Annotated in this window: 231 protein-coding genes, 4 tRNA genes and 3 riboswitches (1 of these 238 running past the window's edge); of the genes, 99 read left to right on the forward strand and 136 right to left on the reverse strand. The window is 60.8% G+C overall.

Annotation, left to right across the window (positions count from 1 at the left end; all coding sequences use genetic code 11):
• Positions 1 to 357: 357 nt before the first annotated feature.
• The 11 genes from AC1DSF_RS13930 to aceA all read right to left on the reverse strand — a co-directional run bounded on the left by AC1DSF_RS13930 (position 358) and on the right by aceA (position 11464).
• Complete coding sequence (locus AC1DSF_RS13930; protein ID WP_478182951.1) at positions 358 to 1608, reverse strand: tyrosine-type recombinase/integrase; 1251 nt, start codon at positions 1606 to 1608, stop codon at positions 358 to 360.
• A 193-nt stretch (positions 1609 to 1801) separates the two neighbouring features.
• A tRNA-Pro gene (locus AC1DSF_RS13935) sits at positions 1802 to 1878 on the reverse strand.
• Between the two features lie 26 nt (positions 1879 to 1904).
• Positions 1905 to 2384 (reverse strand): MerR family transcriptional regulator, encoded by a 480-nt coding sequence (locus tag AC1DSF_RS13940; RefSeq protein WP_478127078.1) that lies wholly within the window; start codon positions 2382 to 2384, stop codon positions 1905 to 1907.
• A gap of 64 nt (positions 2385 to 2448) precedes the next feature.
• The gene (locus AC1DSF_RS13945) at positions 2449 to 2820 is read right to left on the reverse strand and encodes an integration host factor subunit alpha (protein ID WP_478126821.1); all 372 of its coding nucleotides are present in this window, start codon (positions 2818 to 2820) and stop codon (positions 2449 to 2451) included.
• Positions 2817 to 5252, reverse strand: a complete 2436-nt coding sequence (gene pheT / locus AC1DSF_RS13950; protein ID WP_478126822.1) for a phenylalanine--tRNA ligase subunit beta — start codon at positions 5250 to 5252, stop codon at positions 2817 to 2819. Before pheT ends, AC1DSF_RS13945 begins: the two co-directional genes overlap by 4 nt.
• A gap of 19 nt (positions 5253 to 5271) precedes the next feature.
• Positions 5272 to 6348, reverse strand: coding sequence for a phenylalanine--tRNA ligase subunit alpha (gene pheS, locus AC1DSF_RS13955; RefSeq protein WP_478126823.1), 1077 nt, complete (start codon positions 6346 to 6348; stop codon positions 5272 to 5274).
• Between the two features lie 125 nt (positions 6349 to 6473).
• Positions 6474 to 6833 (reverse strand): 50S ribosomal protein L20, encoded by a 360-nt coding sequence (gene rplT, locus AC1DSF_RS13960; protein WP_028253492.1) that lies wholly within the window; start codon positions 6831 to 6833, stop codon positions 6474 to 6476.
• Between the two features lie 23 nt (positions 6834 to 6856).
• Positions 6857 to 7060, reverse strand: coding sequence for a 50S ribosomal protein L35 (gene rpmI / locus AC1DSF_RS13965; RefSeq protein ID WP_028253491.1), 204 nt, complete (start codon positions 7058 to 7060; stop codon positions 6857 to 6859).
• Positions 7061 to 7197: 137 nt separating this feature from the next.
• On the reverse strand, positions 7198 to 7806 hold the full coding sequence (gene infC, locus AC1DSF_RS13970; protein ID WP_478127079.1) for a translation initiation factor IF-3: 609 nt from the start codon (positions 7804 to 7806) through the stop codon (positions 7198 to 7200).
• 94 nt (positions 7807 to 7900) lie between these two features.
• A complete protein-coding gene (gene thrS, locus AC1DSF_RS13975) occupies positions 7901 to 9808 on the reverse strand; it encodes a threonine--tRNA ligase (RefSeq protein ID WP_478126824.1) in 1908 nt (635 codons plus the stop codon).
• A gap of 324 nt (positions 9809 to 10132) precedes the next feature.
• Positions 10133 to 11464, reverse strand: a complete 1332-nt coding sequence (aceA, locus tag AC1DSF_RS13980; RefSeq protein WP_478126825.1) for an isocitrate lyase — start codon at positions 11462 to 11464, stop codon at positions 10133 to 10135.
• A 360-nt stretch (positions 11465 to 11824) separates the two neighbouring features.
• Between aceA and AC1DSF_RS13985 the strand changes: the two genes are divergently transcribed.
• Positions 11825 to 12751 (forward strand): DMT family transporter, encoded by a 927-nt coding sequence (locus AC1DSF_RS13985; protein ID WP_478126826.1) that lies wholly within the window; start codon positions 11825 to 11827, stop codon positions 12749 to 12751.
• A gap of 183 nt (positions 12752 to 12934) precedes the next feature.
• A complete protein-coding gene (locus AC1DSF_RS13990) occupies positions 12935 to 13354 on the forward strand; it encodes an SWIB/MDM2 domain-containing protein (protein ID WP_478126827.1) in 420 nt (139 codons plus the stop codon).
• 82 nt (positions 13355 to 13436) lie between these two features.
• Here the strand turns inward: AC1DSF_RS13990 and AC1DSF_RS13995 are convergent, their stop codons facing one another.
• Complete coding sequence (locus tag AC1DSF_RS13995) at positions 13437 to 15155, reverse strand: thiamine pyrophosphate-binding protein (RefSeq protein WP_478126828.1); 1719 nt, start codon at positions 15153 to 15155, stop codon at positions 13437 to 13439.
• Positions 15156 to 15249: 94 nt separating this feature from the next.
• Here AC1DSF_RS13995 and AC1DSF_RS14000 point away from each other — a divergent pair, with 94 nt between their 5' ends.
• The 8 genes from AC1DSF_RS14000 (at position 15250) to AC1DSF_RS14035 (ending at position 23463) form a co-directional block, all read left to right on the forward strand.
• A complete protein-coding gene (locus tag AC1DSF_RS14000; protein WP_478126829.1) occupies positions 15250 to 15903 on the forward strand; it encodes a TetR/AcrR family transcriptional regulator in 654 nt (217 codons plus the stop codon).
• A 95-nt stretch (positions 15904 to 15998) separates the two neighbouring features.
• The gene (locus tag AC1DSF_RS14005) at positions 15999 to 16772 is read left to right on the forward strand and encodes an ABC transporter permease (protein ID WP_478127080.1); all 774 of its coding nucleotides are present in this window, start codon (positions 15999 to 16001) and stop codon (positions 16770 to 16772) included.
• Positions 16773 to 16800: 28 nt separating this feature from the next.
• Positions 16801 to 17802 carry an ABC transporter substrate-binding protein gene (locus AC1DSF_RS14010; RefSeq protein WP_478126830.1) on the forward strand — a complete coding sequence of 334 codons (1002 nt, stop codon included), beginning with the start codon at positions 16801 to 16803 and terminating at the stop codon, positions 17800 to 17802.
• A gap of 141 nt (positions 17803 to 17943) precedes the next feature.
• Positions 17944 to 18726 carry an ABC transporter ATP-binding protein gene (locus AC1DSF_RS14015; protein WP_478126831.1) on the forward strand — a complete coding sequence of 261 codons (783 nt, stop codon included), beginning with the start codon at positions 17944 to 17946 and terminating at the stop codon, positions 18724 to 18726.
• Positions 18727 to 18735: 9 nt separating this feature from the next.
• Complete coding sequence (locus AC1DSF_RS14020; protein ID WP_478126832.1) at positions 18736 to 20175, forward strand: enolase C-terminal domain-like protein; 1440 nt, start codon at positions 18736 to 18738, stop codon at positions 20173 to 20175.
• Between the two features lie 41 nt (positions 20176 to 20216).
• Positions 20217 to 21380: a Gfo/Idh/MocA family protein gene (locus tag AC1DSF_RS14025; protein WP_478182952.1), complete on the forward strand. Its 1164-nt coding sequence runs from the start codon at positions 20217 to 20219 to the stop codon at positions 21378 to 21380.
• Between the two features lie 9 nt (positions 21381 to 21389).
• Positions 21390 to 22577 (forward strand): dihydrodipicolinate synthase family protein, encoded by a 1188-nt coding sequence (locus AC1DSF_RS14030; RefSeq protein WP_478145620.1) that lies wholly within the window; start codon positions 21390 to 21392, stop codon positions 22575 to 22577.
• A 7-nt stretch (positions 22578 to 22584) separates the two neighbouring features.
• Positions 22585 to 23463 carry a sugar phosphate isomerase/epimerase family protein gene (locus AC1DSF_RS14035; protein ID WP_478182953.1) on the forward strand — a complete coding sequence of 293 codons (879 nt, stop codon included), beginning with the start codon at positions 22585 to 22587 and terminating at the stop codon, positions 23461 to 23463.
• An 18-nt stretch (positions 23464 to 23481) separates the two neighbouring features.
• Here AC1DSF_RS14035 and AC1DSF_RS14040 read toward each other — a convergent pair whose 3' ends face one another.
• Positions 23482 to 23955 carry a C40 family peptidase gene (locus AC1DSF_RS14040; protein WP_478182954.1) on the reverse strand — a complete coding sequence of 158 codons (474 nt, stop codon included), beginning with the start codon at positions 23953 to 23955 and terminating at the stop codon, positions 23482 to 23484.
• Between the two features lie 133 nt (positions 23956 to 24088).
• Between AC1DSF_RS14040 and AC1DSF_RS14045 the strand changes: the two genes are divergently transcribed.
• Both AC1DSF_RS14045 and AC1DSF_RS14050 read left to right on the forward strand, forming a co-directional pair.
• Entirely contained in the window at positions 24089 to 25213 is a 1125-nt protein-coding gene (locus AC1DSF_RS14045; protein WP_478182955.1) for a DNA glycosylase AlkZ-like family protein, read from the forward strand.
• 58 nt (positions 25214 to 25271) lie between these two features.
• A riboswitch (FMN riboswitch) is annotated at positions 25272 to 25429 on the forward strand.
• A gap of 84 nt (positions 25430 to 25513) precedes the next feature.
• The gene (locus AC1DSF_RS14050) at positions 25514 to 26026 is read left to right on the forward strand and encodes a 6,7-dimethyl-8-ribityllumazine synthase (protein ID WP_478182956.1); all 513 of its coding nucleotides are present in this window, start codon (positions 25514 to 25516) and stop codon (positions 26024 to 26026) included.
• Between the two features lie 10 nt (positions 26027 to 26036).
• Here the strand turns inward: AC1DSF_RS14050 and AC1DSF_RS14055 are convergent, their stop codons facing one another.
• Entirely contained in the window at positions 26037 to 27275 is a 1239-nt protein-coding gene (locus tag AC1DSF_RS14055; protein WP_478182957.1) for an MFS transporter, read from the reverse strand.
• Between the two features lie 89 nt (positions 27276 to 27364).
• On the opposite strand from AC1DSF_RS14055, the gene AC1DSF_RS14060 reads away from it, so the two are divergent.
• Positions 27365 to 28243 carry an AraC family transcriptional regulator gene (locus tag AC1DSF_RS14060; protein ID WP_478126840.1) on the forward strand — a complete coding sequence of 293 codons (879 nt, stop codon included), beginning with the start codon at positions 27365 to 27367 and terminating at the stop codon, positions 28241 to 28243.
• Between the two features lie 93 nt (positions 28244 to 28336).
• On the forward strand, positions 28337 to 30058 hold the full coding sequence (locus AC1DSF_RS14065; protein WP_478182958.1) for a SulP family inorganic anion transporter: 1722 nt from the start codon (positions 28337 to 28339) through the stop codon (positions 30056 to 30058).
• Here the strand turns inward: AC1DSF_RS14065 and arfB are convergent.
• From arfB to clpB, 3 genes are read right to left on the reverse strand one after another with little or no spacing between them, the layout of a single operon-like run.
• Complete coding sequence (gene arfB, locus AC1DSF_RS14070) at positions 30027 to 30434, reverse strand: alternative ribosome rescue aminoacyl-tRNA hydrolase ArfB (RefSeq protein WP_478182959.1); 408 nt, start codon at positions 30432 to 30434, stop codon at positions 30027 to 30029. The two genes, AC1DSF_RS14065 and arfB, sit on opposite strands and share 32 nt — an antisense overlap.
• 18 nt (positions 30435 to 30452) lie before the next feature.
• On the reverse strand, positions 30453 to 30782 hold the full coding sequence (locus AC1DSF_RS14075) for a hypothetical protein (RefSeq protein ID WP_478182960.1): 330 nt from the start codon (positions 30780 to 30782) through the stop codon (positions 30453 to 30455).
• Positions 30783 to 30787: 5 nt separating this feature from the next.
• Entirely contained in the window at positions 30788 to 33409 is a 2622-nt protein-coding gene (clpB, locus tag AC1DSF_RS14080) for an ATP-dependent chaperone ClpB (protein ID WP_478182961.1), read from the reverse strand.
• A 128-nt stretch (positions 33410 to 33537) separates the two neighbouring features.
• Between clpB and AC1DSF_RS14085 the strand changes: the two genes are divergently transcribed.
• A complete protein-coding gene (locus AC1DSF_RS14085) occupies positions 33538 to 34494 on the forward strand; it encodes a Bug family tripartite tricarboxylate transporter substrate binding protein (protein WP_478127081.1) in 957 nt (318 codons plus the stop codon).
• Between the two features lie 6 nt (positions 34495 to 34500).
• Here the strand turns inward: AC1DSF_RS14085 and AC1DSF_RS14090 are convergent, their stop codons facing one another.
• Positions 34501 to 34977 (reverse strand): molybdenum cofactor biosynthesis protein MoaE, encoded by a 477-nt coding sequence (locus AC1DSF_RS14090; RefSeq protein ID WP_478126845.1) that lies wholly within the window; start codon positions 34975 to 34977, stop codon positions 34501 to 34503.
• 153 nt (positions 34978 to 35130) lie between these two features.
• Here AC1DSF_RS14090 and dapA point away from each other — a divergent pair, with 153 nt between their 5' ends.
• Positions 35131 to 36126: a 4-hydroxy-tetrahydrodipicolinate synthase gene (dapA, locus tag AC1DSF_RS14095; RefSeq protein ID WP_478182962.1), complete on the forward strand. Its 996-nt coding sequence runs from the start codon at positions 35131 to 35133 to the stop codon at positions 36124 to 36126.
• Here the strand turns inward: dapA and moaD are convergent.
• The 6 genes from moaD to AC1DSF_RS14125 all read right to left on the reverse strand — a co-directional run bounded on the left by moaD (position 36113) and on the right by AC1DSF_RS14125 (position 42192).
• On the reverse strand, positions 36113 to 36364 hold the full coding sequence (moaD, locus tag AC1DSF_RS14100; protein ID WP_478145625.1) for a molybdopterin converting factor subunit 1: 252 nt from the start codon (positions 36362 to 36364) through the stop codon (positions 36113 to 36115). The two genes, dapA and moaD, sit on opposite strands and share 14 nt — an antisense overlap.
• Before the next feature lie 2 nt (positions 36365 to 36366).
• Positions 36367 to 37614, reverse strand: coding sequence for a molybdopterin molybdotransferase MoeA (locus tag AC1DSF_RS14105; RefSeq protein WP_478182963.1), 1248 nt, complete (start codon positions 37612 to 37614; stop codon positions 36367 to 36369).
• A complete protein-coding gene (gene mobB / locus AC1DSF_RS14110) occupies positions 37607 to 38152 on the reverse strand; it encodes a molybdopterin-guanine dinucleotide biosynthesis protein B (protein WP_478182964.1) in 546 nt (181 codons plus the stop codon). The genes AC1DSF_RS14105 and mobB overlap by 8 nt, the downstream gene beginning before the upstream one ends.
• Before the next feature lie 15 nt (positions 38153 to 38167).
• The gene (gene thrC, locus AC1DSF_RS14115; protein ID WP_478182965.1) at positions 38168 to 39583 is read right to left on the reverse strand and encodes a threonine synthase; all 1416 of its coding nucleotides are present in this window, start codon (positions 39581 to 39583) and stop codon (positions 38168 to 38170) included.
• Entirely contained in the window at positions 39583 to 40905 is a 1323-nt protein-coding gene (locus AC1DSF_RS14120) for a homoserine dehydrogenase (RefSeq protein WP_478126851.1), read from the reverse strand. The genes thrC and AC1DSF_RS14120 overlap by 1 nt, the downstream gene beginning before the upstream one ends.
• Positions 40906 to 40968: 63 nt before the next feature.
• Positions 40969 to 42192, reverse strand: a complete 1224-nt coding sequence (locus AC1DSF_RS14125) for a pyridoxal phosphate-dependent aminotransferase (protein WP_478182966.1) — start codon at positions 42190 to 42192, stop codon at positions 40969 to 40971.
• A gap of 66 nt (positions 42193 to 42258) precedes the next feature.
• On the opposite strand from AC1DSF_RS14125, the gene AC1DSF_RS14130 reads away from it, so the two are divergent.
• The 7 genes from AC1DSF_RS14130 to AC1DSF_RS14160 all read left to right on the forward strand — a co-directional run bounded on the left by AC1DSF_RS14130 (position 42259) and on the right by AC1DSF_RS14160 (position 47393).
• Positions 42259 to 42645 (forward strand): Mth938-like domain-containing protein, encoded by a 387-nt coding sequence (locus AC1DSF_RS14130; protein WP_478126853.1) that lies wholly within the window; start codon positions 42259 to 42261, stop codon positions 42643 to 42645.
• A 120-nt stretch (positions 42646 to 42765) separates the two neighbouring features.
• Positions 42766 to 43242 (forward strand): peroxiredoxin, encoded by a 477-nt coding sequence (locus AC1DSF_RS14135; RefSeq protein WP_021006537.1) that lies wholly within the window; start codon positions 42766 to 42768, stop codon positions 43240 to 43242.
• 190 nt (positions 43243 to 43432) lie between these two features.
• Positions 43433 to 45175 carry a PhoH family protein gene (locus AC1DSF_RS14140; protein ID WP_478126854.1) on the forward strand — a complete coding sequence of 581 codons (1743 nt, stop codon included), beginning with the start codon at positions 43433 to 43435 and terminating at the stop codon, positions 45173 to 45175.
• Between the two features lie 126 nt (positions 45176 to 45301).
• Positions 45302 to 45673: a VOC family protein gene (locus AC1DSF_RS14145; RefSeq protein ID WP_478126855.1), complete on the forward strand. Its 372-nt coding sequence runs from the start codon at positions 45302 to 45304 to the stop codon at positions 45671 to 45673.
• 5 nt (positions 45674 to 45678) lie between these two features.
• The gene (locus AC1DSF_RS14150; RefSeq protein ID WP_478126856.1) at positions 45679 to 46134 is read left to right on the forward strand and encodes an EVE domain-containing protein; all 456 of its coding nucleotides are present in this window, start codon (positions 45679 to 45681) and stop codon (positions 46132 to 46134) included.
• A 33-nt stretch (positions 46135 to 46167) separates the two neighbouring features.
• Positions 46168 to 46623: a GyrI-like domain-containing protein gene (locus tag AC1DSF_RS14155; protein WP_478126857.1), complete on the forward strand. Its 456-nt coding sequence runs from the start codon at positions 46168 to 46170 to the stop codon at positions 46621 to 46623.
• Between the two features lie 53 nt (positions 46624 to 46676).
• On the forward strand, positions 46677 to 47393 hold the full coding sequence (locus tag AC1DSF_RS14160; RefSeq protein ID WP_478126858.1) for a helix-turn-helix transcriptional regulator: 717 nt from the start codon (positions 46677 to 46679) through the stop codon (positions 47391 to 47393).
• Here AC1DSF_RS14160 and dnaB read toward each other — a convergent pair whose 3' ends face one another.
• From dnaB to ppsA, 7 genes are all read right to left on the reverse strand, one after another.
• Entirely contained in the window at positions 47394 to 48797 is a 1404-nt protein-coding gene (gene dnaB, locus AC1DSF_RS14165) for a replicative DNA helicase (protein WP_478126859.1), read from the reverse strand.
• 168 nt (positions 48798 to 48965) lie between these two features.
• Positions 48966 to 49418 (reverse strand): 50S ribosomal protein L9, encoded by a 453-nt coding sequence (rplI, locus tag AC1DSF_RS14170; protein WP_478126860.1) that lies wholly within the window; start codon positions 49416 to 49418, stop codon positions 48966 to 48968.
• Between the two features lie 13 nt (positions 49419 to 49431).
• Positions 49432 to 49713 carry a 30S ribosomal protein S18 gene (gene rpsR, locus AC1DSF_RS14175; RefSeq protein WP_007830781.1) on the reverse strand — a complete coding sequence of 94 codons (282 nt, stop codon included), beginning with the start codon at positions 49711 to 49713 and terminating at the stop codon, positions 49432 to 49434.
• Positions 49714 to 49734: 21 nt separating this feature from the next.
• Positions 49735 to 50037: a primosomal replication protein N gene (priB, locus tag AC1DSF_RS14180; RefSeq protein ID WP_478126861.1), complete on the reverse strand. Its 303-nt coding sequence runs from the start codon at positions 50035 to 50037 to the stop codon at positions 49735 to 49737.
• A 4-nt stretch (positions 50038 to 50041) separates the two neighbouring features.
• Complete coding sequence (gene rpsF, locus AC1DSF_RS14185) at positions 50042 to 50416, reverse strand: 30S ribosomal protein S6 (protein WP_093109828.1); 375 nt, start codon at positions 50414 to 50416, stop codon at positions 50042 to 50044.
• 97 nt (positions 50417 to 50513) lie between these two features.
• Positions 50514 to 51014, reverse strand: coding sequence for a hypothetical protein (locus AC1DSF_RS14190; RefSeq protein ID WP_478126862.1), 501 nt, complete (start codon positions 51012 to 51014; stop codon positions 50514 to 50516).
• Between the two features lie 208 nt (positions 51015 to 51222).
• Positions 51223 to 53616, reverse strand: a complete 2394-nt coding sequence (gene ppsA, locus AC1DSF_RS14195; RefSeq protein ID WP_478126863.1) for a phosphoenolpyruvate synthase — start codon at positions 53614 to 53616, stop codon at positions 51223 to 51225.
• A 187-nt stretch (positions 53617 to 53803) separates the two neighbouring features.
• Here ppsA and ppsR point away from each other — a divergent pair, with 187 nt between their 5' ends.
• A complete protein-coding gene (gene ppsR, locus AC1DSF_RS14200; RefSeq protein ID WP_478097142.1) occupies positions 53804 to 54625 on the forward strand; it encodes a posphoenolpyruvate synthetase regulatory kinase/phosphorylase PpsR in 822 nt (273 codons plus the stop codon).
• Positions 54626 to 54682: 57 nt separating this feature from the next.
• Here ppsR and ahpF read toward each other — a convergent pair whose 3' ends face one another.
• Together ahpF and ahpC are read right to left on the reverse strand one after the other, a co-directional pair.
• Positions 54683 to 56260: an alkyl hydroperoxide reductase subunit F gene (gene ahpF / locus AC1DSF_RS14205; protein ID WP_478126864.1), complete on the reverse strand. Its 1578-nt coding sequence runs from the start codon at positions 56258 to 56260 to the stop codon at positions 54683 to 54685.
• An 82-nt stretch (positions 56261 to 56342) separates the two neighbouring features.
• Positions 56343 to 56915: an alkyl hydroperoxide reductase subunit C gene (ahpC, locus tag AC1DSF_RS14210; protein WP_478126865.1), complete on the reverse strand. Its 573-nt coding sequence runs from the start codon at positions 56913 to 56915 to the stop codon at positions 56343 to 56345.
• A gap of 244 nt (positions 56916 to 57159) precedes the next feature.
• On the opposite strand from ahpC, the gene bfr reads away from it, so the two are divergent.
• From bfr to hemP, 6 genes are all read left to right on the forward strand, one after another.
• Positions 57160 to 57636: a bacterioferritin gene (gene bfr, locus AC1DSF_RS14215; protein ID WP_478126866.1), complete on the forward strand. Its 477-nt coding sequence runs from the start codon at positions 57160 to 57162 to the stop codon at positions 57634 to 57636.
• Positions 57637 to 57793: 157 nt separating this feature from the next.
• Positions 57794 to 58066 carry a (2Fe-2S)-binding protein gene (locus AC1DSF_RS14220; protein WP_478126867.1) on the forward strand — a complete coding sequence of 91 codons (273 nt, stop codon included), beginning with the start codon at positions 57794 to 57796 and terminating at the stop codon, positions 58064 to 58066.
• A 100-nt stretch (positions 58067 to 58166) separates the two neighbouring features.
• The gene (locus tag AC1DSF_RS14225) at positions 58167 to 58865 is read left to right on the forward strand and encodes an energy transducer TonB (RefSeq protein WP_478127082.1); all 699 of its coding nucleotides are present in this window, start codon (positions 58167 to 58169) and stop codon (positions 58863 to 58865) included.
• Between the two features lie 21 nt (positions 58866 to 58886).
• Positions 58887 to 59600 carry a MotA/TolQ/ExbB proton channel family protein gene (locus tag AC1DSF_RS14230; protein WP_478126868.1) on the forward strand — a complete coding sequence of 238 codons (714 nt, stop codon included), beginning with the start codon at positions 58887 to 58889 and terminating at the stop codon, positions 59598 to 59600.
• 5 nt (positions 59601 to 59605) lie between these two features.
• On the forward strand, positions 59606 to 60019 hold the full coding sequence (locus AC1DSF_RS14235; RefSeq protein ID WP_478126869.1) for an ExbD/TolR family protein: 414 nt from the start codon (positions 59606 to 59608) through the stop codon (positions 60017 to 60019).
• 91 nt (positions 60020 to 60110) lie between these two features.
• The gene (gene hemP / locus AC1DSF_RS14240) at positions 60111 to 60329 is read left to right on the forward strand and encodes a hemin uptake protein HemP (protein WP_478126870.1); all 219 of its coding nucleotides are present in this window, start codon (positions 60111 to 60113) and stop codon (positions 60327 to 60329) included.
• A 168-nt stretch (positions 60330 to 60497) separates the two neighbouring features.
• Here hemP and AC1DSF_RS14245 read toward each other — a convergent pair whose 3' ends face one another.
• Entirely contained in the window at positions 60498 to 60905 is a 408-nt protein-coding gene (locus tag AC1DSF_RS14245; RefSeq protein WP_478126871.1) for a GlcG/HbpS family heme-binding protein, read from the reverse strand.
• A 172-nt stretch (positions 60906 to 61077) separates the two neighbouring features.
• Here AC1DSF_RS14245 and AC1DSF_RS14250 point away from each other — a divergent pair, with 172 nt between their 5' ends.
• Positions 61078 to 61779: a Bax inhibitor-1/YccA family protein gene (locus tag AC1DSF_RS14250; protein ID WP_478126872.1), complete on the forward strand. Its 702-nt coding sequence runs from the start codon at positions 61078 to 61080 to the stop codon at positions 61777 to 61779.
• 48 nt (positions 61780 to 61827) lie between these two features.
• On the opposite strand, the gene rlmD is transcribed toward AC1DSF_RS14250, so the two are convergent.
• Genes rlmD through surE form a run of 5 tightly spaced genes read right to left on the reverse strand, consistent with a single transcriptional unit; the run spans position 61828 to position 66855 of the window.
• The gene (rlmD, locus tag AC1DSF_RS14255; RefSeq protein WP_478126873.1) at positions 61828 to 63261 is read right to left on the reverse strand and encodes a 23S rRNA (uracil(1939)-C(5))-methyltransferase RlmD; all 1434 of its coding nucleotides are present in this window, start codon (positions 63259 to 63261) and stop codon (positions 61828 to 61830) included.
• Between the two features lie 42 nt (positions 63262 to 63303).
• Entirely contained in the window at positions 63304 to 64347 is a 1044-nt protein-coding gene (locus AC1DSF_RS14260) for a sigma-70 family RNA polymerase sigma factor (RefSeq protein WP_478126874.1), read from the reverse strand.
• Positions 64348 to 64353: 6 nt separating this feature from the next.
• Positions 64354 to 65304 (reverse strand): peptidoglycan DD-metalloendopeptidase family protein, encoded by a 951-nt coding sequence (locus AC1DSF_RS14265; protein ID WP_478126875.1) that lies wholly within the window; start codon positions 65302 to 65304, stop codon positions 64354 to 64356.
• An 11-nt stretch (positions 65305 to 65315) separates the two neighbouring features.
• Positions 65316 to 66089, reverse strand: coding sequence for a protein-L-isoaspartate(D-aspartate) O-methyltransferase (locus AC1DSF_RS14270; protein WP_478127083.1), 774 nt, complete (start codon positions 66087 to 66089; stop codon positions 65316 to 65318).
• 1 nt (position 66090) lies between these two features.
• Positions 66091 to 66855: a 5'/3'-nucleotidase SurE gene (gene surE, locus AC1DSF_RS14275; RefSeq protein ID WP_478126876.1), complete on the reverse strand. Its 765-nt coding sequence runs from the start codon at positions 66853 to 66855 to the stop codon at positions 66091 to 66093.
• Positions 66856 to 66981: 126 nt separating this feature from the next.
• On the opposite strand from surE, the gene AC1DSF_RS14280 reads away from it, so the two are divergent.
• A complete protein-coding gene (locus tag AC1DSF_RS14280) occupies positions 66982 to 67968 on the forward strand; it encodes an NADPH:quinone oxidoreductase family protein (protein ID WP_478145636.1) in 987 nt (328 codons plus the stop codon).
• A gap of 63 nt (positions 67969 to 68031) precedes the next feature.
• Here the strand turns inward: AC1DSF_RS14280 and AC1DSF_RS14285 are convergent, their stop codons facing one another.
• The 10 genes from AC1DSF_RS14285 to AC1DSF_RS14330 form a co-directional block, all read right to left on the reverse strand.
• The gene (locus AC1DSF_RS14285; RefSeq protein WP_478126878.1) at positions 68032 to 68370 is read right to left on the reverse strand and encodes an H-NS histone family protein; all 339 of its coding nucleotides are present in this window, start codon (positions 68368 to 68370) and stop codon (positions 68032 to 68034) included.
• Positions 68371 to 68489: 119 nt separating this feature from the next.
• A tRNA-His gene (locus AC1DSF_RS14290) sits at positions 68490 to 68565 on the reverse strand.
• Between the two features lie 30 nt (positions 68566 to 68595).
• Complete coding sequence (locus AC1DSF_RS14295) at positions 68596 to 70509, reverse strand: SurA N-terminal domain-containing protein (protein WP_478126879.1); 1914 nt, start codon at positions 70507 to 70509, stop codon at positions 68596 to 68598.
• Positions 70510 to 70583: 74 nt separating this feature from the next.
• Positions 70584 to 70659 (reverse strand) — tRNA-Val (locus AC1DSF_RS14300).
• A gap of 13 nt (positions 70660 to 70672) precedes the next feature.
• Positions 70673 to 70945: an HU family DNA-binding protein gene (locus AC1DSF_RS14305; protein ID WP_007830705.1), complete on the reverse strand. Its 273-nt coding sequence runs from the start codon at positions 70943 to 70945 to the stop codon at positions 70673 to 70675.
• Positions 70946 to 71168: 223 nt separating this feature from the next.
• Positions 71169 to 72254 (reverse strand): tartrate dehydrogenase, encoded by a 1086-nt coding sequence (locus AC1DSF_RS14310; RefSeq protein WP_478126880.1) that lies wholly within the window; start codon positions 72252 to 72254, stop codon positions 71169 to 71171.
• Positions 72255 to 72318: 64 nt separating this feature from the next.
• Positions 72319 to 73200, reverse strand: coding sequence for a DMT family transporter (locus tag AC1DSF_RS14315; RefSeq protein ID WP_478126881.1), 882 nt, complete (start codon positions 73198 to 73200; stop codon positions 72319 to 72321).
• Positions 73197 to 73763, reverse strand: coding sequence for a CDP-diacylglycerol--glycerol-3-phosphate 3-phosphatidyltransferase (gene pgsA, locus AC1DSF_RS14320; protein ID WP_478126882.1), 567 nt, complete (start codon positions 73761 to 73763; stop codon positions 73197 to 73199). The genes AC1DSF_RS14315 and pgsA overlap by 4 nt, the downstream gene beginning before the upstream one ends.
• Positions 73764 to 73800: 37 nt before the next feature.
• The gene (gene uvrC, locus AC1DSF_RS14325) at positions 73801 to 75762 is read right to left on the reverse strand and encodes an excinuclease ABC subunit UvrC (protein ID WP_478126883.1); all 1962 of its coding nucleotides are present in this window, start codon (positions 75760 to 75762) and stop codon (positions 73801 to 73803) included.
• Between the two features lie 4 nt (positions 75763 to 75766).
• Positions 75767 to 76249, reverse strand: coding sequence for an OsmC family protein (locus AC1DSF_RS14330; protein WP_478126884.1), 483 nt, complete (start codon positions 76247 to 76249; stop codon positions 75767 to 75769).
• A gap of 47 nt (positions 76250 to 76296) precedes the next feature.
• On the opposite strand from AC1DSF_RS14330, the gene earP reads away from it, so the two are divergent.
• From earP to AC1DSF_RS14345, 3 genes are all read left to right on the forward strand, one after another.
• Complete coding sequence (gene earP, locus AC1DSF_RS14335) at positions 76297 to 77364, forward strand: elongation factor P maturation arginine rhamnosyltransferase EarP (protein ID WP_478126885.1); 1068 nt, start codon at positions 76297 to 76299, stop codon at positions 77362 to 77364.
• Positions 77365 to 77470: 106 nt separating this feature from the next.
• Positions 77471 to 78025 (forward strand): elongation factor P, encoded by a 555-nt coding sequence (efp, locus tag AC1DSF_RS14340; RefSeq protein WP_028253416.1) that lies wholly within the window; start codon positions 77471 to 77473, stop codon positions 78023 to 78025.
• Between the two features lie 120 nt (positions 78026 to 78145).
• Complete coding sequence (locus AC1DSF_RS14345) at positions 78146 to 79012, forward strand: LOG family protein (RefSeq protein ID WP_478126886.1); 867 nt, start codon at positions 78146 to 78148, stop codon at positions 79010 to 79012.
• Positions 79013 to 79026: 14 nt separating this feature from the next.
• On the opposite strand, the gene AC1DSF_RS14350 is transcribed toward AC1DSF_RS14345, so the two are convergent.
• From AC1DSF_RS14350 to pncB, 5 genes are read right to left on the reverse strand one after another with little or no spacing between them, the layout of a single operon-like run.
• Entirely contained in the window at positions 79027 to 80208 is a 1182-nt protein-coding gene (locus AC1DSF_RS14350) for an MFS transporter (RefSeq protein ID WP_478126887.1), read from the reverse strand.
• Positions 80205 to 81557 carry a DNA recombination protein RmuC gene (locus AC1DSF_RS14355; RefSeq protein WP_478127084.1) on the reverse strand — a complete coding sequence of 451 codons (1353 nt, stop codon included), beginning with the start codon at positions 81555 to 81557 and terminating at the stop codon, positions 80205 to 80207. Before AC1DSF_RS14355 ends, AC1DSF_RS14350 begins: the two co-directional genes overlap by 4 nt.
• A gap of 19 nt (positions 81558 to 81576) precedes the next feature.
• Positions 81577 to 82563, reverse strand: a complete 987-nt coding sequence (locus tag AC1DSF_RS14360) for a 2-hydroxyacid dehydrogenase (RefSeq protein ID WP_478126888.1) — start codon at positions 82561 to 82563, stop codon at positions 81577 to 81579.
• Positions 82560 to 83933: a sodium:proton antiporter gene (locus tag AC1DSF_RS14365; protein WP_478127085.1), complete on the reverse strand. Its 1374-nt coding sequence runs from the start codon at positions 83931 to 83933 to the stop codon at positions 82560 to 82562. The genes AC1DSF_RS14360 and AC1DSF_RS14365 overlap by 4 nt, the downstream gene beginning before the upstream one ends.
• 59 nt (positions 83934 to 83992) lie before the next feature.
• Positions 83993 to 85213: a nicotinate phosphoribosyltransferase gene (gene pncB, locus AC1DSF_RS14370; protein ID WP_478126889.1), complete on the reverse strand. Its 1221-nt coding sequence runs from the start codon at positions 85211 to 85213 to the stop codon at positions 83993 to 83995.
• A 187-nt stretch (positions 85214 to 85400) separates the two neighbouring features.
• On the opposite strand from pncB, the gene AC1DSF_RS14375 reads away from it, so the two are divergent.
• Complete coding sequence (locus AC1DSF_RS14375) at positions 85401 to 85631, forward strand: CsbD family protein (protein ID WP_478126890.1); 231 nt, start codon at positions 85401 to 85403, stop codon at positions 85629 to 85631.
• A 64-nt stretch (positions 85632 to 85695) separates the two neighbouring features.
• Positions 85696 to 86115: a hypothetical protein gene (locus AC1DSF_RS14380; RefSeq protein ID WP_478126891.1), complete on the forward strand. Its 420-nt coding sequence runs from the start codon at positions 85696 to 85698 to the stop codon at positions 86113 to 86115.
• Positions 86116 to 86171: 56 nt separating this feature from the next.
• Here AC1DSF_RS14380 and AC1DSF_RS14385 read toward each other — a convergent pair whose 3' ends face one another.
• On the reverse strand, positions 86172 to 86618 hold the full coding sequence (locus AC1DSF_RS14385) for an acyl-CoA thioesterase (protein WP_478182967.1): 447 nt from the start codon (positions 86616 to 86618) through the stop codon (positions 86172 to 86174).
• Positions 86615 to 87484: a histone deacetylase family protein gene (locus AC1DSF_RS14390; RefSeq protein WP_478182968.1), complete on the reverse strand. Its 870-nt coding sequence runs from the start codon at positions 87482 to 87484 to the stop codon at positions 86615 to 86617. The genes AC1DSF_RS14385 and AC1DSF_RS14390 overlap by 4 nt, the downstream gene beginning before the upstream one ends.
• 232 nt (positions 87485 to 87716) lie before the next feature.
• Between AC1DSF_RS14390 and AC1DSF_RS14395 the strand changes: the two genes are divergently transcribed.
• Together AC1DSF_RS14395 and AC1DSF_RS14400 are read left to right on the forward strand one after the other, a co-directional pair.
• Entirely contained in the window at positions 87717 to 88274 is a 558-nt protein-coding gene (locus AC1DSF_RS14395; protein WP_478126894.1) for a phasin family protein, read from the forward strand.
• Positions 88275 to 88615: 341 nt separating this feature from the next.
• On the forward strand, positions 88616 to 89374 hold the full coding sequence (locus tag AC1DSF_RS14400) for a 3-hydroxyacyl-CoA dehydrogenase (RefSeq protein ID WP_478182969.1): 759 nt from the start codon (positions 88616 to 88618) through the stop codon (positions 89372 to 89374).
• On the opposite strand, the gene AC1DSF_RS14405 is transcribed toward AC1DSF_RS14400, so the two are convergent.
• The gene (locus AC1DSF_RS14405; protein WP_478182970.1) at positions 89322 to 90284 is read right to left on the reverse strand and encodes a YihY/virulence factor BrkB family protein; all 963 of its coding nucleotides are present in this window, start codon (positions 90282 to 90284) and stop codon (positions 89322 to 89324) included. The genes AC1DSF_RS14400 and AC1DSF_RS14405 overlap by 53 nt on opposite strands.
• An 81-nt stretch (positions 90285 to 90365) precedes the next feature.
• Between AC1DSF_RS14405 and dnaG the strand changes: the two genes are divergently transcribed.
• From dnaG to AC1DSF_RS14425, 4 genes are all read left to right on the forward strand, one after another.
• Positions 90366 to 92312 (forward strand): DNA primase, encoded by a 1947-nt coding sequence (dnaG, locus tag AC1DSF_RS14410; RefSeq protein ID WP_478126897.1) that lies wholly within the window; start codon positions 90366 to 90368, stop codon positions 92310 to 92312.
• Between the two features lie 274 nt (positions 92313 to 92586).
• Entirely contained in the window at positions 92587 to 94908 is a 2322-nt protein-coding gene (rpoD, locus tag AC1DSF_RS14415; RefSeq protein WP_478126898.1) for an RNA polymerase sigma factor RpoD, read from the forward strand.
• Positions 94909 to 94995: 87 nt separating this feature from the next.
• The gene (locus AC1DSF_RS14420; protein ID WP_478126899.1) at positions 94996 to 96234 is read left to right on the forward strand and encodes a multidrug effflux MFS transporter; all 1239 of its coding nucleotides are present in this window, start codon (positions 94996 to 94998) and stop codon (positions 96232 to 96234) included.
• Positions 96235 to 96239: 5 nt separating this feature from the next.
• Positions 96240 to 97373: an HPP family protein gene (locus tag AC1DSF_RS14425; protein WP_478126900.1), complete on the forward strand. Its 1134-nt coding sequence runs from the start codon at positions 96240 to 96242 to the stop codon at positions 97371 to 97373.
• On the opposite strand, the gene AC1DSF_RS14430 is transcribed toward AC1DSF_RS14425, so the two are convergent.
• A complete protein-coding gene (locus AC1DSF_RS14430; RefSeq protein ID WP_478126901.1) occupies positions 97318 to 98268 on the reverse strand; it encodes a LysR family transcriptional regulator in 951 nt (316 codons plus the stop codon). The two genes, AC1DSF_RS14425 and AC1DSF_RS14430, sit on opposite strands and share 56 nt — an antisense overlap.
• A gap of 101 nt (positions 98269 to 98369) precedes the next feature.
• On the opposite strand from AC1DSF_RS14430, the gene AC1DSF_RS14435 reads away from it, so the two are divergent.
• Positions 98370 to 98987 carry an NAD(P)-dependent oxidoreductase gene (locus tag AC1DSF_RS14435; protein ID WP_478126902.1) on the forward strand — a complete coding sequence of 206 codons (618 nt, stop codon included), beginning with the start codon at positions 98370 to 98372 and terminating at the stop codon, positions 98985 to 98987.
• Positions 98988 to 99104: 117 nt separating this feature from the next.
• On the opposite strand, the gene AC1DSF_RS14440 is transcribed toward AC1DSF_RS14435, so the two are convergent.
• From AC1DSF_RS14440 to AC1DSF_RS14470, 7 genes are all read right to left on the reverse strand, one after another.
• Positions 99105 to 99506: an SRPBCC family protein gene (locus AC1DSF_RS14440; protein WP_478126903.1), complete on the reverse strand. Its 402-nt coding sequence runs from the start codon at positions 99504 to 99506 to the stop codon at positions 99105 to 99107.
• Positions 99507 to 99547: 41 nt separating this feature from the next.
• Complete coding sequence (locus AC1DSF_RS14445) at positions 99548 to 100252, reverse strand: ABC transporter ATP-binding protein (protein ID WP_478126904.1); 705 nt, start codon at positions 100250 to 100252, stop codon at positions 99548 to 99550.
• Positions 100245 to 101096 carry an ABC transporter ATP-binding protein gene (locus AC1DSF_RS14450; RefSeq protein ID WP_478126905.1) on the reverse strand — a complete coding sequence of 284 codons (852 nt, stop codon included), beginning with the start codon at positions 101094 to 101096 and terminating at the stop codon, positions 100245 to 100247. The genes AC1DSF_RS14445 and AC1DSF_RS14450 overlap by 8 nt, the downstream gene beginning before the upstream one ends.
• A complete protein-coding gene (locus AC1DSF_RS14455; RefSeq protein ID WP_478126906.1) occupies positions 101093 to 102064 on the reverse strand; it encodes a branched-chain amino acid ABC transporter permease in 972 nt (323 codons plus the stop codon). Before AC1DSF_RS14455 ends, AC1DSF_RS14450 begins: the two co-directional genes overlap by 4 nt.
• A complete protein-coding gene (locus tag AC1DSF_RS14460; RefSeq protein WP_478126907.1) occupies positions 102064 to 102936 on the reverse strand; it encodes a branched-chain amino acid ABC transporter permease in 873 nt (290 codons plus the stop codon). The genes AC1DSF_RS14455 and AC1DSF_RS14460 overlap by 1 nt, the downstream gene beginning before the upstream one ends.
• Positions 102937 to 103087: 151 nt before the next feature.
• Positions 103088 to 104263, reverse strand: coding sequence for an ABC transporter substrate-binding protein (locus AC1DSF_RS14465; RefSeq protein ID WP_478182971.1), 1176 nt, complete (start codon positions 104261 to 104263; stop codon positions 103088 to 103090).
• A gap of 202 nt (positions 104264 to 104465) precedes the next feature.
• Entirely contained in the window at positions 104466 to 105242 is a 777-nt protein-coding gene (locus AC1DSF_RS14470) for a GntR family transcriptional regulator (RefSeq protein ID WP_478183082.1), read from the reverse strand.
• Between the two features lie 158 nt (positions 105243 to 105400).
• On the opposite strand from AC1DSF_RS14470, the gene AC1DSF_RS14475 reads away from it, so the two are divergent.
• The 4 genes from AC1DSF_RS14475 to AC1DSF_RS14490 all read left to right on the forward strand — a co-directional run bounded on the left by AC1DSF_RS14475 (position 105401) and on the right by AC1DSF_RS14490 (position 109491).
• The gene (locus tag AC1DSF_RS14475) at positions 105401 to 106519 is read left to right on the forward strand and encodes a 5-methyltetrahydropteroyltriglutamate--homocysteine S-methyltransferase (RefSeq protein WP_478182972.1); all 1119 of its coding nucleotides are present in this window, start codon (positions 105401 to 105403) and stop codon (positions 106517 to 106519) included.
• Between the two features lie 160 nt (positions 106520 to 106679).
• Positions 106680 to 107348: a glutathione S-transferase family protein gene (locus tag AC1DSF_RS14480; protein WP_478182973.1), complete on the forward strand. Its 669-nt coding sequence runs from the start codon at positions 106680 to 106682 to the stop codon at positions 107346 to 107348.
• Complete coding sequence (locus AC1DSF_RS14485; protein WP_478182974.1) at positions 107345 to 108724, forward strand: phospholipase D-like domain-containing protein; 1380 nt, start codon at positions 107345 to 107347, stop codon at positions 108722 to 108724. Before AC1DSF_RS14480 ends, AC1DSF_RS14485 begins: the two co-directional genes overlap by 4 nt.
• 80 nt (positions 108725 to 108804) lie before the next feature.
• On the forward strand, positions 108805 to 109491 hold the full coding sequence (locus AC1DSF_RS14490) for a dienelactone hydrolase family protein (RefSeq protein ID WP_478126913.1): 687 nt from the start codon (positions 108805 to 108807) through the stop codon (positions 109489 to 109491).
• Positions 109492 to 109504: 13 nt separating this feature from the next.
• On the opposite strand, the gene AC1DSF_RS14495 is transcribed toward AC1DSF_RS14490, so the two are convergent.
• Positions 109505 to 110653 (reverse strand): ROK family protein, encoded by a 1149-nt coding sequence (locus AC1DSF_RS14495; RefSeq protein ID WP_478182975.1) that lies wholly within the window; start codon positions 110651 to 110653, stop codon positions 109505 to 109507.
• A gap of 21 nt (positions 110654 to 110674) precedes the next feature.
• On the reverse strand, positions 110675 to 111463 hold the full coding sequence (locus tag AC1DSF_RS14500) for an alpha/beta fold hydrolase (protein WP_478126915.1): 789 nt from the start codon (positions 111461 to 111463) through the stop codon (positions 110675 to 110677).
• A gap of 120 nt (positions 111464 to 111583) precedes the next feature.
• On the opposite strand from AC1DSF_RS14500, the gene AC1DSF_RS14505 reads away from it, so the two are divergent.
• From AC1DSF_RS14505 to AC1DSF_RS14595, 19 genes are all read left to right on the forward strand, one after another.
• Positions 111584 to 113149 carry a glycine betaine ABC transporter substrate-binding protein gene (locus AC1DSF_RS14505; RefSeq protein WP_478182976.1) on the forward strand — a complete coding sequence of 522 codons (1566 nt, stop codon included), beginning with the start codon at positions 111584 to 111586 and terminating at the stop codon, positions 113147 to 113149.
• A gap of 77 nt (positions 113150 to 113226) precedes the next feature.
• Positions 113227 to 113326: riboswitch (glycine riboswitch) on the forward strand.
• 15 nt (positions 113327 to 113341) lie between these two features.
• A riboswitch (glycine riboswitch) is annotated at positions 113342 to 113448 on the forward strand.
• Between the two features lie 203 nt (positions 113449 to 113651).
• The gene (locus AC1DSF_RS14510) at positions 113652 to 114728 is read left to right on the forward strand and encodes a tyrosine-type recombinase/integrase (protein ID WP_478182977.1); all 1077 of its coding nucleotides are present in this window, start codon (positions 113652 to 113654) and stop codon (positions 114726 to 114728) included.
• Between the two features lie 95 nt (positions 114729 to 114823).
• A complete protein-coding gene (locus tag AC1DSF_RS14515) occupies positions 114824 to 115363 on the forward strand; it encodes a hypothetical protein (protein WP_478182978.1) in 540 nt (179 codons plus the stop codon).
• The gene (locus AC1DSF_RS14520; protein ID WP_478182979.1) at positions 115363 to 115827 is read left to right on the forward strand and encodes a hypothetical protein; all 465 of its coding nucleotides are present in this window, start codon (positions 115363 to 115365) and stop codon (positions 115825 to 115827) included. Before AC1DSF_RS14515 ends, AC1DSF_RS14520 begins: the two co-directional genes overlap by 1 nt.
• Positions 115824 to 116120 (forward strand): hypothetical protein, encoded by a 297-nt coding sequence (locus tag AC1DSF_RS14525; protein ID WP_478182980.1) that lies wholly within the window; start codon positions 115824 to 115826, stop codon positions 116118 to 116120. The genes AC1DSF_RS14520 and AC1DSF_RS14525 overlap by 4 nt, the downstream gene beginning before the upstream one ends.
• On the forward strand, positions 116121 to 117674 hold the full coding sequence (locus AC1DSF_RS14530; RefSeq protein ID WP_478182981.1) for a terminase large subunit domain-containing protein: 1554 nt from the start codon (positions 116121 to 116123) through the stop codon (positions 117672 to 117674).
• A 26-nt stretch (positions 117675 to 117700) separates the two neighbouring features.
• Complete coding sequence (locus AC1DSF_RS14535; protein WP_478182982.1) at positions 117701 to 119818, forward strand: hypothetical protein; 2118 nt, start codon at positions 117701 to 117703, stop codon at positions 119816 to 119818.
• A gap of 6 nt (positions 119819 to 119824) precedes the next feature.
• Positions 119825 to 120790 carry a hypothetical protein gene (locus tag AC1DSF_RS14540; protein ID WP_478182983.1) on the forward strand — a complete coding sequence of 322 codons (966 nt, stop codon included), beginning with the start codon at positions 119825 to 119827 and terminating at the stop codon, positions 120788 to 120790.
• A 152-nt stretch (positions 120791 to 120942) separates the two neighbouring features.
• The gene (locus tag AC1DSF_RS14545; RefSeq protein ID WP_478182984.1) at positions 120943 to 122277 is read left to right on the forward strand and encodes a hypothetical protein; all 1335 of its coding nucleotides are present in this window, start codon (positions 120943 to 120945) and stop codon (positions 122275 to 122277) included.
• 77 nt (positions 122278 to 122354) lie between these two features.
• Complete coding sequence (locus AC1DSF_RS14550; RefSeq protein ID WP_478182985.1) at positions 122355 to 123791, forward strand: tail fiber domain-containing protein; 1437 nt, start codon at positions 122355 to 122357, stop codon at positions 123789 to 123791.
• Positions 123784 to 123990 carry a hypothetical protein gene (locus AC1DSF_RS14555; protein WP_478182986.1) on the forward strand — a complete coding sequence of 69 codons (207 nt, stop codon included), beginning with the start codon at positions 123784 to 123786 and terminating at the stop codon, positions 123988 to 123990. Before AC1DSF_RS14550 ends, AC1DSF_RS14555 begins: the two co-directional genes overlap by 8 nt.
• A gap of 2 nt (positions 123991 to 123992) precedes the next feature.
• The gene (locus AC1DSF_RS14560) at positions 123993 to 124985 is read left to right on the forward strand and encodes a hypothetical protein (RefSeq protein WP_478182987.1); all 993 of its coding nucleotides are present in this window, start codon (positions 123993 to 123995) and stop codon (positions 124983 to 124985) included.
• On the forward strand, positions 124985 to 127546 hold the full coding sequence (locus tag AC1DSF_RS14565) for a hypothetical protein (RefSeq protein WP_478182988.1): 2562 nt from the start codon (positions 124985 to 124987) through the stop codon (positions 127544 to 127546). Before AC1DSF_RS14560 ends, AC1DSF_RS14565 begins: the two co-directional genes overlap by 1 nt.
• Complete coding sequence (locus AC1DSF_RS14570; protein ID WP_478182989.1) at positions 127543 to 127965, forward strand: hypothetical protein; 423 nt, start codon at positions 127543 to 127545, stop codon at positions 127963 to 127965. The genes AC1DSF_RS14565 and AC1DSF_RS14570 overlap by 4 nt, the downstream gene beginning before the upstream one ends.
• Before the next feature lie 29 nt (positions 127966 to 127994).
• Positions 127995 to 130019 carry a hypothetical protein gene (locus AC1DSF_RS14575; RefSeq protein ID WP_478182990.1) on the forward strand — a complete coding sequence of 675 codons (2025 nt, stop codon included), beginning with the start codon at positions 127995 to 127997 and terminating at the stop codon, positions 130017 to 130019.
• Entirely contained in the window at positions 130016 to 130174 is a 159-nt protein-coding gene (locus AC1DSF_RS14580) for a hypothetical protein (protein ID WP_478182991.1), read from the forward strand. Before AC1DSF_RS14575 ends, AC1DSF_RS14580 begins: the two co-directional genes overlap by 4 nt.
• A gap of 12 nt (positions 130175 to 130186) precedes the next feature.
• The gene (locus AC1DSF_RS14585) at positions 130187 to 131755 is read left to right on the forward strand and encodes a tail fiber domain-containing protein (RefSeq protein ID WP_478182992.1); all 1569 of its coding nucleotides are present in this window, start codon (positions 130187 to 130189) and stop codon (positions 131753 to 131755) included.
• The gene (locus AC1DSF_RS14590) at positions 131755 to 133356 is read left to right on the forward strand and encodes a hypothetical protein (protein ID WP_478182993.1); all 1602 of its coding nucleotides are present in this window, start codon (positions 131755 to 131757) and stop codon (positions 133354 to 133356) included. Before AC1DSF_RS14585 ends, AC1DSF_RS14590 begins: the two co-directional genes overlap by 1 nt.
• A gap of 233 nt (positions 133357 to 133589) precedes the next feature.
• Entirely contained in the window at positions 133590 to 134618 is a 1029-nt protein-coding gene (locus AC1DSF_RS14595; RefSeq protein WP_478182994.1) for a hypothetical protein, read from the forward strand.
• 104 nt (positions 134619 to 134722) lie between these two features.
• Here AC1DSF_RS14595 and AC1DSF_RS14600 read toward each other — a convergent pair whose 3' ends face one another.
• The gene (locus AC1DSF_RS14600; RefSeq protein WP_478182995.1) at positions 134723 to 135010 is read right to left on the reverse strand and encodes a hypothetical protein; all 288 of its coding nucleotides are present in this window, start codon (positions 135008 to 135010) and stop codon (positions 134723 to 134725) included.
• 677 nt (positions 135011 to 135687) lie between these two features.
• Here AC1DSF_RS14600 and AC1DSF_RS14605 point away from each other — a divergent pair.
• Entirely contained in the window at positions 135688 to 136527 is an 840-nt protein-coding gene (locus tag AC1DSF_RS14605; protein WP_478182996.1) for a hypothetical protein, read from the forward strand.
• A gap of 67 nt (positions 136528 to 136594) precedes the next feature.
• On the forward strand, positions 136595 to 137005 hold the full coding sequence (locus AC1DSF_RS14610) for a hypothetical protein (protein ID WP_478182997.1): 411 nt from the start codon (positions 136595 to 136597) through the stop codon (positions 137003 to 137005).
• A 915-nt stretch (positions 137006 to 137920) separates the two neighbouring features.
• On the opposite strand, the gene AC1DSF_RS14615 is transcribed toward AC1DSF_RS14610, so the two are convergent.
• The 21 genes from AC1DSF_RS14615 to AC1DSF_RS14715 all read right to left on the reverse strand — a co-directional run bounded on the left by AC1DSF_RS14615 (position 137921) and on the right by AC1DSF_RS14715 (position 147262).
• Complete coding sequence (locus AC1DSF_RS14615) at positions 137921 to 138154, reverse strand: hypothetical protein (protein WP_478182998.1); 234 nt, start codon at positions 138152 to 138154, stop codon at positions 137921 to 137923.
• A complete protein-coding gene (locus AC1DSF_RS14620) occupies positions 138147 to 138413 on the reverse strand; it encodes a hypothetical protein (protein ID WP_478182999.1) in 267 nt (88 codons plus the stop codon). Before AC1DSF_RS14620 ends, AC1DSF_RS14615 begins: the two co-directional genes overlap by 8 nt.
• Before the next feature lie 7 nt (positions 138414 to 138420).
• A complete protein-coding gene (locus AC1DSF_RS14625) occupies positions 138421 to 138714 on the reverse strand; it encodes a hypothetical protein (RefSeq protein ID WP_478183000.1) in 294 nt (97 codons plus the stop codon).
• 5 nt (positions 138715 to 138719) lie between these two features.
• Complete coding sequence (locus AC1DSF_RS14630) at positions 138720 to 138938, reverse strand: hypothetical protein (protein WP_478183001.1); 219 nt, start codon at positions 138936 to 138938, stop codon at positions 138720 to 138722.
• 129 nt (positions 138939 to 139067) lie between these two features.
• A complete protein-coding gene (locus AC1DSF_RS14635) occupies positions 139068 to 139274 on the reverse strand; it encodes a hypothetical protein (RefSeq protein WP_478183002.1) in 207 nt (68 codons plus the stop codon).
• The gene (locus tag AC1DSF_RS14640; protein WP_478183003.1) at positions 139271 to 139585 is read right to left on the reverse strand and encodes a hypothetical protein; all 315 of its coding nucleotides are present in this window, start codon (positions 139583 to 139585) and stop codon (positions 139271 to 139273) included. The genes AC1DSF_RS14635 and AC1DSF_RS14640 overlap by 4 nt, the downstream gene beginning before the upstream one ends.
• A complete protein-coding gene (locus AC1DSF_RS14645; RefSeq protein WP_478183004.1) occupies positions 139582 to 139779 on the reverse strand; it encodes a hypothetical protein in 198 nt (65 codons plus the stop codon). Before AC1DSF_RS14645 ends, AC1DSF_RS14640 begins: the two co-directional genes overlap by 4 nt.
• The gene (locus AC1DSF_RS14650; protein ID WP_478183005.1) at positions 139776 to 140018 is read right to left on the reverse strand and encodes a hypothetical protein; all 243 of its coding nucleotides are present in this window, start codon (positions 140016 to 140018) and stop codon (positions 139776 to 139778) included. Before AC1DSF_RS14650 ends, AC1DSF_RS14645 begins: the two co-directional genes overlap by 4 nt.
• The gene (locus tag AC1DSF_RS14655; protein ID WP_478183006.1) at positions 140015 to 140320 is read right to left on the reverse strand and encodes a hypothetical protein; all 306 of its coding nucleotides are present in this window, start codon (positions 140318 to 140320) and stop codon (positions 140015 to 140017) included. The genes AC1DSF_RS14650 and AC1DSF_RS14655 overlap by 4 nt, the downstream gene beginning before the upstream one ends.
• A 100-nt stretch (positions 140321 to 140420) precedes the next feature.
• On the reverse strand, positions 140421 to 140624 hold the full coding sequence (locus AC1DSF_RS14660) for a hypothetical protein (RefSeq protein ID WP_478183007.1): 204 nt from the start codon (positions 140622 to 140624) through the stop codon (positions 140421 to 140423).
• Positions 140621 to 140881 (reverse strand): hypothetical protein, encoded by a 261-nt coding sequence (locus tag AC1DSF_RS14665; protein WP_478183008.1) that lies wholly within the window; start codon positions 140879 to 140881, stop codon positions 140621 to 140623. The genes AC1DSF_RS14660 and AC1DSF_RS14665 overlap by 4 nt, the downstream gene beginning before the upstream one ends.
• Positions 140874 to 141137, reverse strand: coding sequence for a hypothetical protein (locus AC1DSF_RS14670; RefSeq protein ID WP_478183009.1), 264 nt, complete (start codon positions 141135 to 141137; stop codon positions 140874 to 140876). Before AC1DSF_RS14670 ends, AC1DSF_RS14665 begins: the two co-directional genes overlap by 8 nt.
• A 170-nt stretch (positions 141138 to 141307) precedes the next feature.
• Positions 141308 to 141514 carry a hypothetical protein gene (locus AC1DSF_RS14675; protein ID WP_478183010.1) on the reverse strand — a complete coding sequence of 69 codons (207 nt, stop codon included), beginning with the start codon at positions 141512 to 141514 and terminating at the stop codon, positions 141308 to 141310.
• The gene (locus AC1DSF_RS14680) at positions 141514 to 141702 is read right to left on the reverse strand and encodes an NUMOD3 domain-containing DNA-binding protein (RefSeq protein ID WP_478183011.1); all 189 of its coding nucleotides are present in this window, start codon (positions 141700 to 141702) and stop codon (positions 141514 to 141516) included. The genes AC1DSF_RS14675 and AC1DSF_RS14680 overlap by 1 nt, the downstream gene beginning before the upstream one ends.
• 10 nt (positions 141703 to 141712) lie before the next feature.
• Positions 141713 to 142129, reverse strand: a complete 417-nt coding sequence (locus AC1DSF_RS14685) for a hypothetical protein (RefSeq protein WP_478183012.1) — start codon at positions 142127 to 142129, stop codon at positions 141713 to 141715.
• A gap of 189 nt (positions 142130 to 142318) precedes the next feature.
• Positions 142319 to 144361, reverse strand: a complete 2043-nt coding sequence (locus tag AC1DSF_RS14690; RefSeq protein ID WP_478183013.1) for a hypothetical protein — start codon at positions 144359 to 144361, stop codon at positions 142319 to 142321.
• Between the two features lies 1 nt (position 144362).
• Positions 144363 to 144665 (reverse strand): hypothetical protein, encoded by a 303-nt coding sequence (locus tag AC1DSF_RS14695; protein ID WP_478183014.1) that lies wholly within the window; start codon positions 144663 to 144665, stop codon positions 144363 to 144365.
• Positions 144666 to 144878: 213 nt separating this feature from the next.
• Positions 144879 to 145058, reverse strand: coding sequence for a hypothetical protein (locus AC1DSF_RS14700; protein WP_478183015.1), 180 nt, complete (start codon positions 145056 to 145058; stop codon positions 144879 to 144881).
• The gene (locus AC1DSF_RS14705; protein ID WP_478183016.1) at positions 145055 to 145414 is read right to left on the reverse strand and encodes a hypothetical protein; all 360 of its coding nucleotides are present in this window, start codon (positions 145412 to 145414) and stop codon (positions 145055 to 145057) included. Before AC1DSF_RS14705 ends, AC1DSF_RS14700 begins: the two co-directional genes overlap by 4 nt.
• Before the next feature lie 859 nt (positions 145415 to 146273).
• The gene (locus AC1DSF_RS14710; protein ID WP_478183017.1) at positions 146274 to 146699 is read right to left on the reverse strand and encodes a hypothetical protein; all 426 of its coding nucleotides are present in this window, start codon (positions 146697 to 146699) and stop codon (positions 146274 to 146276) included.
• A gap of 101 nt (positions 146700 to 146800) precedes the next feature.
• The gene (locus AC1DSF_RS14715; RefSeq protein ID WP_478183018.1) at positions 146801 to 147262 is read right to left on the reverse strand and encodes a hypothetical protein; all 462 of its coding nucleotides are present in this window, start codon (positions 147260 to 147262) and stop codon (positions 146801 to 146803) included.
• Between the two features lie 480 nt (positions 147263 to 147742).
• Here AC1DSF_RS14715 and gcvT point away from each other — a divergent pair, with 480 nt between their 5' ends.
• The 3 genes from gcvT to gcvP all read left to right on the forward strand — a co-directional run bounded on the left by gcvT (position 147743) and on the right by gcvP (position 152405).
• The gene (gene gcvT / locus AC1DSF_RS14720; RefSeq protein WP_478145662.1) at positions 147743 to 148903 is read left to right on the forward strand and encodes a glycine cleavage system aminomethyltransferase GcvT; all 1161 of its coding nucleotides are present in this window, start codon (positions 147743 to 147745) and stop codon (positions 148901 to 148903) included.
• A gap of 83 nt (positions 148904 to 148986) precedes the next feature.
• Complete coding sequence (gene gcvH / locus AC1DSF_RS14725) at positions 148987 to 149361, forward strand: glycine cleavage system protein GcvH (protein WP_478126918.1); 375 nt, start codon at positions 148987 to 148989, stop codon at positions 149359 to 149361.
• 137 nt (positions 149362 to 149498) lie between these two features.
• Positions 149499 to 152405 (forward strand): aminomethyl-transferring glycine dehydrogenase, encoded by a 2907-nt coding sequence (gcvP, locus tag AC1DSF_RS14730; protein ID WP_478183019.1) that lies wholly within the window; start codon positions 149499 to 149501, stop codon positions 152403 to 152405.
• An 18-nt stretch (positions 152406 to 152423) separates the two neighbouring features.
• Here gcvP and AC1DSF_RS14735 read toward each other — a convergent pair whose 3' ends face one another.
• Positions 152424 to 152663: a hypothetical protein gene (locus tag AC1DSF_RS14735; protein WP_478126920.1), complete on the reverse strand. Its 240-nt coding sequence runs from the start codon at positions 152661 to 152663 to the stop codon at positions 152424 to 152426.
• Between the two features lie 13 nt (positions 152664 to 152676).
• A complete protein-coding gene (locus tag AC1DSF_RS14740) occupies positions 152677 to 153240 on the reverse strand; it encodes a hypothetical protein (RefSeq protein WP_478183020.1) in 564 nt (187 codons plus the stop codon).
• Here AC1DSF_RS14740 and AC1DSF_RS14745 point away from each other — a divergent pair.
• Entirely contained in the window at positions 153233 to 153784 is a 552-nt protein-coding gene (locus AC1DSF_RS14745; RefSeq protein WP_478145664.1) for a DUF4124 domain-containing protein, read from the forward strand. The genes AC1DSF_RS14740 and AC1DSF_RS14745 overlap by 8 nt on opposite strands.
• A gap of 45 nt (positions 153785 to 153829) precedes the next feature.
• Here the strand turns inward: AC1DSF_RS14745 and AC1DSF_RS14750 are convergent, their stop codons facing one another.
• Entirely contained in the window at positions 153830 to 154738 is a 909-nt protein-coding gene (locus tag AC1DSF_RS14750; protein WP_478126923.1) for a DUF3014 domain-containing protein, read from the reverse strand.
• A 106-nt stretch (positions 154739 to 154844) separates the two neighbouring features.
• Between AC1DSF_RS14750 and AC1DSF_RS14755 the strand changes: the two genes are divergently transcribed.
• From AC1DSF_RS14755 to AC1DSF_RS14770, 4 genes are all read left to right on the forward strand, one after another.
• Complete coding sequence (locus AC1DSF_RS14755; RefSeq protein WP_478183021.1) at positions 154845 to 155474, forward strand: flavin reductase family protein; 630 nt, start codon at positions 154845 to 154847, stop codon at positions 155472 to 155474.
• 188 nt (positions 155475 to 155662) lie between these two features.
• Positions 155663 to 155944: a hypothetical protein gene (locus AC1DSF_RS14760; RefSeq protein ID WP_478126925.1), complete on the forward strand. Its 282-nt coding sequence runs from the start codon at positions 155663 to 155665 to the stop codon at positions 155942 to 155944.
• A gap of 24 nt (positions 155945 to 155968) precedes the next feature.
• Complete coding sequence (locus AC1DSF_RS14765; RefSeq protein ID WP_478183022.1) at positions 155969 to 157420, forward strand: flavin-containing monooxygenase; 1452 nt, start codon at positions 155969 to 155971, stop codon at positions 157418 to 157420.
• A 96-nt stretch (positions 157421 to 157516) separates the two neighbouring features.
• Positions 157517 to 159010: a trypsin-like peptidase domain-containing protein gene (locus AC1DSF_RS14770; protein WP_478183023.1), complete on the forward strand. Its 1494-nt coding sequence runs from the start codon at positions 157517 to 157519 to the stop codon at positions 159008 to 159010.
• Positions 159011 to 159049: 39 nt separating this feature from the next.
• On the opposite strand, the gene AC1DSF_RS14775 is transcribed toward AC1DSF_RS14770, so the two are convergent.
• The 3 genes from AC1DSF_RS14775 to selD form a co-directional block, all read right to left on the reverse strand.
• Positions 159050 to 159125: transfer RNA gene (locus AC1DSF_RS14775), tRNA-Gly, on the reverse strand.
• A 62-nt stretch (positions 159126 to 159187) separates the two neighbouring features.
• Positions 159188 to 159688, reverse strand: coding sequence for an ABC transporter ATP-binding protein (locus tag AC1DSF_RS14780; protein ID WP_478126928.1), 501 nt, complete (start codon positions 159686 to 159688; stop codon positions 159188 to 159190).
• A gap of 20 nt (positions 159689 to 159708) precedes the next feature.
• Positions 159709 to 160800 carry a selenide, water dikinase SelD gene (gene selD / locus AC1DSF_RS14785; RefSeq protein WP_478126929.1) on the reverse strand — a complete coding sequence of 364 codons (1092 nt, stop codon included), beginning with the start codon at positions 160798 to 160800 and terminating at the stop codon, positions 159709 to 159711.
• A gap of 47 nt (positions 160801 to 160847) precedes the next feature.
• Here selD and mnmH point away from each other — a divergent pair, with 47 nt between their 5' ends.
• Positions 160848 to 161912, forward strand: coding sequence for a tRNA 2-selenouridine(34) synthase MnmH (gene mnmH / locus AC1DSF_RS14790; protein ID WP_478126930.1), 1065 nt, complete (start codon positions 160848 to 160850; stop codon positions 161910 to 161912).
• Here mnmH and phnE read toward each other — a convergent pair.
• The 8 genes from phnE to AC1DSF_RS14830 form a co-directional block, all read right to left on the reverse strand.
• Entirely contained in the window at positions 161903 to 162694 is a 792-nt protein-coding gene (gene phnE, locus AC1DSF_RS14795; protein WP_478126931.1) for a phosphonate ABC transporter, permease protein PhnE, read from the reverse strand. The two genes, mnmH and phnE, sit on opposite strands and share 10 nt — an antisense overlap.
• Positions 162691 to 163530: a PhnE/PtxC family ABC transporter permease gene (locus AC1DSF_RS14800; RefSeq protein WP_478126932.1), complete on the reverse strand. Its 840-nt coding sequence runs from the start codon at positions 163528 to 163530 to the stop codon at positions 162691 to 162693. The genes phnE and AC1DSF_RS14800 overlap by 4 nt, the downstream gene beginning before the upstream one ends.
• 5 nt (positions 163531 to 163535) lie before the next feature.
• A complete protein-coding gene (locus AC1DSF_RS14805) occupies positions 163536 to 164354 on the reverse strand; it encodes a phosphonate ABC transporter ATP-binding protein (protein WP_478183024.1) in 819 nt (272 codons plus the stop codon).
• Positions 164355 to 164367: 13 nt separating this feature from the next.
• Complete coding sequence (locus tag AC1DSF_RS14810) at positions 164368 to 165231, reverse strand: putative selenate ABC transporter substrate-binding protein (RefSeq protein WP_478126934.1); 864 nt, start codon at positions 165229 to 165231, stop codon at positions 164368 to 164370.
• Positions 165232 to 165308: 77 nt separating this feature from the next.
• Positions 165309 to 166637 carry an ABC transporter ATP-binding protein gene (locus AC1DSF_RS14815; protein ID WP_478145673.1) on the reverse strand — a complete coding sequence of 443 codons (1329 nt, stop codon included), beginning with the start codon at positions 166635 to 166637 and terminating at the stop codon, positions 165309 to 165311.
• Between the two features lie 37 nt (positions 166638 to 166674).
• Entirely contained in the window at positions 166675 to 168402 is a 1728-nt protein-coding gene (locus AC1DSF_RS14820) for an ABC transporter permease (RefSeq protein WP_478183083.1), read from the reverse strand.
• A 126-nt stretch (positions 168403 to 168528) separates the two neighbouring features.
• On the reverse strand, positions 168529 to 169122 hold the full coding sequence (locus AC1DSF_RS14825) for a carboxymuconolactone decarboxylase family protein (RefSeq protein ID WP_478126936.1): 594 nt from the start codon (positions 169120 to 169122) through the stop codon (positions 168529 to 168531).
• A gap of 14 nt (positions 169123 to 169136) precedes the next feature.
• A complete protein-coding gene (locus AC1DSF_RS14830) occupies positions 169137 to 170342 on the reverse strand; it encodes a YbfB/YjiJ family MFS transporter (RefSeq protein WP_478126937.1) in 1206 nt (401 codons plus the stop codon).
• Between the two features lie 66 nt (positions 170343 to 170408).
• On the opposite strand from AC1DSF_RS14830, the gene AC1DSF_RS14835 reads away from it, so the two are divergent.
• Positions 170409 to 171272 carry a LysR family transcriptional regulator gene (locus AC1DSF_RS14835; protein WP_478126938.1) on the forward strand — a complete coding sequence of 288 codons (864 nt, stop codon included), beginning with the start codon at positions 170409 to 170411 and terminating at the stop codon, positions 171270 to 171272.
• Between the two features lie 24 nt (positions 171273 to 171296).
• Here AC1DSF_RS14835 and AC1DSF_RS14840 read toward each other — a convergent pair whose 3' ends face one another.
• Positions 171297 to 172985, reverse strand: coding sequence for a long-chain fatty acid--CoA ligase (locus AC1DSF_RS14840; protein ID WP_478126939.1), 1689 nt, complete (start codon positions 172983 to 172985; stop codon positions 171297 to 171299).
• Between the two features lie 179 nt (positions 172986 to 173164).
• On the opposite strand from AC1DSF_RS14840, the gene AC1DSF_RS14845 reads away from it, so the two are divergent.
• The 8 genes from AC1DSF_RS14845 to AC1DSF_RS14880 all read left to right on the forward strand — a co-directional run bounded on the left by AC1DSF_RS14845 (position 173165) and on the right by AC1DSF_RS14880 (position 178719).
• Positions 173165 to 173605: an OsmC family protein gene (locus AC1DSF_RS14845; RefSeq protein ID WP_478126940.1), complete on the forward strand. Its 441-nt coding sequence runs from the start codon at positions 173165 to 173167 to the stop codon at positions 173603 to 173605.
• A gap of 258 nt (positions 173606 to 173863) precedes the next feature.
• On the forward strand, positions 173864 to 174118 hold the full coding sequence (locus AC1DSF_RS14850; RefSeq protein WP_478126941.1) for a hypothetical protein: 255 nt from the start codon (positions 173864 to 173866) through the stop codon (positions 174116 to 174118).
• Between the two features lie 68 nt (positions 174119 to 174186).
• The gene (locus AC1DSF_RS14855; protein ID WP_478145676.1) at positions 174187 to 174978 is read left to right on the forward strand and encodes a transporter substrate-binding domain-containing protein; all 792 of its coding nucleotides are present in this window, start codon (positions 174187 to 174189) and stop codon (positions 174976 to 174978) included.
• Between the two features lie 9 nt (positions 174979 to 174987).
• Positions 174988 to 175650 carry an amino acid ABC transporter permease gene (locus AC1DSF_RS14860; protein WP_478126943.1) on the forward strand — a complete coding sequence of 221 codons (663 nt, stop codon included), beginning with the start codon at positions 174988 to 174990 and terminating at the stop codon, positions 175648 to 175650.
• A 4-nt stretch (positions 175651 to 175654) separates the two neighbouring features.
• Positions 175655 to 176308, forward strand: a complete 654-nt coding sequence (locus AC1DSF_RS14865) for an amino acid ABC transporter permease (protein WP_478183025.1) — start codon at positions 175655 to 175657, stop codon at positions 176306 to 176308.
• Positions 176292 to 177074: an amino acid ABC transporter ATP-binding protein gene (locus AC1DSF_RS14870; RefSeq protein ID WP_478183026.1), complete on the forward strand. Its 783-nt coding sequence runs from the start codon at positions 176292 to 176294 to the stop codon at positions 177072 to 177074. Before AC1DSF_RS14865 ends, AC1DSF_RS14870 begins: the two co-directional genes overlap by 17 nt.
• A 48-nt stretch (positions 177075 to 177122) precedes the next feature.
• Entirely contained in the window at positions 177123 to 177701 is a 579-nt protein-coding gene (locus AC1DSF_RS14875) for a DUF1439 domain-containing protein (RefSeq protein ID WP_478126946.1), read from the forward strand.
• Positions 177702 to 177714: 13 nt separating this feature from the next.
• A complete protein-coding gene (locus AC1DSF_RS14880) occupies positions 177715 to 178719 on the forward strand; it encodes a glycerophosphodiester phosphodiesterase (RefSeq protein WP_478126947.1) in 1005 nt (334 codons plus the stop codon).
• Between the two features lie 22 nt (positions 178720 to 178741).
• Here AC1DSF_RS14880 and AC1DSF_RS14885 read toward each other — a convergent pair whose 3' ends face one another.
• A complete protein-coding gene (locus AC1DSF_RS14885; RefSeq protein ID WP_478126948.1) occupies positions 178742 to 179212 on the reverse strand; it encodes a Cd(II)/Pb(II)-responsive transcriptional regulator in 471 nt (156 codons plus the stop codon).
• Positions 179213 to 179396: 184 nt separating this feature from the next.
• Here AC1DSF_RS14885 and AC1DSF_RS14890 point away from each other — a divergent pair, with 184 nt between their 5' ends.
• Complete coding sequence (locus AC1DSF_RS14890) at positions 179397 to 180413, forward strand: P1 family peptidase (RefSeq protein WP_478183027.1); 1017 nt, start codon at positions 179397 to 179399, stop codon at positions 180411 to 180413.
• Here AC1DSF_RS14890 and AC1DSF_RS14895 read toward each other — a convergent pair.
• Positions 180383 to 180784: a hypothetical protein gene (locus AC1DSF_RS14895; protein WP_478183028.1), complete on the reverse strand. Its 402-nt coding sequence runs from the start codon at positions 180782 to 180784 to the stop codon at positions 180383 to 180385. The two genes, AC1DSF_RS14890 and AC1DSF_RS14895, sit on opposite strands and share 31 nt — an antisense overlap.
• Positions 180785 to 180816: 32 nt before the next feature.
• Between AC1DSF_RS14895 and AC1DSF_RS14900 the strand changes: the two genes are divergently transcribed.
• The gene (locus AC1DSF_RS14900) at positions 180817 to 182190 is read left to right on the forward strand and encodes a TAXI family TRAP transporter solute-binding subunit (RefSeq protein WP_478126950.1); all 1374 of its coding nucleotides are present in this window, start codon (positions 180817 to 180819) and stop codon (positions 182188 to 182190) included.
• Positions 182191 to 182208: 18 nt separating this feature from the next.
• Here the strand turns inward: AC1DSF_RS14900 and AC1DSF_RS14905 are convergent, their stop codons facing one another.
• The gene (locus AC1DSF_RS14905) at positions 182209 to 183561 is read right to left on the reverse strand and encodes a PQQ-dependent sugar dehydrogenase (RefSeq protein ID WP_478183029.1); all 1353 of its coding nucleotides are present in this window, start codon (positions 183559 to 183561) and stop codon (positions 182209 to 182211) included.
• Positions 183562 to 183647: 86 nt separating this feature from the next.
• Positions 183648 to 185309, reverse strand: coding sequence for an energy-dependent translational throttle protein EttA (gene ettA, locus AC1DSF_RS14910; protein WP_478126952.1), 1662 nt, complete (start codon positions 185307 to 185309; stop codon positions 183648 to 183650).
• A gap of 278 nt (positions 185310 to 185587) precedes the next feature.
• Between ettA and AC1DSF_RS14915 the strand changes: the two genes are divergently transcribed.
• Positions 185588 to 187396 (forward strand): DEAD/DEAH box helicase, encoded by a 1809-nt coding sequence (locus AC1DSF_RS14915; protein ID WP_478183030.1) that lies wholly within the window; start codon positions 185588 to 185590, stop codon positions 187394 to 187396.
• A 79-nt stretch (positions 187397 to 187475) separates the two neighbouring features.
• On the opposite strand, the gene AC1DSF_RS14920 is transcribed toward AC1DSF_RS14915, so the two are convergent.
• The 14 genes from AC1DSF_RS14920 to AC1DSF_RS14985 form a co-directional block, all read right to left on the reverse strand.
• Positions 187476 to 188546, reverse strand: a complete 1071-nt coding sequence (locus AC1DSF_RS14920) for an ABC transporter ATP-binding protein (protein WP_478183031.1) — start codon at positions 188544 to 188546, stop codon at positions 187476 to 187478.
• 15 nt (positions 188547 to 188561) lie between these two features.
• Positions 188562 to 189413 (reverse strand): carbohydrate ABC transporter permease, encoded by an 852-nt coding sequence (locus AC1DSF_RS14925; protein ID WP_478126955.1) that lies wholly within the window; start codon positions 189411 to 189413, stop codon positions 188562 to 188564.
• A gap of 16 nt (positions 189414 to 189429) precedes the next feature.
• Entirely contained in the window at positions 189430 to 190311 is an 882-nt protein-coding gene (locus AC1DSF_RS14930) for a carbohydrate ABC transporter permease (protein ID WP_478126956.1), read from the reverse strand.
• 30 nt (positions 190312 to 190341) lie between these two features.
• Positions 190342 to 191718: an ABC transporter substrate-binding protein gene (locus AC1DSF_RS14935; protein ID WP_478126957.1), complete on the reverse strand. Its 1377-nt coding sequence runs from the start codon at positions 191716 to 191718 to the stop codon at positions 190342 to 190344.
• 71 nt (positions 191719 to 191789) lie between these two features.
• Complete coding sequence (locus AC1DSF_RS14940) at positions 191790 to 192536, reverse strand: FadR/GntR family transcriptional regulator (protein ID WP_478126958.1); 747 nt, start codon at positions 192534 to 192536, stop codon at positions 191790 to 191792.
• A gap of 8 nt (positions 192537 to 192544) precedes the next feature.
• Positions 192545 to 193513, reverse strand: a complete 969-nt coding sequence (locus AC1DSF_RS14945) for a 2-hydroxyacid dehydrogenase (RefSeq protein ID WP_478183032.1) — start codon at positions 193511 to 193513, stop codon at positions 192545 to 192547.
• Positions 193514 to 193628: 115 nt separating this feature from the next.
• Positions 193629 to 195113 (reverse strand): N-acyl-D-amino-acid deacylase family protein, encoded by a 1485-nt coding sequence (locus tag AC1DSF_RS14950; RefSeq protein ID WP_478183033.1) that lies wholly within the window; start codon positions 195111 to 195113, stop codon positions 193629 to 193631.
• Positions 195113 to 196015, reverse strand: a complete 903-nt coding sequence (locus AC1DSF_RS14955; protein ID WP_478183034.1) for a MurR/RpiR family transcriptional regulator — start codon at positions 196013 to 196015, stop codon at positions 195113 to 195115. Before AC1DSF_RS14955 ends, AC1DSF_RS14950 begins: the two co-directional genes overlap by 1 nt.
• Positions 196016 to 196028: 13 nt before the next feature.
• Positions 196029 to 197300, reverse strand: a complete 1272-nt coding sequence (locus tag AC1DSF_RS14960) for an amino acid deaminase (protein WP_478183035.1) — start codon at positions 197298 to 197300, stop codon at positions 196029 to 196031.
• A 17-nt stretch (positions 197301 to 197317) separates the two neighbouring features.
• Positions 197318 to 198301 carry an ABC transporter ATP-binding protein gene (locus tag AC1DSF_RS14965; RefSeq protein ID WP_478183036.1) on the reverse strand — a complete coding sequence of 328 codons (984 nt, stop codon included), beginning with the start codon at positions 198299 to 198301 and terminating at the stop codon, positions 197318 to 197320.
• Complete coding sequence (locus AC1DSF_RS14970) at positions 198298 to 199344, reverse strand: ABC transporter ATP-binding protein (RefSeq protein ID WP_478183037.1); 1047 nt, start codon at positions 199342 to 199344, stop codon at positions 198298 to 198300. The genes AC1DSF_RS14965 and AC1DSF_RS14970 overlap by 4 nt, the downstream gene beginning before the upstream one ends.
• Complete coding sequence (locus tag AC1DSF_RS14975) at positions 199341 to 200171, reverse strand: ABC transporter permease (RefSeq protein WP_478127087.1); 831 nt, start codon at positions 200169 to 200171, stop codon at positions 199341 to 199343. Before AC1DSF_RS14975 ends, AC1DSF_RS14970 begins: the two co-directional genes overlap by 4 nt.
• A gap of 32 nt (positions 200172 to 200203) precedes the next feature.
• Positions 200204 to 201154 (reverse strand): ABC transporter permease, encoded by a 951-nt coding sequence (locus tag AC1DSF_RS14980; protein WP_478126965.1) that lies wholly within the window; start codon positions 201152 to 201154, stop codon positions 200204 to 200206.
• Positions 201155 to 201172: 18 nt separating this feature from the next.
• The gene (locus AC1DSF_RS14985) at positions 201173 to 202777 is read right to left on the reverse strand and encodes an ABC transporter substrate-binding protein (RefSeq protein ID WP_478183038.1); all 1605 of its coding nucleotides are present in this window, start codon (positions 202775 to 202777) and stop codon (positions 201173 to 201175) included.
• A 112-nt stretch (positions 202778 to 202889) separates the two neighbouring features.
• On the opposite strand from AC1DSF_RS14985, the gene AC1DSF_RS14990 reads away from it, so the two are divergent.
• Genes AC1DSF_RS14990 through AC1DSF_RS15000 form a run of 3 tightly spaced genes read left to right on the forward strand, consistent with a single transcriptional unit; the run spans position 202890 to position 204849 of the window.
• Positions 202890 to 203288, forward strand: a complete 399-nt coding sequence (locus AC1DSF_RS14990) for a RidA family protein (protein ID WP_478126967.1) — start codon at positions 202890 to 202892, stop codon at positions 203286 to 203288.
• On the forward strand, positions 203285 to 204190 hold the full coding sequence (locus tag AC1DSF_RS14995) for a 2-dehydro-3-deoxygalactonokinase (protein WP_478183039.1): 906 nt from the start codon (positions 203285 to 203287) through the stop codon (positions 204188 to 204190). Before AC1DSF_RS14990 ends, AC1DSF_RS14995 begins: the two co-directional genes overlap by 4 nt.
• Positions 204187 to 204849, forward strand: coding sequence for a 2-dehydro-3-deoxy-6-phosphogalactonate aldolase (locus AC1DSF_RS15000; RefSeq protein ID WP_478183040.1), 663 nt, complete (start codon positions 204187 to 204189; stop codon positions 204847 to 204849). The genes AC1DSF_RS14995 and AC1DSF_RS15000 overlap by 4 nt, the downstream gene beginning before the upstream one ends.
• Before the next feature lie 6 nt (positions 204850 to 204855).
• Here AC1DSF_RS15000 and AC1DSF_RS15005 read toward each other — a convergent pair whose 3' ends face one another.
• From AC1DSF_RS15005 to AC1DSF_RS15025, 5 genes are all read right to left on the reverse strand, one after another.
• Complete coding sequence (locus tag AC1DSF_RS15005) at positions 204856 to 206943, reverse strand: site-specific recombinase (protein WP_478145693.1); 2088 nt, start codon at positions 206941 to 206943, stop codon at positions 204856 to 204858.
• A gap of 158 nt (positions 206944 to 207101) precedes the next feature.
• Positions 207102 to 207824 (reverse strand): SDR family oxidoreductase, encoded by a 723-nt coding sequence (locus AC1DSF_RS15010; protein WP_478183041.1) that lies wholly within the window; start codon positions 207822 to 207824, stop codon positions 207102 to 207104.
• Positions 207825 to 207865: 41 nt separating this feature from the next.
• Entirely contained in the window at positions 207866 to 209302 is a 1437-nt protein-coding gene (locus AC1DSF_RS15015) for an MATE family efflux transporter (protein WP_478183042.1), read from the reverse strand.
• Positions 209299 to 210570, reverse strand: coding sequence for an MFS transporter (locus AC1DSF_RS15020; RefSeq protein ID WP_478126973.1), 1272 nt, complete (start codon positions 210568 to 210570; stop codon positions 209299 to 209301). The genes AC1DSF_RS15015 and AC1DSF_RS15020 overlap by 4 nt, the downstream gene beginning before the upstream one ends.
• Positions 210563 to 211027: a MarR family winged helix-turn-helix transcriptional regulator gene (locus AC1DSF_RS15025; protein ID WP_478183043.1), complete on the reverse strand. Its 465-nt coding sequence runs from the start codon at positions 211025 to 211027 to the stop codon at positions 210563 to 210565. The genes AC1DSF_RS15020 and AC1DSF_RS15025 overlap by 8 nt, the downstream gene beginning before the upstream one ends.
• A 52-nt stretch (positions 211028 to 211079) precedes the next feature.
• On the opposite strand from AC1DSF_RS15025, the gene AC1DSF_RS15030 reads away from it, so the two are divergent.
• The gene (locus AC1DSF_RS15030; protein WP_478126975.1) at positions 211080 to 211622 is read left to right on the forward strand and encodes a PaaI family thioesterase; all 543 of its coding nucleotides are present in this window, start codon (positions 211080 to 211082) and stop codon (positions 211620 to 211622) included.
• A 55-nt stretch (positions 211623 to 211677) separates the two neighbouring features.
• Positions 211678 to 212088 carry a lactoylglutathione lyase gene (gloA, locus tag AC1DSF_RS15035; RefSeq protein ID WP_478126976.1) on the forward strand — a complete coding sequence of 137 codons (411 nt, stop codon included), beginning with the start codon at positions 211678 to 211680 and terminating at the stop codon, positions 212086 to 212088.
• Here gloA and AC1DSF_RS15040 read toward each other — a convergent pair.
• The 5 genes from AC1DSF_RS15040 to AC1DSF_RS15060 all read right to left on the reverse strand — a co-directional run bounded on the left by AC1DSF_RS15040 (position 212085) and on the right by AC1DSF_RS15060 (position 218022).
• Entirely contained in the window at positions 212085 to 214196 is a 2112-nt protein-coding gene (locus tag AC1DSF_RS15040) for an O-linked N-acetylglucosamine transferase, SPINDLY family protein (protein ID WP_478183044.1), read from the reverse strand. The two genes, gloA and AC1DSF_RS15040, sit on opposite strands and share 4 nt — an antisense overlap.
• Positions 214196 to 214921, reverse strand: coding sequence for a haloacid dehalogenase type II (locus AC1DSF_RS15045; protein WP_478126978.1), 726 nt, complete (start codon positions 214919 to 214921; stop codon positions 214196 to 214198). The genes AC1DSF_RS15040 and AC1DSF_RS15045 overlap by 1 nt, the downstream gene beginning before the upstream one ends.
• A complete protein-coding gene (gene eda, locus AC1DSF_RS15050) occupies positions 214918 to 215559 on the reverse strand; it encodes a bifunctional 4-hydroxy-2-oxoglutarate aldolase/2-dehydro-3-deoxy-phosphogluconate aldolase (RefSeq protein ID WP_478145699.1) in 642 nt (213 codons plus the stop codon). The genes AC1DSF_RS15045 and eda overlap by 4 nt, the downstream gene beginning before the upstream one ends.
• Entirely contained in the window at positions 215550 to 217388 is a 1839-nt protein-coding gene (gene edd, locus AC1DSF_RS15055; RefSeq protein ID WP_478145700.1) for a phosphogluconate dehydratase, read from the reverse strand. The genes eda and edd overlap by 10 nt, the downstream gene beginning before the upstream one ends.
• Before the next feature lie 97 nt (positions 217389 to 217485).
• Positions 217486 to 218022: an OmpA family protein gene (locus tag AC1DSF_RS15060; RefSeq protein ID WP_478127088.1), complete on the reverse strand. Its 537-nt coding sequence runs from the start codon at positions 218020 to 218022 to the stop codon at positions 217486 to 217488.
• A gap of 129 nt (positions 218023 to 218151) precedes the next feature.
• Between AC1DSF_RS15060 and AC1DSF_RS15065 the strand changes: the two genes are divergently transcribed.
• Both AC1DSF_RS15065 and AC1DSF_RS15070 read left to right on the forward strand, forming a co-directional pair.
• Positions 218152 to 218820 carry a gamma-glutamylcyclotransferase gene (locus AC1DSF_RS15065; RefSeq protein WP_478126981.1) on the forward strand — a complete coding sequence of 223 codons (669 nt, stop codon included), beginning with the start codon at positions 218152 to 218154 and terminating at the stop codon, positions 218818 to 218820.
• A gap of 5 nt (positions 218821 to 218825) precedes the next feature.
• Entirely contained in the window at positions 218826 to 219371 is a 546-nt protein-coding gene (locus AC1DSF_RS15070) for a superoxide dismutase family protein (RefSeq protein WP_478126982.1), read from the forward strand.
• Here AC1DSF_RS15070 and AC1DSF_RS15075 read toward each other — a convergent pair.
• On the reverse strand, positions 219358 to 219942 hold the full coding sequence (locus AC1DSF_RS15075) for a nucleotidyltransferase family protein (RefSeq protein WP_478126983.1): 585 nt from the start codon (positions 219940 to 219942) through the stop codon (positions 219358 to 219360). The genes AC1DSF_RS15070 and AC1DSF_RS15075 overlap by 14 nt on opposite strands.
• Before the next feature lie 22 nt (positions 219943 to 219964).
• On the opposite strand from AC1DSF_RS15075, the gene pdxH reads away from it, so the two are divergent.
• Positions 219965 to 220630: a pyridoxamine 5'-phosphate oxidase gene (gene pdxH, locus AC1DSF_RS15080; RefSeq protein WP_478126984.1), complete on the forward strand. Its 666-nt coding sequence runs from the start codon at positions 219965 to 219967 to the stop codon at positions 220628 to 220630.
• Between the two features lie 20 nt (positions 220631 to 220650).
• On the opposite strand, the gene AC1DSF_RS15085 is transcribed toward pdxH, so the two are convergent.
• Genes AC1DSF_RS15085 through msrA form a run of 3 tightly spaced genes read right to left on the reverse strand, consistent with a single transcriptional unit; the run spans position 220651 to position 222517 of the window.
• Positions 220651 to 221598 (reverse strand): AEC family transporter, encoded by a 948-nt coding sequence (locus AC1DSF_RS15085; RefSeq protein ID WP_478126985.1) that lies wholly within the window; start codon positions 221596 to 221598, stop codon positions 220651 to 220653.
• A gap of 18 nt (positions 221599 to 221616) precedes the next feature.
• The gene (locus tag AC1DSF_RS15090) at positions 221617 to 221922 is read right to left on the reverse strand and encodes an acylphosphatase (RefSeq protein ID WP_478126986.1); all 306 of its coding nucleotides are present in this window, start codon (positions 221920 to 221922) and stop codon (positions 221617 to 221619) included.
• Positions 221923 to 221935: 13 nt separating this feature from the next.
• On the reverse strand, positions 221936 to 222517 hold the full coding sequence (gene msrA, locus AC1DSF_RS15095) for a peptide-methionine (S)-S-oxide reductase MsrA (protein WP_478126987.1): 582 nt from the start codon (positions 222515 to 222517) through the stop codon (positions 221936 to 221938).
• Between the two features lie 96 nt (positions 222518 to 222613).
• Between msrA and AC1DSF_RS15100 the strand changes: the two genes are divergently transcribed.
• Positions 222614 to 223160, forward strand: the 5' portion of a protein-coding gene (locus AC1DSF_RS15100; RefSeq protein ID WP_478126988.1) for a TetR/AcrR family transcriptional regulator. It continues 128 nt past the right edge of the window; 547 of the gene's 675 nt are visible here — the first part of the coding sequence; it begins with the start codon at positions 222614 to 222616; its stop codon lies beyond the right edge, outside the window.

Genomic DNA, 223160 nt, shown 5'->3' on the forward strand with positions numbered 1-223160 from the left:
GGCCCTATCCAACAGAAGGTGGACCCCTTTGCCACCAAAATTCTGTAGCTCACCGAGACCTCGATACTGGATGCGGCGCAAGTCGCGTGCGGCCTCTCGTCACGTCACGTCACGTCTGCACCGTGGTTCTCACACGGCCTCAGTCTTGACCGGCCGCAGGCCGACGCCGAATGAGGGACTGTTCATGACTGGGACTTCCCGCTCGCTACAGAGCCAGCTGATGTTCGCTCCCTGGATCGGGTTGATGAAGGGCCGCTTTCCCGCAGCGGTGATGCGCGACGCCCCGGCAAAGTACGGTCGGCGGCGGCGCTCTACCAGCAGATCAGGTAGGCCGTTCTATGACTCGAAGTGAGCTTCTCATGCCGCCACTTTCAACTCAACCGGTGGAGAACCCGCCCTGGTCGCCAGCACGTCCAGATAGTCTGCCCACCGCTGGAGCATCACGGCGCGCTGCTTGAGGTACTGCGTGCGGTTATAGGCACGCCCATTGGCGTCCTTCACGGCGTGCCCCAACTGGGCTTCGATCACCAAGGGGTCGATCTCCAGTATTTCCGCCAGCAGGGTCCGGGCTGTCGCCCGGAAGCCATGCACCGTCTGCACGGTGGGGCCGTACCCCAAGGTCAGAAGCGCTGCACGCAGAGTGTTGTCCGAGATCGGTCGCTCATGACTGCGCTCGCCCGGAAAGACCAGCGTACTGTGGCCCGTAATGGGATGCAGCTTGCGCAGCAACTCCACAGCCTGCCTGGGCAGGGGCACCAAGTGCGGATCACCATGCTGCTTGCCATCGATGCGCCGCTTCATCCGCGCAGCGGGCACGGTCCAGAGCGCCCCGTCGAGATCGATCTCGGCCCAGGCCGCCGCTCGCAGTTCGTTCGGGCGTTGAAAAAGCATGGGCGCCAGTTGAAGCGCCGTACGCACGATGGCTCCGCCTTGGTAGCCCCGGATGACGCGTATCAGCGTCCCCAGCTGGGCCGGATCGGTGATCGCCGCAAAGTGCCGCTTCTTGTGGGGTGTCAGTGCCCCCTTGAGATCTGCCGTGATATCGCGCGGCGCCCGCGCAGTCGCCACCGAGTAGCGCCATACTGCGCGTGCCGTCATCAGCACGCGGCCGGCCACGTCGAGAGCGCCACGCTCCTCGACACGGCGCAGGGCCGCTAACAACTCGATGGCCTCGATTTCGCCGATGCGACGAGCAGCGAAGTAGGGAAACAGGTCCTTTTCCAGATTGCGCTTCTCGCGCGTGGCGTAGTGGCCGCTCCAGCGCGCATGATGCTTGTCGAACCACTCGAGCGCCGTCTCTCGAAAGGTATCGCCGGTGTTCACGGCCGCCTTGAGCTTGACGACCTGGCGCGCCTGTATGGGATTGATTCCGGAAGCCTTCTGGGCCTTGGCTGCGTCACGCGCCTTTCGCGCTGCCGCGAGGCTCACGTCCGGATAGGAGCCCAGGGCGAATTTCTTCTCGACCCCCTCGATCCTGAACTTCCAGAACCAACGGCGAGAACCCGAGGCTGCGACTTCCAGATACAGGCCACCGGCGTCGGTGTAGCGGGCCTGCTTTCGGTCAGGCGGACAGGAGGCGTTTCGGCATGCAGCATCGGTCAACGGCATGGGGGTACATCCAGGGGGTGGGGGTACAAAACCGCCGTACCAGGGGGTTCAGGCGGTTTGTACCCCCTTTTGTACCCCCACTTGGCGCTGGCAGTCACCGGATTTCAGTGTATGCCTCTGGACACGATTCGCCAATTTCCCCAATGAAAAAGGGCGTCCGGAGGATGATTCCGGACGCCCTTGGACGTTTTGTTGGTCGGTGTGAAAGGATTCGAACCTTCGACCCCTTGCACCCCATGCAAGTGCGCTACCAGGCTGCGCCACACACCGAAGCCCGCGATTATAGCGGCCCCAAATCAGTGACCTGTGGTCAGCAGCTCACGAATTTCGTTCAGCTCGCGCCGAAGGTGTAGCAACTGCGACAGATCGACCGTCCGCGCCGTGGATTGCGGTCGCTGTTGCGGCTGAGGAGCATCCACCTCGTCGTGAAGTGCAGCATCGAACTCCTCTTGATCGATTTCTACGGCTTCCATGCCTTGGAGCGGGACATCGCCTGCCTTCCGACGGTCGCGCTCGGACTGAACCATCTCCTGCAGCTTGTTGCGAGCGCCACTGATCGTGAAGCCCTGGTCATACAGCAGATCTCGAATGCGACGGATCATCAGCACTTCATGGTGCTGGTAATAGCGCCTGTTTCCGCGCCGCTTCATTGGGCGAAGCTGCGTGAACTCCTGTTCCCAGTAGCGCAGCACATGCGGCTTGACACCGCACAACTCCCCGACCTCACCGATGGTGAAGTAGCGTTTGACGGGGATCGGAGGGAGGGTTTTCTCCATTGAAATCAATACGGTGCGAGCGAAACCTGAGAGGTTACTCCACCTGATTACCAAGCGCCACGCCTTATTGGGAGCCCACGCTCCATTCCACTTCTTGAGGCCCCTCTTCCGAGATGCTTCCGTGGATTTGTTCCTTGAGCTTTGCGCTTGCGTGGAACGTTGCAACGCGGCGTTCGCCGATGGGGATGGCCTCACCGGTGCGCGGATTGCGCCCTGGCCTTGGCGCCTTGACGCGGATCTGGAAATTTCCGAAACCCGAAATCTTGACGTCGGTCCCTTCGATGAGGCTGTTGGCAATCAAATCGAAGAATGCTTCGACCATGTCCTTGGACTCGCGCTTGTTCAAGCCGATCTGCTCGAACAGCAGGTCCGCCAGGTGAGCTTTGGTGAGCGCCGGCGTTTCGAGGGCTTCGAGCGTGAATTCCATGGCGTTCATATCCGAAGCCGCGCACCAAGCTGCGCGGTGAGTTGATCGACGATTGCACGCAGTGCCGCTTCGACCTGCTGGTCAGTCAAAGTCGCTGCGTCGCTGTTGAAACTGAGTCGGACTGCCATGCTCTTTTCGCCCTCGGCGAGACCGCCCGTGACGCCTGAACCATCGCGCGACACGGTCGGGCGGTAAATGTCGAAAAGCGTGAGTTCGCGCAACAGGCTGGGATCCGCCGCAGCCCGGATTGCACTCATCAATGCATCGTGGGTCACTGTTTCGGAGACCACGACGGCGATGTCGCGGTCGACGGCCTGGTGCTTGGGAACCGCATGCGCCACAGGCACAGATCGGGCGGTGACGGCTTCTAAGTCCAGTTCGAACAAGACCGGCGCATGTGCCAGATCCCACTTCTGGCGCCAGCGCGGATGCAGTTCACCAACCACCCCGATCGCTTGGCCGTCCAGCCGCACACGGGCAGCACGCCCCGGGTGCAGCGCCGGATGCTCTGCAGGTTCGAATGTCGCGATGCGCGGCGCGAGCAGCGCTTCAACATCGCCCTTGATGTCGAAGAAATCGGCACGGTGCGCCTTGCCTTCCCACCGCGAATCTTCAGCATCGCCCCAAGCCAGACCCGCCACCCGCATCGGCTGACGGATACCTTTCACGGTACTGTCAGTGGTGAGGACGGTCTCGTCACGCATAAAGACACGGCCCAATTCAAAAACGCGCGCCCGCGGCGCCTTGCGATCCAGATTGAACTTGAGCACCTGCATCAGTGAACCGATCAGCGAAGAGCGCATGACGCTCATTTGACTGGCAATCGGATTCAGAAGTTTGATCGGATTGGTGTTGCCCGCGAGGTCTTGCTCCCAGTGGGATTCGACAAAGCTGAAGTTGATCGTCTCCTGATAGCCCAATGCCGCCAGTCGCTGCCTGACGGCAAAACGGCTGCGCTGGGCTTCGGGCCGCACGCGGGCCGTGATGAGCGCCAGAGGCGGCGTCGTGGGAAGGTTGTTGTATCCGATGAGTCGGGCCACCTCTTCGATCAGGTCTTCCTCGATCAACAGGTCGAAGCGATGCGGCGGTGGCGTGACGATCAGCTTGCCATCACCTTCTTCCACGTTCAACGCGAGGCGTCGCAACGCATCTGCGCATTGCGCCTGCGTGAGCGGCATGCCGATCACGCGCGCGGCGCGGGCCGGGCGCAATGTCACCGGCTTGGCTTCCGGCAGTCGCAAAACCTGGTCGTCGACAGGACCTGCTTCGCCGCCACAGATCTCGGTAACCAACTGCGTGATCCGCTCGATGATCGCCACCGTCCGACTTGGATCCACTCCGCGTTCGAAACGATGACCTGCGTCGGTCGAGAAATTGAACCGACGCGAACGACCTTGAATGCTCTCGGGCCACCAAAAGGCCGCCTCGATATAGATGTTGCGGGTGTCGTCGGAGACGGCGGTCGTATCACCGCCCATGATGCCTGCGAGCGACTCGACTTCCTGCTCGTCGGATATGACGCCGACCTTTTCATCGACAGTGACGGTGCTTCCGTTCAGCAGCTTCAGGTGCTCACCGGGCTTGCCCCAGCGAACGGTCAAGCTCCCATGAATCTTATCCAGATCGAAGATATGGCTCGGCTGGCCGTACTCGAACATGACGTAGTTCGAAATGTCCACCAGCGGCGAGACGCTGCGCTGCCCGCAACGTGCAAGCCGATCGACCATCCATGCCGGGGTGGTCACTTTCGTGTCGACGCCGCGAACAATACGGCCGGAGAACCGGCCGCAAAGCTCGGGAGCTTCGACCTTTACGGCGAGCTTGTCAGAGATTTTTGACGCCGCAGGTGCGATCGCCGGTGTCTCCAGTGGCGCCCCTGTCAGGGCCGCCAGTTCACGTGCAATGCCAAACACGCTGAGGCCATGGGCAAGATTCGGCGTGAGCTTCAGTGTGAGCAACGCATCGTCCAGCTTCAGCACTTCGCGAACGTCGGCCCCTACAGCGGCATCGGGTGCCAATTCGAGCAGTCCGCCATGGTCGTCGCTGAGCTTCAGTTCACGGGCCGAACACAGCATGCCTTGGCTTTCGACGCCGCGGAGCTTCCCGAGCTTGATGAGGAAGGGCTTGCCATCTTCGCCAGGCGGAAGCTCCGCTCCGACCAGAGCCAACGGCACCTTGATGCCCACTCGAGCATTGGGCGCTCCGCAGACGATGTTAAGCAGAGCGCCCCGACCGGCGTCGACCTGGCAGATGCGCAAGCGATCGGCGTTCGGATGTTGAACGGCTTCCTTGATTTCGCCCACCACCACCTTGGAGAAAGGCGGCGCGACGGGCCTGCGCTCCTCAACTTCGAAGCCACCCATCGTGAGTGTTTCGGCCAGTTCGGCGCTGCTGAGCGGCGGGTTGCAGAACTCGCGCAACCAGGACTCGGGAAATTGCATCTCGTCGTTCTCGTTCTGTTTACTGGAATTGGCGCAGGAAGCGCAAGTCGCCGTCGAAGAAAAGGCGCAGATCGTCGACACCGTAGCGCAGCATCGTCAGTCGGTCTGGTCCCATGCCAAACGCGAAACCGATATAGCGCTCGGGGTCCAAGCCCATATTGCGTACGACGTTCGGGTGGACTTGTCCCGAGCCCGCGACCTCAAGCCAGCGACCGGCCAGTGGACCGTCTTGAAATTGGATGTCGATCTCCGCACTGGGCTCGGTGAAGGGAAAAAAGCTTGGACGGAAGCGCAGCACCAGATCGTCGCTCTCGAAAAAAGTGCGGCAAAAATCGGTGAAGACAACCTTGAGATCCTTGAAGCTCACGTTTTCGCCAAGCCAGAGTCCCTCGCACTGGTGGAACATGGGCGAATGAGTGGCATCGCTGTCGACGCGGTAGGTGCGTCCGGGCGCGATCACGCGAATTTCGGGCGCCTTGACTGCTCCACCAGAATCCGCCGCTGCCGCTTCGAACTGCGCGGCGTACTTCTTGATGTGCTGATGTGCGTAGCGGACCTGCATCGGACTCGTGTGCGGACGCAGGTTGTATGGGATGCCATCCTCCCCATTGAGATCGACGTAGAACGTGTCCTGCATCGAGCGGGCCGGATGATTCGGCGGATTGTTCAGAGAAGTGAAACTGTGCCAATCGCTTTCGATTTCAGGACCATCCGCAACGTCGAAGCCCATGCTCGAGAAGATTGCCTCTATGCGCTCCATCGTTCGGCTGACCGGATGAAGGCCACCCGAAACGCGCTTGCGGCCCGGCAAGGTCACATCCAGAGCCTCAGAGCGCAACTGCACCGCCAGTTCTTCGTCGGCGAGTTGCTGACGGCGCTCCGCCAGCGCAGCTTCGATGGCCTGCTTGGCGAGGTTGATCGCTGCACCCCTGGATTTTTTCTCGTCCACGCTCAGCGAAGCCATGCCTTTCATCAATTCGGTAACGCGGCCGGCCTTGCCGAGAAATTGCGCTTTGGCGTTTTCCAGTTCGGCCGGAGCCTTCGCTTGGGCAAAGGCTTCGCGGGCGGTATCGACAAGGGAGTCCAACTCGTTCATGAGGGTGTGGGAGATGAAACAGGAACAAACGGGGGAGGATGAAGAAAGGGCTGGTGCCCTTTCAAGCGCCAGCCCTCATGTCGTGGGCGCAGGCACCATCGTGGATGGCAACCTGCTATGCGGGATCACGCTGCCAGCTTGGCCTTGACCTGCTCCACGATGCCGGCAAAAGCGGCCTTGTCATGCACGGCGATATCGGCGAGCACCTTGCGGTCGATTTCGATACCAGCCTTGCGGATGCCGTTGGCGAACTGGCTGTAAGTCAGGCCCAATTCGCGCGAGGCGGCGTTGATACGCGCAATCCAAAGTTGGCGGAATACGCGCTTCTTGGTACGGCGGTCACGGTAGGCATATTGGCCTGCCTTCATCACCGCCTGTTTGGCGATGCGGAAGACATTGCCGCGGCGACCACGGAAACCCTTGGCGAGTGCGAGAACCTTCTTGTGGCGGGCGCGAGCCGTTACACCACGTTTGACGCGAGGCATATGTGTACTCCTTGTTCGTCTGGTTAGATGCCGCTGCCGGGCAACATGGCGGCCATGGAAACCATGTTGGTCTCATGAACTGCTGTCGCACCCCGCAGGTGACGCTTGTTCTTGGTGGTCTTCTTGGTCAGGATGTGACGCTTGAAGGCTTGCCCGCGCTTGACGGTGCCACCTGGACGAACGCGGAAACGTTTTTTCGCGCTGCTCTTGGTCTTCATTTTGGGCATGTAAATGCTCCTCTTGTTTGTGCTCGTGAGGCGCCGCGGATGTTCCGCGGGCTTGTTGGCCCCGAGACACTTCTACATCTCGCCTATGCCTGCACCTTCAAGGCGCAGGCAGCGGCGAAATCCTTTAAAACAGCAACTTAGGCCGCCGCTGGAGCCGCCGTTGGCTCCACAGTCGGTTTTGCGGCTCCCGCCTTCTTGCGACCAGGAGCGATCATCATGATCATCTGCCGGCCTTCGAGTTTCGGAAACTGCTCCACCACGATCAGATCACCGAGTTCATCGCGAATGCGCTGCAGCAGTGCCAGCCCAAGCTCTTGGTGCGTAATCTCACGACCACGGAACCGGAGGGTGATCTTGCACTTGTCGCCGTCTTCCAGGAAACGGCGAATGTTGCGCATCTTGATGTTGTAGTCGCCGTCGTCGGTGCCTGGGCGGAACTTGATTTCCTTGACCTCAATCACCTTCTGCTTGGATTTCGCTTCGGCTGCCTTCTTTTGCTCGTGGTACTTGAACTTGCCGTACTCGATCAGGCGGCAGACCGGCGGATTGGCCGCCGCGACGACTTCCACCAGATCCACGTCCTGCTCGCCGGCAAGGCGCAGCGCCTCAGCGAGGCTCACGACCCCCAATTGCTCATTGTCGGGCCCGATCAGGCGAACTTCCGGGGCCATGATCTCCCGGTTAAGGCGGTGTTGGCGTTCCTCGCGGTGGCGGCGGTCGCGAAATGCAGTAGCGATGGTCAGAATCCTTCAAACAATTTGCTACAAGAATGTAGCGAACGCCATAGAGTTCGCGCCCACAAGTCGTCTGATAAAAATCAGCCTTTGAACTCTCTCTAATTCAAAGCTTGTGTTGGATGTCGTGAGCAATCTTTTGCGAGAACGCTTCTATCGACATGGCACCGAGATCCACATTGCCTCGGGCGCGCACTGCGACGGCACCTGCTTCCTTTTCCTTGTCGCCTACGACAAGGATGTACGGGAGCTTTTGCAACGAATGCTTCCGTATTTTATACGTAATCTTCTCGTTGTGTAGGTCGAGCGAAACTCTAAGACCTTGACTCTGCAGCGTTTTTGCAACCCCGGACGCGTACTCTAACTGTCCCTCGCTGATGTTGAGGACCGCCACATGCACTGGAGCCAGCCACGCGGGCATTGCCCCCGCATGATGTTCGATCAGCATGCCGATAAAGCGCTCCAGGCTCCCCACGACGGCGCGATGAAGCATGACCGGATAAGCGCGCCCGCTGGTCTCCGTCACATATTCACCACCCAAGCGCTCAGCGGTGTTGAAGTCAACCTGCATGGTCCCGCACTGCCATTGGCGGCCGATGGCGTCCTTCAGCGTGTACTCGATCTTGGGTCCGTAAAAGGCGCCGTCGCCAGGCGAGACGACGAAATCGACGCCCGAACGCCGGAGGGCCTCCATGACGGCGAACTCTGCCTTGTCCCACAATTCGTCCGAACCCACGCGGTTCTCGGGCCGGGTTGCGACCTTGTAGAGAATCTCCGTGAAGCCGAAGTCCGCATAGACCTTCTGCAGTTGCGCCGTGTACGCGACGCACTCATCGAGGATTTGATCCTCGGTGCAGAAGACGTGACCGTCGTCCTGCGTGAAACCACGAACACGCATGATGCCGTGCAAGGCGCCGCTGGGTTCATTTCGGTGGCATTGGCCGAACTCTCCGTAGCGCAACGGCAGATCACGGTAGCTGCGCAGATCCGATTTGAAAATCAGGACATGGCCCGGGCAGTTCATCGGCTTGAGCGCGTACTCGCGCTTTTCCGACTCGGTAGTGAACATGTTTTCGCGGTAGTTCTGCCAGTGGCCGGTTTTCTCCCAAAGGCTCTTGTCCAGGATCTGCGGTCCCTTGACCTCCTGGTAGCCGGTTTCGCGGTAAACGCGGCGCATGTACTGTTCGACTTCCTGCCAAATGGCCCAGCCTTTGGGATGCCAGAACACGACCCCCGGCGCCGTCTCGTCGATGTGGAACAGGTCAAGTTCCTTTCCCAGCCGGCGGTGGTCGCGCTTCTCCGCTTCCTCGATGCGGCGGATGTAGTCGTCCAGTTGCTTCTTGTCGGCCCAGGCCGTACCGTAGATGCGCTGCAATTGCTCGTTCTTTGCGTCCCCGCGCCAATAGGCGCCTGCCAGCTTCGTCAGCTTGAACACCTTCAGGAACCGTGTGTTCGGCACATGCGGGCCGCGGCACATGTCGACGTATTCCTGGTGGTAGTACAGCCCCATCTCCTGCTCATCGGGCATGTCTTCCACTAGCCGCAGCTTGTAGTCCTCGCCCCGCGATTTGAAGACGGAGATGACTTCCTCGCGCGGCGTCATCTTCTTGATCACGTCGTAGTCCTGCGCGATCAGTTGCCGCATGCGCGCTTCGATGGCCTCCATGTCCTCCGGGGTGAAGGGGCGCTCGAACGAAATGTCGTAGTAGAAGCCCTCATCGATGACCGGGCCGATGACCATCTTCGCCGTCGGGTAGAGCTGCTTGACCGCATGGCCGACCAGGTGGGCCACCGAATGCCGGATGATCTCCAGGCCTTCATCGTCCTTTGGAGTGATGATCTGCAGCTTTGCGTCGTGGTCGATCACGTCGCTGGCGTCTACCAGGCGGCCGTCGACTTTGCCGGCGAGTGTCATCTTCGCAAGGCCGGGACCGATTGCCTTGGCAACCTCGGCCACAGAAACCGGGCCAGGGAACTCGCGGCGCGAGTTGTCAGGGAGCGTGATCTGAATCATGAAAAACCTCAGCGAGAAAACAAAAAAGCGCGGTACTTGACCGCGCTTGGCTTGGTGATGTGCCGGTGACTTCCGGCGTGCGCGGCCTACTGGCCTTTCCCCTGAAGGAAAAGACCGCTGATTCCTTGCGGTGTAGTTCGCGGTGTCATAACCAAGGTGCCTTTCTCGCTCTTGTTGGGGCTGGAAGAAGCTGGAGATTCTATCCTCGGCGGCCGGTAATGCGCGTGCATCTCCGTCTCGCCCTGAGCGGACGAAAAAGATCCCCGAGGATCGCCCCTGCAGGGATCTTTCCGATTTTGCAGGCCCGTGGCGGGCCGCATCGGCTCAGTGGAACTGCTCTTCTTCCGTCGAACCCGTTAGCGCCTTGACGCTGGAGGAGCCGCCCTGGATCACCGTCGTGACGTCGTCGAAGTAGCCTGCGCCGACTTCCTGCTGGTGCGAAACAAAGGTGTAGCCCTTCTCGCGCGCCGCGAATTCCGGCTCTTGCACCATTTCGACGTAATGCTTCATGCCTTCGCCATTCGCATAGGCATGTGCGAACTTGAAGGTGTTGTACCAGTTGATGTGGATGCCCGCGAGCGTGATGAACTGGTACTTGTAGCCCAGCGCCGAGAGCTCGTCCTGGAACGCTGCGATGGTCTTGTCGTCAAGATTCTTCTTCCAGTTGAAAGAAGGCGAGCAGTTGTACGACAGCAGCTTGCCTGGACATGCGGCATGCACGGCCTGGGCGAATTCGCGCGCAAAGCCGAGGTCCGGCGTACCGGTTTCGCACCACACGAGGTCGGCAAAAGGCGCATAGGCGACGCCGCGGCTGATGGCTTGCTCCAGGCCGTTCTTGACACGGTAGAAGCCTTCCTGCGTGCGTTCGCCGGTAAGGAACGGCTTGTCGTTGGCATCGTGGTCGGATGTGATCAGGTTTGCCGCTTCGGCGTCCGTACGGGCCAGCACAATGGTCGGAACGCCCATCACGTCGGCCGCAAATCGTGCCGAAATCAGCTTCTCGCAGGCTTCATGGGTCGGAACCAGCACCTTGCCGCCCATGTGTCCACACTTCTTCACTGCGGCGAGCTGGTCTTCGAAGTGCACACCGGCAGCACCCGAAGCGATCATGTTCTTCATCAGTTCGAAAGCGTTGAGCACGCCGCCAAAGCCGGCTTCCGCATCAGCGACGATCGGGAGGAAGTAGTCGATGAACTCCTTGTCCCCGGGATTGACGCCGCGCGACCACTGGATCTCATCGGCGCGCTTGAACGTGTTGTTGATGCGGCGAACCATCGTGGGCACCGAGTCATAGGCATACAGCGACTGGTCCGGATACATGGTTTCCGAGGTGTTGCCATCCGCGGCAACCTGCCAGCCGGACAGGTAGACGGCCTCGAGACCGGCCTTGGCCTGCTGCATTGCTTGCCCCGCGCTGATGGCACCGAATGCGTTCACGTAGCCCTTCTTGGCGCCGCCGTTGATCTTCTCCCACAGCTTCTCGGCGCCGCGCCGAGCGAGCGTGTGTTCGATTGGCAATGAGCCGCGCAGACGCACCACGTCTGCAGCGCTGTAGCCCCGCTTGACGCCCTTCCAGCGCGGGTTGGTGGCCCAGTCTTTTTCGAGGGCGGCGATCTGTTGTTCGCGGCTGAGTTGTTCGGTGAGGGTCTGTGGCATGGTCACTCCGAGGGTTGATTGAGAGGAGGCGCTGTCGCGGCCGTTGGAGCTACTGTATGGCAAACGTGTCCACTCTTATGTCTTATAGAAGACATATTTTTCTGCGAACAAAATCAATGACTTATGGCGTTTTTTCTCAATGCAAAATTATTTTTCTTGTATTGAGAAAAAATATTGCGGCGCAGCACTCGCTTGTTTCACTATACGGAATGGCGTTTGGGGCAATGAAAAGGTGAAAAGGCGATTGCCCGATCTCGCGATGACTGGCTTGCCAGAGACGCTACGAGGGCGCACACGCAGCGAGAGCGCGCTGTCACATAAGGCATCATCGAATCAGTCCTCCTCAAGCATTCAAGTCTTTTGAACACCGCACTCCCGGCGCCGCAGCGCCTTGTCGCTTACGGCTGCCTCGCCTTGAGCATGTCGCTCGTGGGTGGCTACGTCGCGCTTTCAAAGCCGCTCGTCGCGGCGTTCCCGGTCCTCTTGCTCGCATGGCTGCGATTCGGCATTGCGGCACTTGCCATGCCTCACTGGCTTCGACGCCCTGCGAACGAGCCGCCCATGACACCGCACACGCGCGGACTGGTCTTCCTCGAATCGTTCCTCGGCAACTTCATGTTCTCGATCTGCATGCTCTTCGGCGTGAGTTTGACGAGCGCGGTGTCTGCCGGCGTGATCATGGCTTCCATACCGGCAGTCGTCGCAATTGGCAGTTGGCTCTTCCTGAGAGAACGCATCACGGCGCGCATCGGCGCGGCGATCGTATGTGCGGCCTTCGGCATCGGATTGCTGGCGCTGGCGCCGGCACAGGCAGCGGTGCATGCGAGCGACGCGTCGCCCGCCCGCATGCCATGGCTCGGCAATCTGCTCATCTTTTGCGCCGTTCTTTGCGAAGCCGCGTACGCAGTGATCGGCAAGTCGTTGACGGGAAGGCTGGGGCCGAAGCGGATTTCCTCTTTGATCAACCTGTGGGGATTCGCGCTTTCGACGCCGCTGGGCATCTGGTTCGCGCTGCGCTTCGACTTCAGCGCAGTCTCCGTTGGCATCTGGGTCCTCTTGCTCGTCTATGCGCTTGCAGCAAGCATATGGACCGTCTGGCTTTGGATGACCGGCCTCAAGAGTGTCCCCGCATCGCAGGCGGGCGTGTTTACCGTGATGCTTCCAGTGAGCGCGGCGGTGGTCGGCGTGGTGGTCCTGGGAGAGGATCTGTCGGTGCCGCAAGTGATCGCCTTCTCGCTCGCGCTGCTCGGCGTGTTGCTTGCGACTTGGCCGTCGCGACGTGCCTGAAGCCATCTCTTGCCACTGTCGAGGGAAATCACTGGGCTTCTCTCCTCTGAAAAAACAACAGCTCCCAATGAAAAAAGCCGTTTTTCCCTTGGAAACGCGTTTCTTCTCCTTTAGCATCCGCAATGCCGATGGAGACACTGCTTTTCATTGGTGAAAGTGTCCAACCAAAAAAGGAAATCAACCATGGCAACTGCAAAGAAGGCTCCGGCCAAGAAAGCGCCGACAAAGAAGGCGGCTCCCGCAAAGAAGGCAGCCGCACCGGCGAAGAAGGCTGCTCCTGCAAAGAAGGCGGCACCCGCCAAGAAGGCGGCTCCGGCCAAGAAGGCTGCTGCAAAGAAGGCTCCCGCAAAGAAGCGCACTCCCAACGCTGCGTTCATGAAGGCACTGACCCCCAGCCCGGCGCTTGCAGCTGTGGTCGGCTCGACGCCTCTGCCGCGCACCGCTGTCGTGAGCAAGCTGTGGGACTACATCAAGAAGAACAACCTCCAGGACAAGGCCAACAAGCGCAACATCAACGCCGACGCCAAGCTGAAGGAAATCTTCGGCAAGCCGCAGGTCTCGATGTTCGAACTGGCTGCACTGATTGGCAAGCACGTCAAGTAAGAGCCATCCAGGCGCCCCGCGCGCTTGAATCAAAAAAGCCGGCATGCGCCGGCTTTTTTTTGCCCTGAGCGCGTGCGCAGGTTCACCCCTTGGCCTGCGCCGCCTTTCTGATCGAACTCAACGTACCGCGGGTCGTGATCACCTCGGGGTCCAATGGAATCTCGATCAGGGTGCCTGTATCGGCAGCCAGAGCACGCATCAACGCCCCCTCGAACTGCGCGGTTTCCGTCACGCGTTCGGCCGCATAGCCATAGGCCTTGGCCAGCGCGCAGAAGTCGGGGTTGCGCAATTCCGTGCCGCTCACCTTGGACGGATATTCGCGCTCCTGGTGCATGCGGATCGTGCCGAACATGCCGTTGTTCAGCAGAACAATGATGCTCTTGGCCCCATGCTGCGCCGCTGTGGCGAGTTCCTGCCCCGTCATGAGGAAGTCTCCGTCCCCAGCGATCGTGAAAGCAACGCGGCCGGTGGCGATGTTTGCGGCGATGCCGGCGGGCACGCCATAGCCCATGGCGCCGCTGGTGGGCGCCAGTTGGGTCTTCGCACCTTTGACGAGGCCGTGATAGCGGAAGTAGCGATGCACCCAGCTCGCGAAGTTGCCCGCGCCGTTCGTGATTGCAGTGTCAGGCGGCAAATGCTTCTGGAGCAAACCGACGACCGTCACCATGTCGACAGCGCCGCGCGGCGCCTCTGCTGGCAGGCCGGCAAGCGCCTGCGGCTCGAGGTTTGCAACGTAGTCGGCGTTGGCCGCGCTCGTCCATGCCTCCCAGGGCAGTTCGGTCGGAGCGCTCAACACCTCCAGGCTGCGCGCGGCCGAACTCATGCCCGCGTTGATCGCCAGGTCGGCCTGATAGACCCGATTGAGCTCTTCCGCGCTGGCGTGGATGTGCACCAGCGTCTGTTTTGGCTTGGGTGCTTCGAGGAGCGTGTAGCCGCCGGTCGTCATCTCGCCAAGCCGCGGACCGATCGCGATGATGAGGTCGCTTTGGCGGACTCGATCGGCAAGCTTGGGATTGATTGCAATGCCCACGTCGCCAGCGTACAGCGGATGGTGGTTGTCGAAAGTGTCCTGAAAGCGGAACGCATTGGCAACGGGCAGCTTCCAGTTCTCGGCGAATCGCTGCAGTGCCTGGGCTGCTTGCGTCGTCCAACCACCGCCGCCGGCGATGACCAGTGGGCGCTGCGACTTCAGCAGCAGTTCACGGAGGGTGCGCAAGGCGCCAGGATCGCTCCAGGGCTCCACCGGCTCCACGCGCCGCAGCGGTCGCGCATCGGTGGTCGCGCGCAGCATGTCTTCGGGCAGCACGACCACTACAGGCCCGGGGCGCCCGTTCATCGCCGTCGCAAAGGCCCGCGCGACGTATTCGGGAATGCGGTTGGCATCGTCGATGCGCTCCACGCGCTTCGCGAAGGCCTTGGTGCTGGGTCCGAAGAAGCTGCCGTAGTCGACCTCCTGGAACGCCTCCCGATCTCGAAAATCGCTGCCGACGTCGCCAACAAAGAGCACCATCGGCGTCGAATCCTGGAACGCGTTGTGCACGCCGATGGACGCATTGGTGGCACCCGGCCCGCGCGTGACGAAGCACACGCCCGGCCGCCCGGTCAGCTTGCCGTGCGCCTCGGCCATGAAAGCCGCGCCGCCTTCCTGGCGATTGACGATGAACCGGATGCGCTCGCGATAGGCATGAAACCCGTCGAGCACGGCCAGGAAACTCTCTCCAGGAACGCCGAAGGCCAGTTCGACCCCCTGCTCTAGCAGACACTCGACGATCAGGTGACCCGCGGGTTGTGATGAACTCATTTAAGACGCGCCCTTTTGCTGCAACAACGTTGATGAATTATGTGCGGGCCTCGCGCCGGCTTGCCTTAATTCACCGATTGGTTAAATTCGCCACATGCGCACAAAAGCCAGACACACCGCGCCGAGCGAGCCGCGTTCCCGGGACGCCGACCGATCGCAGCTCGCCATCCTTGCATCGGCTCGCGACGAGTTCGCACGGCATGGTCTTGCCGGTGCCCGCATGGACAGCATCGCCGAGCGCGCGGGGCTCAACAAGCGGCTGATCTACTACTACTTCGGCAGCAAGGACGACCTCTTCCTCGCCGTGCTCGAAGGCACCTATGCGGACATCCGGCAAGCCGAGCAGCGGCTTCACCTGGACGAGGTCGAGCCCGTCGAGGCCATTCGTCGCCTGATCTCCTTCACGTGGCACTACTACCTGGAGCATCCGGAGTTCATCACGCTGCTCAACAGCGAAAACCTGCATCGCGCCGAGCATCTCAAGCGCTCCGATCGCATCCAGGAGATGAACTCGCCGCTGGTTCAACTGCTCGACGGTGTACTGGAGCGGGGCAAGCACAACAATCTCTTCCGCGCTGGCGTCGATCCCGTTCAGCTCTACATCTCCATCGCCTCGCTCTGCTATTTCTACCTGTCGAACAACGACACCCTGTCAGCTGTGTTCGGACGCAATCTGCGCGCACCCAAGGCGATGGCGCAGCGACTCTCGCACATGACGGATCTCGTACTGGGCTACGTCCTGCGCTGATACGGGTATCTCCTAGGCACGCACTCGTTGCGCCGTTGCAATGGGCTTCCTAGAATCGTTAATTCACTTGTCGGTGAATTGAACATACCTTGTCGATGCTTCGCAACTTCCTGCTCTCCCCCGCGCTGCGGCCTTTCCTGCTCATCGTGATTCTGCTGGTGCTGTGGGACCTCGCGATCCGGCTTTTCAAGATCCCTGCCTACCTGATCCCTCCGCCATTGCAGGTTGTGCAGCAGTTGATTGCCGAGTGGCCGCGCCTTCTCGCGGAAAGCTGGAAGACCACGGTCGCGACGCTCGGCGGATTCGCACTGACGATCGTGATCGGGATTCCGATCGCGATGGTGATCGCCTATTCGCGCCTGGTGGAGTCCTACGTCTATCCGCTGCTGGTGTTCTCGCAGAGCATTCCCAAAGTCGCGATCGCCCCGCTCTTCGTCGTGTGGTTTGGCTTCGGCATCTTTCCGAAGGTGATCTCCGCGTTCCTGTTGGGTTTCTTTCCGGTGGTGGTCTCGACGGTGATGGGTTTCAAGTCGGTCGAGCCCGACATGCTCGACCTGGCCCGCTCCATGGGTGCGAGCCGACTGCAGACCTTCTTGAAGATCAGTCTCCCGCAGGCGATGCCGGCGATCTTCAGCGGGCTCAAGGTTTCGGTCACCTTGGCCGTGGTCGGCGCAGTCGTCGGCGAGTTCGTCGGCTCCAACTCCGGCATCGGCTACGTGCTGCAGGTCGCCAACGGCAACTTCGACCTGCCGTTGATGTTCGCCGCCCTGGTCGTGCTGTCGACGATCGGAGTGATTCTTTTCGTCGCCGTCGACCTCGTCGAACGGCTGATGATTCCGTGGCATGCGTCGCAACGCCACGCCCAGTGAGTTCCAACCACTCTTCCAGGAGACAACCATGAAGAAGATGCTGACATCCCTCATTGCCGGAGCCACTGCGGCACTGGCGCTCGTCTTGACGCCCGCACATGCGCAGAACAAGCCGCAGGACAAGGTCACCCTGATGCTCAACTGGTATCTCTACAGCGAGCATGCCCCGTTCTTCCTGGGCAAGGAGCGCGGCTATTACGCAGACGAAGGCATCGACCTCGACATCCAGGAAGGCCGCGGCTCGGCCGTGACCGCGCAGGCAGTGGCCGCCAAGTCGGCAACCTTCGGCTATATCGACGTCACCACCATGATCAAGGCCGCCGCAAAGGGCGCTCCGCTGAAGTCGACGGGCGTCCTGTTCCAGGTCAGCCCGATGTCGGTCATGGGTTTCTCCGAAAAGAACATCAAGACGCCCAAGGACGTCGTCGGCAAGACTGTGGCCACGACGCCGGGCGACTCGATGTCGCAGATGTGGCCGCTCTTCCTGAAGGTCAACAACATCCAGGCCGACCAGGTGAAGATCGTCTCGGGTGACGCGCAGACCAAGCTCAATGCGGTAACCAGCGGCCAGGCCGACTTGCTGCTCGGCTATGTGATGGACCAGGCGATCAAGCTTCAGGACGCCACTGGCAAGCCTGTCACGCCGATCCGGTTCGCGGACTCCGGCGTCAACCAGATCAGCTCGGGGATCATCACCAACAAGAACCTCCTCACCGAGAACCCCGACCTCGTGAAGCGCTTCATGCGCGCCTCGACGCGCGCCGCCGAGGCCGCCGAGAAAGACCCCGCTGCCGCTGTTGACGCCATGCTCAAGGCCAACCCGAAGGCCGGCGTGCGCGACACGCTCATCCTGGGTATGAAGCAGAGCGTGGCGCTCTATCACACCAAGGACACCGCCAACCAGCGCCCCTTCCGTGTCGCGATGAAGAACGTGGACGACTCACTCGACCTGCTCGTGCAGTACGGCGGGATGGACGCCGCCACCCGCGGCAAGGCCGAAGACTACGTGACGCTCGACTTCCTGCCCTGACCAGCTCGCCCCCAGGCTGCGCGCACTTCGTGTCGCTTCGCCTACCCCCTACCGGGGGCAACACCAGCGGTCCGGCAAAGCCGGCTCCGCGGTGTTTCCCTAAAAGGTGCGTTCCAGTTCGGCTCCGTTTTTTCTTAATTCATGACTTCTGATGTTTTGATCGAAGCGCGCGGCGTCTCGAAGATCTACCAAAGCAAGGACGGGCCCATCGAATCGCTGAAGCCGCTCGACTTCTCGATTCGCGCAGGGGAGTTCGTCTCGGTGGTGGGGCCCTCAGGCTGCGGCAAGAGCACGCTGCTGAAGATGGTCGCGGGGCTCCTGCCGATCAGCGGCGGTACGCTCTCATTGGCTGGCCATCCGATCATCGGTCCGCAAAAGGACGTCGGGATCGTCTTCCAGAGCGCGGTGCTGTTGGCATGGCGAAGCATCGAGGAGAACATCCTCCTGCAGGCCGAGATCCGGCGGATGCCCAGGACGGCGGCACGCGAACGCGCTCGCGAGTTGATGAAGATGGCCGGACTCACCGGCTTCGAGAACAAATACCCGTGGCAACTTTCCGGCGGCATGCAGCAGCGAGCGTCGATCTGCCGCGCGCTGCTGCACGACCCGTCGGTACTGCTGATGGATGAGCCCTTTGGCGCTCTCGACGCGATGACACGCGAGAAGATGAACCTAGAGCTCCAGCGCATCTGGTCTGCCTCCAGGAAGACGGTACTCCTGATCACGCACAGCATTCCCGAGGCAATTTTCTTGTCGGACCGCGTGATCGTGATGAGCGAGCGCCCCGGTTCGATCGCCGCCATCTACGACATCGACCTGCCACGGCCCCGCCCCTTGGATGTCATGGGCACCGAACGCTTTGCTGCGTACGCACGCACTCTGCGCGCGCACTTCTTCGCGCAAGGTCACCTGGACGCGCACTGACGCTTCGCCATGTCCGCCGCGAACATCTCTTCCGCGCCTTTCGTGCGCGTGCTTGCCGTCGAAACCGGCATGCGGCCGATGACGCTGCGCCTGCCGTTCAAGTTCGGCGCAGTCACGCTCACCCGCTGTCCGCAGGTGTTCGTGCGGGCCACCGTCGACTGCGGTGCGCACGGGGTGGCCGAAGGCTTTGCGGCCGAACTGATGGTGCCCCGCTGGTTCGACAAGCGGCCAGACCGAACCCAGGCGGACAACGTCACGGACCTTGGATGGGCATTAGAGGCCACGGCCAATGCCTACACGACAGCCGAAGCCGCGCCGGCATTCGCCCTGTTCGCCCGGCACTATGAATCGCTGATGGCACACGGCGCTGCACTCGGCCGCACGACGCTCTCGACCGCCTTCGGCCAAGCCGTGCTCGATCGCGCAGTCCTCGACGCGCTATGTCGCGCGACACAGGTGTCGGTCTACACCGCTATCCAGTGCAACATGATCGGAATGGTCGACACATCTCTGATGAATGACCTCCACGGCTGGGACTGGAATCGCTGGCTTGCCAAGCGCACTCCGGCCGACCATCTGCAGGCGCGCCATACGGTGGGCATGCTCGACGTACTGGATGGCGACACGGAGGATGCGGCCGGGCTGCCCGTCAGCCTCCCGGCCGTGGTGCGCCGCTACGGCCATCGCTATTTCAAGATCAAGCTGGGCGGGAATCCTGAGACGGATCTTCAACGGCTGCAGCAAGTGCTGGCGACGCTCGACACCATCGCGCCTGGGCATCAGTTCACCCTCGATGGCAATGAACAGTACGCCGACGCATACGCGCTGCGCGCGCTCTGCGAGGGCCTGCGCCAATTGCCGCAGCTTGCCGCTCGTCCCGAAGCACTGCTCTATCTCGAACAACCCCTGCCGCGCGACGCCAGCATGGACCCGGCGCTGCTCGAATTGCAAACGCCTTCGCCGCTCCTGCTCGATGAAGCGGATGGCACTCTGGACGCGTTCCATGAAGGGCGTTCGCATGGATGGCGAGGTGTCTCCAGCAAAGCTTGCAAAGGCTTCTACAAAGCCTTGATCAATCGCGCACGCTGCGATTCGTGGAATTCGGCCGATGCAGGCGGTCAATATTTCATGTCCGCCGAAGACCTCACATGCCAGGCAGGACTGGCCGTGCAACAGGACCTGGCACTTGCTTCCCTGCTTGGTCTGCAGCACTGCGAGCGCAATGGCCATCATTACGTCGATGGCTTCGGCATTGCGCCAGCGGATGAACAAGCCGCCTTTGCCGCCGCGCACAGCGACCTCTACGAAACCAGCGCTGGCCGCCCTCGCCTGGCTATTCGCAATGGCCGGATCGAGATCGGTTCGTTGGCAAAGACCGGCTTCGCTCACTCGGCAGTGCCTGATTTCGCCGGCCTGCACCCCCTCTCGCTTGCGTCCACGTTCGTGTAGACGCTGGCGCACTTCAACTCTCAAACACAGCGGAGAACACCATGACAACACAAAGGCTCGGAATCATCATGCACGGCGTCACCGGGCGCATGGGCACGAACCAACACCTGATTCGCTCGATCGTCGCGATCCGGGCGCAGGGAGGCGTGACGCTGTCCAACGGCGACAAGGTCATGCCCGACCCGATCCTCATCGGACGCAACGCAGAGAAGATCCAAGCGCTGGCCAAGGCGCATGGCATCGAGCGCTGGGGCACCGATCTCGATCTTGCGCTGGAGAACAAGGACGACACCATCTTCTTCGACGCGGGCACCACGCAGATGCGCCCCACCCTGCTGGCCAAGGCCGTCCGCGCAGGAAAGCACGTCTACTGCGAGAAGCCCATCGCGACCAATCTGAACGAAGCGGTGGAGATCGCCCGTCTTGCCGAAGGCTCTGGGCTCAAGCATGGCGCGGTGCAGGACAAGCTCTTCCTGCCTGGCCTGCGCAAGCTCGACATGCTGCGGCGCGCCGGCTTCTTCGGTCGCATGCTGTCGGTGCGGCTCGAATTCGGCTACTGGGTGTTCGAAGGCGACCTGCAGCCCATTCAGCGCCCGTCGTGGAACTACCGCAAGGAAGACGGCGGCGGGATGATCCTGGACATGATGTGCCACTGGCGCTATGTGCTGGACAACCTGTTCGGTGAGGTCAAGTCCGTGTCCTGCCTCGGGACGACTCACATTCCCAAGCGCTGGGACGAAGAAGGCAAACCGTACGAAGCCACCGCGGACGACGCGGCCTACGCGACCTGCGAACTCAAGGGACACAACGGCGAGCCGGTGATTGCGCAGATCAACATGAGCTGGGTCACGCGCGTGCGGCGCGACGATCTCGTCACCTTCCACGTGGACGGCACCGATGGCTCCGCCGTTGCGGGCCTGTCGTCGTGCCGTGCGCAATCGCGCGTTGCAACGCCGCGGCCAGTCTGGAATCCGGACGAGAAGCAGACGATGAACTTCTTCGATCAGTGGCAGGAGATTCCGGATTCGCAGGTGTACGACAACGGCTTCAAGATCCAGTGGGAACATTTCATTCGCCACGTCGTGGAGAACGCGCCGTACAGGTGGACTCTGCCTGAAGGCGCCAAGGGCGTGCAGCTCGTCGAGGCGGCGCTCGAAAGCTGGAAAGACCGGCGCTGGGTCGACGTCCCCGAACTCAAGATCTGAGTCTTTCCCATGGCCATTTCACTCACTCTCCCCACCGCGAGTGGCTCTCTCGCGCCCTACACACTGCGCGGAAGCACCCCAGTCAAGCCGCCGGCGGGCGTCAAGTTCGACCGCACCGCCTATTCGGCAGCGCACGTCGTGGCCGATGCCACGGCCGCCATCGACCCGTGGCTGCAGTGCGCGGTCGACTGGGATGCCACCATCGACTACCGCCGGCACCTTTGGTCGCTCGGCCTCGGCGTGGCCGAAGCAATGGATACCGCGCAACGCGGCATGGGTCTGGATTGGCCGACCTCTCTCGAACTGATCCGCCGCTCACTCGACGCCGCAAAGCACGTACCCGGCGCGCTGATCGCATCCGGCTGCGGCACTGACCATCTGGACATCGACAACGTCAAGACCACCGACGACGTGATCCGCGGCTACGAAGAGCAGATGGCGGCAATCGAAGCGCTCGGCGGCAAGCTGATCGTGATGGCCAGCCGTGCGCTCGCCCGCGTCGCCAGGAGCCCCGCCGACTACGAGCGCGTCTACGACCGCATCCTCAGCCAGGCGAAGCAACCTGTGGTGCTGCACTGGCTCGGCGATATGTTCGATCCGGCGCTCAGCGGCTATTGGGGCATGCCGGACATCGATCGCGCAATGGACACGGCGCTCGGCATCATCGCGGCGCATCCGCACAAGGTCGATGGGATCAAGATATCCCTGCTCGACAAGGACAAGGAAATTGCCATGCGTCGCCGCCTGCCGGCGGGTGTTCGCATGTATACCGGCGACGACTTCAACTACGCCGAGTTGATCGCGGGCGACGGATACGGCAGCGAACCCACGCATGGCAAGAGCGATGCGCTGCTCGGAATCTTCGACGCGATCGCACCGGCAGCGAGCGCCGCACTGGGCGAGCTAGCGCTCGGCAACGTCGACAAGTTTCATTCGATCCTGGGCCCGACGGTTCCTCTGTCGCGCCACATCTTTGCGGCACCCACGCGCTTCTACAAGACGGGCGTGGTCTTCATGGCATGGCTCAATGGTCATCAGAGCCATTTCACGATGGTCGGCGGTCAGCAGAGCACGCGCTCTCTGCCGCATCTGGCGGAACTGTTCAGACTCGCCGACGCGGCGAACCTGCTGGAGCAACCTGAGTTGGCGGTTCGGCGCATGAAGACACTGCTGGCTCTGCACGGCATTGAAGGCTGATCGGACGATGCGCGATTTCTCGAAGAATCACGACTGGCTGTCGATCAACACAGCCACCATTCGCAAGCAGCTTGGTGCCGAAGTGCCGCTGGACCGCATCATCGATCAGTGCGCCGCAAATGGCATCCGTGCCATCAGCCCGTGGCGCGACCAGGTCGGGGCCATCGGACTCGACAAGATTGGCAGGCAGCTCAAGGCACACGGCATCGGGCTTTCAGGCTACTGCCGCGGCGGCTTTTTTCCGGCACCGGACGCGGCGGGGCTCAAAGCAGCGCTCGAAGACAACCGGCGCGCCATCGACGAGGCGAAAACGCTCGGCGCGCCTTGCCTGGTGCTGGTTGTCGGCAGCCTCCCGGGTGCGCTCGACGGCAAGGCGATCTACAAGGACATCAGCCGCGCGCGCAGCGAAGTGCGCGACGGCATCGCAGCATCCCTCGACCATGCGCGCCAGGTCGGCATGCCGCTCGCCATCGAGCCCCTGCACCCCATGCAGGCGGCCGATCGCGCCTGCATCAACACGTTGGAGCATGCGCTCGACCTCTGCGATGAACTCGATCCCACACGTTCGGGAATGCTCGGGGTCGCTCTCGACATCTATCACGTGTGGTGGGATCCCAAGCTCCAGCAGCAGATCGCGCGTGCCGGCAAGGAGCGTCTGCTGGCCTACCATGTCTGCGACTGGCTGACGCCCACGCGCGATCTGCTGTCAGATCGAGGAATGATGGGCGACGGCGTGGTCGAGTTGAAGAAGGTTCGAGGCTGGGTCGAGGATGCCGGCTTCGAAGGCTTCAGCGAAGTCGAAATTTTCTCGACGCTCGACTGGTGGCAGCGCCCAGGCGACGAAACGCTGGCCACCTGCATCGAGCGGCACCGCAGCGCCGTCTGACCGGCGCGCCTTGGCGCCTCAGAGACGGCGCGCCTGCACGCGCTGGCGCGACCAATAGATGCCATCCAGACGATCGAGCCGCACTTCCCCGCCCGTCGAAGGTGCATGCACGAATCGGCCCTCTCCGACGTAGATGCCCGCGTGCGATGGCGTGGACGCGCCGAAAAGAACCAGATCGCCCGAGCGCAGGTCAGAGATGGCTACCGGATATCCGAACGAAGCCATTCTTGCGACGGTGCGAGGGGTCGCTTGACCGACGCTGCTTCGATAGACGTAGGCGATGAGCCCGCTGCAATCGAAGCCGCCCTCGGGTGTGTTGCCGCCGTAGCGATAGGGCGTGCCAACCAGCCCCAGCGCATGAACGGCGACATCGTTCGATTGCTCGGCAGTCAGTGACGCGACGCCGGCGCCGGCGCCGGGCAACTTCGCCGGTGGGCTCGCGCAACCCACCACCCAAAGGAAAGCACTCAGCGACAACAGCCGAAACAGCATGCGGAGAGGCATCAGTCCGAGTGGAGGGAAAGGAGCAAGAGGAGCTGCAGACATGGCCCGGGAGCATGCCATAGGCATCGACTGCCGAGCAGCCAGCGCCACGACTTTCCGCTGCATGTGCTGCAATTCGCACATGCCCGAACCGAACCTCGACGCACTGCGGCGCTACGCCGTATCACGCACCCTCTTCAAGCCGACAACGCTCCCGGGTGCGATCAGGCGCCTGGGCTTCGTGCAGGCCGATCCAATCCGGGCGCCGGCGCGCGCGCAAGACCTCACACTGCGTCATCGCGTCGCGGACTACCGCGCTGGCGATCTGGAGCAACGGTATGCGCGGCTGCCGGTCGATGAGGACTGCCTCGTCAACTATGGTTTCCTGCCGCGGGAACACCTCTCGCTGATGCATCCACGCGAAGCCCGGCGCGCATGGGACCCGGAGACGAGTCGCAGGGCCGCCGATGTGCTGGCCTTCGTTCGCGAGACCGGGCCAGTGCATCCGCGCCAGGTCGAGCAGCAGTTCGCCCATGGACGCGTGACGAACTACTGGGGCGGATCGAGCAATGCGACAACGCATCTGCTCGACGACATGCACTATCGCGGAATGCTGCGCGTCAAGCGGCGTGAGAACGGCACCCGGATCTACGAGGCGATCACACATGCACCGGCCGACGACAGCCCAACCGGCCGCGCACAACGCGCGGCTGCGCTGATCGACCTGGTGGTACGCAAGTACGCACCTCTGCCGGCTGCGAGCCTGACTTACCTCGTGCGTCTGCTCGGATATGGCGCACCGCATCTCACGGTGCAAACGCAGGCAGCCTTGCGGCTGGCGCGCGATTGTCTTGCGAGCTGCCGCATCGACGGCGTGACCTGGTATTGGCCGGCCAAAGAGAATCCGAACTCGCGGCGCCACGAGCCCGATGAAACGTTGCGCCTGCTCGCGCCGTTCGACCCGGTCGTATGGGATCGCCGTCGATTCGAGCTGCTATGGGGCTGGACGTACAAGTTCGAGGCCTACATGCCCGCGCCGAAACGACAGTTCGGCTACTACGCGCTGCCGATGCTGTTGCACGACCGCGTGATCGGCTGGGCCAATGTCTCGGTTCGCGACGGACAGGTCGAGGCGGCCTTCGGCTACGCCGGCAAGAAACCGGCAGGGCCGGCGTTTCGATCCGCTCTTGACGACGAGTTGGAGCGCCTGACGTTGTTCCTCTTGCGACGTCCCGGCGCCGATTCCAGGGTTTTGCCGCTTGTGTGACAGCACGGGTGGCCGGCCTTGCCTAGAATTCGTGCTGTTCCGGCCTGAGGGCCGGGACAAGCGTTCTCAGGGCGGGGTGAAATTCCCCACCGGCGGTGATGGCGGCGAAAGTCGCACAAGCCCGCGAGCGCCCGCAGCGCGCCATGCGCAGCGGGGTCAGCAGATCCGGTGAGATCCCGGGGCCGACGGTCACAGTCCGGATGAAAGAGAGCGCGACCCCGTTGCCGGGCAGCGCATTCGTGCGCGTGCCCCGGCTCCGGGTTCGTGCGCCCTGATTCAGGAAACCTTCAAAGGCAAACCATGAGTCAGATCAACGACCTTCCCCTCTCCGCCACACAGGCTTCGGGCCAAGCGCCCGGCCGCCGCATTGCATTCGTGCAGGCGCAATGGCATTCGGACATCGTCCATCAGGCGCGCGACGCGTTTCTCGCCGAATTGGAGCGCCAGGGCGTGGCGCTCGACACCATCGACGTGTTCGACGTGCCCGGTGCATTCGAGATTCCATTGCACGCCAAGCGGCTCGCGACTTCCGGTCGATATGCCGCGATCGTCGGATGTGCGCTCGTTGTCGACGGCGGCATCTACCGTCACGAATTCGTCGCCAGCACGGTGGTGAACTCGCTTATGACGGTACAGCTGGAGACCAACGTGCCGATTCTTTCAGCCGTGCTCACCCCACATCACTTCCACGAGCATGTGGAACACCGCAAATACTTCCATCGCCATTTCGCCGTGAAGGGCACGGAGGCGGCCGAAGCATGCATGAAGACCATTGAAGGCCTGAGCCGCGTCGACGCGCTGATCGCTGCCTGACGGAGCGGGTTCAGGCCGATACGGGGATGAGCGCCTCGCGCCGTACGCGGTGCACGTTGAAGGCGCTCACGATCAGCACCCCCTGCACCATCGCGAGGCCGACGATCACGCTGGCGTACTGGCCGTGGTCCATCAGCCGGCCAAAGACCAGCGGTGCAAAGGCTTGCCCGATGTCGAGCCCGGCATATACCACGCCATAAACGCGCCCCGTGGCGTCGGCTGGTGTCGAACGCTTGACCAGCAGATCCCGCGACGGGCCCGCTATCCCCGCCGCGAATCCCATGGCGCCGAACATCACCGGCACGAGCAAGGGCGCGAAGTCGCCAAACGCCAGCACGAGCGCGATGACGGCGGCAATGCCGAACCCTGCGCCGACGATGCGCTCGCAACGCGACGGATCCGAAGCCAGGAATCCGCCTACGACCATGCCGGCCGCGCTCGCGACCATGTAGATCGTCAGGCACATCGCGATCAGCGTCACCGGCACTGCGTGCAGCCGCCCCGCCGCCGTCGGCGCGAAGGTCTGCACGACGCTCAAGGCCATCGCGTAGAAAAAGAAAAACCCGAAGCACATCCACACCGCGGGAATCTTGAGGAAGGCAAACTCGCCGCCGGCTGCATCGGACCCCGTCGCCTTGTGCACGGCCTTGACGTCCAGCGACAGCACGCTGCGATTGACCCAGAGGATGAGCAGGACCACCACAGCCAAGGCCCCCGCCGAAGCCAGCGCCACTCGCCACGAGAAAGCCATTGCCAGCGGCACCACGAAGGCGGGCGCCAAGGCCCAACCCAGGCTCCCGGTGATGCCATGCACGCTATAGGCATGGCCCAGTCGCGTAGGCGCCACCTTGCGGTTGAACAGCGTGTAGTCGACGGGGTGAAACACGCCATTGCCGATGCCCGCCGCCACTGCGCAGACCAGCAGCATCCAGTAGCTTTGCGCCATGGCATAGCCGAAGGCCGCAAGACTCAACATGCCGAGCCCGACAAAGAGCACCGGCCGGGGACCCAGTTTGTCGACGATGAATCCAGAGGCTGCCTGCACCATGCAGGAGACGACGAAGAACACCGTCAGCACGGCGCCCAGCTCGGTGTAGCTCACGTTGAACGCATCCTTCAGCCAGGGGAACAATGGCGGAAGAATCAGCTGACTGAAGTGGCTGACGGCATGCGCGAGGCCGACGAGGCCGATCAGCTTGGCGTCCGAACCCAAGGAAGGGGCGGTGGCGGTCGCATTGGAGGAAGACATGGATTGCAACAAGAATCTGGGTTGAGCACCGATCCTAAGCTGCGCCGCCGCGGCAGAATGGCGATACAGAGACAACATTTGTCGAAACCATGCCGTCCACAGCCGCCCCAACGTCGGCGCCCGTCGACACGCCGCCAGGGCGCACGCTGCCAGCCAGCACAGCACCCTCGGCCAGCGTCGGTCCGCTCACGCCGCACCTCTACGCACCTGACGCGCTGCGCCCCTTGCGGGCCAAGGAACACTTTCTGAAGGCCGATACGCTGGTCGAACTGCACCGGCATCCATGGCCCCAACTGACTTTTTCGACGCGCGGCGTGATCCGTCTGAGCACCGAGGACGGCAGCTACATCGTTCCGCCCTCCCGGGCGCTCTGGGTCCCGGCGGACATGTCGCACAGCATCACGCTGATCGAAGACGCTGAACTCCGCACCGTGTATCTCCATAGCTGGTTGGGCCCGGCATGGGAGAAATGCGAAGTGCTCGAGATAAGCCCGTTGCTGCGCGCGCTGATGCTGGCGCTCGACACGACCCCCGACGGCTTGCCACCCGCCGAGCCGCACGCTGCCCAACGCGAGCGCTGGATCGCACCACTGCTCATAGACGAACTCGAACGCGCGACGCAGATCCGCATTGACGTGCCGTTGCCTGCAGACAAGCGCTTGCGCCAGTTGTGCGAGGCGCTCCTGCGCAATCCAGCCAACCGTGCGACGCTCGCCGAGAGAGCGCATGCAATCGGCGCCAGCGAACGAACGGTCGCCCGGCTCTTTCGGGACCAGCTCGGCATGAGCTGGCAGCAGTGGCGCCAGCAGGCGGTGCTCGCGCATGCGCTGCCGCTACTGGCGCGCGGAATGGCGGTGAGCCAGGTCGCATCGGCCAGCGGTTACGCCACGGACAGCGCCTTCTGCGCAATGTTCAAGGCGGCCACGGGCCAGTCGCCCACCGCGTTCCAGCACAAGCGCCGTCTGTAGGGTGGGGGGCGGGTGCGGGAGCGGTCCAGCTCTTTTCCGTACGTATCATCGCCGGGTGAATTTACAAACCTATTGCGTCTGTGTCCGCAAGCCATGGCCATGAACCGCGACCGGCTCGTGCGCTGGCTTCCTTTTCTGGCATGGCCCCGGCCTGACCGCGCATTGCTCGTGAACGAGGCCGCTGCCGGCGTCACGGTCGCACTGATGGTCATCCCGCAGGGTGTGGCTTATGCAGCGTTGGCAGGCATGCCACTGGTCACCGGCGTGTACGCGGCCTTGCTGCCTGCACTGATTGCCGTCCTCTTCAGTTCTTCCGCCCGGCTGTCCGTGGGTCCGACGGCGCTCACGAGCCTGCTGGTCGGCGCATCTCTCGCACCTCTGGCCATTCCAGGGAGCAGCGAATGGGTTGCCTACGCTGTCTGGCTCACGCTGCTGTCCGGGGTGATGCAGGTGGTACTCGGCGCGGCAAGATTCGGCTGGGTGCTGCGCATGGTGAATTCGCCGGTGTTGATGGGATTCACGCAAGGCGCGGCCGTGCTCATCACGTTGTCGCAACTGCCGGCACTGCTGGGCTTCACGGGGCGCTCCTATTCGCAGTTGCTGCACGGCCCGATGCCGGACTTCATTGCCATCGCGTTCGGCCTCGGCGGCATGGCGGCGCTGTGGCTCGGAAAGCGCATGTTGCCGCGTTTTCCGACCACCATGGCGCTCGTCGCCGTTGCGGCGGCCATCAGCGCGGCCATCGACTACGCGCTGCGCGGCGGCGCTGTCATTGGCAAGCTGCCCTCGGGCCTGCCCTCCTTCTACTGGCCGGGCGGGCTTTCGATGAGCAATCTGGGCGACCTCCTGCTGCCGGCGTTTCTCATCACGTTGGTCAGCTTTCTGGAGACGGCATCGAGCGCCAAGGTCGACAACGCCCGGGCCGGCAAGCTGTGGAACGAAAACCAGGACCTGATCGGCCAAGGCTTGGGAAAGATTGCATCAGGACTGACGGGATCATTCCCGACGAGTTCTTCTTTTTCGCGGTCGGCCATCACGCTCTACGCAGGCGCCAAGACGCAATGGTCAACGCTTTTCAGCGTGGCAGTGGTGGCGGCCGCGTTGCTGTGGGCCATGCCATGGCTCTATCACGTGCCGCAGGCCGTGTTGGCTTGCATCGTGGCAACCGCGACCATCGGACTGCTCCGGCCTTCAGCTTTCATCGCGTTGTGGCGCATCTCCCGCATCGAGGCGGCGATCGCGCTGGCGACCTTCGCCCTGACCATCGCGACTGCGCCGTCGATCTACTGGGGAGTGCTCGGCGGCCTGCTGGCGGCGCTGGCGCACTACATGTATCGCCATCTGCATCCGCGAATCATCGAAGTCGGCTTGCATCCGGACGGCAGCCTGCGCGATCGGCACCTTTGGCACTTGCCATTGCTCGCACCCAACCTTTACGCATTGCGCATGGATGCCGAACTGGATTTCGCGTCGGCCAGCACGCTCGAGCGCGCGATCAGTGTGGCGCTGGCGGAGCGGTCGGGCCTGACCGACGTATGCCTGTTCGCATATCCGATCAACCGCGTGGATATCACGGGGGCGGAGGTGTTCGGGAGCATTCGCCGGTTGCTCGAATCGCGGGGGGTGCGCTTGCACGTCTCAGGGCTCAAGCTGCCGGCACAACAGGTGCTCGAACGCGCGGGACTGCTCGCACCTGGACCCCTGCTCTTCACCTATCGGACCGACGCCGAAGCGCTGGCATCCATTGCACAGTGCGGCGCCTCGCCCGAAGTGCCGGCCGAACTCAGTCCTTCACTGGCCCACGCAGGCTCTTGATGGCGGACCGCTGGCTCTTGCCCTCGAGCCGCCGCTGTCTCGATCCATAGGTCGGCTTGGTGGCGCGCCGCACGCGCGGCGGCGTTGCGACGCCATCGATGAGTTCCTGCAAACGGGCGAGCGCGTCGGCGCGATTCATGTCCTGGCTCCGATGCCGCTGCGCTTTCATGACTAGCACGCCCTCGCTCGTGATGCGGCTGTCGCGCGATGCGAGCAGCCGCGCCTTGACGTCCTCGGGCAATGAACTGGCCGGAATGTCAAAGCGCAGGTGAACTGCGCTGGACACCTTGTTGACGTTCTGCCCGCCCGCACCCTGCGCGCGGATGGCGCTGAATTCAACCTCCGCCGGATCGACCAGCACCGTGGTCTGCGGCATGGAAACCATCATTCGGCGTCATTCGCCGCGCGCGGATTTGACTGGCACGTCCGTCACGCCCCCGGGCTCCATCAGCCGCACCGGACTGTCGGTTGCCTGTCCTCGCGCACGAGCACCTGCAACATCGGCGGCCGATGGTTCCCGCGGCCGCGCCGCCGCGCGAAAGCGGTCGAAGCCGCCGCGAGGGTTGAAGCGCATGACCCAGGGAGTCACCGGCTTGCCGGTAAGCCGAGCCCAACCGTAGCGCAGCCCCCAAACCATCGCCAGCAAAAGCACGGCAAAAGCCAGGCTGACCGCGAACACGAGACCGAGCAGGAACAGAACCAGGCGAACAAGAAAATTGACCATCGCTCTTAGGCCATGGCCTCGGCCCTTGGTTCCCCGGCCTTATGGAAGTCGAACTGGCCGGGAGCCCGGATCGGATCGGTGGTCACCACGATCGCGTCCTTCGGTCCGAAGGTGCCGTCGAGCAACAGCTTCGACAAAGGATTCTCGATGCGCTGCTGGATCGCTCGCTTGAGCGGCCGCGCGCCGAACACCGGGTCGAATCCGACCTTCGCGATTTCAGCCAAGGCGGCCGGCGACACGTCCAATTCCAGGTCCATCTTTGCCAGTCGCTCCTGCAACACCTTGAGCTGGATCGCCGCAATGGCTTCGATGTTCTTCGCGTCGAGCGCATGGAAGACCACCGTCTCGTCGATGCGATTCAGGAACTCGGGCCTGAAGTAGTTCTTCAGCTCGTCCCAGACAGCATCCTTGATCTCCTCGGTCGGTCGACCCACCATCGACTGGATGAGCGGCGAACCGATGTTGCTGGTCATGACGATGACCGTGTTCTTGAAGTTCACCGTGCGGCCCTGGCCGTCGGTGAGCCGGCCATCGTCGAGCACCTGCAGCAGCACGTTGAAGACATCCGGGTGCGCCTTCTCCACTTCGTCGAGCAGCAGCACGCTGTATGGCTTCCGGCGCACGGCTTCGGTCAGATAACCGCCCTCCTCGTAGCCCACGTAGCCGGGCGGCGCACCGATCAGTCGCGCGACCGAATGCTTCTCCATGAATTCACTCATGTCGACGCGGATCAAATGATCTTCGCTGTCGAACAGGAAGCCTGCCAGGGCCTTGCACAGCTCGGTCTTGCCCACGCCCGTCGGGCCGAGGAACAGGAAGGATCCCGTTGGGCGATTCGGGTCGGAGAGCCCCGAGCGCGAGCGACGAATTGCGTTCGCAACCGCGCCGATGGCTTCGTCCTGACCCACCACGCGCTCGTGCAGCTTGTCTTCCATCATGAGCAGCTTGTCGCGCTCGCCCTGCATCAGCTTCGACACCGGAATGCCCGTGGCGCGCGCCACGACTTCGGCGATTTCCTCTGCGCCAACCTGCGTGCGCAGCAGCTTCGGCGCGCTGGACTTGCCCTTGTCGGCTTCAGTCTCCTGCGCTTCCTTCAGGCGTTTTTCCAGCCCCGGCAACTTGCCGTACTGAAGCTCGGCCACCTTGTTGAAGTCACCCTTGCTGGTGAACTCGGCAATCTGAAACTTGATCTTGTCGATCTCTTCGCGGATTTGGGCGCTGCCCTGGGCTTGCGCCTTCTCGGCCTGCCAGATCTCGTCGAGGTCGGCGATCTCCTTCTGCAGCTTGGCGATCTCGTCCTCGATCAGCGCCAGACGCTTTTGCGATGCTTCGTCCTTCTCGCGGCGCACGGCTTCGCGTTCGATCTGGAGCTGGATGAGGCGGCGATCAAGCCGGTCCATCACCTCGGGCTTGGAATCCATCTCGATCTTGATCTTGGCCGCGGCCTCGTCGATCAGGTCGATGGCCTTGTCGGGCAGAAAGCGGTCGGTGATGTAGCGGTCGGACAACTCGGCCGCGGCGACGATCGCCGGGTCAGTGATGTCGACACCATGGTGGACCTCGTACTTCTCCTGCAGGCCGCGCAGGATCGCGATGGTCGCTTCGACGCTCGGTTCGCCCACGAGGATCTTCTGGAAGCGACGCTCAAGCGCAGCATCCTTCTCGATGTACTTGCGATATTCGTCGAGCGTCGTTGCACCAACGCAATGCAGTTCGCCGCGCGCGAGCGCCGGCTTGAGCATGTTGCCCGCGTCCATGGCACCTTCGGCCTTGCCCGCGCCGACCATGGTGTGGAGCTCGTCGATAAAGACGATGGTCTGGCCTTCATCCTTGGCCAGCTCGTTGAGCACGCTCTTCAGGCGTTCTTCGAATTCGCCGCGGAACTTCGCGCCTGCAAGCAGTGCGGCCATGTCGAGGGACAGCACGCGCTTGCCCTTCAGCGACTCAGGCACCTCGCCGGCGATGATGCGCTGCGCAAGCCCTTCGACGATCGCCGTCTTGCCAACGCCCGGCTCGCCGATCAGCACCGGGTTGTTCTTGGTGCGGCGTTGAAGCACCTGGATGGCACGGCGAATCTCTTCGTCGCGGCCGATGACGGGATCGAGTTTGCCAAGGCGCGCACGTTCCGTGAGGTCGAGACAATATTTCTTGAGCGCTTCGCGCTGGCCTTCGGCATCGGCGCTGTTCACGCCCTGCCCGCCACGAACGGCGTCGATGGCCGCTTCGAGCGATTTGCGCGTCACACCATGGCTGCGCGCGAGATTCCCGATATCGGCCTTGCTGTCCGCCACGGCGAGCAGATAGAGCTCGCTCGCAATGAACTGGTCATTGCGCTTGATCGACTCTTTCTCGGTCGCCTGCAGCAGCTTGCCCAATTCAGGACCCACCTGAACCTGGTCATGGCCCTGCACCTGCGGAAGCTTCTTGATGGCGGCTTCGGCGGCGTTGAGCAATCCGGGCACGTTGGCACCGGCTCGCTCCAGCAACGCTCGAGGACCGTCGTCCTGGCGAAGCATGGCGACCAGCAGATGGACCGGCTCTATATAGGCGTTGTCATTGCCCAAGGCGAGCGACTGGGCATCGGCAAGGGCTTCCTGGAATTTGGTGGTGAGTTTGTCTTGACGCATGGCTTGATTCCTGCATTCAAAATAGGGCTGTTCGGCGTCTATATCAAGACCGTCCGGATCTTTTTTACACCAGCAATCTTTGGAGTCGATAGATGGTCAAGTCAACATGGGGTGGCGCCAGGCGCCTGATGCTCGGCGTTCTGGCGGCAGGTCTGTTGGGCGCCGCAGGCGTAGTGTCGGCGCAGACGTCCTCCGCGCCAATCCGGCTGCTCGTTGGTTTCCCGGCAGGCGGCGGCACCGATGTTATTGCGCGCATGCTGGGCGACAAGCTCAAAGACCAATTGGGAACGTCGATCGTCGTCGACAACCGCGCCGGCGCCGGTGGGCAGATCGCCGCGCAAGTGCTCAAGAGTTCGGCGGCAGATGGCCACACCTTTTTCCTGACGCACGACCACACGATCTCGATCCTCCCGCAGGTGGTGAAAAACCCGGGCTTCGATCCCGCTCATGATTTCGTGCCGGTCGCGGGTTTTGCAACCTTCGCCAATGCGTTGGCTGTCTCGGGTGGCACGCCAGCGAAGTCGATGAATGAATATGTGGCGTGGGTGCGAAACCAGCGCGGCGGCAAGGACACCATCGGCGTGCCGGCGCCGGCATCCATTCCTGAATTTCTCGTCAAGCTGGTGGGCGCCAAATACAAGCTCGACTTGCAGGCAGCGCCCTATCGCGGCAGCGCGCCGATGATGTCCGACATGCTGGGCAACCAGATCGCCGCAGGCATCGGCTCCATTCCGGACTTCATCGAAAACCAGAAGGCCGGGAAGATCCGCGTCGTCGCCGTCATCGGAGACAAGCGCCAGGCGGTGTTGCCACAGGTGCCCACCTTCGCCGAGCTCGGCCTGGCCGGACTGGAGGACCTGCCCTACTACGGGATCTTTGCGCCAGTCGGCACCCCTCAACCAGTCATTGATCAGTTCAACAATGCCTTGGCCAAGGTGCTCGCAATGCCTGACGTGCGCGAACGCCTCACGGCGCTCGGTCTGACCGTCGGTTTCATGCCGCAAGGCCAATTCGCCGGCCGCGTAAGAAGCTATACGCAGACTTGGGCGAAGATCATCAAGGAAAGCGGCTTTACGCCTCAGTAAGGCACATCAAGCGTTGCTGGCGACGATGCCCCAGCGCGCCAGCGCCGCATCGTCGTCCACCCTGGCATCGACCCAGCGGGCGCCTTCAGGGGTCTGCTCTTTCTTCCAGAACGGCGCCTGGGTCTTGAGATAGTCCATGAGGAACTCGCACGCCTGGAAGCTCTGGCCGCGATGGGCTGAAGTCACCGCCACCATCATGATCTGGGCTTCTGGCTGCAGGAGCCCTACACGATGCACCACGCGTGCGCCGAGGATGTCGAAGCGGCGATGCGCCTCATCGATCATGGCTTCGATCGCCTTCTCGGTCATGCCGGGGTAGTGCTCGAGTTCCATCGAACTGACCGAACTGCCGTCGTTCCGGTCTCGCACGGTGCCGATGAAACTGCAGACCGCCCCGACGCGCGCATCGCCGGCGCGCAGCGTGGCGATCTCCGCTTGTAGGTCGAAGTCTTCCGCTTGAATAGAAACGCGTGCGCCAGCCATTCCAGGATTGTGGCACTGCGATAGACTCCCGCGATGCCTTCCAGCGCCCTGCAACGCTTCCCCTCTTCTCGCGAAGAACAGGTCTGCACGCGCCTGCAAGGCAAAGCCAAAAAACCAAAGCTCGTCTGACCGGAGCTTCGGTTCCGTCGTCGGATGAGCGACGGAACTGCAAGGCCCAAGCCGAAGCTGGTTGTGCGCGCGCATCTGACGGTGGTCATTCCATCGGTCAATTCCTCGAAGGAAAGTCGCGTGCAACATTCATCTCTCTCCACACCGCCTGTCTCTGATTTCTCGGGGCTCTGGATTCCGCTGGTGACGCCTTTTCGTGACGGCGCCGTTGACCATGCAGCCCTGACCCGGCTGGTCGAACGCCTTGCACCGACCGGCATTGCAGGGTTCGTGGTCTGCGGCTCGACCGGCGAAGCGGCGGCGCTCGAAGAGAGCGAGCAACTGGCGGTCCTCGCGACCGTGGGCCGAGCAGCCCCGGCCATGCCGCGCATCATGGGGATTTCCGGCTACCACCTCGGCAAGACGCTTGATTGGGTTCGGCGCTTGAGCGAGCAAGAGACAGCCGGACTGCTTGTGCCCGCGCCGAGCTATGTCCGGCCGTCGCAAAGTGGGTTGGTGGAGTGGTTCAGCGCTATTTCCGAAGCCAGTGCAGCGCCGGTCGTGATCTACGACATCCCCTACCGCACCGGCGTTTCGATCTCGGGCGATACGCTCTTGACGCTTGCGGCACATCCACGCATTCGGGCGATCAAGGACTGCGGCGGCGACGGCGCAAAGACGCGAGCCTTGATTGCAGATGGTCGACTACAGGTTCTTGCCGGGGAGGATGGCCAGATCTTCAGCACGGTGGCCGAAGGTGGGGCGGGCGCGATTGCCGCCAGTGCACACCTGCAGACTGAGCGCTTCGTTAATGTGATTCGCCTGCTTCGGGAAGGAAAGTTGGCGCAGGCACGAAAGTTGTGGCATCCGCTGCTGCCGCTCATCGAAGCCTTGTTCGCGGATGCGAATCCGGGCCCGCTGAAGGCAGTGCTCGCCAGCCAGGGAGTTCTGCTCGATGAGTTGCGCTCCCCAATGACGCGCGCGCCGGCGGCGGCCGGCGAGCGCCTGATGCAAATACAGGCCGCCCTCAACCGCCGGTGACCGGCGGGAAGAACGCGACTTCGCTGCCGTCGCGCAGGGCAGCGCTTTCGCTGCTCATGATCTGATCGAGCGCCATCCGCACGGCTCGGCCTCGCGCGAGGATGCTCGCGTGAGGCTCGCCGCGCGCGATGAGTTCATCGCGCAATTTGCCAAGATTCTGGGCGTCTGTTTCGATGGTCTCGGCACCCGTTCCGAGCGCCTCTCGAACCGACGCAAAGTAGCGAACGTTGATCTTCATGCTCAAGCCAGCAGCGACACAAAAGGAATGAACTTCACCATGTCGCCCGCCTTGAAAGGCTGGTCTGCGGGCGTGTCGATCAGACCGTCGCCCCAGACAGTGGACGTCAACACGCCGGAACTCTGGTTGGGGAAGACATCCAGCCCGCCTGCCGCGTTGCGCCGCGCACGCAGGAATTCGCGCCTGCGGTCCGCGCGCGGCCAGTCGAAGTCAGCGCGCACAGCGACAGACTCGACGGCGATTCGCTTGGCGCCCTGGAGAGTGAGCAGGAAGGGCCGCACGAGCATCAGGAAGGTCAGGAAACTCGACACCGGATTGCCTGGCAATCCGCAAAGGTGGGCATTGCCAATCCGCCCATAGGCGAAGGGCTTGCCGGGCTTCATCGACAGCGACCAGAGATTCAGTTGGCCCAGATGCTGCACAGCCGCCTGGATGTGGTCTTCCTCGCCCACGGAAACGCCACCTGTGGTGATGATCAAGTCGTTATGAAGCGCCGCTTCTCGCAAAGCATCGATGGTCGCTTCGCGGCGATCCGGCACGATGCCCAGATCGCTGACGTCGCAGCCCAGCCGTTTCAGCAGCGCCCGCATGAAGAAGCGATTCGAGTTGTAGATCGAGCCCGGTTTCATGGCTCCGGGAGCAACCTCGCCCGGCATGACGAGTTCGTCGCCGGTTGACAGAAGCGCCACACGCGGCCGCCTCGAAACCAGGAGTTTGGCGAGACCTACGCTCGCCGCCAACCCAAGCCCTGCGGGGGTGAGCCGATCGCCTTTTGACAGCACCACGTCGCCTGTGGCCACGTCTTCACCGGCGCGGCGAATCCACTGCCCGGCGGCGGGAATGATGTCGATGCGCACACTGCCGAGACCACCCTCCTCGGGCAACGCACACGTGTCTTCCTGCATCACCACGGCATCGGCGCCTTCGGGGATCTGCGCGCCAGTGAAGATCCGTGCGGCAGTGCCAGGCTCCAAAGGCGTGCCCACGGTACCCGCCGGGATCCGCTGCGATACGCGCAACACATTGCCTGGCGCTGTGCAGTCAGATATTCGAACCGCATAGCCATCCATCGAACTGTTGTCGCGCGGCGGCACTGTCAGGGCGGACGTGACGTCCTGCGCCAGCACCCGGCCGTCAGCATCGAAAGTCGAAACACTTTCCGCGCCGAGCAACGGCGTGGCCGCGCTCAACAACCGGGTCAGCGCCTCTTCAAGGGCCATCAAGGGGGGACGCGAGGAAGGCTCAGCCATGGTGATTCACCTTGTAGTCGAAACGCTCCGCATACCGCAGCAGCCATGCGCAGATGGCATCGACGTCGTCGAGGTCAAAGACCGGCAACTCCGTGCGCTCGGGCAACGCCCCCGGTGTGTTCGTGGCGATGCCCACGGTAAAGGGATCTTCTGAATAACGCACGGGGCGCGGCTGCTCTCCTTCAGCCGGCGGTCGCCACACCTCGATTCTGGGCAAGTCGGTGTGCTTGAAGCCTTCGACGAGCACCCAGTCCACTCGCTCGTCGAGTTCGGCGATGAGGTCATGGACGTCCAGTTCCGTGGGCCGCTCGAACTCACGCATGAGCGCGAGTCGCTTGTCGGACGCGATCACGACCTCGAAGGCGCCCGCTTCGCGATGGCGGTATGTGTCCTTGCCCGGGTGATCGATGTCGAACTTATGGTGCGCATGCTTCACCACGGAAACACGTTGTCGCTCGCGCTTGAGCGCGGGAATCAGCCGCTCGACCAGCGTTGTTTTCCCCGCTCCCGAGAAACCCGCAAAGCCGATGACTTTCATGCGTCTACCGTGGCGTCAGTCGCAGTGAGTGGCGATATAGGCCTTGACTGCTTCGGCATCGGCAGGCAGCTTGACCACCCGTTTTGGAAGCGCTTCGATCCCCTCGAAGCGGGCCGGCCGCTCGGGCTCGTGGCCGAGCGCTTCGACGATGGTTTCAGCAAACTTGATCGGCAGCGCCGTCTCCAGGACGATCATCGGCACGCCGGGCGTGAGGTGCTCGCGTGCGGCCTTCAAGCCATCTGCCGTGTGCGTATCGATCAGGGTGGCAAAACGCTTGTCTGTATCTCGGATGGTCGCCAGGCGGTCCGCGTGCGTGCTGCGGCTGCTTGCAAAGCCGAAGCGYGACGCAGAATGTGCAAAGGCGGGGTCGAGGCTCAGGTCGAAGCGACCGGCCCGGCCGAGTTCGCCCTCGAACAGGCCGCGCGCCTTGGCAGCGTCACGTCCCACCAGGTCAAACACGAAGCGCTCGAAATTGCTCGCCTTCGAGATGTCCATGGAAGGACTCGATGTTTCGTGCGTGTCGGCCGCGGAGCGCACGCGGTAGACGCCGGTGCGGAAGAACTCGTCGAGCACGTCGTTCTCGTTCGTCGCAACCACCAGCGTGCGGATCGGCAGCCCCATCATGCGAGCCACGTGCCCGGCGCAGACGTTGCCGAAGTTGCCCGAGGGCACCGCGAAGCTCACCTGCTTGTCATTGCTGGCGGTGGCCTGGAAGTAGCCTGCAAAGTAGTAGACGACCTGGGCCAGTAGCCGCGCCCAGTTGATCGAATTGACAGTGCCGATCTTGTACTTGCGCTTGAAGGCCAGGTCGTTGGACACCGCCTTGACGATGTCCTGGCAGTCGTCGAAGACACCCTCGATCGCGAGGTTGTGGATATTCGCGTCCTGCAGGCTGAACATCTGAGCCTGCTGGAAGGGACTCATGCGGCCATCGGGCGAGGTCATGAAAACGCGCACGCCTTTCTTGCCGCGCATCGCGTATTCGGCAGCACTGCCCGTGTCTCCGCTGGTCGCCCCCAGAATGTTCAGTTCTTCACCACGGCGGGCCAGCTCGTATTCGAACAGGTTGCCGAGCAGTTGCATCGCCATGTCCTTGAAGGCCAAGGTCGGGCCATTGGACAGCGCTTCGAGGTAGACACCATCTTCAAGCTCGCGCAACGGCACGATCTCGGCCGTACCAAATACTTCCGCGGTATAGGTCTTGGCGCAGACGGCCTTGAGATCCGTAGGCGGGATGTCGTCGATGTACAGCGAGAGGATCTCAAAAGCGAGGTCGGCATAGCCCAAGCCGCGCCACTTCGCCAGCAAGGCGGCATCGACGGCCGGGTATTGCTCAGGCAGGTACAAGCCGCCGTCGGGCGCCAGGCCTTCCAGGAGAATCTCGCAGAAGCGCCGGCGGTCGGGGTGGCCGCGGGTCGAAAGGTACCGCATCAGGACAGCTCTTCCTTGCGAAGACGAACGATCGGAGCGAGCACTGTGGGCAAGGCTTGCAGTTGGGCCAAAGCGTCGTCCAGGGTGCCTTCTCGGGTGTCGTGCGTCAGAATGATCAGGTCGGTCTGGGTTGATCCTTCGCCGCCGACCTCATCCGCTTCACGCTGCAGCACCGCGTCGATGCTGATGCCGGCAGTGGCCAAGAGTCCGGTCACCTTCGCGAGCACGCCAGCCTCGTCGGCCACGCGCAGTCGCAGGTAGTAGCTGGTCACCACTTCCGACATCGGCAGGACCTTCAGGTCGCTCATCGCGTCCGGGTGGAAGGCAAGGTGGGGAACGCGATGCGCCGCGTCGGCCGTGTGCAGGCGTGTGATGTCGACCAAGTCGGCGATCACCGCGCTCGCAGTGGGCTCGCTGCCTGCGCCCTTGCCGTAGTAAAGCGTGGTCCCGACCGCGTCGCCGTTGACGACCACCGCGTTCATGGCGCCCTCGACATTGGCGAGCAAGCGTTTCGACGGAACCAGCGCCGGATGAACGCGCAACTCGATGCCCTGCGCCACGCGCTTGGTCACGCCAAGCAGCTTGATGCGATAACCGAGCTGCTCGGCGTACTTGATGTCCTGCGCGGCGAGCTTGGTGATGCCTTCCACATGGGCCTTGTCGAACTGCACCGGAATGCCGAACGCGATGGCGCTCATCAGGGTGACCTTGTGCGCGGCATCCACGCCCTCGATGTCGAAGGTCGGGTCGGCTTCAGCGTAGCCCAGGCGTTGCGCTTCCTTCAGCACCGTCGCGAAGTCGAGGCCCTTGTCGCGCATCTCGGAGAGGATGAAGTTGGTGGTGCCATTGATGATCCCGGCAATCCACTGGATGCTGTTGGCCGTGAGACCCTCGCGCAATGCCTTGATGATCGGGATGCCGCCCGCTACGGCGGCCTCGAATGCCACCATCACGCCCTTGTCGTGCGCGGCTGCGAAGATTTCGGTGCCGTGCACCGCTAGCAGCGCCTTGTTGGCCGTCACCACGTGCTTGCCGGCGGCAATCGCCTCGAGCACCAGTTGCTTGGCGACGCCGTAGCCGCCGATCAGCTCGATCACGATGTCGATGTCGGGGTTCGCGATCACAGCGCGTGCGTCATTGACCACCTTCACGTCTTCGCCCACGACGCCTTTAGCGCGCGCAGTGTCGAGGTCCGCAACCATGGTGATCTCGATGCCACGGCCGGCGCGGCGCTTGATCTCTTCCTGATTGCGCTGCAGCACCTTGAAGGTGCCGCTACCGACCGTGCCGATGCCGAGCAGGCCAACTTGGATGGGTTTCATTGGGTTCGTCTTGGAATGCAGGATGTTCGAAAGATGGGGTGTCGACGTTCACGTCCAGGCGAGTCATGCGAGCCGGGTTCGATAGCGCTCCAGGAAACCGGCGATTCGCCCGACAGCTTCCCTGAGGTCTTCTTCGTGAGGAAGGAAGACGATGCGGAAATGATCAGGCGTCGGCCAGTTGAAGCCAGTGCCCTGGACCAGCATCACCTTGGTTTCCTTCAGCAGGTCGAGGAAGAACTGCCGGTCGTCGTCTATCGGGTAGACCTTCCGGTCGAGCTTCGGGAACATGTACAGCGCCGCGCTCGGCTTGACACAAGTCACGCCGGGAATGGCCGTGATCAGCTCGTAGGCCAGGTCACGCTGACGTCGCAGCCGGCCGCCCGCCCCCACGAGGTCATTGATGCTCTGGTAGCCACCGAGCGCTGTCTGGATCGCCCATTGGCCCGGCACGTTGGCGCACAGCCGCATGTTCGAGAGCATGTTCAAGCCCTCGATGTAGTCACGCGCCATCTTCTTGTCGCCCGACACCACGAGCCAGCCCGCACGATAGCCGCACGAGCGATGGCTCTTGGACAGCGAATTGAAAGTGAGCGTGAGCACGTCGGTCGACAGGCTGGCAATTGCGGTGTGCTTGACGCCGTCGTACAGCACCTTGTCGTAGACCTCGTCCGCGAAGATCACCAAGCCGTGCTCGCGCGCGATGTCAACGATGCCATTGAGCAAATCGGTGGAATACAGCGCGCCGGTCGGGTTGTTCGGGTTGATGACCACGATGCCTTTGGTGCGCGAGGTGATCTTTGCGCGAATATCGTCGAGATTCGGCATCCAGCCGTTCTCCTCGTCGCACAGGTAATGCACCGGCTTGCCGCCCGACAGGCTTGCCACCGCGGTCCACAGCGGGTAGTCGGGCGTCGGCAGCAACAACTCATCACCGTCGTTCAGCAGCGCGTTGGTCGCCATTGCAATCAGCTCACTGGCGCCGTTGCCCAGGTAGATGTCGTCGAGCGTCACGCCCGCGATCCCCTGCTTTTGCGTTTCATGCATCACGGCCTTGCGCGCCGCGAAAATTCCCTTGCTGTCCGAATAGCCTGCCGAGGCGGGCAGATTGCGGATCATGTCCTGCTGGACCTCTTCTGGCGCATCGAAGCCGAATACGGCGAGGTTGCCGATGTTGAGCTTGATGATCTTCTGGCCCTCTTCTTCCATCTGCTTGGCGGCGTCCATGATCGGTCCGCGGATGTCGTAGAGCACGTTGGCCAGCTTGGCCGATTTCTTGAGCGGTTTCAAAGTCCCTCCAAGGGGGTCAGCGCAGGGGAAAACCTATAATTTGACCACAGTTCGAACGCCCTCCCGATGAAGCTCCAGCCTGACAAATCCGACGTCCAAACACTCACTGCACACGGCCCAGGCTGGGTGGCCATCAACAACGAACGGGTCGAATCGAGCGTCGTCGTCGGGTCCCGTGGCGAACGTTTTGAGTGGAACTGCAGTACCTTCGAGGATTTGAACGCCGAGCACTTCGCTCCATTGGCAGCCCTTGGCGCCGAGCTGATCATCTTCGGAAGCGGCGCGCGGATCCGTTTTCCGCAGCCGAAATGGCTTCAGCCTCTCATGGCGCAGCGTACGGGCGTCGAAACCATGGATACGCCTGCTGCCTGCCGCACCTACAACATCCTCGCCAGCGAAGGCCGCCATGTGGTCGCGGCCCTGCTGGTGGAGAGGCCTGACGTTGGGCAGTAGAGGCTTTTCGAGGTAAAATCGCGGGTTGCGAACCGGCGGCCAGCCCTCAGTTAGCAACGACCAATCCTCCATGAACCCGACGCGCGCGGGGCATGGAATCAAACGGAGAAAACAAGTTTCATGGCGATCGTTGTCAACAAACCCATTCCCGAATTCGACGCCAATGCCACCGGCGGCCTGAAGGTCTCGAACACTTCTCATTTGGGCCACGTCCTGGTCATGTATTTCTATCCCAAGGACAACACGCCAGGCTGCACGACAGAAGCCATGCAGTTCCGGGATCGGTACAAGGACTTCGAGAAGGCCGGCGCCACGGTATTCGGCGTCTCGCGCGACAACATGAAGTCGCACGACGAATTCAAGGCCAAGCTCGAACTCCCTTTCGAACTCATTGCAGACACGGAGGAAAAGATGTGTCACATGTTCGGCGTGGTCAAAAACAAGATCATGTACGGCAAGAAGGTCAAGGGCATCGAGCGCAGCACGTTCCTCATCGGCGCTGATGGCGTGCTCAAGGCAGAGTGGCGCGGGCTCAAGGTACCAGGCCACGTCGACGACGTGCTCAAAGCTGTCAAGGCGCTCAAGAAAGCTGCCTGATCTCTGAAGTGTGTGAGGTTTGCGCGGACGCGTTGGCGGCGCGCAACGAACTCAGGAGGCGACACTGTCGATGTGCATAATGGCTCCATGCCGTTGAGCTCCGCGACCGCATCCACCGAACAAAGCCGCCCAGGTCTTCAGGCGGCTTTTTCGTTTTCTGGCCCCTTCACTTTTGCGAGCGAACCGCCCCATGCCCCTGCCCCCCGCCCCCACAAAACGTGCCGCATTGCTTTCGCCGGACGCACACAATGCGCCGGCCCGCTCCTTGCACGGGAGGAGCGGCCGTCGCCCGTCGCAGCGCCGGTCGGAACAGGAGGAAACAAACGAGCCCCGGCCCCTTGAGCTTTTCGACCGGCGGGCCTCCGAAGGCGGCGGTGACGTCGAAACTCCCCCGTCACCAAGGTTAAAGGCACCCGCACCCGCGCCACAGGAAGCTCCGCAACGGCTCCCGGAGCCGCTTTCAAGCGCCGTCACGCCGGAGCAACCAAGCCAGACTCGCTCCAGGCGAAACAAGGGAAATGGTCCTGCCAAGCTCTTCGTTCTCGATACGAATGTGCTGCTGCACGACCCGATGTGCCTCTTCCGGTTCGAAGAGCACGACATCTTCCTGCCGATGATCGTTCTCGAAGAGCTCGACGGTCACAAGAAGGGAACGACCGAGGTCGCCCGGAACGGACGCCAGAGCAGCCGTACGCTCGACGGCCTGGCCGCGGCGCAGGGTGCGGACATTGGCAAGGGGTTGAAGCTGGACACCACCGGCCACCGCGAGGCCGGTGGCAAACTGTTCTTCCAGACTGCTCCGCTAAATTACTCCTTGCCCACCAGCCTGCCGCAAGGCAAGGCGGACAACCAGATCCTCGGCGTGGTACAGGCGCTGCGCGATCTCTATGCCAAGGATGGTCCCGGCCGGGTAAAGCAGGAGGTCGTGCTGGTGTCGAAAGACATCAACATGCGTGTGAAAGCGCGCGCACTGGGTCTCGCCGCAGAGGACTACCAGAATGACAAGACTCTCGAGGACGGCGACCTCCTCTATTCCGGATCGCTCGCACTGCCGGCGGATTTCTGGACGCGCCAGAGCAAGACAATCGAAAGCTGGCAAAGCGGGAGCAGCACGTTCTACCGCGTGAGCGGCCCGATCGTGCCCAATCTGTACATCAATCAATTCGTCTTCTTCGAAGCACCCGGAGAGCCGAGCATGTATGCGCGCGTGACCGAAATCCGGGACAAGACGGCCGTCCTCAAGACTCTCAAGGACTACGGCTCCGTCAAGAATGCTGTCTGGGGCGTGAACACACGCAACCGCGAGCAGAACTTCGCGATGAACCTGCTGATGGACCCTGAGGTTGATCTGGTCACGCTGACCGGCACTGCCGGCACCGGCAAGACATTGATGGCACTCGCATCCGGGCTCACGCAGGTGCTCGACGATCGTCGCTATACCGAAATCATCATGACGCGCGCGACGGTGAGCGTGGGCGAAGACATCGGCTTCCTGCCGGGAACCGAGGAAGAAAAGATGGGCCCCTGGATGGGCGCACTGGACGACAACCTCGAGTTCCTCGCCAAAGGCGACGGCGGCGGCGCCGGCGAATGGGGCCGTGCCGCCACCAATGAGCTGATCAGAAGCAAGATCAAGATCAAGAGCATGAACTTCATGCGCGGACGGACCTTCCTGAACAAGTACGTGATCATCGACGAGGCGCAGAACCTGACGCCAAAGCAGATGAAGACACTCGTGACCCGCGCAGGCCCCGGCACCAAGATCATTTGCATGGGCAATCTGGCGCAAATCGATACGCCCTATCTCACGGAGGGTTCGTCCGGCCTCACCTTTGCAGTGGACAAATTCAAGGGCTGGCCCCACAGCGGGCATATCACCCTGGCACGCGGAGAACGATCCCGCCTGGCGGATTTCGCCAGCGAGGTCCTGTAGGCGGGCTGAATCTCTTAAGGGGCGCTACGGGCGCCCTTTTTTGAGTCTTCAGAACGCTCCTGACAAGACGTTGTCAGGAGCTGTCGCGCAGCATGACGGCTTCATTCACTGCAAAGGAAGCCGCTCATGACATCCGCCATCAACTGGTTCGAGATCCCGGTCGCCGACATGGACCGCGCGCAATCGTTCTATGAAAAGATTCTGGGGCGCACACTGAAGCGTGAAGACTTCGGGGGAGGCATCATGGCCGTCTTCCCGTACGAAAGCTCCGCCACCGGTGGATGCCTGGTCGCCGGAAACACCCAATCAGCCGCCGCGGGGACCGGAGTCCGGATCTACTTGGACTGCGCCCCGAGCATCGATGCCGCACTGGCCCGTGTGGTGGCAGCCGGTGGGCAGGTCGTTACACCCAAAACAGCGCTCCCGGCGGAAATGGGCTTCTTTGCCCATCTTCGAGATACAGAAGGCAATGAAGTCGGCCTGCACGCCTTGGGATGACAGCGATGACACGCAAGAACTGGATCGCCGTCGCCAGCGCCGAACACGCCCGCCGCGGGCGCGATGATCCCAAAGGCGGCTTCATGCAGGTGGGCCACGGAAAGCTGGCGCCGCTCAAGCGAATCGCTGCCGGGGACCGGGTCGCCTACTACTCGCCCACCACCGAATTCGGCCACGCCGATAGGCTGCAGAGCTTCGTGTCGATCGGAGTCGTTCAGGGGGGCACGCCCTATGAGGCAGACATGGGCAATGGATTCATTCCATGGCGAAGGGACGTACGTTACGCGCCAGCCTGCGAAGCGCAGATCCTGCCTCTGATTGAAAAATTCGACTTCGTTGAAGACCCCACGAGATGGGGTTCCAAGTTTCGTTTCGGCCTCTTGGAGGTCGACGAGCACGATATTCGTTTGATCGCCGACGCCATGAAGGCAGACAGTCGGCTATTGGAATTGGACCTCTGACCTTTGATCTTTGAATTCCGGATGGAGAACTTGATGCAACCCGAACTTCAACGGCTGGATGCCTTCCGCGTCGCAGGACTCACAGCACGCACGACCAACCGCGACGAAACCGACCCACAGATTGCCCGCATCGGCCCATTGTGGGCACGCTTTTTCGATGAGCGCGTATACGAAAGAACGCCCAATCGGAAGGCCGACATGCACCTTTACAGCGTCTATTCAGGGTACGAGAGCGATGCGCACGGGGCCTACGACATTACCACCGGCGTCGCCGTGACCGACGCGCCTGCGGCAGTGCGCATCGAAGGTGGTGACTACCTTGTCTTCACCGGACACGGACAAATGCCGCAAATGGTGCTCGCGGTATGGCAGACGATCTGGCAGTATTTCGAGTCGCATCCGGAGGTCAAGCGCCGCTATCGCAGCGATTTCGAAGCGTACAGCGGCCCAGAGGAAGTCGCCATCCACATCGGAATCCAACTGGATTGACATGAAACTGAGAGCGGCACGACCCAAACAATGCATCCGAACCTGACGACTCCATGCGCCGTGCCGATCGCCTATTTCAAATCGTCCAGATCATCCGCGGACGCCGCCTGACGACTGCCGCTTTTCTCGCGCAGCGCCTGGAGATTTCCGAGCGCACCGTTTACCGTGACATCGCCGATCTCCAAGCGCAGGGAGTGCCACTTGACGGCGAGGCCGGCGTCGGATATCGGCTGGGCTCCGGCTTTGACTTGCCCCCGCTCATGTTCACTCAGGACGAAGCAGCGGCATTGGTTGCTTCGGCACGGCTCGCGCAGAGTTGGGTCGATGCGGCCATGGCGCGCGACATCGAATCGGCTCTTGGCAAGATCCTGTCGGTACTCCCGCCAGCGGCACGCGTGTCCGCCGAGAGCCTGGCGCTCTATGCGCCGGCATACGCCCTTGACGACGGCACACGCTTGCGGCTGCAGACGCTGCGGGAAGCTGTGCAGGCACGCCAGAAGCTGCGCATGGACTATCGCGATGTCGTGGGATCGCCAAGCCAACGCACGGTGCGGCCACTGGGTTGCTTCTATTGGGGAAAAGTGTGGACGTTCTCTGCCTGGTGCGAACTCCGCGGAGACTTCCGCGGATTCAGGATCGACCGAATCAGTCAGATCGAAGTCCTGCCGGAGCGCTTTCGTGACGAGCCGGGGAAAACGCTCGCTGACATGCTTCGGAGGCTGCAGGCGGACTCGCAGAAATCAGACGCGTCGACGCGCCAGATCGATTGACTAAAAATCGTCGCTGCCCATCGCGAGATTTTCAAACTTGGTCAGTGGCTTGAGGAACGCAAGCTTGACGGTGCCTGTCGGACCATTCCGGTGCTTGCTGATGATCACCTCGGCAACGCCAGGCTCCTTGCTGTTCTTGTCGTAGTAGTCGTCTCGATAGATGAACATGATGATGTCGGCATCCTGCTCAATCGCACCCGACTCGCGCAGATCACTCATCATGGGCCGCTTGTCGGTGCGGCTCTCCACACCGCGGCTGAGCTGCGAAAGCGCAATGACTGGACATTTGAGCTCCTTCGCCAGCATCTTCAAGCCACGGGAGATTTCACCAACTGCCGTGGCTCGGTTCTCGTCGTTCATGCTGCTGGACACGCTCATCAGCTGAAGGTAATCCACCACAATCAGCCCCAGCTTGCCATATTGACGAGCGAGCCTACGTGCATTGGCGCGCAATTCGCTCGTGGTCAGGCCCGGAGTTTCGTCGATGTGAAGCGACACGTTGCGCAGCTTCTCAATCGCTTCGGTAAGGCGCGGCCATTCTTCGTCCGTGAGCTTGCCCGTGCGCAAGTGGCCTTGGTCGATGCGGCCTATCGACCCGACGATGCGCACAGCCAGTTGCGAGGCACCCATTTCCATCGAGAACACTGCGACCGGCAAACCTTCGTTGAGGGCAACGTGTTCGGCAATGTTGATGGCCAGCGACGTCTTTCCCATCGACGGTCGCGCAGCCAACACGATCATGTCGCCCGGCTGCAGCCCCGAGGTCATCTTGTCGAATTCGTAAAAACCGGTGCGGACACCCGTGATGTCGTTCGGGTTCTCGGCCATCTCGGTCACCCGATCAAGCAATTCGACGACCAGGGAGTCCATGCCCTGGAAGCCTTGCTTCATGCGGGAGCCTTCCTCGCCGATGTTGAAGATCTTCTGCTCGGCCTCGTCCAGGATCTTGTCGACAGGCTTGCCCTGCGTGTTGAAGGCATTGGTCGCAATCTCGTCGCTCGCGCTTACCAACTTTCGCAGGATCGAACGTTCGCGCACGATTTCAGCGTATCGGCGAATGTTGCTCGCGCTCGGTACGTACTGCGCGAGCGAATTGAGATAGGCAAGCCCACCGATCTCTTCGGCCTTACCGAGATTCTGCAATTGCTCATAGACGGTGATCACGTCCGCTGGCTTGCTGGCGTTGATCAGCATTCCAATCGCGCCATAGATCAGCTTGTGCTCATGGCGATAGAAGTCACTGTCTACCACAACATCGCCCATGCGATCCCAAGCGCCGTTGTCGAGCAAAAGTCCCCCAAGCACACTGGATTCGGCTTCTATCGAATGCGGGGGGATGCGCAGTTGCGCAATCTGACGGTCTGTAGATGGGTCGTTATCGGCGTATGAAAAAACGGCGGACATGGAGTTCCTTGCAACCCTGCATGCTAAGCCGCACACCGCTCGGCGTCACGTGGACAAGGCTGTGAATAAACAGTGATCTTCCGGTGCAGCACGCGGGGACAACACGAAGCGGCAGAAAAAAAGCCGCCCGAAGGCGGCTCTTGAGACGGGGATGAGCCCGCAGTTCGATCAGGCGCTTTCGCCGTACACCGTCACGGTGATTTCGACCACCACGTCCGTATGCAGTGCAACGCTGACGGTGCTGTCGCCGACGATCTTGATCGGACCGCTGGGCATGCGCACCTTCGACTTCGCAACCTTGTAGCCGAGCTTGTTGAGCTCCTCGGCGACATCGTGGTTGGTCACCGAACCAAACAGACGGCCATCAACGCCGGCCTTCTGCGTCAGCTTGACTGTCGTGCCCGCGAGCTTTTCGCCTTGAGCCTGGGACTCGGCCAACTTGGCGGCCGCGGCCTTTTCGAGTTCGACGCGCTTGGCTTCGAATTCGGCCTTGTTTGCCTCAGTGGCGCGACGCGCACGTCCGGTGGGGATCAGAAAATTCCGTGCATAACCGTCTTTGACTTTGACGATTTCGCCCAGCACACCAAGGTTGACGACCTTGTCCAGAAGAATGACTTGCATGTTGTCTTGCTCCTTAGACGCGGTGTTGGTCGCTGTACGGCACCATCGCGAGGAAGCGAGCGCGCTTGATGGCGGTGTTGAGTTGACGCTGGTAAATAGCGCGCGTGCCAGTCAGGCGAGCCGGAATGATCTTTCCGTTTTCGCTGATGAAATCACGCAAGGTGTCGATGTCCTTGTAATCGATTTCTTCGACGCCAGCGACGGTGAAGCGACAGAAGCGCTTGCGCTTGAAGAGCAGCGATTGTGTATTGCGCTTGGGGCGCTTGTCTTTGTTGAATTTCTTGAACGTGGCCATTTGAGGACCTCTTTTCGAAAATTAATCTTGCTGAAAATCCTGAATGTGCAAAACCGGATGCTTGCCGTTACCAGGAGTGGCGAGGAAACCCTGAAAACGCCAGAAACTTCCAAGAGCCTGCTTTGCGAGTCGCTCGGCTATTGCGCCGAACGCGACAGCTTTGATGGCTGTCTTGACCTGCCGGGGATGACCCACTTCGGCAATCGTCGACTCATGTTCGAGTCTCAAATCGACAGCAGGCAATCCGGCGGGGGTGAATCGCAAAGTTCCGATTTCGGCGACGCAGGCAGTCAGCACAAGCTGATTGGCTGCGGCGGCGCTCACACAATCAGTTGTTGTTGGCGGCGTATTCGGCCTGCTGAGCCTTGCGGGCTTCTTCGCGCTCTACAGTCTTCATCATTGAAGAAGGGCCGGTTTCGGCTTTCTTCTTGACAACGGTGAGGTGACGAAGAACGGCGTCGTTGAACTTGAACGCATGCTCCAGCTCGGCCATCACGGCTTGTTCAGCCTCGATGTTCACGCACAGGTAGTGTGCCTTGTTGAGCTTGTTGATCTGGTAAGCGAGCTGGCGACGGCCCCAGTCTTCAACACGGTGGACTTTGCCGCCGCCGGCAGTAATCAAGCCCTTGTACCGCTCCAGCATGGCCGGAACTTGTTCGCTTTGATCCGGATGGATCAGCAAGATGATTTCGTAGTGACGCATAGCGCTCCTTGTGGATCTTCCGTAGAAGGGATTAAGCCACCCGCAGCGTCGGTCGCGGTGTGGCAAGGCAAAGCCGGAAATTATAGCAGCGAGGCTGTCAATCGCCCGTCAGGGCGCGCTCCAAAGCCATGACTTTCTCCGGCCCCACAGCACTGCGGATCTTCGGGAGGAGATCGAGCAGTTCGTCGTAGTTGGAGGTCTTCTCTACTGACAGGTTGAGCCTGAATCCCCGCAATCCCAGGGCCCCGGTGAGTTGCGTGGCAATGGGATAGGCGTCTTTGTAGCGCTGCTGATTTGATCTTCCGTCGTCCTGTCGAGCGAGAACAAGCACCGGTGCGGGCTCGACGGGCGAGGATGAAATCTGCGCCGACGCCACAACCGAGTTGGGGGGTGCGGCAGACCCGAATGGAACGCCCAGTAGCCCAAGCTGAACAAGTTGGTCGATGTCTTCTCGGGCCACACCCACGCCGGCACCGATCACGTCGTCGACGCAGCGTTTTCCGTCGAAAAGAATAAATGCCGATCGCTGCCGCGCAGTCAGCGGCAGTGATCGATCCTTGAGCACCCGATGCCCGGCCTCTGTCTTTACAAGAATCATGATTTCGACGCCAAAGTCTGAAGTCGCAAACGCCGGCCGGCCGGCCGGCGCGTGTGCGCTCCGCAACTGCACTCCCTTGGAGCCGAGTTTGACACCAAAGATGCGTCAATTTGTAAAAGCAGCAACCTGACGCCACCATTACAGCCGGCGGCGTGACGTAAGTCGTTGCGTGGCAGTCACACAGTCGGAGCGCTCTGCTCCGACGTGCCTAGCGCGCTGCGAGTTGCTTCCAGGTGTCGATGACGCTGTCGGGGTTGAGCGAAATCGATTCGATACCCTGCTCTGCGAGCCACTGAGCGAAATCCGGGTGATCGCTAGGGCCCTGGCCGCAGATGCCAACGTATTTGCCTTCGGCTTTGCACGCCTTGATCACGCGACCGAGCAGTGCCTTGACAGCAGGATCCCGCTCATCGAAATCGGCCGCTAGCAACTCCAGGCCGGAGTCGCGATCCAGACCGAGCGTGAGTTGCGTCAAATCGTTCGATCCGATCGAGAAGCCATCGAAGTACTTCAGGAATTCCTCTGGGAGGATGGCATTGCTAGGTACCTCGCACATCATGATCAGCTTGAGCTCGTTTTCGCCTCGCTTGAGACCGTGGTCGCCCAGCAACTCAGTCACGCGCTTGGCTTGGCCCAGCGTCCGCACAAAAGGCACCATGATCTGAACGTTGGTCAGGCCCATCTCATTGCGAACTCGCTTGAGCGCTTCGCATTCCATGGCGAAGGCTTCGCCAAAATCGTCGCTGAGGTACCGCGCCGCACCGCGGAAGCCGAGCATCGGGTTTTCTTCTTCGGGTTCGTAGCGGCTGCCGCCGATCAGCTTGCGGTATTCATTCGACTTGAAATCCGAAAGCCGAACAATGACGGGCTTCGGCCAGAATGCGGCACCGATCGTCGCGATGCCTTCTGCCACCTTGTCGACATAGAACGCCCGCGGAGATGCGTGGCCGCGCGCAACTGATTCGACCGCCTTTTTGAGATCGACGTCCACGTTTGGATAGTCGAGGATCGCCTTGGGGTGCACCCCAATGTTGTTGTTGATGATGAACTCGAGCCGAGCCAGGCCCACGCCATGGTTCGGCAATTGGGCAAAGTCGAAGGCCAACTGCGGATTGCCGACGTTCATCATGATCTTAAGGTCGATCTCTGGCATTTCTCCACGCTTGACTTCGGTCACTTCGGTTTCGAGAAGCCCGTCGTAGATGAAGCCCGTGTCCCCTTCGGCGCAGCTCACCGTGACAAGCGTGCCGTCCTTGAGGAGATCCGTGGCATCGCCGCAACCGACCACCGCCGGAATGCCAAGTTCGCGTGCAATGATGGCCGCATGGCAGGTGCGCCCGCCGCGGTTCGTAACGATGGCAGCCGCACGCTTCATGACCGGTTCCCAGTTGGGGTCAGTCATGTCGGTCACCAGCACGTCGCCAGGTTGCACCTTGTCCATTTCGCTGATGCTGTGCACCAGGCGGACGGGACCGGTTCCGATCTTCTGGCCGATGGCGCGGCCCTCTGCCAGCACGGCGCCCTTGCCAAGCAGCTTGTATCGCTGTTCGGCCTTGCCCTGCTGCTGGCTCTTGACGGTCTCCGGGCGCGCTTGAAGGATGTAGATCTGTCCGTCGGTGCCGTCCTTGCCCCACTCGATATCCATCGGACGGCCGTAGTGCTCTTCGATCACAAGTGCGTACTTCGCAAGCTGCTCGACTTCGGCGTCTGTCAGTGAATAGCGGTTGCGCTGCTCGGCCGGCACGTCGGTCGTATTGACCAGCTTGCCGCTCGCTGCCTTCTGAGCCGCAGTTGCGAATTCCATCTGGATCAGCTTCGAACCGAGGTTCCGGCGAATGACCGCTCGTTTGCCTGCTTTCAGGGTGGGCTTGTGCACATAGAACTCGTCAGGGTTGACGGCCCCCTGCACCACGGTTTCGCCGAGACCATAGCTGGACGTGATGAAAACTACGTCCTCGAAGCCTGATTCGGTATCGATGGTGAACATCACGCCGGCCGCGCCCAGATCGCTGCGAACCATACGCTGCACACCCGCCGAAAGCGCCACCACGTCGTGCGCGAACCCCTTGTGAACGCGATAGCTGATCGCACGATCGTTGTAGAGCGACGCGAAGACCTCTTTCATCTTGTGAAGAACGTCGTCGATACCGACCACATTGAGGAAGGTCTCCTGCTGACCTGCGAAAGATGCATCCGGCAGGTCTTCGGCCGTTGCGGATGAGCGAACAGCGAAGCTGGCCTGGGGGTTGCCGGCCGAGAGGGTGGCGAATGCGGCTGCGATAGCCTTCTGCAGGTCCGCGGGAAAGGGCTGGTTCTCGACCATAGCGCGAATTTCGGCCCCGGCTGCGGCGAGGGCTCGCACATCATCAGTGTCGAGCTTTGCAAGCCTCGCACTGATCTTGTCGGCCAGTCCGTCGTGCGCGAGAAATTGCCGGAACGCGTGTGCGGTCGTCGCAAAGCCGGTAGGAACGCGCACGCCCTGGGGCAGTTGAGAAATCATCTCGCCGAGGCTGGCGTTTTTGCCACCAACCGACTCGACGTCGGTCATCCTCAGGTTTTCGAACGGTACGACCAGGGCGGTCGCTTCGAAGAGTGCAGACATGGGAAAGCTCCAGAAGTTGAAACTGATGCTGCATGCAGACGGCGCAACGCGATCATTCTTCTTGCTTGGGGCGCTGACGAGGGTGCATGGAAGGATTTCGACGGGAACGGCGTTCGGCATTCCCGATAATGGGCCGAATTGTAGGCGCGCCACGGACCGGCGCGCCTACGGACAAGGCAGCCATACCATGCACACCCGCACTGTTTTCTTCGTCTCCGACGGCACCGGCATTACCGCCGAAACCTTCGGGAATGCCGTCCTTGCCCAATTTGAAATGAAGCCCCGCCACGTGCGGCTACCCTTCACGGACACGGTCGACAAGGCGCACCAGGCGGTTCGACGGATCAACCACACGGCCGAAGTAGAAGGGCTGCGCCCTATCGTCTTCACCACGCTGGCCAATATGGAGGTCCTCGAGGTGATCGAAACCGGCTGCAAGGGCATGCTGCTCGACATGTTCGGCACATTCGTCCGGCCGCTCGAAATCGAGTTAGCGATGAAGTCAAATCATCGGATCGGCCGTTTCAGCGATGTGAGCAAGAGCAAGGAATACAACGAGCGGATTCAGGCCATCGATTTCAGCCTTGCACATGACGATGGCCAGAGCAACCGAGACCTTGATGGAGCGGATGTGATCCTCGTCGGCGTCAGCCGCAGCGGAAAGACCCCCACTTCGCTCTATCTCGCCATGCAGCATGGCCTCAAAGCCGCAAACTACCCGCTGATCCCCGAGGATTTCGATCGCCGCCAGCTGCCGCCCGCTCTGCTACCGCACCGCAAGAAGATCTTCGGCCTCACGATTCAACCTGAGCGGCTGAGCGAAATCCGTAACGAGCGGCGGCCGAACTCTCGCTATGCCAGTATCGAGAACTGCCGACATGAAGTCAGCGAGGCGGAGGCAATGATGCGCCGGGCCGGCATCCGATGGCTGTCGACCACGACCAAATCCATCGAAGAGATCGCGACGACCATCCTGCAGGAACTGCGTCCTGAACGACTGACGTACTGAACTCAGTGCCAATCGGCTCTCTGCCGGTTGGCGAGTTTTGCGCGAAGGCGAGCGGCGTCAGGCGGTGACTGCCTCTTCGGCAGGCGCCGAGGTTCGAATCAGGTGATCAAATGCGCTGAGCGCTGCCTTGGCACCGTCTCCCGCTGCAATGATGATTTGCTTGAACGGCACTGTCGTCGCATCGCCCGCGGCAAAGACACCCGGCACAGACGTTTGCCCCTTGGCATCGACCACGATCTCGCCGTGTTTCGACAGTTCGACGGTGCCCTTGAGCCAATCTGTATTGGGCACAAGACCGATCTGGATGAACACGCCTTCAAGCGGCACGGTGTGACTCTCGCCGCTCGCGCGATCCTTGTAGACCAGGCCGCTGACCTTCTGGTTGTCGCCCGTGATCTCGGTGGTCTGCGCATTCGTGATCACCTTCACATTCGACATGCTGCGCAGCTTTCGCTGCAATACCGCATCGGCTCGCAGTTGCGTGTCGAACTCGATGAGCGTGACGTGCCCCACGATTCCGGCAAGGTCGATGGCCGCCTCAACCCCTGAATTGCCGCCGCCGATCACCGCCACGCGCTTCCCCTTGAACAGGGGACCGTCACAGTGCGGGCAGTAGGCCACGCCCTTGTTCTTGTACTCGTGCTCACCTGGCACGTTGATGTTGCGCCAGCGCGCGCCGGTTGAAATCACTACCGAGCGGCTCTTCAGGGAAGCGCCGTTTTCGAGCTTCACCTCGATGTAGTCATTGCCCGGCACCAAAGCAGCAGCACGCTGCAGGTTCATGATGTCGACTTCGTAGTCGCGCACATGTTCTTCAAGCGCGAGGGCGAACTTGGGCCCTTCGGTTTCTCGGATCGATATGAAGTTTTCGATGCCCATCGTGTCAAGCACCTGCCCGCCGAAGCGCTCCGACGCAACGCCGGTGCGGATGCCCTTTCTCGCTGCATACACGGCCGCAGCGGCTCCAGCCGGCCCGCCGCCGACGATCAACACATCGAAGGGTTCCTTGGCGGCAATCTTCTTCGCCTCGCGCTCGACTCCGCTAGTGTCGATCTTTGCGAGGATCTCTTCCAGGCTCATGCGACCCTGACCGAATTCTGTGCCATTGAGGAAGACGGTCGGTACCGCCATGACCTGTCGCTCCTTGACCTCGTCCTGGAAAAGCGACCCATCAATCATGGTCGTCTTGATGCGCGGGTTCTGAACAGCCATCAGGTTAAGCGCCTGAACGACGTCAGGGCAGTTGTGGCAAGTCAGCGAAATGTAGATTTCGAATTCGAAATCTCCATCAAGCCCGCGAATCTGTTGCAGCACCGCCTCATCCACCTTGGGCGGATATCCACCGACCTGCAGCAGCGCAAGCACCAGCGAAGTGAATTCATGACCCATCGGCAAGCCTGCAAAGCGGGGGCCGTGGTTTTCACTCGGACGATTGATCGAGAACGAAGGCTTGCGATGGTTGTCGTCCCGGCTCTCCGTGATCTTCACCAGCGGAGACGACTCAGCAATGTCTTTCAGCAGCGATTGCAAATCGCTCGATGCCTTGCTCTCGTCGAGCGAAGCCACGATTTCGATTGGTTGAGCGATGCGATCGAGGTAGCTTTTGAGTTGCGATTTGGTGCCGGCGTCGAGCATGGTGGGACTCTCTCTTGGTGGTGCGAACGGAATAAAAAAGGCCCGGGAGCTATGCGCCCGGGCCGCGGCGCACGGAGGCGACTTAGATCTTGCCGACCAGGTCGAACGAAGGCTTCAGCGTTTCGGCGCCTTCAGTCCACTTGGCGGGGCAGACTTCGCCAGGATGTGCTGCAACGTATTGCGCGGCTTTCACGCGGCGCAGCAGTTCGGCAGCGTCGCGCCCGATTCCGTTGTCATGCACTTCGATGGTCTTGATCTTGCCCTCGGGGTCGATCACGAACGTGCCACGGTAGGCGAGGCCGGCGTCTTCGCCCTCTTCGATCAGCACCTGGAAGGCGCGGGCAAGTTGCTGGCTGGGGTCGCCGATCAGCGGATATTGGACCTTTGCAATGGTGTCCGATGTGTCGTGCCATGCCTTGTGCGTGAAGTGCGTGTCAGTCGACACACCATAAACCTCAACGCCGAGTTTCTGGAACTCTGCGTAGTGGTCGGCAAGGTCGCCGAGTTCGGTCGGGCACACGAACGTGAAGTCGGCCGGGTAGAACACCACGACAGACCATTTTCCCTTGAAGTTCTCGTTGCTAACCGGCACGAACTTGCCGTTGTGATACGCGGTGGCCTTGAACGGGACGATTTCGGTATTGATCAGGGACATGTTTACTTCCTTGGTGGCTGATGAAATGGGCGAGCAGTGAGTATAGCTACCAGATCTACTATTTCAATAGTCATTTGCTATGAAAAGTATGCCTGTCACCTATTGGGCCGCTCCCCGGAGCTCGAATTTCGGCGAATGCGAACAGGTATGAGCCTCAAACGCATGCCGAGCGCTCCAGCATGGGATTGCTTGCGCCCCGTCCCCACGCGCTCACAATCGACCCTTTCAAGAACAAGGAAAATCCATGAAGGGCGACCCTCAAGTCATCGATCATCTCCAGGCGCAACTCAAGAACGAGCTGACAGCGATCAACCAGTACTTTCTTCACTATCGGATGCTCAAGCATTGGGGCTTGGACAAGCTCGCAAAGAAAGAGTACGAAGAGTCGATCGGCGAGATGAAACACGCCGACAAGCTCATGGATCGCATCTTCATGCTGGATGGGCTACCCAACTTGCAAGATTTGGCCAAGCTCAACGTCGGCGAAGACGTGCCGGAGATTCTGGAGTGCGACTTGAAGGCGGAAACGGGCGCTCAAGCAACGATCAAGGCTGGAATCGCCCACTGCGAAGCTGTACGCGACTATGTCTCACGGGATCTTCTGCAGGAGATCCTGGACGACACGGAAGAACATATCGACTTCCTGGAGACGCAAATCGACCTCGTCGACAAGGTGGGACTTCAGAACTATCTGCAAGCGCAGATGGGGGAGATCGACTAGCTTTGCCTGAGGCGATGCACGTGGGGCTTGCCCCGATTTTTTTTGGGACTTTGTGCGTTGGGAACGGTCGCCCTACTCGGTCCATAGTTATTGCAAATGCGAAGAATTCGTATTTATAATGAACCCGTTCCCAACAGCCAGCGAAGTCGCTTCAACCATGATCGTTTGTGTATGCCGCCGAGTCTCCGACCGCGAAATCGCACGTCATGTGCGGGCCGGCATGAGCTTTGATGAAGTGCAGTTTGAACTCGGCGTGGCCACGCAGTGTGGCCAATGTGAAGGCTGTGCACGCGATGTCGTCGCCCAGTGCAGCGCCTTGCATCCCGTCGCTGCGCTCAGTCGCGAAACGAACCAAAGGGCGATCCATCTTGCCGATTCCATCCAGGAAAGCAACGCATGGAACTGTTCGCAGCACTCGGTGGCAGTCTGATCTTCGTAGCTGGTTCGACCTGGTGGATCTTTCGCAAGTAGTTCGCTAAGTGGTCTGCTGATGCGGAGCGCTCAAAGAGTGCTTCCTTATCGAAAAATTGATTGTGTCTGACCGCTTCTCCTCCCCCTCCACTTCGGTCCTTGGGCTGTCGCGCAATGCTGTTATCGCGGGAGGTGTGGTTCTCGCGCACCTCGCGGCTTTATGGGCGCTTCAAAGCGGCCTTCTGCGGCGGGCTGCGGAAGTGGTCATTCCGGTCGAGATCCTGAGCGAATTCATCGAGCCGCCCAAGCCTGTTGATCCGCCGCCTCCACCCCCGCCCCCACCGCCGGAGCCGAAACGGCAAATCACGAAAACGCCACCTCCGCCCAGACCGCAGGCCATTCGAGAACCCAAGCCGACTCCGGCACCCAGTGCGCCGACCGGCAGCATCGAACCGCCGCCCCCACCTGCACCGATTGCGCCCCCGGCTCCACCGGAGCCGCCCGCCCCTGCACCTGCGCCGCCTGCGCCGCCATCGGTCCAATTGCCGTCAAGCGACGCCGACTATCTGCAGAACCCGAAGCCGGTTTTTCCTGCCATTAGTAGGCGGCTTGGCGAGCAGGGCAAGACGGTCGTGCGCGTGCTGATTGGCGTCGATGGTCTGCCCAAGCGGGCGAGCATCCAGACGTCGAGCGGCTACGAACGCCTGGATGAGGCAGCGCGCAATGCTGTGATGTCTTGGCGCTTCGTACCGGGAAAACGCGACGGCGTCGTCGAATCCATGGAATTCAATGTGCCGATCAACTGGGTACTTAAATAATTTTTTCTGGAGCAACTTCGTATGAACTCGCAATTCGGCCTGATGAATGTCTGGCATCAGGGTGACTTCGTTACCAAGGCGGTCGCTCTCTTGTTGATCGGCATGTCACTGGCGTCATGGGTAGTGATCATCATCAAAGCGCTGGATGTGATCAGGTACAAGCGCTTGGCCAAGCACTCGCAGGACTTCTGGCATAGCGAGGACTTTGCAACTGCACTCAATAAGCTCGGCAAGGACGACAGCAATCCGTTTCGTGCGCTTGCACTGGAAGGCCGAGAAGCCGCGGCGCATCACCGCAACACCAAAGCTCACCTCCATGATGCGCTCGACGTCAGCGACTGGATTACGCGCGCCCTTCGCAATGGCATCGATGAATTCACAGCGCGGCTTCAGACCGGGCTCGCAGTGTTGGCGTCAGTCGGTTCGACTGCTCCGTTCATTGGCTTGTTCGGCACGGTCTGGGGCATCTATCACGCCTTGATGAGCATCGGTTCCGCCGGTCAGGCAACAATCGACAAGGTGGCCGGACCGATCGGAGAAGCGTTGATCATGACGGCGCTAGGTCTCGCCGTGGCCATTCCCGCGGTACTGGGCTACAACGCGCTGGTCCGCGGCAACAAATTCGTACTAACCAAGCTCAACAGCTTTGCGCATGATCTGCACGCGTATTTCGTCACGGGCGCAAGAGTGCAAAGCGGCGGCGAAGCGACGGTCGTTCCACTCAAGAAGGGCTGAGCACCATGGCGTTCGGAACACAAGATGAACCCGATGAAGTGATGAACGAAATAAATATGACGCCGTTGGTCGATGTCATGTTGGTCTTGCTGATCATTTTCATCATCACCGTGCCGGTCATGAAGCATGCGGTAAATATCGACTTGCCGAGAGCCACGAGTGAGCCCGAGCAGGCCAAACCTCAGAACGTCTTGTTCACCGTGGCGGCGGACGGCACCTATTTCTGGAACGACCAGAAGATCGAGGATTCCGAACTGGCGGGGCGCCTCGCTGTCGAAGCGGCCAAAGAACCGCAGCCAGAGCTGCATATTCGCGGAGACAAGGCAGTCCGGTATGAACGCGTGGCTCAGGCAATGTCTGCCGCTCGTCAAGCGGGTGTACGCAAGATCGGCTTCATCACCGAGCCGGAGCCCAGATAGGAGTTCGGACGAAAGGTCGATCAGTTCGTTGACTTTTTGTTGAGAATAATTATCATTTGCAAATCGCCCGATAAACCCGGCAAGACACTTCATGCAAACCTCGCCCAACTCCCTCTCCGTCTCGAGTCATCGTTCGCTGGATCATGTCGGCCGTAGTAGAGCTTCGACTGTCGACGATTCAATAGGCCTACCGTCATTGGTCGAGAGCACCGAACTGCTCAAGGGCGGCAAGACGGTGGGTATTCTGCACAATGGTTCGCTCTATCGGCTGCAAGCCACCAAGCTGGGCAAGCTGATCCTGACCAAATAGTGGCCATTTCGATTTCGCGCAAGTTTCATCGTGGGGCGACCAAAGGAGAATCCTCCCAGGGTCGTTTTAGCTAGCCAACGGTTCGCCGACAGCCATGCTTTTTTTCCACGTTTGTCGATCAAACAAAAAAACGCCGACGCAGAGTCGGCGTTTTCGTTTGAGTCGCTGTCAGAGGCCAATTGCAGCAATACCAGCGCGTGCGATTTGCGCATCTTCATTGGACTTGACACCGCTTACCCCGACCGCGCCGATCACGTGACCGTCTTTCACGATCGGCACCCCACCTTCAAGCAATCCTTGGATGCCCGGCGCTGTCAAGAACGAGGTACGACCGCCGTTGATCATGTCCTCATACGTCTTGCTTTCGCGTCGCCCTATGGCGGCGGTGTGCGCCTTGGCAGGCGCAATGTGCGATGAAAGCGCTGCGGCCCCATCGAGCCGCTGCAGCCACAACAAGTTTCCGCCGTCGTCTGCGATGGCGATGGTGACAGCCCAATTGTTCTTGAGCGCCTCAGCCTCCGCTGCTGAAGCGATGGCCTTGACATCGGCGAGTTCGAGAAAGGACTTGGACTTCATGATCTTCAGGAAAAGTTGAGTAACCCGAGAGCATAGCGCTCGCTTTATCCCAGGCTCCGGTGCCCCCGGCAGCTAAGACCATCTCGGCGCAGGTATTTGTGATTTGACTCCCTTGCAACGACCTAGAATGCGCCCAACTGCAGCGTTGCAGCACATACCTGGAGTTTCAGCAATGAACGACCGTGTCACTACCCTCGATACCTCCTCCGCTTACGGCCGGCCGCTAGCCCAAGCGGATCGGCAGCGCGTACTGCGCAACACCTACTGGCTGCTTGCTCTGAGCCTGCTGCCCACCGTGCTCGGCGCCTGGCTTGGCGTCGCGACCGGAATCACTCGCAGCCTCACGGGCGGACTCGGGCTCATGGTGTTCATGGGCGGTGCCTTCGGCTTCATGTTTGCGATCGAAAAGACGAAGAACTCGGCTGCGGGCGTTCCCGTTTTGCTGGGTTTCACCTTCTTCATGGGCCTGATGCTCTCGCGCCTGATCGCAATGGTGCTCGGGTTCAAGAACGGCTCCGAACTCATCATGACCGCCTTCGGGGGTACCGCGGGAGTGTTCTTCCTGATGGCTTCTCTCGCCACGGTGATCAAGCGAGACCTCTCGGGTATGGCTAAGTGGCTCTTTGTAGGCGCGATGGTTCTGATGGTGGGCGCGATCATCAACGTGTTCGTCGGTTCGAGCGCGGGCATGCTGGCGATCTCGGTCGTCGCCATTGGAATTTTCTCTGCCTACATGCTGTACGACCTGAAGCAGATCATCGACGGCGGCGAGACCAATTACATCAGCGCGACGCTCGCGTTGTACCTCGACCTATTCAACGTGTTCCAGAGCCTGCTGATGCTGCTCGGTATTTTCGGCGGCGACCGCGACTGAACAATTTCGACCTAAACCAAAAAGGGCCCGCAGCAGCGGGCCCTTTTTTCATGCGCGGTCGAACACCGCTATAGATTCAACGTGTGCCGTATGAGGAAACATGTTGACCACACCGGCGAACGTACACCGATAGCCCGCTTGATGCACCAGAAGCCCCGCATCACGGGCAAGCGTCGAAGGGTTGCAGCTCACGTAGACAATCCGCTTCGGAGGTGTCCATTCTTCTCGCCCAAGCAAAGCCTGCTGATGGAGATCGGCGAGCGCCTTGGCGAGTGCGAATGCTCCCTCGCGCGGCGGATCCACGAGCCACTTTTCAGCAGCACCGTCTGCCATGAGCCTCTCAGGCGTCATGTCGAACAAGTTGCGTGCGACGAAGCTCGTCGCCGCGAGCGGCCGCCGGCCAGGGGTCGCCGCTCGATTGCGTTCGAAGTTTTCGGTGGCGCGCGCGACCAGCGTGTCGCTGCCTTCAATCCCCAGTACTTCACGCGCCCGGCTCGCAAGTGGCAGCGTGAAATTGCCAAGCCCGCAGAACCAGTCGATCACGCGTTCGTCAGACCTCACATCGAGCAGTCGAAGCGCCCGACCGACGAGCACACGATTGATATGCGGATTGACCTGCGTGAAATCGGTCGGTTTGAACGGCATCCTCACGCCGAACTCGGGCAATTCATAAGCCAGAAGGGTGCCGCCCTCTTCCAGCAATTTCACCGTCTCGGGGCCTTTGGACTGCAGCCACCACTGGACGCCTGAGTGCTGCGCCGCAAATGTCTTCAGCCGAGCAACGTCAGCATTGGACAGCGGTTCCAAATGCCTCAGCACGAGTGCGATGACGCCCAGACCAAGGCCATCCGGTGCGTCGCCGCAGGCCAGTTCAATTTGCGGACAGGTTTCGCGAGCGTCCATCGAGCCGATGAGTTCACGCAGAGGCATCAGCATCTCGCTGACCTGCACTGGCAACACGGGGCATACCTTCATGTCCGCCAAATAGCGACTCTTGCGTTCGTGGAAGCCGATCAGCACGGTTCCTTTTTTCACGACGTGGCGCACGGACAGGCGCGCCCGATAGCGGTAGTGCCAGGCGGGTCCTTCGAGCGGACGCAGGATGTTGTCGGGCCGCACCTTCCCGAGGTGCCAAAGGTTGTCTTCAAGCGCGCGCTGCTTCACAGCAACCTGCGCGGCCGCGTCGAGATGCTGCATCTTGCAGCCACCGCAAGCGCCTGCGTGCAAACCGAAGTGCGGGCAGCCCGGCCGCACTCGCTGCGACGATTCGCGACCAATGGTCGTCACGGTGCCCTGCTCCCAATTGTTCTTCTTGCGATGAACGTTGAACTGCACCTCTTCGAAGGGCAAGGCACCTTCGATGAACACCACCATACCGTCCGCTTTGTGAGCGACGCCTTGCGCGTCGAGGTCGAGCGATTCGACCTGCAGCCATTCACCGCTCGAGCGCTGCGCCTCTTTCTTTTCTTTCGAATCCGTCATGCCCGAATTGTCTCAGGCCGCGGGAGGGGATCATCCCAGGTCTTATAAAAGTGCGTCGCGCTGCACACCGGCGCGAGCCAGTTGTCGCCGCATCTTCGCAAGCGCCTCATTCTGGATCTGTCGAACGCGTTCACGCGTGAGGCCAAGACGCGCACTCAGCACCTCGAGTGTTTCTGGATCGCGATCATGCAGACCGAAGCGCCCTTCCAGGACCTCTCGCTCGCGCTCGTTCAGAACGCGGATCCACTGATCGAGAAGCTTCTCTATTTCGTGCGTCTGCGTAACGCCTGTCGGGTCGGCACCGTCATCGACCGAAGCCACGATATCGGCGAGCGTAAAGCTTTCATCGCCACGTTCGCTGCCTGCGTCCAGCGAACGCGGCGCCTCCGCGAGCGCCATCAGGTCCGCCACCGCTTGCACCTCAAGGCCCAGGAATACAGCCACGTCTTCGACGCGCACGCCGTCGGGTCGGCGAGCGAGAAATTCTGGATCGCCTTCCAGCGCACGGCGCGCGCGCATCAACTGCTGGAGTTCGCGCACGACATGCACCGGCAATCGGATGGCGCGCGCCTGCATCATTGCCGCACGTTCGATGGACTGCCGAATCCACCACGTCGCATAGGTCGAGAAGCGGAACCCGCGCTCCGGCTCGAACTTGTTGATCGCATGCATCAGGCCGAGATTGCCTTCCTCGATCAGATCGCCCATTGGGACGCCGCGTCCGAGATAGCCCTTTGCGATGTTGACCACCAGACGAAGGTTGTGCTCGATCATCGATTGCCGCGCGGAAAAGTTGCCGCTTCGCGCCGCGCAGGCGGTTCGATACTCTTCTTCCGGAGTGAAAAGCTGGGTTCGGCGGACTTCGCGCAAGTAGAGCGTCAGCGAATCGCCGCCTTCGCCCGCCGTATCAACCAGGGTCGCATCGCGCGGATTTCCGATGTGCTTCTCTTCGCCGCTCCCGCCTAAATCGCCCTGGAAGGTGATCCGTTCAGTGTCGGTGAGTTGCGCGGGACCGAAAGCCGCAGTGCCGCCGTCGCCCGCCGCTCGCCGCACGGCCGCAGTGCGATAAGGGCGGGAAGCGGCCATGGCATGCTAGCGCTGTGGCAGGTACCGAGCCGGGTCGACCGGCTTGCCCTGACGACGAATTTCAAAGTGCAGCTTCACTCGGTCTGCGTCGCTGTTGCCCATTTCCGCGATCTTCTGTCCCTTTTGAACGGACTGATCTTCCTTGACCAGCAGTGTGCGGTTGTGCGCGTAAGCAGTGAGATAGGTGTTGTTGTGCTTGAGGATGATGAGGTTGCCATAGCCCCTCAAGCCCGCACCCGCGTAGACCACCCGGCCATCGGCCGCGGCGAGTACAGAGTCGCCAGCCTTGCCGCTAATATCGAGGCCCTTGTTCTTGGCTTCGTCGAAGCCGGCGATCAACGAACCTTGCGCCGGCCAGATCCAGCCCACATCTTCGTCACCGGATGCCGCAGCTGCGGGCGATGTTGGCGACGCTGTGATGGGCGAAGCTGGCTTTGCCGCTGCGGAGGCACCCGCCGCCGCTGCTGCCGCGGCAGTTGCCGGCGCTACGATGGGCTGCGTGACTGGCCGAGTGACGACGCCGGATGCTTCCGCACCGGCAGCCGCCGAAGCAGGCGATCCTGCAGCCGTCGCGCCTCCGGGGGCTGGAGGAATGACGCGCAACACTTGGCCGACTTCGATCAGATCGGGATTGTCGAGATTGTTCCAGCGCGCGATGTTCTGCCAGCTCTGGCCCGTTTCGGTGCCGATGCGGCGGATGGTGTCACCAGGACGAACGGCGTAATAGCCAGGCTTGCCATAGTTCTCGATTCCGGGAAGCGGCTTGCCCGACGCATCGGTGGTGATGGGGGGAACGCCCGGCGTCGCGCTTGCATTCGACCCTGCGACCGGTGCACGCGTCATGGTGCCGCGGTCTTCGACTGGCACCTGACCGCGTGGTGCTCCACACCCCGCAATCACGAGCGCGGACACCAGCGTCACGCCGGCGAGCCAGCCCCGATTGCCAAAACCCTGCATGTGTTCTTCCTTCAAGCAATTCCCGATTTTAGGGGGACAAAGTGGACCGCCTCAAGAATGCGGCGCTCGAGTCCGCGGGCAGTTTTATCGATCACGACCAAAGCTTGTCCGCCGGTCGCGGATGATGTCGGGGCAACGATCCGGCCACCTACCGCAAGCTGTGTGACCCACGCCTCGGGCACCGTCTCTCCGCCCGCCGCCGCAATGATGGCGGCGTACGGCGCACCTTTGGCGTACCCCACCATCCCATCGCCCAGCAGAAGGTGCACAGTGGCCAAGCGGAAGGGCCGCAGGTTTGCACGAGCACGCTCATGCAGTCCTCGCAAACGCTCGATGCTGTAAACCTCGCTTGCCACTAGACCAAGCACCGCGGCCTGATAGCCACAACCGGTGCCGATCTCGAGCACCCGGCCCAACCGCTGCGCAGGCTTGTTCGCCAAGGCAGGCGCACCAAGCAGCAACTCGATCATCCGTGCGACCACGTTCGGTTTCGAGATTGTTTGGCCCAAGCCGATAGGCAGGCTCGTGTCTTCGTAGGCCTGGTTGACCAACGCGCTGTCGACGAACCGATGCCGTTCAACCGTTCCCATTGCTCGCAGCACGCGTCCGTCCGCGATGCCCTGCGCGGCAAGGCGCTGAACCATGCGCGCGCGCACCGCATCGGATGCCATCGAGGGCGCTCCTTGAATCATCGGTCTGGTGGGCGTCAAGGGTGCCCGGCTGGGAGCGGGAGAAGAGGCCGACGATGTCAGCCGCACGGGAAATCCAGGTCGCTGTGCCGCCATGTCAGGATGGCTCACCCAGCCGAGCCACCGTGTCGCGCCACTGGTCGAGATGAGCGTGATCAGTCAGGTCGATCTGCAGTGGCGTCAGCGCGATATGCCCCGCTGCTGTTGCGTAAAAATCAGTGCCTTCGCCGCTGTCCTTGGCGCCACCTGCCCCGGCGATCCAATACATCGTCTCACCGCGCGGACTGTCCTGCGTGATCACCTTCTCAGCCGAGTGGCGGCGTCCCAACCTGCAGACCTTGACCGACTTCAGTGCATCGAAGGGAAGGTTCGGCACGTTGACGTTCAACAGAAACGCGCCGCCTCCGAGCATCTGATCCCGCTCGATCTGCTCGACCAAGCGCTGCGCAGCACGAGCGGCAGCGTCGATGTGCGCCCATCCTTTTTCGATTTGCGAGAAGGCAATGGCGGGGATGCCGAAAAGATATGCCTCCATCGCAGCCCCGACGGTGCCCGAGTAGATCGTGTCGTCGCCCATGTTGGCACCGTTGTTGATGCCGGAGACAACCAGGTCCGGTCGATAGCCGAGAAGGCCCTTCAGAGCGACATGCACGCAGTCGGCCGGTGTTCCCGTGACGTAGCGAAACCCGTTGTGCGCGGTGTGCACGTACAGAGGCGCCGCCAACGTGAGCGCATTCGACTTGGCGCTGTTGTTGTGCTCAGGCGCGACCACTTCGACTTCCGCAATCTCCTTCAGCGCATCGTGCAAGGCAACGAGGCCAGGAGCCTGGTAACCATCGTCGTTTGAAATAAGTATTTTCATGGCGTCTATGGGTCCGCGCGATTGTAGGCGGCGGACGCGTCACGACTGGGACAACGCGGTCGTTGGAGCCCGCCTATCATGATCCGCATTCTTCACCATCCAGACTCATTGACAGGAGACACGAGCATGCACGCATGGCTTTGCGAAAACCCCACCGGCGTCGACGCACTGACGTGGAAAGAACTGCCGACGCCCCAGCCGGGCCCAGGTCAGGTGCTCATCGAAATCAAGGCGGCCAGCCTGAACTTTCCTGATCTGCTCATCGTGCAGAACAAGTATCAGATAAAGCCGCCGCTGCCCTTCGTTCCAGGCTCCGAATACGCGGGCGTGATCGCTGCGGTCGGTGAAGGTGTCACTCACCTGCGCGTGGGCCAGAACGTTGCATGCCTTTCTGGCACCGGCGGATTCGGCACGCACACGATCGCACCAGCGGCCCTCTGCATGCCACTGCCCGATGGTTTTGGGTATGTCGACGCAGCGGCATTCATCATGATTTATGCCACCTCGTGGCACGCCCTGATGGACCGAGCGCAATTGAAGGCCGGTGAAACCGTGCTCGTACTCGGTGCCGCAGGAGGCGTCGGCACGGCCGCAATACAGATCGCAAAAGCCGCAGGCGCGAAGGTTATTGCAGCGGCGTCGACAGACGAAAAATGCGAGCTCTGCAAATCGATAGGCGCGGACATCACCATCAACTACACCACACATCCAGTGCCCAACGCATTTCGCGATGCCGTCAAAGCGGCGACCGAAGGCAAAGGMCCGGACGTGATTTATGACCCCGTGGGTGGCGAATTCGCCGAGCCGGCGTTCCGTTCGATTGGCTGGCGCGGGCGTTATCTGGTCGTAGGCTTCGCTGCAGGGCCCATTCCCTCGCTGCCTTTGAATTTGATGCTCTTGAAAGGTGCATCCTTGGTTGGCGTGTTCTGGGGGGACTTCGCCAAGCGCGAGTCGAAAGCCAACGCGCAAATGATGGCCGAATTGGCAAAGTGGTATGGCCAAGGGAAGATCAAGCCGGTCATCGACAGCACGATGCCGATGGCGGATCTGAAAGCGGCCTACGCGCACATGGGATCGCGCGGCGTCAAGGGCAAGCTGGTGCTGGTCAACTGAACTGCCAGTCGATCCAACGAAAAAGGCCCGCCGATGCGGGCCTTTTCAATTACCAGGGAGTCCTTACTTGATTTCGAAGTCGGACAGCGATTTACCGGCCGCCAGAGCTTCGGTGACCCACCGCGGCTTACGACCACGGCCACCGGACCAAGTTTCACCGGTCGGGCCGCGATACTTGGCGGCCGACTTGGCAGGCACAGCTGAAACGCTCTTCTTGCCAGCGCGCGCCGAGAGTTTGAGGTCGGTTGCTGTCAACCCGTATTCAGCGATCTTCTTGCGCAGTTCCTCGATCACGCCTGCACGCTCTTGATTTCTAAGCTCTTCGGCTTGCTTTCGCAATTGCGCGATCTGCTCATCGTGCTTCTTGATCTGGGAATTGATGTCGGCAAGGGTTGAGGCCATCGGTGCTAATCCTCCGAATTGGAAAGCGAAAATTCTAATTGAAATCGCAATTGCCGCAACTGCATGAACCAAAAAAAAGCGCCGGCTTGAAGGCCGGCGCTTTTTTTGATCAAGTAGTTTGGGGTGGCTGATGGGACTCGAACCCACGACGACCAGAATCACAATCTGGGACTCTACCAACTGAGCTACAGCCACCGCAGAGCCACGAATTCTAGCGTGAAAAAATCACTTTTCCACGGCTACTGCGGAGTCGGACGGCTTCGACACCAAAATTTCTGCCTTGAACCGATCCTTCAGCATGTCGTAGTAGGCAGCGGTCTCGGCCGCTCCCACCGCTTGCCCTACCTGTTCCGTCTCCTGCTTTGCCACCTCTGGGCTCGGTGGAGTGCGTGGGACCGTCTTGTTGACGCGTACGACTGCGAACCCTTGCGCACCCAGATCCGCGCCGACAAGCGTGGGCAGTTTGGCACCGTCAGCGCGAAGGGCGCTTTCGATCACTGCAGCCGGTTGCGACTGCGTCTCCAGCCGAGAGACCGTGATTGGCGCACCGAGGTTTGCGCCAGCCGGATTCGCCTGCCATGCGGCAAGCTTGGCAAGGCCCTCTGCCTTTGCAAGCGCCGCGGAGCGTTCGGCGATCAGCTGCGTGCGAACCTTTTCCTTGACCTCCTCGAACGGCAGCGCGCGAGCGGGCGAATATTGGGTCACACGCCCGGAGGCTAGTTGATTCGGACCGATTTCAACCGCCTCGGTGTTGTGCTTGCGCTCGATCGAATCGGGGGCGAACAGGGCATTCAGGAAATTGCGGCTTGCCAATGGGCCGGTGACACCTGGGGCGGGAGTCCGTCCGACATTGTTGGCCGATTGAATCGTAAGCTTCAGCTTTTCGGCCGCGGGCTTGAGACTATCGGGCTGCTGATAAACGACGTCCGTGAAGATCTCTGCCGCCTTGGCAAATTCCTGCGTCGCTTGTTGGCTACGCACTTCGTTCTCGATGGTCGCGCGAACCTTTTCGAATGGCGGCACAACAGCCGGCTTGATGTCGTTGAGCTGGATGATGTGATAGCCGAATTCAGTCTCGACCACGTTGCTGATCTCGCCCTTCTTGAGCGCAAACATCGCGTCCTCAAATGGCTTCACCATCGCGCCGCGAGTGACGAAATCCAGATCGCCGCCTTTTTCAGCCGATCCTGGGTCCTGCGAATTCTTGCGTGCGACCTCTGCAAATGTGCTCGGCGCCTTTTGAACTTCTGCAAGCAATTGCTCCGCCTTCGCGCGCGCCTTTTCGCGTTCGGCTGCAGGAGCGCTGGCGGGCGCGGCAATGAGGATGTGGCTTGCTCGTCGCTCTTCCTTCGTGCCGAAGCGGGCGCTGTTCTGATCGTAGTAACTGCGAAGATCGGCTTCGCTGACGGAAATGTTCTTCTTTGCGGCCTCGAGATCGAGAACCAGGTATTCGACGCTGGCTTGCTCGGGTGCACGGAATTGCGCGGCATGCTCCCTGTAGAACGATTGGAGATCATCGTCGCTGACGCTGACCTTCGAAGCGAAGTCGGCCGGCTTGAAAAGCGACACCTGGATCTCACGACGGTCGTAGTAGGCATTGAGTGTTGTCGCGGCCTGGGCAGCGGTCGCGAACGAAGTGCCTGATACGCCGAGCGAGACTTGCTGCGTTGCCAGGTCCGCCCGAACCGCCGCCTCGTATTGCTCAGGCGTACGTCCAGTTGCGCGCATGAAGGTTTCCCGATCGAACTTGCCGTCCGGCGTGCGGAACGACGCGAGGCCTGCGTCTTCGGCGAAAAGGCGGGCAAGCCGCTCTTCGGACACGGTCATGTTCGACTTGGATGCCGCTGCCTGCAGCACACGCTCACGAACCATGCGCTCGAGCGTTGCATAGCGCGCTGCATCGGAGTCGAGCATTGCGGGTTCGATGTTGGGGGCCTGCTGGCGAATCCGGTCGACTTCATTGCGATGCTGCTGATCCCACTCGGGGCGCGTGATGTCGGTGCCCGCCACGTGCGCAACCGTCTCGCCTTGGCCGCCACCCTGATACCGGTCGACGCCAAACAGCACGAACGACGGAATGATCAGCAAGAACAAGAGCACCATGATGATCTTGTTGTACTTGCGGAAGGAATCAAACATGCTTGAGGCTCTCTCTGACGAATTACGGAACGGCAACAAAAAAGGCGAACACTCTGTTCGCCTTTGCATCGGGGTGGTGGGTGCTGAGGGGCTCGAACCCCCGACCTACGCCTTGTAAGGGCGCCGCTCTACCAGCTGAGCTAAGCACCCCCGAAACAGTATCTCAGTTCAATGCGTCCTTGAGCGCCTTGCCTGGACGGAACTTTGGAATCTTGGCGGCCTTGATTTTAATCGCGTCGCCAGTGCGTGGATTGCGACCGGTCCGCGCGGCGCGCTTGCCGACTGCGAAAGTGCCAAAACCGACGAGCGACACGGAGCCGCCTTTTTTGAGCGTGGTACGAATGGCGCCGATGGTGGACTCGAGTGCGCGCGTCGCAGCGGCTTTGGAAATGTCGGCGTTTTTTGCGATGTGCTCAATCAGTTCGGTCTTGTTCACAAGGGCCCCTTGCAGAAAAAAATGTTGATCAGGGTCAGAAGCGATCCCGTCCCCGCGACCAAGCCGCGGGGTACATGAATGGATAAGGGTGGCAGTTCTGACGCGCCGGCAGCGCACTGCCGACAGGGATTACAACCACTGGTCTACGGGGTGTCAATACGACACTCACCCCATAGACCACGGCAAGGAGCGCGATTTTAGTGGCGTTTTCATGAAGCCGTTTTCAAAGCGCTTCAGCAATCGCTCGACCGAGATCGACCGTGTTCCCCGTACCACCGATGTCCGGCGTGCGCGGGGCACCGCTGTCGGGCGCGAGTACCTTTTCGATCGCCGCCAGGATCGCGTCGTGCGCGGCCTTGTGCCCCAGGAACTCGAGCATCATTGCGCCGCACCAGATCTGTCCGATGGGATTCGCGATGCCTTTGCCCGCGATGTCGGGTGCCGAGCCGTGGACGGGTTCAAAGAGCGAAGGCGTCGTGCGCTCGGGATTCAGGTTGGCACTGGGCGCGATGCCGATGGTGCCGGTGCATGCCGGCCCGAGGTCCGAGAGGATGTCGCCGAAGAGATTGCTCGCGACGACCACGTCGAAGAAATCCGGCCGCTGCACGAAATGAGCCGTGAGGATGTCGATGTGAAACTTGTCCAGGTTGACCCCCGGATAGCTCTTCGCCATCGCGGCGACGCGCTCGTCCCAATATGGCATCGTGATGGAGATGCCGTTGGACTTGGTTGCGCTGGTGAGATGCTTTTTGGGCCGTGATTGAGCAAGCTCGAAGGCGAACTCGAGCACGCGATCCACACCCACGCGCGACATCACCGTTTCCTGCACAACGATCTCCCGCGCAGTGCCCTCGTACATGCGCCCTCCGATGCTCGAATACTCGCCTTCGGTGTTCTCGCGCACGATGTACATGTCGATCTCGCCAGGCTGTCGCGGCGTGCCGTCGCGCCTCACCACCGGCGCAATGATGCCCGGCATCAGGCGAGCAGGGCGCAGGTTGATGTACTGGTCGAACTCGCGCCGGAACAGCAGCAGCGAGCCCCACAGCGAGATGTGATCAGGGATCTTCTCTGGCCAACCGACGGCGCCGAAGAAGATGGCGTCGTGCCCGCCGATCTGGTCTTTCCAGTCGTCGGGCAACATTTTTCCGTGCTTCTCGCAGTAGTCCCAGCTCGAGAAGTCGAAGTGGTCGAACTTCAGGTCGATGCCGAACTTGCGGGCCGCTGCGTCGATCACGCGCAAGCCTTCGGGCATGGTTTCCTTGCCGATGCCGTCGCCAGCAATGACTGCGATATGTTGGGTACTCATGTCTCGATGCTCGGGTGCCGCTTTGAAGAATGAAACGCCATTGTGCGTCGCTTGCACCAGGGATTCAGCGGCCGCCGCGAACAGCGAGGCTCACACCGACGGCCGTGATGGCAATGCCCGCGAGCGTCATGGCCGTGATCGGTTCGGAAAACAACAGCCACGCCATCACGGCCGTGCACGGCGGCACCAGATAGAGAAGGCTTGTGACGGCAGTGGCTGTGCCGCGCTGGATCAGCATGTAAAGCAGTGAGCTACCACCCAGCGATAGCGCCAGCACCGACCATGCCATGGCGCCGCCCGAAGCCACGTTCCAGTGGATGCTTTCCTGCTCCAGCGCAGCAAAGGGCAAGGTGACGATCAGCGCCGCCGCCAGTTGGATGGCGTTGGCGCTGCGCACATCGCACGGCGCCACGAAGCGCTTCTGGTACAGCGTGCCCGACGTGATCGACAGCAGCGCCATGATCGCGAGGCTCATCGTGAGCACGCTCACCTCGCCACCTTCGCCAAGCTTGCGCGATACGACGAGAAGCAATCCGATGAAGCCGAGCAGAAGCCCTGCCCATTGAGGACGCGTGACAGTGCCGCCGCGCAATGAAAGCCAGATCGCGGTCAATACCGGCTGGATGCCGACAAGCAGCGCGACCAAGCCCGAACCCATGCCCGCCCGTACTGCCGCCCACACACCGCCCAGATAACCCGCTTGCATCAACACGCCCGTGACGGCGAGATGACCCCACTGCATCCGCTCGCGGGGCCAAGTGACGCGCGCGAGCCTTACCCAGACCAGGAAGCAGGCGACCGACAGTGCGTAGCGCACAACCAGGAACTTCAAAGGTGGCGCATGGGGCATGCCATAGCGCGCCACGATGAAGCCGGTGCTCCAGATGAGCACGAAGACACCCGGCATCGCTCGCAACCAGCCCGCCGAGCGGGCTGCAACGCTCATTTGGCCCGCGCCCGAATTTCGGGGATTGCTTTTTGGAGGTAATAGACCATCGACCAGACCGTGAGGACTGCGGAAATCCAGATCAGCCACTGGCCCCAGGCACCGGTGTCGATCGAGCCGAACAAAGTGCCATTGAAGAGCAGGAACGGGATTGCGATCATCTGCACCGCCGTTTTGACCTTGCCGAGCATATGAACCGCAACGCTCTTGCCAGCCCCGATCTGGGCCATCCACTCGCGCAGCGCCGAGATGGCGATCTCGCGGCCGATGATGATCAGCGCCACGAACACATCGGCCCGATTCAGGTGCACCAGCACGAGCAGCGATGCGCATACGAGGAATTTGTCGGCGACCGGGTCCAGGAAAGCGCCGAAGGCCGACGTCTGGTTAAGCTTGCGCGCCAGAAAACCGTCGAGCCAGTCCGTCGCGGCGAAGACGATGAACATCACCGTCGCGATGAGATTGCGCATCGGCTCGGACAGCGGCAGATAGAACACGCCCACAATCAACGGAATCGCGACGATGCGCGCCCAGGTCATGATCGTTGGCAGTGTCCAGAACATCGGGTCGATTGTGTCATGGCATGAGGACGGTTCCAGGCTAGTGCAAAGCGCGATAGATTTCCTCTGCGAGGTCCAACGCGATTCCGTCCACCGACGCGATGTCTTCCACGCTCGCCGCCGCGACGCCGCGGATGCCTCCGAAGCGTTGAAGCAATCGAGCGCGGCGCTTTGGGCCGATTCCAGGGATGTCTTCGAGTTGGCTGCCGCCGACGCGCACCTTGGCTCGCTTGGCCCGCATGCCGGTGATGGCGAAGCGATGCGCCTCGTCGCGGATCTGCGCCACGAGCATCAGCGCCGCAGAATCCCGCCCGAGGTAGACCTTTTCCCGACCGTCCGCGAAGACAAGTTCTTCAAGCCCGACCTTGCGCCCCTCGCCCTTCTCCACGCCGACGATCAGCGACAGCGGCAATCCAAGTTCGCTGAATACCTCGCGCGCCATGGAGACCTGCCCCTTGCCGCCGTCGACCAGCACCAGATCGGGCATGCGTGCAGAGCGCGTGCCCGGCGGGGCGTCCGAACCTGCGCCAGCGGCGTCCCCAGCGGGCGGCGCATCCGTTTCGGCCGCCATGGCCTCCGCCAGCTTGCCGTAGCGACGGTGCAGCACCTGGCGCATCGCGGCGTAGTCGTCGCCGGGCGTGATGCCTTCGATGTTGTAGCGGCGGTACTCACGGTTCTGCATCGCATGATGCTCGAACACCACGCATGAGGCCTGGGTCGCTTCGCCGGCAGTGTGCGAAATGTCGAAGCACTCGACCCGGAAGGTGTCGAGATCGTCCGGCGCGAGTTCGAGCGCATCGACCAGGGCTCGTGTGCGCGCCTGCTGCGAGCCCTCTTCCGCGAGCAAGCGTGCGAGTTGCAGGCTCGCGTTCTTGCACGCCATCTCCAGCCAGTGGCGTCGCTGCTCGCGAGGCTGGAACACCGCCGTGATGCGCGTACCGGCCTGCTGCGACACCGCCTCGATCAGATCGCGGCTGACAAGTTCGCTCAGAACCAGCGTCGCAGGCACGGGGACATCGATGTAGTGCTGCGCGATAAACGCTTCGAGCACCTGAACCTCGACAGCGACGGAGACAGGCGATGCGTCGTCGTCTTCGACATCGCGCTCGCCATGCTGCATCTGCGCGGCGTCCTCGACGTGCACCGGAAAGTACGCCCTGTCGCCCAAGTGCCGACCGCCGCGCACCATCGCCAGGTTGACGCAGGCCTTGCCGCCCTGCACCTTCACCGCGAGGATGTCGACGTCCTTGTCCGAGGCAATTTCCACCGACTGCTGGTGCAAGACGCGTGACAGTGCCGACATCTGGTTGCGCAATTCGGCCGCTTGCTCAAACTCGAGCTTCTCGGCGTGCGACATCATCCGCGCCTCCAACTGCGTGAGCACGGCTTGCGTGTCGCCCATCAGGAAGGCTTCGGCATTGGCGACGTCCTGCGCGTAATCTGCAGGCGCGATGTAGTTCACGCAGGGTCCGCTGCAGCGCTTGATCTGATAGAGCAGGCAAGGCCGCGTCCGGTTGCTGAAGACCGTGTCCTCGCACGTGCGCAGCCTGAAGACCTTCTGCAGCAGTTGAATCGACTCCTTCACCGCCCATGCGCTCGGGTAGGGACCGAAATACCGGTGCTTTCGATCGACCGAGCCCCGGTAGTAGGCCAGCCGCGGAAAAGCATGCGAAGCAATCTTGAGGTAGGGATAGCTCTTGTCGTCGCGAAAAAGAATGTTGTAGCGCGGCTTGAGCGTCTTGATGAGGTTGTTCTCGAGAAGCAACGCCTCGGCCTCGGAGCGGACCACCGTCGTCTCCATCCGGGCGATCTTCGAGATCATGTGGCCGATGCGCGTGCCGGCGTGGTTCTTCTGGAAATAGTTGGCCACACGCTTCTTTAGATTGCGTGCCTTGCCCACGTAGAGCACGGCGCCCGCCGCGTCGAAATATCGATAGACGCCAGGCAACTGCGGCAACGCCGCCACTTCGCTGAGCAACTGTTCTGAATGCGTTTCTGACATGTCTTTATCGGGATTGCGCGCCGGGCAGCACCGGCTCGCATCGCACGTCGGTCTTGACCGAATTGGCGATGAAACATTGATCGTGCGCCAAATGGTGCATCTCTTCGATCTGCTCATGGGACGGGAGCTTTTCGCCGGAAAAGCGCACGTCTGGTTGCAGCGTGACAACGGTGATCATGATCTTGCCGGTCGCGCCGCGCCCCATCTTTCCGGTCGCATGGTCGCTATACCGATCCACGCAGAAGCCGCGCTCCGCAGCGATCGACAGGAACCACAGCATGTGGCAACTGGACAGCGACGCCACGAAAGCCTCTTCGGGGTCGACCGCCGCGGGGTCGGACAGCGGCACCGGCACCACGTGCGGCGACGAGGATCCGACCCATTCGGCGCCGCCGTCGAAGCGAATCGCGTGGCGGCGGCTGTACCGGTTTCCAAGGAAGTCCTGGTCGCCGCGCTGCCAGAGGATGTCGGCCGAATGCTGTGACATGAATGCCGTCTCCGGTGTCGTCATAAGGGGCTGTAGAGTATCCCGCGATGCGTTGGGACATTTTCTGCAAGGTGATTGACAACCACGGCGATGTCGGCGTCTGCTGGCGCCTCGCAGTCGCGCTGGCGAGCGCTGGGGAGACGGCTCGGCTCTGGATTGACGAGCCTTCCGCACTGAAATGGATGGCCCCCGATGGCTGCGAAGGCGTCACCGTCATCGTCTGGAAAAAACAGGTTGCGGCGGAGCAACTCGCTGCCCCGGGGCCCGACGTGCTGATTGAAGCCTTCGGTTGCGATCCGGCGCCAGGTGTCGTGGCGCTCTTCGCCCAGCAGCATCACGATTCCGGCATCGGCAACCGCTGGATCAACCTGGAGTACCTGTCGGCCGAGCCCTATGTCGAGCGCCTGCATGGACTGCCCTCCCCTGTCTTCCGCGAGCCAGCGGCCGGACTCACGAAGCATTTTTTCTATCCTGGATTCACGGCGGCGACCGGTGGGCTCTTGCGGGAGCCTGAGTTGATGGCGCGGAGGGAGCGCTTCGATCGTGCGGCATGGCTGGCGCAGCAGGGAATTCCGTGGCAGGGAGAACGACTCGTCTCTCTGTTCTGCTACGAGCCCGCGGCGCTTTCGGACTTGCTGGCGCAGTTGCAATCCGCTGGACAACCAAGCCGCCTTCTCGTCACGGCTGGCCGCGCGGCGGCAGCCTTGCCAGTTGGGCCTGCGCAACGGGGCGCCCTTTCCATTTCGTGGCTGCCCTACATGTCGCATCAGGATTTCGACCATCTGCTTTGGGCGTGCGACCTGAATTTCGTTCGCGGAGAAGATTCACTGACAAGAGCGCTGTGGGCCGGCGCGCCTTTCGTCTGGCAGATTTATCCGCAGGACGACGACGCCCACCACAACAAACTCAATGCGTTACTCGACTGGCTGCAAGCACCGCCCTCTCTGCGCAGGTTTCACCATCTCTGGAATGGCGTCGCCCCGGGGCCCCTTCCGGAGTTGGACCCGACGACGCTCGCAGCCTGGAACGCCGCGGCGCTCACGGCTCGCGCCCGCCTCCTGGCGCAGGATGACCTTTTGACGCGCTTGCGGCGCTTCGTCGCCCAAAAAAGCTAAAATTGCGGGCTTTGCGGATTTCCGGCCGGTTTCACCCGTAGCCCGCCTTCCGCTGAACCGCCGCAGTGCATGTGCAACGAGCGGCTTACATCCAGAGACCCTGAATATGAAAATCGCTCAAGAAATCCGTGCCGGCAATGTGATCATGCATGGCAAGGACCCAATGGTCGTCCTCAAGACTGAATACAGCCGCGGCGGCCGCAATTCCGCCACTGTTCGCATGAAGCTCAAGAGCCTGATTGCCAACTTCAATACCGAAGTGGTCTTCAAGGCCGACGACAAGATCGACCAGATCGTGCTCGACAAAAAAGAGTGCACCTACTCCTACTTTGCAGACCCGATGTATGTCTGCATGGACACCGAGTACAACCAGTACGAAGTCGAAGCCGAGAACATGGGCGATTCGCTCAATTACCTCGAAGACGGCATGCCCGTTGAAGTGGTGTTCTACGACGGCAAGGCCATTTCGGTCGAACTGCCCACCAGCGTCGAGCGCGAAATCACCTGGACCGAGCCAGCCGTCAAGGGCGACACCTCTGGCAAGGTCATGAAGCCAGCCAAGATTTCCACCGGCTTTGAAATCGGCGTGCCGCTCTTCGTTGCACAAGGCGACCGCATCGAAATCGACACCCGCACTGGCGAATATCGCAAGCGCGTCTAAGCAATTGAACGTCCTGGTGGATCAAAAAACTGGCTCCTGCGGGAGCCTTTTTTACGTCGCTCGAATGCCAGGTCCGAAAACTGCAAGGCGCACAATTCAGGATCGCTTTTTCGCAAGACCATGCCCAACAGTACACACGACCTTCACGACAAACGCCTCGCCGACGCCTGGGCCACCCTGCAGTCTCACGCCGACAAGGGGCTTCCGCTGAACACCGATCCATCGCGACTGGCGTTCGCCGATCCCGAATTCCTGCTGCGCCGCGAAACACGCGGGCTTCGCATGCAGTTGGAGCTGATGAAGCCCGACATCGAAATGCGTGCCCACGGAATTGAAAACACGGTGGTGGTCTTCGGCAGCGCCCGCTTTCGCAGCGAAGAAGAATCCGGAGCGCTGATCGCGCAGGCCGAAGCCGCCGGTGACACCGTTGCCGCGACACGCTGGCGCAAGCTCGCGCGCAGCTCGCACTACTACGAAAAGGCGCGCGCCTTCGGCAAACTGGTCGCGCAATACAGCAATGAGCGGGATCCGGAAGACAAGCTCTTCGTCTGCACCGGCGGCGGCCCCGGCATCATGCAGGCCGCGAACCGGGGCGCGTACGAAGGCGGAGGACTTTCCGTAGGCCTCGCCATTGCGCTGCCAATGGAAGAGGAAGCCAATCCTTACGTCACGCCGGCGCTCAGCTTCAAATTCCACTACTTCGCGATCCGGAAGATGCATTTCATGATGCGTGCGAAGGCGCTGGTCGCCTTTCCGGGCGGCTTCGGCACGCTGGACGAGCTGTTCGAGGTCATTACACTCGTGCAGACCCGCAAGGCCAAGCCGGTGCCGATCGTCCTTTTCGGCTCCGACTATTGGAAGCAGCTCGTCAATTTCGAGTTTCTTGCCGAGGAAGGGGTGATCTCGCCGGATGACGTCAAGCTGATCGAATACGTCGATGCGCCGCAGAACGCTTGGGACTACATCAAGCGCTTCTACAAGCTCTGACGATCACCTGACGCTCACGCGACGTCGGCCGCGCTGGGGACTCGCAAGCCCCAGACAGCGCGCGTGCCGAGCGCGACCACGCCGCCAACGATCCAGAACACACCCGCCACGCCGATCACCGCCCCCGCGGCGCCGAAGAGCATCGGCATCGCGACGCTGGATGCATTGAGCGTCATCACGCGCAGCCCTAGCGCCTCGCCGTGGCGTGCATGGGGCGTGATCTGGTGCAGCATGCTCATGACCATCGGCTGCACGGCACCGAGAGCAATGCCCAGCAGCACCGAACATATGCCCATGCCAACGGCCGAGGTCATCAACGGGTAGGCCGCAAACACCAGCGCAGTGATGACGTTCGATCCGGTGATCACGGTCCGCTCGCTCAGGCGAGAGGCCACGATCGGCAGCACGACCCGGATAGCGGCCGCCGCAACGGCAAAGGCTCCAAGAATGGAGCCGATCATCGACGCGCTCAGCCCGCGTTCGTGCCCGAGGATCGGCAAGACGAACGTATGCACGTCCCACGAGGCGGATTGCAGCCAATTGACGAACAACAGGCGCCGAAACATCGGCTGGCTCAGGAGATCCCACGCGCGCGGCTTGGGCGCACCATCGGGCAGGCGGATGGTCGGCAGTTCGGCTGTGCCGCGCGCCAGCATCCAGCACGCAATGGGCAGCAGCGCCAACAGCACGAAAGCCACCCGATAGCCAACCAGATCGCCCGGCACCGGCCCCGCATGGTCGATCAATAGGCCGGTCACGAACGGGCCGACGAAATTTGCAGCCGCCGGCGCGATCGCCAGCCAGCTGAATACCTGCTTGAGCTGTGTCGAATTTGTCGCTGCACGGCCAACGTGGCGCTGCAGTGCGATGACCGCGATGCCGGTGGCACCACCGGTGAGCAAAGCAGCAACGCAAAGCACGGGGAATACAGGAAAGGCCGCCGCCAGGCCGGCGCCCGAGGTGGCCGCGATGACGGCGATCGACAGCGGTCGCCGCAAGCCATGGCGATCGGCGAAGCGCCCCGCCGGCAACGCCAGAAAAACCTGAGTCAGTGCAAACAGCGACAGCAGCACCCCGACGGCCGCGGCACTATAGCCTTCGCTCAGCGCCAGGAGCGGCGACGCCAGCCGGGTGCCCGTCATCGCCGCGTGCAGGCACACCTGGGCTGCGATGAGCCGTAGCAAGCTGGCGTTCACGCGGCGCCGTCGTCCTCGACGTCGGCCATCGGCAGCATGCCTTGGGTCTGGGACTCAGGGAGTGCCTCGACCTTGCGCAGCGCGAGACGCATCTGCTTGGCGCGGGTGTCCGCCTTGTCGATCGTGTCGGACGCCTTTGCGACCTGCTCCTTGATGCGCGCCACCCATTCGCCGTAGCGCTCGAATTCGGTCTTGACGGCGCCGAGGACTTTCCAGACCTCCGAAGCCTGATGCTCCAATGCCAGTGTGCGAAAGCCCATGTGCAGACTGTTGAGCATCGCCAGCAGCGTGGTCGGGCCGGCCAGCGTCACCCGATGCTGGCGTTGGATCGCGTCCATCAGACCGGGGCGGCGCAGCACTTCGGCATAGAGGCTCTCGACGGGAAGAAAAAGAATCGCGAAGTCCGTGGTGTGCGGCGCCGCCAGGTAGTTTTCCGCGATGGACTTTGCTTCAGAGCGAATGCGCGCTTCGAGCGCCTTGGCAGCGACTTCGGCCGCGCCCGGGTCGGCCCGTTCATGCGCATCGAGCAATCGCTCGTAGTCGTCGCGCGGAAACTTGGCGTCGATGGGCAGCCACACCGGGGAGCCATCATCGCCCCGCCCTGGAAAGCGAATCGCGAAGTCCACGCGCTGGCCGCTGCGCGGCTTGGTCTCGATCTGCTTGGCGTATTGCTCGGTGGTCAACACCTGTTCGAGCAAGGCTTCGAGCTGGACTTCGCCGAACACCCCGCGCGTCTTCACGTTCGTCAGGACACGCTGCAGGCTTCCGACCCCCACCGCCAGCGTCTGCATCTCACCGAGGCCCTTATGGACTTGCTCAAGGCGATCGGCGACCTGCTTGAAGCTCTCGCCGAGGCGCGCCTCCAGCGTGCTCTGGAGCTTCTCGTCGACCGTCTTGCGCATCTCGTCGAGCTTGGCCGTGTTGGTCTGCTGGAGCTGCGCGAGTTGCGTCTCCATCGTGGCACGTACCTCGGCAAGCCGCCGCGCGTTCGATTCGCTCAGTCCCTGCAATTGCGTGTTGAGCGTGTCCCCGAGCGTCTTCTGCAGCAACGTGAGCTGCTGTGCGAAAGCGTCGATCTGCGCGTTTTGCGTGCGCGTGTTTTCCGCACCTTGCTGGACGAGCGCCTGTTGAAAGGTGGAAAACGCCTGCGCCGTCTCCTGGCGAGCGCCGCGAGAGGATTCGCCGATTTCGTGGCGCAGTTCGCGCTCGACGCGCTCGTTGCCGGCCGCCAGTGTCGCGATCAAGAAGGAATGGTCTGGAGGAGTGGGTGGAGGGGGTCTTCGCACCAGCAGCCAGATGACCAGCAAAAAATTCAGGGCCGCCAGGGCCAAGAGGATCCAGGTTTCGATCACGGGTCGCGTTGTCTTTTCAGGGTTTGCCAAGCACGTCCGGATTGAGCGGCGTGACGGGCTTGTTGTTGACGAGATAGCCAATGAGGTTGTCCGCAGCCAGGTCGGCCATGGCGAGCCGCGTCGGAACGGTGGCGCTCGCGATGTGCGGCGTCAGGACGACGTTCGGCACCTTCAGCAGGTCGGGATGGACTTTCGGTTCGCCCTCGAAAACATCGAGGCCGGCGGCGGCGATCCGCTTGTCGCGCAGGGCCGCAGCAAGTGCTGCGTCATCGACGATCCCGCCGCGCGCAATGTTGACCAGCGTGGCCGTCGGCTTCATCAGCGCCAACTCGGCGGCGCCGATGGTGTGGTGCGAGGCCGGTGTATATGGCACCACGAGCACCACGTGATCGGCAGTCCTGAGCAGATCTTCCTTGCTGGCGTAGCTGGCCCTGCAATCGGCTTCCAGCTTGGCATCGAGCCGCGATCGGTTGTGATAGATCACCTTCATGCCGAAGCCCAACGCGCCGCGGCGCGCGATCCCCTGCCCGATTCGGCCCATGCCGATGATGCCGAGCGTGGAGCCGTGAATGTCCGAGCCGGCGAACATGTCGAAGCTCCACTTTTCCCACTTGCCTGCGCGCAAAAAGTGCTCGCTTTCGGCAATGCGGCGGGCCGTGGCCATCAGCAGCGCGAACCCGAAATCGGCTGTGGTTTCGGTCAACACGTCAGGCGCATTGGTGCCGAGCACCCCGCGGGAGGTCATCGCATCGATGTCGAAGTTGTTGTAGCCCACGGCCATGTTGGCGCAGATTTTCAGCTCGGGGCAAGCGCCAAGGACCTCGGCGTCGATGCGCTCGCTGCCGGTGGTGAAGACGCCGACCTTCCCCTGCAACTTCTCGATCAGCTGGGCCTTGGTCCAGCTTTCGTCGTCAGGGTTGGATTGGACTTCGAAGTGCTCTTCAAGCCTCGCGATGGTCTCCGGAAAGATCGCGCGGGCGACCAGGATCTTGGGTTTATTCATGATCGATGAAAGAAGATGAAGCTGACAAGAACAAAGAGCGGCATCAGGATGGCGCCCGACCACAGCATGTAGCCAAAGAAGCTCGGCATGCGCACGCCGCGGCTCTCGGCAATGGCCTTGACCATGAGATTGGGTGCGTTGCCGATGTACGTATTGGCTCCCATGAACACGGCGCCCGCCGACAGCGCGGCCAGCGTCGTCGCATAGGTGGTCATTAGTGCCTGCGGATCACCGCCGGCGGTATTGAAGAACACCAGGTATGTCGGCGCATTGTCGAGGAACGAACTGAGAATGCCGGTGGCCCAGAAATACATGGCTGGATGGGGCTCACCGCCGGGGCGCGTGACCGCCGAGACGACCGCACCGAAAGGACCGTCCACCCCCGCCTTCAGCATAGCGATCACCGGCACGATCGTCAGGAAGATGCCTGCGAAAAGCTTTGCCACTTCGAGCATCGGTCCCCAGCTGAACTGATTGTCGAAGTGCACCTTGGGCGCCGTGATCTTGAGCGACAGCAGGATGATTGCGATGAGCGCCACATCGCGCACGACGCTCGGCAACCCCACCTCAGTGCCAAGAAAATCGAAGCTGATGGGAGATTTCCACAAACCGCTGAGCAGGACGAAAAAAATGGTGGCGGCCAGCAGCAGGAAGTTGACGGCTCCGTCTATGCCGATGGTTTTCGTGTCCGGCGTCGGGTCCACCGGGTACTTGCCCCCGTGCCTGTAGTACCAGGTGTCGAGCACATAGAACAGGACCAGCAGGATGGCGAGCATGAACAAGGTTTCAGGCAGGATGTTCCTTGCGGTCCAGAAGAAATCGACGCCCTTCAGGAAGCCCAGGAAAAGCGGCGGATCGCCCAGCGGGGTCAACGAGCCGCCGATGTTCGACACGATGAAGATGAAGAACACGATCACATGCACCTTGTGCTTGCGCTCGTCGTTGGCGCGGATCAAGGGCCGGATCAGCAGCATCGATGCGCCGGTCGTCCCCATCAGGCTGGCGAGCACGGCTCCCAAGGCCAGGATTCCCGTGTTGAGCTTTGGCGATCCCCGAAGATTTCCGCGGATATGGATTCCGCCCGAAACGGCGAACAACGCGGCCAGCAGGACGATGAAGGGGATGTATTCGGCGACCAGCGCATGCACCAGTTGGACAAGCGCCAGAGGCAAGCCGAAGGTTGCCGCGAAAGGCAGCAGAAAGGCCAGCGCCCAAGCGGCCACGACCTTGCCATAGTGGTGGTGCCAGAACAATGGCGCAATCAGTGGCAGCAGCGCAATCGAAAGCAAGATCCCGGCGAAAGGCACTCCCCATAGCGGAGACAGGCGGGCGCCATCGAACTCGGCCGCCAGCGAGATCGCCGGCAGCATGAGCCCGACGAGTGCCAGTGCGATCGACCGCGCGATGTTCCTTACGGGAGCCACGACCGTCATGCGGAGGGCTGGGCGATCTCGAAGACCTGGCGCAGATAGGCCAGGTATCGCTCGTCTTCGCACATGTTCTTGGATGGCGTATCCGAGAGCTTCGCCACAGGCTGGTCGTTGCAGGCCACCATCTTGATCACGATCTGCAGCGGCTCGTAACCCAGATCGTTGGTCAGGTTGGTGCCGATGCCGAAAGCAAGCTGGCAACGGCCGCGAAACTGCTGGTACAGCTCGACCGTGCGAGGCACTGTCAGGCTGTCGCTGAAGATCAGCGTCTTGGTGAGCGGATCAACGCGGTTGGTTGCGTAGTGTGCAAGCATGCGTTCGCCCCACTGGAACGGATCGCCGCTGTCGTGGCGTGCGCCATCGAAGAGCTTGCAGAAATACAGGTCGAAGTCGCGCAGGAACGCGCTCATGCCGTAGACATCGGAAAGCGCGATTCCCAGGTCGCCGCGATATTCCTTGGCCCACATCTCGAAGCCGAAGATCTGGCTGTCGCGGAGCCGCGGCCCCAGCGCCTGACAGGCCTGCAGGTATTCGTGCGCCATGGTGCCCAGGGGGATCAGGCCCAGCTTCATCGCATACAGCACATTGCTGGTGCCCGCGAATTGCGGCAGCTTCAAATGCCCCTGGGTTTGTTGCGGCGGCGCGGCCACGGCACCCAGTTGGCCGGCCAGCGTACGCAGCACCTCTTCATGCCAATCCTTGGAAAAGCGGCGGCGCGTGCCGTAGTCGGCGATCTTCAGGTCCGAAAGGCCGGCATGCTGTAGCTGCGAGATCTTGGTCTCCAGGCGCCGGCGGCCTTCCGCGAAGTCCGGCTGCGGCTGGGTATTGCGAAAGTACACCTCGTTGACGATCGCGAGCACCGGGATCTCGAAAAGAATGGTGTGCAGCCACGGCCCCTTGATGCGGATCTCGAGCTCGCCGGAAGCCTGCGGGACGATATCGATGTACTTCTCGTTCAGACGGAACAGCCCCAAAAAGTCGACGAAGTCGCTTTTGATGAATCGCATCGAGCGCAGGTAGCTCAATTCGGCATCCTTGAATTGCAGCGAGCAGAGGTGGCGCACTTCTTCGCGGATCTGCCCGGCAAAGCGGGCGAGATCGATGCCGGGATTGCGGCATTTGAAGCGGTATTCGACGCGCGCTCCAGGGAACTGGTGCAGCACCACCTGCATCATCGTGAACTTGTAGAGGTCGGTATCGAGCAGGCTGTGGATGATCATGATGCGGCGCGCTGGTCTCCGTAGTCATTCGGCGTGCGTTCGATTATCACGGGGCGCGTCGGCAAGTGCCTACGGACCCTTCCCCGAGCGTCCTACCGACTTGCTGAGTCCATCACGAGACAGTGTTTTCACGCCGGCAATCAGCTCTCTGACACCGGTGGAGAAACCCAAATTGAAGGAGCTAGTGATGAACAAAGACACCGTCGAAGGCAACTGGAAGCAGCTGAAGGGCAAGATCAAGGAGCAGTGGGGCAAGCTCACCGACGACGACTTCGATGTCATCGCCGGCAAGCGGGACCAGTTGCTCGGGCGCATCCAGGAACGCCATGGCGTCAGCCGCGACGAGGCCGAACAACAGGTGGCGGCCTGGGAAAACCGCGACGGCCGCACACCCGCCATCTGGATGGAACGCGTCTGAGGCAGCCGCTTCGCTCAGCCGGATTCATCCGACCCCAGTTCAGCAACTTCAGAGGAACCAAGCCATGAAAAAACATCTGCTCATGATCGCCATTGCATCGACCTGCTGCCTCGTCGCCGGGCAAGCCAGCGCAATGTCATCCGACGAATACAAGGCCGCAAAGGACAAGATCGAGGCTGACTACAAAGCGGACAAGGCGCAGTGCGACGCGCTGAAGGACAACGCCAAGGACGTGTGCGATAAGCAGGCCAAGGGCAAGGAAAACGTTGCCAAGGCCGAACTCGAACAGCAATACAAGCCCAGCGACGCGCATGCCCGCAATGTCGCCGAAGAAAAGGTAAAGGCCAACTACGAAGTCGCGAAGGAAAAATGCGACGACCAGAAGGGCGCAGCCAAGAGCGCTTGCGAGAAGGAAGCCAAGGCCGAGGAAGCGCGCGGCAAGGCGGACATCAAGACGATGAAGATGTCGTCTTCGAAGCAATGAAGATGATGTAGATACATTCGCTTCATCAAAAAATGGCGTCCTCGGACGCCATTTTTTTATCCGCGCTCGAATCGAAGTTCGTCGACCACCGAAAGGAGTGCAGCTGAAAGCTTGACGGGGCGCTGTGTGTCGCGGTCTACGTAAACGTGAACAAAGTGCCCCTGGGCAGCGGCAGTGTCTGAGCCCTCGGCGAACAAGCCGACTTCGTAGCGCACGCTCGAACTCCCGGCATGGGTCACGCGAATGCCCGCCTCCACAGTCTCGGGAAAGGACAGCGGCGCGAAATAGTTGCATTGCGTCTCGACGACGAATCCAACGGTCGTGCCTCGATGGATGTCGAGAGCGCCGCGCTCGATAAGGTGCGCATTGACGGCAGTGTCGAACCAGCTGTAGTAGACGACGTTGTTGACGTGGCCGTACATGTCGTTGTCGGCCCAGCGCGTCGGGATGCTGCGAAAAGCCCGATAGCTGCTGCGGTTCTGAGGGGAGGGTCGGTCACTCATGGCGCGGCATTGTGCCAGCGGCGCCAATACTCGAAAGCGACGCGAAACGTGCCCAACTGCACCTGGACGGTGTCCGCAATGTCGGCCGCATAGCCACCTGCCATGGCAAACGCCAGCGGAATGCGCCGCTGCCAGGCGAAATCGAACACACGCCGATCGCGCGCCTCCAGGCCGTCGAAGCTCAGCTTGAGCCGGCCAAGGCGGTCGCCTTCGAAAGGGTCGGCGCCTGCGAGATAGATGATCAATCCTGGCGTGAAGCGCCGTTCGAGCTCGTCGAGCGCCAGTTCGAGCGCCGCCAGGTAGTCGGCGTCTCCACAGCCATCGGGAAGCTCCACATCCAGGTCACTCGCCTCTTTTCGGAACGGAAAGTTCTTCTGGCCGTGCATCGAAAGGGTGAAGACGCTGCCATCACCACGGAAGATGCTGGCTGTTCCGTTGCCCTGGTGAACATCCAGATCGACGACGGCCACCTGGAGCGGTAAGCGGCCGCGGCGCCCGTGTTCGGCCTGCATGAGCCTGGCGGCCACCGCGGCATCGTTGAAGACGCAGAAGCCGCCGCCCTTGCCCGCACTCGCGTGATGCGTCCCACCAGCCATGTTGCCCGACACCCCCTCGGCCAAAGCCGCTCGGCAGGCGGCGATCGTTGCGCCAGTGGAGCGGCGCGAGCGCTCGACCATCGCCTCGCTCCAGGGGAACCCGATCTCGCGCATGGCCTCCGTCGACACACTCCCGTCGCTGATGGCGGCAATCCATTCCGGCGTGTGCGCGAGCGCGAGTTCACCGTCACTCGCCCGAGGTGCCTCGATCATTTCGACCTGCGGCTGATGACGCTGGACGCCGTCGCGCAGCATGGCGTAGCGCCCCATCGGAAAACGATGTCCGGGCGGCAAGGGCAAAACAAACTGGCCTGAATAAACGCACGCATCGGAAACATTGTCAGGTGCTGATTTAGAAATCACGTTCTAAATTGCTGCAACGCAACAAGAATCCTCTTGTTTACAAATCTCAGCTGCCTATACTTGCGTCCATGCTGCACCGCAACATAAGTCGAGGGGCAGCGCAACGCGAATCCACCTTTTACTTCTACTGGAGCACCTCATGGCCCTCACCGCAGACCAACTCATCGCAGTGCAAAAAGCAAACCTCGAAACCCTGTTCGGCCTGACCACCAAGGCTTTCGAAGGCGTCGAGAAACTCGTCGAACTGAACGTGACCGCTTCCAAGGCTGCTTTGACCGAAGCTGCCGGCACGACCCAAGCTCTCCTGAACGTCAAGGACGCGCAAGAACTGCTGTCCCTGCAAGCCAGCCTCTACCAGCCCCTGGCCGAAAAGACCGCTGCCTACAGCCGTCACCTGTATGACATCGCCCAAGGCACCGGCGCCGAGTTCACCAAGGCTTTCGAAGTCAAGGCCGCTGAAGCTCAGCAAGCATTCGTCGGCCTCGTCGACAGCGCTGCCAAGAACGCTCCGGCCGGTTCGGAAACCGCCGTCGCCGTGATGAAGAGCGCAGTGGCCGCCGCCAATAACGCTTTCGAATCGGTGCAGAAAGCCGTCAAGCAAGCGAGCGACGTCGCTGAAGCCAACTTCCAGGCCGTGTCGACCACTGCCGTGAATGCAGCCAAGAGCACCGCTCAAACCGCTACGCGCAAGCGCTAAGCAAGCAAGCAAGCAACGATTGTCTCCTTGGGTCCTTCGGGATCCAATTCAGGCCCCCGTCCTCGGACGGGGGCTTTTTTTATGGCCCATTGCTCGCCCCCAGGCTCGCGCACTTCGTGTCGCTCTCCACCCCCGGCCGGGGGCAACACCGGTGGCCCGGCGAAGCCGGTTCCACGGTGTTCCTGTTGCTCGCCCCCAGGCTCGCGCACTTCGTGTCGCTCTCCACCCCCAACCGGGGGCAACACCGGTGGCCCGGCGAAGCCGGTTCCACGGTGTTTCTGGAAATTCGCTCTCTTTGCGGGCTGCTCTTTGATAATTGCGCAATTCTTTTGGAGACTTAGATGCAAATCGAMGGCAAGGTTTTTATCGTGACGGGTGGGGCGTCGGGGCTTGGCGAGGGCACGGCTCGGATGCTGGCGGGCAGCGGGGGCAAGGTGGTGATTGCCGATATGCAAGCCGAGAAGGGGGAAGCGGTCGCCAAGGAAATCGGTGGGGTTTTCGTCAAGTGCGACGTGAGCCAGGAGGCGGATGGGCAGGCTGCGGTCGCTGCGGCGCAGAAGTTGGGCAAGCTGATGGGGCTGATCAACTGCGCGGGCATTGCGCGGGCGGAGAAGACGGTTGGCAAGACGGGGCCGCATGCGCTGGCTGTTTTCAGCAAGACCGTCACCGTCAATCTGATTGGCAGCTTCAACATGATTCGCCTTGCGGCGGATGCGATGAGCAAAAACGAGCCTGAGGCTACGGGTGAGCGCGGTGTGCTGATTTCCACTGCCTCGGTCGCGGCCTATGACGGGCAGATCGGGCAGGCCGCGTACAGCGCATCGAAAGGCGGCGTCGTGGGCATGACGCTTCCCATCGCCCGTGACCTGGCCCGCAACGGCATCCGCAACATGACGATCGCACCGGGCATCTTCGGGACGCCGATGCTGTTCGGCATGCCGCAGGAAGTCCAGGATGCGCTCGCCGCCAGCGTGCCCTTCCCTTCGCGCCTCGGTACGCCTGACGACTACGCCAAGCTCGCCAAGCACATCATCGAGAACGACATGCTCAATGGCGAGGTGATCCGCCTCGACGGCGCGATCCGTCTGGCGCCGCGCTGACGCTTCCCAGGGCGCCTTCGGTGTCGCCGTCCGGGATCAGGTTGCCCGTGCGCTCAAGGCGCTCGTATTGCGCGATCACCTGGGCGCCGAAAAGCACCAGCGTCGCCGCGATTTCCAGGCTCAACAGGACCACGATCGCGGTCGTCAACGAGCCGTAGACCACGTTCACCTGCGAAAGCGTCGCGAAATAGAGCACCAGCAGGCGGCGCGTCACTTCCCACAGCAACGTGGCGGTGATTCCGCCGAGCAGCGCATGCCTCAGCCTGAGGTGGCCGACCGGCATGACGAGGTAGAGCGACGTCAGCATCAGGATCTCACCGGCCAGTCCCAGCAGATACAAAAGCAGGCCGGAGACGCCCGACAACGACCACCTGTGGCCGAGCAGATCGATGCTCTCCTCCCCGATGATCTGCAGCGCTCCGGACACAAGGGTGACCAACAACAGGCCTACGCACAGGCAGAGGATGTAGACATACGGCATCACCACCGAAACGAGAAAGTGCCGGGAGTGATCCGCCTTTCGATGATGAAAAATCACTGCCATCGCGCTTTCGAGCACCGTGAAAGCGAGCGAGCTGAAAAAGATCATCGTCACCAGCAGCACTGGCCCGAGCACGTCCGCGTGCGTCAGAAAATTCGAGAGTTCGGCGACGATGGCGCGCGATTGCCCGGGTAGCAGCCATTCCAGATAGCGCCCCACGGCTTCGAGCAGCGCGGCCTGTTCGATGAAGTGCGACAAGGCGATCACGCTCACGATCAGAAGCGGCACGATCGACAGCAGCGCGTAGTAGGCAACAGCACCGGCCAGCAACAGCCCCTGGTTGGCCCTGAAGGCTTTGAGCGCCTRCCAAATGAACCGCAACGGGTGGCGCAACAAGGGCGGTGCGTGGATGATGTTTCGGCGAATCATGCGTCTACTTCGGGAAGGCCAGTATGCCGCCGGCCGGCGACTGATCGATGGCTTGCGTATCATCTGCCGCTCTCCGCCTACATGACCATCCCCGCTTCATTCATCCAGGAACTGATCGCGCGCGCCGACGTGGTGGAAATCGTCGGGCGCTATGTTCAGCTCAAAAAGGCGGGCGCCAATTTCATGGGGCTCTGCCCCTTTCACGGGGAAAAGTCCCCTTCGTTCTCCGTCAGCCCGACCAAGCAGTTCTATCACTGCTTCGGCTGTGGCGCACATGGCAACGCGATCGGCTTTCTCATGGAACACGGCGGCATGGGTTTTGTCGAAGCCGTGCAAGACCTTGCGGGCCAATATGGCCTGCAGGTTCCCGAGGACGATGCCTCCCCCGAAGAACGCGCCCGCGCCGCTGGTCAAAGGCAGAAGCAGGTCACCCTTTCCGAAGTACTCGAAAAGGCCGGCGAGGCGTACCGGAAGCACCTTCGACAGGCGCCGGGCGCGATCAACTACCTGAAAGCTCGGGGAGTGTCCGGCGAAATCGCGCGGCAGTTCGGCATCGGCTACGCGCCGGCGGGCTGGCGCACGCTGGCCAGCGTGTTTCCCGACTACGACGACCCGCTGCTGGTCGAAAGCGGCCTGGTGATTACGGGCGAACCCGAGGAAAACGGCGAAGGCAAGCGCTACGACCGCTTTCGGGACCGCGTCATGTTCCCGATCCGCAACGTCAAGGGCGAATGCATCGGCTTTGGCGGACGGGTATTGGGCGACGAAAAGCCCAAATACCTGAACTCGCCCGAAACACCGGTCTTCAGCAAGGGGCGTGAGTTGTACGGGCTCTACGAGGCACGCGCGGCCTTCCGTGACAGGGGCTATGCCCTCGTTACCGAGGGATATATGGACGTCGTGGCGCTCGCCCAACTGGGCTTCCCGAACGCGGTCGCAACCCTGGGCACCGCCTGCACGCCGGAGCATGTCCAAAAGCTATTTCGCTTCACCGAATCCGTCGTCTTCAGTTTCGACGGCGACGCCGCCGGCCGCCGCGCTGCCCGAAAGGCACTTGACGGCGCGCTCTCGTACGCGACCGACGTGCGCAGCATCAAGTTTCTCTTCCTGCCCGCCGAACACGACCCGGACAGCTTCATTCGAGAGTTCGGCGCCGACGCTTTCGCGCGCTTCGTCAACGACGCGACACCTCTCAGCCGCTTCTTGATCGAAGCCGCCAGCGAAGGTTGCGACCTCGGCACGGCGGAGGGCCGCGCCCACATGTCGAGCAATGCGCGGCCACTCTGGACCGCTCTCCCGGACGGCGCCCTGAAGCGCCAGTTGCTCGCCGAAATCGCCGCGTTGGCGCAATTGAGCGGGCAGGACCTTGAACGGCTGTGGGCGCCGTCGGCGGCGAGAACCCCCGCTCCCGCGACACCATCGCTGCCGCCGGATGAAGACTGGAGCGCCTGGGACGGTCGAAACGAGTGGGTCGACGAGCATCCTCGGAGTTCGTCCGAACGTCGGCGATTCAAGTCTTCCAGAGCGCCTGTACCTCGACCGCCACCCGGGGGGCGCAAGCTGCCGACCAGTCGGCCGGACGTCGCGGCAAGACTCATCCTGTCGAACATGGCGGAGTGGGAGGGCCTGTCCCATGAACTGCACGCCCTGCTCTGCGACCTGCCCGGCGAGCACGGGCTGCTTTTTGCCTGGCTCGACAGCCAATTGCATGAGCACGGGATCCAATCCTGGGCCGCATTGCGCGAGGGCCTGCGCGGCCAACCGCTCGAAGCGCTGGCTCTTCGCGTAATGACGGGCCCCGACGGAAGCCCCATCGGCAATTCAGAGGGCGAACAAGCGGCCGACGCCGCCCGGGAATTGCGCAGCGTGCTCGACTACATGCTGGACGACTTGCTCAAGTCGCAACAGACGGAGGCCATCGAAGCAGCCAAGACCGACCCGCATGCGCTGGAACGCTACAAGGCCCTCCAAGCACGTCGCCTCGAACTGCGACAGCGCCTTAAATCAAGCACCACGGACGGGGCTTGAAAAAGCTGTAACAGCTATAATTTAAGGCTTCGCCAGAACGCGAAATAGGCAAGAGCGACAGCAGCACCTCCGGGCCGACCCCAAGCGCAATGCACTTCCCAACGGGAAACGGGTCAATACACCGCAAGGACTGCACACCAAATGTTCGCCCGACATCTTGCCTTTTGATGGCCGTTCGAGGACCTCGCGTCCTCGCTGCCTCATTGTTTGTGCTCCCGCCTGCGCCGGTTTTGGCGCGTTGATTCCGTTGGTCCATCTTGTTGTACGAGGTTTTATGCCCAGTTCAAAGAAGCCTGCCGTGTCTACCGCCAAAAAACCGGCTGCAGAAAAGCCATTGAAGCCATTGAAAAAAGCCGCGCTGCCGGCAACCAAGACGGGCGCCGCCGCGTCCAAGGCGTCTGCAGCAACGAAAGTGAATACCGTGCCTACGAAAACGACCACCACCGCTGAAACCCTGAAACCCGCCGCAAAGAAAGTCGGCCGTCCTCCCAAGGCAGCCGGTGCGCCCGCCGCAACGGGCGGCGCAAAGCGCGGCCGCAAGCCCAAAGCGGGCAACGAGTCCGTCTCCAGCGACATCGATCTGTCCGACATCGAAGACGATCTGGCGGGTGAAGAACCGGTCGTCGCCGCGACCGAAGAAAAGGTCAAACCGCTCCGCATGAAGATCAGCAAGGCGAAGGAACGCGCCTTGATGAAGGAGTTCGGCCTTGACGAGACCGTGCTGTCCGAGGAAGACCTCGCAAAGCGCCGCTCGCGCCTCAAGACCCTGATCACGCTCGGCAAGACCCGCGGCTACCTGACGCACGGCGAAATCTCCGATCACCTGCCGGACAAGCTGGTCGACGCCGAAACCATGGAAGTGGTGGTCACCATGCTCAACGACATGGGCGTGGCCGTGTACGAGCAGACGCCCGATGCCGAGACTCTCCTGCTGAACAACACCGCTCCGACCGCCACGACGGTCGAAGAAGCCGAGGAAGAGGCCGAAGCGGCGCTTTCCACGGTCGACAGCGAATTCGGCCGCACCACCGACCCCGTACGCATGTACATGCGCGAAATGGGCACGGTCGAACTGCTCACGCGTGAAGGCGAAATCGAAATTGCCAAGCGCATCGAAGGCGGCCTGATGGCGATGATGGAAGCCATCTCGGCTTCGCCCGCCACCATTGCTGAAATCCTGCGCCTGGGCGAAGACATCCGCGAAGGCAAGGTCGTCATCTCGACCATCGTCGACGGCTTCTCGAACCCGAACGAGGCCGACGACTATGTGGCCGAAGAAGACTTCGACGAGTTCGACGAGGAAGACGACGACGACGGCAAGGGCGGTTCCAAGGCGCTCACCAAGAAGCTCGAGGAACTCAAGCGCGACGCACTCGAACGCTTCGACCGTATCGCAGTGTTGTTCGAAAAGATCCACAAGATCTACGACAAGGAAGGCTACGGAACGCCGTCCTATCAGAAGGCACAGCACTCGCTCTCCGAAGAGCTGATGACCATCCGCTTCACCGCCCGCACCATCGAGAAGCTGTGCGACCTGGTGCGCACGCAGGTCGATGACGTTCGCAAGAAAGAGCGCGAACTGCGCCGCATCATCGTGGACAAATGCGGCTTCCCGCAGGACGAGTTCATCCGCGACTTCAGCGGTTACGACAAGAACGGCAACCGCGTCCCGTCCAACCTGCTCAACCTCAAGTGGGTCGAGAAGCAGGCTGCCGCAGGCAAGCCCTGGAGCGCCGTGCTTTCGCGCAACATTCCGCCGGTGCAGGAACTGCAGCAACGTCTGGCCGACATCCAGTCGCGCGTCGTGGTGCCGCTCGCCGAGCTCAAGGACATCAACAAGCGCATGAACGAAGGCGAATCGTCTTCGCGCGATGCCAAGAAGGAAATGATCGAGGCCAACCTGCGTCTCGTGATCTCCATCGCCAAGAAGTACACCAACCGCGGCCTGCAGTTCCTCGACCTGATCCAGGAAGGCAACATCGGCCTGATGAAGGCGGTCGACAAGTTCGAATACCGTCGCGGCTACAAATTCTCGACGTATGCGACTTGGTGGATTCGCCAGGCGATCACCCGCTCGATCGCCGACCAGGCGCGCACGATCCGCATCCCGGTGCACATGATCGAGACCATCAACAAGATGAACCGCATCAGCCGCCAGCATCTGCAGGAGTTCGGCTTCGAGCCTGACGCGGGCATCCTGGCTGCGAAGATGGAGATCCCGGAAGACAAGATCCGCAAGATCATGAAGATCGCGAAGGAGCCGATCTCGATGGAAACCCCCATCGGCGACGACGACGATTCGCACCTGGGCGATTTCATCGAGGACAGCAGCAACACGGCGCCGATCGAGGCCGCGATGCAAGCCGGCCTGCGCGACGTGGTCAAGGACATCCTCGACAGCCTCACGCCGCGCGAAGCCAAGGTGCTTCGCATGCGCTTCGGCATCGAGATGTCGACCGACCACACGCTGGAAGAAGTCGGCAAGCAGTTCGACGTGACCCGCGAGCGCATCCGCCAGATCGAAGCGAAGGCGCTGCGCAAGCTCAAGCACCCGTCGCGTTCCGACAAGCTGCGCAGCTTTATCGATACCCTGTAAGCTCGCATTCGCTGCAAGCAGAGAAGATGGCGCCCTCGGGCGCCCTTCTTTTTTCCGAAAGCCAAGAATCGACTGGAGCCACCGCGCATGAATCCCGACGCCGACAAACTCTGGCTGGCCCCGCGCTGGGCGCTGGCCATTCTGCTGGCAGTGCTGGGCATGCTCGGTCCGTTCTCGATCGACACCTACATCCCCGCTTTTTCAGGTATCGCTCACTCCATCGGCGCCACGCCCGTGGAGATGCAGCAGACGCTCTCGGCGTATCTCTTCGGCTTTGCTTTCATGAACCTGTTCCACGGGGCACTGTCGGACAGCTTCGGCCGCCGCCCGGTGGTGCTCTGGGGGCTGGTCGTCTTCACGGTCGCTTCGCTCGGCTGCGCGTTGTCGCAGACCATCGGACAGCTGGTGCTTTTTCGCGCGCTTCAGGGCTTGTCGACGGGGGCCGGCATCGTGGTGTCCCGGGCAGTGATCCGTGACATGTTTCCGCCCGCCGAAGCGCAGAAGGTGATGAGCCAGGTCACGATCTATTTCGGCATTGCGCCGGCGATCGCGCCGATCGTGGGTGGATTCCTGTTCGTGAACCTGGGCTGGCACAGCATTTTCTGGTTTCTGGTCGCGGTGGGCGTGGTGCTGTTCATCGCCAACTACAAACTCCTTCCCGAGACGCTGCACGCCGAGCACCGCCAGCCCTTCGAGGTAAAGCACCTGATGCGCGGCTACTGGGAGCTGTGCTCCGACCCGCGTTTTCTGCTGCTGGCGCTCGCGAGCGGGGTGCCTTTCAACGGCATGTTCCTGTATGTGCTCGCCGCGCCGGCGTTTCTCGGCGAGCACCTGTCGCTCGCACCGACGCAGTTCTTCTGGTTCTTCCTGCTGACCATCGGCGGCATCATGGCTGGCGCATGGGCGAGCGGCCGGATGGCCGGCAAGGTGGCCCCCAAGCGGCAGATCCGCGATGGTTTCGTCATCATGTTGGCGACTTCCCTCGTGAACGTCGTCGCGAACGCGTTGTTCACCCCGCATGCGGGCTGGGCGTTGTGGCCGCTGGCGGTGTTCGCCTTCGGGTGGGCGCTGATGGTGCCGGTCATCACGCTGCTGGTGCTCGACTTGCATCCCGAGCGCCGCGGCATGGCTTCATCGCTGCAAGCCGTGATCGGATCGACCGCCAACGGCGTCGTCGCAGGCGTGATCGCGCCGCTGGTGATGCATTCGACGCTGGCACTCGCGGGCACCTCGATCCTGATGCTGGGCATCGGCCTTGTCGCATGGGTCTGGCTGCACGGGCGCTGGCCGGAGATCGGGCGCCTTGTCGCCGGGGCAGCCGCATGAGGCTCATGAGAATCGACGCGCTGCCCACTTTTGCTCGGGCCTGGATCCCAGGTCGCACTGCCGTCAATGGGCGCGAGCGCCTGCGGGCGGCAACCGGCGCCTTGGCCGGCTTGCTCGTCACGGCAGTGTTGTGCCAATGGATGGTTCACATGGCGTGGGGCAGCACCTGGCTGATCGCGCCGCTCGGGGCCAGCGCCGTTCTGGTTTTCGCAGTGCCGGGGAGCCCGCTGGCGCAACCTTGGTCCGTGATCGGCGGCAATACCGTCGCCGCCCTGGCGGGCGTTGCCTGTGTGCAGTGGCTGCCGGACGGCCCTTGGGTCGGCGCCATTGCCGTTGCGCTCGCCATTTCGTTGATGTTCGCGCTTCGCTGCCTGCATCCGCCGGGCGGCGCCGTTGCGTTGCTGGCGGTCCTGACACACGCGACGCAATTCTCCTTTGCGCTTTTTCCGACTTTCGCCAATTCGCTGCTGCTGGTGCTGGCAGGCGTGCTCTACAACAGCTTGACGGGCCGCCGCTATCCGCACGTGCAAATCGCGCCGCGGCAGCCCACTACAGACAGCCGCTTCAGTTCGGCGGACGTGGACGCGGTTCTGGCGCGCTACAACCAGGTGCTCGACATCAGCAGAGACGATCTCGAATCGCTGATCCGCGAGACCGAAATCGAGTCATGGCACCGGAGGCTGGGCACGGTGCATTGCGTCGACATCATGTCGCGCGACCTCGTCTCCGTCGAATTCGGCACGACGCTGCAGGAAGCGTGGTCGCTGATGCACGCCCGGCGCATCAAAGCCCTGCCCGTCGTCGACAAGACCCGGCGCGTGGTCGGGATCGTCACGCAGGCGGATTTCTTCAGGCATATCGATCTGCAGCACCACGAAGGCTTGGGCGGCCGCCTGCGCGATTTCATCCGGGCGACGCGCACCGTCATGTCGAGCAAGCCCGAAGTCGTGGGCCAGATCATGACGCGCCAGGTGCGTGTAGCCAGCGAGGACCGGCCCCTCGCCGAACTGGTGCCGTTGTTCTCGGAAGGCGGCCACCATCACATCCCGATCATCGACGACGAAAAGAGGCTCGTCGGAATGATCACGCAGTCCGACTTCGTGCGCGCGCTGTATCGCGCCGTGGGGCCCCAGGACTGAGCGGCCAGAAGGCCGGGTCTGCGAAGCACTCCACCAGAAAGTCGAGCAGCGCACGCAGCGAGGCCGGCATCTGGCGCCGTGAACCATATAGCCCGTATACACCGAGCGGCTGCGGCACGGCGTCCGGCAGGAGTGGCACCAAACGCCCGTCCGCAATCGGCGCACGAACGGCATACGCCGGCTGCATGGCGATGCCCGCGCCTTCGATGGCCGCCGAAAGCAGCACCTGCGATTCGTTGGCACTCAGATTGCCGCTGACCGGCACCGCAACCCGCTCGCCCGCCTGCTCGAACTCCCACAGGCTTTTGCCGAAGTAGGAGTAAGTCAGGCAGTTGTGGGTCGCCAGGTCTTCCACGCTCGATGGCTTTCCGTTTGCAGCCACGTAGGCGGGCGCAGCACAGATCACCGAATCGCATCGGCCGAGCGGGCGGGCGATGAGGTTGGGATCAAGATCGTTGGTGATCCGGATCGCCAAGTCGATCCGTTCTTCGACCAGGTTGACGGACTTCGCACCCATGTGGAGGTCGATGGAAACCAGCGGATGGCGGCGCAGGAATTCGGAGACGGCGGCGGCAAGCACCTCCTGGGCCAGAGAGTGCGAACTCGCTACCCGTAGCAGTCCTCGCAGCGTGTCGGCATCCGCCGCGGCGGCGGCTGGCATCTCCGCGGCCACTTCGAGCATGCGCCGGCAGCGCACAAGGGTTTCCGTCCCCGCTTCAGTCAGGCTCACGCGTCGGGTCGTGCGATGCAGGAGCCGCGCTCCCGCCCACTGCTCCATCTGTGCAAGGTGGCGCGAGACCATGGCGCGTGACATGTCGAGCGCCTCGGCCGCAGCTGTCATGCTGGCCCGCTCGGCAATCGATACGAAGACTTCAGCGGCGGCAATACGGTCCATATTCGACCGAATTCTGCAACAAACCTGCGCGCTCAACGGTGTTTTTAGACCGACCGGAGAAACATACGATCGATCGCACCCATCTTCGTACAAGGATCACCATGAGCAAAATCGCCCTCCTCGGTATCTCCGGCAACGCCGGTTCTCGTATCGCCCACGAACTGCTTCAACGCGGCCACACCGTGAGCGGAATTGCCCGCAAGGCGGAAGGCGTCGCGCCACACCCGCAACTCACCGTGAAGACTGCGGATGCCACTTCCGTCGATGCGTTGGTCCCGCTCCTTCGGGGCCACGATGCCGTGATCAGCGCCACCCGCTTCGTCGGCGGGAGTGATGCCGAAACGCTGATTGCAGCGACCAAGAGCGCGGGCGTGCCACGGCTGCTAGTTGTCGGCGGAGCAGGCAGCCTGGAGGTAGCGCCCGGCAAAGCCTTGATCGAGACGCCGGAGTTTCCAGACGCCTACAAGGCGGAGGCCAGCGCCGGCGGCGCGCTCCTGAAGCGGCTGCGCAGCGAGAAGGAACTGGACTGGACCTTTCTTTCGCCATCGGCGCTGTTTGCGCCCGGAGAGCGTACGGGCAAGTTCCGGCTCGGCGGCGATCAACTGCTGACGGACGCGAATGGCAAAAGCTGGATCTCGATGGAGGACTACGCCATCGCGCTGGCCGACGAGCTCGAAAGGCCCAAGCACTCGCGCGTTCGCTTCACCGCCGGATATTAGGCACACCCCCAGGCTCCGCGCACTTCGTGTCGCTCCTCCACCCCCTTGCAGGGGGCAACACCGGCGGCCCGGCTTAGCCGGTTCCGCGGTGTTTCTGGAAGAGAGGCGCTGCTGTGTTCAAGGGTTTGCTTCGAGGGTTCGCTTCATTGCGCGCATGCCCTCTTCGATCATGGCAGCGATCGGGGCGGCCATGGCATTGGGCAGGAGGTCGGCGATCCAGACGAGCCTGCTGGTGCCGGCCTCATCGGCGAAGACTTGCAGAGATGCGTTGTGATGCGTGAGACGGCCGCCGCTGGCGGACCAGACGATGCGGCGGGCGGCTTCGTCGAGGTCGACGATCACCTCTCGCGCGACGATGCCGTTGGCGAAGGTGACGATTCGGGCATCGTCGCCGTCCATGCGGCAATCACTGACGAAGCCCGGGACCAGGCGGCGATGAATTTCGCCGACGTCGCGGACGGCATCCCAGATGGCGGCGGCGCTTGCCGCCACCTGAATCTCGCGTCGAATGGAAGCCATGGCCTGATCTCCTCACGAAGATGAAGAACTGAGGCCGGAGATTAGCGCGAAACCCCCAGCAAACGCTCCAGCACTTCGGGTTGCGTGCGCAGCGTGGCCGCCCGGTCGGCATGGACGACCGTGCCATGGTCCAGCACGACCGCTTCGTCGGAAATCGCAAGGATCGCCTGTGGATGCTGTTCGACGACGATGGCTGACAGCCCCTCGCCTTGCGTGATGCGGCGAATGGCGCGAAGCAGTTCTTCCACGATGATGGGCGCGAGGCCTTCGAGCGGCTCGTCGAGCAGCAGCAGCGTCGGATTGACCACCAGCGCGCGCCCGACCGCGAGCATCTGCTGCTCGCCGCCCGACAGTTGCGTTCCGAGGTTGGACTTCCGCTCGGCCAGTCGAGGGAACATCTCGTAGACGCGCTGCGGGTTCCACTTGCCCGGGCGGGCGACGGCGGTGAGGTTCTCGTGCACGGTCAGCGACTTGAAGATGTTGCGCTCCTGCGGCACCCATCCGATGCCCGCTGACGCGCGCTGGTGTGACGACAGCTTGTGCAGCGCCACGCCGCCGAGCGAAATGCTGCCGCCGTGCTGGCGCGTCGCGCCCGCGAGCGTGTTGATCAGCGTGGTCTTGCCGGTGCCGTTGCGGCCCAGCAGCGCCAGCGTCTGGCCTTGTCCGATGGCGAGATTGACGTCGTGCAGCACGACCGCCTCGCCGTATCCGGCGCTCAGGTTTTCGATGCGCAGCAATTCAGACATGTCGGGTCTCCCGCCCGGCCGTCCCAAGGGAGGCCTGCGCCCCCTCGGGGGGCTGCGAACCAATGTGAGCTTGGGGGTCCACATCACTTCCATGGCCCAGGTAGACCTCTTTCACCCGCGGGTCGTTGGCGATCGTGTCGGGGTCGCCTTCGGTCAGCAGGGTGCCGTTGACCAGCACGGTCATCCGGTCGGCAAAGCTGAAGACGAGGTCCATGTCGTGCTCGATCAGCAGCACGGACACATCGGCCGGCAGCGCGGCGACGGTTTCGAGCAGTTCTTCGCGTTCGCCGGCAGGCACGCCAGCGACGGGCTCGTCGAGCAGCAGGACGCGCGGCTCGCAGGCCAGCGCAATGGCGATTTCCAGCAGACGGCGCTTGCCGTAAGCCAGATGCTTCGTCCGTTGCTGCGCCACGTCCGCGAGCCGGAATTGCTCCAGCAGCCGACCGGCCCGTTCGGCCACCTGCTTCGACGCGCCGAGCGGCCGCCACCAGTCGGTGCCGACGCCGGAGTGCTGGGAGACCACCAGCGCGAGCGTCTCCAGCGGCGTCATCGAATCGAACAGCTGGTTGATCTGGAAGGTGCGAACCATCCCTCTCGCCACGCGGCGGTGCGGCGCAAGGCGCGTAATGTCCTCGCCTTCAAGGACGATGCGGCCCTCGGTGGGCGTGAGCACGCCGGTCAGCAGATTGATCAGCGTCGTCTTGCCGGCGCCGTTCGGGCCGATCAACGCATGGCGTGCGCCGCGATGCAGGTTCAGCGTGACATTGTTGGTGGCCGTGATCCCGCCGAAGCGCATCACGAGGCCCGTTGCGGAAAGGACGATGTCGTTTGCCGTAGCGGTCATGGCTTGACTCCCGCGCGGGCGCCGAACCACGTCCACGGCTTGAACAGCCGATCGCGGCCGACCAGCACCATCAGCACAAGGATCAAGCCGATCCAGAACATCCAGTACTGCGGCGTGACGCTGGAGAGCGTGTCCTGCAACAGCTTGAAAACGATGGCGCCAACCACGCCGCCGTACAGCCAGCCAACCCCGCCGATCACCAGCATCAACAGCACGTCAGCCGAGCGGTCGAACGAAAGCACGTCGAGCGATGCGAAGCCGGTGGTCTGCGCAAGCAACGCGCCCGCCGCTCCGGCCGCTGCCGCCGCGATCGTGTAGATCACCGCGAGGCGCGAAACCACGGGAATTCCGATCGCCATGGCGCGCAGCCGGTTGTCGCGCACGGCCATCAGCGTGGCACCGAAGGGCGAATGCACAAGGCGGCGCATCAGCAGGAAGAGCAGCAGCAGTACGGACATCGAATACCAGGCCGCCGTGCGACCGAAGAGATCGAAGTCGAACAAACCGAGGACGGGACCCATCACCACGCCCTGCAATCCGTCGGCGCCGCCGGTGAGCCAGTCGAGCTTGTTGGCAAGCTCCAGGAGAAGCAGCGCGGTTCCGAGCGTGACCATCAGTCGCGTGAGATCGGTGCCGCGCAGGATGGTCACGCTGGCCATTGCGCCGACGACCGCGCACACCACGATCGCGACCAGCAGTCCGACAGTCGGGTCGGGCATCACGTGCTTGGCAAAGAGCGCCGCCGCATAGGCACCGAGCCCGAAGAACCCGGCATGTCCGAGCGACACGATGCCGGTGTAGCCGAGGATGAGATCGAGCGACATCGCGAACAGCCCGACGATGGCGATCTCGTTGATCATGAGCGCATGGGAGGGGAAGACCAGCGGCAGTACGAAAGCCACGGCCCAGACGACGAACTCCCAGGGTCGCCAGCGCGCCTTGCGCAAGAGCGGTTGCTGAAAGTCCATCAACGCGCTCCCTTGCGCGTAAACAGGCCCTGCGGCCGCCACATCAAGATGAAGATCATCAGCAGGTACACCGTGAAGGCGCCCATCTTCGGAATGAAATACTTGCCGGCCACATCGGCGATGCCAAGCAGCAGCGCAGCCAGCAGCGGCCCGGTGATCGATGAGGTGCCGCCGACGGACACCACGATGAGGAAGTAGATCATGTACTTCAGCGGGAAGGTCGGATCGAGGCCGAGGATCTCGGCGCCCAGCGCACCCCCCAGGCCGGCCAGCCCCGAGCCCACTGCGAAAGTCAGCAGGAACACCACGTTCACGTTGATGCCCATGCCGGCGGCAACCCGCGGATCATCGACGGCGGCGCGAAGCCGGCTGCCGAAGCGCGTCTTCGTGAGGATCAGCTGAAGCACCACGGTCAGCAACGCGCACACGGCGATGATGAAGATCCGGTAGTGGCCCATGCCCAGCATCAGCGCGCCGTCACCGATCTCGGTGCGTCCGCGAAGCCATTCGGGCAGGTGGATGTTCTGCTGCGAGGAGCCGACGAAGTAGTCGACCGCCGCGACCGCCATGAACGCAAGGCCGATGGAGAACATCACCTGGTCGAGGTGCGGCTTGCCGTACATCGGACGATAAAGCGTGCGCTCTAGCAGCGCGCCCGCGGCGCCGACGACGATGAACGCGAGCGGCAGGCAAAGGAGAAAAGGCACGCCGAGCTGTTGCATGGCGAATACCGTCAGGTAGCCGCCGGCCATGGCGAATGCCCCGTGCGCGAGGTTGATGAAGTTCATCAGCCCCAGCGTCACGGCCAGGCCGACCGCGAGCACGAACAGCAGCATGCCGTAGGCGATGCCGTCAAACAGAATGGTTAGCATGGCTCGCCCCCAGTCTTCGCGCACTTCGTGTCGCTTCGCCTACCCCCTACCGGGGGCAATACCAGTGGCCCGGCGGAGCCGGTTCCACGGTATTTTCCGAATGGGGTGGGGGCGGATTTTGCGTTGTCAGCGGTCAAGGGCGGGGGGTGCATCACTGCTTGGTCTTGCCGGGGTCTTTGACGTTTTTGATGACGTCGAACTCGACGTTGTAGAGCTGGCCGTCTTTTTTCTCGACTTTGCGCAGGTACACGTCTTGCACGATATCGCGGGTCTGGGCGTCGATGAGGACTTGGCCGCGGGGGCTTTCGAAGACTTGGCCCTTCATTGCGGCGAGGAGTGCTTCGCCACCGCCCTGGCCCTTGGTGGTCTTGAGGGCGTCATAGATGATGCGCATGCCGTCATAGCCGCCGACGGCCATGAAGTTGGGGCGCATGTTCTTGTTGGCCTTTTCGAAGGCTTCGACGAACTTCTTGTTCATCGCCGAGGGATGGGCCGCCGAATAGTGGTGCGAGGTGACCACGCCCAGCGCGCCGTCGCCCATGTCGTTGAGCTGATCGTCGTCCGTCACGTCGCCGGTGGCGATCAGCTTGATGCCAGCCTTGTCCATGCCGCGTTCGAGGAACTGCTTCATCACGGCCGAGCCCGCGCCGGAGGGCACGAAGACGAACAGCGCGTCAGGCTTGGCGTCGCGCACTTTCTGCAGGAAGGGCGCGAAGTCGGGATTGCGCAGCGGCACGCGCAGCGAATCGAGCACCTTGCCGCCGTTGAGCTGGAAGCGCTCCTTGAAGTACTTCTCGGCGTCGTTGCCGGGGCCATAGTCGGAGACCAGCGTGACCACGGTCTTGATTCCGTTCTTTGGCGCCCAGTCGCCCATGGCCACCGAGACCTGCGGCAGCGTGAAGCTCGAGCGCACGACGTACGGAGACGCTTCAGTGATGCTCGACGTGGCAGCCGCCATCACGACCAGCGGCGTCTTCGACTGCGTGGCAATCGGTGCGACGGCCAGCGCGGATGGCGTGATGCCCATGCCGGCGAGCACGTTCACCTTGTCGTTGACGACCAATTCCTGCGCCAGGCGCTTGGTGACGTCCGGCAAGCCGGTGTCGTCCTTGACGATCAGTTCGACCTTCTTGCCCGCGACGGTGTCGCCGTTCTGCGCCATGTAAAGACGCGCGGCGGCCTCGATCTGGCGCCCGGTGGAAGCCTGCTGGCCGGTCATCGGAAGGATCAGGCCGATCTTGAACGTGTTGTCCGCGGCGAATGCCGAAGGCATGGCCAGCGCAATGGCGGTCAGGCTGGCAGCCTTGACGAGATGACGACGAAGCATGGAGCTCTCCTTTTCGATAGGTGCTGAATTGGCGAAACGGTGGATATTGTGACGAGATGCAAGTGGACGCGGGCTTCGGCAAACACCTAGCTTGCCGCCGCAGGATCGGATTTCTGCGCGATCATGAAATTGGACGCGCGATCATCGCGCAATGGGGGGTGGCAGAGGCAAGTCATGCAGGTCCATCGTGCGGGTGCAATGTTCAGGTTCGGCGGCGGATGAGATTCACGCCCGGCAAAGGATGCGCCTGCAGGCCGTGCAGCGCCTCGCGGAGGTTGCGCTGGGCGATGCGGCTGTGCTCGCGCATCAGCGCCTCGGCGCGGGAACCCTCGCGGTTTTCGATCGCGTCCAGCACCTGCCAATGCTGGTCCTGTGCGATCAGCAGCATGTCTCGAGCGGCAGGCGCATTGGCCTGCACGACGACGAAGGCCGATGGCGATGCGAAGGGCAAGTTGGTGACGCGCTCGGTCTGCATGCTGATCAGCGGGCTCGCGGACAGCTCGGACAGCAGGCGATGAAACTCTTCGTTGAACGCCACATAGCGCGAGAACGCGGCATCGTCCAGCGCCGGTTCGCACAACAGCTCGTCGATGCGCTTGAGACACGCGCGGGCCTCGCGCAGCACCACCGGCGCCACGCCGCGCTCCGCTGCGAGCCGCGCCGACAACCCTTCCAGCGTGCCGCGCAACTCGATGGCGTCCGACACGTCACGCTCCGAGAAAGTCCGCACGGCATAGCCACCGTTGGGCAGCGCCTCCAGCAAGCCCTCCTGCTCGAGGCGCATCAGGGCGCTGCGCACCGGGGTTCGGGAGACGCCGAGCAATTCGGAGATGGCGACTTCGGCAATGCGGGCACCGCCGGGCAATTCGCCGGCGAGCACCATCTCGCGCAGGCGCAACTGGGCCTTGACGGCTTGCGAGCCGCCCGCTTCGGGTTCGCCGAACACGGCGGCGACGGCATGGCTTGTCGCAGGATGGATGCGGTCGTTCACGGGATACGGACTGTATACAAAGGAACCCAGAAAATTGACCGGGCCGCCGGGTTTCGAGGGTAAACACTCATCCCGGTGTATCCGCTGCGCATCAGTCCTGTGCGGATACGATCGACCGTTCTATTCCAGTTTTGACGGAGCCACCTATGTCCCAGCATGCCCAACTGCCTGCCCGCTATGACCATGTCGGCAGCTTCCTGCGCCCCAAATACCTGCTCGAAGCCCGAGAGCAAAAAGCCAAGGGCGAAATCACGCCCGAGCAGCTTCGAAAGGTCGAAGACAAGGCCATCACGGAGATCGTCAAGTTCCAGGAAGACGTTGGCCTCAAGAGCATCACCGACGGGGAATTCCGCCGTACCTATTTCCACATCGACTTTCTCGAACAGCTCGGCGGCGTGAAAACGGATATTCCGGTCACGATCCGCAAGCCCGACGGCACAGAGGAACTGGCCCCGCCGGTGATGCGCGTGATCGACAAGGTCCGCCACGCCAAGAACATCCAGCTGGCGGATTTCCAGTACCTCAAGAGCCAGGTGTCCGCCGGGAACACGCCCAAGGTCACGATCCCCTCGCCCACCATGCTGCACTTTCGCGGCGGCCGCGCCGGCATCAGCAAGGAGGCTTACCCGGAACTCGATCCGACCTTCTACGACGATGTGGCCAAGGCCTATGGCGACGAGCTTCGCTCGCTGGCTGATGCCGGTTGCACCTATGTGCAGATGGACGACACTAATCTCGCCTACCTTTGCGACGAAAGAATGCGCGAAGCAGCCCGCCAGCGCGGCGACGACCCGAACGAACTGCCGCACCGCTATGCCGCCTTCATCAACAAGGTCGTCGCGCAAAAGCCGGCCGGCATGACGCTGGCGATGCACCTGTGCCGCGGCAACTTCAAGAGCACGCACGCCGCAGCCGGCAACTACGAGCCGGTGGCCGAGGCGCTGCTCAAGGAAATGGATCTCGACGCCTACTTCCTCGAATACGACGACGCGCGCTCGGGAGATTTCCGTCCCCTGCGCTTTCTGCCGAAGGGCAAGACGGTCGTGCTTGGCTTGGTGACCACCAAGTTCGGCGAAATGGAAGACAAGGACGAGCTCAAGAGCCGCATCGAGGCCGCCGCCAAATACGTTTCGCTCGACCAGCTCGCCCTGTCGCCGCAATGCGGTTTCTCCAGCACGGTGCACGGCAACAACATCGCTGTCGAGGCGCAACGTGCCAAGCTGCGTCTGGTCATAGAGACAGCCCAAGAGGTCTGGGGGAGCTAACGCTAGGCTCGCCCCCAGGCTGCGCGCACTTCGTGTCGCTCGCCGACCCCCTGCCGGGGGCAACACCAGCGGCCCGGCAAAGCCGGTTCCGCGGTGTTTCCCGAAGATGCCGTTCCGGCGGGCGGTTTGTTTTGGCGCTGGGGTGAAGTAGGCTTCGGGGATGAAGCTCTTCACCGGTCCCCTCAGCATGTTCGGCGCCAAGGCGCAGATCGCGGCTTTTGAGAAAGGGCTGCCGTTCGAATGCGTGATGGTGCCATTCGACAGCGACGACAACTACGAGCCCAAGCATCCCGACGTGCTGCGGATCAACCCGAAGCAGCAGGTGCCGGTGCTGGTCGACGGCGACCTCGAACTGTTCGATTCGACTCAGATCTTCGAGTACCTCGAAGATCTCGTTCCCGATCCACCGCTGTGGCCCGCCGAAGTCTCCGCGCGTGCCCGGGCGCGACAACTCGAACTCAAGTCGGATGAGGTTTTCTTTCCCCACGTCGTGAAGCTTTTTGGGCTGCAGGACGACATGCAGAGTCCCGCGGCGCGGGCGGCGTGTGCTGCGTGCGACCGCTTTTGCAAGGACCTGGATCTTCTTCTCGAAGGCCGCGACTATCTCGCCGGCCCCTATTCGTACGCCGACATAGCCTTCTACATGGCGCATGTATTCGCCGACCGCAAGGGAGCCGGCATGACATCCTCCACCCCGCGGCTGGTGGCCTGGCGTGATCGCGTTGGCGAGCGGCCCGCCGTGCGCGAAGTGGTCGGCGCGATGATGCGTTTCCTCGCATCGCACGGGCGGCCGGTGCCCGCGTTCCTGCAGTCGCATCTCCACACGTGAATCAGATCGACGAGTTGCTCGACTGGCTGCCCTCGCCGTCGCAGCATTTGCTGGTCGTCACGTTCGCGCTGCTTGTCTACGTGCTGACCACCCGCGGGCGGCGCGAACAGCGCGCGCCTTCGACGGCCATCGCCTGGGTCATGGGACTTGCGCTGATGCCCTACGTCATCCTTCCCATGTACCTGTTGTTCGGCCAACGCAAGCTCCGGCCGGCGGGCTCTCCCCGTCCGCCGCGCACCGGCCCGACGGGGCATTGGGCCGCCGACTTGATCGAGAGCTTCGGCCTGGCGCCGCCCGGGCCCTGCGACATTCATTTCCATTCCGATGGCGCGGCTGCGCGCGATGCGCTCTTCGAGGTGATCGAACGCGCACGGACGCGGCTCGACGTCGGCACCTTCATCATCGGTGATGACGCGCTGGGACATGAAGTCATCAACCGGCTGTCGCGGCGCGCGCGCGAAGGGGTGGCGGTGCGCGTGCTGCTCGATGGCTTCGGCGCGCTTTCACTGCCGCGCTCGCATTTCGACACGCTGCGCGAAGCGGGCGCCGAAGTTGCGGTGTTTCGTCCCATCTTCAGCTTGCGGCGCACCGGCCCGCGAAACCTGCGCAACCACCGCAAGCTCACCATTGCCGACGACCAGTGGCTCTGGTCGGGCGGCCGCAATCTTGCTGGCGAGTACTTCACCGGCAACGACGATCATCCGATTCCATGGCGTGACCTGTCCTTCGATCTCCGGGGTAGCGTGGCCGCCGCGGCGGCGCGGCAGTTCGACCATGACTGGTCGTCGGTGCGCAAGCGCAAGGCGCGCGCTTCGGCCGCCATCGAAACGACCGCTGGAGGCGACCTCGCGCAGTTCCTGCCGAGCGGCCCCGACCAGACCGAAGACACGGCACACGCCCTGCTCATCGACGCCTGCTTTCGCGCCGAACAACGGCTGCTCGCCATCACTCCTTACTTCGTGCCGGGCGACGGGCTGCGCGACGCCCTGCGCCTGGCCGCGCGGCGCGGCGTGCAGGTGACGATCGCCATCCCGGCCCGATCGAATCACCGTCTGGCCGACTTCGTTCGCGCACGCGCGATGCGCGACCTCGCTCGCGCAGGGGTCACCTTTCGCATGTTGCCTTTCATGGCGCACGCCAAGGCCGTGGTGGTGGACGAAGACCTCGCGATATGCGGATCGATCAATCTCGACCTGCGCAGCTTGCTCATCAACCATGAGGCGGCCGTGGTGTTCTACGGCCAGCGCCAGATCGATTGGCTGGCGCAATGGATCGAAACCACCGCCTCAGCCGGTGAAACCTACCGGGCACGGCGGCCGGGCCTCGTTCGCGATCTGGCCGAAGGGCTGCTTCTCACCATCGCGTTCCAGCTCTGACCGAGCGCCGGGCGGCCATGGCGGCAATGCCTCGTTGTCCGATACTCGCTTCTCGTCGCAAGCAACTTCAGGAGAGATGCATGACAAAGCTCGTCCAGTTCAACCGGCCCGATGGCGGCGCCGTTCAAGGCTACCTTGCAGAAGCCGACAAGCCCTTCGGCTCCGTCGTGGTGATCCAGGAATGGTGGGGATTGAACGATCAGATCCGCGGGGTGGCCAATCGGTTTGCAGAAGCAGGGTTCACCGCCCTGGTGCCAGACCTGTATCGCGGAAAGTCCACGGTCGAAGCCGAGGAAGCCCATCACCTGATGGACGGCCTGAACTTCGCGGACGCGGCGTCACAGGACGTCCGTGGGGCGGTGCAGTTCCTGAAGGCGCGCGGTGGCAAGGTAGGTGTCACAGGCTTTTGCATGGGCGGAGCGGTCACCCTCCTCGCCTCGACCATGGTCCCCGAGGCCGACGCCGTGGTCGTGTGGTACGGCTACCCGCCGCTGGAGTACGTCGATGCGTCGAAGATCACTGCGCCGCTGATGGGTCACTGGGCCACGCAGGATCAGGCCTTTGCGATCGCAGGCGTCGAAAGCCTCGAAGAAAAACTGAGTGCCGCGGGCGTCCGCTACGAAGGGCACCGCTACCTGGCGCACCATGCCTTCGCCAACGAGGAAGCGCAGGGCCCGGGACGCATCCCGATCACGCAATACGACGCCGTTTGGGCGGAACGCGCCTGGGATCGCACGGTGCGATTCTTCGGCCGCGAACTCGCCTGAAACCAGGCGCACGTCAGCGATTCGTTTTCTTCTGGGTGCCCTTCCCCGATTCGGCGGACTTGTTCGTGTAGCTCGCGTTGCCGAGCCCGGTACCGATCGTCAGGATCGCCCAGCGCTCCACGTCGTGCATGAAGGGCAGTTCGCTCAGGCCTTGGACCACCGCATCGTTGTGCATCAGCGCGACCGTGGGGTGTCCGCCGATCAGCGGGATTTTTTTGCAAAGCTCGCTGGGCAGATGGAAATGCTCGCTCTCCCAGTCGCCCGGCAGGTTCTGCGCACCGCGCGCGATCGATCCGTCCTTGCGAATCAACCCGGGACATCCGATGCCGATGAACGGGGCAAGTCGAATGCCCTTCTTGTCGCAATGCCGCATCTGCTTGGCGAGCATTTCCGCGAGCGTTTCGACCAGGATCTTGCGGCTGGGACCGTCGTCGGCATGGCGCCATTTCTCGCGGTGAACCACCTTGGCCTTGGAGAGGTCGGCTGAGCGCCTGATCCGCGTCTTGACGACGCCGCAGCGCACATTGGTGCCGCCGATGTCGAGCGCAAGAATGGCGTCGCGGCCCTTCAGCAGCGGCGGCGGAACCAGGTGCACCCAGCCGAGAAGGCCGCCATCGTCGGTCTCATGCGAGATGCGGCCCAATTGCACCGACTGCCCCATTTCCTGGAGGATGGCCGCGGCCTGCAGGATCGCGCGTTCGCCGACATCGCTTTCCGGAAACCCGCCGCCAATCACGACCCGCTCGACGCCTTTCCATGACGGGTGACGCATGAAGCGGTCGATCACCCAAGCCAGGTCTTCCGCGAATTCCTCGATGACGGCATGCACGACATCGGCGGCCCGTGAGGCCTCTTCGCCGATGGCCTTGTCGAGGACCCGCTTGCTCAGGTCCCTGGAATGACGCCTTCCCAGCGGGTCAGTCCCCTTGCGTCGGCTGCGGCGGCGCCAGCGCTCGAGCAGCTCCCTGAAGGCTGTCTGGCTGGCCRCATCACCGACAAAACCGTCCTTGTCGCGCAACTGCAGGCTGTAGCCCTCGACCACCACCGAAGGGAGTTCGCGTGCGCCATGCACGTCCGGTAGGGGATGCGCGTCGTTGTCGTTTCCATCCTTGCTTTCGTTCTTCTCTTTCTTGTCTCTCTTCTCTTTCTTTTCTTTTGCCATCGTGTTCCCCGGGTGCGCCGTTCAGTCGGCCGTGGTCGCCAGTATCAGCTTTGCGGTTTCGTCCGGCGCGTCCCAGTGGGGATAGTGTCCGCACCGGTCAAACCAGTGGACGCGAGCGTCCGGAAAGAGTTGCTGCGCGCGAGCGGCCTGGATCGGGAAGCAGAGCCGGTCGAAGCGCCCCCAACCGATCACGAGTTGCTTTTCGAGACTGCCGACCAAAGCGCCTTCCTGCGGCGACCCTTGTATGAGGTTCTTCAGGACCAGGTTGAAGGAAGCTGCCGATGCGAAGTTGCGCATTTCATCCAGGACCAGCGAAGGCGAAAGACCGGCGGCGCGCGCCGAGACGTGCCCCAGCAGCAGCACGCGCGACCATTCGTTGGCCGTGATCGCCGGCATGGCGAATTGCAGTGCACGCGCCATCCGCCAGGAAAGGCACACGGATGCTCGATACGCATGGCGCTCCCAGCCTTCCCAGAAGCCGAGCGGACCAAGCGACACGACCGCCCCGACCACGCCGCCGCGCCGCGCCAGTTCCAGAATGAGTTGCCCGCCCACTGAACTGCCGGCGGCATCGATTCCGATCAGATCGTGTTCCTTGAGAAACAAAGCGACCGCATCGCACAGAGTGCCAATGGAGACTTCGCCGTCCAGTTCAGGGCTCTTGCCGAACCCCGGAAGGTCGATGGCCACCACGCTGCGCTCTGCAGCCAGCGGCGTCAGGATGGTCCTCCACGAACGCCAGGTGCCTCCCAGGCCGTGGATGAGCAACAAGGGCTTGCCTTCACCGCGTCGGACGTAGTTGATGCGCACGCATTCATTCTGCTTTCAGCCGCTGCGCTGCAGCATCGGCACGGCGCACGATCGCCTGTAGGAGACGAACCAGTCCATCGAATGGCCTCATCGGGGCCGCGTCGCCGATACACTGCCTCGATGCGTTCTCTGCGCCGAATCTGGCTCACCGCCTTGGCTTGCCTGGGTCTCCTCGGCGCGGCCTTTCCGTCGCAAGCGCAAGGAGGGGCCGGCGAACTCCGCATCGGATCGAAGCGATTCACCGAGTCGTACATCCTCGCGCAGGTGCTCGCGCAGACGGCGGCAGCGCACACCACACCCGCGCCCGTCGTGCGGCAAGGACTCGGCAATACGGCCATCGTCTACGAAGCGTTGACCTCCGGCGGCATCGATCTCTATGCCGAATACACCGGCACCATTGCCCTCGAAATCCTCAAGAGCGCCCAACCCATGACGCTGGAGGACATGAACGCGGCGCTTCGTCCATTGGGACTTGGCATTGCGATTCCATTCGGCTTCAACGACGGCTATGCGCTCGCCATGCGCGCGGCCGATGCCGATCGACTGGGCGTGCGAACGCTCGGCGACCTCGCTGCCCACCCTGAGCTGAAACTCGGCCTGTCGAACGAGTTCCTCGGACGCGCCGACGGCTGGCAAGGGCTGGCCGCTCGCTATGGCTTCACGCAGACGCCGACAGGGCTCGACCACGGACTGGCCTACGACGCGATCGCAGCGAAGCAGATCGACGTGACCGACATTTACACGACGGACGCCAAGATCGATCATCTCGGCCTGCGCGTGCTCGAAGACGACCGCCATTACTTTCCGCGCTACGACGCCGTGGTGCTCTACCGCCTCGACGTGCCAACGCGCTGGCCGCAGGCGTGGGCGGCGATGCAGAAGCTGGAAGGCCGGGTGGACGAGCACGCGATGATCGAGATGAATGCGCGTGCCGAATTGCAGGGCGTGGGCTTCGATGTCATTGCGCGCGACTTCCTCGCGCAAAGCAAGATCGTCGCCCAGCCGGCCAACGCCAACACGACCCAGGCAGCCGGCGCCGCGCGCCCGAAGGATGCCGCGGCGCGCGGTTTCCTCGCCAAGCTCTTCGGCCCGGACCTCGGTCGGCTCACGCGCCAGCACCTGCTACTGGTCGCGGTTTCGGTGGGGCTGGGCATCCTGATCGCGGTGCCATTGGGCATCCTCGTGTTTCCACACCTTCGAACGCGTGCGCTCGTGCTCGGGCTCACGGGGCTGCTGCAGACGATTCCTTCGCTTGCGCTGCTGGCGATATTGATCTCCGCAGTGGGCGCGATCGGCCTCGTTCCGGCGCTGATCGCGCTCACGCTTTATTCGCTGTTGCCGATCATGCGAAACACAGTCACGGGCTTGGCCGAGGTTTCGGCAGGGCTGCGCGAGGCCGGCACCGCCTTGGGAATGACCGCCGGGCAGACGCTGCAAGTGGTGCAGTTGCCGCTGGCGCTGCCCACCATCCTTGCCGGCGTACGGACGGCGACGACCATCGCCATTGGCACCGCGACCATCGCGGCCTTCATTGGCGCCGGAGGTTTCGGCGAGCGCATCGTGACGGGGCTGGCGCTCAACGATCGCGAACTGCTGCTGGCCGGTGCAGTGCCGGCCGCAGTGCTGGCATTGCTCAGCGAGGCATTGTTCGAATCGATCGAATACTTGATGCGCCGCAGAGGCTGAAGGCGCGGCGGAACAAGCCTTGCCCGGCTGGGCGATCGCACTGAAATCGCCGTTGAACGAGCTTTCGATCCCTTACACTGGCGCAGTCAGGAGAGAGCCCCGCTGCGCCGGGGCCGCCGAAGGCGCAGGTCCCACCAAAACACGGGCCCGAACGCTCAGGCAAAAGGACTGGCGAAGCGCCCCGCATCAGGGCGTTTCCTTGCTGGAGAGAGGCGACCCGTCACATGACGGCCTCGCCCACCGAAGGAGCAAGCCCCGATCGTGGGGTGAATCTCTCAGGATTACACAGCGCAATTAGTGACCACTAACATCCTGCTAAGTCATTGATTTTGCTGGGTGCCTGTAAGCAGACATTGCACATCGTGTGCGGTATATGTCGCCCAAACCCCCCTTTTTCCATAAAATTCCGTGCAAATCCAGTGCACAGCTACCCCTGTAGCAGCACAAGGGTTTCAAGCCCCAAGAACACGCTGTTTTTGGTCTTTTTTTTTGGAGTGAAGACATGGCACTGTCACAGCGGAAAAAAGGCGGCAACTGGTACTGGCGCGAAACCATCGAGGGTATCGACTTCTTCGAGACCACTGGCACCACTGACAAAGCACTTGCTAAGGAGTGGGCTGCAAAGCGTCACGAGGAATGCTACAGAACCATCAAGCTTGAGGGCCACAAGCGGAAGCCACTCACTGTTGCTGTGTTGGTAGAGAAGTATCTGGCTTCAATTGAGGGAAAGCCCACTTATCGCAACATTGAAATGAACCTCAACAAGTTCAAGTCCTGCTTTGCCATCCTTGTTAAAGACCTTACGCGAGATGACATCCAAGCTATTGTCAATGCGGAGCGGGCTAAGGGCAACAAGGAAGGGACTATTGGTTTAGTGTCCCGCTATTGGAACACCATGATCAATTTTGGCCTTGAACAGCAGTTGTTTGTCAAAGCGCCTAAGTTGCCAAGCGTCAAAAAGCCAGAGCCAAAGAAGCGCCACTTCTCCGAGGAAGAAGAGGAACTGTTTTTGAAGGCACTTGAGGTGCCCACTAAGCCCACACGCGGATATTCACCCGCCGTAGCGTTTGATAAGCAAAACAACTTTGACGCAACCGTTGCTTTGTTTGAGCTTGGATGCCGATGGAATGAAGTTGCGAACCTCACATGGAATCAAGTCAGCTTTGAAGGCAACAGCGTATACATCAAGCGCAGCAAGAATGGTGTTCATAGCTCCCACTTGATGACTGCTCGCTTGCGTGGAATGCTTGAGCGTCGTTGGAACGAGCGCGACCAAGATGATTATGTGTTTCCTACCAAGTATGGCAAGCGGTATAAGGAAAGCACATGGGTGAAGCGTGCAGTGCGCAAGGCAGGGCTTAGTGAGGCGAACGGAACCCTTACGCTTCACGCTGCAAGGCGCACTTACGCAACACGCATGGATGCAGATGGCGTTCAGACGAACCGTATCCAAAAGCTTTTAGGGCACAAGAACATAAACACCACGCTTGGCTACATTGATAGCAACCCCGACGACATTGCACGCCAAGCCCTTGCAGTGCAGGAAGCACGAGCAGCACGCAAAGCCAAGCTTTCTTAAAGAAAGCTGCTGTAGACGGTTGTAGCCCCCTTGCTGGGGGCTACTTTTTGGGCGTTTGATGGCAGTTTTAAGTCCGCAAGAAGATAAGTAGTTTGATGAAAGAAACTACACCATCAGACCCACCAAAGAACAAGCGCCCACGCCGGATCAAACGGGAGGTCATTCCTCAAGGAACCAAGACCTACTATCAGGCCGCCAACTCCCCTGTTCTTCCAATTGAAGATTTCTATCCTGGGTGTGTTTGTGCACTTAGTCAGTTGTTGCCCGAAGATGTCGATATCGAGAAGGTAAAGACCGCTGCCCGTTTAGGCATGCATTCAGGACAGATAGCAGCGTATGTAGGCATGGATCGTCGAGCATTGATGACCCATTTCCGGAAGACCATTGCGCAGATCAAAGCAGAGAACGCCGTGAAGCTGCTTGGCTTTGCACAAGAAGCAGCAGAAGACCCAGACGCAGCAAAGAAGCATGACTTTCGTTATGTGTCGATGCTGCTTGAACGGCAAGACCCAGCACCCAAAGAAGAATCGACAACGGTCTTCTTAGCTCCATTGCCAAGAGAGATCCTTGACATGCCATTCACCGACATGACAAGCGAACTAAAGGCACTTAGGCACAACAAGGAATCAGACTAATGTTTTTATCGGTAGCAAACGACATCGAAGGAAAGCTTCATGTCTACATCAACAAAGGAAACAAACTCTACGCAACTGAAGCATTGCACTTCAACGCAGTAGGAACTTACATACAAGTAGTCATGGAATCAATCATGACTTGGTCCGACCCGCTCCAAGAAACAGCTTGGTTCGAAGTGACCAAGGACAGTCCTTACACACCTGCAACAGCAAGGAAGTCAGTCGGCTTCACAGACGACCATAAAGAAGTGCTCGTATTGGAGTATGACGACAAGGGACGATCAAGAAAGAAGCATGTCATAGAACAAGGCAGCAGAGGAATTATAAGCACCACATTCATGCTGACAGTGGTAAGACTGTTTCTCGATAACCTACAAGCCACATTAGATGCACAAGCAGGAATTGAGTATCCGGACCACAGCTTTGCTGCCAAATACAGAAGAGAAAAGGAATTAACAAAATGATTGAAGTAATTATTGTCGCAGTCGTTGTCTGCGGGTCAGCACTGGCAGGACTTGTGCTCACTTTAAAGCATATCGAAAAGTTCAAGAAGGAACGCCAAGAATGGCAAGACGCGCTGCATAACAGCCTACTTTCAAAAGTGGATGAACGGCTTGCCGAGCAAGCAGACTATCGCAAGGACTTGGAAGCTGTAAACACAAATCAGATAAGACTTGCCAAAGAACTCGAACTGCTTAAGACATCACAACAGTTGCGCACCTCGATGGGCAGCAGATTGGTAGGAACACAAGGCTAAGTGGATACGGCCTTAGAAGAAAGAAAAGAACAACTCAAGCGAGCGGCCTGGACCCACGGAAATTTAGATTACCTTGTAAGACCATATCAAGAAGAAATATGGTCTATCTTGACCGTATTTGTAGGCCTCGAAGACATACACATAAAGGAGAAGGCAACTTCTACGGCCGTCGCGTTAGCCCGACAGAAGAAGAGCATTACTTTGAACATTGCCCGACGATTTGGCAAATCGTCGGTGTCGCTATTGATGCTTATCATTTTATGCATTCGCAATCCGGAACATACATATCTCTTTGTTGCGCCAACTGATGAGCAGGCAACGGAGATTATCAGTAGTGTCTTACCTAAGCTCCTAATGGATTGCCCAACGCATCTCAGGCCGGACATCAGTAAGAACTCTATTCGGTTCAACAACGGTTCACGAATCAGGATCGGCAGCACATGGAACGGCGCTGATGCAATTCGAGGCGGGTCTGCTAATGGGATTGTTATCGACGAGGCTGCACACATACCGCAGCACAATCCAACAAGCTGTTTAAGCTATGTCTTAGGTTCCGTGCTGAGGCCAATGCTTTCAGATACTGATGGGTTCACCATCATTGCCAGCACGCCGCCACGCAGTCTTCAACATGATCTTGTTCACATTATTCGAAATGCAGATAAGGAAGGAACACTCATCACGCGTGATGTCTATGCGAATAAAGGCTTTACGCCTGAAAGAATAGCAAGGGAAAAAGAAGAGTCATACAACATCGATCCATCAGGTTCAGCATGGAAGCGCGAATACCTTGTATTGCTTGTCCCTGACGCCAACGATTTAGTCATTCCAGAGGATGTCACAGACGGCATCGAGCTGATCCGCGTTCACAACGATGATTTTGAAGGCTTTGAGCATTTAGATAGATACATTTCCTTCGATCACGGAACAAAGGACTTGAATGTAATTTTGTTTGCGTTCCACGACTATGCAAATGCACGCACTGTCATACAGCGAGAGCTTGTAATCAAAGGAAGTGCAAGCACCACAACAGATGTGATTGCGAAGGAAATAGCTCGCGTCAAGAAAGAGCTATGGGGTCACTTACCCGTATTCCGCAGCATCTGTGACGCTATCAGTAAGCAGCTTATTGTGGACTTGAATGCTCACGAAGCAATCAAGAAAGCCGGAATCGTCTTCCTCAATCCACAGAAGACAGATTTAGAAGCAATGGTTAATCAACTAATCATTTCTATGTCGCATCAACGCTTTGTCATAGACGATGGCTGCGACTTGCTTCTTGAAACCTTGCGCACTGGTACATGGAAGACAAGCGATTCAACAGGCAAACGCGAGTTTGCACGCTTAGGCGCAATCGGACACTGCGATGCACTGGCATGTTTAGTTTATTTGCAGCGCGCATTGAACAAGTCAAACAACCCATTTGCGGGTAAGAAGATCATCGATGTTCAGAATGTGATGATTACACCAAGAGACTTGGAACCACAAACACAAGGCATTGGCGTGCTTTCAAAAGCACTTAGCGGACCGAATAGAAAGGGGTTTCACACTAAATAATGGGACTTATGGGATGAATAATTATAATGGCTAATGACAAACAATATTGGGCAACACTTCCAGCGAAAGAAGCAGTAAGCGAATGCCAGATTCGTAGAAAAGACTTCTACAAACACATAAACGACAAGGGCTACATCTGGATATGGAGTCTTGTAAACGACTTCTATCACAGTGCTACCGCAAGAAGCGCCCTCTCCTATTCTGCTGGTGAATGGAATGAGCTTCAAGATGTCCGCATCAACAACTTCCGCAATCTGATTCAACACAAGGTTGGAATTGTCGTCAACCAGCGTCCAACATGGGAGCCGATGGCTTCAAACAGTGATCCCGAAACGCTTAGCCAAACAGTCTTAGCCAAGTCCATCCTCAGTTACTACACAGAAATCCAAGCTTACGACAAGAAAGTAGAACGGGCGGCAAATTCCGCTTCTAAGTTCGGTGAAGGCTTCATTGTTCAAACATGGGACGCAACGGTAGGCAAACTAACAAACAAATTACCAAGTCAAGATGAAGCTGGCAATGACATTGTCACGAACATCTTTGAAGGCGACTTAGATTGTCGTGTTCATGAGCCCATTGATGTTATCCGCGATTGCACCATCACAGAACATGATCAAAACCATTGGTTCATTGTTCGCCAGCTAAAGAACAAATGGGACTTAGCTGCAAAGAATCCAGAACTGTATGACGAAATAATTGCTTGCAGTGTCGAACGGGTTGAGAACGAACACTACATCAAATACAGCGGAGACGACACAAGCAAAGACTTGGTGTATGTCTATACGCTGTATCACAAGAAGACTGCTGCACTGCCCGAAGGGCGTGTCATCAGCTACATCAATGAGGATGTGATTTTAAGTGCTGATCCGATGTCCTATAAGGACTTCCCTGTTCACCGCATGATCGATGTAGCTATCCCAAACACAAACTTTAGCTACACAGATGCATATGACATGCTCCAGCTTGCAGACTTGCTCGACGGCTTGTGGTCAACAGTCATTTCCAATCAGCGTGCGTTCGGTATACAGAACATCATCATACCTATTGGATCGAACATAAGCGAAAGTGAAATTGGCGGGGCACTTAACCTTATCCAATATGACAACATCACAGGTGGAAAGCCTGAGCCCTTAGAACTGCTTAAGACCCCACCAGAAATCTTCCAGACAATCGATATGCTCAGCAACCTGCTGAACTCTATTGCTGGCGTAAACAGCACGGCACAAGGCAATCCACCGACTGGCGTTACTTCTGGTGTTGCACTATCGATGTTGCAATCCTTGAATGTCCAATACAGCCAAGGTCTCCAATCAAGCTTCGTCAACATTATGTCCAGCGTTGGAACTGCGCTTATCAACTTAATGAAGCAGAACGCAACAACAGATCGCATCGTAGAAGTTGCAGGTAAGGCAAAGGCCTCCTTAGCAAAGACATTCACTGGTGATGACCTAAAGAGCATCGTTCGTGTCATTGCTCGTCCGGGCAACCCAATGATGCAAACAGTTCAAGGCCGCTACAGCATCGCTGACATGATTGCGCAGAAAGGACTTGTCAAAGACCCGTCCATGTTGCTCACTGTGCTTGAAACGGGTTCGCTTGATGCTCTGACTGAAGGACAGGAAATGTCCAACATAAACATTAAGGCTGAGAACGAAATGATGCGTGACGGAAAGGCAGTGAGCGTTCGTCCAATGGACGATCATGTAGCCCACCTACGCGAACACGCAAACATCACCTCTGATGTCCACATGCGGACCGCAGCGCCGGATAGTCCAGAGGGCAAGATTTTCCAGATCGTGTTCGAGCATGAGAAGGAACACATTGCCATGCTCGGCAATCCAGCCTTCGCACCATTGCTCATTGCATTGGGGCAGCAACCCCTACAGCTTGCGCCAGGACAGATCGGCTACTCAGCCCCTCTACCAGGAGCACAGGGCGCAACACCTCCAGCTGGTGGCCCTGTCAATGTAAATGTAGGTAGTCCGCAAGGCCCAGCACCGGGCGCAGCAAACCCGCCTCCAGCAAACCAAACATCGCAAGCAATTGGACAACCCGGCATGCCAAAGCCGCCAACAGGAACGCCAACGGGACAAATCCCGCAGCAGTTGATCGATATGGCAAACAAACAACCAAGACAAGGATAAAAAGAAATGTCAGATTTAAACGAAGCAGGTGATTCATTCGAAAACAACGGAGCTATTGAAGACGGCGCCGACAACGGAATGGAACAAATGACAGACGCAGAGAAAGAAGAACTCTTTGAACTGATCGAAGGCAAGAACTCCGATGGAACTCCTATAAAGAAGCAGTTCAAGAAAGATGAACTCCTAAAGCTTGCACAGAAAGGCTTTGGCGCAGACAGGGAATTTCAAGAAGCAAAAGCCACTAAGAAGCAAATGCAAGACTTGATGCGCAACTTGCAAGACCCTGAAGCATGGCTTGAACTGTCAAGAAGGCTTGGACACGACCCAGACAAGTTTGCAGAAGAACGCATGGCGCAGAAGCTTCTACAAGCAATGAAGTCTCCAGAAGAAATAGAGATAGAAGCCCTTCGCAAGGAAAGCGAACAATGGAAGGAATTCCAGAAGAAGCAAAAGGCTGAACAAGACGAAGCAACAGCACTGGAAGCCTTTGAACGCTTACAGAAGGGCTTGTATAGCACCATCGAAGAAGTGCTAAACAGCGGCGGAATTCCGAAGACAACCGACACTGTTGCCGAAGTAGCTCGCTACATCCAAATCCAAAAGAATGCTGCGGAACGCCGCAACGAGCCATTCACCTTGGATCAAGTAAAGGCACCCAACATCATTGCACACATGAGAAAGCAGCATGAAACAAGATTATCAAGTCTGTTTGATGAGTTGGACGAAGACGGTGTGTTAGCGATGTTGCCTGAGAAGCTACAGAAGAAGATTGGTGCAGCACTCACCAAGAAGCTTTCTGGAGGAAAGGTTGTTGACATCAACACCATCGAACGCAAGCCGAGGCAATCGTCAAATCCATTAGAACTACCCGAAAGGAAGTCCTCAAACATTGACGCCAAGAAGGCAAGAGCACTTGCAGAAGCAAAGGTTGCAAAGTCTCAAGCTGAATGGGATCGCATACATGGACGCTAATTAAGGCCAGAAACTGGCGTCGAAGGTAAATAGAAGCGCAAGGATTAAGTTTCTTGCGCAGACAATCTAAAAGTAGCGTCAAGAGACGCTTGCCACCCCGATTAGGCGAATACCAAAGCGGGACGCTTGCCACCTCCTCAGTGAAGTTGATTGTGTCTGATTCGGACATGGTGTCCTTTTTTGCACAAGCCAATTCAATAGGAGAATTTATGGCAACGACAAGCACCCAAGATCTCGATGGTATCTATAAAACAACCTTCGCCCCAGAAATCGAAAGCTTAGTTCCAGCATGCGCTGTTCTATACGACACAATTCCATTTGCTAAGAAAGAACTTGCAAACGGTAGCTATTTCATTCAACCAGTTGTTCTGTCACAAGAACAGGGTTGGACATATTACGCTTCAGATGCCTCAGCACCAGCATTGTCTGGCTCTGTAAGCATGGCAACAAAGCCAGCCCAAGTTATGGGCGCAAACATGGCAGGCCAATCGCAACTGACAGTTGAAGCAGCAGAACGAGCACGCACAAAAGGTCCGAGCGCATTCGACGATGTCATCGGCCTACAAATGCGCAACATGAAGGAATCAGGCGTTAAGCGTCTTGAAATCAACTTCTTGTATGGTCAAACTTCCCTCGCTGTTGCACATACATCTGCGAATGTAAGCACAACATCCACAGCCATCACTATCAAGTTATCTGAATGGGCTGCAGGTTTCTGGTCTGGAATGAAGAACGCTAAGTTCGACCTTTACCAGTCTGGTGTATATGGCTCACAAACAAAGATCAACGCAAACGCTGCATTGGTTGTTTCTACAGTCAATACAGCTACTCGCGTTGTCACAGTAACAGGTAATGCAACAGACATCGGTGCTGTTGATACCTACATTGCTGCGCACAACGACACAGCAGAACTGTATTTCGCAGGCGCATACGGCGTTGAAGCTGCTGGCTTGAAGAGACAACTAACAAACCAAGCTTCATTGTTCAACATCGACGCTTCTGTTTATGACTTGTGGCTCGGCAACACTTATAGCGTTGTTTCGCCTTATATATTCAGCTTCGCACAAATGAACAAGGCAATTACAGCCGCTGTAAACCGTGGGCTTGATGAAGACATCGATGTATTGGTTTCGCCCGATGCATGGACAAACTTGATGACTGACCAAGCTGCATTGCGTATGTATACACAAGGTGGTGGCACATTTGAAAACGGAGCTAACAAGCTATCGTTTGCTGGACAAAGCGGCAAGATCACAATTCGCCCACACATCTTTGTTAAGCAAGGTGATGCATTCATCGTCCCACTTGGCAATGTTAAGCGTATTGGCGCAACTGATTTAACCTTCAACATCCCTGGAACAGACGGTGGAAAGGTGTTCATTCAATTGCAGTCCACAATGGCATTCGAATATCGTTGCTATTCGCACCAGACAATCTTCTTCGACACACCAGCGAAGGGTGTTTATGTAAACACAATCGTTAACTAAGAAGAACACTCATAAAAGAGTGACTGAACAAGGGAGGCTTCGGTCTCCCTTTTTTTATAACATAAGGATAAGAAAGGATGGCAACAAACAGAACAATGAACGGGGGTGTGTATGAAATCCCTGATCAAGGCGACACATTCATTTGGGGTCAGCCGCTAAGTGATTGGGTAGGGGCAACAAGCAACGGCACACTACAGAAAACAGGTGGCTCATTCACGTTAGGCGCAGAGACGGACTTCGGACCGAACTTCGGCATTAAGGCTTCCTACTTCTCAGGTAGAGCAACGCCAGCAGACGCAGGACTCTTTCGTCTTGCTCACTCAGACACGATCCAGTTCCGCAACGCTGCGAACACTGGCAACAATTCTTTAAGCATGGTTGGCGATGTGCTGACCTACAGCGGCTCGATCACTGCAACCTCGTTCACGGGCTCAGGAGCAGGCCTTACGGGCCTTACAAAGGCTTCTGTTGGCTTGGGCAGTGTGGACAACACCAGCGACGCAAGTAAGCCGATCAGCAGCGCACAAGCGGCTGTAAACGCGAACCCGGCCTACGGTGCAACCATCTCTGCGAATGTTGAAAACCGTGCACAAGCATGGGCAAACACGAGACAAGCCAACTTAGGTTATCAGCCTTGCGCTAACTTGCGCGCAGACATGATTTATTGGGGTTGGACAGGTTCTGCGCTGGACTTGCAAATCAATGGAACCTACTTCGGCGCAATATTGCCGACGAATATTTCTGGCCGTGCAGGAGTTGCTACCAGTGCAGACAACGCAAATGCTGTAGGTGGATTTGCAAACTGGGCGTATCAAGACGACGCGACCAACGGGCCTTATCTCCTTTACACCAACGGGTCGAACACTCGCACAGCATTAACAAAACCCGGCAACCTAAATGTTAACTCCGCAGTTACAGCGAGTTTTGCAAGCAGTTCCGGTTCATGTTCTGGTAACGCAGCTACTGCATCAACTGCCAGCAATTCAAATGCTTTAGGTGGTCAAGGTGTTGGATACTTTATAAACAACGGCGGAACTTCCGTAGTCAATATCCGCAACAACAGCTATATCCAGCTTATCGCTGGAATTAGTGGTTTTGGAGATGTTTGGTGGGGTGTGAATGTATCCGATGAAAGACTTAAGCAGAACATTGCACCTACGAAAGAAGACTCACTAAGCAAGATCAAAGCAATTGACTTTGTGGAGTATCAGTTCAAGCGCCTTGAAGGCGAAATGCAGATCGATGATGGCCGCACACACAAAAACGGCCTTATCGCACAACAGATTGAAAAGATTGATCCGCATTGGGTTGCAGAACACGGCACATACAAGCAACCAGATCAGTATGCACTGCAAATGGATTCAATGCATGCAATCAAACAGTTGGATGCCATTGTCGAAAAGCTAACAGCACTGATCGAGACACAAGCCAACTACATCGTAGCGATTGAAGATCGTCTAAGCGCCTTAGAAGCAAAAGAACATAAATATGACATTGGAGGAAGACATGAGTAAAGACAAACAAATCTTAGAAAAGCTACTGGAACACTTAATCAACTGCGCAGAAGACGGCGAAGCAGACGAAGTAGACAAGTGGGACGCCAAGAAATCAGAAGATGACAAGGGCGATGAACCATTAGACGACAGTGACGATGAAGGCGATGAAGACTCCAAGAAGATGAAACGATTCTTGGCTTCAATGAACAAGGACTAAACATGCTCAACAAAACAGTAGATCAATTGATCTCTGATGTTGTAGCAATGATAAATGTCCCTATCTCACAAGGAACTTATAGCACTCAGCAAATCGCAGATTACTTAGATCAGGAAATGCGTAGCGCGGTGGTTCCCTTAGTCAAGAGTTGCAGAGAAGAATATTTCGTAATCACAACATCATTAGCAGTTGATCGCACAACAAGTAGATTAGCCATTCCTTCACAAGCTGCTGGATTCAGCTTGCGAGATATCTACTTCTACGACCAGAACGGAAACTTCGTTAGCAAGGTCAACAGAATAAATCCAGACGAAATCCCCTACATGGGCAATTATGGAATTGGTGTAGGTGTGGGCCTGTTTGGCATCCCAACATACTATGTTGAGAACAATGAGATTGTCTTCTACCCTGCCCTTACGCAGGCTTATACCTGCAAGATGCGCTACTTCAAAGCGCCTAACCATTTGAATCCATATGAAGCATGCACTTCACAAGTGCTCGCCAAGCTTGGATCAAATCAATTGCAGATGGGTGACTTGCCAACTGGAGATGCAGCCGTCGCAGATTGGGTCACCAACTACGCAACAACAACACTCGATGTAATCACACAAAACGCACCGTTTAATTTTCGACCGTCGGTAACAACAGGCTTACCGCTAATCAATCAGTCTATACAAGCACCACCAAGCTACAATGTTTTGACAGTTACCACTGATTGCTTTAACAGCGTTCAAGTAGGCGACTATATCTGCACAAACGACACTTGCGGTTTTGTGCAATTTCTCCCATTTGAAGCGTATCAGCTAATCAAGCTTCGCGCTGCAATGTATATCTTGAATGCTCAGGGTGACTTGCAGACTATGGGAGTGATGGGGCAGCTATACAACGCTGCGGCAGACGATTTTACCAAGTTGATCACTCCAAAGGTGGACAACATGCCGAGGAAGATTCGTCCTGGCAAGCTGCTTGGTCGCTCAAGTAGAGGTCGCTGGTAATGGCTGGGCAAAGAAAAGACGCCGCTATCGGTGCGAAGACAAATCCACAGCTACCAGAGCAGCTAATCACCGAATTAAAGGGCTTATACACCTACCCTAACCAATTCGGCAACGGGCCTGCTGGTGCGCTTGCAGCAGTGCAAAACGCAGCACTGGTTGAGCCGGGCATTATCGATTGCCGCAGAGGCAAGTATGTCTATGCATCCAGCTTCACAGCAGCAGTTCAAGGACTGACATTTGACACGATCAATGCCAAGACTGTTCTGCATGCATCAAACGACAAAATCTATGTTGACAATGGCACAGGCACATTCACCGCACTGACAGGCTCTTATACCGTCCCCGATGTCACAGATGTAGAAAGCCGTGTTCGCTCGCTTAATGTGAGCAACAACCTATATCTGACAACGGGTAGCGGCGTCTACAAGCTACAGAGCAGCGCATCTACACCTATTCAAGCTGGTGCACCTGCTGGCCTCGGTGGAAGCGGCGTGACAACTGGCGCTTCTGGCTTCATGACGAACAGTGTCAATGTTGCCTATCGGATTGTTTGGCTCTATATCGACCTCAACAACAATCTTGTTCAAGGTGCGCCGTCAGATCGTATCGTCGTAACCAACAGCAGCGGCACAACAGCGAATGTGAGCCTAACCTTTCTCGTGCCAACCACGGTTGATACGACTTGGACATACAGAATCTATCGAAGCAATCAATCTGCGTCTGTCGCCACAGAACCAGATGATCAGATGCAGCTTGTTTACTCCGGCTCTCCAACTTCGGGACAGATTACTGCACGAACAATCACCATCACGGACAGCCAGCCTGACACCTTGCGCGGCGAAACGCTATACACCACTGTTCAAGGTATCCAGAACTCCAACTATCAACCGCCCTTCTCCCATGACTTAGCTTTGTTCAAGGGAAGTATGTTCTACGCGAACTGCTCGCTTAAGCAAATCTTCTTCATGACGCTGATTTCAGGTGCGTTGTTAGTAAACGGTGACACCATCAGTTTTTATCGTGGCGCAACCCTGTTATTCACTATCACAGGTGGCGCAGCAGAAAACACAGCAACAGGAACCTTTCTTGTAGCAACCGGCGGAAGCCCAACACAGAACATTACCTTAACTGCACAAAGCATTGTCAAGGTTATCAATCTATACGCATCAAACACGGTCTTTGACGCGAACTACAGTTCTGGATACAGCGAAGCACCAGGCAAGATGCAGATCACAGCACGCACATTCAACACTACGGCATTTAGCGTAGTTTGCTCGCGTTCGGGCAATGTGTTTTCTCCGATCCTGCCTACTGCTGGCGTCACGAACCAAAACACTTCTTCATCTAACAACAATCCACACTACCTTTACTTTAGCAAGTATTTGCAGCCTGAAGCTGTGCCGTTGGCAAACACTCTTGCAGTTGGGTCAAGTGCATATCCGATTGTCCGCACTATTTCATTGCGCGATTCATTGATGGTCTTCAAGACTGACGGTGTTTATCGGGTTACAGGAACTGCTACGAGCAACTTCTCTATTGTTCCCGTAGATGTGCAGTTGCGTATCTCAGCAGTTAACTCTGCGCAGGCACTGAACAACAGCGTCTATGTAATGACCGAGCAAGGCATGGTATCCATTCAAGATAACGGTGCTGTGCAAGTGTTGTCGTTGCCAATTCAGCGGGACTTGCTTTCATTGACTACTGCCAACTATCCCGGCTTTAAGGGCGCGAGTTGGGGTCTGTCTTATCCATCAGATCAGTGCTACTACTTCTATACCGTAAGTTCCACCTCCGACGCGCAAGCAACCATCGCCTATGTTTATAACTACATCACTGGAAACTGGTCTGTAGACACAAAGGGTTTTACAGCAGGCTATATCAATCCGATTGACGGCAAGTTTTACGGTTCACAGTATCAACCAAGCGGCACAAAAGTCTATGTTGAACGCAAGACACTTTCAGACTTCGATTATGCAGATGAAGAGTACCCAGTAACTATCACTGCTTCATCTGGTGCAAGTGTCACTTTAGCAAGCGTGGCAAATGTGGCTGTTGGAATGACATTAGGACAAGCAAGTAGCTTCGCCTATATCACAGCAGTAGATACGGGAACAAAAGTTATCACCGTAGCCGATCCTGCGTCGTGGGCAACCGGAGCAGCAACGGTTTACACACCGATTGATGTGGAATTCACATTGAATCCAATTGATGCAGGAGACCCGACAAGCATTAAACACTTCTCCGAGATATCAATGGTCACGCTTGCATCCACTTTATCCAACATACAAGTTAGCTTCACTAATGATCGTCAGGCAACAGAAACATTGATGCCCATTGTTATCCAGCCTTCCGGTGGCCCATATGGCGTTGGCGCTTATGGAACTGGTGCATTTGGCGGCGCAGCTTCACCGGGCTACCTAAGAACGCGCATGTTTGTGCCAGGTAGTGTGCAGAAGTCGAATTGGATAACTATGAAGTTCCAAATTTCACAGTCATTCAAAAGAGTTCGCTTTTCCGTGCTGTCAGTCACATTCAGAAAGATTGGAGTCAGACAACGATGAAACTATCGGCAGACTTCTCAGTTACGGAAGAAAACTTTCCTAAAGAAAGCAGCTGGATAGGCAGTTTACTTCAACCGCTCTCGAATGCACTTTCACAGCTATTGCTTGCCCTTCGTGGAAACCTAAGCATAGGCGATAACCTAATCGGCGTGGTATCCAGTTATAAGCTGACAACAAGCGCCACTTATACATCAGGAACATTCACGCCAATTCGCGTTTACTGGACACCGGGCAATCAAAACTTACCCAAGACCGTGTTTGTTGGACAAGTAGTGGTTCCATCGACACAAGCCGCACCACTGACTGCCATTACGGCAACAAATTGGTTCTATGACATAGGAAGCCAGGCGGTTGTTATCAACTATGTTGCTGGATTGGCAAATAGCAGCACCTATACGATCACATTCGAATGCAAATGAAATAAATATGGCGAAAAGGATTTAAAACGATGGCGTATGTCCCAATACAAGAAAAACAGTTAGAAGACTTAACCACAAATGGCGGTGGAACTGTCACCACGACGCAAGGCGGCACAGCAACAGGCGGCAACGGAAATGCTTCAAACCTGACTCAGCTAACAGCAGCACCAGGCACAGCACCGAGTCAGTTTGTCAACTTCCAAGATTTAGTGGATGCAAACAACCAAGCCACAACAGACTACTCTAAAAATGTAGGGAATCTGATCGGCTTAGGCGATACCACTAACACGCTAAACAAAGACACCACTAACGCACAAAACAGCGTCAATTCCGGCTATACAGATGTCGGAGACGATGTTGTAAACCGTGTGCTGTCAAACCCCAACGACACAGCGTTTGATGGCTACAGCACATTGAAGTCTATCCTTAGCGGTGGCGGATATACGGGCCCTGCTGATGCCAGCACCTTATACGCAGGTTCGCAACAGGCATTAAGCGACCTAACCGACAAGTCCAGCACGCTTAATGATCCGTCAAGCTTAACTTCGCTTCTACTTCAACATCCAAATCAAGGCACAACAACAGGTGGTGCTTCACTTGACGCTGCCTTATTGAATGCAACCAAAGGCTCCCAAGATCAAATTGCTGATGTGCAGAAGCAGGTAGGAGATTTGCAGAGCAAATACAACACTGACCTTTCACAAACACAGCAATCCATAACTGATAAGCAAAATCAAGCGGTTGCCCGTAAGAGCGCAATCCTTGGACAAGCAGAAGGTGCTTTAGGTGGCATCCGCAGTCAAGCAGACAGCACATTGCAACAGCAGCAAGCACAAGAGCAGCAGAAGATTGATCAAATCACGAATGCGGCTAAGTCGGGTGACTTTGGAACGCTTTCAGCATTGATTCCCGGCTTGAATGGTTCACAGCTTGCAGATGTCATGAGACAAGTTCGTGGTGCACCAACTGACTACAGCAACTATCTATCTGTTCAAGGTCCTGACCTGACACAAGGCAACTTCGTCTCTGATGCAGATCGAGCACGCTATGAAGGCATCAAGAACACATTTGGACTGTCAGATGCAGGCCTTGCAGCAGCAGGCCGCGGTGGAGCCGTCACAAACTTCGATGCAGGCGGCGCAATGTCTGCACTCAACTCACGCCTCACTTCGCAGCGCAATGCAGATGCAGCGGCAGCAGCACAGGCAGCAGCCGAACAAGCTGCACGAGATGCAGCAGCCCAACAAGCCGCAGCACAAGCGGCACAGACAGCAGCAGGTTCGAAGTTTGTGTGGCCGGTGGGCACAGTCTTGCCAGCCACCACCTACTACCCAGCTGGAGGTGCCACAGCAGGCGGAACAGGTGGAGCGGGATCTACAGCAGTTGGATCGACAACGACACCGGGTATGGCCTCAGCAATCGGCAATGTTGCATCCGCAGTGACTGGTATTCCGGGTTTAAGCCAAGTTGCGCAGAGCCTTGCTTCTCAATCCAACAGTGTGGCAAATGCGAACGCAGCAGCGAACGCAGCAGCATTGGATGCAACGATGGATGCGGCAGCAGCGCCAGACGCTACATCAGCCTCGGTAGGTGCAGCGGCAGCAGCAGCGGCAGCAGCAAACGGCGACTCAGGAGCAGCAGCCGGTGTAGCGAGCGCGGACGGCAGTCCAGGCGGCGGCGGATCAGAGGGCTCTGGAGACGGCGGCGGTGGTGGAGGTGGCGGCGGAAAGATCATCTGCACTGCCATGAACGATCTCTATGGCTTGCCTTACCGCGAAAACAAAGTTTGGATCAAGTATGCAACGACGCATTTAAAGCCAGAACACCAAAAGGGCTATCACAAGGTCTTCTTGCCGCTCGTTGATTACGGCTTTAAGAAAGGTGACGGCTGGAGCAACAAGCTTGTTCGCAATGCACTTATCTATATCGGCAAGCATCGCACCATCGATATTGAAGCTGAATTGAACGGCACATATCGTCGTCCAGTTCACAAGTTCCTGCGCTCTGTGATCGAACCAACATTAGCCCTAATCGGCAAGTGGAGTAAAAAATGAACCCATTACAGAATCCAGTCATCTTGCAGAAGCTTCAAGCATACGCAACAGCGTTAGGCTTCACACCACAAGAATTGCAAACATTGAGCAAAGACCCACGCCTTGTAGAGCTTGCATTGAAAGCATTTGCATGGGATCAGTTGCACACAAAATAAAAGAGGTAAAAGATGGCAGACGACGCAGGAAGCGTATACGACAACTATACAACATCGGATAATTTCGATTACAACCCATACGACCCGGGAAGCATCAGTAACTACACAGCTTCTGGTGATCCCGTTCCTTCTGGTGACTCAAGCACATGGTCCCAAGTAGGAAACACAATCAAAGATGCTGCCGGTAAGATCATCGGAACACTTACCAGCGGACAAACACTCAGAGATTTCATCGCAGCATATGCAGCGAACAGAAACACAGCGGCTGCGACAGATCAACAGAATTCGCTCCAACAATCTGCCGTGAACAACTTGCAGGCATTGGCTGACAGCTTACGCAGCTATGGCAGTCCTGACTTGCTCCAGTATGTTAGCTCCGTAGCAAAAGCAGTTCAGCTTGGACAAGTAGACCCAGCTAAAGCACTTGCAACAGTTCAACAAAACACACAGCTACAAGGCATTAAGGTTCCGCAGCAGTTTACTGATGCAGTCAATTCAACGCTGAATCAGCTTGATACGGTTTCCAAGAACGGCTACACAGCAATTGAGCGTGCAGCTATCCAGAAGGCCTTAGATCAAGCACTTACACAGTCTCGTGGTGACATAGGTGAGCTAAGAACTGAAGCACAAGAGCGCGGCCAATACGGTACTGGCAATCAGCTTGTTTCCAGCCAGATGGCAGCACAAGCAGCAGCTAACACGGCAGCGCAAAACGGGTTGGATATCGAATCACAAGGATTGCAGCGTGCATTGCAAGCCTTGCAGGCTAAGGGCCAGTTAGGCTTAACTGCTGGACAACAAAGCTTCGATCAGCAAAAGACCGTTGCAAGTGCTCAAGACGTCATCAACGCACAAAACGCACAGCTACAGCAGCAAGCCAATGAACAGAATGCACAGAGATTGCAGCAAGCTAATCTTACCAACAAGGCCAATGAATACCATGTGCAGGATCAGAACCTTACTCAAAGCAACCTACAGCAATCTAACCAAGTCAGCGCAGCACAACAGCAATACGCAGATTGGCAGAAGCAACAAGAAGACGCTGCACTTGCTGATGAGATTGCAGCAAGAAACGCTGCCTCTATGTGGGGTAAGACTTACGATGTTCAGACAGCGGCAAAGAATGCACAGAATTCACAGTTGAACACTGCCCTAAATGCACCAACAACAAATGGTGGAACAGATTGGGGCAAGATTATTGGTGCTGGTGCATCCTTGCTTGGTAACGGTGGAGGCAGTTCGATTCTTGGTGGAATCGGAAGTGCTATTGGCAGCTTGTTCTCAGACGAAAAGGTTAAGAACAACAAGAAGGAACTAAGTGATGAAGACTTAGATGCTTTGTTTGATCAGCTTGCTCCGATGTCATTCAACTACAAGAAGTCTGTGCAGAAGCTTGGTGCCCCAAGCGGACCAATGGCGGGCATTATGGCTCAAGACATGGAACGCGATCCAATTGGAGCAACCATTGTTATCGACAGTCCAGATGGCAAACAGCTTGATCCACAAAAGGCGTTATCACTTGCACTTGCTGCATTGACATCGCAAAACGGAAGAATCAAGAACTTAGAGGGAAGACAATAATGGATGATGTAAACACACTTCCTGAAGTGACCGTAAATGGCACTCAGGACAAGACCGACTACCTAACACCTGCTCTTATGAAGGTGTTTGCTACCTACGGCAAAGACACCAACTCTCCAGAAGTTCAAGCAGAAGTCACAAGTGCTGCACAGAGATTGCGTGACACCAACCCTGATGCTGACGACAAGACTCTTGCATCAAACCTTTCCGCTAACCTTCCAACTGTCATAAGCAGCGTGTCACAGACACCAAAGGTTTCTTCTGGAATGGATGAACAAGCGCAATTGCAAGCACTCGCAGACCAGCGCAAGAAGGACACCCAAACTGCTTACAACAGGGAATATACAGCGCCAATAGCTTGGGGACCTAATCAAGCTGCAAATGCTGACTACATGAAGTCGCAGAACGACTTAGCTTTCTTGCCAAGCACACAAATGGCTGCTGGAATGAAGGACATCAATCAGTTCTACACCAACCAGCAAGCAAAGGGAAATGCCACAAAGGCAATCGAGGAAGGTGCGCAAGCAGGCATCAAGACCATCGGTGATAGGCAGCAACTTGCTCAAACACAGAACTTACTTGACCCTACTTCCGATCAGAACAAAGCCCTACGAACTGCACTCACTCAGCAGCTACAGCAGATGGGAGCACCAGCAGCTTCAATCGGGTTGATGGCTTCCATGAATGCACCACAGATGACAATGTTCTCTAAGGCATTCACTTCAACTGAAAAAGAACGCACAGACATTAACTTAGTTGTTCAAAAGGCACTAACTGAAAAGAGTGCACAAGCTGCAAACTACGGTTCCGCAAATGCATCCAATGCTGCTGCTGGTGCTTCGAATGCACAGGCAGGCAAGCTAAAGGCTGAAACACAAGGTGTTTTGTCTGAAAACAAGATCAAAGCTATTGACGCAGAGATTGCAGACAAGAGCACGCAAGGATATCGCACAGGCGCACCCGGTGCACCAAGCACAAGCCTTGAATCTGCACCAGCGGCAGTGTTTCAGAAGTACAGTCCCAAAGGCGTTCAAGATGCCTACGGCGCAAACACTGGATTGCTCAACGGCCTAACTGCTGGTTCTTCACAGCGACAAGACTTACAGAACCAAATCTATCAAACCCTACAGCTTGTCAACCAAGGCTATAGCGGCCCGGCAGCAAAGGCAATGGAACTTATCAGCCCTCGTCTGCAGATGATTAGCAAGGGACTGGCGAACTTGGAAGCACAACAGCAGTTGGGACAAAGTACAGCGGCGGGATCGTTAGCAGCATCAGCAGCTTCGCCAGACATCACGAAGAACGCAGATACATTGCGTTCCTACCTCGCTAACACTTTGTCTGTCCTTCAACGGCAAGACTCAGTAAACAAGTCCTTAGAGCAAGCAAGACAGACAAGTGGCTTAGGAACATTTGATGTAGGCAGAGAAGCAGCAAACACAAAGAGCTTCTATCTTCCTAACCAGCCAAACATTCCAGATGCGCTTCGTGGAAAGATTGTCACGCTCTCCCCTGCTGAAATGGCATCAGACAAATACAACACGATTCAAAAGATGGGTGGCATCCCGATTGTTTCGTATCACGGAGACAAGAAGCAATGATTGGAATCTCAGACGACGAATGGAATGCGATGACGCAAGCAGGCGCAGGCCGTGGCTCTGCGGTCAATGCAGCTACGGACCCGCGCTTGCTGGCCCCTACAACCCCCACAGCAGCCCCTACAAGCGGCGCAGCGCCCTCGATGCTGGCAAGTGGAGTGCGAGGTGCTATCCAAGGCGTTACAGCGGGGTTTGGGGACGAGGCAGCAGGCGCTGGAGCAGCTGCCGGAAATGCGTTGAACAAGGTTGGCCTGTTGCCCGCTGTCGCAGCAGCCGTGCCAGGTATCGGCCAAGCCATCAGCGCACTCGCATTGCTCGCTGGGTCCAAGGGCAAGAATGAAAGCTTCTCTGACACCTACGCTCGTGTTCGTGACAGCGAGCGCGCAGCCAATCAAGCTGCCAGCGACACCAATCCAGTCTCCTACACCAGTTCACAAGTCATCGGCACACTTGTTCCTACCTTGCTCACAGACGGCGTTGCGCCAACTGTGGCTGGCCTTGCGAAGACTGGTGCACTGATCGGAGCAGGCAACTCGGATGCCAACACAATCGGTGGTGTAGCCAAGGACGCAGCACTGAATGCAGCAACGAATGTTGTTGGTGGTAAGGCGTTGCAGCTTGGAGGCGTAGCAGCACAGAAGGGATTGAACGCAGCTTCAAAGCGCGCATTGGATACTTCGCTCTACGCATCAGAAGAGCCATTCGCCAACGGATATCCAAGCGTCATCAAAGGCGCATTCAAGGGCGTTAAAGACTTAGCAAACCCATTTAAGGATGGCTGGAGCAAGGCAGCAGCAGCTACGGCAGCAACACCAGCACTCATTGCAAATCCGTTACTCGCAGCAGTGCCAGTTGGCTTAGCAGCGTTGAAAGGTGCAGGAGAACCAATGCTTCAGAAAGCAGCCTTAGCAGATGTAGCTAAAGGCGGAACTGGAATGATTGGGGATAAGTTGGCTGCATCATCACTTGCCTCCGGTGCTGGCTCAGCAGGACAAGCAGTAGCAGCAAACATCGGAACAAGTGAACCCGGCAAAGAAGCAGGCAACAGTGTTCTTGAATGGGTAAAGAATACGCTTGGCTTAGATACGCCCGCTGGTCAGCAAAACTTACCCCAAAGCTTTAGGGACAAGATGGCTGCTGATGCAACGGAAGTTCAGAATGGCAACAAAGACGGGAAGCCAGTTCCAGAAGTGCCAAATGTGATTAAACAAGATGGCCACACATTCATCGTTACTCCGAGTGGTGCCAAGGTCCAAATAGATTGACCTTCTCGCAAAGCTCATCAAGCTTTATCGCAGCAAGGCCAATCCAAATCATTGCTACATACGAGGCATAGATGCCTATGATGATCCACAAAACTACGGTCATATCATTCTACTTTCTTAAAGTAAGGTGGCAATGAAGCCAACCACTGATCAATCCATTGCATGTTTGGAAACTCAAATGCAGATGCAATCCTCTTTCTCACACACTTCCTAACACGCGGAACTAAGGCTTTCTTGTTCACTATCTCTGTGTACTCATAGTTCGTAGCAAGTGCACGGCCTTGAAACCCAAAGCTTGTAGAACACAGCACATCGTATTCCGCATCTGTTATCGCACCAAACTCAATCACCAGTTTCTTCTGCTCGTAAATCTTCTTGTTGTTGATGTCCATTACATCGCCCTTATCTCAGCATCGCTGTAGCCGAATCCTCTAATCACCGCTTCAAGTCTGGCAACGCGGTCTGCCACCAGCCGCCTACCACTCTCATTACGCCCTTTGCCAGCGGATATCTTGGCCTTCGTCTCTTCGCTGTGCTTCGCTGTTCCCTTCTCCCGACGCCTCTCCCAACCTTCCTTCGATAGCTCTGATCGACTCTTCTTTTGATCACTCATATAGATGTAACTCCTAATTTACGCTCTCTGTCAGCTTAGGACAACCGGATGTTGTCACAAACTTAGTTCGTTATTTAGTTGATCTGCATGAGAACGAGGGTCAAACAGAGCCAACCTTTCTTTAAGCAAGAAGGCCACGCCTAAGTGAGTTCCCGCTAACTAACTTCACCTAAGTCGTTGTCAGACGTAGGAATGCGTAAAAGATAGGCAAAAGAAACGCGAACCCCCAAAACGCACAAAACACTATCTTTCTAAAACTATTTGCATTGGCGACGATTTAAAGCGCCTTTTAAGCGGTTCACGAATTTGCGCACTTCAGACCTTTCTTCTACATTTACTCCACTGACTCGCAACAACAAACAAACGCGAAGCAGCAATAGCAGCAAACAGCTTTCTTAAGGAAATGGGTTCTTTAAGTAGAAGCACTGCTGCGCCCAAAGTAAATGGAGTCTTCAAATGGAAAACACAGTCGACGGTATCAATGATCTTGTGAACGAGTTGAATGCAGAGGTAGAAAAGCGGAAGCAAGCATTGAAGGATGGGGATAGCAAGAGCATCCACTTCGATCAACTCACAACCCTGCGTGAACAAGCCGTCCGCTACCACAATGAGGTAGATGTAGAGTTTGCAGGTCGAACCCGCCTTCTCTCCCTCGTCAGCGTTGTGTATGCACAGTATCACGACTTGGAGGACAACTTCAAGTCCGATCGCATGGTGTATAGCAAATGCAAGGAAGCGATTGAGGTCCAAGGGAACAAAGTCAAATCCAACACCAGCGACCCCATCCTGCTTATGCGCTACAGCTTCCCGGGCTTCTCCGACAAGCAGATCAGCGTCTTCGCCGCCTCCCTCACACAAGCACTAAAGGATAAGGTAAAGCCAGAAGCCTTCATTGTGTATGTGACAACAAACGGTGGCTTCGATGGTGTGCGACGAATGGGCGTCAAAGCAAAGCAAAAAGCAAACAACACACTGATTGGGGCAGTGGATGGCACGCAAGAGATTTACAAGTTCGAAAGCATTGACTCTCTTGACCCAGGCACAATCAGTTGGAAAGCCGATGAGCGGTTTCGCATTGTTGTATTGACACGCAATGATGATGACAGCGCAGAACTCCGTGATCCTATGTTCAACGACTTGGTCACATACAGTGCAATCGATACAGTTGTTAGTGACGAAACGAGAATCGAACAAGCCGTAGCAAAAGAGAAAGCTAAAGAAGCAGCTAAAGCAAAGTCACAACTGAATGCGATGTTTAAGAAAATAGACAAGAAAAAGCTCAAGGCAACAGCTTGAGCAACCAATTGCCCTATGTGACAGGTAGGGCACACAATAAAGTTTACAAAAGCAGAGGTATATATAAATGAAGAAGTGGATTAAACAAAACAAAACATTCTTAGGACTAATGGCTGTGTCCCTTCTCCTTTTAGTTCCTGAACTAACCATTAGCCCTTGGTTTGCTATTCCGAAATGGATTGTGTGGGCAATTGCAATCCTTGCTTCAAACAACGGATTTGTTTACAAGGTCTTTATCAAGAAGCACATCGGCGCATTCTACTTAAAGCGATCACTGACAAAGGAAGATTACTTTATGAGCGTGCTTGATGGAACAGCAATAAAGACAAATAGAGAATTGATATTCTCAATTTTGAACAACCAAGTCATTGCAAAGGAAACAAAGACACAATTGACTTTTGATGAATGGCGCACAGCAATGGCACAGGCATATAAGGCTGAAGTGCAAAATAGTTGCTTCAAAGAGGATCTACCGTAAAGAAGTATGAAAGGCAAATTAAATACTGCTTAAACGGTGGAGAGAAGGAGAGATTGAATGGAAATACGAGGAAGCAACGAACAAAAATAATGCGCCTCCTTCCAATTTTTAGTTATATAGCCAAATTCTCACCATAAATCGCCAAAAGGGTTGACAAAACCCGCATTTCGATACCAAGAAACGCCAATTTCAATAAGAATCTCGTAATTTGTTTACCCCACATAAACCACGGCCAATGCAAGTCGTTGATTTTGAATGTGATTTACCGTCCACGAAATGAATGCACATTTTTTGCACGAAAGATAAACCAAACCGTCAAGAAACCAATGATTGACCACCTTAAGCAGTAAAGGTCAACCAATCTATTTCACTGTAGAGAAATCTATAGAGATAATCACAGTGAAGAGAGACAAAGATTTAAAGACCTTAAACAGAACAAAGGTCTACCATCAAGATGTAACAAAATTGGAAGGAGCTACGACAGTCTTGCTAAGTCACAGTGTTATATAAACATGACCGTAACTTAAGAGGAAGGAGCTACGACTGAGGCTTAAAACAGGGCAGCTACAAAATACCTCGATATTTGAGCCTTTTAAGCTGCAAACACCATCTCTCGCTACTCTGCCCTTCCCCCAGCAGCTACGACAGCGTATACGCGCGTTTTGAGGTGTTTAAACAGCCTTGCTGCCGTTGTCTCTTTGCGCTGCTCTTGCTGCATTCTCTGCGAGACGCTTGAGTAATGATTGCTTGAAGGTTGACATGATGTTGACTCCTTATTTGTATGTAAGACATTGTGTTATGTCTTGACTGGAGCCACAAGCGGTTTTGTTGACAATTAGTGAAGGCGGACATTTGACCTTCGTTGACACATTTGTCTCTTACCATCAGGAGGACCTGCACATGTGTCATATGCAGTTAAATGGAATCCCTTGAATGTAAGTAGTGATCGAGCGTGGACATCATAAGATCGAGTAGTGGGCTACCATCAGATGGCTGCGAGAGGCGAGAGAAATATTCCGCGTTGAATTCATCAACTGTCCATCCTGCTTCTTCCACAGTTTGCCTGGCGTTTTCGCAATGCTGTAGTCGTTCCAAGACAGTTTCAAAGGTCTGCTTGCGTAGTGCTTTTAAGGTATCTTCTTCACTCATTGCTGTTGCTGCCTCGTGTTTGCATTGTCTCTTGATATTCTTTATGAGTCCATCCGTGCTGCTCTAACACATAGTTGAATCCTCTCGGAACTATCTCTTTGCATGTAGGGTAGATTCCTGTTTCATACTGTGCTTGACTTGTTATGTGATCGATCATTTCAATTGCTGCATTGCGTTTAGCGTGGTGTAACTTCAAAGCAGCTCTAACCTCTTCGTATGTTGAACGCTTGAGTCTGCGAAAGGTATCATCTTCATTCATTGGCTTGCTATTCCTTAACTCTGTAGTCTTGCGCTTCGCGAGCGGCGTATTGCTTTGCTTCGTCCTGAATCATTGAATTCAAAGCTACTCTGCTATGAACAGGACAGTTCAAAGAAGGGAACCCACGCACATCGCAAGTGCACAATGCGGCGTCTATGTGAGCCGATTCGCGATAATCTCTTGCTACGGCTTGCGGTAACTGTTCTTGTTCATACTGCTTACGGGTGATCAGTTCTTGCTCTTTCTCTAAAAGTGCTTTCCATTCTGCCCGCGTCTTTCTTTCTTCATTGTTATTGTTCATTGTCTTTAATCCTTATAGATTTCGATCAGCTCAAGGTTAGTGATATCTACTTCATCCCCGAGCCTCAGATGAGTAAGATACTCAGGTTCGTTATCAAGCACAGCACGGCCGTTGTCGTAAAGCTTTACCCACATCCGTTCTGCCATACAACCGTATTTGGTTGGCGGATCGATAGTGAATCTAAACTTCGCCAATACGAACTTCTCTTCATTGTTATTGTTCATTGTCTTTAATCCTTATATATGCAATACGCTTTAATCCTAAGTAGCGTATCTGCTTGTTTGTTAGCTTCTCCGGCTTATCCTTGTGATACCAAATGACTGTGTGCGGTAGAAAGGTTTGAAGCCAGCGTTTCATTGTTCTTGCTCCTTGCGTGCGAGCCACTCTTTGAAAGTTTCGTATGGCCACAGATGTGTGTTCTCAGGTCGTGTAAATTGAGGACTAATCCAATAGCAGGTGTCAGGCTTGATCGGATGTTGAACCCATAAACCACCCTTCTCTAACTTACCAGCCAACTTCTCAAAGGCATATTCTTCCTGCAACTTGGTTAAGTCACTCATTGTTCTTGCTCCTTTCTCGCTTTCCATTCGCTAAATGTCTCATAGCGTGTCGAGATATCTATTGGCTTCTTCTTGCGTCGAAATAGTCTCGCGATCAAAGATGGATTTTTCTTGTTCTCTATGTCAATACGGCGCGTTATGTCATCGATCAAAAAGTCCCAATAGCTGCCTTTCTCATCAAGGTCGCGCATGATGCGGATGTAGCGGCTATGGCAGTGCAAGGCATATTCATTTAATTCCGGATTGACAAACAACTTCCGCCTGCCGCCCATAAGCATCATGTAGGTTTCATCTTCGGTTAGGTTGTTCATTGTTCTTGCTCCTTTCTCGCTTTCCATTCGGCCAAGGTTAGTTCGCGAGTTCTGTGCCACGGACTGCGATGGAGTTCGTAGTGGTCGGCGATGCCCATAGACCGCCAGTCAAAACCGTATTGAGCAAATACCTCAACCGGCAGTTCGCCTTTCAACTTAGCGATGAGGTAATCTTGTTCTGTTAGGTTGGTCATTGTTTCGCCTCCACCTTAACTGGCGCATCAGCGAAGCTTGTGTGCACAGCTTTCCAGCCAATGTAACCCGCTAAGCCAAATGGCCCCACGCTCGAAACAATCATGCAAAGTCCGATTAGTGCAGTTATGCCACCTACTCGTAAAGCGTCTAATCCAGATTGAATCGCAAACAATCCGGCCGCAACGAGTGCTGCCGCCAGCATCACCGACGCCGCCGCCACCACAAGAAAGATAATCATTGTTTCGCCTCCACCTTGGCTTTAAGTTCTTCGACTTCTTCGGAGGTTATGCTGCCTTCCTTAAACAGCCTTGACAAGATTTCAGCTTTACGCTTGTCGGATTCACTTTGTTTTGATTGCTGAATAATTTGCTCTACATAAGCAGCTAACACCCATTTGAATTCTTCCGTGATTAGCATATCGCTTGGTTCGAGAATTACTTCGATGTCACGGTTGGTGTTAGATGTTGTTCTTACAAACCTGCATTCGGTTATATATGGAACAAACTTCCCGTCTACCAATTTGGCTTTTAATTCGATCATTGTTTTGTTCCCTTAACTATTGATTCAAGCACCAGCTTCACTGAAACTGCTGCGGACATGAAAGACATTCCTAAGCAAAGTAGGATTGCAGATACGAGGCTCATTCATTCGCTTCCTTAACTGCTGTTTCCAATTCCGCAAGTGCTTCATTTAACGCAGCCTGTGCAACCATTTCGTAGTGCTTAAGCGATTCGAAATCAGCTTCTGCTCTATTGCGTGCAACAGACCTTTCCATTAAGTTCTTTTCTGCGGTGGTCAGCTTGACACTCGCCTTGATAATCTTTTCTTGCTGTTCTTTGTTCATACTCGTAATTCCTTTAGTTCTTCTTCTGTTAGTTCTCTGCTCTCTTGTTCAACTGTGGACATCACAACTTGTGTTCCGTCTGCGAGCGTGGCAGTGAAGATTTGCGTAATGACTTGGTGCAGCGTCCTTGCACTTGCAATCATGATTGCTGCCTTAGCTGCTGGAACCCTTAGTTCCCGTGATACTTGCGTTTCCACAGTCAAGTAGTTGACGGCTTGTGTGGAGGTGGATAGGACGACTTTGGCGTTGTTATTCATTGCTTTGTTTCTCCATCGGCTTGAAGCCTTTTGTCTTGAGCCAGTAAGCAACGAATTGTTCTGTCGTCATTGCATCCGTTCCTGGCATTGAATAGCGATAAGCCTCTAACATGAAGTCCTCATCACTCAAGCTCTTTTCCGTCTTGTATTCTTTTAGAACTCTATCGGCGATCTCTGTTTCATCTAACATTCTCAAGTTAGCGACTCGTTGAATCAATTTCTGAAATTCAGACTGAATGATGTGTTCGGTATTCATTCTTTAAATCCTTCCCTTTGCTGGTTTGTTTGTGCGCCAATTCAAGAGTCCTTGACCGTATGCTCCTGCTGATAGCTGGTGAATTGTTTTGTGTTCTTCACTACCGTTACCTTGCTTGCGCTTGCGTCCCGGTCCTTTCTTGCAGTAATGACTTTGTTTTTGATAGACGCTCATTTAGCCTTCCCATCCTTAAGAACTGTGTAGCCTTTGAGTTCGAGGAATTCGATTGCGTCTTTATCCTCATCTTCTCTTTCTGCATCTCTGAGGAACTCATGAAGCCGTTGGCCTTCTTCGACAGTTATTGTGCCCGCCGGTATGCGTTTAGTGATTGCGCGAATTGCTCTTGCAAGCATTAGGTTTATTTTGCGTTGATCCATTATTCTTTGTCTCCTTGCTGATTTAGTTTTCTTTCTGCCCATAGAGCTTTTATTGCATCAGAGATTCTTTTCTTTGATTCAGCTGTATGTGGCGTTCCCGGTTTGTCTTTTCTTAACGAAGGCTTTCCTTTTTTGGTAGCACTGATTTGCTTTCGTGCTTCGTCACTGTGGTGTGTTCCTTTTTGCATTACCTCTCCTTTAGATTGCATCCATGATTTGTTCAAACAGCGCAATGCCTGCCTTGAAGTTATCGATGTGGTATTGCAGTAGCATTTTCATTATTTGGGGTTCATAAATCGTGATTTCGCCTATGTTCTTCTTAGCAAGCCAGTTGCCGATTGCTTTGTGAGTAAGGATGACGCCACTAAGCTGCTGCTTCTTTATTTCAAGTCCGCGCTCTTGGCACTGCCTTACATATTCGTAGATATCAACAAAGTGCTGACTCATCTTCTTATCCCCTAATTCCTTCTGCGCCGCTACCACAACTTCTTTTGGAAACAAGTTAAAGCCTACTTCCACGAGTTGATCGGGATCGCAGCTTAGTGGCTGCTTTATGTAGAAGTCGTCTTCTTTTAGTTTCTCTGTGATATCAGCTAATCTTTTTGTTGCTTGCATTACTTACCCCTTTTTGTTTTTGAACCATAACAATATTGATACAACTACTTATCATCTTTAGTGGAAACAATGGTGGTTATGTTTTTTAGCCAATAAAAAACCCCGGAATGTATTTCTACAAACCGGGGCCAGCTTTACGAAGATTTTTCTATCAGGATGCCGAAAGTCACTAAGGCATATCTATTTATCTCAGGTTAGTGATTTCGAGAAGTGAACACACCAGTTTGGAAGTGCAGCACCGGAAATGCCTACTGTAGTGTCGCTATCCTTCAAACATCCACGCGGACCCGTTGTAGGCCCTGCATTGTTTCCTGCTGTGCCCGTGTACGCATACCGCAGCGTTTTGCCTGTATTTGCACCGGGATCAGCAGTCAAAGTGATCACAACAACGTTAGGTGTAGTGATGGTTACTGAGGCAATGCGCGTATAGATACTTCCACCTGCGCTGTCCGTGTATTCAAAGCCCTTGGTAGCTGCTGCGCCGCTTGGGTCTGTCACATTGGTAGTGTCGAACTGCAAGTTGCCCACATTGCCACTGAAGGTGACTGTGATGACTGCACCACTCCGTGTGATGTTTGTAGGGCGCAATGGGCTCCATTGAATGCCTTTCACGACATGCTGATAGTGAGCCTTACCGTAGTATTCACCGAGCTTGGTATAGCTTGTGTTGATTAAATGGACACCATCTGCTCCACTGTAGGTTAAGAAATACTTAGGGCCGACAAGGATTGTCTTCGTTGGGTTTGTTTCATACTCAGTAAGTATCTGATACGGCGCGATACCCGTAGCACTGTTCACATTCGCAACAGCAGTCCAGCAACTCGGCTGTGAATGGAAGATTGGGATTGTTCCAGACTGACCAGTAATGGCCTTATAGTCTGTTTCGTAATCAACTTGCCATTGACGGATATCGGCACCGTATGTTGTGCTCAACATATCGCTTTCGCCATGAATGGCCCAACACGCGGCTACATGCATTGGGTTTGTAGCAACCATCTGCCCCGCAATGGGCGTGAATGTTGAAGTGTCAATGTTGTCCGCGTATGGTGTAGTTCCTTTCTTCAAGCCAGCATATGCAGTAGCACCAAGGCCAAAGTTCTGCACCAACAAGTCTTGTGAAATCCCTAAGCCATCAGCACGAGCAAGCTTTGCGACTGTGTTAGCTGCACCGGATGCGATTGTTTCCCGTTCGATTTCAACCATTGGGATTAACCCGCCAGCATTGCATCCAACTCCAAAGTCCTGCCAATATGAAGGCGTAGGGTTAGCTAAGTTACCTCTGGCTCCGCTTTCAACACAGTTGTTGGTGTATGGCTGCGTGGTGGAGATTGGTGGTTCTCCATTTGCTCCAGCAGCAAGAGACTGGCCGATAATTGGCACATAGTTCAATGTTCGTGTATTGGCAACCACTCTGCGCAAGTCCACCATTAAGATGTTGCATGCATTTGTGAAAGCGCGATAGCTGATATCCGTCATCGCGCCGTTTGACATGAAATACATACCGGCAGTCATTGCCACTTTGCTTTCACCGCCAACACCGGAGAAGACACCAAGGCTTGAGTTCGAGCCTGCATATGTGAATGTTGAGTTAGCACCACCAGCGATCAAACCACCTTGATAGAGATTCAAGTTGTTGCCGGTGCGTTGTCCAGCAATAAGGCCAACTGGCAAAATACCTCGCACCTTAGTGTTAGTGGCGCTTAACGCTCCGATTCCGTTCATTAAAACTTCTGCTTGTGTAGCAATCGCATTCCACCTAAGCACGACTTGTGGATTTCCACCAGCGTTTGTGCCCATCAAGTTGCAGAAGGTGCTTTGTGTGCATTCGGCTGTTAAGAAGACACCCATTCCCATTGAACCGTCTGTTGTTAGCTGATTGACCGTTGTTTGCGTATCTACCCACTTTGTGCTGCCATCGCTCGTAAGTCCGACACTGGTAAGGTCGCCTGCCGCAAAGCCATTTAACACACAGGTTGAGGCAACTGGGTATTTCAGCTTGACTGCTGCACTTGCTAAGTTTCCGCCAAGAAACAAGCCTATTTCAGTAATCCTGCTCCAGACATCTAAATTCTTTAGAGCCGAGACAAAGATGTTGAGTGCAGTAACTTGGTTAGTTGGCAGGTAGCCACCTGCTGCTGCTACTGCTGCTGCGTAAGTGGTGACATCTGGGTCGTTTGTGCCACCACTTCCACCAGACCCCGTAATTCCTAATGTTCCAAATCCAGTAATCATCTTAGGAATTGCTGATAACAGCTACCTTGTGACCTGGTTGCACGCCTGCTGCCCAATACGCGCCAGCAGCTAAACGGAATGAATTGACGGTTGCAGTTGGACCAGAACCAACTTCAATTGAGCATGTTGTATCCGTAGTGAACACAACAAATCTTGTATCTTTATTGAATGCTGCTGATTGTGCAGATGTTCCGCTGATAGCGACTACTTGAGAGGCTATTGGTGGAAGATGAATAAGAGGTAACTGGACTGCGCTGCCGTCAGTAGGAACGCTGTTACCTTCTAAAATATATAATGTCGCCATGTAGAGACTCCCTTTTCAGTTTCATCTCTATTTATACTTTTTGACTTCCTCAGTTATGTCTATGTTGGCGTTCTCTGCTGCACGCTCTCTGATAATGAGGGAATGTCTGATTTTGTTCTTTGGAACCCAGTGCGTGATGACATCTGGCCTGTCTTTCAGGTAGACAGGATCACAAACATCTTCAAGATTGACTGGATATGGAAGGAGCATTCGTTATTTATTTTTCTTGCTCCAAACACCTAATCGTTGTCCGTTTGCTCCAAACTTCTCCGTTACGCCAATACCTTCCATGCGCTGAGACTGTTTGTGCCTCCAGTAAAGGTATTTGAGTTCGTCTCCAAACTCTTCGTTAAACGCATCCTTCTGCTTCTTAGTTGGTTTGTTCTTTTTCATACTGACGTCCTGAACGACATGGTTGGTGCAAACTTCGAACGCACCACGCTTCTGTCATATGTCTTGTTGAGTGGCACCCTGTGTGTGCTTCCTTGAAGAAAGCACTCCATATGCTCACGCTTCGTGTTCCAGCTAACGAACTGGCAGTCTGGAAGCCACGCATACAGTGCTTCCTTGTCCCCATCCCATCCGTCGAAGTCTTCAGCTTCGGCCATGCCTTTAGTGACCGCTTCTTGAACGAATGCGGCGTAAGTCTTTAGCTGGGAGAATTTGTGCGACTGTTCGCCGCGATTGATGTTGATTGCCCCGTTGTATTTGGCTCCGGGGTTGAGCCATAGATTGATTTCCAGAATCATGTTTTTCCATCCTTAAAAGTTCAGCACTCCTGCTGTAAAACTATTTAGCCAATTCGATGATGAATGCTCGCAATAATGAAAAAGCCCCAAGTCTTGCGACGAGGGGCTTAGAACGAGTTTTTACTTTTAAGAACAGAGTTAGTGTTTTATCACCAACAACTTATTTATCAGATCTGTGGGTGGGAGGTTTGGTTTCTGGCTTTTTTTAACGCACGCATTGCGAAGCCTTCTTGAGCGAAGCGAATGAAGAAACGAAGCTGTTTGAGGTCTAAGGCGAAGCTACGCCCGCGTCTTGAGTTCGAAGAACTCTTCTTCTTACGCACGCCTGAAGCGAAAGCGGAGGACGAAGCAACGCACGCATATCTCTTGACTTGACAAGTCAGAGTACCTCTTAATTAAATATTGCTTCGTACGGGCGTATTTTTCTTTACTTCGTATTCAAGCGGGCGTACTTTAGGTCTGTTTTAAAAAGCGCCAACTGCGCAAAACAGAGTTCTAAAGTACGCTATGTTGGACTGGCTTGAATCAATCTCAGTGTTTTCCAACATACGGGCGGCGGTCTTTCTCAAGGACTAAAGCTATCAATCTGGGCTTATCGACTCAACTTACTCTTTTCTCTTACCTATTCAGGTCGCTCCGTGGGTCACTTTGTTTTCCCCACCTATTGCGTTCTTCAGTTGTTCGTCCAGCTTTATCAGCTACGCATAAGTATTTATCCGAACAGTGTTTGTATGACTGCTTTATTGATTTTGACAAAAGAAAACCCGCCGAAGCGGGTTCCTTTATACGAATAGCACTTGCGCACCCCATGTGCGCTTGCATGTATTTTATTGGATCACTTAAGCGGAAAGCAACTTTTTCAGCTAACAGTCATGGTTCCTGTTGACTGCGCAAGAAAGGTGCTGACATCGGCTCCAGACTTTTGTGCATCTTGCAGCCACTTTGGCTTCGCACCCAGCGCGCCTCCGATGTAGTCTTTGCCCTTACCTTCGGGATCGCGGTACACGCCGCCCTTTTCAAACAAGGACTTGTTACGCGGCTTGCCTTCGCCACGCTTCGCACGCTGTTGCTTCCCTGATTCAGGTTCAGCTACTTTCTTTAAGGCATTGAGGGCATTGATGCCGTCTTGGATCGTCAAGCCCTTCTTTTCGAGCTTGTCGATGAAGGCATCAGCGAGCACCTTAGCTTCCTCGATCCGCAGCGGAATGCTCTTCTCTTCAAGCGCGGCCAGTTCCTTCTTAAGTGCAGCGATGTTTGCTTCGTGCTGTTCAAGTGCTGTTGCCATGGGTTTGTTTCTGAACCTTTCTTTAAGGAAGCTGCATCATACGCAAACGCAAGTCAAAAGAAAGCCCCCAACAAGGGGGCTAAAACAAGCTACAGCGTGATTTACTTGCGCTTGGGTGCTTTGGGTGCTGGGGCTGGCGTTGCGTCGTTTGCTGCGGGTGTAGCTGGGGCAGCAACAGGAGCAGCAGCTACTTCCTTTGGCTTGCGTGGTCCCCTGTTTGTTGCAGTAAGCAGGGCATCAAATTCCCCCTTTGCACAAGCTTCCTTAGCAAGCTCCAAAAACTTGACGGCTTGTGCAGCGTTGGCAAGCTTGTATGTTCCGTTTTCCTTGTTGATGGCTGCTACGCCGTTTTTGAGGGTAAGGATGTATGAATCCCCTTCCTTTTTGAACCACAGCCCCTTATCCGCTGCTGCTTTGATAAGCGCAGCTTGCTTATCCGCAGTAAGTGCAAACTTAGCTTTTGCTTGTGCAAGCGGGTCTTGCAACTTGACCGCCTTTGGCTTTGCGTATGCAACAGCGCCCAGGGATTGAACAGTTTGGAAGAAGGACATTTGGGTAGACATGACGGGTTCCTTTTGATGACACGGCAAGAGCGCCGTATCCACATTGTTGTTTCACATTATGAAATGTGTCGACCTGTTTGTGGCTGTTTGTGGGCTTCTGTCGATGCCTACTTTTTAAGCAGACCCCACTTAGCTCGTCCCCAAACATCCCCGCTAACCCGCGTTTTCCTGCTGTTTTTGTGCTGTATGTGCACTTGCTGTGCACAGCACGCTCGTAGGGCAAGCTGCACGCCGCTGCTACAGTGAAGTCGCATGCACTTTTTGCGTTAAAACTGGAAGTCCCTCGCTGCCCCGCCACCCTGCCCCTACCCTGCCCCAATGTTGCATATGTGCAACAAGCGTGCACATTAAAAAGAACGCTGGTAAGTTGTTGATTTTGAAGGTGTTTTTAGGGTGTGCGGTAGCTCTCAGGTAAAGCGGACAGCAGGGGTGGCCCATGGCTTCGGTCATGGATCTGGACTGCCCCTTTTGGAGAGAGCCTTGGCCTCCGCATCGACCGACCTTCTGAAGACTCCGCTTCATGACCTGCACGTCGAACTCGGCGCACGCATGGTGCCCTTCGCGGGCTACTCGATGCCCGTGCAGTATCCGGCCGGCCTCATGGCCGAACACAAGCACACGCGCGATGCCGCGGGTTTGTTCGACATTTCCCACATGGGCCAGTTGCGGCTTTCCGGCCCCGAGGCCGCGGCCGCGTTCGAGACCCTGATGCCAGTCGACGTCATCGGTCTCGCACCTGGAAAGCAGCGCTACGGGCTGCTGCTGAATGAAGACGGCGGCATCCTCGACGACCTGATGTTCTTCAACGAGGGCCACAACTCGCTGTTCGTGATCGTCAACGGCGCCTGCAAGCAGGCGGACATCGCGCATATCACCGTCAAAATCGGACACCGCTGCCAGGTTTCGCCGATGCCGGACCACGCGCTGCTCGCCCTTCAAGGACCGCAGGCTGCCGCAACACTGGCGCGGCTTTCACCGGGTATCGAACGGTTTGTCTTCATGACCGGCGGCGCAGCGCAAATCGGCGGCATCCCGACTTTCGTCACTCGCAGCGGCTATACCGGCGAGGACGGTTTCGAAATCTCCGTTGCCGCTGCGAACGCCGAGCGCCTGGCCCGGCTGCTGCTCGCCCAACCCGAGGTCAAGCCCATCGGCCTGGGAGCGCGCAACTCCCTGCGGCTGGAAGCCGGACTCTGCCTCTATGGCAACGACATCGACGAGACGACCACGCCGGTCGAAGCCTCGCTGGTGTGGGCCATGCAGAAGGTCCGGCGCACCGGCGGAGCCCGCGAAGGCGGATTTCCGGGTGCGGCCAAGGTGCTGGCACAGCTCACGGCTGCGGACGGGACGGCGGGCCACCTCGACCATCACACCCTCAAGCGCAAGCGCGTCGGCCTGGTCGCGATCGATCGAGTGCCAGTGCGCGACGGCACACTGCTCGAATCCTTCGAAGGCGTTGCGATCGGACAGGTGACCAGCGGATTGCTCGGCCCCACCGTCGACCGGCCGATCGCCATGGCGTACGTCGCTCTGGCCTATTCAGAGCCCGGCACGCGCATGCAGGCGATCGTCCGTGGCAAGCCGGTCCTGATGGAAGTGAGCACGATGCCTTTCATTCCCGCGCGCTATTTCCGCGGCTGAGGCCGATCCGCACGCGGCGCTCTTTTTTGCCTTTTTTCTTTGCTTTTTCCAGCCCACTTTCTCATCTCAAGGAGCTTCAGTTCATGACCACCAGGTACACCAAGGATCACGAGTGGGTTCGCCAGGAAGCCGACGCGGCGCTTGTCACGGTTGGCATCACGGTTCACGCGCAGGACGCGCTGGGCGACGTCGTTTTCGTCGACCTGCCCGAGGTCGGCAAGTCCTTCGCGCAAGGCGAAGTGGCGGGCGTGGTCGAGTCGGTCAAGGCTGCCGCGGACGTTTTCATGCCGGTCTCCGGCGAGATCACCGAAGTCAACGAAGCGCTGCGCGCCGACCCGTCGCTTGCCAACAGCGCTCCGATGGACGCTGGCTGGTTCTTCAAGGTGCGCGTCAGCGACGTGACACAGCTCGAAGCCCTGCTCGACGACACCGCGTACGAGAAATTCTCGGCGGAATAATGCGCACCCCCAGGCTTCGCGCACTGCGTGTCGCTCTCGCCCACCCCCTGCAAGGGGGCGACACCAGCAGCCTGGCAAAGCCAGTTCTGCGGTGTCCCTGACAACTTGCCGAAACCAGAACCTTCTCAAGCTACCCCATGTCGACACCCGTCCTGCCCCTTTTTCCTCCGCTCAGCGAGCTCGAGAACGCCGAGGAATTCATCGCGCGCCATATCGGAATCGAACCGGCCGACGAGACGCGAATGCTGTCGGCCATCGGATCGGCCACGCGGGCCGAACTGATCGACGGCATCGTCCCGCCCGCCATCCGGCGCGCGCGGCCGATGCGCCTGCCTGCCCCGGTCACGGAGGCTGAGGCGCTGGCCGAACTCAAGGCGATCGCCGCGAAGAACAAGGTGGCGAAGAGCTTTATCGGGCAGGGCTACTACGGCACCCATACGCCGGGCGTCATCCTGCGCAACGTGCTGGAGAACCCCGCCTGGTACACCGCCTACACGCCCTACCAGGCCGAGATCTCGCAGGGCCGGATGGAGGCACTCGTCAATTTCCAGACCATGGTGTGCGACCTCACAGGCATGGCCATTGCCAATGCTTCGATGCTCGACGAGGCGACCGCCGCGGCAGAGGCGATGACGCTTGCCCGCCGTAGCGTCAAGAGCAAGAGCAACGTGTTCCTGGTGTCCGGCGACTGTCATCCGCAGACCATCGAAGTCATCAAGACACGTGCTGCGCCTCTCGGCATCGAAGTCCGCGTCAGCACCGTGTCCGAGACGCTGCCGCACCTGATGGCGAGCTGTGAATTCTTCGGCGTGCTGGCGCAATACCCGGCCACCACCGGCCACGTGCACGACCTGCGGCCGCTGGCCGGGCATGCGCACCAGTTCGATGCCGCCTTCTGTGTGGCGGCGGACTTGCTCGCGCTCGCACTGCTCACGCCGCCGGGCGAATGGGACGCCGACATCGTCTGCGGCACCACGCAGCGCTTCGGCATGCCGATGGGCAACGGCGGCCCTCACGCGGCCTACCTGGCATGCCGCGACGAATTCAAGCGCTCGCTGCCCGGGCGCCTCGTCGGCGTCAGCGTCGACACGCATGGCGAGCCGGCCTACCGCCTCGCCCTGCAGACCCGCGAGCAGCACATCCGGCGCGAGAAAGCCACCTCGAACATTTGCACCGCGCAGGTGCTGCCGGCGGTGATAGCCAGCATGTACGCGGTCTATCACGGGCCGGAGGGCATTCGCCGCATCGCGCAGCGCGTGTCGTCGCTCACCTCGATCCTCGCGCAAGGGCTCGAACAGATGGGCCGTGAGCTGGTGAACGCAACGGCGTTCGACACGCTCACCGTCAAGACAGGCGAAGACACCGCGAAAGTCGTCGAACGCGCGGACGCCGCCAGTGTCAACCTCGGTCTGCGCGTGCAAAACCACGTCGGCATTTCGCTGGACGAGACCACGACGCGCGCGGACATCGAGACGCTCTGGGCGCTGTTCGTGCCCGCCGGAACGCCGCTGCCGCGTTTCGACGAACTCGCCGGCCGGATCGCATCGCGCATCCCCGACGACTTGCGCCGCGCGAGCGCTTTTCTCACGCATCCGGTATTCAACACGCACAAGAGCGAAACCGCGATGCTGCGCTACATCCGCAGCCTGGCCGACAAGGATCTCGCGCTCGATCGCACCATGATCCCGCTGGGAAGCTGCACGATGAAGCTCAATGCGACCAGCGAGATGATCCCGATCACCTGGCCTGAATTCGCGAACATCCATCCTTTCGCGCCGGCGGAGCAGTTGCAGGGCTACGCGCAGCTCGACAAGCAATTGCGCGCATGGCTGTGCGAAGCCACCGGCTACGCCGGCATCAGCCTTCAACCCAACGCCGGATCACAAGGCGAATACGCAGGGCTGCTTGCAATCAAGGCTTTTCATGAAGCAAGGGGCGAGAGCCATCGCGACGTGTGCCTCATTCCGTTTTCCGCGCATGGCACCAATCCGGCCAGTGCGCACATGGCGGGGATGAAGGTGGTGGTCACGGCCTGCGATGCCGAAGGCAATGTCGACATCGACGATCTCAAGCGCGCATGCGGCACCCACGGCGACAAGCTGGCCGCCGTGATGATCACCTACCCCAGCACCCACGGCGTGTTCGAGACGCGCGTGAAAGAGCTGTGCGAGATCGTCCATGCGCACGGCGGTCGCGTATACGTGGACGGCGCCAACATGAATGCGCTCGTGGGCGTCGCTGCGCCGGGCGAATTCGGCGGCGACGTGAGCCACCTGAACCTGCACAAGACCTTCTGCATCCCTCACGGCGGCGGCGGTCCGGGTGTCGGGCCGGTCTGCGTGGTCGAGGACCTTGTTCCGTATCTGCCCGGTCACGCGACAGGCGGCATTGCCTCGCATGGCGTCGGGGCCGTGTCGGCGGCACCGCTCGGCAATGCGGCCGTGCTGCCGATCAGCTGGATGTACTGCCGCATGATGGGAGCGCCCGGTCTCAAGGCCGCCACCGAAACCGCGATCCTCAGCGCCAACTACATCAGCGCGCGCCTGAAGGAGCACTACCCAACCCTCTATGCAAGTGCCAACGGCCACGTTGCGCACGAGTGCATCCTCGACCTGCGCCCGCTGAAGGACGCCAGCGGCGTCACGGCCGAAGACGTCGCCAAGAGGCTCATCGACTACGGCTTCCACGCGCCGACCTTGAGCTTTCCCGTGCCCGGCACGCTGATGGTCGAACCCACCGAAAGCGAACCGCTGGCTGAGCTCGACCGCTTCATCGACGCGATGATCGCCATTCGCGGCGAGATCCGCCGCGTCGAGGAAGGCGTCTGGCCGAAGGACGACAACCCGCTCAAGAACGCGCCGCATACCGCCGCGAGCCTGCTCGCCAGCGAATGGACGCGCCCTTACTCGCGCGAGCTGGCGGCGTTTCCGCTCGTTGCGCTCAAAGCGGCGAAATACTGGCCGCCCATCGGCCGGGTCGACAACGTCTACGGCGATCGCAATCTGTTCTGCAGTTGCGTGCCGATGGACGAACTGGTCAAGTAGGAAACTTTCTCGGGGCGGCTACCAGCGTTGCTGCTGCCGCCCGCCATGGATGTTGCCGGCGATGCCACCCGCAACGCCGCCGATGGCCGCGCCTGTCCAGGCATCGCCTCCGGAGATCGCGGCGATCCCCGCGCCGGCTGCCGCGCCCATCGCGGCGCCGCTCACCGTCCCTTGCTGCTGCGGGCTCATGTTGGTGCAGCCGACGGCGAACACTGACCCGGCCAGTGCTGCCGCCGCCATCCAGTGGAGTCGTTTCATGATCCGTTTCCTTTCACTTGTTCTTTTGCAGACCGGGAACGGCCATTTCGAACCAGATGATGTCCAACACCGGCCGCTTGAGCTTGTCCGGGTTGGCGGCGTACCACTTATCGATGCTCGAACTCACGCTGTCGAGCGTCTGTCCTTGCATTCCCTTCGCCAGCCGCGGAATGAAGCTCTGCGCGTCCGGCGGCGGGTTCCTCGAAGAGTAAGCCGCGTCGACCTGCACGATATTGGCCAGACCGACCAGATACGCCTTCTTCACGGCCGGGGCCGACGTGGTCCATTGCTCGCCGGTCACGACCGGAATGTCGGCCGCCTTGGCGGGTACGCACGCGAGCGCCAGGGCCATGCACGCGGCCGACAGGGCGGCGCGTACTTGCAGTTTCGATGTCATTGCGTTTTCCAACGGGATTCCTTGGTTGGTTCTTGCGGCTGCGATGCATCGTGCGCCGCTGCGTCGAAGCATGTCAAGCGCGTCAAAAAGAGCTGAAGGCCGCGCCTCCAGTGCGTACTTTTGTTGCAGCACGCGCGCTGCTGCTCTGCGAAAAGCACACAATATGTCGACCATGCGCAAGCTCGTACTTCTCGCGGTTTTGCTCGCCGCCGCTCCGATGGCCGGCGCGGACGTGATCCGCTGCGCCGACGCCGCCGGCAACGTGAGCTACACCGACGCGGCATGTCCGACGGGCGCCAAGAAGGTGGCACGCGTGTCGACGGTAGAGCCCATCAGCGTCGTGCGCGGCGCCGACAAACCTCGCCCCGCGGCGAACGTCGAATCCACGGATGTTGCGGCAGCACCGCCGCCTGCGCCATCGGCCCCCATCATCATTGACGGCCGCCGCGACGGCAACGCCGGCGGCGCGGTACCCGACAACTCACGCTGGAGCGATCGCGGCGTCGAGAGCATCGTGATCGACGACGGGTCGATGTATGCCGCCCCTGGCGTCTCTCGTCCGCCCCGGCCGCGCGACATGCGGCCGCGCATTCGCTCCTGCGGCTCGCGAACCTGCGAAGACACCCAAGGCAATCACTTCACGCACTCGGGTCAACTCGACCGCTACCGAAGCATCGACGGACGAACCTGCCAGCCGGTGGGTACGACCACCGTCTGCCGCTGAATAGAGCGTAGAGCGCCCGCTTGCTTGCCCTGCTTGCCCTACTTGCTATTTCTTGGCGACAGCGCCGGTCGCGACCAGCCCGCGAAACTCGGCGAGCTTGGTCTTCATCCGCCGCTCGTTCACCGGGCCCATGCGAATCAGGATCTTCTGCCCGGCAGACAAAGCTTCAAGTTGCGGATCGGCGAATTCATAGCGTAGCCACGGGGTGTTCGAGGCCGCGTCGCTCTTCATTTCGTCTTTCAGTTCGCCTTTCACTTCGGTCAGCCTGACCTGCACCGGCCCGGCAGGTTCCGGGGTCTTCAGAAGATGATCCAGCACGGCAACCAGCCGGTCATTGAAATAGCGCCCCGGATAACCCAGCTCTTCGTACGCCTGCTGAAACAGCGGATACAGCTTGGCATACAGCGCCGCGGCGTTGGCCGTGTTGACCGACTCCACGAACAGCACGAAGGGTGTGTAGCGATTGCCGTTGTCGACGCCGATGGTCTTGATCTCGCCGGCGCCCTGCGTCTCGAAGCGCTGCGGCGTCGGGTGCACCGGCCACAGGCGCGAAGATGCCTGCGCGCGCGGCAAGTTGTCCACCGTGGCAACCACGCGCCGGACGAAGCCGTCCGTCTGCACGAACGAAGTGACGCCCTTCTTGCCGAGCAAGTCGTTCAAGGCACCGTTGACGCGCGCGTCGGCGTCGTTCAGTGGCGGGAGCGTCTTGTCGGGCTCAGCCAGGGGCTCGACGAGGTTCTGCGGCCCGGTCGCCACGGGCGCGGGGTTGTCGGGCGGTGCCGGTTGCGGCTGAGGCGCTGTTGATACTGGCGGCGCTTCAGGCGGCGCTTCTTTTTGCATGGACCAACGCCACCAGGCGAAAGCACCCGCGAGGATCGCAATGATCACGAGCGCGGGGATCCACATCGAGGTTTCGCGAGCTGGCCTGAATTCTGCTGGGTCCCGATCGGGCATGTTTCAATCTTCCTTTCCCTGTCCATTGGAAACCACTGCGCCGCGGCTTGCCGTAACGTCCTGTGACCGCACGGTCACCGTAGTGCGAGCGCGCCATGAGAGCACCATGAACATCGACTTCGCGACACTGACGCAATACCAACGCTACAAGCTCATGGCGAGCCTCATCGTGCCACGGCCGATCGCGCTGGTCACCACGATCGGGGCCGACGGCGTGGTCAATGCGGCGCCCTTCAGCATGTTCAACATGCTGGGTGAGGAACCACCGATCGTGATGATCAGTGTGAACCGCCTGCAGGACGGCGTGTTGAAAGACACTGCCGCCAACATCGTGCGCACGGGTGAGTTCGTCATCCATCTGGCGGACGAGGACATCGCCGAACAGATGCACCGATGCGGCGAGCATCATCCGCCGCACGTGAGCGAGCTAGACATCGTCGGCTTCACCGCGCTGCCGAGCAATGCCGTCAAGCCGCCGCGCATTGCCGAGGCGCCGGTCGCCTTCGAGTGCACGCTATGGGAAACGCTGGAAACCGACAGCCGCCAGATCTTCATCGGCCAGGTGCGCTGGATGCATGCGCGCGACGAACTGATCGACACCGAAGCATGGCGAGTGCGCCTGCAGCACTACTTTCCGGTCGGCCGCTTCGGTGCCAGTTTCTACGTGAAGACGCGCGAACGGTATGCGCTCGCAGCCCAGGGCGCGACGCGAAGCACCGCCATCGACGAAATGTAGGCGGACGGACGGCGGGCGGTCGCCGCGCTAGCGGGGATGGGCCGGCAACGCCCATCAATCTAGCGCTTTGTCAGGTAAGCGGTCATCGGCCTGTAGGACTAGCTCAATGGTTGGGTGCCGCGACGCACACGACGGGGCCGATTGAAGTTAAAAATGCTTCCTCTTCGCTGCCCGACTGGAGGAATCCGATGTTCAGCATTTTTCAGCACAACCGGAACGGCCATCTGCGACGCATCATGACCTTGCTCGAAGAGGCGAACCTGGCGCGCATCGAGCACCAGGCCGCTGCCGAGCATCATGGCGCGCTCGCCCGCATGTACGCCGACCGCGCCAAGCGACTGGAGCGTGAGGTGTACGGAAGCACGCATGTTCCGGTCGGCGAAAGTGCGGCACCGCAAAAACTGGCTGATGAAAAGCCGGTCGTGTATGCACTGGGCGCCAATCGCCGCGAAGCGCCAGCGAAAGCCTGAAGCTCCAAGCGGGACGGCCAAGCGATGGCCGATGAATTCGTCGATGTGCTCATCGTCGGTGCCGGGTTGTCCGGCATCGGCGCCGCGTCACACCTGCAGCGGCTGTGCCCCGGCCGCAGCGTCGCCATTCTGGAAGGACGGCACTCGCTCGGGGGTACGTGGGATCTCTTTCGCTATCCGGGCGTGCGTTCGGATTCCGACATGTACACGCTGGGCTATTCGTTTCGCCCCTGGACGGACGACAGGGCCATTGCCGACGGATCGGCCATCCTCCAGTACCTGCGCGACACGGCGCATGAACAGGGTGTCGATCGGCTGATCCGCTACGGCCATCGCGTGCGAAACGCCAGTTGGTCGTCCGAGGCGGCGCAGTGGACCGTAGAGGCCACACGGGACGACGGCGAGCCGGTTTCATTGCGCTGCGCCTTCCTGCTGATGTGCAGCGGCTACTACGACTATACCGAAGGCTACACACCGGACTTCCCGGGCCGCGAGCGATTTGCCGGGCGCGTGGTGCATCCCCAGCAGTGGACCGACGACATCGAGTACATCGGAAAGCGCGTGGTCGTGATCGGCAGCGGCGCGACGGCCGTGACCATGGTGCCCGAACTTGCGCGACAGGCGGCGCACGTGACGATGCTTCAGCGCTCGCCCAGCTATGTGGCCTCGCGGCCCTCGGTCGATCGCGTCGCCGGTTGGCTCCAGCGGAACATGGGCGTGTCACGCGCGCACGCGCTTTCGCGCTGGAAGAACATGTTGCTCGCTCTCATCTTTTTCAGGGTGTGCCGGCACAAGCCGCAGTTCGCCAAGTCCGCGCTGATCAAGCAAGTCCGCCGCCAGTTGGGTCCAGACTTCGACGTCGAGACCCACTTCACGCCCCGCTACAACCCATGGGAACAGCGGCTGTGCCTGGTGCCCGACGGCGACCTCTTCAAGGCCATTCGTGCACAGCGTGCGAGCGTGGTCACCGACCGCATCGAATCCTTCACCGAATCAGGCCTGAAGCTCGCGAGCGGCGCGGAATTGCCGGCCGACCTCGTGGTGACAGCCACCGGACTCAAGCTCAAGGTGGTCGGCGGCGCCGAGCTTTTCGTCGATGGCCGCAAGCTGGAGGCGGCGGAATTGGTGAATTACAAGGGCACCATGTTTGCGGGCGTTCCGAATTTCGCATCGATCTCCGGCTACACCAACGCGTCCTGGACGCTCAAGGCGGATCTGGTCGCCATCTTCGTCTGTCGCCTGCTCAATCACATGCAGCAGACAGGTGCACGGCAGTGCGTTGCGATGACGGACGATCCGGCCATGCCCTTGCAGCCGTGGGTCGACTTTTCGTCCGGCTACTTTCAGCGCGCCATGCAACAGATGCCTCGCCAAGGTGAGAAAAGGCCTTGGAAGCTCAACCAGAACTATCTCTCCGACTTCTTCACGCTGCGCTACGGCGCAGTGGACGATGGCGTCATGCGCTTCTCCGCTTAGTCCGCCCACCGCTTGCGGCAACGGGACGCGCGACAACCTGCAGAACGCCTGAGGCGCAGGAACCAGCCTCGCGCTTCTTTGATCTGAAAGATCGCCATGTGCGATCTTTCGATCCTGCGGTTGTGGAACGGCGCTTCCGTCGCGCAGATGGGGCGGCCGTCTCGGGCGATGGTCGCGTTGACCTTCGCGTTGATGATTGCTTGCCTCATGAGCGCATGCGCGGTCGCGCCTGGAGCGCCGCCGCATGAGGCGACCTCTTTTTCTTCGCTCGTGGCGAGCCGCAGCGCCAGCGTGGTGGACATCAGGACGCTGCGGATCGGACGCGAGGAAACGACGGACAGCGTCGACCTGGACATGGCGCCGGAGACCGACTTCGGCGACAGGCTGGCTTGGCCGCTGTCCGCAAGCGTGCGGGTCAGCCAGACCCGCGACCTGGCCTCCGGGATTGTTCTCACGAGCGACGGCCTGATCCTGACCAGCGCTCACGTGGTCTCCACCATCGACGAAGCGCAAGTGCGGCTGGACGACGGCCGCCGCTTCCCGGCGAGGGTGCTGGGCGTCGACAAACGTACCGACATCGCGCTGATGAAGATCGACGCGAGCGGACTTCCGACCGCCATCCTCGGAGACTCGTCGAAACTCGCCCCGGGCGACTGGGTCGCCGCCATCGGGGCGCCTTTTGGCTTTCATGGCAGCGTCACCGCCGGCGTGGTGAGCGCCGTCGACCGCTACATTGGCGGCGCAGGGGAGACACCCTTCATCCAGACCGACGTAGCAATCAATCCGGGCAGTTCAGGCAGCCCGCTGTTCAACAACCGCGGCGAAGTCGTCGCCATCAATTCGATGATCTACAGCGGCAGCGGCGGCTATATGGGCCTGTCGTTTGCGGTTCCGATCAACCTCGCGGTCAAGATCGCGGCACAGTTGAAGGCTTCAGGCCGCGTGAGGCGGGCTCGCATCGGCGCCGATTTCCAGGAGATGACGCCCGCGCTCGCACAGTCTTTCGCGTTGCCGGATGCGACGGGCGGCGCGCTGGTGGTTCGCGTCGATGCCGGCGGTCCGGCGCAGGGCGCAGGGCTGGTGCGCGGCGACGTGGTCACCACGCTCGACGGCGCGCCGATCGCGCACTTCACCGAGCTGCTGCGCCAGATTGGCGATCGGCCGCCCGGCAGCCGCGCGCGCCTGGAAGTGTGGCGCAAAGGCACGAAGCGCACTTTTCTGGTCACGCTCACCGAAGAGCCGGCACAAAGGAGCTTTCTCCGGGCCGAGTTCACACCTGAATGGAACGATGGCCTCGGCCTGAGCCTGGGTGAATTGTCGAGCGCGCAGCGCACGCAACTGGGCAGCGACGGCGGCTTGATGGTGAAGGAAGCCACGGGCGCGGCGCGCAGCGAAGGCATTCGGGCGGGCGATCTCATTGTGGCGGTGAATGACGCCAGGGTCGATCGTGTCGATGAGTTTCGACGGAGCGTGTCGGGTCTGCCGCCGGGACGCACTGTGGCGCTGCTGGTGATGCGAGATCGGCGGCTGGCGTATGTGCCAGTGCGGCTGCCGCAGCGGCGGCTCGGAGCATCGAGCGCGTCGAATTGAAGACAAAAAAAAGAGGCCGAAGCCTCTTTTCTTAAAAATTGGAGCGGGAAAAGAGTCTCGAACTCTCGACCTCAACCTTGGCAAGGTTGCGCTCTACCAACTGAGCTATTCCCGCATTGTTCGCCGCGTTTGTTCGCATTTTGCGAAGCCTCGAATTATAGGGGATTTTGTCGAGCGTCAGAACCGGCGGTTGTACGTGAAGATCAAACCGGCCGTCCCGAGCGCGCCAACCTGAACGGCATCCTTGGGTGTCAGCCGGTAGCCGATCGCAGGAATGATCCCGAGGCCGAAGCCGTCGTGGTTGAAGGGCACCTTGTCCTCGTACTTGCCCTTGTAGCCGTAGATGATCCCGCCGCTGAGCTTCGCGTAGAGTTTGGAGTAGCCGAAAAGGTTGTCCCAGCGATAGCCGTAGTAGGCATAGGCCGAGGGTTGCCCGAACGAATTGCTGAACGCGGAAAACCCCCAGATGAATCCGTTCGCCTGGGCTCGCTCGATGCCCAGTAGGTAGACGTTCTTGTGCTCGTCGCTGTTGCTCCAGTGCACCGCAAACGGGCCGATCAGCGCCTCCCAATAGGGTTTGCCGGAAAACTCGTCGGCCTCCGGCTCTTGCGCGCAAACCGCGGATGACGACAAGGCAATCAGAAGACTTGCCCCCACTGCGCTGGCACGACGATTCATAGGCTCCTCGATACTCATTCTTATGCTGTGAATTCAAGGCGGGGCGCCGATTCGCCATCGCCTTGCCGGAGTGCACCGATCGGCGCGACATGCTCGAAACCCGCTGCGCGGAACACCGCCACGACGGCGTCGACATCGTCCGCCCCGACGCTCACCAACAGCCCGCCGCTGGTCTGCGGATCGGCAACCAGCGAATGCTGCCACGAAGCGGCTGAATTCGGCCATTCGACTTGCGAACCATAGCCGATCCAGTTCCTGCCCGACGCGCCCGTCACGATGCCTTCTTTGGCGAACCTGGCCGCGGACTCGATGATCGGCAGGGCGCCGAGTTGCACGCGCGCCGCCAGCTTCGCACCACGGCAGATCTCGAGCAGGTGGCCCGCAAGGCCGAAACCTGTGACGTCGGTCATCGCGTGCACGCAGTCCATGGCGGCCAATTCGACGCCCACGCGGTTCAGTTGTGTCGTATAGCGCAGCATCTGTTCGTAGCCCGCGTCATCGAGCAGCCCCTTCTTGAGCGCCGCAGACAGGATGCCCACCCCCAGCGGCTTGCCGAGGACGAGCACGTCGCCGGCCCTGGCGTCCGAATTGCGGCGCACGCGATCGGGATGAACCAGCCCCAGGCCGACGAGCCCGTAGATCGGTTCCAGCACGTCGATGCTGTGGCCGCCCGCAATCGGAATGCCGGCTTCCCGACAAACGCTGGCGCCGCCTTCGAGCACGCGCCCGATCACTTCGGGCGGCAGCTTGTCGATGGGCATGCCGACCAGCGCCAGCGCCATGATCGGCGTGCCGCCCATCGCATACACGTCCGACAGCGCATTCGTCGCGGCAATGCGGCCGAAGTCGTACGGGTCGTCGACGATCGGCGTGAAGAAGTCGGTGGTGGCGACCAGCGCCTGCGTCGCGTTGAGCCGATAGACGGCCGCGTCGTCGCTGGTCTCGATGCCCACGAGCAGTTCGGGCGGCACGATGCCCTGCGGGGCGCGTGCCAGAATCTCGGCCAGAAGGCCGGGAGCGATCTTGCAGCCGCAACCGCCGCCGTGCGAAAACCTAGTGAGAGCGATCGGTTCCATGATGAAGAATTTGAGACTGCCGGTTTGGGTCGGCATTTTGCCAGCCGCGCAGACCCGCGCCTCCCGTGGGCACTGAACGGGTCATGCAACGTCCTCCTGTTCGGGTCACCGATCGTCACGCGTTCGACACGCTCATCGACGCGCGCTCGCCGGCCGAATTCGCGCTCGACCACATTCCCGGTGCCATCAACTGCCCCGTGCTGGACGACGAGGAGCGGCGCATTGTCGGTACGCTCTACAAGCAGCAAGGCGCGTTCGAGGCACGTCGTGTTGGCGGTGCGATGGTGGCAGTCAATCTTGCCAAGCATCTGCGCGAGCGCTTCGCGGACCGCCCCGCCAACTGGAAGCCGCTCGTGTATTGCTGGCGCGGCGGGCTGCGAAGTGGGTCCATGGTGACCTGGCTGCGGCTCGTGGGCTGGGATGCCCAGCAACTTGCCGGCGGCTACAAGAGCTTTCGCCATCACGTGCTCGAACAACTCGAATCGCTCTGCCCGCGGCTGCCGCTGCGCATTCTTTGCGGCGCAACGGGCAGCGCCAAGACGCGCGTCCTGCAAGCGCTGGCGCGGCGCGGCGCGCAGGTGCTCGACCTGGAAGATTTCGCAAGGCACAAGGGATCCTTGCTCGGCGCCCTGCCCGGCGTCCCTCAACCTTCGCAGAAGCATTTCGAAACGCGCATCGCGCAGGTGCTCGAATCGGTCGACCTCGATCGCCCGCTGTACGTGGAAGGCGAAAGCCCGCGCATCGGGCGCATCGCACTGCCCTTGCCGATGGTGGCGCGAATGCGCGAGAGCCCATGTATCGAGATCGCCGCGACGCCCGAAGCGCGCCTCGCCTACCTGCTGCGCGACTACGCTTATCTCGGCGACAACGCCGAGGCACTCGCGAACCAGCTCGGCATGCTGAAGGAGTTGCAGGGCAAGGAGACGGTGCAACGCTGGCAAGCCTGGGCGCGCGCTGGCGAGCTGTCGCCGTTGTTCGCCGAGCTGATGGCGCTGCACTACGACCCGCACTATGCACGCTCGCAGGCCCGCCACTTCACGGCATGGCCCGAACGCGCCCGCGTCGAATCAAGCGATCTTTCGGACGCGGGCATCGAGGCCGTCGCCGATGCCGTGCTCGCGCTGGAAGCCGATCGCCTTCAGGCGTAGGCCGGAACGAGCTCGCGCCGCAGCCGGCTGCTTGCACCATCGACGATGAAGACCAGCACGAACATGGCCCCCATCACCGTCGCGGCTTGCGCCTGCTGGAAGAGGGACAGATGGAAGTACAGCATCTGCCCGAGTCCGCCCGCACCCACGAAGCCGAGCACAGACGCCATACGGATGTTCATTTCCCAGCGATAGAGCGTGTAGGCAAGCCACTGCGGCCACACCAGCGGCAGGCCGCCATAGGCGAAGGCGGCTGCCGCGCCGCTACCGGCTTCCCGCAGGGCACGTTCAGGCGCGGTGGGCGCGTTTTCGAGCGCTTCGCCGAACAGGCGCCCGAACACGCCGGTGGTGTGCAGTGCCAGCGCAAGCACGCCCGCGAAAGGACCAAGTCCGGCCAGCAACACCATCAGCGCCGCCCACACGAGTTCGGGCACGCTGCGCAGCAGGTTCAGCACGAAACGAGCGCCCTGCTTTGCGACGGTGCCGAATCGGCCCGAAGCCGGCAGTGCCAGCAACGCACCGGAGACGAATGCCAGCAGAGTGCCTAGCGCCGATATCGCGAGCGTCTGAAGTGCGCCCCAGGCCGTCTTTGCCAGGAACCCCGAGGAAACGTCCGGCGGAAAAAATTCGGCGACGAACTTCGCCATCGATGTCGCCGATTCGCGCGTGAAAAGTGCCCGGAAGTCGATCGCCAGATTGGCAAAGCTCGCAATGACGGCGGCAAGCACGCCCATACCGATCGCGATGCATGCCACGCACGGCCTCGGTGCGCGCGGTGTCATGCGAGCACCTTGCGCAACATCGCACTCAGGCCGTCGGCCAGCAGCACCAGCAAAAGGAAGACGATCAAGATGCTGCTGGCTTCGCCGCCGTTCAACATCTTCATCGACTGGTCCATGAGTTGGCCCAGACCGCCGGCGCCGACAAAGCCCATCACAACCGATGCCCGCACCGCGCATTCCCAGCGGTATACGGTGTATGACACCAGTTCCTGTGCCGCGCCGGGCATCAGCCCATAGCAAAGCGCAGCGATGCGCCCGCTGCCCGCTTCGAGCAGTGCGCGCGCAGGGCGCGTGTCCCCCGATTCAAGAATCTCGCCGTAGACCTTGCCGAGCATGCCGCCATAAGTGATCGCCAGTGCCAGCACGCCAGCAGCCGGCCCGAGCCCGAAGGCGCGCACCAGCACCAGCGCCCAGACTACTTCGGGGATGGCACGCAGTACGACGAGCACACCGCTGGCGGTCGTGCGGACCGCTTGCGCCCGCCATCGTCCCGGCCCGGGGCCGATGCGCGAAACGGAGAGCGATCGCGTCATGGCGAACGCCAGAGGCGCTGCAATGACGAATGCCAAGGCAATGCCCGCGGTGGCCATGGCGAGCGTTTCGAGCGTGGCCTTCGCCAGCAGCGCCAGGAAGTCCGGCGCCGCCGAGGGCGGCAAGAAGCCTGCAAGAAAGCCGCCCATGACCCCGAGGCTTGCCGGATCGAACAACGCAAGCGGATTGAACTGCGCGACCAACGCCATTGGCCACAGCACGACAAGCGCAAGCAGCACGGCGGTCAGGCGTCCACGCGCCAGGGGATCGCGCAAGTTCGCGTCACGCGCAGAATCGAAACGCATGGCGCTCAGCGGCACATGATCGCCGGGGCCCGCGCGTCCGCGTCCGTCAGCGGCTGCTCGCGGCCGTGCGTCGGCAGCACGCCGCCTTCGGGCGAATACAGGTCCTGCAGCATGGCGCGCGTGACCTCGGGCGCAGGCGCGTCGAACAGCACTTCGCCATCGCGCAAGCCGACGATGCGGCCAAACCACTTCAGTGCGAGGTCGACGGCGTGCAGTGACGCCACCACCGCTGCGCCGGTCGCCTCGCTCTGGGCGATGAGTTCGCGAATGGCTGCATCTGCCAGCGCGGGATCGAGCGCCGACACCGGCTCGTCGGCCAGGATGAGCTCCGGCGCCTGATAGAGCACGCGCGCAATGCCGACGCGCTGCAATTGACCGCCCGACAAGCGATCGCATCGCTCGAACACACGCTCGCCGAGGTCGAGACGCGCCAGCACGTTCTGCGCACCGGCTGCGTCAGCGGGGCGCACCAGCGAAGCGATGGCCTTCCAGCCGGACCACACACCCAGTCGCCCTGCCAACACCGCACTGACCACACGCAGGCGCGGTGGGATGGGTGGTGTCTGGTGAATCAAGCCGATGCGCGCTCGCAGGGCCTTCAATGCCGAGGCGGACGACGCCCATGGCGCCTGGCCCAGCACTTCGAGGTGGCCTTCGCTCGGGCGCACCGAGGTTCCCGCGACGCGCAGCAGGCTGGTCTTGCCCGCGCCCGAAGGACCGATCACGGCGACGCACTCGCCGCGCCCGATGGCCAGCGTTGCGCGCTTCAGCGCACGGTGGCCATTGGGGTGCACCAGGCCGATGTCGCGCAAATCCAGCGTCAAGGCCGACCCCGCCCTACTTGATGAGGCCGGCTGACTTGCCCGCCGCCTCGATGCCGTCGTAGTTCGATGCCTGCGTCGGAATGAACTTGCTCGCGCGCTGCAGCGCAAGAATGTCCTTGTGTGCCGGATTCGCCGCATCGAGCGCCAGGAAGGCGTCGGCCAGCTTTTGGGTGACGGCCGGATCGAGCCCGGGGCGCACGGTCCAGTTGTAGTCGTAGAACGTCGGCGTGGTCGCCAGCACGCGCACCTTGCCGGCGTTGGGATTCTTTTCCTCGACCAGCTTGTCCCACACGGAAGCATTGAGCACGCCGGCCTGCGCGCGGCCCGCGGCAACGAAAGCGACCGTCGCATCGTGTGCGCCTGAATAGGCGACGCTCTTGAAGTCCTTCTCGGGGTTGAGGCCCGCCTGCATCAGGAAATAGCGAGGCATCAGGCTGCCCGATGTGGACGACGGTGCGCCGAATGCAAAGGTTTCGCCCTTGAGATCGGCCAGGGTCTTCGCCTTGCTGTCCGTCGGAACGATGAACTTGCTCGTGAAGACCTTGTCCTCGGCGCGCTGCACGATCGGCTGCGCTCCGCCGCCGGTGCGCAGCTTGGCCTGCACGAAGGTGAAACCGCCGAGCCAGGCCAAGTCGATCTTGTTGGTGGCAAGGCCTTCGACGACCGCGGCGTAGTCGGTCACGGGAGTGAACTGCACCGTCATGCCGGTGGCCTTCTGCAGGTAGTCGCCCAGCGGCTTGAACTTGCGTTGCAGTTCGGTCGGCGCCTCATCGGGGATCGCCGACACGCGCAGCACCGGGGTTTGCGCATGCGCAGCCAGGCCGAGGCCGGTGGCCATCAGGGCGGCCAGCGCGCCTTGCAGGAAAAGTCGCTTCATGAGGAGAACAGTCGGTAGATGAAAGAAGGCGGCTGCGGGGGCCGCGGGGCCCCGCATTATCGAGCCGCCCCTACGCCCTAGCCGCCGCTGTTCGCGGCTTCGGCCGCTTCGTCTTCGCCTGCAGGCAGATGGATGAGGCCGGTTCGCAAGTCGTACTCGAACACTTCGCCATAGCGGCCCCATTCGATCGCGGTGCGCAGGACGCGCTCGGCGGTGGACTCGTTCAGGCTTTCCTTCAGCAGTTCAAGGAATGGCTCCTGCGGCAGCTCGCCCGAAGGCGCCTGCTCCAGACTGTGGCGGATATGTGCTGCGAGCGGGACGTGCGCCAACAATTGTTGGCCCAGCAACTGCTGTCGAAGCGTGTGCGTGCCGGCGACGTAGCGGCGGCCCAGTTCGGTCAGATGCAGATCGCCATCCGCGAGCTGCGCAAAGCCGAAGAGCGCCAGCGCCTGCGCCAGCGGCAGCAGGTCGTGGTCGGTGAGCTCGGCTTCTTCCGCGAGTTGCGGAAGATCAGCCCGGCCATCCCGTCCATCCTCGACGAGCATTTCGAGCAACGCTTCCATCCGGCCGACATCGGCGTCCGGCAAGCGTTCGCCCAAGTGCAGGCGCGCGGGCTCCTCGGCCGCACGGCCGGCCACCGGCGCCCCCGCGGTCATGAGCGCGTAGGCCTCGTCGATGAGCGCCCTCACCTCCAGGCTGTCGACATCGCGCGGACGCGGAAGATGGATCGGGAGTTCGGCGCGCACGCGGCCCGGATCTGCCGCGAAGATCAGCACGCGATCGGCCATCAGCACGGCTTCCTCGATGTTGTGCGAGACGATGAGCATGGCCTTGGTCGGCATCTCGCCGCCGCCCCAGAGCTGAAGGATGTCGTCGCGCAGGCGCTCGCCGGTCAGCACATCCAGCGCGGAGAAGGCTTCGTCCATCAGCAGCACCTCGGGTTCGACGACCAGCGCGCGCGCGATGCCGACGCGTTGCCTCATGCCGCCCGACAGCTCGCGCGGCAGCGCTCCCTCAAAACCCGCCAGGCCGATCAGCTCGATCGCATCGCTTGCGCGGCGCGCGCGCTCCACCGGCTCGACACCGCGCGCCTCCAGCCCCAACTCGACGTTCTGCTGCACCGTGAGCCACGGAAACAGCGCGAAGGACTGAAACACCATCGCGATGCCGCGCGCAGGGCCATACAAAGGCTGCCCACGGTAGTTCACGCTCCCGGCATCCACACCGATCAACCCGGCCATGATGCGCAGCAGCGTCGACTTGCCCGAGCCCGACTGTCCGAGCAAGGCAACGATTTCGCCTTCGGCTAATCGGAAATCGACGCCTTCCAGCACCGAACGCGCCGCGCCGTCCGCCAGCTTGAAGGACTTGCCGACGCCCCTGAGTTCAACGATGGCTTCTGCCATGGGGATTCCTCACACGATCATTCGCAGTCATTGGAGATCAGAAATGCATCCGGTTCTCGGCCAGCTCATAGAGCCGCCGCCAGACGAAGTGGTTCATGCCCATCACGAACACGCACATCACGCCGATTCCCAGCGCAATGCGCGGAAAGTCGCCGATGGCCGTCATGTGGGCGATGTAGCTGCCCAAGCCGACGGCCTGCAGCGTGGTGTCGCCCCAGGTCACGTATTCGGCCACGATACTGGCGTTCCATGAGCCGCCGCTGGCCGTGATGGCGCCGGTGACGAAGCTCGGGAACACTGCCGGCAGCAGGTAGCGCCGCCACTTGAGCCATCCGGTGAGGCCGAAATTCTCGGCGGCGTAGCGCAGTTCGGTCGGGATGGTCGAAGCACCCGCGATCACGTTGAAGAGCAGATACCACTGTGTGCCGAGCACCATCAGCGGCGCCAGCCAGATGTTCGGATTGAGCTGCCAGCGCACGATGAACAGCACCGCGACCGGGAACATCAGGTTTGCCGGAAAGGCCGCCATGAACTGCGCGACGCCCTGCAGCCGCCCCGCCCAGCGGGGATTCATGCCGATCCACACGCCAATGGGCACCCACACCACTGCCGCCAGAGCGATCAGCACCAGCACGCGCAGCATCGTGTAGAAGCCCAGCAGGAAGACGTGGCCGACTTCGGACCAGCCGACCTCGGTATGGATGAACCGCATGAGCCAGCCGATGGCAAGCAGCACGGCCGCCGCGATCGTCGCGTCCCACACGCGCGCAACGGCCGGGTTCGCCATGCGCGGCCGCGCCTTGATGGACGTGCCGTCGTGATCGCGCCGAAACAGCACCAGCGAGCGTTCGAGCACCTTCGCCGCGCCGACCACCATCTGCTTGAGCCGATCCGTGCGGCGCACCCACGTGAGCAGCCACGAGCGCGGTGCATCTTCCGAACTGCCTTCTTCGAAACGGAACTTGTCGGCCCACGCGATCAAGGGCCGAAAGAAGAGCTGGTCGTACAGCGTGATGCCGATCAGCATGCCGCCGATGGCCCAGCCGATCGCGCCGATGTCGCGTGCCTCGATGGCCATCGCAATGTAGGAGCCAACGCCCGGCAGCTTGATGTTCTGGTTCGACACCGAGATCGCCTCCGAAGCGACCACGAAGAACCAGCCGCCGGACATCGACATCATCATGTTCCAGAGCAGTCCGGGCATCGCGAAAGGCAGTTCGAGCCGCCAGAAGCGGTGCCACGCGGAAAGCTGGAAAACCGCCGACGCTTCTCGAAGCTCCGCAGGCACCGTGCGAAGCGACTGGTACAGGCTGAACGCCATGTTCCAGGCTTGCGAAGTGAAGATCGCAAATATCGCCGCACATTCCACGCCCAGCAGATTGCCCGGAAACAAGGCGATGAAGCCGGTGACCGTGATCGACAGAAAGCCCAGGATCGGGATCGACTGCAGGATGTCCAAAACCGGCACGAGGATCTTTTCGGCCACCCGATAGCGGTTGGCCAGCACTGCGAAGACGCAGGCAAACACCAGCGATGCGCCCAGCGCGAGAAACATCCGCAGCGTCGTGCGCAGCAGGTAATACGGCAGCATCCACGGATCGAGGCTGATTGGCAGCGGCTGCCCCAGTTCATAGGGGCGCGCCATCTGCGAGGCGCCGAAGGCCAGCGCGAAGAGCGTGGCAAGCACCAGGGGCAGGAGTGCCCAGTCCCAGCGGTTGCCGCCGGAGGCGACGGCCTGGCGCGGGAAGAAACGTTTGTCGAGCATGAGCGATAGGAAGGGTCGGTTCACGGACCCTGTCCGCGCGCGACGCGATTGTGCCTGCCGACTTCGACACCAACCTGACCACGCGCCATGCCCGGCCGACGCGGCGACCAGTGCTTTCGCAGCGCCCTAAAGCGGGTACGCCTCCAGCGGCGGCTGGCCGTCGGCCGGCTTGGCCGGCGTGTGCGCAACGTTCATGACCCAGCAGACCATGACGAAGTAGCCGACCAGCGCACTGAGCTCGACCACCGTGCGCTGCCCGAATCGCGACTCGGCCGCCGCATACGTGGGCTGGCTTGCGCCGTTGTTCTGCAGCAGTTCGAGCGTGAAGTCGAGCGCGATCTGTTCGTCTTCGGCCAGCGGGGTCGCGCGGCGGCCGAGACGCAAGGCTTCGATGGCCTCGGCGCTGACGCCGGCCTTGACCGCCAAGGTGCTGTGCAGCAGCCATTCGAACTGATTGCCCACGTGGCGCGCGACCGCGCAGGTCACCAGCTCGCGCAAGCGAGCATCGATCGCGCTGTCGAAGCGCAGGTATTCGCCGAGCGTGCCGATGCGCTCCATCAGCGTCGGGCTCTGCAGCAGCGGGATGAACGGACCGAACACGCCCTTGCGCGGACCGTCGATCAAAGATTTCGCGGCGGCGAGCTGCGCGTCCGTCATGGACTCCGCGGCTGGCATGGGCAAACGCTCGGCCCAGGGCTGTGTATGGCCTTGTTCAATCATGTGAGGGATTCCTGTCAACCAATATGTGAAACGGTACGAGAAGGCTTGCGCGCCAGCCACACGGCACTGCCCAGAAGTGCCACGGCGCCGACCGCCAACGCAATGAAAAGCCCGCCGAAGCCTTCGGCCTTGCCGCTCAGAACGGAAGACAGCACCGGCCCGGCCATTTGCCCGATCGCGAAAGCGGCCGTCATGCGCCCGAGCATCCGCGTCGGGTCTCCGGCACTGCTTGCCTTTGCTTCCTGCATGCCTGCCATCGTCGCCACCATGAATGTGCCACCCACCAGCAGCGCCGCCGCAAGCACCGTGAGCGCCGACAGATGCAGCACCGGCAAGACGCAGCCGAGCGCCATCAGCACATGGCTGCCGGCCAGCACGCGCCGCCTGGGCACACCGCCCAGCACTGCGCCGGCAAACACGGTCGAGAGCGCCGCCGCCGCGCCGAACACGGGCCAGGCTGCGCCGAAAACGGAAGGATCGTCGACCACCGCGCGCGCGAGCACCGGCAGAAAGGTGGCCGGCAGGATGTAGCCGAATCCGAGAAGGCCGTAGCTCACCACCAGCCCCCACGGCACGACGGCCGGCGTCGATGGCGCCGCGGCTGCAGAGCCGCCCGAAGCCGCCCCCTGCCCTGGCGCCTCGCGAGGCATCAACACCGCGACCATAAGCAGCCCGACGAGCGCCAGCACACCCAGCTGAATCCACAGGCTCTCGGCCAGGACGCCCGCCATTCCCGCCCGCCAGCAATACAGCCCGGCAAGTGCGATGCCCACGCCGACGCCCGCGTAAAGAACACCCGCGCCAGCCGGCCGCTCGAGCCGCGCCAGCCAGCCGAGGCACCAGACGCTGGTGCTCACGAGCGCCCACGCGCTGGCCACGCCCGCAACGAAGCGCAGCAAAAGCCAGACTGCGACGGATCCGCTCCAGCCCATCGCCGCCGTCGACAGCACGATCGCGGCAAGCGACAAAAGCCCTATGCGTTGCGGCGTGAGCGGCAGCCGCGCCGTCGTGAGCGCGCCCAGCAAGTAGCCCGCGTAGTTGGCCGCCGCAAGCCAGCCGCCGGCGCCCACGTCGACACTGCCCGCCCGGATCATCAGCGGCAGCATCGGCGTGAAGGCGAAGCGGCCGATGCCCATGGCGATCGCCAAGGCCAGCATGCCGGCAGCGCACACCGCGACAAGGGAAGGCGGTCTGGAAGCGGCGATGGAGGGGTTCGACATGGGTCGTCATTAGACGCAGAATGTGCCGCATCCACAAATGAATTATTCAGAACAATCATTCTTGCCATGAGAACGATCGACCTCGACTCGTTGGAGATTTTTCGCACCGTCGTGGCCGAAGGCGGCGTGATCCGCGCAGCGGACAAGCTCAATCGCGTGCAGTCGAACGTCACGACCCGCATCCAGCAACTCGAGGAGCGGCTCGGTCACAAGCTCTTTCATCGGCAGGGTCGCACGCTTGCGCTGGCGCCGGCCGGGCACAAGCTGCTGCCGTATGCCGATCGCCTGTTGCGCCTGGCCGATGAGGCGGAGAGCGAATTGCGCAGCGATCTCCCGCTCGGCACCTTCAGGCTGGGCTCGCTCGAGAGCACCGCCGGCAGTCGGCTGGCGCCGGTGCTGTCGCGCTTTCACAGGCTTTATCCGGGGGTGGTCGTCGAGCTCGTCACCGGCACCACCGGCGCCTTGCTGAAGCGGGTGAAGGCCTTCGACATCGAGGCCGCCTTCGTGTCCGAGCCCTTCGCCGATGCGGGGCTCGAAACCCTGCCCGTGTTCGATGAAGAACTGGTGCTCGTCACGGCGCGCAGCGTGAGCTCGGTGACGCGCCCGGGCGACCTTGCCAATGCGACGCTGATCGCATTCGCGCAGGGCTGTTCATACCGCCGCCTGCTCGAACAATGGCTCGGCAAGGGCGGCGTTTCGCCATCGCGCTCACTGGAGTTTTCTTCCTACCAGGCCATGATTGCCTGCGTGGCTGCGGGCACGGGCTTCGCGATTGTTCCCGTGTCCGTGCTCAAAGCGCTGCGCGCCACGGCCGATGTGCGCCAGCATGCGCTGCCCGAACGCATGCGCGCGAATCGAACGCACCTGGTGTGGCATGGCACGCCGTCGGTCGCCTTGGCTCGGCTGATCGAGATGCTGGCGAAGTCCTAGCCTGCTTCGACCAGGGCGTGTCCACTATTTGCCCTCCGCCTCCTGCAGCAGCCGCCACATCACCTTGCCGCTGCCGCTCTTGGGCAATGCATCGACGAACTGCACGCTGCGCGGGATCTTGTAGACCGCCATGTTCTCTCGGCACCAGTCGATGATCTGTTGCTCGGTCGTGTCCTTGTGCGTCGGGCGCAGCACGACGACTGCCTTGACCGATTCACCGCGATAGGCGTCCTTGGTCGCGATCACGCAGGCTTCCTGGATCGCCGGGTGGCGGAACATCAGCAGTTCGACTTCGGCAGGCCAGACCTTGAAGCCGCTCGCGTTGATCATCCGCTTGAGGCGATCGGTCATGAAGAAATAGCCGTCCTCGTCCATCCGGCCCATGTCGCCGGAGCGGAAGAACCGCTTGCCCTCGAATTCGACGAAGGCCGCAGCCGTGGCGTCCGGCCGCTTCCAATAGCCCTGGAACACCTCGGGCCCATGGATGATGATCTCGCCCGATTCGCCGATCGGCATTTCCTGCAGCGTGTCGGGATCGACCACGCGTGCATCGGTGCTCATGTAGGGAATGCCCAGGCATTGCTGCTTCGGGTTCTCGAACGGATTCGCGTGCGAAGGCGCGGCGGTCTCGGTGAGGCCGTAGCCTTCCTGGTACTTCAGGCCGAACTGCTCCAGCAGTCGTTGCGCGACGGCCTGCGGCATTGCCGCGCCGCCACCGCCGATGTAGACCAGGCTGCTCAGGTCGTAGTTGGCGAAGTTCGGGCTGGCCATGAGGTCGATGACCATGGTCGGGATGTTGGTCCAGCTGGTGACCTTGCGGCGCGAGATCAGCCGGCCAGCCACGTCACGATCCCAGCGCGGCATGATGACCAGCGTGCCGCCGCAGAGGATGGTCGTGTGCATCATGCTCACCACGCCGGTGATGTGGAACATCGGCACCACGGCGAGCACCATGGCCTCCATCGAACCCAGGCCCCAGAGCTGGCCCGCACACGCGTTGTGCATCAGGCTCGAATGGTTGTGGATGCAGCCCTTGGGCAGGCCCGTCGTTCCGCTCGTGTAGGGCAGCAGGGCCATGTCGTTGGCGCCGACCACGTGCTCCGGGGCGGGATGGCCGGCGTTCATCGCATCGGTCCATGCCATCACGTCGCCGTCTTCCAGCATGGGCAGCGGGTGGCGGGTCAGCAGCCAGTCGCGCCAGGCCGGCGCGGGCGCCTCGTCGCCGGTCACCTCGGCATCGAAAACATCGGTGAACTGCGTGACGATCATGTGCGCCAGACGGTCCTTGGCTTCGAGCGCATTGCTTGCCTTGGCCAGTTCGGGCGCGAGATCGCCGGTGGTGATAGCGACTTTCGCGTCCGGATCGGTGATGTAGTGCTTCAGCTCCTCGGCGCGGTTCATCGGATTGACCGGCACCACGACGGCGTTCGCCCGCAGGATCGCGAAATGGGCGATCACGAGTTGCGGGCAGTTCTGCATGTCGAGGACGACGCGGTCGCCGCGCTTCACGCCCAGCGCGTGCAAGGTGCCGGCCAGGCGCTCGGCCTGGGCCGCGAATTCGCGGTAGGTGATCTCGCTGCCGAAAAAGACGAGCGCAGGCTTGTCCGGATAGCGCTCGGCGTTGGTCTTGAGGTTGTGCCAGAGCGAGGTGGCAGGGACGGTGATCGAACGAGGCAGGCGCTGCGGCCAGAACTTGTAATGCGGGCGGTCCATACAGTCTCCAAACAGCCCGTGAGCCTACGCCGCGAGGCGGCTCGCCTGCATCGGGGAAGCCCCGAAGGCGTCACATGGGCGACTCCCATTGCTGACAGACTCAACGGCCGATATGTCGTACAACGGCGGGTCGTCCAACGTCGTTTCAACCCCTTCAACCCCACCGCCAAGGAGTTCACATGCCAGCAGACAAGCACGCAAGCGTTCATTGGGAAGGCGCCGGCAAGACCGGCAAGGGCCAGATCAGCACCGAAACGGGCGCGCTGAAGGCGTATCCCTATGGATTCGCCAGCCGCTTCGAGGATGACAAGCGCGGCACCAATCCCGAGGAAATACTGGGCGCCGCCCATGCAGGTTGCCTGACGATGGCCTTCGCGTTTGCGCTGGAGGGCGCCGGATTCACCGCGAGTTCGATCGACACGAAGGCCGCGGTGCGCCTCGCCAAGGATGGCCCGGGGTTCAAGATCGATCGCATCCAGCTCGAACTCGAAGCCAGCGTTCCGGGTCTCGACGAAGCCAAGTTCCAGGAACTTGCCGCTGGGGCGAAGGCAGGTTGCCCGCTGTCGAAGGCGCTTGCGAGCGTTCCGGAGATCACGCTCAAAGCGACGCTCAAGGGCTGAGCCCATCGCTATACTTTCCCGCGTCAGGTCGAAAAAGGGCGTGATCGGGTTTAGCAGCCCGAACAAGAAGAGATCAGAAGCCGCGTTGAACCAAGAGTTCTGCGGCTTCGTCGTTCGTGCCTCATTTTTTGGCGGCTCGAGTGGGGAGCCGCGAGGCTCGCCGGTTTTCTCTGATTGTCCGGTCTGCTAACCCGTTCGAGCCGCCGCCCCCGTTTAGCAGCGGGTGCGGTAGGTGTAACCACAGTCAGAGAGGTATCAATGGCACACCCTACTTGCGCGCCCGCGCGCCACCCCGATCCCGCCCTCACCGTTCAAATCACCGGTGAGATCAATGCACTGTGGGAAGCCCGCTGCGCCAACACATGCTTGCGCAGACTGGCGGCACTCGCACAGAAGTATCGCGACGACGAGCATTTCGTCACCTTGACCGAAGTGCGCGCTCTGGCCGCAGTGGTCAACACCGAATTCAAGCGTCGCCTCCGATCACTTCAAGCGAGCATCGCTACCAGATGAACTGATCCGGCACAGCTCTTGCGTACGGTCGGCGGATGAATTCCACCGACCTCTCCAGGAGCCATTCCATGAAGTATTCAAAGCGCCAGTTCGCGTCGATCCTCGCCGCGGCGGCGCTCTTCGGCGTCGGTGCGGCGCATGCTCAAAGCGCGCTCGACCACATCATGAAGGCCAAGACCATCAAGATCGCAGTGCCGACGGACTACCCGCCCTACGGCTCTGTCGACAAGAACATGACGCCGCAGGGGCTGGACGTCGAGGTGGCGCAGCTCATCGCCAGCAAGCTCGGCGTCAAGGTCGAACTGGTGCCGGTGACGAGTGCCAATCGCATCCCCTATCTGCAGACTCGCAAGGCCGACCTGGTGATCTCCACGCTCGGTAAGAACGCCGAGCGTGAGAAGGTGATCGACTTTTCCGCCGCATACGCGCCGTTCTTTCAAGCGGTCTATGCCGCCAAAAGCTTGAACATCAAGAGCTTTGCCGACATGGGCGGCAAGAGCGTGGCGGTCACGCGCGGCGCGATGGAGGACCAGGAGCTCGCCAAGGTCGCGCCTTCGAACGTCGACTACAAGCGCTTCGAGGACAACAACGCCACCATCGCGGCTTTCGTCGCAGGCCAGACGCAGACCATCGCCACGAGCGCGGCCGTCGCGGGCGACATGATGCAGAAGAACCCACAGCTCGCTGCCGAATACAAGCTGCTGCTGAAGGACAGCCCCTGTTTCATCGGCATCGCCAAGGGCGAGGACGCACTGAAGGCCAAGGTGAACGAAATCGTGGCAAATGCGAAGAAGGACGGAACGCTCGACGCCATGGCGAAGAGGTGGCTGGGCCGCCCTGCCGGCGACCTGCCAGTCTGACGCAGCCCAATGGGCATCGATTTCGACTTCGGCGCCGTCCTCGGCCAATGGCCCCTGTTGCTCAGGGGCGTGCTGTGGACACTGGGACTGACCGCCGTTGCCACCGTGATCGGGATGGTGGTCGGCGTCGCCTGCGCATGGGCGAGGGCCAGCGGGCCGACATGGTTGCGCTGGGTCGTGGGCAGCTATGTCGAGCTCATCCGCAATACGCCCTTTATCGTGCAGCTCTTCTTCATCTTCTTCGGGCTTCCGGCCGCGGGTTTCAAGCTGTCTCCGGAAGTGGCATCGATCATCGCGATGGTGATGAACCTCGGCGCTTATGCGACCGAGATCATCCGCGCGGGCATTGAAGCGACGCCGCGCGGCCAGATCGAAGCGGCGGTGAGTCTCGCGCTCGACAAGGTGCAGGTTTTCACCCGCGTCGTGCTGCCGCCGGCGATGAAAAAGGTGTGGCCCGCGATGGTGAGCCAGATCATCATCGTCATGCTGGGGTCCGCCGTGTGCAGCCAGATATCGACGGAGGAACTGAGCTACGCGGCCAACCTCATCCAGAGCCGCAACTTCCGGGCTTTCGAGGCCTTCATCGTCGCGACCGTGATTTATCTGGCGCTGTCGCTCGGCGCTCGCCGGCTGCTCAACTGGGCAGGTCCCAAGTACTTCTTCGGACGATGAAGTCATGAGCGATTTCTCTCTTTGGGACATCCTGCGCAATCTGTTGATGGCGTTGCGCTGGACCGTCGTGCTCTCGCTGATCGCCTTCGTCGGCGGTGGCGTGGTCGGCGGGCTGCTGCTCTTCGGGCGGCTTTCCGGCGGACGCGTGGCCGAACGATTGATCAGCCTGTACGTGCAGGTCTTCCAGGGCACGCCGCTGCTGATGCAGCTCTTCCTTGCGTACTTCGGCATTGCACTTTTCGGCATCGATGTTTCCGCATGGACTGCGGCATCAGTGGCATTGACGCTCTACACCAGCGCTTTCCTGACCGAAATCTGGCGCGGCTGCGTGGCGTCGATTCCCAAAGGCCAGTGGGAGGCTTCCGGCAGCCTCGCATTGAGTTTCACCGAACAGATGCGCCACGTGGTCCTGCCGCAGGCGGTCCGCATCGCCATCGCGCCGACAGTCGGCTTCCTGGTGCAGGTGATCAAGGGCACGGCGCTGGCATCCGTCATTGGCTTCGTCGAACTCACCAAGGCGGGAAGCATGATCTCGAATGCGACTTTCAAGCCCTTCATCGTGTTCAGCTGTGTCGCCCTGCTCTACTTCGTGCTGTGCTTTCCAGTGAGCCTGTACGCCAAGAACCTCGAGAGGAAATTCCATGGCGCCCGTCGCTGAAGCACTCGCACAGGCCGTTGAGTCGTCCGCTGCGCCCGTCGTGCGCATTACCGCATTGCGCAAGTCCTATGGCAGCAATGAAGTGCTCAAGGGCATCGATCTCGAAGTCAGGCGTGGCGAGGTGATCGCCATCATCGGCAAGAGCGGATCGGGCAAGAGCACGCTCCTGCGTTGCATCAACGGGCTCGAAGCGTTCCAGGAAGGCTCCCTGACAGTCGATGGCAAGCCGCTGCTGCACGAAAGCGCGATGGCAATGCGCGACTTGCGGCAGCGCGTGGGCATGATCTTCCAGAGCTTCAATCTCTTTCCGCACCTGACCGTCGGGCGCAACGTGATGCTCGCACCTACGCTGGTCAAGAAGCGCAGCACGACGGAGGCGGCGTCGCAAGCGCGCAAGCTGCTCACGCGTGTCGGCTTGGCGGAAAAGTTCGACGCCATGCCGGACCAGCTCTCCGGCGGCCAGCAGCAGCGGGTCGCGATTGCACGCGCCTTGGCGATGGAACCTGCCGTGCTGCTGTGCGACGAAATCACATCCGCACTTGACCCAGAGCTTGTAGGCGAAGTGCTGCGGGTCGTCGAATCGCTCGCCGTCGAAGGCATGACGCTCTTGATGGTGACGCACGAGATGAGCTTCGCGCGAAAGGTCAGCGATCGGGTCATCTTCATGCACCAGGGCCGCGTGCATGAGATGGGACCGCCGGGCGAGCTCTTCGGCAATCCTCGGACCGCCGAATTGAAACAGTTCCTTTCGTCGCTGCGCGACTGAGGCCAAGGACGGCGGGGAACCCGCCGGTTATGGCAAGCTCGGAGCGGTATGCGCAACCGCTCTCCCCTCCGTTCCCGACGTCTCTTGCTGCAGGCGCTGCTGGGCGCCGCCGCCTTTCCGGCCGCTTTCCCCGCGATGGCCGGCTTCAACTTCTTCACCAGCGAATACACCGCGAGCCGCGACGAACTCCAGGCGCAGATCGCCAAGCGTTTTCCAGTGCAGAAGCACTATGCGGAGATCTTCACCGTCAGCTTGCGTGATCCTCGACTGGGCCTCGATGCCCGCGAAAATCGCGCTGCGATCACGGCCCTGCTCATGATCAACAGCCCTCTGCTGCGGCCTTCGACGGTCGAAGGCATCGTCACCGTCAGCAGCGGACTCAAGTACGACGCACCTGCGCGCGCATTGCGCCTGGACAATCCGCAGGCCGATCGGATCGAACTGCAGGGCGTGACCGGACGCGATGCCGAGCGGCTTCAGCGTATCGGCGCTGTCGTTGCCCAGGAACTGCTGCGCGACCAGCCGTTGCGCACCTTCACCGCAGAGGAACTGACCGTCGGGCGCAAGACCTACGAGATCGGTGACATCACCGTGCAGGACGACGGCATCACCGTGCAACTCAAATGACAACGGAGATCGCATGATCGACTCGCTGCACCTACTTGTCCGAACTTGCCTGCCGTGGCTTGTTGCGGGCTCTTTGCTTGCTGGTTGCGCGTCGACCACGCAAGAGGCGAAGCCGCCCATCGACCTCCAGGCGCACCGGGGTGGACGCGCGCTCGCGCCGGAGAACACGCTTTCCGCTTTCCTGAATGCGATCGCATTGGGCGTAAACACGCTTGAACTGGACATCGGACTTACCGCTGACGACGTTGTCGTGATCTCGCACGACGTGGCGCTCAACCCCGATCACACGCGAGACGTGCAAGGCCGCTTTCTCGCTTCGAAGGGTCCGCCTTTGCGCACGCTGACGCTGGCGCAATTGCAGACCTACAACGTAGGGCTTATCAATCCTGACAGCAACTACGCCAAGCTCTTCCGCAAGCAACTGCCGCGCGACAGCGAACGCATTCCGACACTCGCCGCGTTGTTCGAGCGCGTCCAGAAAATGGGAGCGGACCAGATCCGCTTCAACATCGAGACCAAGGTCGATCCGACGCACCCTGAAGAAACCGCACCGCCTGACCGCATGGTGCGCGCCTTGCTCGCCGAGATCGACAAGGCAGGGATGGCGCAGCGCGTGACAATCCAGAGCTTCGACTGGCGCACGCTCGCGCTGGTCGCCGAGCAGGCACCACAGATGCCGCGCGCCTACCTCACGAGCGCAAGCACGCTCAAGGACAGCCGCTGGACCGCGGGCCTGCGGGTCGAAGACTTCGGCTCTGTTCCTCGCCTGGTGAAAGCGGCGGCCGGCGACGCCAAGGGGCCAGTGATCTGGTCGCCCGCGTTCAACAGCCTCACCGCCGCCCTCGTGAAAGAAGCGCATGGGCTGGGCCTCCAGGTGCTGCCGTGGACTGTGAACGAACGCGCAGACATGGCGCGGCTGATGGATTGGGGCGTGGACGGGATCATCACCGACGATCCGGCCATTCTTCGCGACGTGATGAGCGAGCACGGCATGCCGCTACCGGCCCGGAATCGCTAGGCCCGCCAAGCCCTGTGCGGCACTACACGTGACGGGCAGTGCGAGTACGCGGCGCATCGGCCGGCTGCCGATCCGCTCGCGCATGCAGGGTTTCGATGATGTGGCATTGCGCATCGGTGCCGTCGCAGCAGTCGCGCAACGCAATCAGGTCTTTTTCGAGCGTGCGCAACTCGCGCAGGCGTTCGCGCACGTGGCCGAGATGCGCATCGAGCGCCACGCAGGCGGCCTCGCAATCGGCCTTGCTGCGCAAGTCGAGCGCAAGCAAGGTGCGCACTTCGTCGAGCGACATGTCCATCGCGCGGCACAGCCGGATAAAGCGTAAGCGATGCACATCGGCGTCGCCGTAGATGCGATAGCTGTTGTCGCTGCGCGCCTGGGGCTCGATGAGCCCTTCTTTTTCGTAGTAGCGGATGTTGGCGGCGCTCACGCCGCTCTGGGCGGCAGCGTCGCCGATGCGCAGCCCCTGTCCGGCAATCTTTGTTGGGTTGACCACGGGTCGGCCTCGAGTGACTTCAATGTCCGGATGGTGGCATTTCGCGGAAATCGCGGCAAGTTACGCCGAACTTCTGTGGATAACGTTGTGGGTTGAGCAAGGACTGCCATCCGCAAACGACCGCCCCATGCGGCTCCTGGCTGAGTTGCCTGCCAAACAGGCAATGAGCAACCATAATCGTCCGATGCGCGATTTCCCTACCTCATCGGCGCCCGGCGCGGGCGCCATCACCGATGTCGCCGGCATCGAAGTCGGCCATTTCACCGATCCACGCCGGCCGACAGGCTGCACGGTCATTCTTGCGCGCGACGGCGCGGTCGCCGGCGTTGACGTGCGTGGCGCCGCGCCCGGAACCCGCGAGACGGACCTGCTCGCGCCTGGCAACCTCGTTCAGCAGATTCATGCCGTGATGCTCGCCGGCGGCAGCGCCTGGGGGCTGGCCGCCGCAGACGGTGCGATGCGCTGGCTCGAAGAGCGTGGCGTGGGGCTCGACGTGCGCTACGGCACGCTGCCGATCGTGCCTGCCGCGGTGCTGTTCGACCTTCCCGTCGGCGACGCGCGCATCCGGCCCGACGCGGCCGCGGGTTACGCGGCGTGCGAAGCGGCCTCCGCCGCAGCGCCTGCGGAGGGCAACGTCGGTGCCGGCAGCGGAGCGCTCGTCGGCAAGCTGTTTGGCATACATCGCGCGATGAAAGGCGGCGTCGGCACCGCCTCGGTCACGGTCAACGGAGTCACTGTCGGCGCGCTGATCGCCTGCAACGCACTCGGTGATGTGATCGACCCCGATACAGCGCAAGTGGTGGCCGGAGCGCGCACCGAAGACGGCACTGCACTCCTCGACACGCGTCGCGCCCTGCTTCGCGGCGAATTTCCCAAGCCGCTGCTCGCGGGCACCAACACCACGCTGGGCGTCATCGCGACCGATGCCGCGCTTACGAAGGTGCAGGCCAACAGGCTCGCCACCGTGGCGCACGACGGCCTCGCACGCGCCATCAACCCGGTACACACGATGAGTGACGGCGACACCTTGTTCGCGCTTGCGACGGGGCGCGTGCCGCTGGAGGGCGACGCGCCGGGCATGACAGTGTTGAGCGCGATGGCGGCCGAAGTCGTGGCGCTAGCGACGGTGCGCGCTGTGCGAGCGGCACACGCCGTGCGCATCGGAGAGCATCACTTTCCTTGCGCTGCGGACCTGGGTTGAAGCAAGTTTCTGCAGCCGCGCGTGCCAGGCTGGAAATGAACCACCGCGATCAGCAGCAGCGCGCCCACCCCTGCACATAGAAGGAACTTCGCCGGTGAAATGATCGGAAACAGTTCGCGCCCGACGATCAGCAAGAGCAGCGAGATCCCAAGGACTGCCGTGAGCATCCTGCCCGCAAAAAGCAAACGAGTCTGGAGGTGATTCATGGTGCACGTATTGGACGTGCCGCCTGCTTTTCCATCAATCATCCATGCGGATGAGGCGATGGCCGACTGATCGAACCGAAGCCCTATGCCGGACATGCCTGTGCAAGCGCTTTGTAACCAGCACCGGCCCGAATCAACTGAAAATGCCGCTGCCGCAAATGGCACGCCCCCGTCCCGAGTCTCTCCCACGCCCGCGCATGCCCCAACCCATTCGACTCTTCCTCCTCTCCATCCGCGACCTGCTCGCGTCGGCCGGACCGGTCGTCTTCCTCGTCATTGGCCTGCTGGTCGCGGCGTATTGGTGGCTTCAGCCGCAACCGCCGAAGACTGTGACGCTTGCAACTGGGCCATCCGGCAGCGCCTACGCCGGGTTCGGCAAGCGGTATGCGGCGGCACTCAAGACCAATGGCATCGAGGTGGTGCAGAAGCCGACCGACGGCTCCTTCGACAATCTGCAACTGCTTCGCAGCGGTGAAGCCGACGTGGCTTTCGTCCGTGGCGGCAGCGCCGACCCGGTGAAGGACGAGGAGGCCGGCCTGACCTCGCTCGGAAGCCTGTTCTTCGAGCCACTTTGGTTCTTCTATCGCACCGACGCGGCACGCGGCATCGATCGCAAGACGGCAACCCTGACGTCGCTCACCCAGTTCCAGGATCTGCGCATCAACGTCGACAAGCCGGGGAGCGGCGTGCCGGAGATCATGGACAGGATGTTCCGCGCCAATCACATGGACCCGGCCAAGCTCGAGTTGTCCAACTTGGAGCAGACGCCGGCCACGGAGGCGCTGCAGGCCGGCCTGCTCGACGTCATCGTGCTGGCATCGGCGCCGCAATCGCCGCTCGTGCAGCGGCTGCTGCGCGCGCCCGACATCCAGTTGATGGACTTTGCCCAGAGCGATGCCTATTCGCGCCGCTTTCCTTTTCTTCAGCCGGTGACGCTGCCGCGCGGCGTGGTCGACCTGGCCGCCGATCTGCCGTCGCACGACATTTCGCTGCTTGCCGCAACGACGTCGTTGCTGTCGCGCGAGGAGACGCACCCCGCCATCCGGCAGCTTTTCGCGCAGAGTGCGCAAACGCTGCATGGCGGATCGGGCTGGTTCAACCGCGCGCGCGATTTTCCGAACACCCGCACCAGCGAACTGCCGGTGAGCCCCGAAGGCGATCGCGCCATCAACGGCACCCCGCCTTTCTGGCAACGGTATCTCCCTTTCTGGGCGAGCAACCTCGTCGAACGGATGTGGCTGGTGCTCGGCGGCTTGCTGGTGCTGATGCTGCCCTTGAGCCGCATCGTGCCGCCGCTCTATCAGTTTCGCGTGCGTCGGCGTGTGTTTCGCTGGTATGCGAGATTGCGCGATGTGGAAGCCAGGCTCGAGTCGCAGAGCGGCGATGCGGACGCACTTCTGAAGGAACTCGATGCGCTGGACCGCCGCGTCAACCAGGTGGCTGTTCCGCTGTCGTATGCGGATGAGCTGTATGCGCTGCGGAACAACATCTACGCCGTGCGCAAACGCATCCTGGCGCGTGCGCAGGTCGACGAAGACCCGGACGCGTGGCCTGAGCCCGGCTCCGCCTGAAGGCCCCTCGATCCTTCGCTAACGCTGCAGTCGCAGCAGCTTGCCGCTGGTGCTGTCGGTCAGCAGATAAAGCCATCCGTCCGGGCCTTGCCGGACGTCGCGAATACGCTCGCCGCGGTCGGCAAGCAAGCGTTCGCGTGACACAACCGTGTTGCCATTGAGGGTGAGGCGCCATAACGCGGTGCCGGCCAGCGCGCCGATGAAGAGATTGCCCTTCCAGTCCGGAAGAGCGTCGGCGGTATAGAAGGCCATTCCGCTGGGGGCGATCGACGACTTCTGCGTTCCCGGTGTCCAGGTGGAGCCATCGATTTCTTCCCAGTAGGTCAATGGCTGCTCCATGCCCGCTTTGGCGGTCCCCTCGCCCACTTGGGTCAAGGTGCCGTACTCCTGGCCATAGCTGATGATGGGCCATCCGTAGTTCCGGCCCGCCAGCGTCAGGTTGACTTCATCGCCGCCTTGCGGACCGTGCTCGCTGGTCCAGAGGTCGCCCGTCACGGGATGCAGCGCAGCGCCCTGCGGATTGCGGTGCCCATAGCTCCAGATATGGGGCTGGGCACCGGGCGTCACCAGGAACGGATTGCCCGGCGCCGGCGCGCCATCGGTGGTGATTCGCACAACCTTGCCGTTGCCGCGTGAGAGATCCTGCGCAAATCCACGTTGCGTATCGAGTTCCCGCTCACCCATCGTCACGAAAAGATAGCCGTTCCGATCGAAGGCGAGACGCGAGCCGAAGTGCGCAGTGCTGTCCACTTTGGGCGACTGGCGATAGATGACGACGAGATTGCCGAGGCTCAGGTGCTCCGTGTCCAGTTCGGCCCGCGCGACGGCGGTGCCATTGAGGTTCGGATCGGCCCCGTCGCGCTCCGAGAAGCTGAAGTAAATCCGCCGATTGCTTGCAAACGCCGGATCGAGCACCACGTCGAGCAATCCACCCTGCCCCACTGCCGCGACGGCCGGAACGCCACTGATCCGATCGGCTCCGCCATTGGCCGGCGTGCCGTCCGCGTTGCGCAGCCTCAACTGCCCGCCGCGTTGCGTGATCAGCATGCGGCCGTCAGGCAGGAACGCGAGGCTCCAAGGAGTGTCGAGATCGGTTGCGAGTTCGACGACCTTTACGACCATCGGTGACGATGGCGGCGCGGTGGCAGGAGTCGAGGGGTTCGCGGGGCCAGGCGGGGCGCCGCTGGTGGAAGGCGTCGAAGGGGCCGGCGTTGCGCTGCCACCAGGCGCAGGCGCCCCTGTCGAAGGCGCCGCCGAGGGGCCGGCAGCGACGCCAAGGGCCCCGGGCGAAAAGCCCCCGCCCCCACCGCCGCCTCCACACCCAGCCAGGAGGGCGCACGCCATCACGAAGCATCGCGTCGTCAAGTTCATGTCCACCTCCTCGGCGCTTATCACGCCAAGCTGGAAATGCGATTGAAACCGCGGTGCCGACCGGCACCGCCGACGCCAAGACTCTACTACTTGAGCGCCTTGAAGCGCATCCGGTGCGGCTTGGCACCCTCTTCGCCGAGTCGCTTTTTCTTGTCGGCTTCGTATTCCTGATAGTTGCCGTTGAAGAAAGTCCACTGGCTATCGCCTTCAGCGGCCAGGATGTGCGTCGCGATGCGGTCGAGGAACCAGCGATCGTGGCTGATCACCAGCACCGAGCCCGCGAATTCGAGCAGCGCGTCTTCCAGCGCGCGAAGCGTTTCGACGTCCAAGTCGTTCGACGGTTCGTCCAGCATCAGCACGTTGCCGCCCGCGATGAGCGTCTTGGCCAGGTGCAGCCGCCCGCGTTCACCGCCGGAAAGCGTGCCAACCTTCTTCTGCTGGTCCGCACCGTTGAAGTTGAAGCGCCCCGCATACGCACGGCTCGGCATCTGGAACTTGCCGACGTTGATGATGTCCAGGCCGTTCGAGATGTCTTCCCAAACGGTCTTCTCGTTCCCGAGTGCATCGCGGTTCTGGTCGACGAACGCCATCTTGACGGTCTGCCCGATGACCACCTCGCCCGCGTCCGGCTTTTCCTTGCCGGCGATGAGCTTGAAGAGCGTCGACTTGCCGGCGCCGTTCGGGCCGATGATGCCGACGATCGCGCCGGCGGGAATTTCGAAGCTCAGGTTGTCGATCAGCACCCGATCGCCAAAGGATTTGGTGACGTTCTTGAACTCGATCACCTGATTGCCCAGACGCTCCGCCACAGGAATGAAGATTTCCTGCGTTTCGTTGCGCTTCTGGTATTCGAAGTCGCTCAGTTCCTCGAACCGGGCAAGGCGGGACTTGCTCTTGGCCTGCCGCGCCTTGGGGTTCTGGCGCGACCACTCGAGTTCCTTTTTCAGGGCCTTGGCGTGGGCTTCTTCGCTCTTCTGCTCCTGCGCCAGGCGTTCGCCCTTCTGCTCGAGCCAAGTACTGTAGTTGCCCTTCCATGGAATGCCGCGGCCACGGTCGAGTTCGAGAATCCATTCGGCGGCGTTGTCGAGGAAGTAGCGATCGTGGGTAATGGCCACCACGGTGCCCGGAAAACGCTGCAGGAACACTTCGAGCCACTCGACAGATTCGGCGTCCAGGTGGTTGGTCGGTTCATCGAGCAGCAGCATGTCGGGCTTGCTCAGCAGCAGGCGGCACAGCGCGACCCGGCGCTTTTCGCCGCCCGACAGCACGCCGATGTTGGCGTCCCATGGCGGCAGTCGCAGCGCATCGGCAGCGATTTCGAGCTGGTGCTCCGAGTCGGTGCCGGCGGTGGCGATGATGGCTTCCAACTCAGCCTGTTCAGCCGCAAGTGCGTCGAAGTCGGCATCTTCGGCACCATAGGCCACGTACACCTCTTCGAGGCGCGCCTTGGCGGCATAGACCGCGCCCATGGCTTCCTCGACCGATTCGCGCACGCTGTGCGCCGGATTGAGCTTGGGTTCCTGTTCGAGGTAGCCGATGGTGAGACCGGGCATCGGCAGGGCTTCGCCCTCGATTTCCTTGTCTATGCCGGCCATGATCTTCAGCAGGGAAGACTTGCCAGAGCCGTTCAGGCCCAGCACGCCGATCTTTGCGCCGGGAAAAAACGAAAGCGAGATGTCCTTCAAGATCTGCCGCTTGGGCGGCACGGTCTTGCTGACCTTGTTCATTGTGTAGACGTACTGGGCCATCAGATTGCTTGCATTTCAGAAGGTGGGAGGGATTGCGTTCACCGAGAAACGGCGCGCCGAACATCGATTATCGACTCATGCGACAATCGCGTCTGTTGCCGGGTCCAGTTGCCCGCAACACCGGCTCTCCGCCGGGGACGAAGAAGGCCATTCCCTCGACAAAGGGCGGGCTTTCAGGCTCCCACTCCTGACCTTCATCCGCCTTTACTGGCTCGACGTCAACGTGACGACCGAGCGGGCGGATACCACTGCGCCGTGTAGGGCGCTTATTGAACTCAATGAACTTTGATGAACTGAAGCTGGCCCCGGCCATCTTGAAAGCCGTGCATGAGCAAGGCTACGAAAATCCCACGCCGATCCAGGCGCAAGCGATTCCCGCCGTCCTCGACGGCCATGACCTTCTGGGCGGCGCCCAGACCGGCACCGGCAAGACCGCTGCCTTCACCCTCCCCCTGCTGCACAAGCTCACCATGAGCCGCAGCGCCACCAACAAGTTCGGCGGCACAGGCATCCGCGCCCTCGTGCTGACACCCACGCGTGAACTCGCAGCGCAGGTCGAAGAGTCCGTTCGCACCTACGGCAAGTACCTTCAGCTCAGCTCGACCGTGATCTTCGGCGGCGTCGGCATGAACCCGCAGATCAGCAAGCTCAAGAGCGGTGTCGACATTCTGGTCGCAACGCCCGGCCGCCTGCTCGACCTGCAGCAGCAAGGCATGCTTGATCTCTCGACCGTGCAGATGCTGGTGCTCGACGAAGCCGATCGCATGCTCGACATGGGCTTCATCCACGACGTCAAGAAAATCCTCGCTCTGGTGCCCAAGGAAAAGCAAAGCCTGCTCTTCTCGGCCACTTTCAGCGACGAGATCCGCGACCTCGCCGCAACGCTGCTGAAGAATCCGCAGAGCATCCAGGTCACGCCGCGCAACACGACCGTGCAGCGCATCACCCAAGTGATCCACCCAGTGGGCCGCACGAAGAAGAAGGCGATCCTCGCGCACATCATCAACGAGCACAACTGGAGCCAGGTGCTCGTATTCACACGCACCAAGTTCGGCGCCAACAGTGTGGCTGAGTTCCTGACCAAGAACGGCATCCAGGCGATGGCGTTGCACGGCAACAAGAGCCAGAGCGCACGCACCCAGGCACTCGCCGGCTTCAAGAGCGGCGAGATCCGCGCCTTGGTCGCGACCGACATCGCGGCGCGCGGCATCGACATCGACGAGCTGCCGCACGTCGTCAACTACGAAATCCCCAACGTCAGCGAAGACTACGTCCACCGCATCGGCCGCACCGGCCGCGCGGGGGCGAGCGGCGAGGCTGTGAGCCTGGTCTGCCTCGATGAAGAAGGTTTCATGCAGGAAATCGAGCGCTTCACGAAGCAGCAGATTCCGGTCAAGCCGATCGAAGGTTTCGGCCCTGAAGAAGGCGAGCGCGCCGAGCCGATCGCGATGGGACGTCAGACGATCTGGGGCGGCGCCGGTCGCCCGCCGAGCCGTGAAGTGATGCAGGCCGCGGCCAAGGCGGCGCGCCAGGAAATGATGCAACGCATCCGCGAGAACAAGGGCGGACAAGGCGAACGCGCTGGTAGCGGCAACGGCGGCGGCATTGGCGGTGGTCAGCGCCGCGGCGCTGGTAACGGCCAAGGCCAGGGCGCTCCTGCCGGGCGCAACGGCGGTGGGCAAGGTCAAGGCGCTCGTGGCCAGGGCGGCCGCGGCCAAGGTCCGGCACGTGGGCCGCAAGGACCGGCGCGCGCGCCGCACCACGCGCCGACGCACCATCACGCGCACGATCATCACGAGGAACGCCAGCCGCGCCATCACGGCAACAGCCACAGCCCAACGCAAGCGGATGCGGTCGCGCACCTGCGTGCAGAAGCAGTCGGCGGTGCCGCAGGCCAGCCTGATCCGTTGCGCACCAGCGTCGACAGCCTTGGCGGCCGCGGCCGCCGTGGCGGCGGCGGCGGCGGTGGCGGCTACGGCGGCAACCGTTCCGGTGGCGGCCGTTCAGGCGGCGGCGGCGGTGGTCGCTCCGGCGGCGGGTACGGCGGTGGCGGCGGCTACGGCGGTGRCCGCTCATCCGGTCGCTGAGTTCGACCATTCATCAGAAAAGGGCGCCAAGGCGCCCTTTTTCAATGAGACTGCCGTCCAGGCACCACCGGAGAGGCCTTCACCCCAACCGCTTCCCGCTCTCCCGGTCAAACAGATGCACGCTCTCGCTCGCAATCACGAGCCCGACCATCTGATCAGGCTCGGCATCCACCCGCCCATGAATGGCGAGCGTGATCTTCGCTTCACCCACTTCAACAAGCAACTCAGTCTCCGCACCGGTCGGCTCCACGACGACCACCTTCGCCGGCACGCCGTTTGAAACATCCGACAGCGTCATGTCTCCCGGCCGAACGCCGTAGTGCACGGCCTTCCCGTCTGCCGCCAAAGCACCCGCAGGCACCGGCCACATCGCACCATGCGCCTCGACGGCGCAGTGTCCGTTGCTGCGCCTCACGGTTCCTTCGATCACGTTCATTGCCGGTGATCCGATGAACTGCGCGACGAAGAGGTTGTCGGGCCGGTCGTAGAGTTCGAGCGGCGTGCCGATCTGCTCGACCGCGCCGTCGTGCATGACGACGATGCGATCGGCCATCGTCATCGCCTCGATCTGGTCATGCGTGACGTACACAGTCGTCGTCTTCAGGCGTTGATGCAGCGCCTTGATTTCGGCGCGCATCGCGACGCGCAGCTTGGCGTCGAGATTGGACAACGGCTCATCAAAGAGAAACACCTTCGGGTCGCGCACAATCGCGCGCCCCATGGCGACGCGTTGCCGCTGGCCGCCCGACAGCTCTCGGGGGTAGCGTCCGAGCAGTTTGTCAAGGTTGAGGATCTTCGCCGCATCCGCCACGCGTTTCTCTGTCACGCCCTTGTCGGCATTGCGAAGCCGAAGGCTGAAGCCCATGTTTTCGCCGACGGTCATGTGCGGATAGAGCGCGTAGCTCTGGAACACCATCGCGATGTCGCGGTCCTTCGATTCGAGTTCGTTAACCACCCGGCCGTCGATCATGATCTCGCCACCGGAGATGTCTTCCAGCCCTGCAAGCATGCGCAGCAGCGTCGACTTGCCGCAGCCGGACGGACCGACCAGCACGACGAACTCCCCATCCTCGATCTCGAAACCGAGCCGCTCGATGATCCGCGTCTTGCCGTATGACTTTTGGACGTTCTGAAAAGTGACTGAAGCCATGTTGTTGTCTTTCCCTTAGCTCTTGACGGCACCGGCGGTAATGCCGCCGACCATGTAGCGTTTGAAGGTGTAGTAGATCGCAGCGGGAGGCAGCGCATAGATCAGGCCGGTGGCCATCAGTAGTTCCCAAGGGGAATCATCGGCCGCAAGGAAGTTGCCGAGCGCCACCGCGAGCGTCACGCTCCGGTCGTTCGACAGCAGCAAGAAGGCATAGAGGTATTCGTTCCAGGCCAGCAGCAGTGCATAGGTGCCAACTGCGACGAGCGAGGGCACCATCAGCGGCAGGTACACCATCCGGAAGAGCTGCAGGGGCGATGCGCCGTCCATGCGCGCGGCTTCGTCGAGTTCATACGGCAGCTTGTCCGAAGCCTGCTTGAGCACCCAGATGCAGTACGGCGACGCGATGGTCACCATCGCGAGGATCAACGACCACTGGCTGTTGAGCAGCCCATAGTTGCCCATCGTCTTGTACATCGGCACTGCGAGGAAGGCTGCAGGGATGAAGTACGTGAAGAGCGCCATGTTCATCACCGTGCGCCCTCCCTTGACGCGCAACCGGCTGATGGCGAAGGCCGAGGTGGTCGCGACGAACAGGGTAAGTGCGCCGACCGCAACGGCGATCAGCACGGAATTGCCGAGCTGCAGCCAGAAGTGGTCCAGATAGAAGTGCCTCTGATGAAAGACGGTGCTGAAGTTGTCCAGCGTGGGTGACTTGGGCCACAGGTGCCCGGACGTGGCCTCGCCGCGTGGCGAGATCGCGAACAGCACCATGTGATAGATGGGAATGATCGTCCACAGAAGGACGGGAATGCCGATCAGCAGGAGCTTGGCCTCGGTGCCGACGGACTTGAGCGTCCAGCGTTTCATTTCGCCCTCCAAGTGTTCATTTCGACAGCCTCTTCATCATGAAGTAGACAAGGGGCAGTACCAAGGGCATTGCGACGACGATCGATGCCATGGACAAGTCGACCTGGTCGAGCCGCAAATACCGGATGCCCAGCGTCGCAAGCACGTGCGTCAAGTCCGCGGGCCCTCCGCCAGTCAGCAGATAGACGCTGTTGAAATCGCCCAGCGTCCAGATCATCGACAGGATCAGCGACGTGACATACAACGTGCGCAGCGCCGGCCAGCTGATGAACTTGAACTTCTGCCACGACGTTGCGCCGTCGACCGATGCAGCCTCGTACTGCTCCGTCGGTATCGAAAGGCGCCCCGCGACCAGGATCAGCGTCCAGAAGGGCAGCGACTTCCAGATATGCATCAGCATCGCGAAGCTGAGCGCCAGCGTCGGGTCGTTCAGCCAGTTGGGCCCGTCGAGCCCCGTCAGGCGAAAGATGGTGGTGTTGATCACGCCCCACTCGGGGTTGAGCATGAACCGCACCGAAAGAATGGTCGGGATCGACGGCACGGCCCACGGCAGGATGAAGATCCCCGAAAGAATCTTGATCCACCAGCGCGACTGCACGAAGAAGCCCGAGAGCACCAGCGCCACCACCATCTTGAGATTGATGGCGACGACCAGGAAGATGATGGTGTTGATGACCGACCTGAAGAAGATCGGATCGGCCACCAGGTGCTCGTAGCTTTGCGGATGGCGTGCCAGCCACAGGCCATAGCACACCGGATAGAGAACGAAGACCAGGAACACCAGCAGGTAGGGGACGACCATCATCCGCCCCCAGAACTGCCAGCGCCCGGTTTTCGAGGCAGGCGTTGCGGCGGCGCCAGCAGCATTGGTCACGATGCTTGTTGCAGTGGAACTCATGGCAACCGCCGATCAGTATTGCAGTGTTGATTATTGAGCGACGGTCTTGATGCGCTCGATCATCTCGTCGACCGCCTTGTCCACCGGCACCTTGTCACTCACGATGCGGTTCATCGCCTTGGCCCACACGTTTTCGTTGTTCAGGATGGTGAACTTGTAGTTCTTCGTGAATTCGAAAGTCACCGTGCCGGCAGCGTACTGGTTGTAGACCGACTTGCGATGCGAATCGGCCTGCCAGAACGGGCTTGCCTGCCCCGCCTTGGTCACCGGGAACCAACGGCCGAGCGAGCCTTCGACGTACGGCGTGAGGTTTTCTTCCTGCATCAGGAAAGTCACGAACTCCTTCGCGCGCTGCTTGTTCTTGCCGTCCTTGAACACCACGCCGGTCTTCACCGCAGTGCGATAGACCATCTTGCTGCCATCAGGCTTCGTCGGAAAGCCGGCGGTGCGGATGCGCTCGAAGTAGTTCTTCTTGGCTTCCTCGCGCTGTTCAGGCGTGAGCGTCGCGTTGTTCGAGTCGTCGAGCCACTTGGCCGGCAGCGAGATGGTCGCGTTGTGCGTCATCACCGTCGTCTTGTTGTGGAAGGCGACGTTGTTGTCCGGGTCCTTCCAGCTCGTCGACGATGGCGGTGTGCAGCCCTTCTGGTAAGGCGCCACGTAATCGGTCATGGCGTTGATGAGGCCCGTGCGCACCGCAGGATCATCGACCAGCAGCTTGCCGCTGTCGTTCACCATCTTCACGTTGTAGGCGTCCGCGAAGGTCAGGAACGAGTAGAACGAATCACTCGAATCAACGCCCATGGGCATGCCGGTGCCGAAGAGGCGCTTGCCCGTCTTCTGGCGGACCGCCGGCTGGACCTTTTCGCACCAGAACGACCAGTAGTCCTTCCAGGTGGTCGGAATGTCCGACTCCTTGAAGCCTGCATCGGCCAGCATGTCGATCCAGTAGTTGATGTGCATCGTCTGCTGTTTGATCGGGAAGGCGTAGTAGGCCTTCGACTTCGTCGTGTTGTTGTAAAGGAACGTGGTCTCGACCGTGTTGGGCGCAAAGCGGCTCACCATGGGCGCGAGCACGCTGCTGATGTCTTCGAGCTTGTTGTCGTAAGCCCACTTGCCAGTCACCTGGAAGTCATAGACGTCGGCATAGGCCACATCGGGCGGGCTGCCCGAGTCGAGGGCCGACACGGTCTTCGGAATCATGTCCTGCACGGGATATTGGGACAGCTCGACCTTGACCCCCTTGTGCTTCTCCTCGAACTTCTTGATGGCCGCGAAGAGCGCCTCGTCTTCCGCCTTGTAGAAGCCCTTGACCCACCAGACGGTGAGCGTCTCCTGCGCCGACGCCTGGCCGGCGACCGCGAGGCCCATCGCCATCAGCGCGGGGATCATCAATGCCTTCAACTTCATGCTGCTGTCTCCTTCTTTGAACGGGATTGCTCGATGCACGAGCGCGGGTTGGAAAGCGAAACGGGTGCGCCTCAGGCTGTGGCCTTGAGTCGCTGTGGTGGACGACCGAGCCGAGGCAGGCGGCGTCGCGAGCGCAGAACTTCTTCGATGTCCTCGCGCGCGCCTTCGATCAGCCGGGTGATGGCCCGCTCGGCGCGCGCGGGGTTGTGGGCGATGACCGCGTCGAGCACGGCGCGATGCATCGGCAGCGACAACGCCGGGCCGTCCTTCTTGATGGTCGATATCTCGAAACTGGTGCGCAACAACGCATGCAGCGCCTTGCTCATCTGCGCGAGCATGCGATTGCGTGCGGCGCGCAGCAAGCCGTGATGAAAGCGCAAGTCGAAGGTCACGTAGTCGCCGCCGTACTCCACGGCTTCCTTCATGCCCGCATAGGCGATCTCGATCTCCTCGATATCTTCGGGCGTTGCGCGCTCGGCAGCGAGCCGCACGGCCGCAGGCTCGACGACGCGGCGCAGATCCTGAAGATCGCGCAGGAACTCCGGCGTGAGGCCCGCGCGGGCTTGCCAGGTGATGACGTCGGGGTCGAACCAATTCCATTCGTCGTCGGGCAGCACCCGCGTGCCGACCTTCGGTCCGGTCACGATGAGTCCCTTGGCAACGAGGGACTTCACGGCTTCGCGCACGACCGTGCGACTGACGCCGAACTCCTCGCACAGCAGCGGCTCGGCGGGCATCGGCGCACCAATCGCAAAGCGGCGCGAGACGATCGCCTCACCCAGCAGGTCCAGCGTACGGCCGTGGGTATTCTTGGTCATTCGCTGCCTCAGGCGTCCACGGGCGTCAGCAGCGGCGCACCGGAGAAATGCGCTTGCAGGTTGTCGAAGGTGAGCTTGCCCATGGCTTCGCGGGTTTGCTTCGTTGCGCTGCCGATGTGCGGCGTGAGCACCACGTTGGGCATGTTGCGCAAGGCTTCAGGCACGTTGGGTTCGTTCGCGAAGACGTCGAGCCCGGCGCCGGCAATCACGTTGTTGCGCAGTGCCTCGATCAATGCGGGTTCGTCGACCACGCTGCCGCGCGCAACGTTGATCAGATAGCCTTCGGGGCCCAGCGCCGCGAGAACGCGCGCGTCGATCATGCCTCGCGTCCCTGCGCCGCCCGGCGTGATCACCACCAGGAAATCAACAGCCGCTGCCAGAGCGGCAGCGTCGGGGTAGTAGGGGTAGCCGACATTGGCGCGAGGCGAACGCGCGGTGTAGGCGATCTCCATCTTGAAGGCGCTCGCACGCTGCGCGATCGCCTGGCCAATGCGTCCCATGCCCACAACGCCAAGACGGCTGCCCGTCACTTTGCGGCTGAGCGAAATGGGGCCGGCAGGCCATTCATTGGCACGCACGAAGCGATCTGCCTGAGGGATGCGACGCGCAACGGCGAGCAGCAACCCGATGGCGAGATCGGCCACGTCATCGTTCAGCACCTCGGGCGTATTCGTCACAGGCACGCCCCGCTCGTGGGCGGCGGCAACATCCACGCCGTCGTAGCCGACGCCGAAAACCGAAATGACTTCGAGTGCGGGCAGTTGCGCGATCAGCTCGCGCGGCACCTTCGCTTCGCCGTTGGCGACCACGCCTCGAATGCGCGGCGCGATGCCGGCGAATGCGGCAGGGTCGCTGACATGGATGCGGTCATGCACTGTGTAGTCACGGCGCAGCGCCTCCATGAGAAACGGCATCAAGGGAGCGACCACCAGCAGTTCCGGTCGAGCGGTCTCGTTGGCGGCATTGATGGCTGACATGCGTTCGTCCCTCCAGCCTTCCGGCGTTGTCGATTCTTATCATATGATGATTGAAATCGATGCCCCGCAGGACAAACCCTGATGGCGAAGTCAGCTCTGCGGCATCACTGGGGCGTCAAGCTGCCTTTGCACGGGCGACGAAGCGGCCCGCGCGCGCACCTGTCGCGCGCCCTACTCCTGTGTAGCTCAAGATACCGTTGACCCACACGCGCTCGATGCCTTCACTGAACTGGCGCGGCTGCTCGAATGTCGCGCCATCCTTGATGCGCAGCGGATCGAACACCACCACATCCGCCATGTAGCCCGCCTTCAGCAGGCCGCGCTCGCCGATGCGAAAGCGCGATGCCGACATGCCGGTCATCTTGTGGATCGCCTGTTCGAGCCGCAGCAAGCCCTTTTCTCGCCAATAGCTCGCAAGCACGCGCGGGAACGCACCCCACAGGCGCGGATGCGGCCTCTCGTCATGCGGCAAGCCATCGGAGCCGATCATCGAGAGCGGATGCAGCATGACGCGCTGCACATCGTCTTCACGCATCTGGAAGTAGCAAGCATTGCCAGGCTTGAGCCTCACAGCAGCCTCTTTCTGCGAAACGCCCCACTGAGAAGCAATGTCGGCCAGGTAGCGCCCGCCCATCTCGGGATGCGATTCACTGCCGGTGATCAGCACGTCGATGATCCCGTCGACCAGGTCTTCGCGCAACACGGTGGAGCCCGCCGTGTAGGGATACACATCCATGCCGATCTCCTGGCCGAGCGCGAGTTGCTCGATGAGCGGCAGCGTCTCGCGCGTGCGTCCCCAGTTGTCAGGGCCGGCGCACTTGTGATGGGAGATGACCAACGGCAAGCCGGACTGGCGCGCCGTCAGTGCCGCCTCTTGCAACGCAGGAAGAATGCCTGCCAGTTCGTCGCGGATGTGCGTCGCGTAGACGCCGCCATTGCGTGCAGCGACCGTGGCGACCGCGACAAGCTCATCGACGTCTGCGGCGTAGGCTTCCGCGTAGAACACGCCTGACGAGAGCCCCAAGGCGCCCGCATCCATCGCCTCTTGCATGCTCGCTGCCATTGCAGTGCGCTCAGTCTCATTGGCCGGTCGGTCGAGCGAGGCCATGTGACGCATGCGCAGCGCCGTGTGCCCGAGCAATGCGGCGACATTGACGCCCGGACGCGCAGCGTTCACTGCGTCGGCGTATTCATGCATCGTGCCGTGGCGGAACTGCTCGCGCCCCAACAGAGACAGCGGCGCCAAAGGTTCATCGGTCACAACAGGCGCGAGCGAAATGCCGCAGTTGCCGACGATGACCGTCGTCACGCCCTGCGAGAGCTTGGGCAGCATGTCGGCCTTCTCGATCGCGGCTGCATCGTCATGCGTGTGCACGTCGATGAACCCTGGCGCGATGACCATGCCGCTGCAGTCGATTTCTTCAACAGTGCCGCCCACGCGCAAGCTCGCAAGCAAGTCTGGAGGCGTTTCCCCGGGGGGAGCAACCGATGCGATGCGGTCACCGACCAGCAGCACATCGCCGAGCCAGCCTGGGCTGTCGCTGCCGTCGACGATCTGCCCGCTCTTGAGCAAGGTCGATTTGCCAATGTCTTGCGTCATCATCTCTCGTCGTCGAAGGTCTCGGTCGCGCCGGAATACTCGGCGCTGTCGAAGCCGTGCTTGTGAAGGAGCTGCTTGAATTGCTGCAGACCGCGCGTCGCGACCGGACCGAGCTTCTGCGCGAGCCGCACCATCAGTATTTCGATCACCACGAGATGCGCAAGGTATGCCTCGGTGCCCACGCGCATCACCGCATCCTGCGGCACCGACACGGCAAGCACGAAATCAGCGATCTCTGCCAGTTGGGTGCCAGGCTGCGTCAGCGCGACCACCGTAGCGCCCTGCGAACGCGCGAAGCGCGCAGCCTCCAGGGTGTAGGGCATGCGCCCGACGTGCGAGATGACGAAAGCGACCCCGTCCGGGCCTAACGTGCTTGCCGACACCAGTTGCTGGTGCGCGTCGAAGATCGCGTTCGACGTGCAGCCCAGACGAAAGAGCCGGCTTTGCAGTTCGCTCGCCATGAACGTGGACGCCGCGCCAACCGAGTAGCAATCGATGCGTCGCGCAGCGGCGAGTCGTGTCGCGACCTGATCGAGAACGTCGACATCGATGCGCCGGCCGAGTTCGGTCAACGACGAAACGGCCGCGTGAATGATCTTGCTCGCAACGTCGCCCGCGCTGTCTTCCGCCAGCACACTGCGGTGCAGGTACGAGCCGGTCACGGCAAGGTCCTGCGCCAGCGCGAGCATGAATTCGCGCACCGATTCAAATCCGAAGCTGCGGCAGGTCCGTACGATGGTCGGCATCGAAACACCCGCCTGCTGCGCGAGTTGCTCGACAGTCGCTGCGACGGCGGCGCGAGGGTCTTCGAGCACGCACTGCACGACACTGCGCTGCGCAGCCGGCAACTCGGCCATGCGTTCGCGCAGGCGTTGCAACAGTTGAGCGGACGGATTGTTCATTGCAGTGCAGCCTTCAGAACCGAGTGCTGATGGCGCCCGTGACGGCCATGTCGTCTTCGACGAGGGCCATCCAGCGCCACTTGTCGAAGGTCGTGCAAGGATGCGAGATGCCGAGCGCCACCCGGTCGCCTACTTTCGGTACGGCGCCAGACGGATCGAAGCGCAGGTAGGCGTGCTGATCGTTGAGGGCGCTGACTGTCCAGCCTGCAGGCGCATCGGCCGCGACTCGCGCCCCGCGCGGCGCATGGCGCACGGGGATCGGCATCTCCAGGTCATAGGAGATATCGCGCCGGCCGCAAGTCAGGAGCGCCAAGCCGGGCTCCGGCACCGATTGAACGATGGCCCACACTTCAAGCGCGGCGCGCAAGGAGCTATCCAAGCCCTCGCGCTTCTCGACCTGCTTCAGAAAGCGCGCGTAGTTGCCGTCATCGTGCGTGACATAGCAACCGGAGCGCAACACGCCTTGCACCGGCCGGGACATGCCTTGCGCGCGAAGCAGCGGCACCACCAGGTCGAACACCGCCGAGCCGCCTGCGGTAAGCAGCATCGTGTCTTCATGGAACAGGTTCTGTGCGTCGCAGCGGCGGGCCACTTCGAGCACACGCTCGACCAGCGCCGTGACTTCGCGCGCGTCGTGTTCGCTGTCGCAGCGGGCAAGGCCGCCTTCGTAGCATTCGATTCCACCCAACTGCGCAGCGGGCGATCGCGAGATGGCCTCGGCGAGTGCAAGCGCTTCTTCGAGCGTGCGGCAGCCAGTGCGCTGGCCCGGAATCCCGATCTCCACGAGGACATCGAAGCGGCGCCTGCTCTGGCGGCGCTTCGCCCAGTCTTCGATCAGCGACAGTTGCGCAATCGAATCGACAAGGAACCAGACGCGCAGATCGCCGTATCCGGCCAGCAGCATCTCCAGCCCGTCGAGGTCCGCATCGCACACGACCTGGTTGGCGATGATCGCGCGCCGCGCTCCGGCCTCGACACCGACCGCAAGCTGGTAGATGGTGGCGAAGGTCAGTCCCCAGGCGCCTCCGGCAAGTTGTTGCGCGAACAGTTCGGGCGACATGGTGGTCTTGCCGTGCGGCGCGAGAGTCACGCCCTTGCGCCGTGCGTAGTCCTGCATCCAGGCGATGTTGTGCGCGAGCGCCGAGCGGCGAATGACTGCCAGCGGATACGCCAGATCATCAGCCAGCACGTTCCAGCCCTTCTGTCCGATGTCAGCGGCGCGGCAGGGCGCGGCATGCAGCGGATAGCTCTTGCTTCGATGGTCGAGGATCAGTTCTTCTGTCATGTTTGTTCCTGGCATCTTCAAAGGTCGTCGCGCCAGCAGGCGTGCCAATGTCCGGGCCGCACTTCGCGCAATTGCATGTCGGCACCGGCGCAGCGCTCTTCCGCCAGCGGACATCGCGTGCGAAAGACGCAGCCCGATGGCGGATTGGCAGGGCTCGGCAAATCGCCCTGCAGCAATGGCACCACCCGGCGTTGCGCCGGATCAGGAATTGGCGCCGCTGCGAGCAGCGCACGCGTGTAGGGATGCCGCGGACTTGCATAAAGGGCCTCGGTCGGTGCGATCTCCATCACCCGGCCGAGATACAGCACGACCACGCGGTCGCACAGGTACTCCACGACGTCGAGGTCGTGCGAGATAAAGAGCAGCGTGAGGCCGAGTTGCTCCTTCAGTTCGCCCAGCAGATTGACCACTTGCGCCTGTATCGACACATCAAGTGCGGACAGCGGCTCGTCGGCGACGATGAACTGCGGTTCCACCGCCAGAGCGCGTGCAATACCGATGCGCTGGCGCTGCCCGCCCGAGAACTCGTGCGGAAAGCGTGCGGCATGTTCGGGGCGCAAGCCCACTTGCTGCAGCAGTTGATCGATGCGCCCCTTGCGTGCGCTGCCCTTGGCCAGCCCGTGCGTGTCGAGTGCTTCCGCCAGCACGTCGCGAATGCGCATGCGGGGATTGAGGCTCGCGTAGGGGTCCTGGAAGATGATCTGCACCTTCGAGCGCAATGGCCTGAACTGCGATTGCGACATCCCCGCCAGATCCTGCGGTGCCGCATCCGATCCCGTCGGCTGGTAGAGCATCTGCCCGCCTGTCGGATCGACGAGCCGAGTCAGCAAGCGGCCGATGGTGCTCTTGCCCGAGCCCGATTCGCCGACCAGTCCCAGCGTCTCGCCCTTGCGGATGCTGAAGCTCACGTCATCGACCGCGCGCACGGGATGGCTGCCCTTGCCGAAGTATTTGCGCAGGTTGCGCACCTCCAGCAGGTTGTCGTTTGTCGCGGTCGTCATGCGGCCTGCTCCTCGATGAATCCGACGCAGCGAACCATGCGCTGGCCGCCCGCCGATTCGAGCAGGGGCATGCGGGCATCGCAAGCCTCTTGGCGGAATGCGCAGCGCGGCGCAAAAGCACACCCGGGCGGTGGTGCGAAGGGGCTGGAGACCTGCCCCGGAATCGCCACCAACTGCGGACGCCGCCCCGCAGAGGCTCCAGGCACACCACGCCGCCGCGCCACGCCCGGCAAGCACGCCAACAATCCGCGCGTATAGGGATGGTCCGGCCGCGCGAAGAGATCGTGCACCGGCGCGGATTCGACGATCCGCCCCGCGTACATCACCGCCACCGCATCGGCATACTGCGCAACGACGCCGAGGTTGTGCGTGACGAAGAGCATGCTCATCCCCGTTTCTTTCTGCAAGCGCCCCATCAGCGCGAGGATTTGCGCCTGGATGGTCACGTCGAGTGCTGTCGTGGGCTCATCGGCGATCAGCAGCGTCGGATTGCACGCCATGGCCAACGCAATCATCACGCGCTGGCGCATGCCGCCGGAGAGCTGATGCGGATACTCGTTGACACGCTGACCCGCGGCGGGGATTTCCACCAGTTCGAGCATGCGCCGCGCGTGCGCAAAGGCGGCGCTGCGATCGAGCTTCAGATGCAGCCGCACCGACTCGGCGATCTGCTCTCCGATGGTCAGCACCGGATTGAGGCTCGTCATCGGCTCCTGGAAGATCATCCCCAGCTCGTTGCCCCGCAATGCGCGTTTGTCGGCCTCAGGAATGGCAAGCAGGTCGACGCGCAATCCATCGCGCCGCACGAACCAGGCCTCGCCTTGTACCTGTGCGTGCGAGGTCTTGGCGTGCAGGCCCATCAGCGTCAGGCTGGTGACCGACTTGCCCGAGCCCGACTCGCCCACCAGTGCCAGCGTTTCGCCAGGCCTGATGGAGAAGCTCACGTCGGCCACGCTCTGGATGCGCCCGGCTTCTGTCGCAAAGGAGGTGGAAAGCCCGCGCACTTCGAGGCGCGGCGTCTCAGATATGTTGGCGGCGCTCATGTCGCTTTCCTCAGCTTGGGATCGAGCAAATCGCGCACGCCGTCCCCCAGCATCTGCAGCGACAGCGCCGTCAGCACGATCGCAAGGCCGGGGCAGAAGATGGTCCAGAAAGCCTTGTCGGCGTAATCAAGACTGCCGGCGATCATCGTGCCCCACGTGGGAATATCGGGCGGCACACCAACGCCGAGAAACGAGAGCCCTGCTTCGGCGAGGATGGCATAGGCAAAGATGAAGGTCACCTGCACGAGGATCGGCGACATGAGGTTGGGCAGGATGTGCTTGCGCAGGATGCGCGGCGTGCGCACGCCGAGCGCACGCGCCGCATCGACGAAGAGCAGTTCGCGCAGCACCAGCGTCGTTGCACGCACCACACGCGCCACACGCGGCGTATAGACGATGACCAGCGCCAGCATCACATTCCACAGCGACACGCCGAGAATCGACACCAATGCAATGCCCAGCAGGATGTCGGGAAAGGACATCATCGCGTCGACCACGCGCATCAGCGGCGCGTCGAGACGGGGAAAGAAGCCGGCGAGCATGCCCAGCAGCGTGCCGAAGAGCACCGCCCCCGCAGCCGTCACGAAGCCGATCAGCAACGAATAGCGCGCGCCATGCACGATGCGCAGCATGACGTCGCGGCCGAGCTCGTCGGTGCCGGCCCAATGCGTCCACGACGGCGCACGCAGCCGCTCGCCGATCTCGATGGCGCCCGGATCCGCATCCGAGAGCCATGGGTAGATCACCGCGACGCCGACCACCAACAGCAGGACGATCGCCGCGGCAAGCACCACCTTGCGCGAAAACAGCCGCCGCGCGAGAGGCATCACGCCTGTCATGAAAGAAGTCACGGCGGCTTTCATTTCGACCCCAGCCGGATGCGCGGATCGACCAGCGTGTACACGAAGTCGACACCCAGGTTGATGAACACGTAGATCGCAGCGATCACCAGCAGCGTGCCTTGAATCACCGGATAGTCGCGCCGCAATACCGCGCGCACCACGAGGTTGCCGACGCCGGGAAGGTTGAACACCGTCTCGGTCACGACCGTGCCGCCGATCATCAAGGCCAGCGTGAGACCGAGCACCGTGATGATCGGCACCAGGGCATTGCGCAGCACGTGCTTGACCATGATGACGCTCTCCGGCAAGCCTTTGGCGCGGGCAGTTCGCACATAGTCTTCGCCGAGGATGTCGAGCATCGACGCTCGGGTAAAGCGGATGATCAACGCTGAGTTGAGCAAGCCAAGCACCAGGGCGGGCAGCAAGAGGTGATGCAGCCGCTCTCCCAGCGATGCGCTCGGATCACCGTAGCCCGATGCGGGGAACCAGCCGAGCTTGACGGCGAAGAACTGGATGAGGATCAACCCCAGCCAGAAACTCGGGACGCTTGCGCCCAGCATGGCCACGCCGCTCACGGCCTGATCGGCTGCACTGCCGCGCCAGACGGCAGCCGCCATGCCCGCCGGAATGCCGATCAATGCCGCGATGCCGACCGCGAACAGTGCGAGAAACAAAGTCGGCTCCGCACGCTCGAGCAGCGCCTGCGCAACGGGCCGCTGCAAGAACAGCGACTGCCCCAGGTTGCCATGTAGCAGCTCTCCCACCCACAAGACGAACTGCGTGGGCAGCGGCTTGTCGAGCCCATATTGCGTGCGGGCATGGGCGATGTCCTCGGCAGTGGCCTGGTCGCCAAGCAGAAGCGCGACAGGATCTCCCGACGCGAGGCGCGTCAGCGCGAAGACCAGCACCGCCACGATGGCGAGCACCACCAGTGCACCGGCGAGGCGTGAAAGCAGGAAGCGCAGCATGAAAGGAGCCCGAGGCGCTTACTTGGCGAGGCCGGTGTTCCAGAAGAACGGCCAGATCGCCGGCGTGAAGCCCTCCAGCTTTGCCGAACGTGCCGACAGGCTGTTGAACTTGCCGACTTCGATGAAGGGCACTTCGTCATAGACCGTCTGCTGTACCTGGCCCCACAGCGCACCGCGCTTGGCCGGATCGCTTTCCTTGTTGAAGGCGCTGAGCGTCGACTTCTTGGCCGGCGTATCCCACCAGCCCGGCGCGCCGTCGCCCAGTTGCGGCGGCGAGAGCATCGGCTCCGGAAACAGGCCCGAATGCGTGAAGTAGACATCCCACAGCTTGGCGTCGTTGCGGCGCTGCACGAGCGTCGCCCAGTCGACCACCTGCAGGTCGGTCTTGAAGCCCGCCTTCTTGAGTTGCTCGGACATCACGAGCGCCATGTTGTAGTGAAACTCGTATTGCCGGCTCGCCATGATGCGGATGGGCTGGCCGTTGTAGCCGGCCTTCGCCGCGAGATCCTTGGCCGCTTGCGGATTGCGCGTGTTGTAAGCGTTGGCGCCGGCTGCGGAGTAGTAAGGCGTCCCCTTCGGAAAGAAGTTGGGCTCGACGACGAAGAAGCGGTTGTCTCCGAAGCCCGCGGCCATCAGTTCGCCCTCGCCCACTGCCGTCTGCACCGCACGGCGCAGCGGCTGGGAGGCCAGCACGCCTTCCTTGGTGTTGAACACGATGTATGGAAAGCCGAAGTTCTTCGTCACGATCGGCACCACGGCCGGGGCGCCTTTCTCGATTCGGCCGACGGCCTCCACCGGCAGCAGATCGGCGTACTGGAACTGCCCGGACAGCGAGCCTTCGACGCGCGTGTTGGCATTGGGCACGGGCACAAAGCGCAGTTCGTCGAGCAGCGCCTCGCGCCGGCCGGCATAGCCGCTCGGCGCTTCCTTGCGGGCGGTGTAGCCGTCATGGCGCACCAACACGGTGAACTGATCCGGACGGCGTTCCTTGAACTTGTAGGGGCCGGTTCCGATGAATTCCTTGAGCTGCGGCGCGATGCTTTCCTTGGCCATGATGGCCGCCATCCCGCTGGGCAATGCGAGCTGGGCCAGCAGTGGCGCGTAGGGGTTCGCAAGCTTCAGCTCGACAGTGAGCGGGCCCTTGGCCGTGAGCGAAGCGACTTCCTTGCCGACGGCCTTGCCACGTGGCGAGAGTTCCATCCAGCGCTGCAGCGAAGCCACAACGTCATCGGCATTCAGGTCACGCCCGTTGTGGAGCTTCACGCCCTTGCGAATCGCGATCGTGTAGGTCAGGCCGTCCTTGGAGACCACCGGCATGCCTTCGGCCAGCATCGGCGCAATATTCCAGTTTGCATCGAAGGTGTAGAGAGGCTCGTAGACGTGCTGCATGATGGTGCCCACGAGGTCGGCCGTGCTGGTCATCGGGTCGAGGCCCTGCGGCTCGCCCACCATGGCGAGGTTGGCAGCGCCTCCCTTTGCGGGCTCGGCCCACATGGCACCCGGCAAGATGGCCAACGTGAATGCGGCGGCAAGCGCGCCTGCGACACTCCGCCAACGCGGCGCGCGCACCGGGTTCAAGGGAGAAAAGCCAGGGGTCGGTACAGTGATCGCGGACGTTTGCATCGCGGCTCCATGAGTAATAACATTACATCATCGATCGTATTTACAGCGGTATCTCACGTCAAACGGGGGTTTACCCTCGTATTTTCTGTAATTTCATTACAAGCTCATCACCATGTCCCAAGTTGAAATGCTCGGCCAGTCGCCCATCGCCTCAGACCGCCAGGCTCGTCCGCTGTCGCCCGCCACCCGCGCGGGCGATTTCGTTTTTGTATCGGGCCAGGTACCGACTGACGACCAGGGCCAGGTCATCGTCGGCGGCATCGAAGCGCAGACGCGGCAGGTCTTCAAGCGCATAGAACAGGCGTTGGCGCTGGCCGACTGCACACTGGCCGACATCGCCAAAGTCAGCGTCTGGCTGAACGACGCGCGCGACTTCGGCAGCTTCAACCGCGTGTACATGGAGTGCCTGGGCGATCATCGGCCTGCGCGTTCCACGGTCGAGTCGCGGCTCATGATCGACGCGAAGGTCGAGATCGACGTCACTGCGTACAAACCCCGGGACCGCCCATGAGCCACACACGCCTTGTTGCCGTCGACTGGGGGACCAGTTCGCTGCGCGGCGCGCTGATCGATGCCGACGGGCACGTGCTTGAAGAGCAAAGCCATCTGCGCGGCATCCTCACCGTCAAGAGCGGAGGCTTCACCGAAGTGTTCGAGACGCTCTTCGGCGACTGGATGCGTCCGCAGGGAACGCGCTGCCTCATATCGGGCATGGCAGGAAGCAAGCAGGGATGGGTCGAGGCGCCCTACTGCCCTTGCCCGGCAGGACTCGCCGAAATCCGCAACAGGGTGATGGAGATCGAACCCGGCCGCATCTCGCTGGTGCCGGGACTGAGCGACATGCACGACGGCGTGCCCGACGTGATGCGCGGAGAGGAAGTGCAGATTCTCGGCGCGATGGCACTGACCGAATTGCGCGACGGCCTCTTCGTGTTGCCCGGCACGCACAACAAATGGGCCCGGGTCAAGAACGGCATGGTGACGGGCTTTCGCACCTTCATGACGGGCGAGTTCTACGCGGTGCTGAGCCAGCATTCGATCCTCGCGCGCACGATGGATACCTCCGCGCCGCTCGACGAAGCCGCTTTCTTGCAAGGCGTCACGCAATCGGACAACGGCCAAGGTCTGCTGCACAACGCGTTCGGCGCGCGCACCCTCTCGCTGTTCGAGCGCATGCCGGCACGCGAACTCTCGAGCTATCTCTCGGGCATCCTCATCGGGGAAGAACTGCGCACGCAATCGCTGCATGCTGCGGGCGAGGTGGTGCTGATCGGTTCGCCTGCGCTCACCCAGCGCTACATGCTGGCCCTGCAGGCCTCCGGCACCAGGGCCAGGACGCTCGGTGCCGAGGCAACCTGGGCCGGGCTGCATGCACTCCACACCAACCACACCAATGGCCATCGCAAATCATGACCTCTACAGTCAACACCGCCACCACGGCGTCGCAGAAGTTCGATGCCGCCATGAAGCACCTGCCGCTGGTCGCGATCCTGCGCGGCCTGACGCCGGAAGAAGCTGCCGACGTGGGAGACGCCCTCGTCCAATCCGGCTTCCGGCTGCTCGAAGTTCCGCTCAACTCGCCGCGGCCCCTCGAGAGCATTGCCTTGCTTCGCCAACGCTTTCCTGACGCGCTGGTCGGCGCCGGCACAGTGCTCGATGCACAGCAGGTGCGCGACGTACACGCCGCCGGCGGCGAACTGATCGTCGCGCCGAACTTCAGCGCCGAAGTCATCGCCGAAGCGAAGCGGCTCGGCCTCGTCAGCCTGCCCGGCGTCATGACGCCGACCGAAGCCTTCGCGGCGCTGGCCGCGGGCGCAGACGGACTCAAGCTGTTTCCCGCGGAACTGGCAACCCCCGCGGTCGTGAAGGCGATGCTCGCGGTGCTGCCCAAAGGCACTTCGCTGATGCCAGTCGGCGGCATCTCGCCCCGCAACATGGACGAATGGCGCGCCGCGGGCGCAGTGGGCTTCGGCATCGGCTCCGCGCTGTACAAGCCGGGCAAGAGCGCCGACGCGGTGCGCGAAGACGCGCAACGCTTCGTGGCGGCTTTCAGCGGAGTACAGCGCGCCTGAGCTCGGTCAGGCGCTCGGCCGCGCGCTGGGCCAGAAGAGGTCCATGGGCCGGCTGCGAACGCGCTGCCAGACGCTGTTGTAGAGCGACCGCACGTCCGCATTGCGCAGCGCGCGCGACCGAACAGCCATGTGGAAGGCCAACGCAAAGCTCACCGCGACATTGAGCACCGCCATGCTGCCGATGCCGGCAACGGCCCACCACAGTTCAGACGATCGAAGCGGTGCCGTACCGAGCACGCCCAGGGCCACGCCGACCGATCCCGCGCTGAGCGTCACATGCCGCACCTCGAAATTGAACACCAGGGCCGAGTGAATGGCCGGGATCAACCCGAGCATGAACCCGAGCGACACATTGCCCGCGACACCCGCGATGTTCAAGCGCCAGAACGCCGCCAGCCGCGCCATGCCAGCCACGCCGAAGGTCATGCGCAGGCGGCGGTTGTATTCGAGCGAATCACCGACCCGATGCAATACGAACCAGTTGTCCACCCAACCCGCGAAAAGGCTCGAAGCCCATAGCAGCACGCCGGTCAGAGCGGCATAGATCGGCGTCGGCCCCAGCAGAGAGAAAGACTGCAACGTTGCATGCGCCTTTTCCGGAGAAATCATGTCTGTCTGGAACAGGGCGCGCCAAAGCAACGTGACGCCGAGGCAAACCGGAAAGACGGCCAGCACATTGCCCAGCACCGCTGCCGCTTGCGTGCGGATCAGCGCCAGCACGGACGTCACGAACTCGTCCATGCCCTGCTCTGTCCCGGCGGCGTCGAGTTCGCGCGCGAGGGTCGGTGCGGTCATCGCGGGTTGTTTCGTCGCAAGCGAGAAATGCAGGAAGTGGATCAGCAGGAAACTCGCGGCGTAGTTGACGGACGCCAGAAGCCCTTCGATCAGCGACGGCAGATGAGCCCCGCTGATCCCCAGCTTGAGGCAAACGGTGATCACCGTCACCAGACCGCCGCCGAGCGCCATCCGCAGCATGCTCAGATACTCCTGGCGATCGCGCGTGATGTAGTGCTCGCCGGTCTCGGCGTTGTATTCGACCACCTTGCGCGCGAGCAGCGAGAAGTTGCTGCTCAGCAGGTGCGACATGCTCTGGCTTTCGCGGTTCGCCTTGACGAGCTCGGCCGTCAGCCGCGCGAGGGCGCGCATGTCGTCCGACGCCATCCACGCGTCCAGCAGGTGCTCGGCGCGCGCGATGCGCATCCGCATGCGCTCCATCTGGAACACGATGTCGACGCTCACGCCATTGCGATAGAGATTGCTGAACACATCGTCAATGGCGATGCGGCATTGGTCCAGCAGCACCCGCAGGTAGTTGACTTCGCGCAGCAGCCGACCGGGCTCTGCACCGCTTTCGACTGCCTCGTGCGCCGCTTCTACCGCGAGCATCGCGCGCGGGAGCCGATAGAAGGGCTGCGACTCGGTCGCGACGCGCGCGTCGGCGTCGCCGAGCTTGCCGCGCACCAACTGAGACATGCCGGTCGAGCTGATCTGACAGGTGAGGTTGTGCAATGCCGCGAGCAGATCGAGTGAGAACGCGCCCACGCGCCGCGGGTCGTCCGCCGAGCCGTGGTCGAACAGTTCGCGGATGCGAAGGAGCAAGTCGGACGGCAGGGTGTCGATCCAGTCGGCATCGGCGCTGGACGTGAACATCAGCGTGAACAGCGCACTCAGTTCGCGCCGGTTCGGCGTCGGCGGAATCATCAATGACTGAAAGCGCTCGGCCAGCGCGCCGAAAAGGCCGGAGTGGATCGGCATGCCTGCGTCGCACAGCAGCGAAATGCCGTCGCTCTCGCGGAGCACCGCTCGCAAGATGCCGGCGACGTTGCCCTTCCAGGCAAGGTTGCGGTCGAGCACGTGGAGCAGATAGCGCACCCGCGCGTGGATCGAAGCGGCCCGTGACTTGTCCGCGATACGTTCAGTGGCGTCGGCCAGAAGCTTGTCTCGGCGATGAATCCAATGCGCAAGCTCGATGAGCCATTCGTTGCGCTGGGCGTAGGAGGCGTTCGCGTTGGCCATGGCCAGCAAGGCGTCGAGCTGATGCCCGGCATCTCGCGAAGCGCGCCACCTCTTGAATGCGGTGAACAGACGAAGCATGTATCTTCCAGAAGGCGCGACGCTGGCGGAGTCGGGCGATCGCGGCAGCGGTCAAGGCGCATGCCGATGCTTCTGAAAACAGGATCCGATCCGCGCCGCGTCGACTCCGCAGAGCGCCGATCGAGGGGTACGGATGATAGCTGCCGCCGGCTCGCGGTTCAGCCCGCCGGATTCGCCGCCGGGTTCACCGCATACGGTGGCGCATCGGCGGAAAGGCCCGCCTTGACCTGTCGCGTCAGCGGATCGGCCAAGAATTCGAACCGCCCTGCTTCGAGTGCGTCGAAAGTCTGCTTCGCCACATCGTCCGGAGATGCCTTCGGGCCTGGCGCGCCACTCGCCATGTCGGTGTCCATGAAGGCCACATGCAGGCTCAACACCTGTGTGCCCTGCTCGCGCAACGCGGAGCGCAGCCCGTTGCTCAGCGACCAAGCGGCCGATTTCGAAGCCGAGTAGGTCGCGGAGGTCGGCAGCGTGAGCCAGCTCAGGACCGACAGCACATTGACGATGGCGCCGCCGCCGTTCGCCGCCAGCACCGGGGCAAAAGCGCGGCTCATGGCCCAGGGGCCGAAGAAGTTGGTCTCGAATTCAGCACGCGCGGCATCGAAGGCATCGCTGGTGCCGAAGAGGCTCACGCCGCGCGAGATGCCGGCGTTGTTGATGAGCAAGTCGACGTCGCCGCACGCGCGGGCTGCGGCCTCGATCTGCTCGGGGCGCGTCACGTCCAGCGCGACCGGATGCACGCCGGCAAGCGTGATGCTGGCCGGATCGCGAGCTGCCGCATACACCTTCTTCGCACCACCGGCGAGCGCCGCACGCGCAAACGCGAGACCGAGCCCGCGATTGGCGCCGGTGACGAAAACCACGGAGTCCTTGATCTGCATACTTGCCTTCAGGAAGTTTCGGGAAAAATCAGGAGAGTCGATCAGGAGAGTTGCATGCGGCGCAACAGCCCTGTCGTGGTGCGGGGCCAGCCGATACGGCCAAACCAGACGCCGCCGGCGACGGCTGCAGCCGTGACGCCGCCGTAGACCATCAGCGCGAGGCCTTGCGCGAAGAACACATGCATGAGCGTGCCGCCCCAACGCAGGGCGATCCAACCGCCGATCCCGGCGACCACGAGACGCGCAATGTTTCCGATGACAGGCCACAGCAGTCGCCCTGCCCCCTGCGATGCGAAGTACAGCACCAGCCCGACGCCGAAGAAGCCATAGAACGGCCCGGCTGCACGCAGATACTGCGCGCCTGTTTCGAGCATTGCCGGATCGCTGCCGAACAACATCAGCCAGGGTCTCGGGAACAACGCAGCAGCCAGGCCGATGGCGCCTGTCAGCACAAAAGCGATGGCAGCACCGGCCCACGTCGCATGCAATGCCCGCTCGCGCTGGCCAGCACCGATGCAGGTGCCGACCATGGCGACCAACGGTGCGCCGAGCCCGAACACGAGCGGCACCAGCAGGTATTCGAGACGTGCAGCCGTGCCGTAGCCGGCGATCGCACCCGGGCCGAAATGACCCGACAGCGCCGTCGCGATGCCGATCGACAGATTCGTCGCGACAGTGGAAATTGCGCCAATGAGGCCGATGCGCAGGATGTCGCTGAACAGCGGCCAGCGAAAGCGCGCGTTCGCCATCGAAGGCTTCAGCAGACTGCGGCTGGAGCGAAGATAGATCCAGAGCGCGACCGATCCGCCAAGGTAGTAAAGCAGCAACGCGACGGCACCGCCGGCAATCCCCAAGCCCGGAATCGGTCCCCAGCCGAAAATCAGCAATGGCGACAGTGGAATGAGCACGACAACGCCGGCGACAGTCACGTTCGCCGGTACGGCCATGTTGCCGGTTCCGCGAATCACCGCGGCCAGCGAATTGAAGAGCCACACCAGCACAGCACCCGCGAACACCACGTTGGAGTAGGCCATCGCCGCGCCGAGCGACGCGCCGGTCCCGCCCATGAGCATGTAGAGCCAGCGACCGCCGAGCAGCAGAACCAGCATGAAGAGCAATCCGAAGCCCAGGGCGATTGCGATCGCATGCAGCACCAGCGCGTCGGCATCGTCGCGGCGCCGCGCGCCGAGCGCACGTGCAATGGACGAAGCGATGCCGCCGCCCATCGCGCCGGCCGATGTCATCTGCATCAGCATCACGATGGGGAAGACCAGCGCCATGCCGGCAAGCGCATCGGTGCCCAGCTTGCCGACGAAGTAGGTTTCGATCAGCCCCACGGACGCCTGCGCGATCATCACCAGCACATTGGGCGCGGCAAGCCGCAGCAGCGTCGGCACGATCGGCGCTTCGAGCAACAGCCGCGTGCGCGGATCGACGCCTTGGGGCGCGCTCATGGCGGCACGCTCTTGAATGCTCATGCTGCCGCCTTGGCGAGCATTGCGGGCCGCGCTTCGCGAATGGGCAGGTTGATCAGTGCTGCGCCGGCTGCGAGGGCAATGTCGATGTACCAGACGATGTCGTAGCTGCCGGTGGCCTGGAACACATAGCCGCCGAGAAAGGCGCCGAGGAAGCCGCCGATCTGGTGCGCCAGCATCACGATGCCGAACAGCATCGCCATGTTGGCCGGCCCGAACATCTTGGCGACCAGCCCTGCCGTGGGCGGCACCGTCGAAAGAAAGGTGATGCCCATCACCGCCGCGAAGATCAGCATCACTGCTGGCGTCTTGGGAGCCAGCAGGAAGACGAGCACCGCAATGCCACGCGTCGCATAGAGCAGCGCCAGCAGCGACTTCATGCGCCAGCGCCCCACGGCCCAGCCCATGGCCAGGCTGCCGACGATGTTGAAGAGGCCGATCATCCCGAGTGCCCACCCGCCGATCTCCGGCGGCAGGCCGCACGCGGCGATCACGCCCGGCAGGTGCGTGGCGAGAAACGCCACATGGAAGCCGCAGACCAGGAAGCCGAGGCTCAAGTAGCGATAGCTCGGCGTTCCGATCGCCTGGCCGATGGCTTCGCGTGCAGTAAGCGGCTTGATGCCGCTGGCGGCCGCGGACTGCGCTGCGAGTTGATTCGAGTTGCCCTTCAGCACCAAGACGGCAGGCAGCGCCAGCAGGATCAGAACGGCCAGCCATTGCATTGCGCTCGCCCAGCCAACGGTGGCCATCAGGCCGATTGCGATTGGCGCCATGGCGAACTGGCCGAAGGAGCCGCCCGCATTCACCACACCCGTGGCAAGACCGCGCTTGTGCGCCGGTACGAGGCGCGTCGTCGCGGCCATCAGCACAGATGGCCCGGCCATGCCTGCGCCTCCGGCGGCCAACACGCCGATGGCGAAGATCAGGCCACCCGTCGTGCTCATCAGCGGCGTAATGAAGGTGCCGAGCGCGACCAACACCACGCCCATGAAGACCACGCGCCCCGTGCCGATGCGATCGGCCACCGCGCCCGCAAAAGGCTGTGTCAGGCCCCACCACAGCTGCCCGAACGCGAAGGCGAGACTGATGCTGCCGATGCCCAGGCCCGTCGACGTGTTCAGCGAGGAGAGAAACAAACCCATCGTCTGCCGCACGCCCATGGTCAGCGCGAAGGTGCCGGCGGCCGCGAGAAGCACCAGGCCGATGGCGAAGCCCGCGGCTGGTGCGACTGGTGCGACAGGCGCTGCAGCGGTGATGTTTCGATCATTCATGGGCGTTTTCCTCGGTCAGTTGGTCGGCGATCTGCAGCAGTTCGATGCTTTCGTCGATCAGCGCATGCAGAGCCACCACACGCTCGATCCCGAGCACTTCATTGAGCTGCTCTTGCGCCGCGCGCCAATGGCGCTGGGCTTCGGCGCGCTTCTCGCGGCCTTCGTCCGTGATTTCGATAAGGCGGCTGCGCGCGTCGGGTCCCTCGCCCTGCAGGAGCCAGCCGGCGGCAATCATCGGCTTGAGATTGCGCGTCAGCGTCGACGCTTCAACGCCCATGGCCTGCGCCAGGTCCACCGGCCGCAGCGGCCCCAGGTGAAGCACGTGCGACAGCAACGAGTACTGCGTGGTCTTGAGCCCGCTCTTGGCGACCTCCGCGTCGTAGTGGCGCGCGACCTGCCGCATCAAGTGACGCAACCTGAAATTGGTGCAGCCCTGGGGTTTGACGATGGCATTCATGCGAACGATTGTAGCTACAATCATTGTATATGCAACTGTTAAGGAAACCTGAATGACATCGACGGATCGACTGGCTGCCTGGATCGCCGAGGAAGACGCCATCAACAAGCGGCTCGACGCTGGCCCTGGGCCCGGTCTCGCAAGGCCAGACCAGATTGCCGGCAAGACCGGACTTGAAGTGATGCAAGCGATGCTTCAAGCGGAGATTCCGTACGCCCAAATGGCGAAGACCCTGCATTTCCAGCTGATCGACGTCGCGGCAGGTCGCGCGGTCTTCCAGGGAACGCCGCTGCAAGAGCACCTGAATCCGCTCGGCACCGTCCACGGAGGCTGGTTTGCCACGCTGCTCGATTCGGCACTCGGCTGCGCGGTGCACACCATGATGCCGGTCGGCCGCGCCTACACCACGGCTGAGTTGAGCGTGAACCTGGTCAAGGCGCTGACGCCCAAGGTCCAGCGCGTGCGCGCCGAAGGCACTGTGATCCACTGCGGCAGGCAGCTTGCGACCGCCGAAGCCCGGCTCGTCGGCGCGGACGGCACCCTGTATGCACATGCGACGACGACCTGCCTGGTGTTCGAGATGCCGAATCGCTGATCCCGCGCCCAAGCGCGACAATCGTCGACCAACAATTTCAACGGCGACCCACGAGATGCGAATCCTCCACACCATGCTGCGCGTTGGCAATCTCCAGCGCTCCATCGATTTCTACACGCAAGTGCTCGGCATGCAACTGCTGCGCACCTCCGAGAACTCCGAATACAAGTACAGCCTCGCGTTCGTCGGCTACGAAGGCAATCCGGCCCAGGCTGAAATCGAACTGACCTACAACTGGGGAACGGAAAGCTACGAGCTCGGCACCGCCTACGGCCACATCGCACTGGGAGTCCCTGACGCATACGCGGCGTGCGAAAAGATCAAGGCGTCCGGCGGCAACGTCACGCGCGAAGCCGGCCCGGTCAAGGGCGGCACCACGGTCATCGCTTTCGTGACGGACCCGGATGGCTACAAAATTGAACTGATCCAGCGCGCCGAAGCCGCTGCGGGCGGCGGACTGCGCTAGAGCACCGGCTCGGCGGCGTCGCTGATCCGGATGTGATCGGGCGCCAAGCCGCGCTGATGGCGGTCCCACATCGCCTCGTAGGCCGCTTCGATCCGCCGTGCGAAAAGCGGCGAATCGAACAGCGGCATGGTCTTGCGATTCATCTGCAGTCGGCCACGAAGTTCGGCGAGGCGTTCCGGCGAGGTCGCCAGCGCCAAGGCCAATGCTTCGTACGCCTCAACGGTGTGGGTCACCAGCTCGGGCAGGCCTACTGCGCCGAGTAAGCTCGCGCAGACGCGTGAAGCGAAGGTCGGGCCGGCCAGCGTCAACACGGGAAGCCCACTCCAGAGCGCATCGCCCCCCGTCGTGTGCGCGTTGTAGTGGAAGGTGTCCAGGAACAGATCGGCATGGGCGTGCCGCGCCAGATGCTCAGCCAGCGGCATGCGCGGCGCCCAGACGATGCGCTCCGCACCCGCGCCGCGCCGGCTCGCTTCGGCCTCGATCGCACTGCGGGCATCGGCGTTGCCCTCCAGCAGCCACAGCACACTACTGGGCACGTTTCGCAGCAACCGCATCCAGACGTCGAACACGTCTGGCGTGATCTTGTAGTTGCTGTTGAAGCACGCGAAGACGAAACCATTGGGCGGAAGGCCCGAGCTTTCGCGGGTGGTCATTCCCTCGGCGACGCGCTTCGTGTTGTCGTTCGCTTGGTAGGAGTCCGGCAGCACGACGATCTTTTCCGCGTAGTGCGCGTATTCGTCCGGCGCGATGAGCGTCGCATCGGCCACGATGTAGTCCATGTAGTCGCAGCCCATGGTGCCGGGGTAGCCGAGATAGTTGACCTGCACGGGCGCCGCGCGCCGCGCGAAGATGTCCGGCCGCGCGCCTTCGGTAAAGCCGTTGAGGTCGACCGCGATGTCGATGCCGGCATCACGCGCCATGGTTGCGATGGCTGCATCGCTTCGGTCCCCGACATGCGCGAAATGATCGAAAGCCGCCGCAATGCGCGCGCCCATCTCGTCGCGCACCGGAGGCCCAAGCGCAAAGCCGAACCATTCGAAGCGACCGCGATCGTGGCACTCCAGCACGCGCGCAATCAGCTGCGAGACCGGATGCTCGCGGAAGTCGGTCGAAAAGTAGCCGACCCGCAGCTTTCGCCCCGGGTCACGTACAACCGGAGCGAGAACTGCTGTCGGCTCGCGCGCGGGGTGCTTGTCCTGCGCATAGGTGCGAGCACATTTCAGCAAGATGGCCGAACTCGCGGGCGTCGCGGTGAGCGCGAAAGGCATCGCCGCCTTTTCACCGGCTTCGACCCGCGCCACGATGTCACCGACCTGATCCGCCCAGCCGTCCCATCGGCCGGCGAACATCGCCGCATGCAGCCGCTGCCCGCGCAGATAGTCCGTATCCGGCGCAAGACGGGCGACCTCGTCATAGCAGGAGAGCGCTTCGGCGTGTCGCTTGAGCACGGTCAGCGTGGCGGCGCGGTTCATCAAGGTGGGCACGTCTTCAGGCGCCAGCGCCAATGCGCGTGTATAGCTTTCAAGTGCGTCCGGCCCGCGACCGAGTTCGGTCAGCACCGTGCCGCGATTCGCCCAAGCCTGTACGAATTTCGGATCGAGCGTCAGCGCGCGGTCGTAGTGCTGGAGCGCCTGCCCGAATTGCTGCAATGCCGCCAGCGTGTCCGCAAGGTTGGACTGCAATTCGCGCGATCGCGGATTGAGACGCTCGGCCCGCCGAAAAGCCTGCAAAGCGGCGTCATGCGCCCCGAGCGCACTGTGCGCTACGCCCAATTCGTGCAGCCCCTCGAAGAATTCTCCGGCCTGCTTCATCGCGCGATCGAACGATCCCACCGCCTCGCGCGCCCGCCCGCGTTGCAACTGCGCTCGTCCGAGATAGAACAGCGCTTCCGGGGAACACTGGGGCAGGGCTGCCGCCTTCTCCAGGAATTCCTCGCATGCCGCCAGGTCCTGGCGATTGCCGCAGATGTACGCCAGCAGCTCGTAGGCCTTGGCGACCTTCGGATCGCGCGCGATCACCTTGCGCAACAGATCCTCGGCAAGCGCGGCTTGCCCGGCCCTGAAGTGGCGCTCCGCCTGAGCCGTTTGCTGCGCCGTGGATTGAAGCATCAGCAGCCCAGCAGATCCGCCAGATGGCCGATGTCGCGAGCGTGCAGCGTGTTCTCGGGCTGGGGCGACACATCCTTAGGCCGCGAAGGTCCGAATTCAAGCGGCCGCTCGATGTAGCCGGTGCGCAGTCCGCAGGTCCGCGCAGCGGCCAGGTCATCGTGATGCGCAGCCGCCAGCATCACCTGCCCGGGAGATACGTCGAAGACACTTGCGACGCCGACATAGGTGCGCGGGTCCGGCTTGTAGGCCTTGAACACTTCGGCGGAAAGCACGCAGTCCCATGGCAGTCCGGCGTGCTTGGCCATTTCCGTCAGCAGGCCGATGTTGCCGTTCGAGAGCGTGCAGATGATGTACTTGCGCTTGAGCCGTGTCAGCCCCTCCACCGTGTCGGCCCACGCGGGGAGCCGGTGCCATGCCTTGTTGAGGTCGCGCTTTCGCGTCGCATCGAGATCATCGATGCCGAAGTCGCGCAGCACGTTGCCGAGCATGCCCATGTGCAGTTCGTCAAGCAGCGTGAAACCGCCCTCGCCTGCCGCGATTCGCGCCATCACGCTCCGCATGGCGGGCTGGTAGCCTGCCCGCCAGGCCAGCGCAAAGGCGCCTCCGTCGACGCCCGGGACGATTCGCTCGGCCTCGGCGGCAATGCCGGAATACCAGTCGACGACCGTGCCGAAGACGTCGAAGGCGATGACCTTCAGGTCACCGAGCTCAGCCGTGCCGCTCATCGCGCCAGCTTGCTCGCCTCGCGCGCGAGCGCCTCGATCCGGGACCAGTCACCGGCGGCAATTGCGTCCGTCGGTACGATCCACGACCCACCGACGCAGGCGACATTGGCGAGCGCAAGAAACTCATGCGCATTGCCCGCGTGAACGCCGCCAGTCGGGCAGAACTTGACGTCGCCGAAAGGCCCCTGCCAGGCCTTCAACATGGCAAGCCCCCCCGCCTGCACCGCAGGAAAGAACTTGAGCTCGGTGAAGCCATCCTCCTGGGCAAGCATGATTTCGCTGCCCGTGGCAACGCCCGGGAGCAGCGGCAGACCCAGGTCGTGGCAAGCCTTGCCCACCGCGCGCGTGTAGCCAGGGCTCACGCCGAACTTCGCGCCCGCCAGCGCCGACGCCTGCGCATCGGCGGCGCTGCGGATCGTGCCCGCACCGGCGACGGCCTCGGGCACTTCCTTGGAGATGATCTCGATGCATTCGAGCGCTTCGCGGGTGCGCAGCGTCACTTCGAGCATGCGGATGCCACCCGCCACAAGGGCGCGCGCCAGCGGCACTGCGTCCTTGACGTCGTGCAGCACGATCACCGGAATCACTGGCGCATCGCGCATCACGTCGAGCGCGGAAATCGATTCGGTCACAGCCATGTGCAGGCTCCTTCTTCTGCTGTCAATGCATTGCGGCGCATGCCGGCGAACAGGTCGCGACCCAGGCCAAAGCCGTTGGCCACACGCTGCTCCGGCGATTGGGTCGCGGGCTGGCGCGACGTCCATTCGTCTTCGGGAAGCAGCACGGTCAGCGTGCCGGCCACCGCGTCGAGCCGGATCAGGTCGCCGTCGAGCACCTTGGCGAGCGGACCGCCGGCGGCGGCCTCGGGAGACACATGGATCGCCGCCGGCACCTTGCCTGAAGCGCCGCTCATGCGCCCGTCGGTGACCAGCGCCACCCGGAAGCCCTTGCCCTGCAACACGGACAGAGGCGGCGTCAACTTGTGCAGCTCGGGCATGCCGTTGGCCTGCGGGCCTTGCCAGCGCACCACGCAAACCACGTCGCGCTCCAGCTCGCCGGCGTTGAATGCCTGCTGCAGCGCGGCTTGCGAGTCGAACACGCGGGCCGGCGCCTCGATCACGTGCCGATCGTCCGGAACGGACGAAACCTTGATCACGCTCCGGCCGAGATTGCCGCTGAGCAGCTTCAGCCCGCCTGTCGCGCTGAAGGGCGCGGACACGGGTCTCGTCACGGCGTCATTCCGAAGCGGAGCGGCGGGCTGCCACTTGAGCGAATGCTCGTCAGAGGGCGCACCGGACAGCGCCGGAATATTCGCGAACTCGCGAATGCCGCCAGCCCGCACCGTCAGCACGTCTGCGTGCATCAGGCCGGCGTCGAGCAGTTCGCCGATCACGAAGCCCGGACCGCCTGCAGCCTGGAATTCGTTGACGTCGGCGCTGCCGTTGGGATAGACCCGCGTCAGCAGCGGCACGACATCGGAAAGCTCCGAGAAGTCGTTCCAGTCGATGAGGATCCCGGCCGCACGCGCGACCGCAACCCAGTGGATCAGGTGGTTGGTCGAGCCGCCCGTCGCAAGCAGTGCAACCATCGCATTGACGATGACGCGCTCGTCGACCATTTGGCCGATCGGAGGCACGGCATGGGGTGCATCGGAAGCGCGCCCCAGCACGGTGCGCGCAGCTTCGCGCGTCAAAGCCTCGCGCATCGAATCGCCGGGCTGGATGAACGCCGTTCCGGGCACGTGCAGTCCCATGGCTTCAAGCAACATCTGGTTGCTGTTGGCCGTGCCGTAGAAGGTGCACGTGCCTGGGGCGTGATAGGCCTGCATTTCGGCCTCGAGAAGCCCCTGCCGCCCGACCAGCCCCTGGGCCGCCTGTTCGCGAACCTTGGACTTGGCGCTGTTGGAGAGCCCCGAAGGCATCGGCCCCGCCGGCACGAACACCATCGGCAGATGCCCGAAGTGCAAGGCGCCGATCAGCAGCCCCGGCACGATCTTGTCGCAGACGCCGAGCAGCAGCGCGGCATCGAACATGTCGTGCGTGAGCGCCACCGCCGTGCCCATCGCGATGACGTCCCGGCTGAAGAGGCTGAGCTCCATGCCGGGCGTTCCCTGCGTCACGCCGTCGCACATCGCCGGCACGCCTCCCGCGACTTGCGCGGTGGCGCCCTGGCGGCGAGCCTCGTGCTTGATGATGTCCGGATAGCCTTGGTACGGCGAATGCGCCGACAGCATGTCGTTGTAGGCTGTGACGATGCCGATGTTGGGTGCGCGCTCGGCCACCACCTTGATCTTGTCGTTGGCAGGAATACCCGCAACGGCATGGGCCACATTCGCGCAGCCCATGCGGTCCGAACCGCGATCACGGTCGCGGATTTCGCTCAGACGCTGGAGGTAAGCGCTGCGCAGCGGACGGCTGCGCTCGCGGATACGGTCGGTGACATCGCGGACTGTGGGGTGTGTAGTCATGGAATTTGTCGCACTGCCGATGAGCTGCCATGTGCGGCAGCTCGGGGGTGAATCGTACCGGCTCCCGCGAGGCACTGGTGGAGGCACTGGTGTAGGGCTAATCCACCAACTTCACTTCGACCCGGCGCGCTTCCGCGTCGTCGCCGGTGCCGGCGGTCACGGGCGGTCGCTTCAGCTCGATCTTGTCCGCAGGCACGCCCAGGCCGGTGAGGACATCGCGAACCATTCCGGCGCGCTTCTTGGCGAGTTCCTCGTTCAGCGCCGCGTCTCCGGTGGTGTCGTGGAAGCCGGACACGACTGCCTTGTGGCCGGCTTCGACGCCCTTGATCACGATCGCCAGTGCTTCGGCAGCGCCGGGCGCGATGTCGGCGCTGGCCGTTGCGAAATAGAAGTTCACGACGTCGCCCGCGACGCGAATGCTCGCGCCTTCCGGAATCACGACGGTCACGGTTTCCGTGACGACGGCCACGGTGGTCGCCGGCGCGGCTGCGGACGCGGCGACGGGCCCGGCCGGCGCGGCGCTCATGTGATTCCTCTGGTAGAGCACGATGCCGATCACGAAGAGGATCACCAACGCTATCAACCCCATGACCAAGGCGAGGATGAAATTCTGCTGGCTGTCGTCTTCGTTCATCACTGACATGGGCGGGTCTCCGTAATCGAGGGGTCGGTAAATAATGGTGCGGTGAACCATGATCACGAAATTGTAGGCGTCGCCCTCAGCAACCAAGCTGCCGACCCGGGCCCTCCGGGGCTGGACCCGATGCCCAAGCCCCTGCGGGACCCGAAGCCCATGCTCGACCGTGTGATCGACGAATGGGGCGGCCACCAGGATCTATGGCTCTTCGGCTATGGGTCGCTGATCTGGCGGCCGGAGTTCGGCTTCATCGAGCGCCTGCCGGCACGAGTGCACGGCTGGCACCGCGCGCTCAAGATGTGGAGCCGCGTCAATCGCGGCACCGTCGAAAACCCCGGGCTGGTGTTCGGGCTGTTGTCGGGTGGATGCTGCCGGGGGATGGTTTTTCGCGTGCCGGCCGCCGATGGGCTCGAAACGCTCGGACGACTCTGGCTGCGGGAGATGCCGACTGGCGTCTACGACCCGCGCTGGCTCGAATGCGAGACGCCGCATTCGACGGTGCGCGCACTCGCCTTCACCCTGTCGCGGCACAGCCCGAATTTCACCGGCGAACTGACTGACGAGCGCTATCGGCACATCTTCGAGACCGCGGTCGGCCGCTATGGGAGTTCGCTGGACTATGCACAACAGACATTGCTGGAGTTGAAGCACCACGGCATCCACGACGCGGCGCTGGCGAGGCTGGTCAAGCTGGCCGAATCCCGCCTGTCGTCGCAGGCCATTGGCAGCGATCAGCCGCCTCCGGTATACCCTTCGGAGCCATCGCTCTCACCCACGCCTCAACCCAAGGAGTAACGCCAATGCCGCACCTGCCGAGCCGATTGATCGCCATCGCTGCCACCTTTGCATCTGCCAGCCTGATCGCTGCTTGCGGCACCATGGGCTCGGGAGTGGGCGCCACCGCCAATCTCGCGCCGACCGCAGCGATTTCGCCGAACCCGACCATGGGCAAGGTGACTTTCACGCCGCTCGAACATGGCGTGCGCGTCGCGGGCGAAGTGCGTGGTCTTCCGCCTGGCACCGAGCATGGCTTCCATATCCACGAAAAAGGCGACTGCGGCGACAACGGCAACGCGTCGGGCGCCCACTTCAATCCATCCGGGGGCACGCATGGCAAGTTCGCAGCGCCGGGCAGCCATGCGGGCGAGTTGCCCAGCTTGGTCGCCGATGCCAGCGGTGCAGCCAAATTCAGTGTCGACGTGCATTCGATTTCGCTGACGGAAGGCGCGGTGAACAACGTGGTCGGACGGGCGCTGGTCGTACATCGCGACCGCGACGACTTCACCTCGCAGCCGGCCGGCAACTCGGGCCCGCGCATCGCCTGCGGGCTGATCACTCGCGGCTGAGCCGCTCCAGCAGCAGCGATTCGGCGTGCGCCAGCTGCTCGGGCGTGTCGATGTCGGTGACGATGCCGACATCGTCCACCTCGATCTCGGCGACCTGGTGCGTCTCCCGGAGCGCCCGTAGCACGGCCGCTGCTCCCACATTGCCGGACAGCGCCGCCAGTTGCGCGCCGCATGCCGCCGCAAACCCGACCGGGTGACCTCTCTGGCCGTCGTAGTGTGGCTGAGCGGCGCGCATCGGCTCGACCAAGGCCCGAGCGATGGCGAGCAGAGTGGCCGGCTGGACCAAGGGCAGGTCGGCCGGAAGAATCAGCCAGCCGCCCGCATCGGGCGTGGCGCGCACGGCCGCTGCGATCGAGTCGCCCATGCCGGGGTGCCCCACGTCCTCGACATGCCATGGCAAGCCGCTCGCACGCACCGAGGCGAGCGTGTGCGCAAGCACTGTCGCACTGCCCAGCGGCGCCTGGAGTTTGTGTCCGACGCCGCCGGCCGCCTTGAAGCGCTCGCCACGGCCGGAGGCCAGCACGATGACCGTCGGCCGACGGGGCTCGGACGCTTCGTTCAGCTCATTCATCCCCGCAGTATCTTCCCTTCGCATGCGCAACAATGGCGGCATGAGTTCTCCCACCGAATCGCTGGCCGCACTGCGCAAGAGCTACGAGCGCGCCGAACTTGACGAAAACGGCAGCGCCGCCGATCCGCTGCAGCAATTCGAACGCTGGCTGGCCGAGGCTATCGACGCCAAGCTCCCCGAGCCGAACGCGATGACGCTGGCCACCGTCGGCGGCGACCTGCGACCTTCCACCCGCATCGTCTTGATCAAGGGCTACGACGCTCGCGGAATCGTCTGGTACACGAACTACAACAGCCGCAAGGGTCAGGACCTCGCCGGCAACCCGTACGCGGCGCTGCAATTCCACTGGGTCGAACTCGAACGGGTGGTGCGCATCGAGGGCCGCGTCGAAAGGGTCAGCGACGCCGAAAGCGACGCCTACTTTGCAAGCCGCCCGCTCGATTCGCGCATCGGCGCGTGGGCCAGTCCGCAAAGCGAAGTCATCAGCGGGCGCGACGTGCTGGTGAAGAACGCCGCGGTGCAGGCGGCGCGACATCTGCTTTCGCCGCCACGGCCGCCGCATTGGGGCGGCTTTCGGCTGATGCCCGATCGCTGGGAATTCTGGCAAGGCCGCAAGAGCCGCCTGCACGACCGGCTTCGCTATCGGATCGAAAGCGGCGCCTGGGTGCGCGAACGCCTCGCACCCTGACGCGCGCTGGCGCCCCTGCGCTAGAGGTGATTCGCGAGCGCCATGACGAGGGTCAGCGTGACGAGCGCCAAAGCCGTGGACACGACCATGCTGGCGGTCACGAGTTGTTCGGCGGTGCGATAGCGCTGCGAAAACAGGAAGACATTGGCGCCGATGGGCAGTGCCGCGGCCACCACCATCACCGTGAGCGGTATCCCCCGCAGTCCCAGCGCCAGACCGATGCCGGCCACCAGCAGCGGGTGCACCAGGTTCTTGACGAGCGCCTGGACCAGCGCGCCACGCCAGTGCTCGCCCACGGGCGTCAACGCCAGCGTGATGCCGACCATGACCAGCGCAACCGGACTGAAGGCGCCCCCCAGCAAGGCGATGGGCGTGTCGATGGCCTCCGGCATGTGCAGCCCCGATTGAGCGAACAGAAGACCGGCAATGATCGGCAGCGGCACTGGATGAATGATCGCGTGATAGAGCGCCCGACCGACGACTCTCGCCGAGGCCGGACGCGCTTCGCCGCTGCTCGCGGCATGCTCGTGCGCCACTGCCATTTCGAGTACGACGGTCGCGCTGGTCAACAGCACCAGCGAATGCAACGAGACCAGCGTCAGCAGCACGACCATGCCCTCGGGTCCATACGCCAGGCTGACCAGCGCAATCCCGATCATTACCGTGTTGCTGTAAGTGTTGGCGAGCGCGAGAACAGCGGCCGTGCGGTTGAAGCCCCGCCACAGCATCGTCCCCCCGAAGATCAGCCCGGCCGCGATGAAGTACGCGGCCACCGGCCGAAGGCTGAGTTCCTCCACGCGCACGGTGCTCATCGACCGGAAGAGCAGCGCCGGCGCCAGAAGGAGGAAGATCAGGTTCGACAGGTCACGCAGTGCGCCCCCGCCGACCCAGCCCATTCGCCCTGCAAAGAACCCGACGGCGATGAGCAAGACGACAGGCAACAGTGAGGCGAGGACGGAAGCATTCACGGCGGCGAGGATACCGGCCTAAGCGGTGGGCAGGCGTTCGAACCCATCCAGCCTCTTGGAAGGCCGCTGCACGTCCGTAACCTCGATCGAGTCGACCCGCGCTCCCGGAACACCCGTGCGCAGCCACTCGCACATGTGCGCCAACTGGCTCGGCCATCCTTGCAGCAGGACTTCGACCGAGCCGTCCGCCCGATTGCGCACCCAGCCGGTGACGTCGAGCGCGCGTGCATGCCGCACGCACGCTTCGCGATAGCCCACGCCCTGCACCCGGCCGCGGACCCGGACGGACCGGCTCTCCAGCCCGCCCGTTTCGCTGGAACTCATCGAGCGCTCCGAGTCAAGCTTTCAGATACGAAGCGAAGGTCTTCTGGAACTTCTCGACCTTCGGCCCGACGACGAAAGAGCAATAGCCCTGGTTCGGGTTGTTCAGGAAGTAGTCCTGGTGATAGGCCTCGGCCGTCGAGTAGTTGTCCAGCGCCTTCACCTCGGTCACGATGGGCGAGCGATAGGTCTTGCTTTCGGTGATCTCGCGGATCACGTCTTCGGCCACCTTCTTCTGCGCATCGTTCGTGTAGTAGATGCCGCTGCGATACTGCGTGCCGACGTCGTTGCCCTGGCGGTTGAGCGTGGTCGGGTCATGCACGACGAAGAAGATCTCCAGGATCTGTCGAAGCGAGATCTCGACGGGGTCGAATTGCACCTTCACGACTTCGGTATGGCCGGTGCGCCCAGTGCAGACCTGTTCGTAGCTCGGATGCATGACCTGGCCGTTGCTGTAGCCGGATTCGACGTCGACCACGCCGCGGACGCGATCGAACACGGCTTCGGTGCACCAGAAGCAGCCGCCGCCGAGGACGATGGTTTCCGTTTGCGCCGTCGTTTTCGTCGTGGCTGCCGTTGTGGTTGTCGGGTCGGTCATGAGGGCTCCAGAGACGTATTTGTCGAACCAGCATTTTGACGGCTTGACGCAAATTGGGCGCCTCACTACATTACTAACCCGCCAGTCAGTAACCCAATGCCAGCCCCCCGATTCCTCAGCGACAAGATCTGTCCGGTGCGCGCCAAGCGCGAGCGCCGCAAGGAAGCCCGTCCGGGCGAGTTGCTCCAGGCCGCGCTCGATCTGTTCGTGGAAAAGGGCTTTGCCGCCACCCGATCGGAAGAGGTCGCGGCGCGGGCCGGCGTCTCCAAGGGCACGCTCTTTCTCTACTTCCCGAGCAAGGAAGAGCTCTTCAAGGCGGTCGTCGTCGAAAACCTCTCCGGCCGATTCACTGAATGGAACCGCGAGTTCGAAGCCTTCGAAGGCTCCACGGCCGACATGCTGCGCTATTGCATGCGCATCTGGTGGGAGCGCGTCGGCTCCACCCAAGCCTCCGGCCTCGCCAAGCTCATGCTGAGCGAAGGCCGGAATTTCCCTGAGCTCGCCGAGTTCTATCGGCGCGAAGTGGTCCGCCCCGGACACGCGCTGCTGCGGCGCATCGTGCGGCGCGGCGTCGACAGCGGCGAGTTCGCGCCGGTCGACGTGGACCTTGCCATCTATGCCGTCATCGCTCCGATGATGTTCC

The organism is Variovorax sp. 01N429 (assembly GCF_056399425.1).

Bases quoted from the DNA above. Each gene is read 5' to 3' on its own strand.
- AC1DSF_RS14060 (WP_478126840.1), top strand. From the start codon at position 27,365: ATGCCGTCCACAGCCGCCCCAACGTCGGCGCCCGTCGACACGCCGCCA.
- AC1DSF_RS14035 (WP_478182953.1), top strand. From the start codon at position 22,585: ATGCGCGATTTCTCGAAGAATCACGACTGGCTGTCGATCAACACAGCC.
- AC1DSF_RS14965 (WP_478183036.1), bottom strand. From the start codon at position 198,301: ATGACGACCGCGACAAACGACAACCTGCTGGAGGTGCGCAACCTGCGC.
- AC1DSF_RS14120 (WP_478126851.1), bottom strand. From the start codon at position 40,905: ATGAAACCCATCCAAGTTGGCCTGCTCGGCATCGGCACGGTCGGTAGC.
- pheS (WP_478126823.1), bottom strand. From the start codon at position 6,348: ATGAACGAGTTGGACTCCCTTGTCGATACCGCCCGCGAAGCCTTTGCC.
- AC1DSF_RS14860 (WP_478126943.1), top strand. From the start codon at position 174,988: ATGGGCATCGATTTCGACTTCGGCGCCGTCCTCGGCCAATGGCCCCTG.
- surE (WP_478126876.1), bottom strand. From the start codon at position 66,855: ATGAAAATACTTATTTCAAACGACGATGGTTACCAGGCTCCTGGCCTC.
- AC1DSF_RS14755 (WP_478183021.1), top strand. From the start codon at position 154,845: ATGAACATCGACTTCGCGACACTGACGCAATACCAACGCTACAAGCTC.
- AC1DSF_RS14590 (WP_478182993.1), top strand. From the start codon at position 131,755: ATGGATGATGTAAACACACTTCCTGAAGTGACCGTAAATGGCACTCAG.
- eda (WP_478145699.1), bottom strand. From the start codon at position 215,559: ATGGCTGTGACCGAATCGATTTCCGCGCTCGACGTGATGCGCGATGCG.
- AC1DSF_RS14025 (WP_478182952.1), top strand. From the start codon at position 20,217: ATGACAACACAAAGGCTCGGAATCATCATGCACGGCGTCACCGGGCGC.
- gcvP (WP_478183019.1), top strand. From the start codon at position 149,499: ATGTCGACACCCGTCCTGCCCCTTTTTCCTCCGCTCAGCGAGCTCGAG.
- AC1DSF_RS14420 (WP_478126899.1), top strand. From the start codon at position 94,996: ATGAATCCCGACGCCGACAAACTCTGGCTGGCCCCGCGCTGGGCGCTG.
- moaD (WP_478145625.1), bottom strand. From the start codon at position 36,364: ATGAAGATCAACGTTCGCTACTTTGCGTCGGTTCGAGAGGCGCTCGGA.
- AC1DSF_RS14075 (WP_478182960.1), bottom strand. From the start codon at position 30,782: ATGGTCAATTTTCTTGTTCGCCTGGTTCTGTTCCTGCTCGGTCTCGTG.
- AC1DSF_RS14425 (WP_478126900.1), top strand. From the start codon at position 96,240: ATGAGAATCGACGCGCTGCCCACTTTTGCTCGGGCCTGGATCCCAGGT.
- AC1DSF_RS14555 (WP_478182986.1), top strand. From the start codon at position 123,784: ATGAGTAAAGACAAACAAATCTTAGAAAAGCTACTGGAACACTTAATC.
- AC1DSF_RS13995 (WP_478126828.1), bottom strand. From the start codon at position 15,155: ATGAGTTCATCACAACCCGCGGGTCACCTGATCGTCGAGTGTCTGCTA.
- AC1DSF_RS14085 (WP_478127081.1), top strand. From the start codon at position 33,538: ATGCTCGGCGTTCTGGCGGCAGGTCTGTTGGGCGCCGCAGGCGTAGTG.
- AC1DSF_RS15075 (WP_478126983.1), bottom strand. From the start codon at position 219,942: ATGAATGAGCTGAACGAAGCGTCCGAGCCCCGTCGGCCGACGGTCATC.
- gloA (WP_478126976.1), top strand. From the start codon at position 211,678: ATGCGAATCCTCCACACCATGCTGCGCGTTGGCAATCTCCAGCGCTCC.
- AC1DSF_RS14690 (WP_478183013.1), bottom strand. From the start codon at position 144,361: ATGATTACTGGATTTGGAACATTAGGAATTACGGGGTCTGGTGGAAGT.
- AC1DSF_RS14385 (WP_478182967.1), bottom strand. From the start codon at position 86,618: ATGAGTGACCGACCCTCCCCTCAGAACCGCAGCAGCTATCGGGCTTTT.
- AC1DSF_RS14365 (WP_478127085.1), bottom strand. From the start codon at position 83,933: ATGCTGCCGGCGATCTCGCTGGCGGCCGAGTTCGATGGCGCCCGCCTG.
- AC1DSF_RS14140 (WP_478126854.1), top strand. From the start codon at position 43,433: ATGCCCCTGCCCCCCGCCCCCACAAAACGTGCCGCATTGCTTTCGCCG.
- AC1DSF_RS14735 (WP_478126920.1), bottom strand. From the start codon at position 152,663: ATGAAACGACTCCACTGGATGGCGGCGGCAGCACTGGCCGGGTCAGTG.
- AC1DSF_RS14360 (WP_478126888.1), bottom strand. From the start codon at position 82,563: ATGAATAAACCCAAGATCCTGGTCGCCCGCGCGATCTTTCCGGAGACC.
- clpB (WP_478182961.1), bottom strand. From the start codon at position 33,409: ATGCGTCAAGACAAACTCACCACCAAATTCCAGGAAGCCCTTGCCGAT.
- AC1DSF_RS14680 (WP_478183011.1), bottom strand. From the start codon at position 141,702: ATGCAAAAAGGAACACACCACAGTGACGAAGCACGAAAGCAAATCAGT.
- AC1DSF_RS14585 (WP_478182992.1), top strand. From the start codon at position 130,187: ATGGCAGACGACGCAGGAAGCGTATACGACAACTATACAACATCGGAT.
- AC1DSF_RS14830 (WP_478126937.1), bottom strand. From the start codon at position 170,342: ATGTCGAACCCCTCCATCGCCGCTTCCAGACCGCCTTCCCTTGTCGCG.
- AC1DSF_RS14445 (WP_478126904.1), bottom strand. From the start codon at position 100,252: ATGTCTGAATTGCTGCGCATCGAAAACCTGAGCGCCGGATACGGCGAG.
- AC1DSF_RS15065 (WP_478126981.1), top strand. From the start codon at position 218,152: ATGCCCAAGCCCCTGCGGGACCCGAAGCCCATGCTCGACCGTGTGATC.
- AC1DSF_RS14990 (WP_478126967.1), top strand. From the start codon at position 202,890: ATGTCCCAAGTTGAAATGCTCGGCCAGTCGCCCATCGCCTCAGACCGC.
- AC1DSF_RS14900 (WP_478126950.1), top strand. From the start codon at position 180,817: ATGCCCCAACCCATTCGACTCTTCCTCCTCTCCATCCGCGACCTGCTC.
- AC1DSF_RS15015 (WP_478183042.1), bottom strand. From the start codon at position 209,302: ATGAGCATTCAAGAGCGTGCCGCCATGAGCGCGCCCCAAGGCGTCGAT.
- AC1DSF_RS14465 (WP_478182971.1), bottom strand. From the start codon at position 104,263: ATGCTTCGTCGTCATCTCGTCAAGGCTGCCAGCCTGACCGCCATTGCG.
- AC1DSF_RS14330 (WP_478126884.1), bottom strand. From the start codon at position 76,249: ATGTCACAGCATTCGGCCGACATCCTCTGGCAGCGCGGCGACCAGGAC.
- AC1DSF_RS15000 (WP_478183040.1), top strand. From the start codon at position 204,187: ATGACCTCTACAGTCAACACCGCCACCACGGCGTCGCAGAAGTTCGAT.
- rpsR (WP_007830781.1), bottom strand. From the start codon at position 49,713: ATGGCCACGTTCAAGAAATTCAACAAAGACAAGCGCCCCAAGCGCAAT.
- AC1DSF_RS13930 (WP_478182951.1), bottom strand. From the start codon at position 1,608: ATGCCGTTGACCGATGCTGCATGCCGAAACGCCTCCTGTCCGCCTGAC.
- AC1DSF_RS14665 (WP_478183008.1), bottom strand. From the start codon at position 140,881: ATGAATAACAACGCCAAAGTCGTCCTATCCACCTCCACACAAGCCGTC.
- AC1DSF_RS14940 (WP_478126958.1), bottom strand. From the start codon at position 192,536: ATGACCAAGAATACCCACGGCCGTACGCTGGACCTGCTGGGTGAGGCG.
- AC1DSF_RS14520 (WP_478182979.1), top strand. From the start codon at position 115,363: ATGTTTTTATCGGTAGCAAACGACATCGAAGGAAAGCTTCATGTCTAC.
- AC1DSF_RS14640 (WP_478183003.1), bottom strand. From the start codon at position 139,585: ATGAACAACCTAACCGAAGATGAAACCTACATGATGCTTATGGGCGGC.
- AC1DSF_RS14930 (WP_478126956.1), bottom strand. From the start codon at position 190,311: ATGAGTTCCACTGCAACAAGCATCGTGACCAATGCTGCTGGCGCCGCC.
- gcvH (WP_478126918.1), top strand. From the start codon at position 148,987: ATGACCACCAGGTACACCAAGGATCACGAGTGGGTTCGCCAGGAAGCC.
- AC1DSF_RS14605 (WP_478182996.1), top strand. From the start codon at position 135,688: ATGGAAAACACAGTCGACGGTATCAATGATCTTGTGAACGAGTTGAAT.
- rpmI (WP_028253491.1), bottom strand. From the start codon at position 7,060: ATGCCCAAAATGAAGACCAAGAGCAGCGCGAAAAAACGTTTCCGCGTT.
- AC1DSF_RS14525 (WP_478182980.1), top strand. From the start codon at position 115,824: ATGATTGAAGTAATTATTGTCGCAGTCGTTGTCTGCGGGTCAGCACTG.
- AC1DSF_RS14630 (WP_478183001.1), bottom strand. From the start codon at position 138,938: ATGAACAATAACAATGAAGAGAAGTTCGTATTGGCGAAGTTTAGATTC.
- AC1DSF_RS14250 (WP_478126872.1), top strand. From the start codon at position 61,078: ATGAACGACCGTGTCACTACCCTCGATACCTCCTCCGCTTACGGCCGG.
- AC1DSF_RS14570 (WP_478182989.1), top strand. From the start codon at position 127,543: ATGAAACTATCGGCAGACTTCTCAGTTACGGAAGAAAACTTTCCTAAA.
- AC1DSF_RS14835 (WP_478126938.1), top strand. From the start codon at position 170,409: ATGAGAACGATCGACCTCGACTCGTTGGAGATTTTTCGCACCGTCGTG.
- AC1DSF_RS14055 (WP_478182957.1), bottom strand. From the start codon at position 27,275: ATGTCTTCCTCCAATGCGACCGCCACCGCCCCTTCCTTGGGTTCGGAC.
- dnaB (WP_478126859.1), bottom strand. From the start codon at position 48,797: ATGTCCGCCGTTTTTTCATACGCCGATAACGACCCATCTACAGACCGT.
- mnmH (WP_478126930.1), top strand. From the start codon at position 160,848: ATGCAACGTCCTCCTGTTCGGGTCACCGATCGTCACGCGTTCGACACG.
- AC1DSF_RS14065 (WP_478182958.1), top strand. From the start codon at position 28,337: ATGGCCATGAACCGCGACCGGCTCGTGCGCTGGCTTCCTTTTCTGGCA.
- AC1DSF_RS14920 (WP_478183031.1), bottom strand. From the start codon at position 188,546: ATGGCTTCAGTCACTTTTCAGAACGTCCAAAAGTCATACGGCAAGACG.
- AC1DSF_RS14475 (WP_478182972.1), top strand. From the start codon at position 105,401: ATGTCCCAGCATGCCCAACTGCCTGCCCGCTATGACCATGTCGGCAGC.
- AC1DSF_RS13990 (WP_478126827.1), top strand. From the start codon at position 12,935: ATGGCAACTGCAAAGAAGGCTCCGGCCAAGAAAGCGCCGACAAAGAAG.
- ahpC (WP_478126865.1), bottom strand. From the start codon at position 56,915: ATGTCCCTGATCAATACCGAAATCGTCCCGTTCAAGGCCACCGCGTAT.
- AC1DSF_RS14220 (WP_478126867.1), top strand. From the start codon at position 57,794: ATGATCGTTTGTGTATGCCGCCGAGTCTCCGACCGCGAAATCGCACGT.
- AC1DSF_RS14040 (WP_478182954.1), bottom strand. From the start codon at position 23,955: ATGCTGTTTCGGCTGTTGTCGCTGAGTGCTTTCCTTTGGGTGGTGGGT.
- AC1DSF_RS14685 (WP_478183012.1), bottom strand. From the start codon at position 142,129: ATGCAAGCAACAAAAAGATTAGCTGATATCACAGAGAAACTAAAAGAA.
- AC1DSF_RS14045 (WP_478182955.1), top strand. From the start codon at position 24,089: ATGCCCGAACCGAACCTCGACGCACTGCGGCGCTACGCCGTATCACGC.
- AC1DSF_RS14635 (WP_478183002.1), bottom strand. From the start codon at position 139,274: ATGAGTGACTTAACCAAGTTGCAGGAAGAATATGCCTTTGAGAAGTTG.
- ahpF (WP_478126864.1), bottom strand. From the start codon at position 56,260: ATGCTCGACGCCGGCACCAAATCGCAACTCAAAAGCTACCTCGATCGC.
- AC1DSF_RS14435 (WP_478126902.1), top strand. From the start codon at position 98,370: ATGAGCAAAATCGCCCTCCTCGGTATCTCCGGCAACGCCGGTTCTCGT.
- AC1DSF_RS14880 (WP_478126947.1), top strand. From the start codon at position 177,715: ATGATCGACTCGCTGCACCTACTTGTCCGAACTTGCCTGCCGTGGCTT.
- rlmD (WP_478126873.1), bottom strand. From the start codon at position 63,261: ATGACGGATTCGAAAGAAAAGAAAGAGGCGCAGCGCTCGAGCGGTGAA.
- AC1DSF_RS14430 (WP_478126901.1), bottom strand. From the start codon at position 98,268: ATGGACCGTATTGCCGCCGCTGAAGTCTTCGTATCGATTGCCGAGCGG.
- AC1DSF_RS14535 (WP_478182982.1), top strand. From the start codon at position 117,701: ATGGCTAATGACAAACAATATTGGGCAACACTTCCAGCGAAAGAAGCA.
- AC1DSF_RS14935 (WP_478126957.1), bottom strand. From the start codon at position 191,718: ATGAAGTTGAAGGCATTGATGATCCCCGCGCTGATGGCGATGGGCCTC.
- AC1DSF_RS15045 (WP_478126978.1), bottom strand. From the start codon at position 214,921: ATGAGCGGCACGGCTGAGCTCGGTGACCTGAAGGTCATCGCCTTCGAC.
- AC1DSF_RS14130 (WP_478126853.1), top strand. From the start codon at position 42,259: ATGAAGCTCCAGCCTGACAAATCCGACGTCCAAACACTCACTGCACAC.
- AC1DSF_RS14090 (WP_478126845.1), bottom strand. From the start codon at position 34,977: ATGGCTGGCGCACGCGTTTCTATTCAAGCGGAAGACTTCGACCTACAA.
- AC1DSF_RS14655 (WP_478183006.1), bottom strand. From the start codon at position 140,320: ATGATCGAATTAAAAGCCAAATTGGTAGACGGGAAGTTTGTTCCATAT.
- AC1DSF_RS15005 (WP_478145693.1), bottom strand. From the start codon at position 206,943: ATGCTTCGTCTGTTCACCGCATTCAAGAGGTGGCGCGCTTCGCGAGAT.
- pheT (WP_478126822.1), bottom strand. From the start codon at position 5,252: ATGCAATTTCCCGAGTCCTGGTTGCGCGAGTTCTGCAACCCGCCGCTC.
- AC1DSF_RS14480 (WP_478182973.1), top strand. From the start codon at position 106,680: ATGAAGCTCTTCACCGGTCCCCTCAGCATGTTCGGCGCCAAGGCGCAG.
- efp (WP_028253416.1), top strand. From the start codon at position 77,471: ATGAAAATCGCTCAAGAAATCCGTGCCGGCAATGTGATCATGCATGGC.
- dnaG (WP_478126897.1), top strand. From the start codon at position 90,366: ATGACCATCCCCGCTTCATTCATCCAGGAACTGATCGCGCGCGCCGAC.
- AC1DSF_RS15090 (WP_478126986.1), bottom strand. From the start codon at position 221,922: ATGAGTTCCAGCGAAACGGGCGGGCTGGAGAGCCGGTCCGTCCGGGTC.
- AC1DSF_RS14460 (WP_478126907.1), bottom strand. From the start codon at position 102,936: ATGCTAACCATTCTGTTTGACGGCATCGCCTACGGCATGCTGCTGTTC.
- AC1DSF_RS14000 (WP_478126829.1), top strand. From the start codon at position 15,250: ATGCGCACAAAAGCCAGACACACCGCGCCGAGCGAGCCGCGTTCCCGG.
- AC1DSF_RS14620 (WP_478182999.1), bottom strand. From the start codon at position 138,413: ATGAATGAAGATGATACCTTTCGCAGACTCAAGCGTTCAACATACGAA.
- AC1DSF_RS14945 (WP_478183032.1), bottom strand. From the start codon at position 193,513: ATGTCAGCCATCAATGCCGCCAACGAGACCGCTCGACCGGAACTGCTG.
- AC1DSF_RS14820 (WP_478183083.1), bottom strand. From the start codon at position 168,402: ATGCTCGACAAACGTTTCTTCCCGCGCCAGGCCGTCGCCTCCGGCGGC.
- AC1DSF_RS14315 (WP_478126881.1), bottom strand. From the start codon at position 73,200: ATGAGCGTTGCAGCCCGCTCGGCGGGCTGGTTGCGAGCGATGCCGGGT.
- AC1DSF_RS14905 (WP_478183029.1), bottom strand. From the start codon at position 183,561: ATGAACTTGACGACGCGATGCTTCGTGATGGCGTGCGCCCTCCTGGCT.
- AC1DSF_RS14955 (WP_478183034.1), bottom strand. From the start codon at position 196,015: ATGAACAATCCGTCCGCTCAACTGTTGCAACGCCTGCGCGAACGCATG.
- AC1DSF_RS14695 (WP_478183014.1), bottom strand. From the start codon at position 144,665: ATGGCGACATTATATATTTTAGAAGGTAACAGCGTTCCTACTGACGGC.
- rpsF (WP_093109828.1), bottom strand. From the start codon at position 50,416: ATGCGTCACTACGAAATCATCTTGCTGATCCATCCGGATCAAAGCGAA.
- AC1DSF_RS14490 (WP_478126913.1), top strand. From the start codon at position 108,805: ATGACAAAGCTCGTCCAGTTCAACCGGCCCGATGGCGGCGCCGTTCAA.
- AC1DSF_RS14875 (WP_478126946.1), top strand. From the start codon at position 177,123: ATGCGCAACCGCTCTCCCCTCCGTTCCCGACGTCTCTTGCTGCAGGCG.
- AC1DSF_RS14015 (WP_478126831.1), top strand. From the start codon at position 17,944: ATGACTTCTGATGTTTTGATCGAAGCGCGCGGCGTCTCGAAGATCTAC.
- AC1DSF_RS14105 (WP_478182963.1), bottom strand. From the start codon at position 37,614: ATGGCTGAGCCTTCCTCGCGTCCCCCCTTGATGGCCCTTGAAGAGGCG.
- AC1DSF_RS14670 (WP_478183009.1), bottom strand. From the start codon at position 141,137: ATGAATACCGAACACATCATTCAGTCTGAATTTCAGAAATTGATTCAA.
- AC1DSF_RS14845 (WP_478126940.1), top strand. From the start codon at position 173,165: ATGCCAGCAGACAAGCACGCAAGCGTTCATTGGGAAGGCGCCGGCAAG.
- AC1DSF_RS14380 (WP_478126891.1), top strand. From the start codon at position 85,696: ATGAAAAAACATCTGCTCATGATCGCCATTGCATCGACCTGCTGCCTC.
- AC1DSF_RS14995 (WP_478183039.1), top strand. From the start codon at position 203,285: ATGAGCCACACACGCCTTGTTGCCGTCGACTGGGGGACCAGTTCGCTG.
- hemP (WP_478126870.1), top strand. From the start codon at position 60,111: ATGCAAACCTCGCCCAACTCCCTCTCCGTCTCGAGTCATCGTTCGCTG.
- AC1DSF_RS14155 (WP_478126857.1), top strand. From the start codon at position 46,168: ATGCAACCCGAACTTCAACGGCTGGATGCCTTCCGCGTCGCAGGACTC.
- AC1DSF_RS14230 (WP_478126868.1), top strand. From the start codon at position 58,887: ATGAACTCGCAATTCGGCCTGATGAATGTCTGGCATCAGGGTGACTTC.
- AC1DSF_RS14565 (WP_478182988.1), top strand. From the start codon at position 124,985: ATGGCTGGGCAAAGAAAAGACGCCGCTATCGGTGCGAAGACAAATCCA.
- dapA (WP_478182962.1), top strand. From the start codon at position 35,131: ATGAGCGACGGAACTGCAAGGCCCAAGCCGAAGCTGGTTGTGCGCGCG.
- AC1DSF_RS14765 (WP_478183022.1), top strand. From the start codon at position 155,969: ATGGCCGATGAATTCGTCGATGTGCTCATCGTCGGTGCCGGGTTGTCC.
- edd (WP_478145700.1), bottom strand. From the start codon at position 217,388: ATGACTACACACCCCACAGTCCGCGATGTCACCGACCGTATCCGCGAG.
- rplI (WP_478126860.1), bottom strand. From the start codon at position 49,418: ATGCAAGTCATTCTTCTGGACAAGGTCGTCAACCTTGGTGTGCTGGGC.
- AC1DSF_RS14980 (WP_478126965.1), bottom strand. From the start codon at position 201,154: ATGCTGCGCTTCCTGCTTTCACGCCTCGCCGGTGCACTGGTGGTGCTC.
- ppsR (WP_478097142.1), top strand. From the start codon at position 53,804: ATGCACACCCGCACTGTTTTCTTCGTCTCCGACGGCACCGGCATTACC.
- AC1DSF_RS14810 (WP_478126934.1), bottom strand. From the start codon at position 165,231: ATGAAGCGACTTTTCCTGCAAGGCGCGCTGGCCGCCCTGATGGCCACC.
- AC1DSF_RS14030 (WP_478145620.1), top strand. From the start codon at position 21,390: ATGGCCATTTCACTCACTCTCCCCACCGCGAGTGGCTCTCTCGCGCCC.
- AC1DSF_RS14510 (WP_478182977.1), top strand. From the start codon at position 113,652: ATGGCACTGTCACAGCGGAAAAAAGGCGGCAACTGGTACTGGCGCGAA.
- AC1DSF_RS14950 (WP_478183033.1), bottom strand. From the start codon at position 195,113: ATGACGCAAGACATTGGCAAATCGACCTTGCTCAAGAGCGGGCAGATC.
- AC1DSF_RS14610 (WP_478182997.1), top strand. From the start codon at position 136,595: ATGAAGAAGTGGATTAAACAAAACAAAACATTCTTAGGACTAATGGCT.
- AC1DSF_RS14675 (WP_478183010.1), bottom strand. From the start codon at position 141,514: ATGGATCAACGCAAAATAAACCTAATGCTTGCAAGAGCAATTCGCGCA.
- AC1DSF_RS14700 (WP_478183015.1), bottom strand. From the start codon at position 145,058: ATGAAAAAGAACAAACCAACTAAGAAGCAGAAGGATGCGTTTAACGAA.
- AC1DSF_RS14575 (WP_478182990.1), top strand. From the start codon at position 127,995: ATGGCGTATGTCCCAATACAAGAAAAACAGTTAGAAGACTTAACCACA.
- AC1DSF_RS14390 (WP_478182968.1), bottom strand. From the start codon at position 87,484: ATGGGGCGCTACGCCATGCTGCGCGACGGCGTCCAGCGTCATCAGCCG.
- AC1DSF_RS14450 (WP_478126905.1), bottom strand. From the start codon at position 101,096: ATGACCGCTACGGCAAACGACATCGTCCTTTCCGCAACGGGCCTCGTG.
- AC1DSF_RS14245 (WP_478126871.1), bottom strand. From the start codon at position 60,905: ATGAAGTCCAAGTCCTTTCTCGAACTCGCCGATGTCAAGGCCATCGCT.
- arfB (WP_478182959.1), bottom strand. From the start codon at position 30,434: ATGCCGCAGACCACGGTGCTGGTCGATCCGGCGGAGGTTGAATTCAGC.
- AC1DSF_RS14710 (WP_478183017.1), bottom strand. From the start codon at position 146,699: ATGGCAACAGCACTTGAACAGCACGAAGCAAACATCGCTGCACTTAAG.
- AC1DSF_RS14800 (WP_478126932.1), bottom strand. From the start codon at position 163,530: ATGCGTTTCGATTCTGCGCGTGACGCGAACTTGCGCGATCCCCTGGCG.
- msrA (WP_478126987.1), bottom strand. From the start codon at position 222,517: ATGACCGACCCGACAACCACAACGGCAGCCACGACGAAAACGACGGCG.
- bfr (WP_478126866.1), top strand. From the start codon at position 57,160: ATGAAGGGCGACCCTCAAGTCATCGATCATCTCCAGGCGCAACTCAAG.
- earP (WP_478126885.1), top strand. From the start codon at position 76,297: ATGCGTTGGGACATTTTCTGCAAGGTGATTGACAACCACGGCGATGTC.
- AC1DSF_RS14190 (WP_478126862.1), bottom strand. From the start codon at position 51,014: ATGATTCTTGTAAAGACAGAGGCCGGGCATCGGGTGCTCAAGGATCGA.
- AC1DSF_RS15030 (WP_478126975.1), top strand. From the start codon at position 211,080: ATGACATCGACGGATCGACTGGCTGCCTGGATCGCCGAGGAAGACGCC.
- AC1DSF_RS14715 (WP_478183018.1), bottom strand. From the start codon at position 147,262: ATGTCTACCCAAATGTCCTTCTTCCAAACTGTTCAATCCCTGGGCGCT.
- AC1DSF_RS14145 (WP_478126855.1), top strand. From the start codon at position 45,302: ATGACATCCGCCATCAACTGGTTCGAGATCCCGGTCGCCGACATGGAC.
- AC1DSF_RS14870 (WP_478183026.1), top strand. From the start codon at position 176,292: ATGGCGCCCGTCGCTGAAGCACTCGCACAGGCCGTTGAGTCGTCCGCT.
- pgsA (WP_478126882.1), bottom strand. From the start codon at position 73,763: ATGTTCTGGACACTGCCAACGATCATGACCTGGGCGCGCATCGTCGCG.
- AC1DSF_RS14560 (WP_478182987.1), top strand. From the start codon at position 123,993: ATGCTCAACAAAACAGTAGATCAATTGATCTCTGATGTTGTAGCAATG.
- AC1DSF_RS14285 (WP_478126878.1), bottom strand. From the start codon at position 68,370: ATGGCCTCAACCCTTGCCGACATCAATTCCCAGATCAAGAAGCACGAT.
- AC1DSF_RS14660 (WP_478183007.1), bottom strand. From the start codon at position 140,624: ATGAACAAAGAACAGCAAGAAAAGATTATCAAGGCGAGTGTCAAGCTG.
- AC1DSF_RS14440 (WP_478126903.1), bottom strand. From the start codon at position 99,506: ATGGCTTCCATTCGACGCGAGATTCAGGTGGCGGCAAGCGCCGCCGCC.
- AC1DSF_RS14395 (WP_478126894.1), top strand. From the start codon at position 87,717: ATGGCCCTCACCGCAGACCAACTCATCGCAGTGCAAAAAGCAAACCTC.
- AC1DSF_RS14760 (WP_478126925.1), top strand. From the start codon at position 155,663: ATGTTCAGCATTTTTCAGCACAACCGGAACGGCCATCTGCGACGCATC.
- AC1DSF_RS14865 (WP_478183025.1), top strand. From the start codon at position 175,655: ATGAGCGATTTCTCTCTTTGGGACATCCTGCGCAATCTGTTGATGGCG.
- thrS (WP_478126824.1), bottom strand. From the start codon at position 9,808: ATGATTCAGATCACGCTCCCTGACAACTCGCGCCGCGAGTTCCCTGGC.
- AC1DSF_RS14705 (WP_478183016.1), bottom strand. From the start codon at position 145,414: ATGATTCTGGAAATCAATCTATGGCTCAACCCCGGAGCCAAATACAAC.
- mobB (WP_478182964.1), bottom strand. From the start codon at position 38,152: ATGAAAGTCATCGGCTTTGCGGGTTTCTCGGGAGCGGGGAAAACAACG.
- AC1DSF_RS14925 (WP_478126955.1), bottom strand. From the start codon at position 189,413: ATGAAACGCTGGACGCTCAAGTCCGTCGGCACCGAGGCCAAGCTCCTG.
- AC1DSF_RS15060 (WP_478127088.1), bottom strand. From the start codon at position 218,022: ATGAACGAAGACGACAGCCAGCAGAATTTCATCCTCGCCTTGGTCATG.
- AC1DSF_RS14780 (WP_478126928.1), bottom strand. From the start codon at position 159,688: ATGAATCGTCGTGCCAGCGCAGTGGGGGCAAGTCTTCTGATTGCCTTG.
- AC1DSF_RS14615 (WP_478182998.1), bottom strand. From the start codon at position 138,154: ATGAGTGAAGAAGATACCTTAAAAGCACTACGCAAGCAGACCTTTGAA.
- AC1DSF_RS14750 (WP_478126923.1), bottom strand. From the start codon at position 154,738: ATGCCCGATCGGGACCCAGCAGAATTCAGGCCAGCTCGCGAAACCTCG.
- AC1DSF_RS14825 (WP_478126936.1), bottom strand. From the start codon at position 169,122: ATGATTGAACAAGGCCATACACAGCCCTGGGCCGAGCGTTTGCCCATG.
- AC1DSF_RS14650 (WP_478183005.1), bottom strand. From the start codon at position 140,018: ATGATTATCTTTCTTGTGGTGGCGGCGGCGTCGGTGATGCTGGCGGCA.
- AC1DSF_RS14815 (WP_478145673.1), bottom strand. From the start codon at position 166,637: ATGGCAGAAGCCATCGTTGAACTCAGGGGCGTCGGCAAGTCCTTCAAG.
- AC1DSF_RS14375 (WP_478126890.1), top strand. From the start codon at position 85,401: ATGAACAAAGACACCGTCGAAGGCAACTGGAAGCAGCTGAAGGGCAAG.
- AC1DSF_RS13940 (WP_478127078.1), bottom strand. From the start codon at position 2,384: ATGGAGAAAACCCTCCCTCCGATCCCCGTCAAACGCTACTTCACCATC.
- phnE (WP_478126931.1), bottom strand. From the start codon at position 162,694: ATGACACCGCGCGCACCGAGGCCGTGCGTGGCATGCATCGCGATCGGT.
- AC1DSF_RS15020 (WP_478126973.1), bottom strand. From the start codon at position 210,570: ATGAATGATCGAAACATCACCGCTGCAGCGCCTGTCGCACCAGTCGCA.
- AC1DSF_RS14150 (WP_478126856.1), top strand. From the start codon at position 45,679: ATGACACGCAAGAACTGGATCGCCGTCGCCAGCGCCGAACACGCCCGC.
- AC1DSF_RS14985 (WP_478183038.1), bottom strand. From the start codon at position 202,777: ATGCAAACGTCCGCGATCACTGTACCGACCCCTGGCTTTTCTCCCTTG.
- AC1DSF_RS14625 (WP_478183000.1), bottom strand. From the start codon at position 138,714: ATGAACAATAACAATGAAGAAAGAAAGACGCGGGCAGAATGGAAAGCA.
- AC1DSF_RS14580 (WP_478182991.1), top strand. From the start codon at position 130,016: ATGAACCCATTACAGAATCCAGTCATCTTGCAGAAGCTTCAAGCATAC.
- selD (WP_478126929.1), bottom strand. From the start codon at position 160,800: ATGCCGACCCAAACCGGCAGTCTCAAATTCTTCATCATGGAACCGATC.
- AC1DSF_RS14550 (WP_478182985.1), top strand. From the start codon at position 122,355: ATGGCAACAAACAGAACAATGAACGGGGGTGTGTATGAAATCCCTGAT.
- rplT (WP_028253492.1), bottom strand. From the start codon at position 6,833: ATGCCTCGCGTCAAACGTGGTGTAACGGCTCGCGCCCGCCACAAGAAG.
- pncB (WP_478126889.1), bottom strand. From the start codon at position 85,213: ATGATCATCCACAGCCTGCTCGATACCGACCTCTACAAGTTCACGATG.
- AC1DSF_RS14135 (WP_021006537.1), top strand. From the start codon at position 42,766: ATGGCGATCGTTGTCAACAAACCCATTCCCGAATTCGACGCCAATGCC.
- AC1DSF_RS14345 (WP_478126886.1), top strand. From the start codon at position 78,146: ATGCCCAACAGTACACACGACCTTCACGACAAACGCCTCGCCGACGCC.
- AC1DSF_RS14050 (WP_478182956.1), top strand. From the start codon at position 25,514: ATGAGTCAGATCAACGACCTTCCCCTCTCCGCCACACAGGCTTCGGGC.
- AC1DSF_RS13945 (WP_478126821.1), bottom strand. From the start codon at position 2,820: ATGAACGCCATGGAATTCACGCTCGAAGCCCTCGAAACGCCGGCGCTC.
- AC1DSF_RS14540 (WP_478182983.1), top strand. From the start codon at position 119,825: ATGTCAGATTTAAACGAAGCAGGTGATTCATTCGAAAACAACGGAGCT.
- AC1DSF_RS15010 (WP_478183041.1), bottom strand. From the start codon at position 207,824: ATGCAGATCAAGGACTCCGTGGTTTTCGTCACCGGCGCCAATCGCGGG.
- AC1DSF_RS15040 (WP_478183044.1), bottom strand. From the start codon at position 214,196: ATGCTTCAATCCACGGCGCAGCAAACGGCTCAGGCGGAGCGCCACTTC.
- AC1DSF_RS14270 (WP_478127083.1), bottom strand. From the start codon at position 66,089: ATGGCGGCACAGCGACCTGGATTTCCCGTGCGGCTGACATCGTCGGCC.
- AC1DSF_RS14840 (WP_478126939.1), bottom strand. From the start codon at position 172,985: ATGGACCGCCCGCATTACAAGTTCTGGCCGCAGCGCCTGCCTCGTTCG.
- AC1DSF_RS14265 (WP_478126875.1), bottom strand. From the start codon at position 65,304: ATGCAGGGTTTTGGCAATCGGGGCTGGCTCGCCGGCGTGACGCTGGTG.
- AC1DSF_RS14890 (WP_478183027.1), top strand. From the start codon at position 179,397: ATGCGCGATTTCCCTACCTCATCGGCGCCCGGCGCGGGCGCCATCACC.
- AC1DSF_RS14855 (WP_478145676.1), top strand. From the start codon at position 174,187: ATGAAGTATTCAAAGCGCCAGTTCGCGTCGATCCTCGCCGCGGCGGCG.
- aceA (WP_478126825.1), bottom strand. From the start codon at position 11,464: ATGCCACAGACCCTCACCGAACAACTCAGCCGCGAACAACAGATCGCC.
- pdxH (WP_478126984.1), top strand. From the start codon at position 219,965: ATGCGCAACAATGGCGGCATGAGTTCTCCCACCGAATCGCTGGCCGCA.
- AC1DSF_RS14020 (WP_478126832.1), top strand. From the start codon at position 18,736: ATGTCCGCCGCGAACATCTCTTCCGCGCCTTTCGTGCGCGTGCTTGCC.
- uvrC (WP_478126883.1), bottom strand. From the start codon at position 75,762: ATGTCAGAAACGCATTCAGAACAGTTGCTCAGCGAAGTGGCGGCGTTG.
- AC1DSF_RS14455 (WP_478126906.1), bottom strand. From the start codon at position 102,064: ATGGACTTTCAGCAACCGCTCTTGCGCAAGGCGCGCTGGCGACCCTGG.
- ppsA (WP_478126863.1), bottom strand. From the start codon at position 53,616: ATGTCTGCACTCTTCGAAGCGACCGCCCTGGTCGTACCGTTCGAAAAC.
- AC1DSF_RS15025 (WP_478183043.1), bottom strand. From the start codon at position 211,027: ATGAATGCCATCGTCAAACCCCAGGGCTGCACCAATTTCAGGTTGCGT.
- rpoD (WP_478126898.1), top strand. From the start codon at position 92,587: ATGCCCAGTTCAAAGAAGCCTGCCGTGTCTACCGCCAAAAAACCGGCT.
- AC1DSF_RS14505 (WP_478182976.1), top strand. From the start codon at position 111,584: ATGCGTTCTCTGCGCCGAATCTGGCTCACCGCCTTGGCTTGCCTGGGT.
- AC1DSF_RS14515 (WP_478182978.1), top strand. From the start codon at position 114,824: ATGAAAGAAACTACACCATCAGACCCACCAAAGAACAAGCGCCCACGC.
- AC1DSF_RS14260 (WP_478126874.1), bottom strand. From the start codon at position 64,347: ATGGCCGCTTCCCGCCCTTATCGCACTGCGGCCGTGCGGCGAGCGGCG.
- AC1DSF_RS14745 (WP_478145664.1), top strand. From the start codon at position 153,233: ATGCGCAAGCTCGTACTTCTCGCGGTTTTGCTCGCCGCCGCTCCGATG.
- AC1DSF_RS14970 (WP_478183037.1), bottom strand. From the start codon at position 199,344: ATGAGCGCCGCCAACATATCTGAGACGCCGCGCCTCGAAGTGCGCGGG.
- AC1DSF_RS14310 (WP_478126880.1), bottom strand. From the start codon at position 72,254: ATGAGTACCCAACATATCGCAGTCATTGCTGGCGACGGCATCGGCAAG.
- AC1DSF_RS14645 (WP_478183004.1), bottom strand. From the start codon at position 139,779: ATGACCAACCTAACAGAACAAGATTACCTCATCGCTAAGTTGAAAGGC.
- AC1DSF_RS14295 (WP_478126879.1), bottom strand. From the start codon at position 70,509: ATGTTTGATTCCTTCCGCAAGTACAACAAGATCATCATGGTGCTCTTG.
- AC1DSF_RS14960 (WP_478183035.1), bottom strand. From the start codon at position 197,300: ATGACAGAAGAACTGATCCTCGACCATCGAAGCAAGAGCTATCCGCTG.
- AC1DSF_RS15070 (WP_478126982.1), top strand. From the start codon at position 218,826: ATGCCGCACCTGCCGAGCCGATTGATCGCCATCGCTGCCACCTTTGCA.
- AC1DSF_RS14160 (WP_478126858.1), top strand. From the start codon at position 46,677: ATGCGCCGTGCCGATCGCCTATTTCAAATCGTCCAGATCATCCGCGGA.
- AC1DSF_RS14975 (WP_478127087.1), bottom strand. From the start codon at position 200,171: ATGCCTCTCGCGCGGCGGCTGTTTTCGCGCAAGGTGGTGCTTGCCGCG.
- AC1DSF_RS14850 (WP_478126941.1), top strand. From the start codon at position 173,864: ATGGCACACCCTACTTGCGCGCCCGCGCGCCACCCCGATCCCGCCCTC.
- AC1DSF_RS14010 (WP_478126830.1), top strand. From the start codon at position 16,801: ATGAAGAAGATGCTGACATCCCTCATTGCCGGAGCCACTGCGGCACTG.
- AC1DSF_RS14770 (WP_478183023.1), top strand. From the start codon at position 157,517: ATGTGCGATCTTTCGATCCTGCGGTTGTGGAACGGCGCTTCCGTCGCG.
- AC1DSF_RS14235 (WP_478126869.1), top strand. From the start codon at position 59,606: ATGGCGTTCGGAACACAAGATGAACCCGATGAAGTGATGAACGAAATA.
- AC1DSF_RS14005 (WP_478127080.1), top strand. From the start codon at position 15,999: ATGCTTCGCAACTTCCTGCTCTCCCCCGCGCTGCGGCCTTTCCTGCTC.
- ettA (WP_478126952.1), bottom strand. From the start codon at position 185,309: ATGGCCCAGTACGTCTACACAATGAACAAGGTCAGCAAGACCGTGCCG.
- AC1DSF_RS14600 (WP_478182995.1), bottom strand. From the start codon at position 135,010: ATGGACATCAACAACAAGAAGATTTACGAGCAGAAGAAACTGGTGATT.